The following is a 220,738-nucleotide window of genomic DNA, read 5'->3' as shown; positions in this document are numbered from 1 at the left end:
CACTCAGGCCGGGAACAGCTCGCTGAGCTTCATCGACAGCATCATGTCGCCTTCGACGCGCAGCTTGCCGCTCATGAAGGCCTGCATGCCATCGGTGTCACCGCTGACGATACCCTTGAGGGTTTCGCTGTCCAGCACCAGGGTGCAGTTGGCGTCTGCGTTCTCGCCTTCCTGGATTTCGCAGGTGCCGTCCTTGACGAGCAGTGCGTAGTGCTTGTCTTCGTCGGTGATGTTGAAGCCGAACACCAGGTCAAGACCGGCGGCGGCTGCCGGATTGAACTTTGCTTTCATCGCTTCGACGGCTTTAGCTACATCGCTCATGGTGTATTCCTTGTTAAGTAATATTCGCGTCCCAAGGGACAACAAACCGGGCTCATCGATAGGTGACAAGCTCCGGCGCCCTCAACAGCTGCACATGGGCTTGGCTGTTGAAGGAAGCCAGTGACACATCGTTGCCGCGAAACTTCAGCAGGCTGAGCGATGTGTTGATGATCTGCCAGTTCAGCGCGAAGGCTTGGCTGGGGGTTATCCGGGTGACCAGGTGGAGCAGGGCGGCAATGGTACCGCCGGAAGTGAACACGGCAATGTTGTCGCCGCTGCCAGCGCCCTCCAGTACGCGCTGCAGCCCACCGTTGACGCGAGCGGTGAAGGCTTGCCAGGTTTCCAGGCCGTCGTATTCATGGTCGCCATCGTGCCAGCGCTGCACCATGAGCGCGAACAAACGCTGGAACTCGCTGCGATTCTGCGTAGGGTTGCGCAGCACATGCAGCGCTTCTGGTTCCACAGCCATCAGGCTAGGGAGCAGGGCGCGGATGACGCCATCGGCATTGAATTCATTGAACGCATCATCGGTTTCTACCGCCGGGACCTGGCTGCCATGACCCTGCAAGGCTTCGAGCGCCAGGCGCGCGGTATCTTGCTGGCGCCGCAGGCTACCGGCTATGCAGCGGTCCAGCCGCACACCGAGCTGAGCCAGATGCTCGCCCAATGCCTGGCTCTGGCGCACACCGACGGGCGAGAGGACGTCGTAGTCGTCGGCACCGAAGGAGGCTTGGCCATGTCGGATCAGATAGAGGTTGCCCACAGAGGTATCCGGCCGGTTGGAGGTTGCTGGGAGGTTAGGATGCGGCACACAGGCTGTCAACGAAAAAACATACAAGCGTTTGAAAAGGTTGTTTGAAAGATGTTGCCAGCCTTTACCCCGGCTGGCAGCGCCTTAGGCTCGTCGGTATGCTTGCATCAGTGTCGCGTCGTTCAGGCGCTGTTCTATCAAGGAGTCAACGTGGAGTTTCTTGCCGAATACGCAAGCTTTCTCGCTAAAACCGCCACCCTGGTGATTGCCATCCTGGTGGTGTTGTCCGCCATTGCCGGCATGCGCGGCAAAGGGCGGCGCAAGTCGGGTGGGCAGTTGCAGGTCACTCGCCTCAACGAGTTCTACAAAGAGTTGCGCGAGCGCCTGGAGGCTGGTCTGCTCGACAAGGCCCAGCTCAAGGCGTTGCGCAAGCAGCAGGCCAAGGCGGAAAAACAGCAGAAGAAGGGCAAGGCCGAAGAGAAGCGTCGGGTATTCGTGCTCGACTTCGATGGCGATATCAAAGCTTCGGCCACCGAAAGTTTGCGCAATGAGATCACCGCGCTGCTGACCCTCGCCACGCCACGAGATGAAGTGGTGCTGCGTCTGGAAAGCGGCGGCGGCCTAGTGCACAGCTATGGGCTGGCGGCATCGCAACTGGCGCGTATCCGTCAGGCCGGCATACCGCTGACCGTGTGTATCGACAAGGTGGCGGCCAGTGGTGGTTACATGATGGCCTGCATTGGCGAGAAGATCGTCAGTGCACCGTTCGCCGTACTTGGATCGATCGGCGTGGTGGCGCAACTGCCTAACGTCAATCGCCTGCTGAAGAAGCACGACATCGACTTCGAGGTGCTGACCGCCGGCGAGTACAAGCGCACCCTGACCGTCTTCGGCGAGAACACCGAAAAGGGCCGGGAGAAATTCCAGGAAGACCTGGATATCACCCACCAGCTGTTCAAGGACTTCGTCTCTCGTTATCGCCCGCAGTTGCACATCGATGAAGTGGCGACCGGCGAAGTGTGGCTGGGCGTAGCGGCGTTGAACCGCAAGTTGGTGGATACGCTGCAGACCAGCGACGAATACCTCAGTGAGTGTGCTCGCGAGGCCAACCTGTTCCATGTGCATTACGCCGAGCGCAAGAGCCTGCAGGAGCGCATCGGCATGGCGGCCAGCGGCACGGTTGAGAATGCCGTGGTCGGGTTGTGGAGCAAACTTGGCCGTCTGCGCTAACACGTTGAACCCCTTGAATATTTTTTCTGTTCAGGGGGTTGCAAGGCGCAAAGAATGCAGACATAATGGCGCCCATCGAAACGCAGCGAACTTTGAAAAAGGTTCAGTGTTTCAAGGAGATAGCAAAGCGAAAGCAGCTAGATCCGAACTTTGAGGCCGAGTAGCAAAGTGGTTATGCTCCGGATTGCAAATCCGTCTACGCCGGTTCGATTCCGACCTCGGCCTCCACTATTCGAAAGCCCCGCAGATGAAAATCTGCGGGGTTTTTTCTTGTGTGCGTCCAAAAAAGAAAACCCGCCGAATAGGCGGGCTGAAAGAACGTACGGAGAGCCTGCAGTCTGTCCCGCGCGTTGTCAGAATTTCGTGAAGCGCAGGTTGCAAGGTCATCGATCAAAAAAAAGCCCGCCAGGCGGCGGGCAATCAACGTATTGAAGGGAGAGCCTGTAGGATGGTGCCTGCCGGTTAACCCAGCGTTAAGTCCTCTCTCCATTGCACCGAGAACTCCCATGCGCGACGAAGACGATCTGCACGAACCCGAGCACGACCATTTGCTCGACCACGAATTCCTCTATGACGAAGGCGACGCGTTTGAGGCCGATGCCCAAGGCGCCGAGGACGAGACCGAGCAAGACATGCTGGATGATCTCGACGATGAAGAGCGCGATCATCCAGCCTGGCACGACGACTGCGAAGACGATTGAATCAGCGACCGTCCAAAGAGAAGCGCCCCGGGCCGCTCACGGCCAGCAGCAACATTCCACCGACAATGCTGAGGTTTTTCAGAAACTGAGTCATGTTGGCACTACGCTCGGGGTCGACCATGTTCCAGAACGGGTGCCCCAGAAGCGCCGTGCCCAGTACGAACAGGGCGAACAGGAAGGCCAGCGGGCGGGTGTAGAATCCCAGGATCAGCACGATCCCGACAAAGAACTCCATGATGACTGCTATGGCCGCTGCCAGCATCGGGGCAGGGGCGCCCAGTGATGTCATGTAACCGACGGTACCCTCGAAGCCGGTCAGTTTGCTCCAGCCTGAGAGCACGAACAGGATCATCAGCAACACGCGGGCAATCAGGATGATGAGGTCGCGTTGACCATCGAACAGGGTGTAGCGCATGGTGGCATTCCAGTGGACGGTGACACACTCCACTCTAGCAGTTGCGCTGGGGTTTTCCGGCGGGCAGCAAAAAGGCGCCGCAAGGGCGCCTTTTCTGGAATTTGGTGCGAGTGGCGGGACTCGAACCCGCAAGGCTCACGCCGACAGATTTTAAGTCTGCTGTGTATACCAATTCCACCACACTCGCACGCTTGAAAGGGTCGTGGCGACCGGCGCGCTTCTAGGCAGAAGGGCCTGACAATCAAGCGCGCTTTATAACCCATTGTTATAGTTGAGTCAACTGCAGAGCCTACTCTCAAAAAGATACAGGTCGGTCGCACAGGTCGTTGACACAGGGATGTCATTAGGCCACTGTCGCCTGATTATTGGATCCAAAGAGGGAAATGCCATGGTTCGGGCCGCACCCACCGCTGTTGATGAGGCTCGCCTCGTCCGCCCTCGGCTGGTCTGGCGTCTAGTGTTCATCCAGGTGCTGCTCATGGGAGGCTTTTTGTATGTGAGCCTGTTGTGCCTTGGCGGTTTCCTGTTGATGGTGGGATTTGACGACCAGCACTCCCAAGCGCAGCGTCTGATGGCGCTGGCAGGTGGTGGCCTGATTCTGCTGGTAAGCCTGTGGCTGCTGAAAGTCGCAATGCCTCGGCGGCTGGTTCCCGTACTGGTCGAGCGTGATCGTCAATAGGTAGTTACAGCAGCAGGGGAAACAGGCATGCTTGGCTAGATTCACTATAAACATCCCGCTGTGGCTGCCTGGGAGTCCGCATGGTTTCAGCTGCCCCCTTCAACCATCCCGTCATGCCGGCCAACCGCTACGAGCAGTTGGTGCAGTCGGTGGTCGACTATGCCATCTATATGCTTGACCCCACCGGGCACGTGGTGTCCTGGAATGCCGGTGCCGAGCGGATCAAGGGTTACCGTGCCGAAGAGGTGATCGGCCAGCATTTCTCGTTGTTCTTCACTGAGCAGGATTGTGCGCAAGGGCGTCCCGATGTGTTGCTTCGCCAGGCGCTGGAGCAGGGCGTTGCGCAGGATGAAGGCTGGCGTGTGCGCAAGGACGGTACCCAGTTCTGGGCGCTGGCCGCGCTGGACGTGATCCGCGACTCCCAAGGGCAAGTGGTCGGGCTGGCCAAGGTCACGCGGGACATCACCGACCGGCGCGACTCGGCCTTGCAGCTCGATGCCATGCGCGCCCAGCTGTTCCAGGCACAGAAGCTCGAAGCCCTGGGCCAGTTGACGGGTGGCCTGGCCCATGATTTCAACAACCTGCTGACCATCATTCTCAACTCGGCCCGGATGGCGCTGGTCAGTCAGGACCCGAAACGGGTCCAGCGGATGCTGGAGCATATTCTCGACGCGGGCAAGCGCGGCACGGAGCTGACTCAGCAACTGCTCAGTTTCGCTCGTCACCGTCAGCTGGATGTCACGCGAATTGCCCCTGCTGAACTGATCGCCTCCACCCGAGGTCTTCTGGAGCATGCCTTGCCCAGCGACATCGAGCTCAACGAGCGCCTGCAACCTGACTTGCCGTTGATCGAGGTCGACGCCGGGCAATTGCAGATGGTGCTGCTCAACTTGCTGTTCAACGCGCGCGATGCCATCGAAGGACCGGGTCAGATCAATATCGAGGTGGATGCCGTGGAGCTTGCCGGTGAAGTGGAGGGGCTGCGCGGGCGCTACGTGCGATTCGAAGTCCGGGATACTGGCGCGGGCATTGACCCACAGACGTTGCCGCGCATCTTCGAGCCTTTTTTCACCACCAAGGCGTTTGGCAAGGGCACCGGGCTTGGCCTTAGCCAGGTGTATGGCTTTGCCAAGCAAAGCAACGGCGCAATCTGCGTGGAAAGCGCGACCGGTCAGGGCACATGCATGAGCCTTTACTTGCCGGTGTATCAACACGAAGCGGAACCTACAACTGACAGGTAAGCGCCATGGTCCAGTCTCTGAGCAGGTTGGTGACGGGTATCGCGGGGCTCGATGCCCTGCTCAAGGGCGGCCTGGTCACCGGGGCCTCCTACATCATTCAGGGGCCGCCTGGTGCCGGCAAGACCATCCTGGCAAATCAGCTGGCTTGCGGGCATGTACTCAACGGCGGTCGTGTGCTGGTAGTGACATTGCTCAGCGAGTCCCACGAACGGCTGTTCCAGTACATGGGAACCCTCGAGTTCTTCGACCCGGTTCTGGTGGGTGATCAGATCCAGTTCGTCAGTGCCTTCGATACCCTGGAGCAGGAAGGGCTCGAAGCCGTGGTCAGGCTGCTGCGCCAGGAGATCGGCCGGCATCAGGCCAGTTTGCTGATCGTCGATGGCGTGCTCAATGCCCGGGCGCGGGCGGACTCGGCGCTTGAAACCAAGAAGTTCGTGTCTGAATTGCAGGGGCATGCAGCGTTCGCTGGTTGCACGGTGCTGCTGCTGACCAGTGCCCGACTCGATGAGGGTAGCCCCGAGCACACCATGGTCGATGGTGTCATCGAGTTGGGTGAGCAACTGGTAGGCAGCCGTGCGGTGCGGCATATACAACTGCGCAAGACCCGAGGGAGCGGCGCCTTGTCGGGGCGCCACGAGTGCCTGATCGACGAGGCCGGGATGCATGTCTATCCGCGCCTGGAGTCACTGTTCAGTCGTCCCAGCCATACCGGCGCTGCCAGCCTCAGTCGCGTGACCAGCGGGGTGCCAACGCTGGATGAAATGCTCGATGGTGGCCTGGCCTCAGGCTCGGTCAGCCTGGTGATGGGGCCCTCGGGGATCGGCAAGACATCGTTGGGCCTGGCGTTTCTCGCCGCCAGCAGTGCGCAGGCGCCGGGCCTGCACTTCGGCTTCTACGAGACGCCAGAGCGGCTGCGCCTGAAGGCGGCATCGCTGGGCTACGATTTTGCAGCGCTGGAGCGCGACGGTGCCCTGCAGTTGTGCTGGCAGCCCACCACCGAAGGGTTGCTGGACCAGGTGGGCGCACGCCTGCTCGCGCAGGTGGAGGCGCTGGGGGCCAAGCGGGTGCTGATCGACAGCCTGGGGGCATTCAGTCGCCTGGCCATCGACCCGGCCCGGCTCAACGCCTTTTTCCGGGCCTTGACCGGAGAGCTGCGTGCTCGCGACATCAGCGTCCTGCTGACCTGGGAAATGCGCGATATATTCGGCTCGGAAATCACCGCCCCGGCTCCGGACCTATCGAGCATCGTCGACAACCTCATGCTCATGCGCTTCGTCGAACTGGATTCGCAATTGCGGCGTATGCTGTCGATTCTCAAGGTGCGCGACAGCCATCATGACCCCGCGCTGCACGAGATGCGCATGGGGCCGCAGGGGGTCTCTCTGCGCAAGGCCTTCGAGGGCGCGTGCGGGGTGCTCTCGGGCACGCCGGTGCCGCCGGCGAGTGGGTAGGCCATGAACACCATCCTGATCGTCGATGACGAGTACCTGATTGCCGATATCCTCGGTTTCGCCCTGGAGGACGAGGGTTTCCTGGTGGAAAAGGCAAGCAATGGCCGTAAGGCCCTGGAGGCGCTTCAGGACAAACGCGTGGAATTGGTGATCACCGACTACATGATGCCGGTGCTCAATGGCGAGGAGTTGGTGCGGGCGATTCGCGACGAACTGCAGCTGCACGACCTGCCAGTGATCCTCATGAGCGGCGCTCAGGCCAGCCAAGGACGCCCGGAACTGTTCGCCGCGGTGTTCGACAAACCGTTCGACATGGACAAAATGATCGCCAAGGTGCGCGAACTCCTGGGCACCTGAGGCGAGCGCGTGCCGTCAGATCAAGCGCGTCCGTGCGACTTGAGGCAACGCGACTCAGTGCGAGTCGTCGTGTTTTTCCGGTGCTGGGTTGCCAGCCTGGATGCGTTTGAAGATTTCTTCACGATGAACCTGTACATCCTTCGGTGCATCGATGCCAATCCTCACCTGCATCCCTTTAACGCCCAGAATGGTGACTTTGATGTCATCGTTGATGACGATGCTTTCGCCAACCTTACGGGTGAGTATCAGCATGTAGTTCTCCTTGGTGGTGTCGATATCCGCGTGGCCATTTGGCGAGGCGGTGGGAGCTGGTCCCTCTTCCTTCTCATTAAAGACGCTTTCGGCGGATAGTAATTCCCCGGAATACAAATTCTGTAGCGTGTCTTTAGTCGCAGGTGCCGACGAAATCTGCTTTGGCAGCGTCGGCGAAGGTGCTCGCTGGCAAGAATAGGGGGCTTCGAGGCAGATGGGAAATTTCCTTGCATGATGGGCCAGATAGCAAGGCTCAATGGGCCTGCGAATTTTCCAGCGCCTGCAGGAACAGCAGCAAGGCTACCTCCTCAGGCTCCAGTCCCTGCCGGTTGCGGCTGCGGGGCAATGCAGCCAGTTGCCCGAGATGGAAATGCTCCAGTACCGCCGGGTGGATGTAGCAGCGCCGGCACACCGCGGGAGTGTTACCCAGCCGGCTGGCAACCTGCCTGACGATGGCTGCCACCTGGCGTTTGGCTTCGCTTTCCGGCTCCCAGGCCAGAGGCCTGAGCAGGCTCAGGGCAAGGCTGCTACCGGCCCAGGTGCGATAGTCCTTGGCGGTGAAGTCGGCGCCGGTCAATTGCTGGAGGAACTGGTTGATATCGCTTGAGCCGATGCTGCGGCGCTGGCCTTGCTCATCCAGGTACTGGAACAGTGTCTGCCCAGGCAGCTCGATACAGCGCTTGAGCAGGTTCGCCAGGCGTCGGTCGCGCAGGGTCACATCATGCTCGACGCCGCGCTTGCCGCGGAACTGGAAGCGTATGGTGCTCCCTTCGACGGTGACGTGGCGATTGCGCAGGGTGGTCAGGCCATACGACTTGTTATCGCGCAGGTACTGTGGGTTGCCGATGCGAATCAGGGTGCTGTCGAGCAGGCTCACCACCAAGGCGATGATTTTCTCTCGATCCAGCCCCGGGCGCGCCAAGTGGCTGTCGATATGCTTGCGCAGCTTGGGCAGGGCCCTGGCGAAGGCCAGCATGCGCCCGAACTTGTGCTGGTCGCGCAGCTCGCGCCATTGAGTGTGGTAGCGGTACTGCTTGCGGCCACGGGCGTCGCGGCCAGTGGCCTGCAGATGGCCCTGTGGGTCCAGGCATATCCACACATCGGTATAGGCGGGGGGGATGGCCAGGGCGGCGATCCGCGCGAGCGTCTCGCCATCGCGCACCCGCTGGCCCTCTGGGTCCAGGTAGATGAACCGACCACGCCATTTGCGCCTGGTCAGTCCTGGTTGGGTGTCGTCGACGTAGTGCAAGGTCGCGGGCAGGGGGTGGTCGAGCATCGCTGGCAGGCCTCGATCAGTGCTATGACCAATGGACAGCAGGCGTGCGACGGATGCTCAGCTCAACAGTGCTACCGATTTGATCTGGGCAATCAACGCCTGACCTGGATGCAGGTCGAGTTGGTCGGCAGAAAACCGGGTGATGCGCGCCAGCAAGGCGTTGTCGCCAGCATCGAGGCTCACCAGCACGTGCGCAGGGTTGTCTGCAGGGCGACATTCGCGCACGCGCACCGCCAGCCGGTTAAGGATGCTGGACGTGCTGTCTGCGCCAAGCGCGAGGCTCACATCACGGGCCTGAACTTTGACCCGCAGCGTGCTGCCCAGTGCGTGGGGCGGATGCGCGATGCGCAGCACAGGGCCATCGCTGCCGGGCAGGCGCAGGTCGAGCAGATCGTAATGCGCGTCGTGACCGACCACCCGGCCTTCGAAGACCACCCCGGCCTCTTCGCCCTGCGCCAACGGTAAGTCCAAGCGGGCGAGGGTTTCGCCAATCGGGCCACTGGCGACTGCCTTGCCTTGCTCCAGGAGTACCAGGTGGTCCGCCAGCCGTGCCACTTCGTCCTGAGCATGGCTGACATACACAAGGGGAATGTCCAGTTCATCGTGCAGGCGCTCAAGATACGGCAGGATCTCACGCTTGCGAGGCCCGTCCAAGGCCGCCAGCGGCTCGTCCATCAGTAACAGGCGCGGGCTGCTGAGCAAGGCGCGTGCAATGCCGACTCGTTGCGCCTCGCCACCCGACAAGGTGGCTGGCTTGCGCGCAAGCAAAGGGCCGATGCCCAGCAACTGGCACGCTTGCTCCAGGCCGACCTTGCGTTCGCCCGCGGGCACCCGGCGCCAGCCGAATTCCAGGTTGCCGCGCACCGACAAGTGCGGGAACAGGCTCGCTTCTTGGAACACGTAGCCCACCGGGCGCAGGTGGGGAGGCTGGAAAAAGCCGCGAGCGCTGTCTTCCCAGATCTCGCCATTGACCTCGATGTAGGCGCTGGCGGCGCGCTCCAGGCCCGCCAGGCAGCGTAGGCACGACGTCTTGCCAGACCCGGAGTGGCCAAACAGTGCACTGATCCCGCGCCCCGGCAGGTGCAGGTCGACATCCAGGGTGAAGTCCTCGCGGGCCAGCTCGAGGCGCGCCACGATCGTCGTGCTCATGTCAGCTCCAGCCCGCTTTGCTGCGGCGCCCGGCGTACAGCAAGAGCAGCACGAGGAAAGAGAATACCAGCATGGTCCCGGCCAGCCAGTGCGCTTGCGAATAGGCCATGGCTTCGACGTGATCGAAGATCTGAACGGAGACCACGCGGGTCTTGTCCGGAATATTGCCGCCGATCATCAGCACCACGCCAAACTCGCCGACGGTATGGGCGAAGCCGAGGATAGTGGCGGTGACGAAGCCAGGGCGTGCCAGCGGTAGCACAACGTGCACGAAGGTGTCCCAAGGGCTGGCACGCAGAGTGGCGGCCACTTCCAGCGGGCGCTGGCCTATGGCGCTGAAGGCGTTCTGCAACGGCTGCACCACGAACGGCATGGAGTACACCACCGAGCCGATGACCAGCCCGCTGAAGCTGAACACCACGCTGCCCAGGCCAAGCGCCTGAGTAGCCTGGCCGACCCAGCCGTGCGGACCGAGGGCAATCAGCAGGTAGAAGCCAATGACCGTGGGTGGCAATACCAGGGGCAGTGCCACCACGGCGCCTACCGGCCCGCGCAGCCACGAGCTCGTGCGCGCCAGCCACCAGGCGATGGGGGTGCCTAGGATCAGCAGAATCAAGGTGGTCAGGCTGGCCAGTTTGACGGTCAGCCAGAGGGCACCCAGGTCACTGGCGTCCAGTGGCATCAGATTTCATATCCGTAGGACTTGATCACTGCTGCTGCCTTCGGGCCCTTCAGGTACGCGACCAGCGCCTTGGCGGCTGCGTTGTCCTTGCCTTTTTTGAGAATCACCGCGTCCTGACGGATCGGGGCGTGCAGGTTGGACGGTACGATCCACGCCGAACCGTTGCTCACCTTGCCGTCCTTGTAGATTTGCGACAGCGCGACGAAACCCAGTTCGGCGTTGCCGGTGGAGACGAACTGGAAGGCCTGGGTGATGTTCTGGCCCTCGACGATCTTGCTCTGGGTGGCTTCTTTGAGCCCCAGCCTGTCCAGCACCTGTGTGGCGGCCAGGCCATAAGGCGCGGTCTTGGGGTTGGCGATGGACAGGTGCTTGAAGTCGTTCTTCTTCAGCACTTCACCCTCGGCGTCCACGTAGCCTTCCTTGGCCGACCACAGTGCCAGGGTGCCCACGGCGTAGGTGAAACGCGAGCCTGGGACGATTTCCTGTTCGTGTTCGAGTTTGGCCGGTGTGCTGTCGTCGGCCGACAGAAACACGTCGAAAGGTGCGCCGTTCTTGATCTGGGCGTAGAACTGGCCAGTCGCCCCGTAGGCGGCGACCAGCTTGTGCCCGGTGTCCTTCTCGAAGTCTTTGGCGATGGCCTGGATAGGCGCGGTGAAGTTGGCTGCCACCGCCACCTGGACCTCATCGGCCCAGGCACTGTTGAGTGAGACCAGGCTGGCCAGGGCGGTGACAGCCAGGTGGGACAGGCGGATACGCATGAAGACGGCTCCAGAGGGTTATCGTTATAGCCTGAACTATATAGCGATAAACTGTTCGCGTGGAAGAGGCCGGCGTGTTGGGGGATTCAGCGGGTAATCAGCGCCAGTGCCTTCTCGGCGATCTCGCGGGTCAACTGCTCGGCCGGCATCGGCCTGCCCAGCCGCAAGGCCTGCCCTGACCACAGGTTGCTGAAGTCGCTGGCGCCTCGTGGGTCGCTGACTGCCCGCAACGGCATCAGCGCACCGCCTGCCAGGGGGAAGCGTGGGGCCAGTTCGCTCATGGCGCCCAGCTCGCGCATGATGCGGTTGTTGATGCCTCGGGCAGGGCGCCCGGTGAACAGGTTGGTCAGCGCGGTGTCGCTGGCCGGCGCGTTGTCCAGGGCATGACGATGGGCCGGGGACACCTTGGCTTCAGGGCTGAACAGGTAGGCGGTGCCGATCTGTACGGCGGACGCACCCAGGGCCAGTGCAGCGACCAGGCCACGGTGATCACCGATGCCGCCGGCGGCGATCACGGGTACCTGCACCGCATCGGCGATCTGCGGTACCAGGGCGAAGGTGCCGATCTGACTGTTGATGTCGTCGGTCAGGAACATGCCGCGATGGCCGCCTGCTTCATAGCCCATGGCAATGATCGCATCGCAACCATGGGCCTGCAGCCATACCGCTTCTTCGACAGTGGTGGCGCTGGACAGTACCTTGGCACCGCTGGCCTTGACCCGTTGCAGCAGCTCGGGCGCTGGCAAGCCGAAGTGGAAGCTGACCACCTCGGGGTGCAACTGCTCGATCAGCTTGCAGCTCTGTTCATCGAACGGGGCACGGTTTGACACGGGGGTCGGTGCCTCGAAGTCGACGCCCAGTTCGTCGTAATAGGGCTTGAGCGCCTGCTTCCAGCGAGCGGCCTGCTGCGCATCTGGCACCGGTGGTTGGTGGCAGAAGAAATTGAGGTTCAACGGGCCCTGGCAGGCTGCGCGAAACGTCTCGATCTCACGCCGTAGCTGCTCCTCGGTGAGCATGGCACAGGGCAGGGCACCCAAACCACCGGCCTTGCCCACCGCGATCGCCATGGCCGAGCCTGAAGCCCCGGCCATCGGTGCCTGGAGGATGGGCAACCGGATGCCCAGCAGATCGAGGATACGACGGTCGGGCCAGTGGCTCATGGGGCTCTCCTTGCGAGTGTGCGATGGGGGCTGGGTTCAGGCCTCAGAGTGCCTTGCTGACTTGAATGTCGCTGATCTTGTCTGCGTCGTCACCATGGATCTTGCGCAGGGCTTCCAGGGCTTGCTCCTGGGAGTTGTCGGGCATCAGGGCGAAGTCCCAGCGGCGCTGGCCGTCGAGCTTGTACTTGATGACGTATTTGATGGTCTGGGTCATGGCAGCCTTATCCGAGTTTCGACGACGAGCGGCGAATGATCTTGATCTTGTGAGTGAAGGTCGGCTTGCGCGTCACCGAGATCGGGCGTGAGGTCACGGTATCGAGGGTGATATTCCAGAAACCGGTGCTGGGTACGGTGATCTTGGCCGGGAAACGCTCGAAGTGGCCACCATGGTAGGTGTGGCGGCCGCCGTTCTTGAAACTGCGGAAATTGGCGTCGTTCATCAGGCGAATATTGCAGCGCTGGGAACACTCGATGACCACGATGTCGTCTTCGTTGAGGTGCTCGCGCTGGTGAATGAATTTCATGGGGGGCCCCGCAAGGTGTAATTCTGCAAACGCGAACAATACCACGATGGCGGGCGGCGCTGCCGTGCTCGATGGTCGGGCTGCAGATAAATCTGCCAAAGCAGGGAGCAAAACCGCCTGGCCGTTGTCCAACGCGGTTCCTGATGGCAGAGGTGCAGTAGATGAAGTGGTTGGTGGCGGCGTTGACCTTGGCACTCGGTGGTTGTGTCAGTGTGACGGAACTGGAGCAATCGCACGAGACGTTGGATGTCATTTCTGGCAAGACACCCCGTGAGTATGCTGATTGCGTCAAGCACAAGCTGGCAGACAGCCGAGACCCCCTGGCCGAGGAAGCGCATGGCGACGGCCTGCGCCTGATCGTGCCGCAGAAGCTCTCGGCCGGTGTCGGCCCGGCGGCGTTGGTCGATATCGACAAGCGTGGCAGCGGCAGCAGCATCAAGTTGCGCGAGCGCCTCAACAACTTCCCGTTGCGCCTGGGTGACGTGCGCACGGCAGCGACGCAATGCATCTCCGGCAGTTGACCTGGCTCAAGTAAAACGCGGTTAGCAGGCTAATTGCCATCCTCTGGTCGGCCTGGGCGTTGTTGCGACTTTCCCTGCAGGGCTAGTATCCATTTGCTTATGTTTTTTAAGCCTAAGCTTATAACAAAAGAAATGGAGATTCGTGATGACCCCGTTGAGTCGCGTCGTGATCGGCAGCCTGCTGATCCTGGCCTGGCCCGCGGCGCATGCCGCCGATGGCCAGAAAGTCTTCACCCAGGGTGGGGCCAATCCCGCCGCCATGGCCTGCCTGGGCTGCCATGGTGCAGACGGCAAGGGCATTGCCGCTGCTGGGTTCCCGCGTCTGGCCGGGCTGCCCGCCGGTTATCTGAGCAAGCAACTGCATGACTGGCGCGCCGGCAGCCGCAAGCAGCCAGTCATGGAACCCCTGGCCAAAGCGTTGACCGAGGCCGAGATCGAGGCGGTCAGCACCTACCTGGCTGGCCTGCCCGGCGACCCTTCCCCAGAACTGCGTCGCCAGCAGATCGCCAACGACAGCGTTACCCGCCTGGCGCTTTACGGTGACTGGCGTCGGCAGATCCCCGGTTGCGTGCAGTGCCATGGCCCAGGGGGCAGTGGGGTTGGCGAACATTTCCCGCCCTTGGCTGGGCAACCGGCCGGTTATCTGGCCGCGCAACTCAACGCCTGGCGCGACGGCAGTCGCAGCAATGACCCCAACCAGCTGATGGTCGGTGTGGCCAAGGCCATGACCGATGACGAGGTCACGGCTATCGCTGAGTTCTTCGCCCGTCCAGCTCGCCAGGAGGTCAAGCCATGAGACCATTGATGCCAATCGCGTTGCTGCTGGTCATGTGCAACGCCCACGCCGCCCCTGTTGCCATGGAAGACCAGTCGCAACTGAAGGTGCCCGACGCCCAGTCCTCGCCACAGTTCGTCCCGCCTTCGGAAAGCACACTGCCGGACAACGCCTTCGGCAAGATGGTACGCGAGGGACATGCACTGTTCGTCGATACCCGCAGGCTGATGCCCGAAGCCGTGGGCAATGGCATGAACTGCAGCAACTGCCACCTCGATCAGGGCCGTCTGGCCCACTCTGCGCCAATGTGGGGCGCCTACCCGATGTATCCGGCTTATCGCAAGAAAAACGACAAGGTCAACACCTATGCCGAACGCATCCAGGGGTGTTTCCAGTTCAGCATGAACGGTACACCGCCAGCGGCCGACAGCCCACAGATGACGGCGCTTTCGGTGTATTCCTACTGGCTGTCGAGCAAGGCGCCAACCGGCGTCGAGATCGCCGGGCGTGGTTACCCCGAGGTGCCGCAACCCAAGGGCGGCTATGACTTCACCCGAGGCCAGCAGGTCTACCGCGAACAGTGCGCGATCTGCCACGGCAATAACGGAGAGGGCCAGAAAGTGGCGGGCGAGTATGTCATGCCGCCGCTCTGGGGCAAGGATTCCTACAACTGGGGTGCCGGCATGCATCGGATCAACACGGCGGCCTCCTTCATCAAATACAACATGCCCTTGGGCAAGCCCGGCAGCCTGAGCGATCAGCAGGCCTGGGACGTAGCGGCCTGGGTCAACCGGCACGAACGGCCACAGGATCCACGTTTGATCGAGGGCTCGGTGGAGAAGACGCGGGTCAAGTTCCACGCCAATGACGGGGTCAACCTGTATGGGCAGAAGGTGGACGGTGTGCTGATTGGGCAAGGCACCGGTAGCTGAGGCGCATCCCCGTCCTGTCACACCTGTATCACGGCACTGTAACCACCGACAGGTAGCAATGGCTGCGTTCATGTCGAAGGAGCGCGGCCATGGAGCTTTGTGTGATCGGAGCGGGGTATGTGGGCCTGGTGACGGCGGCCTGTTTTGCCGAGATGGGTAACCGGGTGGTGTGCCTGGAACGCGACCAGCAGCGCTTGGCGCAGTTGCGCCAGGGACATTGCCCCATTCACGAGCCCGGTCTGGAGGTGCTGCTCAAGAGCGGCCTGAGCCGCGGCCAGTTGAGTTTCAGCGACGACTGGCAGCAGGCCTTGGCCCGGGCCGACGTGGTGTTCATCGCGGTCGGCACGCCTAGCCAGGAGGACGGCTCGGCTGACCTGCAGCATGTCATGGCAGTGGCGGACAGCCTGGGTCGGCACCTGCGATGCCCTTGCCTGGTGGTGAACAAGTCGACGGTGCCGGTGGGCACTGCCGAGCGTGTGGCCGCGCAGATTGCGCTGGGTTTGCGTGAGCGTCGTGCGGGCTTTGCCGTCGAGGTGGCCAGCAATCCGGAGTTTCTCAAGGAGGGCAGCGCCCTGGACGACTTCATGCGCCCGGACCGTATCGTCATCGGCAGTGACAGTGAGGCCGCCCGCCAGTTGTTGCAGCGCCTGTACGCGCCGTTCGTGCGCAACCATGAGCGCATATTGATAATGACGCCGCGCGCCGCCGAGCTCACCAAGTACGCAGCCAATGCGTTCCTGGCGACCAAGATCTCGTTCGTTAACGAACTGGCCGGCCTGTGCGCCTGCCTGGGCGTGGACATCGAACAGGTACGCCGTGGCATCGGCAGCGACCGGCGCATCGGCAGCCATTTCATCTACGCGGGTTGCGGCTACGGCGGCTCATGCTTCCCCAAGGATGTGCGTGCGCTGATTCATACCGCCGAGCAGCAAGGTTACCCGTGCGCAATCCTTCAGGCGGTGCAGGCCCGCAACGAACAGCAGAAAACCCTGCTGTACAGCGCGTTGCACCAGCACTTCGGTGGCTTCCTGCGAGGGCGGGTGGTAGCGCTTTGGGGGATGGCATTCAAACCAGGCACCGACGATTTGCGCGAAGCCCCAAGCCTGGTGTTGCTGGATGCCCTGCTGGCCTCGGGCACGCGGGTCCAGGCCTGCGATCCGGTAGCGCTGTCGGCGGTTGCCGAGCGCTACCCGTGGGCCGTAGCCAGCGGCCAGTTACGTCTGCACGATGACCCGTACGCCTGTGTCGAAGGGGCGGATGCGCTGGTTCTGGTGACCGAATGGAAGCAGTTCCGACAGCCGGACTTCCCCCGCGTACGGGGCTTGATGCGCATGCCGGTAGTGTTCGATGGGCGTAATATTTACGATCCGCTGGAACTATCTACACTGGGTTATCTCTATCATGGCATCGGTCGGCCACAGGCGGGGCATTGTAAGGTGACTGCCGCCTGATTAGACTGCGCCGAATTCCAACAGGCCTTGCCTTTGTTTAAGGACGTATATGATCAAAAAATGCTTGTTCCCGGCCGCCGGCTACGGCACCCGCTTCCTGCCTGCTACAAAAGCCATGCCCAAGGAAATGCTGCCGGTGGTCAACAAGCCACTGATCCAGTATGGCGTCGAGGAGGCCCTGGACGCCGGCCTGACCGAGATCTCCATCGTCACTGGCCGTGGCAAGCGCGCCCTGGAAGACCACTTCGACATCAGCTACGAGCTGGAAAACCAGATCAAGGGCACCGACAAGGAAAAGTACCTGGTCGGTATCCGTCGCCTGCTGGATGAGTGCTCGTTCTCCTACACCCGTCAGACCGAGATGAAGGGCCTGGGCCATGCGATTCTCACCGGCCGTCCGCTGATCGGCGACGAGCCGTTCGCCGTGGTGCTGGCCGACGACCTGTGCGTCAACCCGGAAGGTGACGGCGTTCTGACCCAGATGGTCAAGCTGTACAACCAGTTCCGTTGCTCGATCGTCGCCATCCAGGAAGTCGATCCGCAGGAAACCAATAAGTACGGTGTCATCGCTGGTGACATGATTCGCGACGACATCTTCCGTGTCACCAACATGGTCGAGAAGCCCAAGCCCGAAGACGCGCCGTCGAACCTGGCGATCATCGGTCGCTACATCCTGACGCCGGACATCTTCGACATCATCGCTAACACCGAGCCTGGCAAAGGTGGCGAGATTCAGATCACCGACGCCCTGATGCAGCAGGCGCAGAATGGCTGCGTGATTGCGTACAAGTTCAAGGGCAAGCGTTTCGACTGCGGTGGCGCCGAAGGCTACATCGACGCGACCAACTTCTGCTTCGAGAACTACTACAAGACTGGCAAGGCTTACTGATAAGCCTGGCAGGTCCAGAAGCCACCCTCCGGGGTGGCTTTTTTGTTTGCGACGGCCAACGGGGGTATGCTGGACGCCAGCCAAGGAGACTGAATACATGGCCTACGATTTTGATCTGTTCGTGATTGGCGCCGGTTCCGGCGGTGTGCGTGCCGCGCGTTTCGCTGCAGGCTTCGGCGCGAAAGTGGCGGTGGCCGAGAGCCGCTATCTGGGCGGTACGTGTGTCAACGTCGGCTGTGTGCCGAAAAAACTGCTGGTGTATGGCGCCCACGTGGCCGATGAGTTGGAACAGGCTGCCGGCTTCGGCTGGACGCTGGAAGAAGGCCATTTCGACTGGGGCACGCTGATCGCCAACAAGAACCGTGAAATCGAGCGGCTCAACGGCATCTACCGCAATCTGCTGGTCAACAGTGGCGTGAACCTGTTGCAAGGGCATGCGCGCATGACCGGTACCCACGAGGTGGAAGTGGAAGGCCAGCGCTACAGCGCCGAGCACATCCTCATTGCCACGGGCGGCTGGCCGCAGGTGCCGGACATTCCGGGCAAGGAGCTGGCCATCACTTCCAACGAGGCCTTCTACCTCAAGGACCTGCCGCGCCGCGTTCTGGTGGTTGGCGGCGGCTACATCGCGGTCGAATTTGCCGGGATCTTCCAGGGCCTTGGCGCCGATACCACGCTGCTGTACCGGGGCGATCTGTTCCTGCGGGGCTTCGATGGATCGGTGCGGACCCACCTCAAGGAGGAGCTGGAAAAGCGCGGCTTGAACCTGCAGTTCAATGCCGACATCCAGCGCATCGACAAGCTGGAGGATGGCAGCCTCAAGGCCACGCTCAAGGATGGTCGCGAGCTGCTCACCGACTGCGTGTTCTATGCCACCGGACGTCGCCCGATGCTGGACAACCTGGGCTTGGAGAATACCGGTGTGGAGCTGGATCCGCGTGGCTACATCCGGGTTGACGAGCAGTACCAGACCACCGAACCCTCGGTGTTGGCGATTGGCGATGTGATCGGCCGCGTCCAGCTGACCCCGGTAGCATTGGCCGAAGGCATGGCCGTGGCCCGGCGGTTGTTCAAGCCTGAGCAGTATCGCCCAGTGGATTACCAGAACATTCCTACCGCAGTGTTCAGCCAGCCGCCGATTGGTACGGTGGGCCTTACCGAGGAACAGGCCCTGGCGGCCGGGCACAAGGTGCAAATCTTCGAGAGCCGCTTCCGGGCGATGAAGCTGACCCTGACCGACATCCAGGAAAAAACCCTGATGAAGCTGGTGGTGGACGCCGAGACCGACAAAGTGCTGGGGTGCCACATGGTCGGGCCGGATGCAGGCGAGATCATCCAGGGCCTGGGTATTGCGCTCAAGGCCGGGGCTACCAAGCAGCAATTCGACGAGACCATCGGCGTGCACCCGACGGCGGCCGAAGAGTTCGTGACCTTGCGTACCGCCACGCGCTGACGTGTTAGAGCGGGTTCCCCACGCAGCCTTCGACGCAGTGTTGGGCACCGGCTTTGCCGGTGCTCGCGGTGAACCTGCTCCCACGGCCCACGCGGCGTATCGCGCAATCCTTTGCTCAGCGCAATCCCTTCTATTAATAAACCTCGGTTATAGCCAAAACCAATCGCAAGCATGAGCTTTGCCAATGAGCCTTTATGGGGATGAGCGGTTAGGATTCTCTCCGTCAACTGATTTCAACCCATGAAGGAGCGTCTCTCATGCCTATCATCAACAGCCAGGTCAAACCGTTCAATGCCACCGCTTTCCACAACGGCGAATTCGTTCAGGTCAGCGAAGCCGACCTGAAAGGCAAGTGGTCTGTCGTGTTCTTCTACCCGGCCGACTTCACCTTCGTTTGCCCGACCGAACTGGGTGACCTTGCTGACAACTACGAAGAGTTCAAGAAACTCGGCGTGGAAATCTACGGCGTGTCCACCGACACCCACTTCACTCACAAAGCCTGGCACGACACTTCGGAAACCATCGGCAAGATCAAGTACCCGCTGATCGGTGACCCGACCCACGTCATCTCCCGCAACTTCGATGTGCTGATCGAAGAAGCTGGCCTGGCTGATCGCGGTACCTTCGTGATCAACCCGGAAGGCCAGATCAAGATCGTCGAAATCAACGACGGTGGTGTAGGTCGCGACGCCAGCGAACTGCTGCGCAAGGTCAAGGCTGCTCAATACGTGGCTGCCCACCCAGGCGAAGTCTGCCCGGCCAAGTGGAAAGAAGGCGAAGCGACCCTGGCGCCATCCCTGGACCTGGTCGGCAAGATCTAATGTTCGCCCGATGAGTGCCAGCGCGACGACCATGCTGCGTCGAAAACAGGCTTGGCACTTCTCGAACGGATAAAGGTTCATGCACCCGTCGCGGGCGGTGAGCAGCCGCCATAGCTGAAGTTCTCACTGCCCCGTCAAACGCCCGGGCGCCATCGCCTGGGCGTTTTTGTATCCGAAGTTTGAAAAAGGAATCGCCCGTATGTTGGACGCCACGCTTAAATCGCAACTGAAAACCTACCTGGAGCGGGTCACCCAGCCGATCGAGATCGTTGCTTCCCTCGACGACGGCGCGAAGTCCCGCGAATTGCACGACCTGCTGGTGGAAATTGCCGGCCTGTCGAACCTCATTACCCTGCGCGCGGATGGTGATGACGCCCGTCGTCCCTCGTTCTCGCTCAACCGCCCGGGTGCCGATATCAGCCTGCGCTTCGCCGGCATCCCAATGGGCCATGAATTCACCTCGCTGGTGTTGGCGCTGCTGCAAGTCGGTGGCCACCCATCCAAGGCCAGCGCCGAAGTGATCGAGCAGATCCAGGCGCTTGAAGGCGAGTTCACTTTCGAAACCTACTTCTCGCTGTCGTGCCAGAACTGCCCGGACGTGGTCCAGGCGCTGAACTTGATGGCGGTACTCAACCCGAACGTGCGCCACGTGGCCATCGACGGTGCGCTGTTCCAGGATGAAGTCGAAGCCCGCAAGATCATGGCGGTGCCTAGCATTTACCTGAACGGCGAAGTGTTTGGCCAGGGCCGTATGGGCCTGGAAGAGATTCTCGGCAAGATCGACACCAATGCCGGTGCCCGCCAGGCCGAGAAGATCAACGCCAAGGACGCGTTCGACGTGCTGGTGGTCGGCGGTGGCCCAGCTGGCGCCTCGGCAGCGATCTATGCCGCCCGCAAAGGCATCCGTACCGGTGTCGCCGCCGAGCGTTTCGGCGGTCAGGTGCTCGATACCCTGGCCATCGAGAACTTCATCTCGGTACAGGAAACCGAGGGGCCGAAACTGGCCACGGCGCTGGAAGAGCACGTCAAGCAGTACGACGTCGACATCATGAACCTGCAGCGCGGTGAAGCGTTGATTCCGGCCACCGACGGCGGTTTGCACGAAGTACGCCTGGCAGGCGGTGCCTCGCTCAAGGCCAAGACCGTGATCCTGGCCACCGGCGCCCGCTGGCGCGAAATGAATGTGCCGGGCGAGCAGGAGTACCGCGCCCGTGGCGTGGCCTACTGCCCGCACTGCGACGGCCCGCTGTTCAAGGGTAAGCGTGTGGCGGTGATCGGTGGCGGCAACTCGGGTGTTGAAGCGGCCATCGACCTTGCGGGGATCGTTGCCCAGGTAACGCTGATCGAATTCGACAGCCAGCTGCGTGCCGACGCCGTTCTGCAGCGCAAGCTGCACAGCCTGCCGAACGTAAAGGTCATCACCAGTGCCCTGACCACCGAGGTGCTGGGCAATGGCGAGAAGGTCACCGGCCTGCGTTACAAGGACCGCACAACCGATGAGTCGCACGAGCTGGCGCTGGAAGGCATCTTCGTGCAGATCGGCCTGCTGCCGAACACTGACTGGCTCAAGGGTACCGTCGAGCTGTCGCCGCGTGGCGAGATCATCGTCGATGCCAAGGGCGCGACCAACATCCCCGGCGTCTTCGCTGCCGGTGACGTGACCACAGTGCCGTACAAGCAGATCGTCATCGCAGTAGGTGAGGGCGCCAAGGCCTCACTGGCGGCTTTCGATCACTTGATCCGTACGTCTGCGCCGGCGTAAGCCTGTAACGACACATCGCCGACAAGCCGACTCCTACAGGGACCAGTAGGAACCGGCTTGTCGGCGATGTGGCTCGTGGTGAACGAGGGTGTCTATCATTTAACGCAGACACCCTCAGGAATCTCAGCCATGACCCTGATCAGCCGCGAACCCTGGTGGCTCGTGCCACCCAAGCCCGGCCAGAAAGAGCAGGACCTGCACTGGGGCTATCTGGAAATCTACGCCGACGGACGCACGGTGTTCGTCGACCAGCGCCCGAGCGACCGCGAGCTTGCTGAGCGCAAGAGTTGTCGCAACTTCCCCGAACCGGATAATTGAACGGATCACCCGCCAAGTTCGGACAGGCGCGCTTCCAGAGCGGCAATCCGGGCTTCCAGGGCTTCGATCCGCTCTTCCGATACGTTGCTGGCGCTGCCACGCCCGCCACCTTCCTGCTGGCGTGCGGCGAGTATCGCCTCGATTTCCGCCGGGTCGCCCAGCGCATGGGTGTAACGGTCTTCGCGCTGGCCAGCCTGGCGCGGCAGGTGCAGGGCAAGGCCTCGTGAGATCAACCGCTCGAGTTGGTGCTGGATCTGCTCGGTATCGTCGAAGTCGTGAAGGCGGTTGCTGCGCGTGAGCAGCTCGTTGAGGGTCTGCGGGCCGCGCAGGAACATCAGTCCCATCAGTATCAGCTGTGCCGGTACCAGTTCCAGCGCCTTGTCCACGCGCTGTTCCCAGCGGTCGGCACGGCTGCCCATCTGCAGGCGGGTCATGTCCTGGCCTTCGAGGGCGCGCAGGGCCTGGCCAACCTGGCCTTGGGTCAGATTCATGACCGGCTCGCGGCTGGTCTTCTGGTTGCACGCCAGAACCAGGGCGTTGAGGGTCAGCGGGTAGCTTTCCGGGCTGGTGGCCTGCTTTTCGATCAACGAGCCGAGGATTCGGATCTCGACGCTGTTGAAGCGGCCTGCGCCTGCGGTTTCGTGTTCTGACATGACCCTGTCTCATTACTGGGGGAGGGCCACTAGCGTAGGTAAAGCGCCAGGCTTAGGCAATCACTGGCTTCATCGTCGGCCAAGCATCAACCGAACCTGTAGGCGCTGGGCCGCATGGCGGCCCAGCGTCATTCATGCACTGCGTTGCGTTTCTGCCTGGCACGCGGCAGCCGTGAACAGTACATCGGTCGACGAATTCAGCGCGGTCTCGGCTGAATCCTGCAGCACGCCAATGATGAAGCCGACCGCCACCACCTGCATGGCGATCTCGCTGGGAATGCCGAACAGGCTGCATGCCAGCGGGATCAGCAGCAGCGAACCGCCCGCTACCCCGGAGGCGCCACAGGCACAGATGGCCGCGACCACGCTCAGCAGCACGGCGGTCGGCAGGTCGACAGGAATTCCCAGGGTGTGTACCGCTGCCAGGGTCAGCACGGTGATGGTGATCGCCGCGCCGGCCATGTTGATGGTCGCACCCAGCGGAATCGATACCGAGTAGGTGTCTTCATGCAGGCCAAGACGCTCGGATAATGCCAGGTTCACCGGAATGTTCGCCGCCGAACTGCGGGTGAAGAACGCCGTGATGCCACTTTCGCGCAGGCACAGCAAGGTCAGCGGGTATGGGTTGCGGCGTATCTTCCAGAACACGATCAGCGGGTTCATCACCAACGCCACGAACAGCATGCAGCCGATCAGCACCGCCAGCAGGTGCAGGTAGCCGAGCAGGGCGCTCAGCCCCGATTGGGCGAGGGTGGAGCTGACCAGGCCGAAGATGCCCAGTGGTGCGAAGCGGATCACCACGCGTACGATCAGGGTCACGCCATTGGACAGGTCCTCGACCACCGTACGGGTGGTGTCGCCGGCATGGCGCAGGGCCACGCCCAGGCCGATGGCCCAGGTCAGAATGCCGATGAAGTTGGCGTTGAGCAGCGCATTGATCGGGTTGTCGACAGCGCTCAGCAGCAGGTTCTGCAACACTTCGCCGATGCCGCCCGGGGCGCTGAGCGCTGCCTCGCCGGTGCTCAATGCCAGTTGCGAGGGGAACAGCATGCTGGCAACCACGGCCACAACTGCGGCTGCGAAGGTGCCCAGCAAGTACAGCCAGAGAATGGGGCGGATGTGGGTTTCCTGGCCGTGCCGGTGGTTGGCGATCGAAGCCATGACCAGGATGAACACCAGCACCGGCGCCACTGCCTTGAGCGCGCTGACGAACACTTTGCCGAGGAAAGCCAGGTCGCGGGCGATGGCTGGTGCAAGCAGCGCCAGAGCGATACCGGCAACCAGGCCGATGACGATCTGCGTCACCAGGCTGGTGCGGTTGAGTAGGCGAAGAACAGGGGTCATGTGAAGCAGTATCTCGTTATTGTGAAAGGGCGCGACTTTACCACAGACCGTTTGGCCGTTATCGCCGGCAGTCCGGCTCCGGCGATAACGGCCGCGCGTCGGTTTGCCGCACTGGGGTGCAGCGCCTTCTACCAGTGAAAAAGCTCTCGCCGCGCGCCTTCGGTGATCGCCACGATCCCAGGGTGTTTGACCTTGCGCTCGACTGAAATCGCGTAGAACGACTCGTGCACCGCGTCGGTCTGGCCAACCAGCTCGACCCCATACTGGCGGCATACTTCATCGGCGATCACGCTCGGGGCCACGAAAATACCGCTACCCGACTGCCCGAAGGCCTGCATCAGTGCACTGTCATCGAACTCGCCGATGACCCGCGGCTGCACCTGCTGCTCGCTCAACCAGCGCATCAGGCGACTGCGCACCACCGTTTCCTGGCCCGGAATCAGCAGCGGCGCGTCCTGCAGGCATGCAGGAAAGGGCCCCTTGTGGCGCTGGGCCAATGCCGGTGTGGCGAAGAAGCTGAGCCCGCATTCCCCCAGCTTCTGGCTGTAACCCTTGATATCCAGGTGATTGGGCATCGGGCTGTCGGAAATGACCAGGTCCAGACGCTGGATCGCCAGGTCCGCCAATAGCCGTTCCAGCTTGTCTTCGCGGCAGTTGATACGCAGTGCGTTGTCCAATTCCATGGTCGGTGCCAGCAGGCGATAGACGATGGATTTGGGCACCACGTCCGCCACGCCGACACGGAACAGGATCTGCTCTTGCGGGCCTGCCCGCAGCAGCGCCTCAAGCTCGCCACCGATCTGAAACATCTGCTCGGCGTATGCCAGGGTCTGGCGGCCGGTTTCGGTCAGTTCCAGCTGGCGTCCGACGCGCTGAAACAGCTCTAGGCCGTAGGTCTGCTCGAACAGGCTGATCTGGCCGCTGATGGTCTGGGGTGTGAGATTCAGCTGTTCGCTGGCACGTGCGATGCTGCCGGTCTTGGCCACGGCCCAGAAGTAATGCAACTGGCGATAGTTGAGCACGGGGTATTTCCAATATTCGTAAAAACCGAAGTATAACTGCTGAAAATACGAATTTTTCTGATGTATCGCACTCTCTAGAATGCGACCCCATCAGGCGCAGTGCGCGCCGCCCGGTTTTCGACAAGCGAGGAACCCATGCTGCAACTCAAATCCATCGGTACGCCCCTGGTGCTGGTGTTGGCACTGTTTGCCATGAGCGGGTGCGATCAGGCCGAGAAATCCGCCCAGCAAATGCTCGACCAGGCTGCAGAGTCGGCCAAGCAAGCCATCGACAAGACCAACGAAGCGGCCCAGCAGGCGCTGCATGAAGCCATCGGTTCCGAAGGGCACAAGCCCAAGAGCACCGAGCCCGACGCAAAGACCCAGGACATCTGACCCAGACCCGAGCAGGATTGAAAAATGGAATATTTGCTGGAACTCGTCGCAAGCCCAACCGCCTGGGTCGCCCTGGCCACGCTGGTGGCGATGGAGATCGTCCTGGGTATCGATAACCTGATCTTCATCTCCATCCTCACCAACAAGCTCCCGGTGGAGTATCGCTCCAAGGCGCGGCGCATCGGTATCAGCATGGCCCTGGTCATGCGCCTGGCGTTGCTGAGCACCGTGGCCTGGATCGTCCAGCTCACCGAGCCGGTGATCGATGTGTTCGGCCATAGCTTCTCGTGGAAAGACATGATCCTCATCGCCGGTGGCCTGTTCCTGTTGTGGAAGGCGACCAAGGAAATTCACGAGAACGTCGACCCGCGCGGCGCCAAGGAAGAAGCCAAGGCGGGCTCCACCGTGACGCTGGGCTTCGCTGCGGCGATCGGGCAGATCCTGCTGCTGGACATCGTGTTTTCGGTCGACAGCATCATCACCGCCGTGGGCATGACCGAACACTTGCCAATCATGATCATCGCCGTGATCAGTGCTGTGATCGTGATGCTGGTGGCAGCCGACCCGTTGGCCAAGTTCATCAACGACAACCCGACCGTGGTGATGCTTGCGCTGGGCTTCTTGATCATGATCGGTATGACGCTGATCGCCGAGGGCATGGGCGCCCACGTACCGAAAGGTTATGTGTATGCGGCGATGGCCTTCTCGACGCTGATCGAGATCCTCAACATCATGGCTCGCCGTGCGCGGGTCAAGCGTGAGATGGCTGAAGGCTGATGCATGGACCGAGGCCCGCCGGTGAGCGGGCCTCGACGTATCTGCAGGTCAGTGCGCTCCAGCATGGCGGCGCGCGCGCCGGGCCGGCTGTGGCGTGGGCAAGGTGTGCGGCGGCAGAGGGTGATGATGGGCACGACGCCGCACGATTCGTAGTACACCCCACAGCATGGCGGCTGCGACGCTCAGCCACATGCCCACCAGCATGAGAATTGCCATGGTCAGGCTCATAGGTGCCTCCTTCTCTCGGGCCAGCGCAAGGCTTTGCCTTCCAGACACTGCTTTAGTCTAGCTCGCGCCCTGTGACGTTCCATTGACCTTAAGTCTATTGCTTGGTCCGATTCGTTCCTACGGTGGGTCGGACTATACCCGCGAGGCTGTCCGACCTATGATCGACGACCACAGCCGGGCGTGCCTGTCCGGCGCTGGAACAAGTGAGTGTCCATGGAGCAAAAATCCTTCAAATGGCTGGCCGCGTGTCTGCTGGCCGTCAGCCTGACGGGCTGTGCCAGTGCGCCACCGGCCGCTCTCAAGGGCTTGCCGCAGCGTGTCGAAATCAGCAGCGTGCCGTTCTACCGTGGCAATGCCAACCACAGCGGCGCCATGGCCCTGGCGGCGGTGCTCTCGCAGCAAGGCGCACCGATCACGCCAGGCCTTTTGGACAAGCCCTTGAACCTGCCCCAGGCCGCCGAGTCGCTGGATACCGGCATTCCTCGCGTTGCCAGGGATTACGGCATGGTCGTCTATCCACTGGACAAGCGCCTGGACGCCTTGCTGGTGCAGGTGGCTGCGGGTAATCCGGTGTTGCTGCGCTACGAGGAGGGTGCGGCCTGGTGGGGCGAGCCGCGTTACGCGGTGCTGATCGGCTATGACCGTTACAAACAACGGGTGCTGCTGCGCTCAGGCATGCATCGCCGGGAGTTGATGGCGTTCGATGATTTCGAGGCGGCCTGGGTCAAGGAGGGGAGCTGGGCGGTGCTGGTGCAGCCACCGCGGCAGTTGCCGGCCCAAGTGGACCGCCAACGCTGGTTGCAGGCGGCAGATGAACTGGCTCGGGCAGGCCAGGAGCTTGCAGCCAAGCAGGCGGTGAGCAGCCTGGGCAGGTAACGTGGCCTGATCGCTGGCAAGCCGGCGCCTACAGGGTTACGCGAAACCTGTAGGAACCGGTGCGCCGGCGATGAACCGTTAGAAGCCCAGACGATCGCGCAGGCTGTAGTACCAGGCGCCGATGGCGCTGAATGGCACGCGCAGCATCTGGCCACCCGGGAACGGGTAGTGGGGCAGGCCGGCGAAGGCATCGAAGCGCTCAGCCTGGCCTCGCAGGGCCTCTGCCAGCACCTTGCCTGCCAGGTGGGTGTAAGTCACGCCATGGCCCGAGCACCCCTGCGAGTAGTAGATGTTGTCGCCGATACGGCCGACCTGCGGCAGACGCGACAGGGTCAGCAGGAAGTTGCCGGTCCAGGCGTAATCGATCTTGACGTTCTTCAGTTGCGGGAACGCCTTGAGCATCTTCGGACGGATGATCGCTTCGATGTTGGCCGGGTCACGTGCACCGTAGACAACGCCGCCGCCGAAGATCAGGCGCTTGTCGCTGGTCAAGCGGTAGTAGTCGAGCAGGTAGTTGCAGTCCTCGACGCAGTAGTCCTGCGGCAGCAGGGTGCGCGCCAGCTCGTCGCCCAGCGGTTCGGTGGTGATCACCTGGGTGCCGCATGGCATCGACTTGGCGGCCAGTTCCGGGACCAGGTTACCCAGGTAGGCGTTACCGGCGACGATGATGAACTTGGCGCGCACTTTGCCCTGCGGGGTGTGTACGACCGGATTGGCGCCACGTTCGATACGTACGGCCGGGGTTTGCTCATAAATGATGCCGCCCAGCGACTCGACCGCGGCAGCTTCGCCCAGGGCCAGGTTCAGCGGGTGGATGTGGCCGCCGCTCATGTCCAGCATGCCGCCGACGTAGTTGTCGCACGCCACGACTTCGCGAATGCGCTTCTGGTCCATCAGTTCCAGCTGGGTGTGGCCGAAGCGTTCCCACAGGCGCTTTTGCGATTCCAGGTGACCCATCTGCTTGGCGGTGAGGGCGGCGAAAACACCACCGTCCTTCAGGTCGCACTGGATGTTGTACTTGGCTACACGCTCACGAATGATGCGGCCGCCTTCGAAGGCCATCTGGCCCAGCAACTGTGCTTGCTTGGGGCCGACGGTACGTTCGATGACATCGATGTCGCGGCTGTAGCTGTTGACGATCTGGCCGCCGTTGCGGCCCGAAGCGCCGAAGCCGACCTTGGCGGCTTCGACGATGCTCACCTTGAAGCCGTTTTCCAGCAGGAACAGCGCGCTGGACAGGCCGGTGTAGCCGGCACCGATGATACACACATCGGTTTCCACCTCACCCTGCAGCGCCGGACGTGGCGGCACCGGGTTAGCCGAGGCGGCGTAGTAGGACTGGGGGTAGGGGGTATTGGCCATGCTCGAGGAACCTCGTGTTTTATATTTTTAACGAATGTACCGATGCTATCAATAATAATAAACACCCGCTAGTCGTCCGTTGAAAATCCTTTACTCGCATTGCCAGCGCCTGGACTCTAAATATTTTTAAGTTTCAGTGGGTTAGCGGGAAAAAAACAGTTGACACCGGTTTCGGAACGCGTAGAATGCGCCCACATCGACAGGCACATAGCTCAGTTGGTTAGAGCACCACCTTGACATGGTGGGGGTCGTTGGTTCGAGTCCAATTGTGCCTACCAAACAAAAGTCCCGGCTTTCGGGCACATGAAGGGCGATCCGAAGGGGTCGCCCTTTTTGCTTGTGCAAGAAAAGTTCATGCGTGCTCGTCTGTGGTGGAGGCAGGGCAGCTGCCATAGATCTCGCGGGGCTTCAGAAGGGCGCCGCCTGTGCGGCGCATCGCGAGCAAGGCTCGCTCCTACAGTTGCGCGTTATTGCACGGCGCGATCTCGAGTCATCCAGGCCAGGCGTTCGCGCGCGCCAACCGCAGACAACATTGGCCCGCCACCACCGTAGGAGCGAGCCTTGCTCGCGATGCGCCACGCCGGCGGCACTCGATCGCGCAGGATCCACCTCTCGCGAGCAAGGCTCGCTCCTACAGTTGCGCTTTATTGCGCGGCGCGGTTTCGAGTCACCCAGGCCAGGCGCTCGCGCGCCTCAACCGCAGACAACATTGGCCCGCCACCACCGTAGGAGCGAGCCTTGCTCGCGATGCGCCGCGCCGGCGGCGCTCGATCGCGCAGGATCCACCTCTCGCGAGCAAGGCTCGCTCCTACAGTTGCGCTTTATTGCACGGCGCGGTTTCGAGTCAGCCAGGCCAGGCGCTCGCGCGCGCCAACCGCAGACAACATTGGCCCGCCACCACCGTAGGAGCGAGCCTTGCTCGCGATGCGCCACGCCGGCGGCACTCGATCGCGCAGGATCCACCTCTCGCGAGCAAGGCTCGCTCCTACAGTTGCGCTTTATTGCGCGGCGCGGTTTCGAGTCACCCAGGCCAGGCGCTCGCGCGCCTCAACCGCAGACAACATTGGCCCGCCACCACCGTAGGAGCGAGCCTTGCTCGCGATGCGCCGCGCCGGCGGCGCTCGATCGCGCAGGATCCACCTCTCGCGAGCAAGGCTCGCTCCTACAGTTGCGCTTTATTGCACGGCGCGGTTTCGAGTCAGCCAGGCCAGGCGCTCGCGCGCGCCAACCGCAGACAACATTGGCCCGCCACCACCGTAGGAGCGAGCCTTGCTCGCGATGCGCCGCGCCGGCGGCGCTCGGTCGCGCAGGATCCACCTCTCGCGAGCAAGGCTCGCTCCTACAGTTGCGCGTTATTGCACGGCTCGATCTCGAGTCATCCAGGCCAGGCGTTCGCGCGCGCCAACCGCAGACAGAATTGGCCCGCCACCACCGTAGGAGCGAGCCTTGCTCGCGATGCGCCGCGCCGGCGGCGCTCGATCGCATGAGCGCCAACCCCTTGGCCTGCCACTCAACACTCCCCAGAACCGAAAGTTTTTGATTTTTTTGAAAAAAACGCTTTACAGCCATGCGCATCCCCCTTAATATGCGCGCCACACGACAGGCACATAGCTCAGTTGGTTAGAGCACCACCTTGACATGGTGGGGGTCGTTGGTTCGAGTCCAATTGTGCCTACCAAATCTGAAGAGGGGCGATCCGATAGGGTCGCCCTTTTTCGTTTGCGCGTTTCCACGCTGTTGCAGCCCGTAACCTATGGTCGCGGCCCGTGCGCAAGGCCATCATGCTAGAATCCGCCCCTTCGAATCTGGAGGTGGACGCGTGCGCAAACTGGCAGTGGTAATGGCAGTGCTGGCCCTGGCGGGCTGTGAGAACGAGGTCGAAGGCGTACACAAGCAGGTGGCCGAACATCTGCACAACCCCAAGACCGCCAAGTTCGGCAACGTGCGGATCGACACCCAGGGCACCATCTGCGGCCAGGTGCGTGGCAAGGACGATGCCGGGCAGTACGAAGCCTACCGCAGCTACGTCGCTATCAAGCGCGACGCTGGCCAATACGAAATCATCGTCGATGACACCGGCAACAACTTGCGTATCCGCGAAATGTGCGGTGGCGCGGAGCTGCAGCGCCGCGCCGAAGCCCTGGCCGATCAGCCGGCCCCTGAAGGCTGGGATGTCGAAGTGATTCAAGGCGCCAACATGGGCGCACTTAGCGATATGACCGCACGCCTGATCGAGAAGGGTATTCCGTCTTCGGTGGAATACCGCAATGGCAAGCCGGTGGTGTTGATGGGACCATTCCCCACCAAGGCCGAAGCCGAGGCCCGCAAGGCTGAAGTCATGGCCAAGCTCGGCACTGACTCGATCGTCATCCAGCACGGCGTCGAGCGCTAGGCGGCGAGCTAGGCGAGTCTGCGGGTGGCCATGGCGCGCCGGTCCCGGCTATGCTTGGACACAGGAGATGCTGAACGGAGAGGGCCTCATGTCTACGCTGGAACGGGCCATCGTCGTGGCCGCCAGGGCGCATGAAGGGCAATTCGATAAGGGTGGGGCGGCGTACATTCTCCACCCGTTGCGGGTGATGATGCGCGTTGCGACCCCTGAGCAGCGCATTGTCGCGGTGCTGCACGATGTGCTCGAAGACACCCCGTTGACGCTGTCGGACCTCGCCCGTGAGGGTTTCGCATTGAAGATCCTGGCGGCCTTGCTGGCATTGAGCAGGCGTGAAGGCGAAAGCTACCAGGATTTCGTCGTGCGCCTGGGTGATGACCCGTTGGCCCGCACGGTCAAGCTGGCCGATCTTGCCGATAACAGTGATCTTACCCGCATTGCCACCCCAGGCCCTGCCGACCTGGCGCGCCTGGCACGTTATCGGGAGGCCAGTGCCTACTTGCAGGCACTGGCGTGAATGGCAGTCACAGGCCGACGCGAGACGTGCCTGCTAGGTCAATCTTCCTTGGGCACAGTCCAGAAAATCTGCACGCCGCCGTCATCGCGGTGGGCGAGGGTGACATTGTCGTTCTCGGCGATTTCCTCAAGCAGGGTTTCCCAATCCTCCACCGACTCATGTTCCAGCCGGAAGATCAGGGCGGCACGGCTGCGCTGGGCGAGAGGATTGTTGATGATCTTCTGGACGCGAAGGCCCAGTTGTTCGTAGCTGCTAGGGGTTGCGGTGGCGGTGCTGGCCATGGAGCGCTTTCCTTGTTGTTGCTGTATGTACGTACAGTATTTCACCACAAGAATTTTCGCAACTGGCTTCATCGCCGCCAAGCCGCCTTCCAAAGGGTTTGCGGCTGACTTGCAGCGGGCTGGCGCGATTCCCGCGGGAGCGGCGTTGCGCCGGTAGGCCGCTCCCGCGGGGATCATGCGATCAATACTCCCAGAAGATGCGCTGCAGTTCCTTGCTGTCCTGGGTCTTGGTCATCGCCACCATCGCCAGGATCCGCGCCTTCTGTGGATTCAGGTCATGCGCCACGACCCAGTCGTTCTTGTCATCCGGCTGCTCGGCATTGCGCAGTACGAAGCCGCCCTGGTTCACGTGGGAAGAGCGAATGATCTGTACGCCGTCCTTGCGCAGTTGCTGCAGGGCCGGTACCACTCGCGACGATACCGAGCCATTGCCAGTGCCGGCATGGATCAATGCCTTGGCGCCGTTTTGTGCCAGTGCCTTGTAGGCCGTGTCGGTTACGTTGCCATAGCCGTAGGCGATGTCCACCTGGGGCAGGCTGCTGATCTGCTTGATGTCGAATTCCGAGTTGACGGTGTGGCGCTTGGCTGGCAAACGGAACCAGTAGGACTTGCCTTCCACCACCATGCCCATGGGGCCCCAGGCGCTCTTGAAGGCCTCGGTCTTGATGTTCACCGCTTTGCTCACGTCTCGGCCGGATTGAATCTCGTCATTCAGGGTTACCAGCACGCCTTTGCCGCGCGACTGCTTGTCGCTGGCCACGGCCACAGCGTTGTACAGGTTGAGCATGCCATCGGCGGACATGGCGGTGCCTGGGCGCATAGAGCCCACCACCACGATCGGCTTGTCGGTCTTCTCCACCAGGTTGAGGAAGTACGCGGTCTCTTCCAGGGTGTCGGTGCCGTGGGTGATGACGATGCCGTCGACATCTTTGCTGTCTGCCAGTTCGGCGACGCGTTTGCCCAGCTTCAGCAAGTCATCGTTGCTGATGCTTTCCGAGGCGATCTGCATCACTTGTTCACCGCGAACGTTGGCCAGTCCGGCCAGTTCCGGCACGCCGGCGATGAGTTTGTCCACGCCCAGCTTGGCGGCCTGGTAGGTAGCGCTGTTGGCAGCACTGGCGCCGGCGCCGGCAATGGTGCCGCCCGTGGCGAGGATCACTACGTTGGCGAGTTTCTGTTGAGTTTCGGCTTCCTTCGCCGAGACGGTGGCGGGCAGCGCCAGCAGCAGCGCGAGCGCGGTGGGGGCGAAGGTCTTCAATGCAGCATTCATGATTATTGTGCTCTCTTCCTAATGAGATTTTTGCTGTGTCGCCTTGCACGTGAGGCAGTTTTCGTACCAGCTGCCCCATCGCCGGCAAGCCAGCGCCTGCGGGGGGTGTGGGCGCTTGAGTAGCTGCGCTCATTCGGGATTCCGAACAAAATCAGCAAAAGGTGTTCGGTTTATCGGAAAAATTCCGGATAATCCGTCGCGCACACGCCTTGACCCCGGCATCGAAACGGATTTGACAAACGCAGGTCTTGTTTCCATAGTTAGGAACCGCAAACGTTTGCGACCCGATAAAAATCACAAGATTCGGAGTCATTCCCCATGAAGCTGCCGTTCACTGGCCGTCTGCTGGCCCTCGCTGTCGCCTCCACGCTTTCCCTCGCTCTGCCGCTGTCTGCCGCCCACGCCGAAGATGCGCCCAAGGTTGCGTTGGTGATGAAGTCCCTGGCCAACGAGTTCTTCCGCACCATGGAGGACGGCGCCAAGGCGTACCAGAAAGACCACCCGGGCGAGTTCGAACTGGTGGCCAACGGCATCAAGGATGAAACCGATACCGGCAACCAGATCCGAATCGTCGAGCAGATGATCGCCACTGGCGCCAAGGCCTTGGTCATCGCTCCGGCCGATTCCAAGGCATTGGTACCGGTGTTGAAGAAGGCCATGGATGCTGGCATCACCGTGGTGAACATCGACAACCGCCTGGACCCGGACGTACTCAAGAGCAAGGGCATCAGCGTTCCCTTCGTAGGCCCTGATAACCGCAAGGGCGCTCGCCTGGTCGGCGACTACCTGGCCAAGGAAAAACTCAAGGCTGGCGACCAGGTCGGTATCATCGAAGGCGTGCCTACCACCACCAATGCCCAGCAACGTACCGCCGGTTTCAAGGACGCCATGGAAGCGGCGCAGGTGAAGATCGTCTCGGTGCAGTCCGGCAACTGGGAGATCGACAAAGGCAACGCGGTTGCCGCTTCGATGCTCAACGAATACCCCGATATCAAGGCGCTGCTTGCGGGCAACGACAGCATGGCCCTGGGCGCTGTGTCGGCTGTGCGAGCCGCCGGCAAGACCGGTCAGGTGCAGGTGGTCGGCTATGACAACATCAATGCAATCAAGCCGATGCTCAAGGATGGCCGGGTTCTCGCCACCCTCGACCAGGCCGCCAGCCAGCAAGCGGTGTATGGCATCCAGGCAGCGTTGAAAATGCTCAAGGGCGAGAAACCGGATGTGGATGCTGACAATGTCATCCAGACCCCGGTCCAACTCATCACCCAGCCTTGACCCCCAGCAGGAGACGTGGCCATGTCGGCATCGGCCAATGAAGTGGTGCTCGTTGCAACGGGGCTGGGCAAGACCTACGCCCAGCCAGTGCTCGGCGACGTCAGCCTGAGCCTGCGTGGTGGTGAGGTGCTGGCCCTTACCGGTGAAAACGGCGCTGGCAAGAGCACCTTGTCCAAGCTCATCAGTGGCCTGGAGGTACCCACCACCGGGCAGATGACCTATCGCGGCCAGGCCTATGCGCCTGGCAGCCGCAATGAGGCCGAGCGCCTGGGCGTGCGCATGGTCATGCAGGAGCTCAACCTGCTGCCGACCCTGACCGTGGCCGAGAATCTTTTCCTCGACAACCTCCCCAGCCGGTTCGGCTGGATCAGCCAGAAGCGCCTGCGCCAGCTGGCCACTGCGGCCATGGCCCAGGTGGGGCTGGACGCCATCGACCCGGACACCCCGGTTGGGCAACTGGGCATCGGCCACCAGCAGATGGTCGAAATCGCCCGCAACCTGATCGGCGACTGCCGCGTGCTGATCTTCGATGAACCTACCGCCATGCTCACCGCCCGCGAGGTCGAATTGCTGTTCGTGCAGATCGAACGCTTGCGCCAGCGCGGCGTGGCGATCGTCTATATCTCCCACCGCCTAGAAGAGCTGCAGCGCGTGGCCCAGCGCATCGTCGTGCTGCGCGATGGCAAGCTGGTGTGCGATGAGCCCATCCAACGCTACAGCAGTGCCGAGCTGGTCAACCTGATGGTAGGCCGGGAATTGGGCGAACACATCGACCTTGGTGGTCGCACGCTGGGTGCGCCCTTGCTCAAGGTCGACGGTTTGTCTCGGGGTGACAAGGTGCGCGATGTGTCGTTCCAGGTCAGGGCAGGGGAGATCTTCGGTATTTCCGGGTTGATTGGCGCAGGCCGCACCGAGTTGCTGCGCCTGATCTTCGGCGCCGATGTCGCCGACAGTGGCAGCATCGAGATCGGCCAGCCGCTCAAGGCCGTGACCATCGACTCGCCCAAGGCTGCCGTGCAAGCGGGCATCGCGTTGATCACCGAGGATCGCAAGGGCGAAGGCCTGCTGTTGTCGCAGTCGATCGCTGCCAACATCGCCTTGGGCAACTACAGCGCGGTTTCCCAGGCCGGCTTACTCGACGGCGACGCCGAAAAAGCTCTGGCCGAGCGGCAGATCAATGCCATGCGCATCCGCAGTGCGGGCCAGGACCAGGCGGTCGGTGAACTTTCCGGGGGCAACCAGCAGAAAGTGGTGATCGGCCGTTGGCTGGAACGGGACTGCCAGGTGCTGCTGTTCGACGAGCCGACTCGGGGGATCGATGTCGGCGCCAAGTTCGACATCTATGGCCTGCTGGCCGACCTTGCGCGTCAAGGCAAGGCCTTGGTGGTGGTGTCCAGCGACCTGCGCGAGTTGATGCTGATCTGCGACCGTATCGCGGTCCTTTCCGCTGGGCGACTGATCGACACCTTCGAACGCGAACATTGGCGCCAGGACCAGCTTCTTGCCGCTGCCTTCGCTGGCTATCAGAAACGTGACGCACTGCTGCACGACGCAGCTCCCAGGACTGATGCATGAAAACCACCCCCCTCGATACCCCGGGCAGCACACCAGTGCGCCGCGGCGGCAGCTACTTCGGCCTGGGCAGTTACCTGGGCCTGGCCGGCGCCTTGCTGGCGATGATCGTGCTGTTCTCGTTGCTGAGCAGCCATTTCTGGTCCTATGCCACCTTCAGCACCCTGGCCAACCAGATTCCCGACCTGATGGTGCTGGCGGTGGGCATGACCTTCGTGCTGATCATCGGCGGCATCGACCTGTCTGTGGGCTCGGTGCTGGCGCTGGCGGCGTCGACGGTCAGCGTGGCGATCCTCGGCTGGGGGTGGTCGGTGCTGCCCGCCGCCTTGCTCGGCATGGCCGTGGCCGCGCTGGCGGGCAGCATCACCGGGGCCGTTACCGTGGCCTGGCGGATCCCCTCGTTCATCGTTTCCCTTGGCGTGCTGGAGATGGCCCGTGGGTTGGCCTACCAGTTCACCGACTCGCGCACCGCCTACATCGGCGATGCCTACGCCTGGTTCTCCAACCCGATTGCCTTTGGCATTTCGCCGGCGTTCATCCTGGCCTTGCTGGTGATTCTGGCGGCCCAGCTGGTGCTGACCCGCACGGTGTTCGGGCGCTACCTGATCGGCATCGGCACCAATGAAGAGGCTGTTCGCCTGGCCGGCATCGACCCACGCCCTTACAAAGTCGTGGTGTTCGCCTTGATGGGGCTCTTGGCTGGTCTGGCCGCGCTATTCCAGATCTCGCGCCTCGAGGCGGCAGACCCCAACGCCGGCTCGGGCCTTGAATTGCAGGTGATTGCCGCTGTGGTCATCGGTGGCACCAGCCTGATGGGCGGGCGTGGTTCGGTCATCAGCACCTTCTTCGGCGTGCTGATCATCTCGGTACTGGCCGCGGGGCTGGCGCAGATCGGCGCCTCCGAGCCCACCAAACGAATCATCACCGGGGCGGTCATCGTCATCGCCGTGGTGCTCGACACCTACCGCAGCCGGCGCGCAAGTCGGCGGAACTGAATTTATGGCAACCATCAAAGACGTCGCGGCACTCGCAGGTATTTCCTATACCACGGTGTCTCATGTACTGAACAAGACCCGCCCGGTCAGTGAACAGGTGCGGCTGAAGGTCGAGGCGGCCATCGCCGAGCTCGACTATGTACCCAGTGCGGTGGCCCGCTCGCTCAAGGCACGTAGTACGGCGACCATCGGCCTGCTGGTGCCCAACAGTGTCAACCCGTACTTCGCCGAGCTGGCGCGGGGTATCGAGGATGCCTGCGAGCGCAATGGTTACTGCGTGATCCTGTGCAACTCGGATGACAACCCACAGAAGCAGCGCAGCTATCTGCGCGTGCTGCTGGAAAAGCGCATCGATGGCCTGGTGGTGGCGTCGGTGGGCGAGGACAGCGACCTGCTGCAGAGCCTTGCCGGTGTGCGGACGCCAATGGTCATCGTCGACCGCGAACTGGAGGGGGTCGATGCCGACCTGGTGCGCATCGATCATGAACAGGGTGCCTACCTGGCGACCGTGCACCTGCTCGAACTGGGCCATCGTGATATTGCCTACATCGGCGGCCCCGCGCAGACCGGTGTCAGCCAACTGCGCCTGGCCGGTTTTCGCCGGGCCATGACCCAGGCGCAGGCGCCGGTGGAGCCCGGCCGTGTCCTGCACTGCGACTTCACCAGTCCCGGTGGCCATGCGGCGGCGGCGACGCTGCTCGATGGCAACCGACCCACGGCGATCTTCGCCGGCAATGACATGATTGGCTTCGGCGTGCTGCGTGCCGCCGCCGAACGCAACATCAACGTGCCAGGCGAGTTGTCGGTGATCGGTTTCGACGATATCGAACTGAGCCGTTATGTGTACCCACCGCTGACCACCGTGGGCCAGTCGATCCGCGAGCTGGGCGAAAGCGCTGCGGCGCTGCTGCTGTCGCGCATCGCCACACCGCGCCTGGGGGCTTCGGAGCAGCGTATCGTTGCACCGCGTATCGTTGCCCGCGAGTCCACCGGGCCACGCCCGGACCTGTTCAATGATTACCGCTAAGGAGCAGCCATGAAGGCCAAGGTAGTGGTGGTCGGTAGCCTCAACATGGACCTGGTGGCCCGCGCCGAACGCCTGCCACGTCCGGGCGAAACGCTGGCCGGCGAAACCTTTTTCACCGTGCCTGGGGGCAAAGGTGCCAATCAGGCGGTGGCCGTCGCCCGACTGGGCGGCACTGTGGCGATGGTCGGCAACGTTGGCGATGACGCCTATGGCCAGCAGCTGCGCCAAGCGCTGGAGGTCGAAGGTATCGACTGCCAGGCAGTCAAGGTATGCGAGGGCGTTTCCAGCGGCGTGGCGCTGATTACCGTGGATGCCGCCAGCCAGAACTGCATCGTCATCATTCCCGGTGGCAACGGCCTGCTGACGCCACAGGCCGTGCAGCAGTTCGATGGGTTGTTGCAGGCGGCCGAAGTGATCATCTGCCAGCTCGAGGTGCCGGCCGACACCGTGGCCTGGACCCTGGCCCGGGGGCGTGAGCTTGGCAAGACCGTGATTCTCAACCCCGCGCCGGCCACCGGCCCGTTGCCGACACAATGGCTGGCCCACATCGATTACCTTGCCCCGAACGAAAGCGAGGCCCAAGCGCTGACCGGCGTGCCAGTCAGCGACCTCGACAGCGCCCGGCGTGCGGGTGAGCGCCTGGTGCAACTGGGGGTGCGCAAGGTGATCATCACGCTGGGCGCGCACGGGGCCCTGCTGGTTTGCGCGCAAGGCAGCCGGCACTTCCCCGCGCCCAAGGTCAAGGCGTTGGATACCACCGCCGCCGGCGATACCTTCATTGGCGGGTTCGCCGCCGCGCTGGTGCGTGGCCTGACGGAGGATGCCGCCATCGCTTTCGGCCAACGCGCCGCGGCGCTGTCCGTTACCCGCGTGGGTGCGCAGCCGTCCATCCCGTACCTCAAGGAGCTGCCATGAAGAAGACCGCACTGCTCAACATCGCCTTGTCACGCACCATTGCAGGCCTGGGGCATGGCGACATCCTGGTGATCGGCGATGCCGGGTTGCCGGTACCGCCGGGCGTCGAGCTGATCGACCTGGCGGTGACGCCAGGCATTCCGGATTTCGCCAGTGTGCTACGTACCGTGCTGAGCGAGATGCAAGTTGAGCGTTATGTGGTAGCAGAAGAAATGCTGGACGTGTCGCCACCTGCGCTGGCGGAAGTGGCACGCTTGCCGCTGGAACGGCGTGAGTTGATGCCCCACGAACAGTTCAAACGCCTCAGCCGTCAGGCCAAGGCCGTGGTGCGCACGGGGGAGTGCAAGCCTTACAGCAACATCGCCCTGATAGCCGGCGTCACCTTCTAGCTGTACGAGCCGGCTTGCCGGCGATGAGGCCGTTGCGGACAATGCTCGCTGACCGTCCAGTGCGATGAACCATGCACCCAGATCCGCAAACGCTCTACCAACAGGCCCTTAGCGACCAAGGTTACGTTCCCGACGCTGCCCAGGCCCAGGCTGCCATCGCCCTGCAGGCGTGCTTCGACAGCCTGCGACAAGGCAGACACGCCCAGGGTATCTACCTCTGGGGGCCAGTCGGGCGTGGCAAGACCTGGCTCATGGACCTGTTCCACCGTTGCCTGCAAGTGCCTGCCCGACGGCAGCACTTCCATCACTTCATGGCCTGGGTGCACCAGCGGCTGTTCCAGCTCAACGGCACTGCCGACCCGTTGCATGCACTGGCACGTGAGCTGGCCGGGCAGATCCGCGTGCTGTGCTTCGATGAACTGTTCGTCAGCGACATAGGCGATGCGATCATCCTGGGGCGCTTGTTCCAGGTGCTGTTCGATGAGGGTGTGGTCATCGTGGCCACCTCAAACCAGCCGCCGGACCAGCTGTACCGCGACGGCTTCAACCGCGAGCGTTTCCTGCCGGCGATAGCCGCCATCGAGCGGCACATGAAGGTGCTCTCGGTGGCCGGCGAGCAGGATCACCGCTTGCACCCAGGGGCTGCGCGGCAACGCTACTGGGTGGCCGAGGCGGGCGGCAGCACTGCCCTTGCGCGGGTTTTCGAACAGCTCAGTGCGCACGAGCCAGGCACGGATCAACCGCTGACGCTGGGCAGCCGCCAGATTCACGTGGTACGCCGTAGCGAGCAGGCCATTTGGTGCCGCTTCGCCGACTTGTGCGAGCAGCCCCTGGCAGCCATGGAGTTCATGGCATTGTGCGATCGCTTTTCGGCCATTTTGGTGGAGGGCATCCCGGCCCTGGGTGGAGAGCAACGGGCAGGGCGTATCGCTCGCGGTACCGAAGATGCAGCGGCCCGGGTCGAGGCTGGCGATCGCCAATTGCCGATGCTGTCGCCCAAGGACGATGCGGTGCGCCGCTTCATCGCCCTGGTCGATGAGTGCTATGACCGCAAGGTGGCTTTGTACCTGGAAGCGCAGGTACCGCTCGAAGCACTCTACACTCAAGGGTATCTGGCGTTCCCGTATCAACGGACCCTCAGCCGGCTACGGGAGATGCAACTGCAACGCTTCGCCTGAAGGAGCCGAATCATGGAGCCGCTGTCGCATCATCTGCTGACCCAGGCCTACAACAATGCCTGGGCCAATCACCGCCTGTACAAGGCTTGCCTGCAACTGACCCAGGACGAATTCGTCGCCCCGCGTTGCAGTTTTTTCCCATCGATCAAGTCCACCCTCAACCATCTGTTGACGGTGGACTGGTTCTATTTGCACATGCTCGAATGCGAGCAGCGCGGGGAAACACCTACCCCGGATGCAGAGCGCTTTTTCGAGCCGGAACAGCCGTTCGCCACCTGCGCTGACCTGCATGCCGAGCAAGCCCAGGCAGACCATCGGTTGATCAGCTATTGCCAGGGATTGCGTGATGACCAGTTGGCCCGGTATGTGAACATTGCCCGTCCTCAGCGCATGCAACGCGAGCCTCGGTTGCGCCTGCTGGCGCATTTGTTCGAGCACCAGATCCATCACCGTGGCCAAGTGCACGGGATGCTTAGCAACACCTCGGTGAGACCGCCCCAGCTGGACGAGTTCTTCTGCGAGGAGGAAGCCGGGTTGCGGGCGGAGGATTTTGCCGAACTTGGCTGGACCGAAGCACAGATCTGGAAGAACTGAGCCGCCCGTGGGAGGGGCCTTGCATCGCGAAAGGCCCGCCCGGCAGCCCCACGGCGTAGCGGGCGGAGTGAGAATCCTTGCCGCTCGATCGTGACAGTTAGCCACTCCCACAGGCGTCTGCGTTTACCGGGTCAACGCCCCAGCCATTCGATCAACGCCTTGTGAAACTGCGCCGGCTCCTCGATCTGTGGCGCGTGTCCCAGCCCGGCGAAGGTCACCAGTTCGCCTTGGGGGATCATCTTGGCCACCTGCGGCCCCAGCACTTTGTACTGGCCAAGCTTGGCTTTTACATCCGTTGGCGCGATATCGCTGCCGATGGCCGTGGTGTCCTGATCGCCGATCAACAGCAACGTCGGCATCTTCAGGTCCTTGAACTCGTGATACACCGGTTGGGTGAAGATCATGTCGTAGATCAGCGCCGAGTTCCATGCCACACGTTCATGCCCAGGCCCTGTGTTCAACCCCACCAGCATCTGCACCCAGCGTTCGTACTCGGGCTTCCAGCGCCCGGCGTAATAGGTATTGCGCTCATACTTGCGCACACCGTCGGCATCGAGCTTCAGCTCTCGTTGGTACCACTGATCGACCGTCCGGTAAGGCACGCCTAGGGCTTTCCAGTCCTCCAGGCCAATGGGATTGACCATGGCCAGGCGTTCGACTTGCTGTGGGTACATCAAGGCGTAGCGGGTGGCGAGCATGCCGCCTGTGGAATGACCGAGGATGACCGCCTGCTTGATGCCTAACTGGGCGAGCAGCGCCTGGGTGTTGTCGGCCAGTTGCTGGAAGCTGTACTGGTAGTGGGCAGGCTTGCTGGAGCTACAGAAACCGACCTGGTCGGGCGCGATGACCCGGTAGCCAGCCTGGCTCAGGGCGTCGATGGTGGTTTCCCAGGTGGCGGCGCAGAAGTTCTTGCCGTGCATCAGCACGACGCTGCGGCCATTGGCTTGCCCCTTGGCAGGCACGTCCATGTACCCCATCTGCAGGCGCTGCCCCTGGGAGGTGAAGTCGAAATGCCTGAGCGGGTAGGGGTACTGGAAGCCTTCGAGCTGTTGACCGTAGGTGGGCATTTCAGCGGCGAGGGCCGGGCCCGTCATCAGGCAGGCCAGGGCCAGGGCGGTTGCGCGCAGCATGGGGGCACTCCGTGTAGGGCCATGTAGGAATGGGCGACTGTAGCAGTCGCTTGCCCTGATGAAACGTTAAAGGTGTTACCAGGCGTGAAACCAGCCCAGCGTGATCATCGCCAACACGGTGTAGCGACCGGCCTTGGCCAGGGTCACCAGCAACAGGAAACGCCAGAAGGGTTCGCGCATGATGCCGGCGATCAATGTCAGCGGGTCGCCAATCACGGGCATCCAACTGAGCAGCAGCGACCATTGTCCCCAGCGTTGGTAGCGCTGCTGGGCACGCTCCAGTTGCGCGGCGCTGAAAGGGAACCAGCGCTTCTCGCGCAGGTGCTCGATGGCGCGGCCTAGCAGCCAGTTGACCACCGAACCGAGCACATTGCCCAAGGTTGCCACCGCAAGGAGGGTCGCCCAGGTGTCGGGCTGGCGCAGCAGCAACCCCACCAGCACGGCTTCCGACTGTAGAGGCAGCAGGGTCGCTGCGCCAAAGGCGCTGAGAAACAGCGCCCAGAGGCTGAGCATCAGTAGTTGGCGACCACGGTGTCCTTGCCTTCCTGGGTCACCCCGATGACCTGGTAAGGGTCCTTGTGATCGCCCATTTCCATACCTGGCGAGCCCATGGGCATGCCGGGTACTGCCAGGCCTTTTAGGTCAGTGCGCTTGGCCAGCAGACGCACCTGCTCGGCCGGCACATGGCCTTCGACGAACTTGCCGTCGATCACCCCGGTGTGACACGACGCCAGGCGCGGTGCGACGCCCAGGCGCTGCTTGACCGCGCTCATGTTCGGCTCGACATGGTCATTGACGGTGAAGCCGTTGTCGCGAAGGTGGCTGATCCAGGCTTTGCAGCAGCCGCAGTTGGGGTCGCGGTAGACGTCGATGGTTTCGGCTGCCTGGGCCAGGCCTGTGAAGGCCAGCAGTCCCAGGGTGATCAAGTGTTTACGCAGCATGAGGGTTCAACTCCTTCTAAGACGCAGCCGCATGCCTGTCATCACAGGCGTCGGTTCCAGGCCCGGCGGTAGGTCAGCAGCATAGCGTAAGCCGCCTCCCGGCGCAGCGTGCACGTCGTCAGCTCGCCTGCTCGTCCTGGCCAAGGTCACGCATCAGCAGGCCGAACGACAATGGGACCTGCTCAGGAATGGGCAGGTACACGATGTGGCCATCCCCCGGCGCCACGTCGATGGCCCGTTGCTGCCGGTTGTTCAGGCGATGGAGGTCGAAATGATAATTGCCACGCGGGGTCATCAGCTCCAGGTGATCGCCCACGGCGAAGCGGTTCTTCACCTTGACCTCGGCCAGCCCATCAACGCGCTCGCCCGTCAGCTCGCCAACGAACTGCTGGCGCTCGGACACCGAGTTGCCTCGTTGGTAGTTCTGGTACTCGTCGTGAACATGGCGGCGCAGGAAACCCTCGGTGTAGCCACGCTGTGCAAGAGATTCGAGGTTGCCCATCAGGCTTCGGTCGAAGGGTCGGCCGGCCACCGCGTCGTCGATGGCCTGGCGATAGGATTGCACCGCGCGGGCACAGTAGAAGTGCGACTTGGTCCGGCCTTCGATTTTCAGCGAATGCACCCCCATGGCGGTCAGCCGCTCGACATGCTGGATAGCGCGCAGGTCCTTGGCGTTCATGATGTAGGTACCGTGCTCGTCCTCGAAGGCGGGCATCGCCTCGCCCGGGCGGTTGCTCTCCTGCAGCAGGAACAGCTGGTCGGTAGGGGTGCCCAGGCCGAGTGTCGGTTCGACCAGTTGCACGATGTCGCCGGTGGCGTTTTCAGTGGCCGGCTGGGCGTCGTACTTCCAGCGGCAGGCATTGGTGCAGGTGCCTTGGTTGGCATCGCGCTTGTTCAGGTAGCCCGACAACAGGCAGCGGCCAGAGTACGCCATGCACAGGGCACCGTGGACGAACACTTCCAGTTCCATCTCCGGCACCTGCTGACGGATTTCCGCGATTTCCTCTAGCGACAGTTCACGGGACAGGATGACCCGACTCAAGCCCAATTGCTGCCAGAACTGCACACTGGCCCAGTTGACCGTGTTGGCCTGTACCGACAGGTGCACCGGCATGTGCGGGAAGTGCTGGCGCACCAGCATGATCAGGCCCGGGTCGGACATGATCAGCGCATCGGGCGCCATGTCGATCACGGGCGCAAGGTCTTTGAGGAAGGTCTTGAGCTTGGCGTTGTGCGGGGCGATGTTGACCACCACGTAAAAGCGCTTGCCCCGGGCGTGCGCCTCCTGGATGCCCAAGGCCAGGTTGGCGTGGTCGAATTCATTGTTGCGCACGCGCAGGCTGTAGCGCGGCTGGCCGGCGTAGACCGCATCGGCGCCATAGGCGAAGGCATAGCGCATGGTCTTGAGGGTGCCGGCTGGGGCCAGCAATTCGGGCTTGGCGAAGGAGGTCATGTGCGCACCGGGGCAAAAGCGGCGGATGCTAAGGCTCGGCTCGCGGCTGCGTATTGATTTGAATCAACGCCAGGGTGGCACTTTTCCTGTGATGGCCTGCACTAACAACCAGGACACTCAAGGAATCACCATGAACGAAACCGCCCTCCAGAACAGAGCCCTGGCCGTACTCCTGACGTTGGTGTCGGTCGCTTTCGCGTGGATACTACTGCCCTATTACGGCGCCATCTTCTGGGCGGTGATTCTCGGCATCCTCTTCGCGCCTTTGCAGCGCCATCTGCTGATCCGCTTCGGTCGGCGTCGTAACCTGGCCGCCGCGGCCACTTTGCTGGTATGCCTGATGGTGGCCATCTTGCCGGTGATCATCACCAGCGCATTGCTGGTGCAGGAGGGGGCGGCGTTGTACCAGCGCATCGAGAGCGGTCAACTGGACATCGCCGGCTATGTCGAGCGCGGCCGGGACATGCTGCCCGCCTTCGCCCAGCAAGGGCTGGACAGGATGGGCATGGGTAACTTCGACGGCCTGCGCGAGAAAATCACCAAATGGGCCACCCAGGGCAGTCAGGTACTGGCCAGCCAGGCGTTCAACTTCGGCCAAGGCACCTTCGAATTCCTGATCAGCTTCGGCATCATGATGTACCTGCTGTTCTTCTTCTTGCGCGAGGGGCCGGAGGTGGCTCGTCAGGTACGGCTTGCGGTGCCGTTGCCCGAGCACCAGAAGCGCCGTCTGCAACTGAAGTTCAACCGCGTGGTGCGGGCGACGGTCAAGGGCAACGTGCTGGTCGCGATCACCCAGGGCGCGCTGGGCGGATTCATCTTCTGGGTGCTGGACATTCCCAGTGCGCTGGTATGGGCGGTGTTGATGGCGTTCCTGTCGTTGTTGCCGGCGGTGGGCGCGGGCATTGTCTGGGCACCGGTGGCGGCGTATTTCCTGCTGACCGGAGCGATTCTGCAGGGCGCGATCCTGACGGCATTCGGGGTGCTGGTGATTGGCCTGGTGGACAACCTGCTACGACCGATTCTGGTGGGCAAGGACACCCGAATGCCCGATTACCTGATCCTGGTGTCCACCTTGGGCGGGCTGGCGGTGTTCGGGCTCAATGGGTTCGTGATCGGGCCGTTGATCGCGGCCTTGTTCGTCTCCAGTTGGGCGATTTTCGCATCGACCAAGCCGAAGGTGCAGTTGCCGCAGTAGGGCAGGCCGAATTATCGGAAACTGTACGAAACGCCTGCATACACGCTGAAACTTTCGCCGGGTGTGGAGCGGGCCTTGTCCAGTCCTGCGTCGTCGTAGCCTGGTGTAACCGTGGCGGCATAACGTTTGTTGGTCAGGTTGCGCAGGTCAAGCCAGGTTTGCCAGTCCTGCTTGGGCGAATCCCAGCCCAGGCGCGCACCGAGCAGGGCATAGGCATCGGCGGGGTAGCTGTTGGCGTAGTCGACCTGCACCTTCGAGGCCATCTGGGTGTTCACGCCGGCGTAGAAGCCGCCTGGCCAGTCATAACGCAGTTCGGCCTGGTAATAATGCATCGGGATGCCGGGCAGGCGGTTGTCGCCGAACGTGTCGTCATCGCGGTAGTGGAAGTCGCTGAAGGTGTAGGCCTGGCGCAGGCTCAACTTGCCGGTGCCGGATTGTTCCCAGAGGATACTGTCCAATGCGGCTTCGACACCTTGGTGGACCGTGGGGCTGGCGTTGTATTCGGCGGTAATGCCGGGGGCCAGTTCCACTGCCAGCAGTTCGTGACGCACCTGGGCGTAGTACCAGGCCAGCTCCCAACGACCGACTCTCGAGTCGCCACGAGCACCCAGTTCCAGTGTTGTGGCTGTCTGGTTTTGCATCTCGATCGGTTGCGTCTTGGTCGGTGCGCTCCAGATCAGCGACCACGGATGTGGCGGCTCAACCGAGCGGCTGAGGTTGCCATAGACCTGTAAGTCAGGACGAATGTCGTAGCGCAGGCCTACACGTGGTGCATAGTCCCAGTCGTGTTGGCTGACCTTCCCGCCTTCGGCAGGATAGGTCACATCGCTCTCGCGTCGGGTATAGATCATCGCCAGGCCAGTGGTCAGCCAGAGGTCCGGGACCAGCTCCAGGTCGTTGCCGGCATGCAGCACGGTGTCCGAGCCCTGATAGCTGAAGTCGCGCGTGCGCTCGCCAACTATATCGTTCACCCGCGTGAATTGTGATGCGCCGCTGTTGGGCAGGTGTTTGGTGGTGCGCCACCCGATGGTCGTCTTGCTCTCATGGCCGAACAAGGTGTCCCGACGGAAGTAGTTGAGCGTGCCACTGACATCGGTGTAGGCAACCTTCAGGCGCATTGCGCCTTCACGCAAGTCCATCGGGTAGTCGTGATAGACCAGCCCTGCTTCCAGGCGTGAGTCGTCGTCCAGGAAGAAGGTGGTTTTGTTGCCCACCCAGGTGCTGCCCGGCTGCGGACGGCTGTCATTACGTGACAAGTAACCTGGATTGGCAGCCCGCGGATCATGCTTGATCTGCGCTTTGGTCAAGCGGCCGGCCAACGCGTTTTCGGTTTCTCGGTAGCGCAGGTAGAAGCGGGTTTCCAGGTTGGGATTGAAACGGTAGCCGACATTGGCGGCAATCCCCTTGGCACTGCCGCTGCTGTGCTTCTGATAACCGTCGTATTCCGAATCGGTCAGCGCCACGTAGTAGTCCAGGTTACCCAGCACCTGGCCCGAGCTGATATGCCGGTGCTGGTAACCACGGCTGCCAACCTCGTAGCGCACCTGCAGCGGCGCTGCATCGTACCCTGTGTGGGTCACATAGTTGATCGCGCCGCCCAGCGCCAGGGCACCCTGGTCGAAACCATTGGCGCCGCGCAGCACTTCGGCCCGGCTCAGCCACAGGGGTTCGAACAGTTCGTAGGGTGTGCCGCCGGGACCGGTCAGGGGCAGTCCGTCGAACATCGTGTACACCCCGGAGCCATGTGCCCCCGGTGCACGGTTGATGCCTGAACCGCGAATCGACAGCTTGATGCCATCGTTGCCCGCCGACTGGGCGAATACCCCAGGCTGGTAAGCCAGCACATCCTGATTACTGGCCACCCGGCCCTGACCAACACGCTGCATGTCCACCAGGTTGCTGGCCCCCGGCACCGCCTGCAGGCGTTCGCGGGCGTCGTCCAGCTCGCTTTGCTGCTCGTCATTGATCAGCACCTCGCCCAGTTCAACGGCTGGAGCAGCAGTGGCTTGCTGGCTGAGGGTGAAAGCGGCCAGCAGGCCAAGGCAAGACGAAAGGGGCAAAACGGGGCGCATCCTACAACTCCAGGCGAAAAGCGAACAGGCAACCGCGTTGTGACGAAAGAAATACCGTCCAGAGCACGGGGAATTTCAGTTAATTGCACCGCGCCAATGGAAGACGGTTGTGTAGGAAGCGCGTTTACAAACCCCGCGAGTGGAGCCAGCACATCGCCCTTCGTAAGGTGGGCCCATGGCGACAGCACATCCGGCTGTCGCAACTGGCGATTACTTGTGGAGTTCAATGATGAAAACCAACGTACGGCAGGAACCAGAACATGCTGCGGACACACCGATTCGCCTGACGCCCCGCGAGCATCAGGTCCTGCTGTGGTGTGCATACGGCAAGAGCTCGTGGGAGATCGGTCGAATTCTGCAGTGCAAGGAGTCGACGGTGAATTTCCACGTGTCCAATATCCTGCGCAAATTCGATGTCCCCACGCGTGTAGCGGCTGTGATCAAGGCCATACGCTACGGCATGTTGTCCGAGCAGTGAGGGCGGATCATGTCATCAGAGCGTATGGAAGATTTACCGCCGCCACCCGCGTTGCCTGTCAAGGGGGCACGTTTTCCCGATGGCGATGATCCTTTTTGGCCACGCATTGAACTGTGTTCGCTACGAGAGCGCTTGCGCCTTGGCGGTCAGGTGAGCGAGGCGCGCCTGGCACTGGCGGCTCGCTGTGCGGCGATCAACGCTGCTTCGGAGTTCGCGCACTGGCGCGCCGTACTGCGAGGGCGTGGCTACAAGCGTCTGGAGGACGTAGCAGGGCATGACCATGGAAGGGCGTTGTCGGTCTGCTATCGGCGTTTCGTCGAGGCCGCCGTGATGCGTACTCTTTATACCAAGCCCGGCGGGCAGGTGGTGTGGAGAACGCCATCATGAGCGAACGCTACCTGCTGGAGGCGGCCAGCGCGGCTTTTCGTGAGGTGCTCAATACAGAGGGCAGGGCGCTGTTCGGTGCGTTGCTGGGAGCTTTGCTGGTCAGTGCCGCGCGAGATCGCTTGATCATCGTCTCGCGCAAGCGCCTGTCGACCCGCAAGCAGATGCTGCTGGTGTTTCTGACGCTGGGCGTAGGCTATCTGTTCGAGCCGTTGTTGCATTCCTTGGTGCCCATGTTGTCACGCGGCATGGCCGCCTTCGTGGCGGCGGTGGTGGTGATTCCGATCAGCCTCAAGGTCATGGTCTGGCTGGATTCTGTGGACCTGCGCGAGCTGCTTCAGCGCTGGCGCCGTCGTGGCTAGCCTTCGATTGGAGTGGGCATGCGCAGCGTCAGCTCGCGCACCTGGCGCTCCAGTTGGTGGATTCGTTGCTTGTCTTCGATCTGCAATTGAATCGCCTGGCGATCGGCAACTGAAAGCGCGCGAAGACGCGCGAGCATGTCGCTCTCCCAAGTCTCGTTTGCCAAGCCCGACTGGCCGTCCTGGTACTCACCCAGCAATAGCCAGTCGAGCGAGCAGCCGCGCTGGCGGGCGATGTCTATGCATAGTGCGTAGGGAATGCTGCCACGCACCTTCCAACTGCTCAGGGTCTGCGGGCTTACCGCAAGGGCCCTGGCCAGCTGCACATCGGTCTCCGAGCCGGTCAGCAGCTTGAGACGTGCCAGCACTGATGCAAATAAAGGGCTACTCATAACAAATATCCACGACTGGTTTAACGACGTTACTTGGGCTTAAACTACTTGTTACGAATAGTAGCCCTGCATTTTGAGGAGATATCCTGACATGAGGAGCAGCATGATGAAAAACCCTTCCTTTTCCGTAGTCAATACTGATGCACTTGGGGGAGCATTCTTACAGCATATCTGTGCAATTAGCGCATGCAGGTATTTGGCGTGAGTACATACAAGCTGGTCTGTCCTCACTGCAACAGTCGAATGCGCATCCGTACCAGCGAAGGACGGCACATTTTCCTGCGTATCGCGTACCTGCAGTGCACCACCGAGGCGTGTGGCTGGTCAGTGAGAGCCGAGTTCGAAATGACCCATGAGCTGTCACCCAGCGGCATGCCGAACCCTGAGGTCCACCTGCCATCGGCCGGCACTGAACTGCGCAAGTCGGCACTCAAGGATGGCAGTGCGGCCTCGCCCGAAAACCTTCGATCGGCCAAGCCCGTTCAGGTAACTACAAAACGCAGATAAAAAAACACCCCGCATGTGCGGGGTGTTTGTTTTACCGGTTCGGTCAGCCGAGCAGTTGCAGGCCAGCTTGCTGAACCAGTTCCAGCAGCGGCTGCGGGTACACGCCGAGCACGAAGGCAAGCAGGGCGATTGCCAGCAGCATGACGCCGCCGGTGCGTTGTTCCCACTTCAGCGGGGCATCGTGGCGACGCAGGTTAGGCTCCACCAGGTACAGGGTGACCATGACGCGCAGGTAGTAGTACACGCCGATGGCGCTGCCCAGAACCAAGGCACCGACCAGCCACCACAGTTGCGACTCGACGCCGGTGGCAATGATGTAGAACTTGCCGATGAAGCCGGCAGTCAGCGGGATACCCGCCAGCGACAGCATCATCACGGTCAGCACCGCAGTCAGGTACGGACGGCGCCAGAACAGGCCGCGGTACTCGTAAAGGGCATCGGCGTCACGACCGCCGTAAGGCGAGGACATCAGGGTGATCACACCGAAGGCGCCCAGGCTGGTGATGACGTAGGTGACCAGGTACACGCCCATGGCTTCCAGGGCCAGGCCCTTGCTGGCCACCAGCGCGATCACCAGGTAACCGAAGTGGGCGATGGACGAGTAACCCAGCAGACGCTTGAGGTTGCTCTGGGTCAGCGCCAGCAGGTTACCGATGAGGATCGAGGCGACCGCGATCACTGCCAGGACGGTGCTCAGGACGCCGCTGCTGGCAGCAGGGGAGAGCATGAACAGGCGCACGACCACGGCGAATACCGCGACCTTGCTGGCGGTGGCCAGGAAGGCGGCTACCGGCGCCGGGGCGCCTTCGTATACGTCCGGGGTCCACAGGTGGAACGGAACCAGCGACAGCTTGAAGGCCAGGCCAACCAGCATCATGCCCAGGCCCAGTTGGGCCACCAGGCTTGGCTTGCCGGTAGCAGCCAGGGCCTTGCCGATCAGGTCGAAGCTCAGGCTGCCAGCGTCGGCGTACAGCAGGGCCATGCCGAACAGCAGGAAGGCCGAACCTGCGGCCGACAGCACCATGTACTTGATACCGGCTTCCAGCGAACGCTTGTTGAAGAAGGCATACGCTACCAGGCCGTAGACCGGCACCGACAGCAGCTCCAGGCCGATGAACAGGCCAGCCAGGTGGTTGGCGCTGACCAGCACGAGGCCACCGAGGGCCGACATCAGCAGCAGCAGGTACAGCTCTTCACGGTTGCCCGGGAAGCCCTTGGAACCCTCGCCCAGATAGGCATGGGCGAGGGTTACGCAGGCCAGTGTCGCCACCAGGATGATCGCCATGTACAGGCAGGCGAACTTGTCGATGGTGACCAGCGAGGTGACCGCCAGCGGCGCGACTTTCAATGCTGGCAGGATCGATAGCAGGGCCAGGTTCAGCCCCACGGTGGACAACAGGAAGGTCTGCGAGTGATTGCGCTTCCAGGCGATCGCCAGCATCACCACCACCGTGGTGATGGTGGTGATCAGCATCGGCGCCAATGCGATGAAGTGTTGAGTGGTGAATTCCATAGCGCTCTTACCGGGCCGAAGCGAGTTGAGTGAAAGCGGAACCGAGCCACTGCTGCACACCGCTCATGGTGGCGGCAGAGGTGTCGAGGAACGGCTGTGGATACACGCCCAGCAGGATCAGCAGCACCGCCAGACCCACGACCATGACCAGCTCGCGACCGTCCATGCCAGCCAGGACGGCGTCGGACTTGGCCGGGCCGAAGTAGGCGCGGTGGATCATGATCAGCGAGTAGACCGAGCCGAACACCAGGCCGGTGGTGGCGATCACGGTGATCCAAGGCACATGCACGAAACTGCCGATCAGGATCAGGAACTCGCCGACGAAGTTGCCAGTACCTGGCAGGCCCAGGGAGGCGGCGGCGAAGAACAGGCTGATCGCGGGCAGGTAGGCGATGCGGTGCCACAGGCCGCCCATCTCACGCATGTCACGGGTATGCAGGCGCTCGTACAACTGGCCGGCCAGGATGAAGAGTGCGGCGGCCGACAGACCGTGGGCCAGCATCTGGATCACCGCGCCCTGCAGGGCTTGCTGGCTGCCGGAGTAGATACCGATCAGCACGAAGCCCATGTGCGAAACGCTGGAGAACGCGACCAGACGCTTGATGTCGGTCTGGGCAAAGGCCAGGAAGGCACCGTAGAAGATACCGATCAGACCCAGGGTCATGGCGATGGGCGCGAACTCGGCCGAGGCGTTCGGGAACAGCGGCAGGGCGAAGCGCAGCAGGCCGTAGGCCGCGGTCTTCAGCAAGATACCGGCCAGGTCCACGGAACCTGCGGTCGGTGCCTGGGCGTGTGCGTCAGGCAACCAGGAGTGGAACGGTACCACCGGCAGTTTCACCGCGAAGGCGATGAAGAAGCCCAGCATCAGCAGGTACTCGGTACCGGCTGGCAGTTCGGCCTTGAGCAGGTCGCTGTAGTTGAAGGTGATCACACCGGTGTTGGTGTAGTTGACCAGCACCAGGCCCAGGATCGCCACCAGCATGATCAGGCCGCTGGCCTGGGTGAAGATGAAGAACTTGGTCGCGGCGTAGATCCGGGTCTTCTTGCCGTCCGCGGAGCTGTGACCCCAGAGCGCGATGAGGAAGTACATCGGCACCAGCATCATTTCCCAGAAGAAGAAGAACAGGAACAGGTCCAGGGCCAGGAACACACCGACCACGCCGCCCAGGATCCACATCAGGTTGAGGTGGAAGAAGCCGACGTGACGCTGGATCTCTTTCCAGGAGCACAGTACCGACAGCACACCGAGCAGGCCGGTGAGCAGGATCATCAGCAGCGACAGGCCATCCAGGGCCAGGTGGACGCTGATGCCGAAGCGCTGGATCCACTGGACCTTGTATTCCAGTGCCCAGGCAGGCTCGGCGCCCGGAGCGGGGGCCAGGGTGTAGTCGCCGGTGCCCCACAGCCACAGGCCGATGCCGAGCAGCAGGGACATGGTCAGCAGTGCGATCCAGCGCGGCAGGGTGGCGCCGAAGCGCTCACCCAGCCAGCACAGGAAGCCGCCGATGAAGGGGATCAGGATCAGCCAAGGCAAAATCATGACGGGTTGGTTTCCTTTGGCAAAGTCGCAAGATTCATAGTCATACCGCGGCCACTACCACGGCGCCGATGACCAGCACGGCACCGACGGCGATCGAGGCGGTGTACCAGCGCAGCTGGCCGGTCTCGGTCTTGCTCATGGCGACGTTGCCGCCACGGGCCATCCGAGGAATCAGGCCGATGCTGCGGTCAACCGGGTCCTTGCGCAGGATGTGGCTGATCAGCAGGTAAGGTTTGACGAAGAGCTTGTCGTAGATCCAGTCGAAGCCCCAGGCGGCGAACCACCAGGCCGACAGGACGCGGCCGATGCCGCTGTTGGCGATGGCCGAGACCAGGCGACGCTTGCCCAGGAACAGCACCGCGGCCAGCAGGATGCCGGCAATGGCGATGGCGCCCGAGGTGATTTCCAACGCGTGCTTGGCTTCACCACCGGCGTGGCCGGCACTTTCAGGCAGAACGCCAGCCAGCGGCGGGTGGATCCACGCGCCGATGAAGGTCGACAGCACGATCAGCACGCCCAGTGGCAGCCAGTGGCTGATGCCGTGGCCAGCGTGGGCTTCGGTCTTGGCTTCGCCGTGGAAGGCGATGAAAATCAGGCGGAAGGTGTACAGCGAGGTCATGAACGCACCGACCAGCCCGGCATACAGCAGGCCGGTATTGCCACTGGCGAAGGCTTCCCAGAGGATCTCGTCCTTGGAGTAGAAGCCCACGGTCAGGATCGGCAGGGCCGCCAGGGCAGCACCACCCACCACGAAGCTGGCGTAGGCCAGCGGCAGCTTCTTCCACAGGCCGCCCATCTTGAAGATGTCCTGCTCGTGGTGGCAGGCAACGATCACCGCACCCGAGGCAAGGAACAGCAGGGCCTTGAAGAAGGCGTGTGTCATCAGGTGGAAGATTGCCGCGTCCCAGGCGCCGACGCCCAGGGCCAGGAACATGTAGCCGATCTGGCTCATGGTCGAGTAGGCGAGGATACGCTTGATGTCGGTCTGGACCAGGGCTGCGAAGCCCGCCAGGACCAGGGTGACGCCACCCACTACGCCCACCAGGTGCAGGATGTCCGGTGCCAGCAGGAACAGGCCGTTGGTACGGGCGATCAGGTAGACGCCCGCGGTCACCATGGTTGCCGCGTGGATCAGTGCCGATACCGGGGTAGGGCCAGCCATCGCGTCCGCCAGCCAGGTCTGCAGCGGCAGCTGGGCCGACTTACCGACCGCACCGCCCAGCAGCATCAGGGTGGCCAGGACCATCCAGGTGTCGCCCGCCTGGAATTTCTGCGGAGCCAGCACCAGCAGTTCCTGCACGTTCAGGGTACCCAGCTGGGCGAACAGGATGAACAGGCCGATGGCCATGAACACGTCGCCGATACGGGTGACGATGAAGGCCTTCAGTGCCGCGTTACCGTTGTTGCGGTTGCTGTAGTAGAAACCGATCAACAGGTACGAGCACAGGCCCACGCCTTCCCAGCCGAAGTAGATGAACAGCAGGTTGTCGCCCAGCACCAGGAACAGCATGCTGGCGATGAACAGGTTGGTGTAGGAGAAGAAGCGCGAGTAACCGGCTTCACCGCGCATGTACCAAGAGGCGAACAGGTGGATCAGGAAGCCGACACCGGTGACCACGCCGAGCATGGTGACCGACAGGCCGTCCACGTACAGGGTGAAGTTCGGCGCGAAGCCGTCCACCGACATCCACTGCCACAGCAGCTGGCTGTATGCGCCGCCTTCAGGCGGGGCAACGTTGAATTGCCAGATGACATAGGCGGCCACGGCGGCCGACAGGCCCACCGAGCCAACGCCGATCAGCGCGGACAGGTTCTCCGAGAACCGCCCGCGCGAGAACGACAGCAGCAGGAAGCCGATCAGGGGGAAGACGAAAGTCAGGAAGATAAGGTTCATCCGCGCATCTCACTGGCAGCATCGATGTCGAGAGTGTGGAAGCGGCGATACAACTGCAGCAGAATGGCCAGGCCAATGCTGGCCTCGGCGGCTGCCAGGCTGATCACCAGAATGAACATCACCTGGCCGTCGGGCTGGACCCAACGGGCACCGGCGACGATGAACGCCAGGGCAGAGGCGTTCATCATGACTTCCAGGCTCATGAGTACGAAAAGGATGTTGCGGCGGACCATCAGGCCAACCAGACCTAAGCAGAACAGGATCCCGGCTACCGCCAGGCCATGCTCAAGAGGGATAGCACCCATGATTTACTCCTTCGCCTCGTTGCGGCCCAGGTGGAAGGCGGTGACGGCTGCGGCGAGCAGCAGCATCGAGGCCAGTTCGACAACCAGCAGGTACGGCCCGAACAGGCTGATGCCCACGGTCTTGGCGTCCACGGTGGTGCCGCTGATACCGGCGCCGCTCGGGGCGACGAACAGCACGTAAAGCAGCTCCAGCAGCAGCAGGGCAGCCAGGATTACCGGCCCGGCCCAGATACCGGGCTTGAGCCAGCCCCTTTCCTGGGCGACCGACGCCGGCCCAAGGTTGAGCATCATCACCACGAACACGAACAGCACCATGATGGCGCCGGCGTAAGCGATCACTTCCAGTGCGCCGGCGAACGGCGCACCCAGGGCGAAGAAGATCATTGCCACGGAAATCAGCGAAATGATCAGGTAGAGCAGGGCGTGCACGGGGTTGGTGCCGGTCACCACCCGAAGGGTGGAGACCACGGCGATCCCGGATGCGAAGTAGAAAGCGAATTCCATCTTTCTGTCCTTATGGGAGCAAGCTCTTCACGTTGATCGGCTCGGCTTCGTTCTGTGCAGAGCCTTTCGGCTTGCCAGCGATGGCCATACCCGCAACACGGTAGAAGTTGTAGTCAGGGTTCTTGCCGGGGCCGGAGATCAGCAGATCTTCCTTCTCGTACACCAGGTCCTGACGCTTGAACTCGGCCATTTCGAAATCCGGAGTCAGCTGGATCGCGGTGGTCGGGCACGCCTCTTCGCACAGGCCGCAGAAAATGCAGCGCGAGAAGTTGATGCGGAAGAACTCAGGGTACCAACGCCCGTCCTCAGTCTCGGCTTTCTGCAGCGAGATGCAGCCAACCGGACAGGCCACCGCGCAGAGGTTGCACGCTACGCAGCGCTCCTCGCCATCGGGGTCGCGGGTCAGGACGATGCGGCCGCGGTAGCGCGGCGGCAGGTACACAGGCTCTTCTGGGTATTGCAGGGTGTCGCGTTTGCGGAACCCGTGGGAGAACACCATTGCCAGGCTGCGCAGCTGGGTGCCGGTGCCCTTAACGATGTCGCCGATATATTTGAACATGGGTCAAATCCTCACTGGGCCGCGACGGCTGGCGTGTTGTAGAGCACGATCGCAGCGGTCACCAGCAAATTGATCAGGGTCAGCGGCAGGCAGAACTTCCAGCTGAAGTCCATCACCTGGTCATAGCGCGGGCGCGGAATCGAAGCGCGCAGCAGGATGAACAGCATGATGAAGAACGCGGTCTTCAGGGCGAACCACAGGAATGGAACCTGTGGCAGCAGGCCGAATGGGCCGTGCCAGCCGCCGAAGAACAGGGTCACCAGCAGTGCCGAGATCAGGATGATGCCGATGTACTCACCGACGAAGAACATGCCCCATTTCATGCCGGCATATTCGATGTGGTAGCCGTCGGCCAGTTCCTGTTCCGCTTCCGGCTGGTCGAACGGGTGACGGTGGGTCACGGCGACGCCAGCGATGAAGAAGGTGCAGAAGCCGAAGAACTGCGGAATGATGAACCACAGGTTCTGGGCCTGGTATTCAACGATGTCGCGCATGTTGAACGAACCTACCTGAACCACCACGCCCATCAGCGCCAGACCCAGGAACACTTCGTACGACACGGTCTGTGCCGACGCACGCAAGCTGCCCAGCAGGGCGTACTTGTTGTTCGACGACCAGCCGGCGAACAGTACGGCATACACCGAAAGCCCGGCCATGGCGAAGAAGAACAGCAGGCCGATGTTCAGGTCCGCCACGCCCCACAGCGGGGTGATCGGGATGACCACGAAGGCGATCAGCAGGGCACTCATGGCCACGACCGGCGCCAGGGTGAAGATCATGCGATCGACGAAGGGCGGGTTCCAGTCTTCCTTGAAGAACATCTTCAGCATGTCGGCGGCGATCTGGAACATGCCGAACGGGCCGACACGGTTAGGACCGTAACGGTCCTGCCACCAGCCCAGCAGGCGACGCTCGACGAAGCTGAGCAGCGCGCCGCAGACCACCACCGCGAGCAGGACCACGATGGCCCGGACCACGGTGAGGATCACATCGATCACTTCGGGGGTGAACCAGCTCATTGTGCTGCCTCCTGCAGACCTTCGACGGATGCACCGAAGATGGCAGGCGGGATGCCGGCCAGGCCTTTGGGCAGGGCAACCAGGCCAGCGCCCAGTTCTTCATTGATACGCAGCGGCAGGCGCAGCGAAACACCGGCAACGGTCAGGCTCAGCAGCGCGCCTTCGTTGACGCCCAGGCGATCGGCTTCGGACTTGGCCAGGGCCACGTAGGCAGCTGGGATACGCTCCTGCACCGGGGCGGCGCGCGACGAGCTTTCCTCGCTGCCGAACAGGTGGAAGAACGGTACTGCGGTCCAGGTGCCACGGGCCGGATTGAAGGCGCCCGGAATGGTGGTGAACCAGTTGAGCTTGTCACCTTGCGGCTCGATCAGGCGTACGCCAGGGTCACCCGCGCGCAGGTGGCCACCGACCTCGTCCTGGAACTTGTTCCAGGCTTGCGGCGAGTTCCAGCCCGGCGACCAGGCGAACGGCACCTGTTGGCGCGGTTCGGCCGACCCCGAATAGCCTTCCATGGAGAAGGCGAACGCGGTGTCCTTGTCCTGCGGGGTACGTGGCTCATGCACGCTGATGTTGGCGCGCATGGCGGTACGGCCCGAGTAGCGCAGCGGCTCACGCGCCAGCTTCATGCCCTTGATGCGGAATGCGGCCGAAGGTGCGGCGTTGACGATGCCGGCCAATTGCGGCGCGGCTTCGGCGCAGGCGCTGGTGACGTGGTCCAGTTGGGTCCAGTCGACCGGCTTGTTCAGCAGGGTGGCACGCAGGGCGTGCATCCAGCGCCAGCCTTCGTGGATCTGGATGCTGCTGTCCAGGTACTGCGGGTCGAACACCTGGAAGAAACGCTGGGCACGGCCTTCCTGGCTGACCAGGGTGCCGTCGCCTTCGGCGAACGAGGCCGCTGGCAGTACCAGGTGGGCGCGGTCGACGGTGGCGGTCTTGGAGTGGTCGGCAACGATGACCACCTTGGCGGCGGCCAGGGCGGCATCGACCTTTGCGGCCGGTACGCGGGTGTACAGGTCGTTTTCCAGGACCACGATGGCATCGGCCTTGCCGCTGATGACGGCATCCAGGGCAGCGTCGACGGACTCACCGCCCATCATCGCCATGCCCAGGCTATTGGCCTCGGGCACCACCAGGCTCAGCGAGCCGTTCTTCTCGCGCAGCTTCAGGGCCTTGGCGATGTTGGCGGCGGCTTCGATCAGCGCCGGGTCGGCCAGCGAGGTACCCGCGACCACCAGTGGACGCTTGGCCGCGACCAGGGCGTCGGCGATGCGCTGGGCCAGGGCTTGTGCTTCCTGGTCCAGACCGGCGACGGCTGGTGCGCTCGGGTCGATGGCGTGGGCAACGGCGAAGCCGATGCGGGCCAGGTCGGCCGGGGCGGCATGCACGCACTCTTCGGCGACGTCGTCCAGCTTGGTTTCAGCCAGCGAAGCGATGAACAGCGGGTACAGCGCGTGCTGGCCGATGTTCTTCACCGCAGCATCCAGCCAAGGCTGCACTTTCATGGCCTCGGCCATGGCTTCGGCCTTGCCCTTGGTGGCCTGGCGAACGGCCAGGGCGACACGGGCGGCGGTCTGGGTCAGGTCTTCACCGAGCACGAACACTGCGTCGTGGTCTTCGATGTCGCGCAGGGTCGGCACTGGCAGCGGGCTGTTGTTCAGCACGTTCAGGGCCAGGCGTACGCGAGCCAGTTCACCCGCTTCCATACCCGAGTAGAAGTAGTCGGCGCCGACCAGCTCACGCAGCCCGTAGTTGCTTTCCAGGCTGGCGCGTGGCGAGCCGATGCCGACGATGGTACGGCCGCGCAGCAGGTCGGCGGCCTTGTCCAGGGCAGCGTCCAGGCTCAGCTTGGTGCCATCGGCCAGCAACGGCTGGCGGGGACGGTCCTTGCGGTTGACATAGCCGTAGCCGAAGCGGCCACGGTCGCACAGGAAGTACTGGTTGACGGAGCCGTTGAAGCGGTTCTCGACCCGACGCAGTTCGCCATAGCGCTCGCCCGGGCTGATGTTGCAGCCGCTGGAGCAACCGTGGCAGATGCTCGGGGCGAACTGCATGTCCCACTTGCGGTTGTAGCGCTCGGAGTGGGTCTTGTCGGTGAACACACCGGTCGGGCAGACCTCGGTCAGGTTGCCGGAGAACTCGCTTTCCAGCACGCCGTCTTCAACGCGACCGAAGTACACGTTGTCGTGGGCGCCGTACACGCCCAGGTCGGTGCCGCCTGCGTAGTCCTTGTAGTAGCGCACGCAGCGGTAGCAGGCGATGCAGCGGTTCATCTCGTGGGCGATGAACGGGCCGAGGTCCTGGTTCTGGTGGGTACGCTTGGTGAAACGGTAGCGGCGCTCGTTGTGGCCGGTCATTACCGTCATGTCCTGCAGGTGGCAGTGACCGCCTTCCTCGCACACCGGGCAGTCGTGCGGGTGGTTGGTCATCAGCCACTCGACGACGCTGGCGCGAAACGCCTTGGACTCTTCATCGTCGATGGAGATCCAGGTGCCGTCGGAGGCAGGGGTCATGCAGGACATGACGATACGACCACGGGTGTCGTTTTCGTCGGTGTACTGCTTGACCGCACATTGCCGGCAGGCGCCGACGCTACCGAGCGCCGGGTGCCAGCAGAAATAAGGGATGTCGAGGCCGAGCGACAGACAGGCCTGTAACAGGTTGTCTGCACCGTTGACTTCGAGCGCTTTGCCGTCTACGTGGATAGTGGCCATGGTTCAAAGTTCTTCGTTGGCCCGCGTGAGCAGGCGTGGCTAATGGAAATCGGTGGGCCCGCGGCTCGCGTCAGGACTGCGCGTGCCTGCAAGGCCAGCGGGTGGCACGGACCACCCGCGTTTCATCTTGTTATGCGCCGACCACAATCGGCTTCGCCAGGTTCGGGCGCAGGGCGTCGGCAGCGCTTGCTGGAGCGACACCGGCCTCGAATTCCGAGCGGAAGTATTTGATGGCACTGCCCAATGGCTCGACGGCACCCGGTGCGTGGGCACAGAAGGTGCGGCCCGGGCCGAGGAAGTTGACCAGCCCCAGCAGGGTCTCGATGTCTTCGGCGCGGCCCTGGCCTTTTTCCAGCGCGCGCAGCATCTTCACGCTCCACGGCAGGCCGTCACGGCAGGGGGTGCACCAGCCGCAGGACTCGCGGGCGAAGAACTCTTCCATGTTGCGCAGCAGCGAGACCATGTTGATGCTGTCGTCGACCGCCATGGCCAGACCGGTACCCATACGGGTGCCTACCTTGGCGATGCCGCCGGCGTACATCTGCGCATCGAGGTGCTCAGGCAGCAGGAAACCGGTACCGGCACCGCCTGGTTGCCAGCACTTGAGCTTGTAACCGTCGCGCATGCCCCCGGCGTAGTCCTCGAACAGCTCGCGGGCGGTGACGCCGAACGGCAGTTCCCACAGGCCGGGGTTCTTCACCTTGCCAGAGAAGCCCATCAGCTTGGTGCCGTGGTCTTCGCTGCCTTCACGGGCCAGCGACTTGTACCAGTCGTTGCCGTTGGCGACGATCGCCGGAACGTTGCACAGGGTCTCGACGTTGTTCACGCAAGTCGGCTTGCCCCACACGCCAACGGCGGCAGGGAAGGGCGGCTTGGAGCGCGGGTTGGCGCGGCGGCCTTCCAGCGAGTTGATCAGTGCGGTTTCTTCACCGCAGATGTAGCGACCGGCACCGGTGTGCACGAACAGCTCGAAGTCGAAGCCCGAACCGAGGATGTTCTTGCCCAGCAGGCCGGCGGCCTTGGCTTCCTCGATGGCGCGGTTGAGGTTCTTCGCCGCGGTGGTGTACTCGCCACGCAGGAAGATGTAGCCGCGGTAGGCCTTCAGGGCGCGGGCGCTGATCAGCATGCCCTCGACCAGCAGATGGGGCTGTTGCTCCATCAGCATGCGGTCCTTCCAGGTGTTGGGCTCCATTTCGTCCGCGTTGCACAGCAGGTAGCGGATGTTCATGGATTCGTCTTTGGGCATCAGGCCCCACTTCACGCCAGTGGGGAAGCCTGCGCCGCCCCGGCCCTTGAGGCCGGAGTCCTTGACACTTTGCACGATGTCGTCGGCGGACATTTCTGCCAGCGCTTTGCGGGCAGCGGCATAGCCGTTCTTGGCCTGGTACTCGTCCAGCCAGATCGGCTCGCCGTCGTCACGCAGACGCCAGGTCAGCGGGTGGGTTTCGGCCGAACGTGCGATACGGTTGGCCGGGCCGAAGGAAGTAATGGTCATACGTAACCCTCCAGCAGTTTGGAAACGCCAGCCGGCTGAACGTCGCCGAAGGTGTCGTCGTCGATCATCAGCGCCGGGGCCTTGTCGCAATTGCCCAGGCAGCACACGGGCAGCAGGGTGAAGCGGCCGTCGGCGGTGGTCTGGCCCAGGCCGATGCCCAGCTCGCTCTGGATCTGGCTGACCACCGACTCATGACCGCCGATGTAGCAGACCATGCTGTCGCAGACGCGGATGATGTGGCGGCCGACCGGTTGGCGGAAGATCTGGCTGTAGAAGGTGGCTACACCTTCCACGTCGCTGGCCGGGATGCCCAGCACTTCGCCGATCGCGTGGATGGCACCGTCCGGCACCCAGCCACGTTCCTTCTGGACGATCTTCAGGGCTTCGATGGACGCCGCGCGCGGGTCCTCGTAGTGATGCATCTCGTGCTCGATGGCCGAGCGCTCGGTTTCGCTCAGGGCGAAACGGTCAGTCTGGATAAGCGTGCTGTTCATGCTTAGCGGTCCACGTCAGCCATAACGAAGTCGATACTGCCCAGGTACGCAATGAGGTCGGCGACCATGCTGCCTTTGATCACCGAAGGGATCTGCTGCAGGTGCGGATAGCTCGGGGTACGGATCCGGGTGCGGTAGCTCATGGTGCCGCCATCGCTCGTCAGGTAGTAACTGTTGATGCCCTTGGTCGCCTCGATCATCTGGAACGACTCGTTGGCCGGCATGACCGGGCCCCACGAGACTTGCAGGAAGTGAGTGATCAGGGTCTCGATGTGCTGCAGGGTGCGCTCTTTCGGTGGCGGCGTGGTCAGCGGATGATCCGCCTTGTACGGGCCTTCCGGCATGTTGCGCAGGCACTGGTCGATGATGCGGATACTCTGGCGCATCTCCTCGACACGGACCATGCAGCGATCGTAGGCATCGCCGTTGTGGGCCAGCGGTACTTCGAACTCGAAGTTCTCGTAGCCGGAGTAGGGGCGGGCTTTGCGCAGGTCGAAGTTGCAACCGGTGGCACGCAGGCCGGCACCGGTCGTGCCCCACTCCAAAGCTTCCTTGGTGTTATAGGCGGCAACGCCGATGGTACGACCACGCAGGATGCTGTTCTGGAGGGCGGCCTTCTCGTATTCGTCCAGGCGCTTGGGCAGCCATTCGACGAAGTCCTTGACCAGTTTGTCCCAGCCGCGCGGCAGGTCGTGGGCGACGCCACCGATACGGTACCAGGCCGGGTGCAGACGGAAGCCGGTGATTGCCTCGATCACGGTGTAGGCGCGTTGACGGTCGGTGAAGGTGAAGAACACCGGGGTCATGGCGCCGACGTCCTGGATGTACGTACCCAGGAACAGCAGGTGGCTGGTGATACGGAAGAATTCGGCCAGCATCACGCGGATGGTGTCGACTTTCTGTGGCACCTTGATGCCAGCCAGCTTCTCTACCGCCAGTACGTACGGCAGGTTGTTCATCACCCCGCCGAGGTAGTCGATACGGTCGGTATAGGGGATGAAGCTGTGCCAGGACTGGCGCTCAGCCATCTTCTCGGCGCCACGGTGGTGGTAGCCGATGTCCGGTACGCAGTCGACGATTTCTTCGCCGTCCAGTTGCAGGACGATACGGAAGGCACCGTGTGCCGAAGGGTGGTTCGGGCCGAGGTTGAGGAACATGTAGTCCTCATTGGCGCCGTGACGCTTCATGCCCCACGCTTCCGGGTTGAAGCGCGCCGATTCCTCTTCAAGCTGTTGCTTGGCCAGGTTCAGGCTGTACGGGTCAAATTCGGTGGCACGGGCCGGGAAGTCCTTGCGCAGCGGGTGACCTTCCCAGGTCGGCGGCATGAGGATACGCGACAGGTGCGGGTGGCCGGCAAAGTCGATGCCGAACATGTCCCAGACTTCGCGCTCGTACCAGTTGGCGTTGGGCCAGATGCTGGTGACCGACGGCAGGTTGAGGTCGCCTTCGCTGAGCGAGACCTTGATCATCACGTCGCTGTTACGTTCCACCGACAGCAGGTGGTAGAACACGCTGAAGTCGGCGGCCGGCAGGCCACGGCGCTGGGTGCGCAGGCGCTCGTCGACGCCGTGCAGGTCGTACAGCATGCTGTACGGCTTGGCGACGTTGCGCAGGAAGGTCAGGACTTCTTTGAGTTGGGCACGGTTCACCCACAGGACCGGCATGCCGGTGCGGGTTTCCTGGGCGACGAATGCGTCGGCGCCAAAACGGTTGTGCAGTTCGACGACCACATCCTGGTCGTCAGCCTTGTAAGGCGGAATGTAAATAGCGGTGTCCGCTGTCATGGTCTCGGTCGCTTTGAGTCAACGTAGAGAATGAAGCCAGGCCGCCGGCTCCTTCGGGAGCGGGCGGCAGGTCGCTGGATCAGACTTCGTCGGGGCTGCGCAGGTTGGTTACCGCGATACGCTGTTCGCGACGCAGGTCTTTCTGGGCGGGCATCTCGGCACGGTAAATGCCTTGATCACCAACGACCCAGGAAAGTGGGCGTCGCTCCTGGCCGATCGACTCCTGCAGCAGCATCAAGCCTTGCAGGAATGCTTCGGGGCGCGGCGGGCAGCCAGGCACGTACACGTCAACGGGGAGGAACTTGTCGACCCCCTGAACGACCGAGTAGATGTCGTACATGCCACCGGAGTTGGCGCACGAACCCATGGAGATGACCCACTTGGGCTCGAGCATCTGCTCGTACAGGCGTTGGATGATCGGCGCCATCTTGATGAAGCAGGTACCGGCGACGACCATGAAGTCGGCCTGACGCGGCGAGGCCCGGATGACTTCGGCGCCGAAGCGGGCGATGTCATGGGGTGCCGTGAAGGCCGTGGTCATTTCCACGTAGCAGCAGGACAGGCCGAAGTTGTACGGCCAGAGGGAGTTCTTGCGACCCCAGTTGACCGCGCCACGCAGCACATCTTCAAGCTTGCCCATGAAGATGTTCTTGTGGACCTGGTCCTCTAGCAGTTGATCGGTGACGGTTTCCCGTTCACCAACCGGGTACTGCTCGTTGGGCGCATCCGGATCGATTCTGGTGAGATTGTATTGCATTGCCAAAGCCTCATTGTTTCAGCTTCGCTTGCCGCTTGCGGCGACCTTCGGGAGCCCAATCAAGTGCCCCGACGCGCCATAGGTAGACAAGACCAGCCAACAGAATTGCTATGAAAACGAGTGCTTCGACGAATCCGGTCCAGCCGCTTTCGCGGACGGACACAGACCATGCATACAGGAATAGGGCTTCGATATCGAAGATCACGAACAGCATCGCGACCAGATAGAATTTGGCGGACAGGCGCAGACGGGCGCTGCCGACGGGCAGCATACCGGATTCGAAGGGTTCGTTCTTGGCGCGACCCCAGGCCTTGCTACCGAGCAGGCTGGACAGGCCGAGCATGAAGGCACACAGGCCGACGACACCCAGAAGGAAGATGGCAAAGCCCCAGTTGTGGGCGATGAGTCCTGCCGAATCGGACATGCTAGAAATCCTTATACACAGAGACCCAGCTCTGCAGTCTGAAATTAAGTAGAGCGGCGACTTGGCGTCGCAGGTGCAGTGACCAAATGTCGCAGCTGAATCAATCGGGCTGATTTTATGGGTAAACCCGATGCAAGTAAAATTTCTGTGGCAAATTTATTCGTAGGATTAAGAACAACAAGCGTTCGTAACTGGCTGAAAGCCTTGAAATTCGGGCATTGCATGCGGTTTTGTTAATTATGTTTCTTGCGGCTGGTAACGAATCACAAACTTCGAAATGATAATTGATATCATTTGAACTGTTACCCTGTAATTTGGCTGTTCTGCGCCTGGTAAAGTTCATTGGGCGATTCCCCCTACTTGCAAATGCGAAAAACGCTTGTTCTAGCAGCTTCAAGCGCCGCTTGCACCGCTCTGGGTCAATACTTTGTCGGTTGGGCGATGGCCGACAGATGAGGCGATCGCCCATTGGCCGAGCCAGTAGGTGAGGATGATCAGGTACGGTGCGGCGGCAGACGGGCTAACGAAGCGGTCGATGCCGATCAGGCTGTCGGAGAACACGAACAGGCCAGCACCGAGCGCGGCCAGGCCACCGCAGGCCAGGGCGCGCCAGAGCATGGTGCTGATGGCCAGGGCGTAGAACGCAACCGGGATCAGCAGCGAGCCCAGGCCGTGGTTGGCGAGCACGCCGAACAGGGTGATGCCGGTGAGGGCGCTGAACAGGAGAGTGGCTAGGGCGGGGCGCAAGGTTTGGCCGCAATAGGCGCGTAGGTAGGCCAGGTGGGCACAAAGAAATGCGACCAGGCCGAACACGAACAGGTCGGCGGGAATGGCCAGCAGGATGTCTCCGAGTATCGAGAATGCCAGGCCCAAGGTGATTCGGCGGCGATAAGGTGTAGCAGGGGCGCTACGTAGCCAGGCGATCAGGGCCAGCACGGGTATCGGTTTGGCCAGCAGGGCGAGCAGGGTGTTGTCGCTGGCCAGTGCACATATATAGAGGGCGGCGGCGATCAGGGCGAGCATCATCAGGTGGCTTGGACGAGGCATGAGCGGTCCTTGCGGCTGGGCTGCCTCAAGCATAGACCTGTTTTGGGGGTTTGTGGGTGATGCTTGTGGGGTGTTTGGGGTGTGGGGCATCGGTATGGCGAACGGGAGGCAGCGCCTGTGAGATCGAGCGCCGCCCGCGCGGCGCATCGCGAGCAAGGCTCGCTCCTACGTTTGTTTACGGCCAATAACGCCTGTGACAGGCGCGCGACCGATCTACGCAACACCGCAATAACCAAGGCCGGTGCAGGCAAAAACAAAAGCCCGGGGCTTTCACAAGCCCCGGGCTTTATTCAGCGGCAACCCACTATCAGTGGAACTGCTCTTCCTCGGTCGAACCGGTCAGTGCAGTCACCGACGAAGCGCCACCCTGAATCACGGTGGTCATGTCGTCGAAGTAGCCAGTGCCCACTTCCTGCTGGTGCGCGACGAAGGTGTAGCCTTTGCTGGCGTCGGCGAATTCCTGCTCCTGCAGCTTCACGTAGGCCGTCATGTCGTTGCGGGCGTAGTCGTGCGCCAGGTTGAACATGCCGTGCCACATGTTGTGGATACCGGCCAGGGTGATGAACTGGTGCTTGTAGCCCATGGCCGACAGTTCGCGCTGGAACTTGGCGATGGTCGCGTCGTCCAGGTTCTTCTTCCAGTTGAAGGAAGGCGAGCAGTTGTACGACAGGATCTGGTCCGGGTACTCCTTCTTGATCGCTTCGGCGAAGCGGCGCGCTTCTTCCAGGTCTGGCTTGGCGGTTTCGCACCAGATCAGGTCGGCGTAAGGCGCATAGGCCAGGCCGCGAGCGATGGCTTGGTCGAGGCCGGCACGGACCTTGTAGAAGCCTTCACGGGTGCGCTCGCCGATCACGAACGGCTGGTCGTACGGGTCGCAGTCGCTGGTCAACAGGTCAGCGGCGTTGGCGTCGGTACGGGCCAGGATGATGGTCGGTACGCCCGAAACGTCGGCGGCCAGACGTGCGGCAACCAGCTTCTGTACGGCTTCCTGGGTTGGTACCAGTACCTTGCCACCCATGTGACCGCACTTCTTCACCGAGGCCAGCTGGTCTTCGAAGTGAACGCCGGCAGCGCCTGCCTCGATCATGTTCTTCATCAGCTCGTAGGCGTTCAGTACGCCGCCGAAACCGGCTTCGGCGTCAGCTACGATGGGTGCGAAGTAGTCGATGTAGCCGTCGTCGCCTGGGTTCTTGCCGGCTTTCCACTGGATCTGGTCGGCGCGACGGAAGGCGTTGTTGATGCGCTTGACCACGGTCGGTACCGAGTCGACCGGGTACAGCGATTGGTCAGGGTACATCGACTCGGCCGAGTTGTTGTCGGCGGCTACTTGCCAGCCGGACAGGTAAATGGCCTGGATGCCTGCTTTTACCTGTTGCACTGCCTGGCCGCCGGTCAGGGCGCCCATGCAGTTGACGAAATCTTTTTCTGGGCGGAAAGAGGGGTGGGCACCTTCGGTGACCAGCTTCCACAGTTTTTCTGCACCCAGGCGGGCCAGGGTGTGCTCCGGTTGCAGGGAGCCACGCAGGCGAACGACATCAGCGGCGGTGTAGGTACGGGTCACGCCTTTCCAGCGCGGGTTCTCGGCCCAGTCTTTCTCGAGGGCTGCAATTTGCTGTTCGCGTGTCAGTGCCATGGAAATAAACCTCGTCGCATCGATCTTGGGGTAATTGTGCTGATGCTCGGGCAGCGATCAGAAGCCTGGCGGCGGTCCTGCTCGGCGGGGATTGCGCGGCTGACGAGGAAGGCTCGAAGAGGAAGGGGGCTGCAGCGTGGGCAAGGTGCGGCGGGCAGGTTGGCTCGTGGATGCCTTGCTGCGGTGCGACATGGCTTGCCGGGTGACTGCGGTGATGCGCTTCCGTCCCTCGGGACAACTTCTTCGTTGCAGTCGCAATCCCGTCGAACCGCCTTGTGGGCCGTATGGACACGAAGCGCCTCCAGGGGTGGGAGGAGCGCGCTTCGAAGACCCTTGCCAGGGCCTCTGATTAGCGGGAGCGAGGCCATCATGCCCTTGGGAAAAAGTGCCTGTCAAATGTTTTGTAGTGCTTTTTTCCACTTACTACATCTTTGGTCTAATGCGACTTGCTGGTCAGTTTCAAGGCCTTTGGTCGAGGCCTTGATTTGCCTGGGATCAGTCCAGAAGGTCGACTTTGACACGCAAAGTCATGTTTTCGCCGCGCTGGGTGCTGTAAGTGAGGGTTGATGGGTTGCGTTCGGACTGGCTTTCCTGGTTGAAGCCCGCCAGTGTGATCCACTCTCCGAGCTTGCCAGTGACTGTCGTGTCGGTGCTTTGAACTTTCACTACATCGGCGCGTTCCTGGCTGATGCGGTCATTATTGGTGCTGATTTGCAGACGAACCGTGTCGCCGCTCACGCTTGGCGTCACGTAGAAACCTTGGGTGACGTTGCGGTATTCAGTGTTGCTCTGGAAGCCGCCGTAACCATCGGTGCTGGTGCTGGTCACCGGTATGCTCTGGCCGATCTGGATCAGCGCGGCCTTGCCTTCGCTGGCCTGGATCTGCTGCATGCCACCCTCACGGTTGGCGGTGCCGTACTGGATGATTCGGGCGTTGCCATGGTTGTCCTGGAAGTTGTGGTCGGTGTTGTCGACGCTGATCAGTAGGCGCTTGGGCGCTGTGTCCAGCTGCTGCAGCAGCGAGCGCAGGTCGTCGATACGCTCGGGGCTGGCGTTGACGATCAGCTTGTTCTCGAAGGCGCTGACCGTGCCGTCCCTGCCGAGAAAGGACTGGGCAGTGGGCAGGAGTTCGGCACTGCTGCGATGCTGCAGCGGCAGCACTTCGGTGGCGGCCTGGGTGGTGAAGCTTGCGGCCATCAGCAAGGAGGTAATGAGGGGGCGTAGCGGCATGTCCATGATCTCCGCGGGTGGAATGTTCATGATGGCAAATTTGTTCGCGTTGTGCCGGGTCTGGGTCACAGGTTCTGCGTGGTGGTGGCTGCTGTAGGACAAATTCCGTAACATCGCGCTCCTTGTGTTTTGCATCGCCCTCAAGGGCACCGCCGTAGGATTGCCATGAAGCCCGCTCGACTCCGCGCCGACATACTCGCCGGCCTGACCACCTCTTTTGCCCTGGTGCCCGAGTGCATCGCCTTTGCCCTGGTGGCCCACCTCAATCCGCTGATGGGGCTGTACGGTGCTTTCATCATCTGCACCCTGACGGCGCTGTTCGGTGGCCGTCCTGGCATGATTTCCGGCGCAGCTGGTTCGATGGCCGTGGTGATCGTCGCCCTGGTGGTACAGCATGGTGTGCAATACCTGCTGGCCACCGTGCTGCTCGGTGGGGTGGTGATGATCCTGTTCGGCGCGCTGCGTCTGGGCAAGCTGGTACGCCTGGTGCCCTATCCGGTAATGCTGGGCTTCGTGAACGGTCTGGCGATCGTCATCGCCCTGGCGCAGCTCGAGCACTTCAAGCAGGGCGAACATTGGCTCGCTGGCGCACCGCTGTACCTGATGATCGGCCTGGTGGCGCTGACCATGCTGGTGGTTTACGTCTTGCCCAGGTTGACCCGCGCCGTGCCGCCGGCGCTGGTTGCGATTCTCGGTGTCGGCTTGCTGGTGTACCTGCTCGATCTTCCCACCCGCACCCTCGGCGACATGGCGCACATTGCAGGTGGCCTGCCGCAGTTGGCCCTGCCAGATGTACCGTGGAACCTGGACACCCTGGAGATCGTCGCCCCCTATGCCGTGCTGATGGCCATGGTTGGCCTGCTGGAAACCCTGCTGACGCTGAACCTCACCGACGAAATCACCGAGAGCCGTGGTTTCCCGGATCGGGAGTGCGTGGCCCTGGGCGCGGCCAACATGGTTTCCGGGTTGTGCGGTGGCATGGGCGGTTGCGCGATGATCGGGCAGACGGTGATCAATTTGAGTTCCAACGGCCGTGGCCGACTGTCCGGCGTCGTGGCGGGTGGCATGATCCTGTTGTTCGTGCTGTTCCTGTCGCCTCTGATCGAACGGATTCCGCTGGCGGCGCTGGTCGGGGTGATGTTCGTGGTGGCCCAGCAGACCTTCGCCTGGGCATCGTTGCGGGTGCTGAACAAGGTGCCGGTGAGCGATGTCCTGGCGATCATTGCGGTGACGGTGGTCACTGTGCTCACGGACCTGGCCATGGCAGTGTTGTTCGGCATCGTGATCGCGGCAGTCAATTTCGCCTGGCAACATGCGCGGGAGCTGTATGCCGACAGCCATGACGACGGAGAGGGCGGCAAGCGCTATCAGGTGCACGGCACGTTGTTCTTCGCCTCCACCACGCCGTTCCTCAACCAGTTCGACCCGGCCAATGACCCGGCCAAGGTGACCCTGGACTGCCAGCACCTGAGCTTCGTCGACTACTCGGCGGTCGCAGCGTTGAAGACCTTGCGCGAGCGCTATGCCAAGGCGGGCAAGCAACTGCGGGTGGTGCATCTTTCCGAGCGTTGCAAGAAACTGCTGAAACGGGCTGGGGAGCAGGACTGACGGCCCAACCCGTGAGAGCGGCCTGGCGCCGCCAAAGGGCCGCAACGCGGCCCCTGGGTTGGAGCAACGACACACGAATTGCCTGGGCTGCCCCGGCAATGAGACGGCGGCTCAGGAGTCCCCGCGGCTCTTCTTCACTATGCCATCGGCAATACTCGCCGGTGCCTCGGCATATCGGGTGAACTCCATCGAAAAACTGGCCCGCCCCTGGGTCATCGAGCGCATCGAGGTGGCATAGCCGAACATCTCGCCCAAAGGCACTTCCGCCCGTATGACCTTGCCCGCAGGGGTCTCGTCGCCGTCCTGGATCATTCCACGGCGCCGGCTCAAGTCACCCAGAATGTCGCCCTGGTACTCCTCGGGCGTAACCACCTCGACCTTCATCACCGGCTCCAGCAGTACCGCGCCGCCTTTGTGCGACAACTGCTTGGTAGCCATCGACGCGGCGATCTTGTAGGCCATCTCGTTGGAGTCGACGTCGTGGTATGAGCCGTCGAATACCGCAGCCTTGAGGTTGATCAGCGGGTATCCGGCCAGTACACCGTTCTTCATCTGCTCCTCGATGCCTTTCTGGATGGCAGGGATGTATTCACGGGGTACCACGCCGCCAACGATTTCATTGACGAACTCGAGGCCTTCCTTGCCCTCTTCGCCTGGGGCAAAGCGGATCCAGCAATGGCCGTACTGGCCACGCCCACCGGACTGGCGCACGAAGCGGCCTTCGATCTCGCAGGTATTGCGGATCTTCTCGCGGTAAGCCACCTGCGGCTTGCCGATGTTGGCTTCGACGTTGAACTCGCGGCGCATGCGGTCGACGATGATGTCCAGGTGCAGCTCGCCCATGCCGGAAATGATGGTCTGGCCGGTTTCTTCGTCGGTTTTGACCCGGAACGAAGGGTCTTCCTGGGCCAGTTTGCCGAGGGCGATGCCCATCTTTTCCTGGTCGGCCTTGGTCTTGGGCTCGACGGCCACGGAAATCACCGGGTCTGGGAAGTCCATGCGTTCAAGGATGATCGGCTTGTCCATGTCGCACAGGGTGTCGCCGGTGGTGACGTCCTTCATACCGATCAGTGCCGCGATATCACCGGCGCAGACGTCCTTGATCTCGGCGCGTTGGTTGGCGTGCATCTGCACCATGCGGCCGATCCTTTCTTTCTTGCCTTTGACCGAGTTGAGCACTGCATTGCCTGAACTGAGCACGCCGGAATATACCCGGGCGAAGGTCAGGGTGCCGACGAAGGGGTCGGTGGCAATCTTGAAGGCCAGGGCCGAGAACGGTTCGTTGTCATCGGCATGGCGTTCCAGGTGCTTCTCCTCATCGTTCGGATCGGTGCCCTTGATCGCCGGGATTTCCGAGGGGGCGGGCAGGTAGTCGATGACCGCATCGAGCATCAGCGGTACCCCCTTGTTCTTGAACGATGAACCCAGGATGGTCGGGACGATCTCGTTGTTCAGCGTGCGCTTGCGCAGGCCGGCCTTGATTTCTTCGGTGGTCAGCTCTTCGCCTTCGAGAAACTTCATGGTCAGCTCGTCATCCGCCTCGGCCGCCGCTTCGACCATGCGTGCCCGCCACTCGTTGGCCAAGGGCAGGAGTTCTGACGGAATCTCCTCTTCGCGATAGCTGGTGCCTTGGTCGGCTTCGTTCCAGTAGATGGCCTTCATTTTCACCAGGTCGACCTGGCCGATGAAGTTTTCCTCAGCACCGATGGCCAGCTGAATGGGTACCGGGTGGTGGCCCAGGCGCTGGTCGATCTGCTTGACCACGCGCAGGAAGTCGGCGCCCTGTCGGTCCATCTTGTTGATGTAGGCCAGGCGTGGGACATGGTACTTGTTGGCCTGGCGCCACACCGTCTCGGACTGTGGCTCGACGCCATCGGCGCCGCTGAATACCACGACCGCGCCATCGAGCACGCGCAGCGAGCGCTCGACTTCGATGGTGAAGTCGACGTGGCCGGGGGTGTCGATGATATTGAAGCGGTACTTGTGGGCGAACTGCTTGGTCGACCCCTGCCAGAAGGCGGTGGTGGCAGCCGAGGTAATGGTGATGCCGCGCTCTTGTTCCTGGGCCATCCAGTCCATGGTGGCGGCGCCGTCATGCACCTCGCCCATCTTGTGGTTGACCCCGGTGTAGAACAGGATGCGTTCGGTGGTGGTGGTCTTGCCGGCATCCACGTGGGCGACGATGCCGATGTTGCGGTACAGCTCGATGGGCGTTGTACGGGCCATGACGGACTACCTGCGGATGGGCGGATTCTCCCAAGGTAGCAGACCGGAAGAATCCTGCTTTACCGCCGGGCCATCAATCGGCCTGGGCTTGCAGCATCCACTGGCCGTCGACTTCCCGGGCCAGGCCGCTGGCAGGCAGCAGGGCCAGCAGGCGGGCGTGCAGGCTGGGCTCGGTGAAGGTCTTGAGCGTGGTCAGATCCAGCACGCCGATGGGGGGCAGGTCGGCCTTGGTGTAGGACAGCCAGGCTTTCTTCAGCACTTGAAGCACGTCACTGCCAGCGGTACTGGCGAAGCGGCGATGCAGTTGGCGGTCTTCGAGGGTGAACGTGTGCTGGTGGCTATAGGTGCTTGGGTCGTTGCCCTCGGAGCAGCGATGGCAGCGGCACGAGCCCTCGCCGAAAGCATTGCGCAGGTAGCTGTTGAAGTCCACGACGGGCTTGAGGGTCAGGCGTTTGTCGACCTCGAACAGGTCGGCGATCAGGGGGTGTTCGGCGCTCACGCTAAATCCTCGGGTGGTGGGGCATGTATCGGCGGGCACCCTAACAGATCGGGGCCTTCAGATCACCTGTTGCAGGTCTGGCCTAGTCGCTGGCAAGCGGTTCCCGCCTGGACCGCAGATCGTGCTGAAGTCGGGCAGTAGAGACAACCGGTAACGGCTACCGTACTCTACGCGCCTGCCTACATCCATCAATCGAGGTAACCCCGTTTGAGCAACAAGTACCCGTACATCGCCACCATCACTGTCAGCGCCGAAGATCGTGGCGGTGACGTCGAGGCGTCGGAAAACCCCAACATGCGTGTCGGTCTCGAAGCCGTGACCGAAGTGCTGAAGAAGGTGCATTTCGTCGGTACGCTCGCGGCCCCGGAAAAATCGGCCACGCATATCTGCGTGACCCTGGAGAATGGCCTGACCTACTATGGCCCTATCGTCAACGGCCATGCCGAGCTCGAAGGCGGCTGGATCGCCTTCGAGTCGGACATGCTGACCCCCGCTGAACTGGGCTTGTAAGCCTCAGGCCAACTCGGCCAGGCACTGCTCGAGGATATCCAGTCCTTCCTCGAGCACTTCGGCCTCGATGGTCAATGGTGCCAGCAAGCGAATGATGTGCCGCGCCTTGCCGCTGGGCATCAGCAGCAGGCCTTTGGCCCGGGCTGCTTCGATCACTTTGGCCAGCCGGGTTGGCGCAGGGTTGCCGTCGGAATCGACGCATTCGATCCCGCGCATGGCGCCCACGCCGGTCAGGCGGCCGATGCACCCACCCAGACCTGCCGCCTTCCACTTCTCGAATCGACGAACGATGGCCTGTTCCTGACGCTCGCCCCAGGTGGCGATGTTCTCGTCGGTCATCTGCGCCAGGCTGGCCAGGGCCGCCGCACAGGCAATCGGGTTGCCCGAGTAGGTGCCGCCCAGGCCACCTTTGGGTAAGGCCGCCATCAGGTCCTGCCGTCCGACCACCGCGCCCAGCGGCATGCCGCCGGCGATGCTCTTGGCCAGCAGCAGCAGGTCTGGCTCCATCCCTAGTCGCGGGAAGGCAAAGCGCTGGCCGGTGCGACCGAAGCCTGACTGAATTTCGTCGATGATGATCAAGATCCCCCGTTCGTCGCAGAAGCGCCGCAAGGCCTGGGCGAATCCGGGGTCGAGGGCGAGGAAGCCGCCTTCACCCTGAACCGGCTCGAAAATGAATGCAGCCACGTCTTCGACCGCCAGTTCGACACTGAACAGGCGGTCCATGGCCTTGAGTGCCTGCTCGCAGGTCACGCCGGTGTCGACGCTGGGGTAGGGCAGGTGATAAACCGGGCCGGGCAGCTCACCGACCCGTTGCTTGTAAGGGGCGACCTTGCCGTTGAGGTTAAGGGTTGCCAGGGTGCGACCGTGGAAGCCGCCGTCGAAGGCGATGATGGCGCGCTTGCCTGTGGCACCGCGGGCGACCTTGAGGGCGTTCTCCGCCGCTTCCGCGCCACTGTTGGTGAGCATGCCGGCCAATGGGTAGCTGACGGGTACGAACTGGCTCAGGCGCTCCATCAGCGCCAGGTACGGCCCATGGGGGGCGGCGTTGAAGGCATAGTGGGTCAGGCGCGCGGCCTGCGCTTGAATCGCCTCGACCACGGCCGGGTTGCAGTGGCCCAGGTTGAGTACGCCGATACCGCCGACGAAGTCGATATAACGTTTGCCGTCCGTGTCCCAAACTTCCGCATTGCGGCCATGGGAAAGTGTGATCGGATGAACGATGGCAATGGACTGGCTGATACTTTCCTGAGGCATGGGCACGCAAACCTTTGTTCAAGTTTCCCCCTATCCAAGCGTGCAAAGGTGTGAGACCGCAAACGAATTATTGGATTGCGATCATTCCATGGATTCGTGAACTGGCGGATTCGCTAGCCTCTTTAGGGCAACGGTGAAATGGATCGTGCTGTCTGCCGTTTGGGCGCTGTGGACTGGTACCGAGCAGAAACGTCAGAAGTTCATTCTCAAATGGAATCATGTGTTTCGAAAAGGTCGTTTGTTGACCCACGCCGATGGATTGATACTGGCCTGGAACAACGTTGACAACCGGTCGTGCGAAGAGGAGGGAAATATCCGCTACCGGCGCCTTCACAACAACAAGAACGAGCACTACGGACTTACCAGAATTCTGCTCCAACTTTCAGCCGCCCTTGCGGCGGCCAACCCATTCGAGGGTTCTCCATGGCTTCGCTACACAACAAGAAACAGCGTTCCTTGCAGCACGGCCTGACCTCACGTCAGGTGTCCATGATCTCCATTGCCGGCATCATCGGCGCAGGCCTGTTCATCGGTTCCTCCAATGCCATCGCCACCGCTGGCCCAGCGATTCTCATTTCTTATGCCATGACTGGCCTGCTGGTGCTGCTGGTGATGCGCATGCTGGGTGAAATGGCCATCGCCAATCCTAACAGCGGCTCGTTTTCCACCTATGCTGGCGAGGCCATCGGCCCTTGGGCGGGCTTCACCATCGGCTGGTTGTACTGGTGGTTCTGGGTGCTGATCATCCCGGTCGAGGCGATTGCCGGCGCGGATATTCTCCATGCCTATTTCCCGGGCGTGCCGTCATGGCTGTTCGCGTTCCTGATCATGGTCGTGCTGTCGGGCACCAACCTGATCAGCGTGAAGAACTTCGGCGCCTTCGAGTACTGGTTCGCGCTGGTCAAGGTGCTTGCCATCATCGCCTTCATCGTGGTGTGCAGCCTCGCCGTATTCGGCGCCTGGCCGCTGGCCGAGGTGTCTGGTGTCAGCCGCTTGTGGGACAACGGTGGCTTCATGCCCAACGGTTTCGGCACTGTGCTCGGTGGCGTGCTGATCACCATCTTCTCGTTCTTTGGTGCCGAGATCGTCACCATTGCAGCTGACGAGACGGCCAACCCGAAAGACAAGATCCGACGCGCCACCAACTTGGTGGTTTACCGCATCGCAATCTTCTACCTGGCGTCGATCTTCCTGGTGGTATCGCTGGTCGCCTGGAACGATCCGGGCCTGAAGGCAGTGGGTTCGTTCCAGCGGGCGCTGGAGGTACTCAACGTGCCGGGCGCCAAGCTACTGGTCGACGTAGTGGTACTGGTGGCCGTGACCAGCTGCATGAACTCTGGCCTCTACACCGCGTCACGGATGCTGTATTCCCTGGGGGCCCGTGGCCAGGCGCTTGGCATCACCAAGCGTGTCTCCGGCTCGGGTGTTCCAACCGTTGCGGTCATTCTCTCGACCCTGGCTGGCTTTGCGGGTTGCTTCGTCAACTATGTATTCCCCGGCAAGGTGTTCGGCTTCCTGTTGTCCACCACGGGCGCCATCGCCTTGCTGGTGTACCTGGTGATCGCCGTCTCGCAGTTGCGCATGCGTGCCCGTGCCGAGCGCGAAGGCCGTCCGCTGGAACTGAAGATGTGGCTGTTCCCATGGCTGACCTGGCTGGTGATCGGCACCATCGTCATGGTCCTGGGCTACATGCTGCTCAGTGATGCCTACCGTTACGAGACGCTGATGACTGCCGGGGTGACGCTGTTCATCCTGCTGGTGTCGCTGACCCAGCGTCGGGGCAAGGTAGTCGCTCAGACGGCGTGATCCTCCAGGGGGCGCGGTGCGCCCCCGTTTTGCGATTGGCGCTGACAGATTCGAGCGTTACCATCGAGGCAGGCATTTCTTCCCATTCCAACAAGCACAGGAAGCGCATGAACGACCAGACCCTTTCCCTTCAAGCCCTGGCCGCGCCGGACGGCACCTGCTATGGCTGCGGTTGCGCCCACCCCAGCGGTCTGCACGTGCAAAGCCATTGGGACGCCGATGGCATTCATCTGTCGTGCCGGCACACACCTGACAGCACGTTCAGCGGCTGGCCCGGCCTGGTCTACGGTGGCCTGTTGGCCATGCTGGTCGACTGCCATTCCAACTGGACCGCCATGGCCTATCACTACCGTGCCGAAGGTCGCGAGCCGGGCAGCTTGCCGCGCATCGACTGCGTCACCGGCACGCTCAACCTCACCTACCTCAAGCCGACCCCGATGGGCGTGGAGTTATTGCTCAAGGCGCGTGTAGAGGGCGAGGTGGGACGCAAGAGCCGCGTGATCTGTGAAGTCTGGGCTGGCGATGTGCTGACAGTGACCGCTGATTCGGTGTTCGTACGAGTCGATACCGACAAGCTCAAGCTCAAGGCCCACGGACAGGCTTGAAGGCCACGGGATGATGGTCAGCCGACCGCGATGCCTCTAGAGTGGCAGGACCATTCCCCAGGCAAGGTTGACCATGACCGATCTGAGCGCATTCCCGATCACTCAAAAGTGGCCCGCGAAACACCCTGAGCGGCTGCAACTGTATTCGTTGCCCACCCCCAACGGCGTCAAGGTTTCGATCATGCTGGAAGAGATCGGGCTGCCGTACGAGGTGCACAAGGTCAACTTCGACAGCAACGACCAGCTCACTCCCGAGTTCGTTTCCCTGAGCGCCAACAACAAGATCCCAGCGATTCTCGACCCGAACGGTCCGGGCGGCCAGCCGCTGCCGCTGTTCGAATCGGGGGCGATCCTGCAGTACCTGGCGGAAAAGTCCGGCCAGTTGCTCAGCGACGACCCGGCCCGCCGCTACCAGACCTTGCAATGGCTGATGTTCCAGATGGGCGGCATTGGTCCGATGTTCGGCCAGGTGGGCTTCTTCCACTTCTTCGCGGGCAAGGAATACGAAGACAAGCGCCCTCGCGACCGCTACGTCAACGAATCGAAGCGCCTGCTCGGCGTGCTCGACCGACACCTGGAAGGGCGGCAGTGGATGGTGGACGAGTACAGCATTGCCGATATCGCCATCTTCCCCTGGGTGCGCAACCTGGTGGAGCGCTACAACGCCCGGGAGCTTGTGGGGTTCGATGAGTTCAAGGAAGTGCAGCGTGCGCTGGCTCGGTTCCTCGAACGCCCAGCGGTGCAGCGTGGGCTGAAAATTCCGGGTTGAAGTATTTGAATGGACGGGTAACGGCGTCGTCTTGACTGTACCGGCGTCATCGCCGGCAAGCCGCCGCCTACAGGATCTGCGCTGTCCGTGTGGGAGGGGCCAGTGCCCCGGATTCAGAACACGTGGCTCAGAATCCAGTACAGGCACCCCGCCAGCAACATGGCCGCCGGCAGTGTCAGCACCCAGGCCATCAGCAGGTTGATCAGGGTGCGTTTCTGAATGCCCGAGCCGTTGGCCACCATGGTCCCGGCTACCCCTGAACTGAGCACATGGGTGGTGGATACCGGTAGCCCGAACATGTCCGCAGCACCGATGGTGCACATTGCCACCACCTCGGCCGAAGCGCCCTGGGCGTAGCTGAGGTGGGTCTTGCCGATCTTCTCGCCCACCGTCACCACGATCCGCCGCCAGCCCACCATGGTGCCCAATCCCAGCGCGATGGCCACGGCCACCTTGACCCACAGCGGGATGTAACGCGTGGCATCGTCCAATTGGCCTTTGAACATCTGTACCTGGCTGCGGGTGGCAGCATCGAAGGTGGCCAGGCGGTGCTTGTCGAGCAGGCGAATGGCTTCGCTGGTCAGGTACATGTCGTTGCGCACGTTGGCCATGGCCTCGGCTGGCACGCGCTTGAGCGACCCATAGCCTTTGACTTGCTCGCCGATCATACCGGTGAGTGCTGCCAGGGCGGGCACCAGTTGCGGGTTGGTCCTGGGCTCGGCAATGAACGCAGTCAGCACCCGGCGCGGATCGGCCGGCGCTGGCTGCGGGTCGCTGCGTACCAGCGCCTGGCGCGTCACTTCAGCGACAGCGGAGAACTGCAAGGCCTGCTCGTTCGGCATGGTCTTGTTCAGGGCGTACGCCATGGGCAATGTGCCGACCAGAATCAGCATGATCAGCCCCATGCCTTTCTGACCATCATTGGAACCATGGGCGAAGGACACGCCGGTGCAGGTCAGGATCAACACGCTACGGATCCACCAGGGCGGTGGGGTCTGGCCTTCCGGTGCCTGGTACAGCGCCCGGCGCTTGACCAGTGCGCGCAAGGCCAGCAGGAGCAATGCCGCGCAGGCGAAACCGACCAGCGGGGAAAAGAGCAGGGCATAACCGACCTTGCTGGCTTGGCTCCAGTCGATACCACTGGTGCCATCGCGGCCATGCATCAGGGCGTTGGCTACGCCCACGCCGATGATCGAGCCGATCAGCGTATGTGACGATGAGGCCGGCAGGCCCAGCCACCAGGTGCCAAGGTTCCAGATGATCGCCGCCAGCAAAAGGGCGAACACCATGGCGAAGCCAGCCGAAGATCCGACCTGTAGTATCAGCTCCACCGGTAGCAAAGCAATGATGCCGAAGGCCACCGCGCCACTGGAAAGCAGCACCCCCAGGAAGTTGCACAGCCCAGACCACACCACTGCCACTGGCGCAGGTAAAGAGTGGGTGTAGATCACGGTGGCTACAGCATTGGCGGTGTCATGGAAACCGTTGACGAACTCGAAGCCTAGAGCGATCAGCAAAGCCAGGCCCAGCAGCAGAAAGGGGGTGACAGTGGTGATGACCGTACCGCTGGCGGTGACGTCCTGTCTCAGGCTCCAGGCGGTATAGGCGATGCCCGCCAATAGCAGGCCAAAGAACAAGGTCAGGGTGGCGCGCCCAGGCTTGTGGGATAATTGCGGGCGGGCGTCGCGCTGGGCCAGGTGCGTCTGGGTGGCCAGTGACGGGGTTGCCATGGGGGCTCCGGTTGGCGTTGGGCGAAGTTGCCGAGGCCCCTGAGCATAGAAACAATTCGGGACGCTAGACTGATCTTTGTCAAAGAACTCGCTAGGCCAGGGACGAACGGTCAGCGCAGGAGAAACCCATGATTCACTGCAAGCGTGTCTACGATGCGGCGCAGGCAAGCGATGGCCAACGTGTGCTGGTCGACCGCCTGTGGCCGCGCAACAAACGCAAGGATGACCTGCAGGGAACCTGGTTGCGCGAGGTCGCGCCTTCCGTCGAGCTGCGCCAGGCATTCCATCGGGGTGAGCTGGATTTTGCCGTTTTTAGCCAGCGCTACCGGCAAGAGCTGGCGGCGCATCCCGAGCATTGGTACCCCCTGCTGGACCTGGCGGCCAAGGGGGACCTGACCCTGCTCTATGCCGGCAAGGACACGCGCCACAACAACGCACGGGTGTTGGCGCAATGGCTGGAGGATGAACTGGACCGACATGGGCCGGCAAGCTCGCCGGTGTGCTATGGCCATTGAACTGAAAGCCGCGACCGACGCCGATCGTACGTTCGCGCGCGATCTGACGCGGCGGGCGATGTTGCCGTACTACCGCGAGTTCGACTTGCTGTGGATCGAGGAAGCGTTCGACCAGGCGTGGGCCTGGCGCGAGCAATGGCTAGTGGTGGAGGGGGATACCGTACTGGGGTTCTGTAGCCTGAGCCAGGACCGGCAGGCGCTGTTCATTCGCGAACTGCACCTGTCGCCAGAACATCGCGGCCGGGGCGTGGGGAGTTGTGTGCTGGAGCAACTGGCCGACTGGGCGTCGCTGCGGCATTTGCCATTGTTGAGGTTGATGGTATTCAGGAGTAATCCGGCGCGATACTTATACTTGCGCCATGGCTTTCTAAAAGTCGGGGAGGCGGATTGTTTTTGGCAACTGCAGCGAGAAATAGACTAACGTAGCGGGTTCGCTGAAGCGCCGGCTACGTTAGTGAAAGCGAGAGCGCTGATAGGTTATGAGACGAAGGCCTCCAAGGTTGATTGGAAGGCGTCTTGGTGTATCAGTCAGTTACTCGGAGTGTTGTCTTAAATCGACCGGTGACCGTTTCTTTCTTATCGTCTTCTAGTGGATAGCTCACGTCGATCCTCCCCCATACCTTTTGACCCACTCGTTGAATAATGTGTACCTCGCCTTGAGTGGCTATGATTCGGCCATTTGGTGGGTAAAGGGTTACATCTAGTTGATCTGGGACTACCCAGTTGCCGTTGGTAAAGCTTGCGGTCCTCGTCTCGATAGCGACCACATAATTGCCTGAGGCTAAAGAGAAGGTGCCTTTGATCAAGGTGCTGTGGGAATCGAATTTGTCTGTTTCATATTTTAAGCCCGTGCTTTTGAATTCGATAACAAATCGGTTTTCGATCCATTTTGTCTCTTCGATCCATTGTGTATCAGTATTGCTCATTGTTAAGTCCTCGATTTTTGAGTGAGGCTTAAATGTAGCGAAAGAAGTATCCAAGGGGTACTGGTAAAAATGATAGGGCGCGCTCTTATATGCCGTGTGACCTTTTCATGTGGGCGAGTTTGAAGGTGGCATAGAAAAGGCGAAGCCCCGCACATGCCTGGACTCACTGTTGCTGCACCTGCACCGTCGCCCCCTGACGAACCGTAGCGTCGAGCAACTGCCCCTGCACCGGCAGCAGATCCCCGATCAATAAATTCTGCAACAAGGGCTTACCTTCGAAACGGTTAGCGCCCATCACGACATCCCGCATCCCCTCGACCCGTACCAGTGCCTTGCCGACCTGGCCCAGGCGATTGCCACTGAGTACCAGCGGCCCTGCCAGCGGTGTGGCATTGCGCAGGCTGACGGCATACTCCTGGGTATTGCCGATGCGGTTGTCGAGCAGTGCCAAGGCGCTGACTTCGCTGGCATCCACCGCGCTGCCTTGGCTACTGGCCAGCAGGTTATCTTCGACGACCAGCGGGGCAGCGGTGGTGGGTGCCAGGTTGCGTAACTGGATGCCATTGCCTCGGCTGTCACCCATGCGATTGCCGGCCAGCAGCACCGCGCCCTGTTGTTCGCTGACTTCGATGGCCGCCTTTGCCGCACCCAGAATGAGGTTGCCATCGACCTGGGCGCGGGTCTGGCCACGCAGGCGCACGCCGCTGTTGTTGTCGATGCCGCGTAGCTGGTTGTCCTGCAGTTTGACCTGGCTGTCACGCACGTCGATGGCGTATTGCTGCGACTTTTCGAACTGGCTGGCGGTGATGGTCGCCTGGCTGTGCTGCAACTCCACCGCGCTGGACATCTCGCTGAAGTGGCTGTCGCGGATGATCACCGTGGCGGCAGGTGTGTTCGCGGCTTGCTGGGCACTTAGGGCAGTGGTCAGTCCGCGGGACAGGTTGGCGTTGTAGCCCAGGCGCTTGAGGGTCGAACCAATCACCTGGGTATGGCTGCCGGCCCAGGCCACCACGAACGGCCGCCAGGCGCGGTCGGTGTTGCCTGGTCGGTCACCGGCCAGGCTTTGCAGGCTGGACTGGTTCAACCCCAGCCATCCCTGGTTGATCAGCGCTGTGCCCGAATGGCTCGACAAGTAAAGGCGGGTGCCCTCCAACACCAACCCGGCGTCGGCACCGATCATCAGCGGGTAGCTGAGCAGGTAACCGTCCTTGTAGCGCCTCAGGATGCGCGTATCGTTCAGCGCATCGTGCAACTGCGCCAGGGTGATGCTGCCCGCGCGCACCAGCACTACCTGAGGATGATGCGCCTGGTAGCCGGCGATGGCGCGGAACAGGCCGTTGTTGACGAATGGCTCGAAGGGCCAGCTGCCGGCCTGTGACGAGAACATCGGTTGCAGACTGACACTAGCGCGGCCCGCCGGGCGCGGGCGTTCTGCCTGATGGAACGTCACTGCCTCGCGCACCTGCTGGCGCAGTTGGTCGACCTTGTGCGTGCGTTGCTCCTGGGTCAGTGTGGTCAAGGTGTAGTTGACCGTCAGCGTCTGGCTGGCGGCCTGGGCAGTGCCGGCCAGGCCCAAGGTGACCAGGCAGGCGAGGGGGAAGCGGGCGAGGGCAGTCATGGGTCAGTTCCTTGATCCGGGCAATGAGGGGTAAAACGGTTTGATAGGGCCGCCGAGCTGGCTGTAGTTGTCCACATCGCCGTCTTCGCTGTCGTACAGCTGGCGCGCCAGGGCGTGGCCGGGATTGCGCTGCAGGAACGGGATCAACCAGGCCAGTTTGTACGGCGCTACATCCGCCTGGGACTGGCCTTCGAGTTCGGGCAGGTCGCGTGGGTCAAGCACCGTGCGAGCGGCGAAGTTGGCCAGAAGGTCCAAGGTCTGTTGGTCGTCGGCGCTCCACGGCAGGCCGTTGACGCGCGCCGATTCAGCCAGCAATACCAGGGGTACCAAGGCGTACTGGCTGTAGGTGGCGGCAAGCTTGGCCCGCGCCACTTCCAGCGGCAGGTAGGCGTAGCTGCCATCGCGGGAACGCACCGCCTGGGCCAGGCCACGACGTAGGTTGCCGTCGGCCCACTGGATGAAGTCGTCGCGCCCGACCAGCATGCCGGTGGCGGCTACGGCCCAGGCAGCCCAGTAGTCGTGGTTGTTGAAGTACACGCCTGGGGCATCGCGGCGTGGGTCGTACTCGTGGATCACCAATTCGGCCAGGCGAGTGAACCACGACTGCTGAGCCTCGCTCAGTCGCACCTTGCCGTCACTGGCTGACTGGGTCAGCAGCACGGTTCCGGCCATTGCCGCCAAAGCCCATTTGCGCGCGGCCATGCCTGTGCCGCTGGCATCCGGGTTGAGCAGTGCGCCGGCTTCGGCCCAGTCTTGCAGCCATTGGTCTTGGCAGGCCAGGGCCATGTTGGCGTCCTGCGGCTTTTTCGCCCGCTGGAAACGCTTGCCGGCGTAGATCAGCCCGCCGACGAACTGTTTGACCTGCTTGCCGATGCGTTCGCTGCCTGCATCGGGGCTGCTGCGCAGGGTCGACTTGCTGACGTCGCGCTGGTCGTACTTGCTCTGCAGGCGCAGGCTGCCGGTATAGGGCGGCGGAGGCTCCTTGCTGCAGGCCAGGGTGTGGTAGTCGGCGATCATGGCCGCTTGTGGCGTGGGATGCGCAGGCCAGATCGACTGGGCTGCCTGAGCCTGGGGGGGGAGCAGGGCCAGGGGAAGCAGCGAGGCAGCCCCGATGAGCATCTTCAAAGACACAGACGAGTCTCCACCTCGGTGGCCGCAGTGCCCGCCTTGGTCGGTTCCATGAACACCGACAGCAAGTTGGCCCCGGCAAACGCTGGGTCCTTACTCAGTTCCAGGTAGTACTGCCCGCCGCTGACGGCTGCCTCGCGACGGAACCACACCTTGTCGCGCGCGCCATTGTCGTAATAGACGATGATGTAGAAGTCCTTGATGTTCTTGTCGCTCAGGCGGATGTCGAGAAACCCCTTCGAACCACTCAACGACTGGCGCGAACTGCCCGCGTTGCTCAGCAGCTCGATGCGCTCGCCAACCTTCAGCGCCGGGTGTTGCAACTTCGACCCCAACACTTGCCTGTTGGCCGAGCAGCCGCCCTGAACCGCCGGCACCAACTGGCGATACATCAACGGCGAATCAAGCCGGTAGTTGGCCGGCAGTTCCCAGACGATCAACTTGGGCGGGGCCTTGGGGTCGTAGTCTTCCGACAGCAGGTACGCCAGCAGCGAGCCGTCCTCACCGACACCCGGCAGGGCATAGTTGAGTACATCCACACTCAGGTATTGCTTGAGGTAGCCGTCGAAATTGAACTGCTTGCTCTCGTCTTCACGTGCAGCGGCGTTGCTGTCTCCCACCAGGATCACTTGCGGGTCTGGCGCTTCGTCGAACAGCGCATCGGCGCTGTCGGCCACCGGGATGGTCTGGAAGCCGCGCACGTACTGGAAGCCATAGTTGTTGCCACAGATGTTGCTCAGCGCCAGGTTCAGCGTGCCATCCTTGGGCACCATTACCCCAGGCTCGGTGCGATACTGCTTCTTGGTCAACTCGCCGTAGAACGGTTGGCGGCGGATCTCTTCGGCCATCAGTCTGGCAGTGGCTTCGGCGCCGGCCGGGGTCCAGTGGTGGTCGCGGCGGAAGAAGTACTCGCCCTGAGGCGGCTGCTGCACCAGTTGCATCATCGGCGCCACCACTGCACCACCCTGGCGCAACTGGCCAAGGTAGGCACTGAGGTGGGCGCTGGCCTGGGCATAGTCGAAACCGTGCAGTTGGCCTTCGAGCAGTTTGTCGCGGTGCATCAGCCCGCGGGTGGGCTGGACCGCCATGGCCACGTGGATGCCCTGGCGCTGGAAGGCCTGCATCAAGCGGGCGAACTCCGGGCGCATAGGGGCGGGAATGCCGAAGTCGTTGGTCAGGTCCACCGCCGAGCGGAATAGCCAGCGGTCCTTGCCGGGTACGATTTCGCGCATCAGCTTCATGCGCCCCTCGGTGTAACGCTGTGGGTCGCTGAGCGCCGGGCAGACCATGCACCGCAGGTTCTCACAGCCGGCTTTTGGCGCCTGTGCGGCCTGGCCAGGCAGGCTCAGCAGGGCCAGGGCTGCGCTTAGAGACACACTTACTAGGGTCTTCATGTACCTATCCATCCTTGCAGCGTGGGCGTCACTCGGTGGGGTCGATGCTGTTGGCCTGGGTCATGCTGCGGTAGCCGTTGCCCTGGGGCAGCAGCACATAGCTGTACGAGCGACCCTTCTTGAGGAACTGATCGTCGAATTCCGCCACCTTCTGATCGGCGACATAGGCGGCGAAACCGATCTTGAGCTCGTTGACCATGCGGCTGCCGGTCTGGCCGTTGGCCAATGGGTCGACGACCACGTGCTTGCCGTCCTCGGTCTTGAGCGCCGCTTGTGCCGGTGTGAGGTTGTAGAAGGCGATCTGTGCCTTCTTCGGCTCGTTGACGTATTTGTCGGCGATCAGCTTCAGTTGCTTGCCGTCGTAGATCACGGTGCTGGCGGCGTTGGCCTTCAGCTGCGGCTCGATGGATTGCCCGCCGACCGCGATCTTGTGGCTGCCGGCTGAGGTGAAGCGGTAGCCACTGAGCTGGCCGGGCGCAACCTTCTGCGGGTTGACCTTGCCGCTCAACGTGACGTCGATGCTGCGGTCCGAGAGGTTCAGCACGCGGACGAAGGCCGAATCGGCAGGGGCTACTGCATCGTACAGGTCGGCATTGCCTTCGGCGGTGTAGCCCGCCTGGCTGGCGGTGGCCAGGACAACGGCGGTAAACAGGTGAGCAGGTTTCATCAGGTTCTCCTTGATTCGTCAGAAATGCTGGGGCACGGCGCTGCGGCTGAGCGCGCCGGGACGGTGGGCGAGCAAGGTGCGAAGGGGGAATTCCCATACCACCGTTTCGATCTGTGGGTTGGCCAGTTGATCGCTTGCCAGGAACTGGTTCATGGCTTCGAACGGGCCGCGGGCCTCGACGGCGATGCTCAGCAGGTCGCGGTTGAGTGCCTCCTTGAGAAAGCCGACGAAGTTCCAGTCGTCGATCTTGCTGTAGCTGGTGCCTACCAGCAGCAGGCTCTGCTCCTGCTCGGCGAATAGGTCATCGCTGCTTTGTTCGGCCTTGAGGGTTTCGTACAGCTTGATCGGGTTGGCTCCGAACTGCGGCGCCAGGCGAGCATGGTCGAACTGGATGTAGTTCATCAGGTCGCCCTTGATGCTTTTCTCCCCGGACGGGTGCGAGAGGTAGACCTGATCACCCAGCAATTGCGGACGTTGACGTGCCAGTTCGTAGGCGGCCAGGCGCGCACCTTCTGGGCTCCAGTGGGTGTCGGATTTCAGGAACAGCTTCGGGCCGCCAAGGTTGGCCAGGAACGCGCTGCGCAGCGGCACCACGTCCAGCTGGTGTCGTTGCAGCTCGCTTACGAAACGGTCGTACAGGCCGGTCACCCTGGGGTCGAACGCATGCTCGGCGTGCGCTGCATACACATCCAGCTTCATTGGCAGCGGCAGTACCACCAGTTGTTTGCCGTGTTCGGCCAATTGCGCGCGGACCTTGACGATCTGCTCCAGCTGGCCCGTCAGGTTGGCGTCCAGGTCATTGGGCACGCGGTATTCCTGGTTGGTGTAGAGCCAGCCATCCTTGCCCAGCACCACGCCTTTGGTACCTTCGCCGAACAGCTGGAACTGCGCGTCGGCCCACAGCGTCACGGAGGGGGCTCGCAGGAAGAAGCGCTTGTCGTACACCTGCTCGAACTTGCGTAGCAGCTTGCCGTCGACGAATAGGTTCCAGGCATCGCTTTGGGTGCGGGCGAAGCTGAACACCGGTGGCAGCGAGTAGACGAACATCGCCCCGAGTGCCAGCGCGAACAGAATGCCATTGGCCTTGCTGGCCGAATTCATCACCGGATACATGGCCGTCTCCTAGAACTGGAAATACAGGAAGGGCGAGAACGAATTGGCCGCCAGGCTGCTCAGCGCCAACAGGAAACCGCCCCACAGCAACACGCTGTGCAGCGCGCCGACATGGCGCATGAAGTACCCCGTCTTGTTGCCAGCGTAGAAGCGCACATTGTTGATGCCCGCCAGGACCAGCCAGGCCAAGGCCACCAGGGCGAAGGCCATGGCCATTTTCGAGGCGCCGAGCACGTACAGCTCCAGCGAGCCGAAGCCGTTGAAGCCGAACAGCGCTTTGTAGATGTCGATGCTGTGGCGCAGGTCCATGGTGAAGAACAGTGGCATGCTCAGCACGATCAGCAGGCCGGTGCGCAGGTTGCGGCTCAGGTGGTATGGGGTGCTGACTTTGGTCGCCAGGTTGAACTTGCGTTCCAGTACCATGCCAACGCCGAAGAACAGTCCCCAGCAGATGAAGGCGAAGCTCGCCCCGTGCCACAACCCGGACAGCAGCATGGTCCAGATGAGCGCCGGCAATGCGCCGGCCACGCGCTTGCGTACCAGGGGCATGTACACATAGTCGCGCAGGAAGTGCGCCAGGGTCATGTGCCAGCGCGACCAGAACTCGGTGATGCTCTGCGACACATAGGGCTGGTTGAAGTTTTCCGGGAAGCGAAAGCCCATCATCAAGGCCAGGCCCAAGGCCATGTGGCTGTAGCCAGCAAAGTCGAAGTACAACTGCAGGGTGGAGACCACCAGGCCGAACCAGGCGTCGCTGAACTGCAGGGTGCCTTCGCTGACGAACAGCGCGTTGATCGGCGCCAGGCGGTCGGCGATCAGTACTTTCATGATGAAGCCGAGCATGAAGCGGCACACGCCCAGCGAGAACAGCTCCAGCGAATGGGTGCGTTCGCGCAGCTGCGGCGCCAGTTGGCTGTAGCGCAGGATCGGTCCGGCCACCAGGTGCGGGAACAATGCGACGAAGGCGGCGAAGTCGATGAAATTGCGCGTCGGCGTGGCGTCCTTGCGGTAGATGTCGACGATGTAGCTCAGGGCGTGGAACACATAGAACGAGATGCCCAGGGGCAGGAAGATGTTTTCCAGGGTCCAGGTGTCGATGCCCAGTGGCGCCAGCAGCAGGGCCAGCACTTCGGCGCCGAAGTTGGCGTACTTGAAGTAGCCCAGGGTCGAGAGGTTGCCGGCTACACCGATCCACAGCAGACGAAGCGCCCAACGTTTGTCCGCCGCGTCGAGGCGCGCCTTGATGCGCAGGCCGAACCAGTAGTTCCAGTAGGTGATGCCGACGAACAGCAACAGGAAGTCCGGTCGCCACCAGGCATAGAAGAGGTAGCTGGCGACGACGATCACCGTCGAGCGCCACTGCGCCCTGGCCAGGAAATACACGGCCAGGAACAGCGGCAGGTAGAGAAACAGGAACACGTTGGAGGCGAAGATCATGGCGCTGCCCGTCCTTAGTAACTGATGACCACGCCGACGCTCAGCTGGTAGTCGTCGCCGGTTGCCAATGCACTGCCGGCATTGAGGTAACTGGCGCTGACCAGTGCGTTGACATCCAGGTGCTTGCCGTCGAGTGCCAGCGGAAACATCTTCCAGTAGTAATTGAGGTCGACCATCTGCCCGACATTGCGGCCATTGCCATTGCTGCCCTGGGCGATTGCACGGTTGCGCTCGGCCCGTTGGTCGCCGTTCATGCGGATGGGCAAAGTGCCGTCTTCATCGCGCAGGTCGAGCTGGGTCACGCGCAGGTCCAGGGCGCTGCGGGGAGTGGGCTTGGTCTCGACGGCGATGCCGTAGTAGCTGAGGTTGCGCAGGTCCAGGGCAACGAACGAGCTGGTCAGGCGCGTGCTGTAGGACCCGCTGCGGGTGATGCGGTCCGACTGGATGGCATTGAGGCGAAAGCCATCGTTCTCGTCGCTTGGCTTGTCGGTGAGGCCGCCGCGCAATGCGATACGTGGCGTCCAGGGCAGCGTGTCGAAGCGTTTGCCGACCTCACCCAAGGCGGCCCAGCCCTTGCTGCCGTGGCCAGTTGTGGTCGTGCCATTGCCGTCGGTGTTGTCCATCTTGCCATCCAGGGCGGCCAGCTCCAGGTGGTAGTCACTGAGCGCCGGCAGGCCCAGGTTGTCGCCCTTGAAGAACAACCCGTAGCGCAGGCCCTTGAAGTCGTAGCGGTCTTCGGCGTCGTGGCCGCTGTGGTCGTTCTCGTGCATCAGGCGCACGCCGGCCTGGTTGTTCGGGCTCCAGCGGTAGGCATACTGACCCATCACGTAGGTGGTGCGCGCTTCGCTATCGGCAAGGCTGTTCACATCGGTGTTGTAGTTGTGAAACTTCTGGCCAACGGCGATGAACGCCTCGGAGAACGTGTCCTGGTAGTTGAAGCGCAGCGATTCCAGGCTGTCGTCCCACCAGATGCCGTAGTCGTCGTAGAAGCGCTGCCGGCCAAGTGACGCGGAATACCGCGGGTCGTCGCCGATCAGGTTGCGCTTGACGTACAGCTCGCGCAGCTCGGCGTACCAGCCCTCGGGCTGTTCGCGTTCGCTGCTGTTGGTGGCTTCGTTGGTCAGGTTGCTCGACTCGCTGGAGTCGTAGTTGAGCCACAGGCGGCCGTAGACCATCCATTTGGCCCAGCGCTTTTCGGGCGAATACCAGGCAAATGATGGCTCGTAGCGCAAGCTGTAAAACATTTCGCGATCGCTGCCGACTTGCGAGTCTTCCGGGCCGTAGCCGGTCTGCACGGTGAGTTTGTTGAAGAATTCCGAGGTGATCAGCGGCTCGCTGCCATCGGCTGTGGCAACACGCACCGGCGCGTTGCTGTCGGCTTCGGGGCCGGTGATTTCTTCGGCGGCCAGGACCACGGACAGCGGCGTCAGGGTGAGCAGGGCAGCGAACAGGGGATGGTGGGTTTTCACAGCGTGGCCTCCTTCAGCAGATCGTTGCGCGCGGCCAGGGCACGCTCGATGTCATCCTTGGGTAACGTCTTTTCCAGGCGTCGGACCAAGCTACGGGCGCTGCGCTCGCCGAGGTCTAGCGCGATCCGCGCATAGGTGTAGGCCTTGACCGGGTCATGGCAAAGGGCGCGGCCATAGGCGTGCAACGTGGCCATGCGGTACCAGGCGGCGGTCGAGCCCTTGGCAGCCTCTTCCTGGAACAGCGCCAGGGCTTTGTCCTGGTCGGGTTGGTCCTGCACGCCCTTGCTGTAGTAGTCGGCCAGCAGCAGGCCGGCACCGGGATACTGGCTGGCGCGCAGTTCGTCGATCAGGGCCCGGGCCTTCTCCGGGTCCAGGGTCAGCCAGTTGTTGACCATGTAGAACGAGGCCTGCAACGCCTTGGCCCGCATCGGCTCGCGCAGGCGGACTTGATCGATCAGCGCCTGGGTTTCCTCGGCGTTGTGCTCGGTGGGGTTGGAGATCATGAAGTTGGCCTTGGACACCATGGCCGGGACGAAGCCCCTGGCGACGGCCTCGTCACGCCAGCGTTGCACCTGTGCGGTGGCGATCGCCAAGGCATCGGCCTGGGCTTTGTCACGGGCCTGCTGTTCGGGCGTCGGTGCGACGGGCGGCGTGTCAGGCTCGCGGCTCTGACGTTCGATACGGTCGGCTTCCTGCTCGGCGCGCTGAACACTGGCGATGTTGTCGAGCAGCGAGGCGATACGGTGCACGATATCGACTGGTAATTGACTGCGCTGCGCCTCCAGTGAAGTGGCGAAAGCCGGGAACAGTTGGTCTTGTCGATCACCGAGGAAGGCGTAGTAGCGGTCGATCGCGCGCGCATCGAAGCGCACGGCCTCGCGGTACCAGCGTTCGGCCGCGCACTGGTCGCCCTGGCGCTCGGCAAGCACCGCCCGGTACAGCTGCGGGCGGCAGTTGAGCAAGCACGAGCGCTCGTAAAGTTCCAGCAGTTCCGCCGCCTGGTCGACGCTCACCAGTTGCGGATAGGTGAGGAACACTTCCAGTGTGGTACTGGCGTTGCGTGGGTCGAGTGTGCTCTGGTAGCGGGTCAGGGCGCGCTCGAACCATGGCCGTTGTGCTTCGCGAAGACTGGGGGTGCGGTCGATCAGCCGGGCCAACGAGGCCAGTGCCGGAACCATGCCTTGGCCATCGCCGAACGCGGTGTGATAGAGCGCAACCACCTCCTGACGGCTGACATCCTCGCGGCTGGCCAGGACATCGCCCAGCAGCAGCGTACTGGCCAGATCACCGCGCTGTGCCAGTTCACGCAAATCGGCGCTCACATCGGCGCTGGGATCCTTGAACAGGGCATAGCGCACCTGCTCCAGGCTCTGGCCGGCAGTCGCGCTGCCCGCACAAGCCAGGGTGAGACTGGCCAGCAGCAAGCGCGTGGGCGTCATCAGGGTCATGGCATTGTCCTCGACAGGCTCAATTGGCACGGCCAAAGGGCAGGCCAAGGTACAGGTCGACCGCGACTGCCTTCTGATAGGCCGAGGCTGGCAGCGGGCTGTCTGGCTGAATCGTCAGGGCCAGGTTGCGATTGACTTCATCGACCCGGGCATCGACCACCTTGCCGCTGTAGTGCTGGTCCAGGCCGAACACCTGCATGTCCACCAAGCGCACGCGGTCGACATCGGCCAGCTTGTCGAACGGCACATTGGCGCGCACGAAGAGCCCTTGGTCCTTGGGCAGCAGGTGCATCAGCGGCGCATCCTTGTAGCCGTACCCATCCAGGCGTTGGGTCGGGTAGTACACCTGGCAGTCGCAGGGGCTGTTGATCACCGTTTCGAGGGTGGCGCGGCCTAGCAAGGCTTGCAGATCGCCCGGGGCGAGGTCGGCCACTGCCTTCATGTCGGCCGGGCTGGTGAAGCTGGTTGCCAGCTGGGTGGACACGTTGGCCAGCGGCTGGCCGGCTTGCACTTCGGTGGCGCCGGCAGGCAGCAGGTACTTCACGTAGCCGTTGTCGGGCATGCTGATGACCTGGGCGTGGGTGGACACCTGCGCCTGGACCGCCGGAATGCGGAAGAACAACAGGTAACCCTTGTAGCCGACGAAGGCCAGCGCCGCCAAGCCTGCGGCGGTGTACAGCAGGGTGCCGGTAAAGGCCTTGAGGCGGGCACCGGGGGTACGTGCCGTGGCGTACTTCTGCTTGCGCTCCTTGATGTAGTTTTCCCGTTGCATGACGTTGAACAGGCCATTGATGTCGGCGATTTCACCCGACAGGTAGGCGCTGATCAGGTAGCGCAGGATGTCGCGCTTCTGTGCGTCGAGCTCGACGAACTGCGCGCCCACTTCGCTGCCGCGCTGCGAGACGATGCGGATCTTGCTGTCGATGCTCAGGTCGACCTGGTTCAGGCGCAGGCGGATCGAGGCGTCGTACAGCGCGCCGATTTTCAGCGGCGTTTCGTGACGCAGGCCCATGCCTCCCAGGGAAATGTCCTGCAGGGCCGTTTCGAACGCTGCCTGACCTGCGGCGGACAAACGCACGCGTGCGTTCATGCGGGTGCGTACATGCTGGCGTTCGTCGATCGCCTCATGAACGATGTTGGCCGCTGTCTTGCCCGGGGCCACGGGAATGTTCGAGCTACTCATGTGCAGGCGCCTTTCCTTAACGTTGCGTTGAGTTATCGGGAGACTTCGAGGAGAACGGTGATGACCCCGAAGAAGATGGCGATCGAGGAGCACAGCATCGCCTTCGAGGACCAGCGGTTGAGGGTCGCATCGAAGTCGACGTTGCCGGTGCTCAGGGTGGTCTTCTGCCGCGTCCAGCTTTGCTGGTCCATGTGGAACATCGCGTAGACCTTCATCAGCGAACCGACGATCTGGTTGTAATAGAGAACGAAGGGGTACATCGGGCTGACCGGGTGGCCGGCGAAGACGAACAGCACGGTCACCAGGCTGCGTGAGAGCAGTACCCAGAACAGGTACACCAGCAGGTACTGGATGCCGAAGATCAGCCCCGCCATCACCGAAGCCGTCAGGCCCATCAGGCAGGTCCACATCGAGATGCGCTGGTCCAATAGGACGTACAGGGTGAACAGCCCGAGGCGAGCACGCCCGAGCAGGGCGGTGGCGCGGAAGTTCTGGCGCAGTGAGTTGCCGTACCAGCGAAACATCAGTTGGCGGGTGGCGACCCAGAAACTGTCGCTTGGCGGGTGCTCGACGGTCAGGGTGTGGCTGTCGGGCACGTAGAAGGTGTCCCAGCCGGCGCGCATCAGGCTCAGCCAGCTCGACTTGTCGTCACCGGTGAGGAATTGGAACCGGCCCAGACGCCAGTGTTCGAGGAAGTCGGCCTCGACGTCGCGGATGAATTCGGGGTCGGTCATCACGCTGGCACGGAAGAACGACAGCCGCCCGGTGAGGGTCAGGACCCGGTGCGAAAGTGCCATGGAGCACATGTTGATATGCCGCTGCACGAAGCGCATTGAGTGCCACTGACGCATCCAGCGGCTGCCTTCGACTTCGCAGAACTCGTTGGTGGTCAGCCCGCCGACATTCGGCAGCAGGGCGAACAGCTTGACCGCGCGCTCCACACAGCCGGGCAGCATCATGGTGTCGCCGTCGACCACGCCGACCACCGCATCGTCCAGCGGCATCTGCCGGGACAGGGCACGGAAGGCGTGGGCCAGGCCATCGCGCTTGCCGGTGCCGCGTGCACGGACGATCACCAGCCTGATATCGTCGCGGTCCTTGACCTCGTTGCGCAGGATGTCCTTGATGAACGTCTCGTCGCCTTTCTCGACAATCGAGGCGATCACCGTGCAGGGCACCTTGAGCCGTTGCACTTCCTGGAACACCGACTGGTAGACCTTGAAGGTGGTCAGGGTCGGGATGCGGAAGCTGGTCACCACCATGAACAGGTGCGAGGGCAGGGCCGCATCGCCCATGCGTTCGACCTGGCGGCGCAGGCGTGGGAACTTCAGGTGCAGGAAGTACATGCCGCGCACGTAGTGGACGACCGCGTTACCGTAGCGCCACATGCCCAGCGTGCCGATGATGAAGATGAACAGGTGATGGTTCGGGTCCAGGTACTGCGGCGCGACCATCTCCGACGCCAGCGCGATCAGCCCGGCCAGGCATGCCCAGGCGAAGAAGCTGGCGCCTGCACGCAGGTAGCCGGGTGCCTCGAAGGGATGCTGTTGCTGTCGATCCATGTAGCTTCAACTCCTGTTGTCGGGTGCCCGATGTCGATCAACGAAGGTGATTTCGTCGACGGAACTCGGGGCTTGTGGGTGCTGGCGGAGCCTGCGAAGGGCTGCATAGCAGCCCCCGGACGCAACTAATTGCGTCGCTGGCTCCGCCGACTCCCACGGGACGGCGGGTTAGGCACGCTGCCGGTTACCAGCAGATGCCCTGACGTTGCGCGTCGCTGGTCTGGGGCATGAAACCGACCAGGTCGATCACCCGTTTGCCATCACTGGCCTCCAGAGCCTGGGCGAAGCGTGCGTCGTTGTTGCCCAGGACGATGACCTCGGCGTCGTCGATCACCTGGTCGAGGTCGCTGTGCAGCAGGGAGGAGACGTGAGGGATCTTCGATTCGATGTAATCGCGGTTAGCCCCGAAGACCCGTGCGTACTCGACGTTGGCATCGAAGATACGCAGGTCATAGCCTTTGCCGATCAGGCGCTCGGCCAGTTCCACCAACGGGCTTTCGCGCAAGTCGTCGCTGCCGGCCTTGAAGGCCAGGCCGAGCAGGGCGATCTTGCGTTTGTCCTGGCGCTCGATCAGGTCCAGGGCGTTCTGCACCTGGTTGCGGTTGCTGGCCATGATCGACGCCAGCAGCGGGTGCTCGACGTCCAACTGGCTGGCGCGGTAAGTGAGGGCGCGTACGTCCTTGGGCAGGCACGAGCCGCCGAAGGCGAAGCCGGGGCGCAGGTAATAGCGCGACAGGTTGAGCTTGTAGTCCTGGCAGACCACGTCCATCACCTCGCGGCCATCGACGCCCGAGGCTTTGGCGATATTGCCGATCTCGTTGGCGAAGCTGACCTTGGTGGCGTGCCAGACGTTGCAGGTGTACTTGATCATCTCGGCGACTTCCACCGACTTGCGGATCACCGGTGCGTCCAAGCCCTCGTACAGTGAAGCCAGCAGGTCGCCTGATTGGCTGTCCAGCTCGCCGATCACGGTCATGGCCGGGAAGTCGTAGTCCTTGATGGCGGTGCTTTCACGCAGGAATTCGGGGTTCACCGCGACGCCGAAATCTTCACCGGCCTTCTTGCCTGAAGCCGCTTCCAGGATCGGGATCACCACGTTTTTCACCGTGCCCGGCAGCACGGTGCTGCGTACCACCACGGTGTGGCGGCCAGCCTTGTCGCGCAGGGCCGTGCCGATCTCGCGGCAGACCGCTTCCATGTATACCAGGTCCAGGTCACCGTTCTTCTTGCTTGGTGTGCCGACGCATAGCAGGGAAAGGTCGGTGGCGAAGATCGCGGCCTGGACATCGGTGGTACCACGCAGTCGGCCTTTGCTGACGCCATCGAGCAGCAACGCTTCGAGGCCAGGCTCGACGATGGGCGACTTGCCCTGGTTGATGAGGTCGATTTTCGCTGGAGAAATGTCTACCCCCAGCACGGTGTGGCCACGTGCCGACAGGCACGCCGCGCAGACTGCGCCTACATAGCCAAGTCCAAAGATACTGATGTTCATAGATCCCTCTTCCTCGGGCGCGGCAACGCCGGCCGAGATACTCAGTTTGGTTAGTTTTCGATCGGCAGGCGCGCAGAAGTTAGCCGCGCTCGGAAGTGGCGTAACAGGCTGTTTCTTAGTTGTCTATTTACATCCTAAGGGGGTTTTTATTTTTGCTGCAAGTGTTGGTGTTCTTAAAGTTGAAAATAACTAAAAGGTTTCTCGTTAAGTTTATAAAACCGTTAAAAATCAAATAGTTAAAGTTTTATGATAGTTAGGCGTCAAAAAATTGTTTGCTGTTGAAGGGGCGGTAAAATGACGTCAAATCTGCGTCTTTTCGGCTTTTTGCGGTGTTTTCGCCACGCCTAAAAGGGCCGGAGAATGTCCGGTTAATTGATCTTCCCCTGCTGGTGTGATTGCTTTTCAAGGATTTGCCTCCCCGTTGATTTAATTGTCGGGGCAGGCGGTGGTGGCATACAGATGAAACCCTGGGTTGCGACAATCGAAGGGGAGGGCCGTAGTGGCATTTAGATATCTAATTGCGCATGATGCTATTGGGTTTCGTTGACTGCCGGCTTCCGGCCACAGGGCATCCGGGTGGATGCTGGGGCAGTGACCAGGTCAAGACTGCGCCCGTGGAACGGCAAGGTCGTCCGCGCAGCAGCGCCAGACGTTTCTGACAGAAGTTTTACGCTAGGTCCGCCACGAAAAATTTTGTTAAGGTGGCGGGATCCAATCGCCCTGTTGACGAGGTGTGTGCTTGATTAGGGTCCTAGTGGTCGACGATCACGATCTGGTACGAACCGGTATTACCCGCATGCTGGCCGACATCGACGGCTTGCAGGTGGTGGGCGAGGCGGATTCAGGCGAGTCGGCGCTCAAGCAGGTCCGCGAACTCAAGCCGGACGTCGTCCTGATGGACGTGAAAATGCCTGGGATCGGTGGCCTGGAGGCCACCCGCAAGCTGTTGCGTAGCCACCCTGACATCAAGGTGGTGGCAGTGACCGTGTGCGAAGAAGACCCATTCCCCACGCGCCTGATGCAAGCCGGCGCCGCCGGTTACCTGACCAAAGGCGCAGGGCTGGACGAAATGGTCCAGGCCATTCGCCTGGCTTTCGCCGGGCAGCGCTACATCAGCCCGCAGATTGCCCAGCAACTGGCGCTCAAGTCCTTCCAGCCCCAGGGGTCGCCTTTCGATGCCCTGTCCGAGCGGGAAATCCAGATCGCCCTGATGATCGTCGGTTGCCAGAAGGTGCAGATCATCTCCGACAAGTTGTGCCTGTCGCCCAAGACCGTCAATACTTACCGCTATCGGATCTTCGAAAAACTCTCCGTCACCAGCGACGTCGAGCTGACGTTGCTGGCCGTTCGCCACGGTATGGTCGACGCAAGCCTGTAAAGACCCATGTCCCAGATTTTTGATGCCAGTGCATTCCTGGCAACCTGCAGCGGCCGCCCGGGCGTGTACCGGATGTTCGATGCCGAGGCACGTCTGCTTTACGTGGGCAAGGCCAAGAACCTCAAGAAACGCCTGGCCAGCTACTTCCGCAAGACGGGGCTGGCGCCGAAGACCGCTGCCTTGGTAGGCCGCATCGCCCAGGTCGAAACCACCATCACCGCCAACGAGACCGAGGCATTGTTGCTGGAGCAGACCCTGATCAAGGAGTGGCGACCACCCTACAACATTCTGCTTCGCGACGATAAATCCTACCCCTATGTGTTTCTCTCCGATGGCGAATTCCCCCGCTTGGGGATCCACCGTGGGGCGAAGAAGGCCAAGGGGCGTTATTTCGGTCCGTACCCCAGCGCAGGGGCTATCCGTGAAAGCCTGAGCCTGTTGCAGAAGGCCTTCTCGGTACGCCAATGCGAAGACAGCTATTACGCCAACCGTACCCGGCCGTGCCTGCAGTATCAGATCAAGCGCTGCAAAGGGCCGTGCGTTGGCTTGGTCGATGCACAGGAGTATGCCGAGGATGTACGCCACTCGGTGATGTTCCTCGAGGGGCGCAGTCAGCAGTTGGGCAACGAGCTCAATGCCGAGATGGAGAAGGCCGCCATGGCCCTCGATTTCGAGCGGGCCGCGGAGCTGCGGGACCAGATAGCCCTGTTGCGCCGGGTGCAGGACCAGCAATACATGGAGGGTGGCTCGGGCGACGTCGATGTGGTCGCCGCCTTCGTCAACCCCGGTGGGGCCTGTGTGCACCTGATCAGCGTGCGCGGCGGTCGGGTGTTGGGTAGCAAGAACTTCTTCCCTCAGGTGGGCATCGAGGAAGAGGTTGCTGATGTGATGGCTGCGTTCCTGTCCCAGTATTACCTGGGCAATGCCGAGCGCGAGTTGCCGGGCGAGCTGATCGTCAACGTGCTGCACGAGGACTTCGACGCGATCCGCGAGGCCTTGCACAGCTTGCGTGGTCGTGAGCTCGCGATCAGTCATCGCGTGCGTGGCACCCGTGCCCGCTGGCAGCAGTTGGCGGTTACCAACGCCGAGCAGGCGCTCAACGCCCGCCTGGCCAACCGCCAGCACATGGCTGCGCGTTTCGAGGCGTTGGCCCAGGTGCTGGGGCTCGATGAAGTGCCACAGCGCTTGGAGTGCTACGACATCAGTCACTCCAGCGGCGAGGCCACCGTGGCCAGTTGCGTGGTGTTTGGCCCGGAAGGTCCGCTCAAGTCCGACTATCGTCGCTTCAACATCGAAGGCGTGACCGCTGGCGATGACTATGCCGCCATGCACCAGGCGCTGACTCGGCGCTATGGCCGTATCAAGGACGGCGAAGGCAAGCTGCCCGATGTGTTGCTGGTGGACGGCGGCAAAGGCCAGCTGAACATGGCCCGGGAGGTGATGCAGGAACTTGCCATCACCGACCTGACCCTGCTCGGTGTGGCCAAGGGCGTGACCCGCAAGGCGGGTTTCGAGACCCTGTATTTGAACGACGTAGCCCATGAATTCACCCTCAAGGGCGACAACCCGGCGCTGCATTTGATTCAGCAGATCCGCGACGAGGCTCACCGTTTCGCGATCACGGGGCATCGCGCCCGCCGTGGCAAGGCTCGCCGCGTTTCGAGCCTGGAGGATGTGGCCGGGGTAGGGCCCAAGCGGCGTCGAGACCTGCTCAAGCACTTCGGCGGCCTGCAGGAGCTCAACCGCGCCAGTGTCGATGAAATCGCCAAAGCGCCCGGTATCAGTAAAAAGCTTGCCGAGTCGATTTATGCCAGCCTGCATAGCGAGTAGAATGCCCGACTCAACCCGCAGCCAGTCGTACCGATGAATATTCCAAACCTGCTCACCGTTCTACGCGTCCTGCTCATTCCGATCTTCATTCTGCTGTTCTACATGCCCTATCACTGGAGCTATGCAGCCGCCAGCAGTGTGTTCGCCATCGCCGCCGCCACCGACTGGCTGGATGGCTACCTGGCCCGTCGTCTGCAGCAGAGCACGCCGTTCGGCGCCTTCCTCGACCCCGTGGCCGACAAGCTGATGGTGGCCGTGGCCCTGGTGCTGCTGGTGCAAGTGCACGCCAACTTCTGGCTGACTCTGCCAGCGGCGGTGATCATCGGTCGCGAAATCGTGGTGTCGGCCCTGCGAGAGTGGATGGCCGAACTGGGGGCGAGGGCGCATGTGGCGGTGTCCAACCTCGGCAAGTGGAAGACTGCGGCGCAGATGCTGGCGCTTGTGATTCTGCTGGCCAACCCGCCGCTGGTCACTTTCTGGGTGATCCTGGGCTACGCACTGCTGCTGGTGGCGGCCGCCTTGACCCTATGGTCCATGGCACACTACCTGCTGGCAGCCTGGCCGCATCTGCGCGAAGGCTCGGAGCAGAAATAAAAGTTTTTTCGAATCAAGGGGTTGACGCCGTTTTAGATATCGCTAGAATGGCACCCATCACGACGCGGGAATAGCTCAGTTGGTAGAGCACGACCTTGCCAAGGTCGGGGTCGCGAGTTCGAGTCTCGTTTCCCGCTCCAAATTAAAGATCTACAGGTTTCGCAATGGGATCTGTAAGTCGTGAAAAAAGGGCCTTAGGGCCCTTTTTTAGTTTCAGCGATCTCGCCGGTAACCTGCCCGAAGGCTTCACCACTCGATCGCTTGCCCATCCCATGCCCAGAAGCCTCCGCTGTCCAGCGGCCCAAACCGTCCCACTAGCTCGATCAGGCACTGCGCGCAAAACGCAGGCTCGAAGAGTTTGCCAGCGGGTACCCCTCCTTGAAACGGCCGCGACAGCTCGGTGTCGGTCGTACCCGGATGCAGTGCCAGAATCGTGGCTGCGGGGTTCAGGCGTTTGAGCTCGATACTTGCCGTGTGCAGCAACTGGTTCAGCGCCGCCTTGCTCGCCCGGTAGCTGTACCAACCGCCCAGCCGATTGTCGCCAATCGAGCCAACCCTGGCCGACAGCGCTGCGAAGGTAGTCGGCCCTTTTCGTAAAAGCGCCAACAGGTGTTTGAGCAACAATATCGGCGCGAATGCATTAGTGGCGAAGCTCGCCTGCAGGCCAGCCAGGTCCAGTTGCGCCAGCGATTTTTCTGCCTTTGCGCCGCCCTGATGAAGGATGCCCAGCGTGCTGATGACCAAGTGAAGGTGATCGCAACCGCGCGCCACCTGTCCGGCAAGCGCCGCAAGCGCTTGCTCGTCGCGTGCGTCGCAATCTATCGGCACCAAGCGTTGATTGTTGAGCTGCCCGAGCTTCGCAAGCCTGTCATCGTGCGTGGCGTTGCGCGACACGGCCCAGACCCGGGAAACATCTTCGCGAGCCAACAACGCCTCGCAAAGCGCCAACCCTATACCCCGGCTTGCGCCGCATACCAGCACATTGGCCTTGCCAGACAGATGGGGAATCAGGCTCATGCAGCACCTCGCGCAGTTATCCTCGACGTGAGCGGTTCAAGCACCATTTGGCGGCGGTGCCGGTCTGCCGTTTACCTCGTACAAGCAGTGTAGGCACCTGCGGCCAAATCTTTTGCCTAGCGATTTCGATGCTTGCCCAGGGCCGGCGCGCTGAATCATCCTCAGTGGCTGTCCAATGCTCAGCATTCCCTTTACGCTGAAACCTCTCTTCCTCCGTCACAGACTTTGCACCCTTGAAGAAAATCCCCCGCGTCGACGACCTGCAGATCTTTCTCACCACCACTGAGGTCGGCAGCTTCTCCGCAGCCGCGAGGTTGCTGGACATTTCGCCGGCCCTGGCCAGTGGCGCGATCCAGCGCCTGGAGACCTGCCTGGGGGTGAGGCTGTTCATCCGCTCAACTCGCCGGCTACGCCTCTCGGAAGATGGTGTACGCTATTTGCCTCACGCCCGCCAAGCCCTGGAGTCTCTGGATTTGGGCGAGTTGGCACTGACCGAGGGTCGCGATGAAATCGCCGGCCTGCTGCGCCTGTCCATGCCATCGGACCTGGGCCGCAACGTCCTGCTGCCATGGCTCGATGCGTTTCAGCAACTGCACCCGCAGGTTCTTTTGCAGCTGCGTGTCAGTGATCAGGTTGCCGATCTGTTCGGCGAACAGTTGGACGCCAGCATCCGTTATGGGCAGCTCGCTGATTCGAGCCTGGTGTCGCTGATGCTGTCACCCTCCAACCGCCGCACCGTCTGCGCGTCTCCCGACTACATCGCCCGCCACGGGCGGCCCCAGACGCTGGAGGACTTGAGCAGGCATAACTGTCTGCGCTATGTCATGGGTGAGCAAACCTACGAACGTTGGCATTTCCACACGCCTGACGGAGTGAAAACCCTTCAGGTAACCGGCGACCGCATCAGTGACGATGCTGACATCGTCAGACGCTGGGCGGTCGCCGGGTTGGGCGTGGTGTACAAGTCGAAGCTCGACGTCATGGACGACATACGCAGGGGGAAGTTGGTGGAAATCTTCCCGCCCGAGCATGGCCAGCCAGCGCCGCTTCAATTGGTATGCGCACATCGCACGTCGCTCACGCCCGCATTGCAGGTGTTGCGGACCTTCCTGGCCGAGCGTTGTGAGCATTACATCAACACGTCCATCGCAGGGCACTGACCCGCTATCAGAATCCCTCCAGGACGATCTTGCCCTTGGCCTTGCCGCTTTCGATCAGCGCATGGGCGCGTTTGAGGTTTTCTGCGCTGATTCTGCCGAAATGTTCGCCCAGGGTCGTTTTCAGCACACCCTCGTCGACCAACCGGGCGACCCGTTCGAGCAGCTGATGCTGCTTGATCATGTCGTCGGTGTGGTACAGCGATCGGGTGAACATGAGCTCCCAATGGACAGACAGCGATTTGCGCTTGAGTGGCATGATGTCGAGGTGTTCAGGGTCATCGATCAGTGCGAGTTTGCCCTGGGGACGCAGGGCTTCGACGATCTGCTCAAGGTAGCTGTCGGTGTGGGTCAGGCTGATCACATAGTCGACCGGGCTCAGTTGCTGCGTTTCCAACTGGTGCGGGATCGGTGCTGAGTGATCGATCACGTGGTGAGCCCCGGCTACCTGCACCCACTGCTGTGTTTCCGGGCGCGACGCGGTGCCGATGACGGTCAGTTGCGTGAGCCGACGAGCCAGCTGGACGAGAATCGATCCGACCCCGCCCGCGGCACCGATCACCAGCAGGCTTTGCCCTTTGCCGCCGCTCTCCTTGACACCCAGCCGATCGAACAGCAGTTCCCAGGCGGTGATGGAAGTCAGTGGCAGGGCGGCGGCGCTGGCGTTGTCAAGGGTGCGGGGTTTGTGCCCGACAATGCGCTCATCCACCAGGTGATATTCGCTGTAGCTGCCAGGGCGGTCGATTGCGCCAGCGTAGAACACCTCGTCGCCAGGTCGGAACAGCGAAACGTCGGCACCCACCTCGCGGACGATGCCGACAGTGTCCCAACCCAGCACTTGCGGGCCGTGGCCGCTGCTGCGCGCGCGGACCTTGGTATCGACCGGGTTGACGGCGATGGCCTTGACCTCCACCAGCAGGTCGCGTGGGCCAGGCGTGGGTTGGGGCAGTGTGGTTTCGTACAGCGATTGCGGGTCTTGGATCGGCAAGCCGGGCTGGCTGAAGACGATGGCTTTCATGGGGTTTTTCCTTCACAGAGGTTCAGACGTGATGTCAGGCTATCCATGTTGGTCTGATGCAGAAACAGGGTAATCACCGCAAGACTTTCGTCGTTTTGGCGAAAGTCTTGCGTGTCGGATTGGGCGAGGGCTGCGCGCATCCGCTGCAGCACCTGCCGGCTGCGACGGGTGCTTCGGCATTCGATTGGCTTTAATGTCAGCGTAGCGGGGGCGAGCCGGTGGAGAGCCTGAGGCTGGAGGCCGCACGGCCAATGATCGAACAGGAGCCGTCATTGCCTGGATGTGGTGGCCAGGGTAACGGGAGGGCAGGGGCCGGCGTCACCTGCGTGAGGTATTCATGCGGGTTTTTGGCGTTCCCCCGCAGGCGGTGCGTCGGGATGCGCGTCGGGTGGAGTGAACCTGAGGGTTGGCACTTGGTTAGCCACCCCGAACGGTACATGCACCATTGGCAGGTTCCCCGCCGCCGAGGTCAGATGGCTGCGCTGGTCATCGAAGAACATGTGCGGCCGTAGGATGGACAATACCCGGCCCTTCTCCATGCCGCCCAGAAAGAATGACTCGTCCGGAGAAACGCCCCAGGTCTTCAGGGTCGTCACTACCCGTTCATGGGAAGGCGCATTGCGCGCGGTGACGATGGCGATGCGCAGAATGCGCTGGTAGCCCGGGTCCTGTGCCAGTTTACGGTCTTCCAGCGTGCGAATGTGCGACAGCTTGCGGAAAAGGTCGGCCAACGGCCCCGGCTGGTGAGGGACGGCCTTGCGCGCATGCTCATGGGCCTGGAACTCGGAGAGGTCCAGCCGCTGCTTGTACACGCTTTCAGCCTCGTCATCGGCAATCACGCCATCGAAGTCGAAGGCTACCCGCAGTTCGGTGTCGATCTCGTCATCGTAGATGCGTGTGGGCAGTACCAGACCGGCGGGATAGTTGGCGTCGATGGCCCGTTGCACATCGCCTTCATGGGCGCTCAGGAACAATGATGCGTTGAAGGCAGGAATGTATTCGTAGGGCGAGCGGCCGGACATGAACGCTGCGCGGGTGATGTCCAGGCCGTAATGGTCGATCGAGCGAAATACCCGCAGGCCGGTTTCTGGCGAGTTGCGCGACAGCAACACCACTTCAACCGGCAATTGCTCGGGGAAGGCTTTGTTGATGCTCAGGAAGCGGCGGATGAAAGGGAACGCCACACCCTTGGGGAAGGGAACGTCCAGATTCTGCTCCTGATGCAGGCGGTACGCCTCCATGCCATCGTCCTGGTAGATGGTATCCGACACGGTCAGGTCAAACAGGGCGCTGGAGGCGACGCCAACGACCAGTTTCTGTTCGATGGGGTAGGGCATTGGGGCCTCTCCTGAAGACGGACTGTGGGGGCATTTCTACAGGGCAAGTAGCAGGCCCGAGCTTCTTGTCCGGCTGTCCGATTGAATCAAAAAAAGGGTCTTCGCGGTTGATTACCGACGTGCTTTGTCTATGGTGGCATTACACCACCCATATAAGACTAAAGTCGTAGGAGAGTGGCATGAAAATGCGCGGTGATGTTTTCTGGGCCTGGGCTGACCCGACGCTTCACCATCGCACTCATGACGAAACCCTCAATGACGGCACGCTCATCGACGTGCAGGTCAGGCTGTCGCCAGCCGGTGGTACCCAAATGTTCATCGGCGTCTATGCCCCCTCGGGTATGCCCATTCACGAAGAATCGGTGCAGTCACGGCCGGGAGAGTCCATGACCCGGGCCTTGGCCTGGGGTGTCGGGCGCGCCCGGCGCATCGCGACGGATGCCGTACCCGCCGTGGAGCAGTTCGTCTGCGCAAAGTGAGCGGGTAACGGTTTTGGCGCCTGGGCCGCGCCACTGCCGTCAGAGCGTCGAAGTGCTCTCGTCCTGGCTATTGGTAGTGATCTCAGAAGGCACGCTGCGGGTGTCGACATCGTCGTCGGCGATCACATCTTCCCCCGCCAGGGTAGACACGGTGACCGCATAGCGACCCAGGTCGTTTTCCTGGCGCTGGAAGCGCATGCCCACTTTCTGGCCTTGCCATTTGTACACTTCGGTCTGGTAGGAAGCACCGGAGGACAGTTTGACCCAACGGTTGGTGCGCTCGCCGGGTTCGCCGAAATCTTCGGTGAGCATTTCACTGACCAGGTACAGGCTGTTGGCATTGCCGCTGAACACCAGCTCTTTGATCTTGCCGTTGGGTGCGACCACCACCAGCTCATAGCCTGGAGAAATCGGCAGATACGGCAGCCCGCGAACTTCGAAGCGATCGGCAGTGGCGGTGGCCACACGGCAGAGGCTGGCCGGGCTGGCGGGCAAGGCTGGACAGGTCGGTACCTGCTCCATGAAGTTGCCTTCGATGTCGATGCCCAGGAACGCGCTTGGCTCTTTCGGCCAGGCTGGGGCAGGTTCGGACGTGCCGGATTGTGCCCAGGCAGCAGTGTTGAACAGGCTCGCGAATGCAGCGAGGACGAGTACGGATCTCATGAGCTCCCTCCTTGGATGATGGCCATGGCTAGCGCGATTCTACGCTGGGATATGTGGCAAAATGGCCATGGTACTCACTTTCCTAGGACAGGCGCTATAAGGCTTTTCAGCAGGCTATTTGCTATTACCGCTTCTTGGGCCCTCCGTACAGCGCTGATGGCGAAGTGGCATATCTGCCATCGACGCTGCGCAGACCTGCGTTTGCCGTGGTCTGCGAACACAGGTCCCAGGGTATGCCCTCGATCGGTCGCCGGGGTTTCAGGCGAATCGTTAAGTCACGACTGGGCGGAAATCTTGTAGTCCATTTCCCAAAGGTGGTGTTTCCAGCCCCCAAGCCATTGTGGTGATGGCGCTGCCGTTCTAGTCTCGGCCCGCTCGTCGCGTTTCGTAGTAGGTGCAGGTCAGGTCAAGGGCAGAGATCCGTGCAGGGTTCACACGGGTCGGCCTGGCTGGCGTCGTTGGTGGGGCGCGACGGGCGCCCTAGCGGCATGGCAGATTGAGACTATAGTAACGTCTAAAAAACCAGATCAGGGATGGTGCCATGCCTACGATCGAGTTGTCGTCCCCGCAAAGCCTTCGCAAACGCGTGCTGGTGGCAGGGGCCCTGAACATCGGGTCCATCGTGGCTTCACAAGTCATCCGATTAGGCGGCAACCTGATCATCACCCGGCTGCTGGTGCCGGAGATGTTCGGCCTGATGGCCATCGCCACCACGGTGTCGGTGCTGTTGCTGTTACTGTCCGATGTCGGCTTGCGGCAGAACATCGTCCAGAGCGCGCGCGGCGAGGAGCCGCTGTTCCTCAACACGGTCTGGTCGGTGCAGATCATTCGCGGCATGGTGCTGTTCGTCGTGATGGAATTGATCGCGCTGTGCTCCTGGTTCAGCCAACACCTGGAACTGTGGCCGGCGCACTCCACCTATGCCGCCCCGGAACTGCCCGGTGTGCTGGCCATAACAGGCTTCTTCGCGATCATCTTCGCCTTCCAATCGACCAAGATGGACGTGGCCGTTCGTGCGTTCCAGCAAAAGAAAGTGGTCGTGGTCGAGCTGGTTTCGCAAATCGCCGGTCTGCTGGTGATGCTGGTTATCGGTTACCTCACCCGTTCCATCTGGGCGTTGGTGGCCGCGGGCCTGGTCAGTACCCTGGTCACCACCGTGCTCAGCCACGTGATGTTCCCAGGGCACAAGGACCGTCCGCAATGGGACCCGGAAGCGCTGCGCGAGATCGTCAGTTACGGTCGTTGGGTGCTGCTGTCGTCCGCCGTTGGCGTGCTGGCCATGCAAGGCGATCGCATCTGGTTCGGTGGCAGCATGACAGTGGCTCAACTGGGGGTCTACTCGATTGCCGTGGGTATCCTGCAGGCATTCACCCTTAGCCTGCAGCGCCTGGCCGGCGCCGTCGCGCTGCCGGCCTTCAGCGAGGCGGCCAGAAGTGGCGACAAAGAGCGTCTGCGTCGACTGTATTGGCGCTTCAGGCTGATGTTCGATGTGCTGACCTTGTTCACCTGTGGCTTCCTGTTCACCGCCAGCCCGCTGATCATCCACTGGCTGTACGATGATCGTTATGCCGACGCGGGGCAGATGATGGCGATCCTGTCGTTGTCGCTGTTCACGCTCCGTTATGGCCTGACCCAGCAAATCTGGATGGCCCTGGGGCTCACCAAGTACATGGCCATGGACAACATCATCCGGGTCGTGGCGTTGTTCACCTTGATGCCGCTGCTGTTGGCCATTGGCGGCGTGACCTATGCGCTATGGGGCGTGGCCCTGCATAGCTTCTTCACCCTCATCCTGATCTTCAAGGTCAGCCACCAACTGGGCATGTTGAGCATCAAGCGTGAGCTGGTGGTCTTGCCGGTGATGGTGATTGGTGCCTTGTGTGGAGAGTTCGTCACCCAGTTGTTCGCCTGAGTCGTTGCCCAAGGACCTGACCGATGAATGTGATCGACTACTTTGATCGAACCAGAATCATCAATATCCCGTACCGGACGGACCGTCGGGTGGAAACCGAAGCCGAGTTCGCCCGCAATGGCTTCCATATCGACGACGACAAGATAGGCTTCTTCGCCGCGGTTACGCCCACGGCGCAGGAGGGGTTTCCCAGCATCGGCGCCAGGGGCTGCTTTCTCAGCCATCTGCACATCCTCGAAGAAGCGATGCGCCTGAATGTGAAGAACATCCTGATCATGGAGGATGATATCCAGTTTTCCCGGCGCATCGCCGCGTTCGGCAAACAGGCCATCGAGTCGTTGCAGGGCATGGATTGGGACATCGCCTACCTCGGTCACCCCTATGAAGGTAACTCGGATACACCCGGTTGGGAGGTGGTCGACCGACCGATTCACCTGTCCCATTTCTATGCCGTGAACGGCAAGAGCGTTGCCAAGCTGCGGGACTTCCTCACCCAGATTCTCGAACGCCCCCCCGGTCACCCGGATGGCGGGCCGATGCACTATGACGCGGCCCTCAATACCCTGATTCGAACCCGCAAGGACATCCAGGCGTACTATTACACCTGGAACCTTGGCTACCAGCGTCCTTCGCGCACCGACCTGCATGCGCTCTCGATCTTTGACCGCCTGGCGGTGTTCCGGCCATTGATGGCTGTCTATCGCAGGCTCAAGGCAGAAAAACTGCGCAGAACACGCTGATGCATGGGCTGGGTGGAAACTACCCAGCCCTGTTCCGTCTTGGTGCACAACCGCCTCAAATTAAGTCACGGCGCACACATTGAATCGACAACGTTGGCTTTTGAGTGTGCATGATGCACATTGGCGCTTGTGCCGTTCGCCCGCTATTTTTGCCTTTTCAGCCGGTGCAAAAGCGGCCCGCATATTGCTCTGCCTGCTCCCACCTACAACCCGGAGCACCGTGCAATGAGCTCACCCACCGAATTCCCGCTGTCCGAAGCCCCTCAGACCTCCCGCAAGGGCCTGTTGCCCATTGCCATGGTCCTGTTCAGCTTTACCTTCTTTACCGGCACGATGTTCGCCGGCGGCAAGCTTGGCATGGCCTTCAACTTTGTCGACATGCTGTGGGTCGCCGCCATCGGCAACACCTTACTGGCCCTGTATGCCGCAGCCCTGGCATTCATCGCCTCGCGCAGCGGGCTGAATACCGTGCTGATGGGGCGCTTCTGCTTCGGTGAGGCGGGCAGCCGGTTGTCCGACTTTCTGCTGGGCTTTGCCGAGCTGGGTTGGTATGCATGGGGCACTGCCACCGTGGCGATCGTGCTGGTCAAATTGCTGGGGCTGGCGGAAGGTTACACGATGCCGTTGATGGTGCTGTTCGGTCTGGGCTTCAGCATCACCGCCATCATCGGCTTCAAAGGGCTGGACCTGTTGTCGCGGGTGTCGGTGCCGCTGATGTTCGCGCTGCTGGTGATCTCGATGTACATCGCCACTCGCGATGCCGGTGGCTTTGCCGGGCTGGCTGCAGTGGTACCCCATGAAAGCCTGACCTTTTCAGCGGCAGTGACCATGGTCTTTGGCACGTTCGCCAGTGGTGCCACCCAGGCCACCAACTGGACCCGCCTGGCGCGCAGCGGACGGGTGGCGGTAGTCGCCAGCGTCGTCGCGTTTTTGCTCGGCAACGGGTTGATGGTGGTGGCGGGGGCCTGGTGCGCCATGGTCTACCAGCAAGCCGACATCGTCGAGGTGATGATGCTGCAGGGCCTGTCGTTCGCCGCAGTGGTGATGCTGTGCCTGAACCTATGGACCATTCAGGGGCCCACCATCTACAACGTGTCGGCAGCCGCGTGCCACCTGCTGCGCAGCGAACGCCGCCGCACGGCGACACTGGTGGCGGCAGGCGTCGGGATCGTGCTGGCCATTGGCGGCATGTACGAAATGCTGATTCCGTTCCTGGTATTGCTCGGTTCGATCATCCCGCCGGTGGGTGGGGTGATCATGGCCGACTTCTGGTACCGCCACCGCGGCAAGTACCCTGCGTTGGCCAGTGTGAACCTGCCCCGCTACAACCTGATGGGGCTGTTCGCCTATGCGGTCGGCGCGGTATTGGCCTATGCGTCGCCGTGGGTCGCGCCACTGGTAGGCATCGGCGCCTCGGCGCTGTGCTACATCGTCATGCTTGAACTGAGCGGCCAGCGCCGGGCACTGGGGCAGGCAGGTGTCGAACCGTGAGCCTGGCGCTTGACGAAATCCTTCACCTGGCAGGCCTGCAGGAAATGACCGTTCGTGCGGGCGCGCGCAATCTGCAACGGCGCGTGCGTTGGCCGTATGTGGCGGAAAACGAAGGTATCGCCGAGTGGGTGATGGGCGGCGAGTTGGTGTTCGTTACCGGGATCAATCACCCTCGCGGTGAGGCCAACTTGCTGAGCCTGGTGGAAGACGGCGACGCCGTGGGTATTGCCGGTATGGTGATCCTGACTGGCGGCAGCTTCATCCAACGTATTCCGCCGGCGGTGATCGAGCGGGCCGAGCAGCTGGGGCTGCCACTGATCGAACAGCCTTACGCGCTGAAGATGGTGGTCGTTACCCACTTGATCGGCACGGCTCTGGTTCAGATGACCCAGGTGCGGCGCTCGCGCAACGACATCCTCGGCCAGTTGCTGACCGGCGATTACCCGAGCCTGGCCATCGCCCGACAGCGGGCCACGCACCTGGCCCTGGCGTTGGACGCGCCACGCCGCCTGGTTGCGCTGCGCTTGTCTGGCGTCGATAGCCTGTTCGAACGCCACGGGCTGGCCCAGGGCGAGCGGGTGTGGCAGGGCATCCGCCAGGCGCTGGAAGATCGGCTGGAGGCCTGGTGCCATGGCCGCCCGGGGACGGTGACGGCGCAGTTGCCGGGCGACCTGTTCGTGTTGTTGCTGGCGGATGCGCCGGACTTGCAGGTCACCCTGGCCGCGCTGCACCGGCAGTTGGCCGCTGCGGCAGGGGAGCTGAGTCTTGCCATGGGCTTGTCGAGCCTGGCCGAAGATTGCGCCCACTATCGCCAGGCGCTCAACGAAGCACGTCAGGCCATGGAGGTGGCGCAGAACCTGCGCCCGGTCACGGGCTTCTGCGACTTCAGCGAGTTGGGCGTGCTGCGCCTGCTGCAGGGCATCGCCGACCGTTCACTGATCGACGACTTCGTCGCGCAAACCTTGGGCCCGCTGATCGCATCTGGTCGCAAGCAGCCCCATGTGCTGGTGCATACCCTCGATGCGCTGCTCAAGGAAAATGGCAATGGCCTCAAGGCTGCCCAGCGTCTGGGCCTGCACCGCAATACCATCAACCAACGAATTCAACGCATCGAACAACTGAGCGGGCAGTCTCTGGACGACCCGCTGTTTCGTATGAACGCTTCGGTCGCCATGCTGGTATGGCGCATGAGCGAAGCCCAAGGCAAGGAGTAATGTCATGAACATCATCAATGCACGTCTGCGTGGCAAGTCGGGCCTGTTTCGCATCGAACTGAACGGCGACCGCATCGCAGCCATCGCGCCACAGGCCGATGTGGCGGCGCTCGGCAGCCCCGATGACCTGGACGCCAAGCAGAACCTGGTGGTAGCCCCCTTCGTCGAGCCGCACATTCACCTGGATGCCACCCTTACCGCCGGTGAGCCGAAGTGGAACATGAGCGGTACCTTGTTCGAGGGTATCGAGCGCTGGGCCGAGCGCAAGGAAATCACCACCCACGACGACATCAAGCACCGCTCGAAAAAGACCATCGACATGCTGGTGAACCATGGCATCCAGCACGTGCGTACCCATGTGGATGTGACCGACCCCAAGCTCACTGCGCTCAAGGCCATGGTCGAAGTGCGCGAAGAGGTGCGTCACCTGATCGACCTGCAAATCGTTGCCTTCCCCCAGGAGGGCATCGAGTCGTATGCCAATGGCCGGGCCTTGATGACGGAGGCGGTGGCCATCGGTGCCGATGTGGTCGGCGGCATACCGCATTTTGAAAACACCCGTGATCAAGGGGTGTCATCGGTGAAATTCCTGATGGACCTGGCCGAGCGTACCGGCTGCCTGGTGGACGTGCACTGCGACGAAACCGACGACCCACAGTCGCGCTTTCTCGAGGTACTGGCCGAGGAGGCCCGTGTGCGGCACATGGGGGCGCGGGTCACCGCCAGCCATACCACGGCCATGGGGTCCTACGACAACGCCTACTGCTCCAAGCTGTTCCGCCTGCTCAAGCTGTCGGGCATCAACTTCGTGTCGTGCCCAACCGAGAGCATCCACCTGCAAGGTCGCTTCGACACCTACCCCAAGCGCCGCGGCCTGACCCGCGTGGCCGAAATCGACCGTGCGGGCATGAACGTGTGCTTCGGCCAGGACTCGATCGTCGACCCGTGGTATCCGCTGGGCAACGGCAACATCCTGCGCATTCTCGAAGCCGGGCTGCACATCTGCCATATGCTTGGCTACGAAGACCTGCAACGCGGGCTGGACCTGATCACCGACAACAGCGCCCGTACCCTCAACCTGGGCGAGCGCTACGGCATCGACGTCGGGCGGCCGGCCAACCTGTTGCTGCTGTCTGCGCCTGATGACTACGAAATGGTTCGCAGCCAGGGGCATGCCTTGGTGTCGGTGCGCAATGGCAAGGTGCTCATGCGTCGTACGCCTGCGCAGGTCGAGCGGTTTGCCTGACGCCTTTACCGGCAAGCTGGCCCCTACGGTGCAGCAGTGGCCCGGTCATTGTAGGGGCTGGCTTGCCGTGAGTACCCGGGTGTAGCTGGACGTCCGCGAGGCGGCGTTTCGCCGGTGGTGCTGACCTGGTCCGGGTTGGCAGCGCTGCCTGTGTTGCTGGCACGTTGAACGCTTGCCTGGGGGCGTCGAACTTGGCACCCTTGGACCGCGTGAATGGTCCGTGCCTTGGCTGAAGGAAACACACCGTTGAGTTGGGACAAAGTCGGGAAGCTTCTGGTCGCTGTGCTGATTGGCCTGCTGGTCGTGCTGGTGGCCTATGGGTTCCTCAAGAGCCGTCCGCGTTTGGAGGCCACGCTGACCTACGCCTATCTCACTTACCCAAGCCAGTTCAGCGAGCGCATCAGCAAGGCCAGCGAGCTGCTCAAGTACGAGCAATTGCATCGGCGCATTCGCAGCATCGGCCAAGGTGGGCTCAGCGACGAGCAAGTCGACAAGCTGGTCGACCTGGCCCAGGCCCCTTATGCGCAACTGTTCGCCAAGCCCTTCGAGGCAGGCCTGGTGGATCACCGCACCGGTTTGCTGATCGACCTACGCAACACGGGCGATGCGCTGGTGCGCAACGTGAAGGTCAACTTGCCGGCCAAGGGCCTGGTACAGGTTCGCGATGCCCAGGGCAACGACAACATCGTCGAGGTTTCGACGTCGACGGTCGAGATTCCCACCCTCGAGCCGGGTGGCCTGTGCAAGGTCTGGGTGTATTTCGATGCCGACTACGCCCAGATCCGCCAGGGCGGTATCAGCATAAGCCATGCCGATGGCCTGGCCGATGTGCAGGTTTACCGCGAGTATGTGGGGTTTCCCGCGCAAGTGGCCCGGTACAGCCGCGAGTTGGTCACACTGCTTGGGGTGTTGGGGCTGAGCGTGCTGGGGCTTGGCTGTATCTGCCTGTGGCGGCGTCGTGCGCCGGTCCTACCATCCTGAGCTGACGGGCAAGGCTCACTGATCCTGCAGTGCCAGGTTCTGGCGCAGTATCGGCCCACAGGGTGAAATGCACCTCCCTTGAGGTCACTGGACCAGCCGAGCGACCCACTTGCCACCCAGACGGCCATCCTTCAACTGGCGTAACGCCTGAGGCAGTGTCTGGAAGTCGAAACTGCGCCGTTGTGGTGACAGCAACCGACCCTCGGCGACGGCCTGCAAGAGTTGTTCTCCCGCCACCCGCAGCGCTTGGCGGTCGAGCAAGCGGCCATGGGCATGAATACTGTTCAGTGCCACTTCGTGCAACGAGATCGCGGTGCTGAATGCGGGCAGGGGCGCGTTTTCCTGGCGGTCCTGAATGCATACCAGATGGCCGTTGTAGCCAAGCAGGTGGGCAAGGCTGGCGGCATGGGCGCCACTTACCGTATCGAACAGCGCATGCAGCGGGCGCTCGCCAAGGGCGGCCTGCAAGCGGGCCTGCCAATCGCTTGCTTGGTAGTCGTAGGCTTCGATCACGCCCAGGGCCTTGAGCGCCGCGTGATGATGCTGGCCGGCAGTGGCCCAGACCCTCAACCCACGCTGCACCGCCAATTGCGCGACATACCAGCCCACCGCTCCACCAGCTCCGATCACCAGCACATCGCAGTTGGCGCCAGCGGGCACCTTGGCCAAGGCCTGCCAGGCAGTGAGCGCGGGGCAGGGCACAGCGGCGGCAGCGCTGTCGTCAAGGTTGGTCGGCAGGTGCATCAGCAGATTGGCATCCACCAGGCAGTACTCGGCGAAACTGCCATCGCGAGACAGCGTCTGGTGGTAAGCGACGCGCGTACCCAGTGGCAAATCCACACCATCGCCCAGCGCCTCCACCACACCGACACCATCCACCCCAGGCACGGTCCCTTGGTGCCAGTCCGGATGGCCCCATTGGCAGATCTTCCAATCCACCGGGTTAAGGGCAATGGCGCGGTTGGCGACCAACACTTGGCCGGGGCCAGGGTTAGGCAGGGGCTTGCGAACCAGTTGCAAGCCGTCAAGACCGGCGCCTGGGGTCCAGGCCCAGGCGTTGTAATCGTTGGACATGAAGGTCTCCTTGAGCACAAATCTGCCTGGAGGCTAGCGGATCGGCGCAGGCTGAAACAGCCGCCGCCAGGCCAAACTGTGGTGAATCCACGTCACAGAAAGCTTGCTTCGCCTAGCTTGCGCGGCGAAAGGCCAAGGAAAAGGCGGCACGACAACGATGAGGCAGACGATACGAGCTCACAGGCCTGTGATGTAGACTCGTACAATTCAAGCCAGCTGTGAATCGAAGTCATGCAAAGCCGAATCAAGGACATCAACCGCTCCGGCGAAATGGAGGTGTTCGCCGAGGTGGTGGCCGCCAGCACGTTCTCGGAAGCGGCACGTCGCCTGGACATGACGCCCTCGGCGGTCAGCAAATTGATTGCCCGCCTCGAACAACGTCTCGGTGCACGCCTGCTACATAGGACCACTCGACGCCTGGAACTGACGGCCGAAGGTGAGCGTTTTCACGTCGAAAGCCTGCGCATCCTCGAGCAGATCGACAACGCCGAACGTGACGTGGCCAATGCGGCCTGCCCAAGCGGCGTCATCCATATCAACAGCAACCTGCCATTCGGCTTGCATTGCCTGACGCCGTTGATTCCCCGATTTCTTGAGACCTACCCACAGATCACCCTGAATCTTGAGCTGACCGACATGGTGGTCGATCTGTTGGAGCGCCGCGCCGATATCGCCATCCGCTCGGGCCCGTTGAAGGCATCGCGCCTGGTGCAGCGCCACCTGGGCCGCAGCCGCTTGCGCACCGTCGCCTCGCCGGGCTACCTGGCGCGCCATGGCTGGCCGCGCACGCCAGCAGAGCTGGCCCGCCACAACCGGCTCGGTTTTGGCTTTCATCGCCACGCCCAGGCGTGGGTCTACCGTGACGAGCACGGTGAGCGGGTGGAGGTCGAGCCCGAGGGCAACCTGCTGGTGCATGACGGCGAGAGCATGCGCCAGCTGTGCCTGGGCGGGGCGGGGGTAGCTCGTCTGGCCAATTTCCATGTGGGCGCCGATATCGACGCGGGACGGTTGGTGCCATTGCTGGACGGTTTTGAAAGCGACGACCAGCAGGACGTGCTGCACGCCGTGTTCATTGGGCCGGGCCGGCAGTTGCCGCAGCGGGTGAGGGTGTTCATCGACTTTCTGGTCGAACATCTGGACACACGCTATTTCAGTTGATGCGGGCGCAACCACTGCTGTATACATGACGCCACCAAGGGGAGCCCGGCAACGGGCTGAGAAACCGCTGGCGCGGTGACCCTTCGAACCTGATCCGGATCATGCCGGCGAAGGGATGGGACTGCCGACCTGCCTTTTTGCCGGCCTCACTGCGAGGTCGTTCCATGTATCACTGCACCGGTCTCGCTGTCAGCCTAGAAAGGACAGCACCATGACCGAACGCTTCACCGCCACCCTGCGCCGTCAGAGCGAGCCGACCTGGTCCGCCGCCGTTGGACACCGCTTCGTCACCCAACTGTGCGACGGCAGCCTGCCGGACGTGGTGATGGTCCGCTACCTGGTACAGGACCACCGCTTCCTCGACAGCTTCCTGACCTTGCTCGGCGCGGCCATCGCCACGGCGGACACCTTCGAAGCCCGCCTGCGTTTCGGGCGTTTCGCCGGCATGATCAGCAGCGACGAAAATACCTATTTCCTGCGCGCTTTCGAGGCCCTGGACGTTAGCGCCGAGCAGCGCCAGGCACCGGCCGACACCGTGCCCACCGCGGGCTTCAAGGCGATCATGCGCGAAGCCGCCGCCACCCGTTCTTACGCCGCAGCGCTGGCAGTGCTCAATGTCGCCGAAGGCCTGTACCTGGACTGGGCGACCAAGGCACCCAAGCCGCTTCCAGCGAATTTCGTCCATGCCGAGTGGATTACCCTGCACGACAACCCGGCGTTCAGTGAATTTGTCGCCTTCCTGCAAACCGAATTGGACCGGGTCGGCCCGCAGGACGCTGAGCGGGCTGCCGATTTCTACCTGCGCACCGTCGCGTTGGAACTGGCCTTCTTCGAGGCCGTGTACGAGGAGCAACAATGAGCCTGGATATCTTCGACCGCCTCAAGGCCGCTGCACTGCCGGAATGGAACAGCTACGTTGATCACAGCTTCGTGCGCCAGATGGGTGACGGCACGTTGTCGGAGGGGGCCTTCCGCACCTATCTGGTACAGGACTATCTGTTCCTTATCCAGTTCGCCCGCGCCTGGGCGCTGGCTGCTTATAAAAGCCGTCGCCCTTCCGACATCCGCGCCGCCCAGGCCGGGCTGGCGGCGATTCTCGACGAAACCGACCTGCATGTGCGCTTGTGCGCGCGCTGGGGCCTTAGTCAGGCTGATATCGAAGCGGCGCCGGAGCTCCAGGCGACCGTGGCCTACACCCGTTTCGTCCTGGACTGCGGCGCGGCCGGCGATTTGCTCGACCTGCACGTCGCGCTGGCGCCTTGCGTGATCGGTTACGCTGAAATTGGTAGTCGGTTGGCAGGCGCTATCGGCGACATGGCCAGCCACCCATACCGCGAATGGATTGGTGAGTATGCCGGCGAGGCTTACCAAGGGGTTGCCCAGGGCGCGCGCAGGCACCTGGACGAACTGGCTGCCCGCAGCATGACTGAACAACGCTTCACGGAGCTGGCGGCGATCTTCGCCCAAGCTTCGAGGCTGGAAGCCGAATTCTGGCAGATGGGGCTGGACGGCGCACGACCTGCATCACTGTAATCGGGGACGCAGTTGGAGTGCCTCAGGATCTGGCGCTGCATCCAAATCACCTGGCACGGCCCATTCCGATAGGAGCGGTTTACCCGTGAAAAGGGCAGTGGTTTCACTGCCGAATTCGCGGGTAAATCCGCTCCCACAGGGAGGGCTGCCGGGAGGTCAATCCAGCAACGCGCCCAGCGCCACCATCGCGCCGTCGAATTCATCCATGGCATCGAGCATGGCACCGCTAAAGTAAACCAGCGATGCCCGGTCGAACAGGATGTGCATAGCCGGCAACGTCGCGCTCCCAACATTGATCACGATCACATTGATCCGCGCCGCCGATGTCTGGGCCACCGCCCCGACGGGAAACGCCTCCGGTCTCAGGTCGACGCCACACAGCTTGGCCATCACCGCGCTCCCTCGGTGCCCTGACAGTTGCAGCCAGGCATGGCTGTCTTGACGCGGCAGCAGGTAATTGCGTCGTGCGTCCTGTGCCCAGTTGGCCTCCTCGGCGGCGACCCGCTCGCCTTCGTCGGCAAGGCTGCCGAGCAGCAGGTATTCGCTTTGTGACAACCGAGCTACCCACCCTCCGTCATCCTGGCGCAGCGCCTGGTTGGGCCGCTCGGGGAGGCGATAGCCCCGCGCCTGCAGGTAGGCTGCGCTGTCGCTGCCGCGAAAGCCCACGCGCGGCAGGTCAGTCAGGTTGGTCAGCGCACAGGTATTGAGCAGCCCGGCCTGCGGACTGCGTTCGATCAAAGCTTCGGCATTGAGGCTGGACATGAATCAGAGCTCCTGGCGCTGGTTGTCGGGGTCGAAGAAGGGCAGTTGCACCACCAGGGCGTTGACCATCACGCCGCCCTCCACGCGGATCGGGATGTGCATACCGGGGGTGGCCTGGTGCGCCCCGGCGTAGGCCAGGCCGATGATCTGTCCCAGGGTCTGGGAGTACTCGCAGGAGGTGACGTTGCCGCTGATGTCCTGGCCGTCCAGCACCAGATGCCCCTCCAGCGGTTGTGGGCTGCCTTTGGGTAGGGTGAAACCGACCAGTTTGCGCTTGAGCGGCTGCCCTTCGAGGATCTCGATCGAGCGTTTGCCAACGAAGAACGGCTTCTTGCGGCCGATCGCCCACTGCATGTCGATCTCGGCCGGGTGGGTCATGCCGTCGGTGTCCTGGCTGATGATCACATGGCCCTTCTCAAGGCGCAGCAGGCGTTGGGTCTCGACACCGAACGGGCGGATGCCAAGCCCCGCACCGGCCTGCATCAGCGCATCCCACAGGCGTTCAGCATGGCGCGCAGGCACGTGCACTTCATAGCCCAGCTCGCCGACGAAGCCGACCCGCAGGATACGCGCCGGGATGCCGGCCACCGTGCCCACGCGTACGCCCAGGTAAGCAAAGGCCTCGGCCGACAGTTCGACATCGTTGCACACCTTGGCCAGCACCTGTCGCGACAGTGGCCCGGCCAGGTTCACCGCAGCCAGCGCGGCGGTGACGTTGGTGATGTCCACGTCCAGGCGCCATTGCGCGTTCCACTTGAGCATCTGTTGGTAGATGCGGTCCACGCCGCTGGTGGTGGCGGTGACGTAGAAGTGCTGGTCGGCCAGGCGTGCGCAGACGCCATCGTCGATCACCACGCCGTGCTCGTTGGTCATCAGAGCATATCGGGTGCGCCCGACCGGAAGCTTGGCGAAGCCGAAGGTGTAGAGCCGTTCGAGCAGTTCGGCGGCATCCGGGCCGCGCACATCCAGGCCGCCAAGGGTGGAAACGTCGATCAGGCCGACCTGCTCGCGCACGTGGCGGGCTTCTTCTTGCATGCAGCGCTCCCGCTGGTCCGGCGTGCCGTAGTAAGCGGGGCGCTGCCAGATGCCAGCAGGCATCATCTTCGCCCCGGCTTCCAGGTGACGGCGGTGCATGGGTGTCTGGCGATAGGGGGCGAACGCACGGCCCGCGACGTGCGCCAGTTTCTCGGCCTGGAATGGTGGGCGAGCGGTGGTCACACCGGTTTCGCTGATGCTGCGCCCAGTAGCCTGGGCCACCAGGCGAGCGGTGGGCAGTGCCGAGTGGCGGCCTTGGGACGGGCCCATGCCCACCGTTGAGAAGCGCTTGACCAGCTGTACATCACGGTAGCCGCTGCGGGTAGCGTTGACGATGTCACGCACTTGCAGGTCTTCGTCGAAATCGACGAAATCCTTGCCTTTGGGGTGCGGGAAGATCGGCCAGGGGAAGTTGACCTTGGCTTCGGCGACGAAGGCCGGCAGCACCGGGGGCGGCAGGTCCAGTGCGGTCAGTGCTTCGGCGGCGCCGCGCGAGGCGTCGGTTAGCACGTTGTCCAGTTGGTGGCGGCCGTTCACCGAGCCTGCGAGATCAAGCCCAGCGGGCAGGCCGCTGATGGCGAACTCGTCGCGACCTACGTCGTAGGCCAGCTTGCCGCCGGCCTGGCATAGCAACGGGTACACCGGCATGTAGCCTGCCGACATGCACAGCAGGTCGCACGCCAGGCGCAGGCCATGCTCGCTCACCTTCCCTTGACCGGTGATGGGGCGAATGTCCACGCCGCTGACATGGCGCATGCCGGCTTCGTGCAGGGCCTCGTAGACGGTACTGCCAAGGTGCAGGGCAATGTCGCGGCGCTTGAGCTCGGCCGCCAGCGTGGCATCGGCGGGAGCGGCGCGCATGTCTACCACCGCCGCCACGGCCACGCCTTGCTCTTGCAGGTCGAGCGCGGCCAGGTAGCCATCGTCATGCCCGGTGAGGATCACCGCACGCTGGCCCGGCTTGACCGCATACAGCTTCATCAGTCGCTGGGCCGCGCTGGTCAGCATCACACCGGGCAGGTCATTGTTGCGAAACACAACCGGCTGGTCGAACGAGCCGGCCGCCACCAGGCAGCGAGTAGCGCGTACCTTGTACATGCGTTTGTGTTGGATCACCGGCAGGTAGTTGTCGGTGAACCAACCGTTGCAGGTGGCCTCCAGCAATACCTGGATGTTCGGGTGGCCTTCGACCGCCGCCAGCAGTTCCTTGCGCAGCCTGGTGGCACGGGTGCCGGCGATGTCGAAACGGGCATAGGTGAGCGAACCACCCAGCACCGGCTGCTGCTCGATCAACAGCACCTTGGCCCCGCCGTTGGCGGCATCCAGGGCCGCGCGCAAGCCGGCTGGACCGCCCCCGATGATGGCGATGTCAACGAACAGATACGCTTTGTCGTAGTACTGCGGCCTGAAGCTCAGGTCGAGCACGCCGAGTCCGGCCTTCTTGCGGATCAGAGGCTCCCAGACCTTCCACATACCCTTGGGTTTGTAGAACGCACGGTAGTAGAAGCCCACCGGCATGAAGCGCGAGAATGTGCCCAGGTAGGCATCGCGGTCGTTGTCCAGGCTGCCGTTGAAGTTCTGGCCTTCGACCACCTGGCCATCCTGTGCGGCCTGCATGTCGGCCAGCACATTGGGTTCGTCGGGCAATTGCACCAGGGTATTGGCGTCCTGCCCGGCCAGGCTCAAGGGGCCGCGTGGGCGGTGGTACTTGAACGAGCGCGACAGCAGCCAGCGACCGTTGCCGAGCAAGGCGCTGGCGATGCTGTCGCCGGCAAAGCCAGGGTAGCTCTGGCCGTCGAAGGTAAAGCGCAGGGGCCGGTCGCGGTCGATCAGCAGGCCCATGGGCGCGGGGAGGCGAGTGAGGCTGTTCATCCTGCGGTCTCCGGCGTGGCGGTGGGGGCAAAGTCGATGCGGCGGACGAATACGTCCTTTGGATCGAAGGTGCGCAGTACCTGGTCGCTCACGGTGTGACGTTCGGCCAGGAACCAGTAGCTGGAGGCGTTGTGCAGCCACCATTCGACGACCACCCCGGCAAGGTTGTCGCTGTTGAACACGTAGTCGGCCCACTCCGCGTCGCTGCAGCGACTTGGGTCGGGCATCTGCTTGAACTCGCCGCCGTAGGTGAATTCGCTGATGTTGCGCGGGCCGTTCAAGGGGCAGGTCAGGATCTTCATCGTGCGTTCCTCTAGTGGCTGGCCGCCGTGGCGCCCATTTCATTGACTTGCTGGAAGCGGCTGAAGCGCTCCAGGGCGAAAGGGGCGATCAGTTCGGGCACCTTGCCGCCGCTGGCGACCAGTTCGGCCATGGTCTTGCCGCAGATGGGCGTGGACTTGAAGCCCCAGGTGCCCCAGCCAGCATCCAGGTAGTAGTTCTCGACCGGCGACAGGCCCATGATCGGACTGTAATCCGGGGTCATGTCGGTCATACCGGCCCATTGGCGCATCAGCTTGGCGTTGGCCATGAACGGGAACATTTCGATGGCGTGGGCCAGCAGGCTTTCCTTGAGGTCCAGGGTCGAGCGGGTGTTGTACAGCGGGTAGGGATCGGAGCCGCCACCGAAGACGATCTCGCCACGGCTGGTCTGTTGCACATAGCAGTGCAGGGCGGACGAGCTGACCAGCGGATCGAGGAACGGTTTGAACGGCTGGGTAACCATCGCCTGCAGCGGGTAGGTGTGGATCGGCGCGCGAATGCCCGCCTTTGCCATCAACAGCGAGCTGGCGCCAGCCACCGCCTGCACCACGCAGCCGCACTGGACGGTGCCACGGTTGGTCTTGACCGCTTCGATCCGGCCATTGCGAATCACCAGGTCCTGCACTTCGGTCAACTGATGGATTTCCACGCCGCGTTTGGCCGCTTGCTTGGCGTAACCCCAGGCCACCGCGTCATGGCGCGCGGTGGCGCCGTCGATGTGCCAGAGCCCGGCCAGCACCGGCAAGTGGCCGGGGTCGAGATTCAGGGTCGGTACCAGTTCGCGGATCTGCTGGCGGTCGATCATTTCGGTACGCCCGCCGAAGTGCTTGTTGACTTCGGCCCGTTGGCGGAAGGCGCGCACGGTGGCATCGGTGTGCGCCAGGGTGAGCTGGCCACGCTCGGAATACATGATGTTGAAGTCGAATTCGTTCGACAGGTGCTGGAACATCCGCACCGATTCGGCGTAGAAGCGCACGCCTTCGCTGGTGAGGTAATTGGAGCGGATCACCGCGGTGTTGCGCGCGGTATTGCCACCGCCCAGATAGGCTTTCTCCAGCACTGCGACATTGGTCACGCCATGGTATCTGGCCAGGTAGTAGGCAATGGCCAGGCCGTGACCGCCGCCGCCGATGATCACCACGTCGTAACGTGGCTTGAGTTCGCAAGGTGGCGGCAGGTCGACCTCCACCGGGTAGTCGGCGCTCAGGCCGTATTTCAGCAGGGCGAAGGGCATGGGGTGCGCTCCTGTTGGGCGGCCTGTTGCTGCAGGTCGAGGGCGAGCAGGGTATTTTTCATCAGGTAGGCGATGGTCATGGGCCCGACGCCTCCGGGAACCGGGGTGATGGCGGCGGCCTGGGGCAGGGCCGCGTCGAAGTCGACATCGCCCACCAAGCGGCTGCGGCCGTTCTCTTCGATGCGGTTGATACCCACATCGATGACCACTGCCCCCGGCTTGAGCCAGTCGGCGCCGATCAGCCGAGGCTTGCCGACCGCGGCGACCAGGATGTCCGCTTCGCGGCACAGTGCCGGTAAGTCACGGCTGCGCGAATGCACCACGGTCACCGTGCAGTCGGCCTGCAACAACAGGGCGGCCATGGGCTTGCCGACAATGTTGGAGCGGCCGACCACCACCGCGTGCTTGCCCCGCAATGGGCCACAGGCATCACGCAGCAGGCGCATGCAGCCACTGGGCGTGCAAGGGGTGAGTACATCGCGACCCTGGGCCAGGCCGCCGACGTTTTCACTGTGAAAGCCGTCCACGTCCTTAAGCGGACTGATGGCCTGCAAGACGCGGTGTTCATCGATATGCGCGGGCAAGGGCAACTGCACGAGAATGCCATTTATCGCCGTATCGCGATTGAGCCGGTCGATCAGGGTCAGTAGCTCGTGCTCGGTGGTGTCGCCTGGCAGACGGTGCTCCAGCGAGCGAATACCCACCTCCTCGGCGCGCAGCACCTTGTTGCGCACATACACCTGGCTAGCCGCGTCCATGCCCACCAGCACCACTGCCAGGCCCGGTTGCACGCCGCCCTGGCGCAGGGTGTCGACCTGCTCGCGCACCTCGGCCAGCACCCGCGCCGCCGTGGCCTTGCCGTCGATCAGCTTGACGCTGGGGATGGCATTCATTTGAAGATCACCGTGCGGTCGTGGTTGAGGAACACGCGGTGTTCGAGGTGGTACTTCACCGCGCGGGACAGGGCGATGGTTTCGGTATCGCGGCCGATGGCGACCAGATCGTCAGGCGCGTAGGCGTGGTCCACACGTTGCACTTCCTGCTCGATGATCGGGCCTTCGTCCAGGTCGCTGGTGACGTAATGGGCAGTGGCGCCGATCAGCTTGACCCCGCGTTGGTAGGCCTGGTGATAGGGCTTGGCGCCCTTGAAACCCGGCAGGAACGAGTGGTGGATGTTGATGGCCCGGCCCGAGAGTTGACGGCACAGGTCGTCGGAGAGGATTTGCATGTAGCGCGCCAGCACCACCAGTTCAGTATCGGTGTCCTCGACGATGCGCATCAGCGCCGCTTCCTGCTCGGCCTTGGTTACCGGCAGGTAGACGAAGCGGATGCCCTGGCGCTCGGCCATGGGCCGCAGGTCCAGGTGGTTGGAAACCACGGCGGTGATCTGCATCTCCAGTTCACCTTTGGCGTGGCGGTAGAGCAGGTCGCTCAGGCAATGGTCGAACTTGCTCACCATCAGCAGCACGCGCATCGGGCGGGCGCTGCTGTGCAGGCTCCAGTCCATGGCGAAGCGCTGCGCCACGTCGGCGAAGCCCGCTTCCAGCTGCGGCGTGTCACCAGTGATACCGGTGTTGTAACGGAACACGGCGCGCATGAAGAAGCGGCCATTGTCTTCGTCGTCGAACTGCGCCATCTCGCTGATGTAGCAACCGTGCTCGGCCAGGTAGGTGGTCACCGCCGCGATGATGCCGGACACGGCCGGACAGCTGACGCGCAGGATGAAATGGTCGGGAGCGGGGTGCATGTCGAGGTCCTCGTGGTGGGGTGGGGCAGGTCGGGCACAAGGGCGAAATGGCCTCGCGGCTGGCGAAGCGGTGTTTCTTATCAGGAATATAAATTTCCTTTTGGCGATTTATAGGCGAAGAGGTGGGTGGTGGTCCAGAGGTTTGTGAAATTTTTTATCCTGAGGGGAAACTCTGGTGATCGAGGTGGCCCCTGGCAGGCGCCGGCTGGCCGGCGACATCGCCAGTGCAGCCGACACCAAAAACTGGCTATGCTTGCCCCATGACCAACACCCCTCCATTACGCCAACCGTGCCCCCCCGGCGCCTGTGTGTGTGGCCGCGAACAACTGGCCGATCACCCCCAGGCCGCCCAGCGAATCCTGCTGCTCACTCGCCAGGAAGAAAAACGCCTGCTCGAGCGCCTGGAAAACCTCAAGGACCTGGAGGATCTGCAACGCCTGCAGCAGCGCATGTACGAAAACCTCGGCATTCGCGTGCACATCGCCCCTGGGTTCAACGAAGTGCGCACCATGCGCGGTATCGTCATCGAACTGGACGAGCAGGTGGGGTTGTGCCGCAAGACCCGACAGTCGATTCCGGCTGCGATTCGGCGGGGGTTGGAGCGTAACCCGCAGGTCGCGTTCCGGTTGCTGGATGCGCATGATCTGTTGCGGGACGCTTGAGGGTTCGTCTTGAGCCGCACGGCGCTGTCGAGATCGAGTGCCGCCCAACAGGGGACTCCCGCCAGCCTGCTCCAGCCTCACCCAGACTAATTTTCCCAACGGCTCCAACGTCTACCTGAGAGCCGCCCCACGCCAAGTGCGTATCGGCATTCATCACTCAAGGAGACAGGCAATGACTTCCGTTTTCGACCGCGACGATATTCAGTTCCAGGTAGTGGTCAACCACGAAGAGCAATACTCCATCTGGCCCGACTACAAGGCCATCCCCAACGGCTGGCGCGCCGTGGGCAAGAGCGGCCTGAAGAAGGACTGCCTGGCCTACATCGACGAGGTCTGGACCGACATGCGCCCTCTGAGCCTACGTCAGAAGATGGCTGAAGCCGCGGCGCAGTGAGCGGGATGAAGCTGCTGTGCCTGCCTTACTCCGGCGCCAGTGCCATGGTCTACAGCCGCTGGCGGCGCACGTTGCCGGCTTGGCTTGAGCTGCGCCCGGTGGAGCTGCCGGGCCGTGGCGCGCGCCTGAGTGAACCACTGCAGACCGACATGCAGGCGCTGGCCCGGCAACTGGCGGCCGAGCAGCGCACGGCCGCCAGCGCGCCCTATGCATTGCTGGGGCACAGCCTGGGCGCGCTGCTGGCGTTCGAGCTGGCCCATGAACTGCAAGCGCTGGGCTGCCCGGCGCCACGCGCGTTGTTCGCCTGCGGTACCGCGGCACCGACCCGTCGCGAAGACTACGATGGCAAGCACTGGTCCGAACCCAAGACCGACGCCGAGCTGATCAACGAGCTGCGTGCGCTCGACGGTACTCCACAGGAGGTGCTGGCCAACGCCGAGCTAATGAGCCTGACCTTGCCCATCCTGCGCCATGATTTCCTGCTGTGCGGCCGTTATGCCTATCGTCAGCGGTCGCTGCTGCAATGTCCGCTGCACGTCCTCGGCGGTGAGGCCGACCGGGCCACGCAAGAGCAACTCATGGCCTGGCGCCGTGAAACCTCGGGGGAATTTTCGCTGCAAATGTTCCCCGGCGGCCACTTCTTCATCCATGAGCACGAGCACCGCGTGCTCGGTGTGGTGGCCGTGTCGCTGGAGCCGTACCGGCGTTCTGCCTGATTGACGTCATCGCTTGCCTGGGGGAGGCTAGGGTTTTCCCCAGGCAAGAGGCCGACAATGCTGATCAACCCTCGCCAGGCCACGCTGCTGGTCGTCGATATCCAGGAAAAGCTCATAGGCGCCATGAGCGACCCCGAGGGCACCCGAGCGCGTGCGCGCTGGCTGGTGGCGGCCAGCGCCGAGCTGCAATTGCCAATCGTGATGTCCGAGCAGTACCCCAAAGGCCTGGGGCACACCCTGGCAGCGCTCACCACTGCCGCACCGGCAGCCCAGGTGGTGGAGAAAACGCATTTTTCCTGTGTGGCTGCCGAGTGCCTGCCGGAAAGCCTGCTGCGCCGCGAGCAAGTGATCGTCTGTGGTATGGAAACCCATGTCTGCGTGCTACAGACCGTGCTGGGCCTGTTGTCGCTGGGCAAGCACGTGTTCGTGGTCGAGGATGCCTGCGACAGCCGTACCCCGGCCAGCAAGGCCGCGGGCCTGGCGCGCATGCGTGATGCCGGGGCGCAGGTGGTGACCCGTGAGATGGTGCTGTTCGAACTGATGGGCAGCGCCAGCCATCCCTTGTTTCGCCATATCAGCAAGACCTACCTGGTCGGTGAGCAGCCCTGAACGCGCGGCTGATGGCGGCAGGGCTGGTGGCGCTGGCCCTGCTGCAAGGTTGCGCCGGGCGCCGCGAAGAAGCAGTGGAAACCGACCCCACCAAAGTGCGAGCACAGTTGATGCGACTGCTGCCGGCGCAAGCCAAGGACCGGCAAGGGTGGGCCCAGGATATCCAAGTGGCCTTCGAAGCCCAGGGCATTGCCCCAAGCAAAAGCAACCTGTGCGCGGTATTGGCCGTCACCGAGCAGGAGTCGACCTTCAATGCCGACCCACAGGTGCCGAACCTCGGGCGCATCGCCCGAGCAGAAATCGACCGGCGCGCGGCGCGTCTGCATATCCCCAAGCTGCTGGTCGACGGTGCCCTGAATACCAGTTCCGGCAGTGGCAAGACCTATCAGCAGAGGCTGCTGGCGGTACGCAGCGAGAAACAGTTGAGCACGCTGTACGATGATTTCATTGCCGGCCTGCCCTTGGGCAAGACTCTGCTGGGCGGGCTGAACCCGGTGCATACCGGTGGGCCGATGCAAGTGAGCATCGACTTTGCCGAGCAGCACGCCAAGGGTTACCCCTACCGCTATGAAGGCACGATCCGGCAGGAGGTATTCACCCGCCGTGGCGGTTTGTACTTCGGCATCACCCACCTGCTGGGCTACCCAGCGAACTACGAGCGGCCGTTGTACCGCTTCGCCGATTTCAATGCGGGTTGGTACGCCAGCCGCAATGCCGCTTTCCAGGCAGCGTTGAGCCGGGCAACCGGGGTGAAGTTGGCGCTGGATGGCGACCTGGTGGCGCCAGGGGCGATCATGCCCGGAACCACCGAGCAGGCGGCGCGCAAACTGGGGGCGAAGCTTGGCTTGCGCAACCCGCAGATTCGCAGCCAACTGGAGCAGGGTGACAGCCTGGCCTTCGAGGACACCCGGTTGTACCGCGGCGTGTTCGCCCTGGCCGATGCGGCGGCCGGCAAGCCGGTGCCGCGTGCAGTATTGCCGGGAATCGAGCTCAAGAGCCCGAAGATTACCCGCAAGTTGACCACGGCGTGGTTCGCAGGTCGTGTGGATGAGCGTTACCAGCGCTGCATGAAGCGGTAGGGCAAACCCGCTCCCCAAAGTCTGGCCGTGGCGCCGACCCCGGGGGCGGGTGTACCGGCGAACAGGCCGGTGAAGCGAACCTCAACCCTGACCCAAGGCATCCACCACTTGCTCGACACTGGCCTTCAACCCCGCCAGGGCATCCTCCGGGTCGCTGTCGACCACCAGCAACCTGGCCCCGGATGCCTTGATCACCTCGGCTACCGCAGCCTCCGGCTGGCGGTGGTGCAGCACCAAAGCCACATCCTGGGTCTTGAGGTTCTCACCCAGCGCCTTGAGCGTGGCCTCATCCCACTTGTCCTCGGGCGGCAGCGCCTGCTGCGCCACGTCCAGGTTCAGCCCGCTGGCCAGATAACCCAGGCGATCCGACAAGCTGACCACGGTCAAGTTGTCGACTTCGGCCAGGCGTGTCTGGCTGCTGGCGGTCAGCTCCAGCAACTGGCGCTTGAGAGCGGTGAGGTTGCCTTGGATCTTCGCCTTGTCAGCCGGTGAGAGCCGCTCAAGGTCATTGGCCACCACATCGGCCATGCGCCCAAGATTCGTCGGGCTGAGCCAGGGATAAGCGGCATAGGCCTCATCGCCGGTTACGGCAATGCCCGGCAATGCGCCATCCACTGGCCGTGCGGCATCGATCTCGACGATGCGGATATTGCTGCGCCGCGCCATTGGGTAGAGCGGGTCGTCCCGCCAGATCGAGCGCACGCCAATCACCGCATCGGCCTGTTGCGCGGCCTTCTGCAGGCCGGCACCGCCACGACCACTGAAGTACGACGGCTGGCGGCTTGCCGGCAGGTTGGCTGGAGCCGCGCGCTTGAGCTGCACCGAGGTGCCGTCAAGCAGAGCAGCGGCTAGGCTGTGGGTCACGGGCAAGGTGGTGAGCACCTGGGTGGCAAAGCTCAGCGAAGGCAGGCCCACCAGGGCGATGGCCAGGGTCAGCTGCTTGATATTCAGATTCATGCCGGGTTTCCTTGCAGGCGTGGGACGAGGGCGCGGGCCAGCGCGGCGAGGGCGAAGCACAGGCCGGCGACCAGAATGATCGCGGCACCCGACGGCACCGGCAGGTCGAGTACGATCGGCAACAGGATGCCGAGCAGGGTGCTCAGTGTGGCGATCAGCACCGAGAGGAAGAAAAAGCCTTTCAGCGACTGGCTGACCAGGCGTGCGGCGGCGGCCGGAATCACCAGCAGGGCACCGACCAGAATCGCCCCGATCACTTTCACCGAGGCCACGGTGACCAAGGTCACCAGGACCACGAACAGGTAGTCCAGGGTCTTCACCGCCACCCCGCGCACCGCGGCCAGTTGCGGATTGAAGCTGGCCAGCATGATGCGGTTGTAAAGCGGTAGGGCCAGGCTCAGCACTAGCACCGCGACGATGCCCAGCACCAGCAGGTCGTGGGCGCTGACCGTCAGCACCGAGCCGAACAGCACGTTCTCGAGGATGTGCACGTTGATCTTGCCGGCCAGCATCAGCAGCAGGCTCGCGCCTAGGGCCAGGGACACCGAGAGGAACACCCCGATCAGTGTGTCCGGCGACAGTCCGGTGCGGTTGCGCAGGTAGTTCAGCAGGATGCCGAACAGCAGGCAGTAGCCGAACAGACTGCCATAGGGGCCGGTATAGGGTTCGCCGAGCAGGATGCCAATGGCTACGCCCGTGAGCGCGGCGTGGCCCACAGCCTCGGAGAAGAACGCGAAGCGCTTGACCACGACCAGCGTGCCCAGGCCGCCGAGCACCGGGCCTATCATCAGACCGGCCAGTAACGCATTGATCACGAACCCATAGGCCAGGGCCTCGGGCAGGTAGCCGGCGCTGGCCCAGTCCTGGACCAGTTGACGGAAGGCTTCATAACTCATCAGGCGAGGCTCTCGCTGCGCGGGTGAACGGAGAACAGGTTGAGAAGACGCTCGGGGGTCAGGGCCTGGGCGGGCGCGGCGTCGAACAGCACCTGGCGGCTCAGGCCGGTGACCCGGTCGGCCAGGCGCAGCACGGCCTGCAGATCGTGCTCGATCCACAGCACGGTGGTACCGGATTGGCGCCAGCCCTGTAGCAGCGCTTCGAACACCTGGATGCCCGCTTCGTCGAGGGCCGACATCGGCTCGTCCAGGACCAGCAACTGGGGTTCGGGGATCAGGCCCTGGGCCAGCAGCACCCGCTGGCGCTCGCCACCGGACAATGCGCCCATGCGACGCTTGCGTTTGTCGAGCATGCCGACTTGTGCCAGCGCTGCGTCGATGGCCGGCTGGATACGCCGCGAAAGGCCCAGGAACGCGGGGCGCCTTTGGCACATGGCGGCCATGAAGTCGTCCACGGTCATTGGCAGGCCTCGGTCGAACTCCAGCGCCTGGGGCACGTAGCCGATCACGTTGGCTTGTGTCGGCCAGTGAAGGGTCAACTGGCCCTGGTGCGGCATCTGCCCCAGCAAGGTCTTGATCAGCGAGCTCTTGCCGCCGCCATTGGGGCCGACGATGGCATGCACGCTGCCAGCGGCGACGCTGAAGGCGACCTGTTCGAGGATGCGCGTACGGCCCAGGGTCAGGTCGATGCCGACGAACTCGATGCGCGGCCCGCGGGCGGGCATGCGCGTGGCGGCGGCGGTCATGCGCGGTTCTCCTGGATGGCCCGCACCACTGTGTCGAGGTTGCGCTTCATTTCCACCTCGTATTTGTCCTTGGTGTACTCGCCGTAGGAGATGTGCGTCAGCGGGTACAGTCGAACGCCCGATTCACGCTGGATGGTTTCGACGTAGGCAGAAGGGAAATCCATCTCCGAGAAAATCACCTTCACGTCCAGGGCCTTGAGCTGGTCGATGGTCTTCTTCAGTTGTGCGGGGCTCGGCTCGATGCCGTGGGCCGGCTCGACCACGGCGGTCACTTCCAGGCCGAAGTCGCGCACCAGGTAGTCGTAGGCCGCGTGGATGGTGGCGACGCGCAAGGTCGCCGAGGGCGCCTCGGTGACCTGCGCCAGAGCCTCGGCACGCAGGGCGCGCAAACGCTTGGCGTAGGCGCGGGCGTTCTGGGTATAGAACTTGGCATTGTCTGGGTCGAGCTTGCCCAGTTCGCGGGCAATGTTGTTGACCTGGGCGATGGTGGTGCTGATGGACAGGAAGGTGTGCGGATTGACCACCTTGCCCGCGCCGCGAGCAGCGATGCCGGTGGCAGCCAGCAGCGGAACGTTCTGGTTGGCTTCGATGGTGGCGATGCCCGGTTTTTCACTGGCGGCGATCATGCGGTCGGCGAAGTCGTCGTGGCCCACGCCGTTGAGCACCACCACGTCCAGCGTGCCGATGCGCTTGATGTCCTCGGCTCGTGGCTCGTAGGCGTGCGGGTTGAAGCCCGCCGGAATCAGCGGTACCACCTCGGCTTTGTCGCCCACGATGTTGCTGACGTAGCTGTAGTAGGGGTGCAGGGTGATGCCAATGCGCAGCGGCTTGGCGTTGTCGGCCAGGGCCAGGGCTGGCAGGGCGCAGGCCAGGAGCAGCGCAAGGACGGAGCGGAGCATGGGGGAGATTCCTTGGGTTCAGTGACGGTGTTCGCGGGTGACCCCGGCGTCGTAGTGGCTAACCACCTGCTGCCAGCCGGCAGCGATCAAGGCCGCCTGGCCCAGGTCGTCCGGGAGCAGGGTAGTGCTGTCGCGGCGTAGCCAGACATCGGACGGCCCGGCGGCGTCGCCAGGCAGGATCAACAGGAAGCTGCCGGCGATTTCCGGGGCTTGGCTGCGCCCCAGGTAGGCGCCGCTTTGCAGCCATTGCCAGTGATGGCGGCCACGGCTTTGGCTGCCGGCATCGACGACGAAGGGCGGTAGGCCCTCTTCGACCAGGTCGTCGACGCTCGGGGCAACGGCGTTTTCTTCGCGCAGCAGTTGGATCTCGTCGAAGGCCACCCGCAGGTCGGTGTAGATGCCCTGTTCGGCGGCAGTGAGGTCACGCCGGGCATCTATCTGATGGCGGGCGATGGCCTGTTCGTCCTCGCGCTCACCGCGCATCAGCACCACCGTGGAGGCCAGCAGCACGATCAGCAGGCTGGCGAGCAGAACGTAGAGCGTTTCGTACCCGGCACCGGCTGGGCGTACTACCTGGGCGTGACTCATGCAGGGCTTGCTCATGGCTGGGCGATGTCGGCGTGGTCGATTTCCACCACGTGGCCGGGACCGGCGTCGAACAACACGTAGAACTCGCCATCGGGGCGTTGGAAGGTCAAGGTCGAGTCCTGCGCGAGCTTGCCGCCGACCAGCACCTGTTCGTCGTAGCCGATCACGTCCAGCGTCACGCCAGGCGCGCCGCTGCCGTCGGAGAACCCTCCAGTGCATTTGATCTGGCCGCCGGCGACCTCTTCGCATTCGCACATCGGGTTGTGCGCCAAGGCTGGCCCGGCGGCAAGGGCCATCAGTGGCAGGACGAGCCTGCGGATCGTATGTTTCATGGTTTGCCTCCTTGTTTCTTCAGCCAGGCCACGGTGGCGGGGGATGCGTCGGCCAGCGCGACGGAGCCTTGGTGCATGCTGCCGTCCCAGCCTTCGAGGGTGATCCAGATCCGTGCGTCGGGGCGGGTGCGGGCAGGGACTGGCAGATTGGTACTCATGCGGTAGGGTGCGCCGAAGAAGATGCTGCCGGCGGCGCGCAGGTTGCGTGGTTTGCCAATGCGCAGGTAGATGGCCTTGACGTCCCCAATGCACGCCTTGCACAAGGCCGCATTGAACGCCTTGAAGTGGCCTGCGGGGCCGTCGGCGCGCGGCGCCTCGTTGCGCAACTCGGCCAGGTCGACGGTGTAGGGGCCGACCTGGATGGCGCTGATCGGGTTGACGCCGAGGCCGGCATCGCCACGCAACAGCTTGGCGTCGGCGAAGTACTTGGGCATGAAGCCCAGCGGTATGAGGATCAAAAGGATGTTCAGGTGAAAGCGCCACTTCAGCCACCACTGCTTCAGCGGGCTGACGGGCACCCTATGGACCTGGCTCATGGATGGACCTCGGCAGTGGTGTCGTTGTGGCCAGCGTGTAGGCGGGGCGTGCGCTCGCTGCGTTTGAGGGCGGCTGCGGTGGCCTGGGCGGTGCGTTTGGTCCAGATCAGCAGGCCGCTGAATACCATCAGGGTGAGAACCAGGCCGAAGAAGAACCAGATCAGCTTGATCGGCAGGCCGCCGAAGTCGCCGGTGTGCAAGGGGCGCATGGATTCGGTGACGAACTCCAGGGCCGAACGGTCGGCCAGCAGGAACTGGCTGTCGACGTTTCGGGTGTACGGGTTGATGGCCGCGGTCTGGTACATCAATGGATACCAGCCACGCCCGCCCAGGTTGATATGGCTGTAGTGGGTGGCAGGCAGTGAAATGAAATCGATATCCAGCCCCGGGATCGCCTGGCCGGCGATGCGCGCCGCTTCGTCCAGGTCGATGCGCGGTGCCGGGCTGCCATCGCGAGTGGGTGGCACATCCTCGCGCGAAATGACCGGCACCACCGGTTCGGTGGATACGGTGACGTGGTTGTCGGCAAGTATGGCCTGGATCAGGAACCAGGTGCCGGTGATGGAGATGACTGCGATGAACCAGATCGACCACACGCCGGCCAGGCGGTGCAGATCACCCCAGAAAATACGTGAGCCGTGACCGGTGCGGATGGGTTTGAAGAAGCCTTTCCAGAACTTCTTGTAGACCACAAGGCCAGTCACCAACGAGGCCAGCATCGGCAGGCCCAGCAGCGACACCAGGTACCAGCCCCAGCTGTAACCATTGGTGAAGGGCACCAGCCACCAGCCATGCAAGGCGCGGGTGAACGCCTCGAAATTGAAGTCAGGGCTCTTGCCCTGGATCACGCCGGTATAGGGGTTCACGTAAAGCGTCGGGCTAGTGCCGTCCGGGAAGACCACCGAGGCATTGAGTGCGAAGTGCGCACCGTCCGGCTGGCGCAACGTGCGCACCACCATGTCCGGCTCGGCTTTGTGCAAGGCGTCGAGTACTTGCTGGTAGCTCAAGCGTTCAGTCACGTCATCGGGCTTGCTGGCGCGCACGTCCGGGTTGGCCAGCCAGACGATTTCCTGGCTGACCACGGCGAGCATGCCGGTAAAGCAGACGATCAGCACGAAGAACCAGATCGGCAGGGCGAGCCAGCTATGTACCAGGAACCACAGCCTGGACTTGGATTTTTTGGGAGATTTGGCCATCGGTCGGTCTTCTGAAAAGGAGGGTCGAGCACAGGCCCAACCAAAGGGCTGCATTAATAAGGACGAATGAGAATCGAAATCCTGAAGATTTAAATGCAAGCAAATGTTTCAGAAAACACGAGCCGGCATGCGCGCGGAGGCGACATGCCGGCTGCGAAGGCCTATGGCGAGGTTCAGGCGCTGGCGGCAGCCGCGTGTGTCCTGCCGTACTGGCGGGCCAGGTCCTGGTACAGCGACTGGCCGATTTCCGCCGCGCGGGCCGGCAGCACCGACAGCAACGTGTCGCTCAGGCCGTGGCTGTTTTCGCAGAAGCCTTGCAGGTAGACGGAGGCTTGCAGGTCTGGGCTGGCCAGTACGCGGTAGTTGCGGTCGACGCTGAAGTCGTTCAGGTAGCCAGCCAAGGGTGCCAGCAGGTCGCGGTGCGAGCGGCGCTCGTAGCCAGTGGCGAGGATCACCGCATCGTAGCGGTGGGTCTGCTGCTGGCCGGTGGCCAGGTCACGCAGGGTCAGTTCGATGCCCTCGCGGGTGGCCACCACGGCTTCCACATTGCGGCGGCACAGCACATTGTGGCGGAACTGGTGGGACACCTTCTGGCGATAGAGAATGCCGTAGATGCGCTCGATCAGATCGAGGTCGACCACCGAATAGTTGGTGTTGTGGTATTCGCCCAAGAGTTTGCTGCGCTGGTCGGCCGGTTCGTTGTAGACCAGGTCGGTGTAGTCCGGCGAGAAGATCTCGTTGACGAACGGGCTGTCATCGGCCGGTTTGAGTGCCGAACCGCGCAGCACCATGTCGACCTTGACCGACGGATAGCTGTCGTTGAGGTCGATGAAGGCTTCGGCGGCGCTCTGGCCCGAGCCGATCACCGCAATGCGCATCGGCTTGCCTTCGGTGCAAGGCAGCTGGTTCAGACTGCTCAGGTACTGGGAGTGGTGGAAGACCCGGGGATCCTCCTTGAACGCGCCGAATTTCTCCGGGATTTTTGGCGTGCCGCCACTGCCGACCACCACCGCGCGCGTGCGGCGACTGTATTCGCGGCCCTGTGCATCGCGAGACACCAGACGCAGGTGTTCGACTCGACCGGCATTCACTTCAGGCTCGATGCGCAGCACTTCCTCGCCATAGGCCGCCTGAGTGGCGAAATGCTCGGCAGCCCAGCGCAAGTAGTCGTTGTACTCCAGTCGGCAGGGGTAGAAGGTGCCGAGGTTGATGAAGTCGGCCAATCGCTGCTTCTGGTGCAGGTAGTTGACGAAGCTGTAAGGGCTGGTGGGGTTGCGCAGGGACACCAGGTCCTTGAGGAAAGAGATCTGCAACTCGCTCTGGGTAGCCAGGGTCTCACCGTGCCAGCGATAGTCTTTCTGCTTGTCGATGAACAGGGCATCCAGGGCGTGACCCTGGGTCTGGGCGAGCTCCTCCAGGGCGATGGCCAGGGCCAGGTTGGACGGGCCGAAGCCCACGCCTATCAGGTCTTTGATTGTTTCCGGGTTTGAAGACTGGCTCATGGCTGCGATTCCATAATGGTCGAATGTGGACGCCCGCCGGGGCTCCGGCTCCTGCGCGAGTACATGGGTTGGAACGAGCCACGTGTGGAGGAATTTACTTAAGGCGGCGTAGGGTGTTTGCGCGCCGGCCTAAAGTTCTGAGCCGCTGGGCCGATAGGTAGGCCAACCCAAGGACCCACTTCAAAGGCAGGGAAATCTCATGGTCGGAATCAGCGCCGTCACCGTCAACAACGTTTCGGCTCAGGCCCAGGCTGCCAATCAAAGCAGCGAAACAGCCGCAACCGAGGACCGCTCGACCACTCAGGTCGACACGTCGAAAATCACCGGCAATGGCCAGGCGCAGGGTGCGCAAGGGGCCCAGGGCGGCGAGGGCAGCGGCGAGTCGGCTGCCATCAAGCAACTGCGTCAAATGATCAAGGACTTGCAGAAGCAATTGGCCGAGCAGCAGAAGCAACTGGCCGCGATCATGGCCAAGGATATGGACGAGAGCGCCAAGCTTGCGCAGGCCAGTGCCAAGCAGGCCAGCATCACCACGATCAATGGTGAGATCCTGCGGGCCACCGCACAGTTGCTCGAAGCGCTTCAGGAAACCGGTGGCAGCAGCGCGGGCGGTATCGTCAGCACCCAGGCTTGAGGGGCGTTGCTGGCAGTGAAAAGGGCTGACTTGCTGCTGTCAGCCCAATCGATACTCAGTCTGCCGCCACGCGCCCTTTGTTCTGGCGCTCGGACTTGTACTGCATGGCCACCGCCGGTGCCGGCTTGGCCGCGCCCGTTTCCAGCCATTGGCGCATGCGGCTGGCATCGGCGAAGTGAGTGTACTTGCCGAAGGCGTCGAGAATCACCATGGCCACTGGGCGATTGTCCATCCGGGTCAACAGCACCAGGCAATGGCCGGCCTCGTTGGTGAAGCCCGTCTTGGTCAGCTTGATGTCCCAGTTGCTTTTGTTCACCAGATGGTCGGTGTTGCGAAAGCCCAACGTGTAGTTGGGCTTGCGGAACGCCACGGTCTTTTCCCGGGTGGTCGACAGCTCGCTCAGCATCGGGTACTTGCGTGAAGCCATCAGCAGCTTGGCCAGGTCACGGGCGGTCGAGACGTTCTGGGTCGACAGGCCCGTTGGCTCGACGTAGCGGGTGTGCGCCATGCCCAGGCTACGGGCCTTGGCGTTCATGGCCTTGATGAAGGCCGGGTAGCCTCCTGGGTAGTAGTTGGCCAACGTGGTCGCGGCACGGTTCTCCGACGACATCAGGGTAATCAGCAAGGTTTCGCGGCGGTTGAGCTGGCTGCCCAGGCGCACACGCGAATAGACGCCTTTCATTTCCGGGTTGTTGGCGATGGTCATGGTGAGCATTTCATCCATGGGCAGCTTGGCATCCAGCACCACCATCGCCGTCATCAGTTTGGTCACCGAGGCAATGGGTACCACGCGGTCGGCGTGGCTTGAATACAGTTCCTGGTTGGTGTTCAGGTCGATCAGCAGGGCGCTGCCAGAGGCCAGGTGCAGCTTGGAAGGGTCGCGTTGAACCTGGGCCGGGGGTTGTGCAGCAGCGGTCGACGGGAGGGTCGCGGTTCCTGTGAGCAACAGCATCAGGCTGAGGATGGACAGGGATGTTTTCACGTTGAGGCTCACTAAATGTTGGTATGTCGTTGGCTGTGCAAGGGTTTTCCCCCAAAAAACCGCTGCATTTTGGAGTATGGCTGAACGGCTGTCGAATGCCTTATATCTAAAGGGCGCAACGTGAAGGAAATTTAATCCGGTACGCCATTTTTGATTTCCCCAAGCGCGTAGGCGGTGCGGTTTGCGATGGAACATCCACGACCGGCCTTATTCGACCCGAAGGGGCCTGCGAGGTCGGCGGCGCTCCCGCAGCGCTCGCTGCTGACGCCAAGGCAGCTTTGGGGCGCAGGCCAGCCTGACGGCCAGGCGACACCACCCGCGGGTCAGAACACCGACCATCCGATCCGTGAACTGAGCAACTCGAGCGCCGCCATCCCGGCATACGAGTTGCCCGCCGTATTCAACTCCGGCGACCACACGCAAACGGTGAATTGACCCGGCACGATCGCCACTATTCCGCCACCTACGCCACTCTTGCCTGGCAAGCCCACGCGGTAGGCGAAATTCCCCGCTTCGTCGTACAGCCCGCTGGTGGCCATGATCGAGTTCACCTGCTGGGTCTGGCGTCGGGTCAGGATTTGCTCGCCACTGTGCTTGCAGAACCCATCGTTGGCCAGGAAGCAGAAGGCACGGGCCAGGTCGAGGCAGCTCATCTGCAGTGCGCAGTAACTGAAGTAACTGCGCAGCACCGTCTCGACTTCGTTATGGAAGTTGCCAAATGACTGCATCAGGTACGCCATGGCGGCGTTGCGCGCGCGGAACTGGTACTCCGAATCCGCGACGCGGGCATCGATGGCGATACGGGGGTTGCCCGATAGCCGCCGTACGAAGTCGCGCATCGACAAGGTGGGCGCGGCGAAGCGCGACTGATTGATATCGCAGATCACCAACGCGCCCGCATTGATGAAGGGGTTGCGTGGGCGCCCGCGTTCGAACTCCAGCTGTACCAGCGAGTTGAACGGTTGACCTGAGGGCTCATGGCCAAGACGCTCCCAGATGGCTTCACCTGAATGGCCAATCGCCTGGACCAGACTGAACACCTTGGAAATACTCTGCACCGAAAACGGCACCAGGGCGTCACCTGCGCAGTAGTAGCTGCCATCGTTGCCATAGACGGCGATGCCCAACTGCTGCGCAGGCACATCGGCCAGCGCGGGAATGTAGTCAGCCACTTTGCCCTTGCCGATCAAGGGACGCACTTCGTCGAGAATCTCGTTCAACAGCGTTTGCATGGAAAGCCCTGTAATCACTTCCCCAGACGACAAGCGAGGGGTAGCGTTTCAGACGTAGGCTCATCGGCACAGATCACACATTCATGATGAAATGGCCCGAGCGATCGGCATTGTAGGTGTCAGAAAGCAGGTGACCCCATCCGCCGGGCCATGAAGGCAAAAAAAGCCCGCCATAGGCGGGCCAGAAGGGCGTAGGGAGCAACGCACAACAAATAGGGTCAGGCGAGCAGCGTGTCTGCTTGCAGTCGCTGGGCCAGGGCCTGGGCCGAGGCGCGAGTCATCAGTGGGCCGCTGACGGCTTCGCCATTGCGTACCAGGTACCAGCAGGCCAGCAGGCCTTGCTCACGCAATGCGCTTGGGACGGCGCTGCCGACGACGGACATGATCTGGATAGTGGCCATGTGGACCTCCTGTAAAACATGGCCCTACCTTACGCAGCAGCCAGAGAGGTTTGAAATCAACTTCCTCGATAGTGGTCATTAGCTTTATCAACGATCACCGGCGACCTGACGGCTCAGGGGGCGTGTACCTCCACTATGACCCAGGCGACTGTCAGCTGAGCGCAGGGAAACGGTAAAGGTTGTGTAAGGGACGACCACCACAGGTCTCTGTTAGGCTGCATAATCGATTCAGTGACGAGGAAGGAGCCGGTAATGGCGACATCTCCCAGCAAAGACACCCAGTTGTGCATTTCCCTGGCCGGGCGACCGGGTACCTTTGGCGTGCGGTTTCACAACCACCTCTACCAGCAACTGGGCCTGGACTTTTACTACAAGGCCATGACCACCGATGACCTGCCGGCGGCGGTGGCGGGTATTCGTGCGCTGGGCATCCGTGGATGTGGGGTGTCCATGCCATACAAGGAGGCCTGCATGGCATTGGTGGATGAAGTCGACCCTTCCGCCGCCGTCATCGAGTCGGTCAATACGCTGGTCAATACCAAGGGCTACCTGAAGGCCTACAACACAGATTACCTCGCCGTTCGGCAATTGCTGGAACAGCACCAGGTCGACCCCGGCACGGCGTTTGCGCTGCGGGGCAGTGGCGGCATGGCCAAGGCGGTGGCCCATGCGCTGCGTGATGCCGGTTTCCGTCAGGGCACCCTCGTTGCCCGTAACGAGCAGGCCGGTCGGCAGTTGGCCGATGCCTGCGGTTATCGTTGGCTGGCCGAACTGGGCGATCGCTGCCCTCCGATGTTGGTGAATGTGACGCCGATCGGCATGGCAGGTGGTCCCGAGGCTGAGCAACTGGCATTTTCCGAAGAGGCCATCGCCGCGGCCGAGCGAGTGTTCGACGTGGTGGCGATGCCAGCGCGCACACCGCTGATCCGCCGCGCTGAAGCATTGGGCAAGCCGGTGATCACTGGGTTGGAGGTCATCGCCCTGCAGGCGCTGGAGCAATTCGTGTTGTACACGGGCGTAAGACCGTCGAAGGCTCAGGTCGAGGCAGCAGTGGCTTACGCGCGGGACCTTTAAGTCGCCGGCAAGCTCCCGCAGGCGTCCCGCGCGCCTGCAGGAGCCGGCATTCGATCAAAATGCTTTGTGGCCTTCATCCAGCCGCTGGTCCACCAATGCCTTGCCATGGGCCAGTGACACATGCTGGGCGTTGTCCAGGTCGGCAAAGAACTTCATCGGCATCGAAATGCGTCGGCTGGTATGGCCTTCGGGATCTGTGATCAGGCATCCGGCCGCATAGGGCAGGGGAGAGTCCGGGTGGGGCATCACGCTGGCGGTGATGGTGTGGTCGCGGTATTCACAGTGAAGGGTTTGCATCGTCCTTACCTCGCTGTGGCATGTGAAGCCGTTACCTTCATATACCACAGCAAGGTGCCGGGAGTTCCCGGCCCGACGAGCGCGAACCGACGAAAGATCAGTCCTTGAGTTCGGTCGGCTGGATGACTTCGACCCAATAGCCATCGGGGTCCTTGACGAAGGCCAGGTGCTTCATGCGCCCGTCGCTCAGGCGCTTCTGGAACGGAACGTCCAGCGCTTCGAAGCGTTCGCAGGCTGCGCGCACGTCCGGCACCGAGATGCAGATGTGGCCAAAGCCGCGTGGGTCGGTGTTGCCGTTGTGGTAGGCGAACGCCGGGTCGCTCTCGGTGCCGTAGTTGTGGGTCAGCTCCAGAACGCCTGGAATCGACTTCATCCACTGGTGGCGTTCGGCATCGTCGGCTGGGATGTGCGCCGGGTCGACCAGGGCCAGGAAGTACAGGCTGAATTCGGCTTCCGGGAAGTCACGCTTGTCCACCAGGCTAAAGCCCAGGACGCGGGTGTAGAAGTCTAGGGACTTCTCGATGTCCTTGACCCGCAGCATGGTGTGGTTGAAGACGAAGTTGGCGGTAGCGGCGTCTGGCCGGGCGGTAACGCCAGGCAGCGAGTGCAGTTCGTGCAGGCTCATAGGTACTCCTGAGACGGGCTGGCGGCTAGGCACCAGCGAAAAACAGACAGGGTGTCATGATACGGCAGTGAACCGATTGCGCAAATGAAAGCGCCCTGCACGAGGCAGGGCGCTGGAATTAGAGGCCCGCATGTGCGGGCGCGTGATGGGGTCGCTAGTCCTTTAGCTGTCTCGATACTGGGGGAGTCGATGTGAAAAAAGCGTGAAGGGTGCGTGGACGTTTCATCAGCGCACCCAACTTTCCACCGTGCTGGCGCCGTATTGCTCCTTCCAAGCCTTCAAGCCTCGGTGATTGCCGCCTTTGGTTTCGATCAGCTCGCCGGTATGCGGGTTTTCGTAGACTTTCACCACGCGGGGGCGGCGCTGCTGTTTCGGCGCTGCGCTCGAAACCCGGGTAACGGCTTTGGGGTCAAGGATGGCGATGATATCGCGCAGACTTTTGTCATAGCTTTTCATCAGGCCGACTAGTTTCTGCTCGAATTCGATTTCGCGTTTTAGGCCGGCATCCTTTTTCAGCGCCTCCAGTTGAGCCATCTGTTCCTGGAGCGCTTTTTCGGCAGCACGAAACTCTGCAAGTCTGGACACTGTTTTCACTCCTGTACGTCATTCGTGGCGGGGCGTGACGAACATGGGAGAAAGATAAACGCCGGCCACGTGGGTGGGTATCAGCTGTTCGCTGATAACGAGTGTAGCACCCGTTGCTAGTGGGTAAACCGCAAACTTTTTATAAGTAAGGTGGGAACTTTACACGTTTTTTGAACCGCGATCTTTAACGCTTTTGGCGTGCTCTGCGGGGCCTTTTAGACCATGGTCCAATGGTGCGTACCAGAGCGGTTACGTGACCATTTCAGATGATGGCCGCCCAATGTTTGGCCATTGCGCATTGCCGCGTCGCTTGTTGCTCGCGGATTGTTTTCGCCTTATTTCTGGATGTTCCCCCGCATGTTTGCCCCTTTTCCTCTCGCCCCCGGGCGCCGTGTTGCCGGCCTGTTTCTTCTGTGTGCCGGCGTCGATGCCCAGGCCGCCGGTTTTCTTGAAGACAGCAGTGCCAAGGTCGAAGCACGCAATGTCTACTTCAACCGGGATTTTCGCGATGGTCACAGCAGTTCCAGCCAGGGCGCTTCCAAGCGTGAAGAGTGGGCGCAAGGCTTCATCCTGAATGTGCAGTCCGGTTACACCCAAGGGCCGGTTGGTGTTGGCGTGGATGCGCTGGGCATGGTCGGCTTCAAGCTCGATTCCAGTCCGGCGGACAGCAACAGCGGATTGATGCCGTCCTCTGGCCACGACCCACGCCACTCTGCCGATCAGTATGCAAAGATGGGGCTCGCGGCCAAGGTCAAGGTATCCAATACCGTGCTCAAGTACGGCTCCATGATGCCCGATATGCCGTTGCTCAAGTACAACGATGGCCGTCTGCTTCCGACCCTGTTCCACGGCTTCATGCTGACTTCCGAAGAAGTGCGCGACCTGAAGTTCACCCTGGCCCGCCTAAACACTTACACCGCACGGGACTCTACCGACCGGCAGGATATCCGCGTGCATTGCAAGAACAAGCGTTATGCCTGCGATATCGAGGCCGACCACTTCGATCTGGCCGGTCTGGACTACCGTTTCAATGACCGGGTCACCGCTACCTACCAGGTGTCCAAGCTGGAAAACATCTATCGCCAGCACTTCCTCGGCGTAGTGGCCAACCAGCCCCTGTCGGTGGGCAGCCTGTCGGCCGACCTGCGGGTGATCAAGAGCGACGATATCGGCAATGCCCGCGCCGGCGAAATCGACCACCGCGCCTTCAGCGGCATGCTCGGCTACAGCCTGGGTGGACACAAGGTCAGCGCCGGCTGGCAGCGGATGTATGGCGAAAGCGCCATGCCGTACCTCGACGGCAGCAACCCCTACCTGGTCAACTACGCCCAGGTCAATGACTTCGCCGCCGCCCAGGAGCGGTCCTGGCAAGTGCGTTATGACTATGACTTCAAAGCCCTGGGCGTGCCCGGGCTGACGTTCTTCACCCGCTATATCAACGGTGACAGCATCAAGGTCCCAGGCAGCAATGCCGAGGGTAAGGAATGGGAGCGCGACACCGAGCTCAAATACCAGGTACAGCGCGGCACTTTCAAGGATGTCAGCGTGCGCCTGCGAAACTCCACCTATCGCAGCAACTACGAGAAGTGGGCGCGCGATATGGATGAGACACGGGTGATTGTGAGCTACAACTTCTCGCTCTGGTGATGTACGACGGGCCTGATGCTCTAGCGCTGTGTGAAAAGTCTTAAGACGAAGGTCAGGCAAGGCGAAAACAGCCGAGGAAGCTGAGTTTCCGGACATGAGCATTCCGGGGCTGTTTTCAACGCAGCATCACCGAGTATCAAGGCTTTTCGTACAGAGCCTAAGGCGTTTGTGGGCTGACCAATAGGTCGACATAGTAGATAGCCCGAAAAGTTTGCACTGCCTCCAGGCCTTGTTTTTCCACTACCATGAGGAAAACTCGGCGGAAAAGACGATGCATACACTCCTGCTGATTGGCATTGGGGCGGGTGATCCGCGCCAGGTGACGCTGCAGGCCATCGATGCGCTCAAACGCGCCAGTGTTTTCTTCGTGCTTGAAAAGGGCGCGGACAAAGATGAATTGGTGCAGTTGCGCAGGCGTGTCCTTGAGCAGCACGCTGCGGCCGGTAGTTATCGTCTGGTGTCGATGGATGACCCGCAGCGCGATGACCAAGCCACCGACTATGCCGCGGCTGTACAGGACTGGCATGAACAGCGTGCGCAGTTGTATGCCCGTACACTGCGCGACCAATTGCGCCCAGGTGATATCGGCGCGTTCCTGCTGTGGGGGGACCCGACCCTGTACGACAGCACCTTGCGCATCCTTGACCGGGTTCGCCAGCTCGGTGTGGCATTGTCGCTGGAAGTCATCCCCGGCATCAGCAGTGTTCAGGCTTTGGCGGCCAGCCACCAGATTCCGCTCAATCGTATCGGCGAGCCGTTGACAGTGCTGCCAGGCAGACGCCTGGCCGAACAGGCAAGGATCGACAACGTGGTGGTCATGCTCGATGGACAGTGCGCGTTCGCCACGCTCGATGACCCCGAACTGACGATTTATTGGGGGGCCTACTTGGGCACCGAGGATCAGCTGCTGATCGCGGGCCCGCTGCAGCAGGTCAAAGGGCAGATTGTGCGAGTGCGAGAACAAGCGCGCATGCGCAAGGGGTGGATCATGGACACCTATCTGCTGCGTCGGGAATGTTGAACAGGTGCCGCTTGGACGGCCACCTTGAATTCGAGGTCAGGGCGCGCCCAGAATCGCCATCACCTTGTCACGCAACTGATCGATGCTGAAGGGCTTGCCAATCAAGTGCATGCCCTCGGGCACGTCGACACTTTCGGCATAACCGCTGGCGAACAACACCGGCAGGGAGGGCCGGATCTTGCGGGCTTGTTTCGCCAGATCTTCGCCACGCATGTCCGGCAACCCGACATCGGTCATCAGTAGATCCAGCGGCTGACCGTCATCTTCAAGCACGCGCAGGGCTTCGGTGGCATCTGCCGCTTGAACGATGGTGTAGCCCATTTCGTCGAGCACTTCGACGATCAGCAAACGTACGATGTCGTCGTCTTCGACTACCAATAGGGGCATGGTTCAGGTCCTGTTGAGAGGGGAGTGTCTGTATATCTGTTCATCGGGCGATGATAGAAGTTCCCCCGAGGATACCGACCGACGCGATGGGAGGGAACGATTCGTGTTCGTCACCTTCAAATACTGGCTAAATGCCCTGCCAGACTGGGCAAAGCTGGTTAGACTCGCTGTAACTGGTGAGCAAAGTGGCTGGAGATAATGGAAACTGGCCGCTACACCGTTTCAATGGACTTTAATTTTTGCTCGGGCGTTATCTCATGACTCAGGCCGCCTCCATGGACCAGAAAAGTTTCCGCAAACTGTTGGCTCGTAACATCAGCCTGCCCTTGGGCGTAGGCCTGCTGGGCGCCGTGGCCTTCGTCACGGTGATCAACTACCTGCTGTCGGCCATGCAATGGGTGGAGCATACCGACCGAGTGATTGGCAATGCCAATGAAACGCTCAAGCTCTCGATCGACATGGAAACTGGAATGCGGGGTTTTCTGCTGACCGGTGAAGAACGTTTCCTCGATCCCTACGAGGTGGCCAAGCCACGCGTTCTGGGTAGCCTGAAAAGTTTGCGCGAACTGGTCGGGGACAACGCGCAGCAGGTCGATCGCATCGACCGCTTGATCGCCCTGCAGCAGGCCTGGAACGAATTCGGCAGTGGAATGATCGCGTTGCGTCGCGATCAGGGCAATTACCAGGCCTTGATAGGCAGTGGTCGCGGCAAGCGCATCACTGACGAGATCCGTAAGGAGTTCGATGACCTGATTCTCACCGAACAGCAGTTGCGCTCGGCACGCAACGAAAAGGTCAGTACCGTCACGGTGACGGCCATATCCGCGTTCGTGCTGCTGATCGTCGGGCTCACTGCCTTGTTGGCCTACCTGGGCCGGCGTGACCTGCTTTCGCTGTCCACCAGTTACAACGATAACCTGCTGGCACAGCAGCGCTCGGCTGAACGCCTCGAACATCAGGCCTGGCTGCGCAACGGCCAGACCCAGTTGGCCGAGCAGGTGCTGGGGCAGTTGACCCTGCCGATGCTAGGCGACAATATCCTGCGCTTTTTCGCCAGGTACCTGGGCAGTGTGGTCGGTGCGGTGTACGTGCGAGACGAGCATGGGCGGCTGATGCGCGTGGCCAGCTACGGCCTGGATGCCGAGGAGCAGGCCCGCGAGCAGGTGCTGGGCGACAGTGAAGGGCTGATGGCCCAGGCAGTGCGTCAAGGGCGCTTGTTGCGCCTGGACGACTTGCCTGCCGATTACTACCGTCTCAGTTCCGGCTTGGGCAGCGGCCTGCCGCGCAGTGCGCTGCTGATGCCGACCAGCGATGATGGCCGGGTCAACGGCGTGATCGAGCTGGGCTTTTTGCGTCCGCTGCAAACGCGGGATGACGAGTTGCTCGATCGCGTCTGCGGCAACCTGGGCATCTCCATCGAAAGCGCCCGCTATCGTCAACGTTTGCAGGAGGTGCTGGCCGAGACTCAGCAGCTCAATGAAGAGTTGCAAGTCCAGCAGGAAGAGCTCAAGACCGCCAACGAAGAGCTTGAAGAGCAATCCCGCGTGCTCAAGGAGTCCCAGGCGTATCTGGAGACCCAGCAGGCGGAACTGGAACAGACCAACGAACAGCTGTCCGAGCGAACCGACGCGCTGAACCGCAAGAATGATGAACTGAACCAGGCCCAGCAGGAGCTTCAAGCCCGTGCCGATGATCTGCAGCGCTCGAGCAAGTACAAGTCCGAGTTCCTCGCCAACATGTCCCACGAGCTGCGTACGCCCCTCAACAGCTCGCTGATCCTGGCCAAGCTGCTGGCCGAGAACGGCGAGGGCAACCTCAGCGAAGAGCAGGTCAAGTTCGCCGAATCGATCTATTCGGCCGGCAACGATCTGTTGAACCTGATCAACGACATTCTCGACATCGCCAAGGTCGAGGCCGGCAAGTTGGAAGTCCGTCCCGAAACTACCCAGGTCGAGCGCCTGGTAGACGGCCTGAAAGGTATGTTCCTGCCGCTGGCCGAGAACAAAGGCCTCGCCTTTGCCGTGCGGGTCGAGCCGTCGGTTCCGGTCACCGTGTTCACCGACCGCCAGCGTCTGGAGCAGATCCTCAAGAACCTGCTGTCCAACGCCATCAAGTTCACCGATCACGGTCAGGTCAGCCTGGACATCAGCCACCAGGCGGGCACCGGCATCGTCTTCGCGGTGCGCGACAGCGGCATCGGCATTGCCGCCGATCAGCAAGAGGCGATCTTCGGCGCCTTCCACCAGGTCGATGGCAGCAGCAACCGGCGCTACGGTGGCACTGGCCTCGGTCTGTCGATTTCCCGCGACCTGGCGCATCTGCTGGGTGGGCAGATCAGCGTCGACAGCAGCCCAGGCCAGGGCAGTGTGTTCAGTCTGATCCTGCCTGAGCGCTATGAGGCCCAGGATCAGGTGATCGAGCCGCAAAGCCTGCGCCCGGCGGTGGATGCGCTGCCACCTGCGCCCCAGGTCAGTCAACCCAGCGCGCCGAAGCGCCCGAAACCGGCGTTCGACGATGACCGTGGACAAGCGCCGTTCGACAATCGTTGCATCCTGGTGATCGAGGATGAGCCGAACTTCGCCCGCATCCTCTTCGACCTGGCGCACGAGCTCGGATACAGCTGCCTGGTGGCCCAGGGGGCCGATGAAGGCTTCGAGCTCGCGGTGCAGTACATCCCCGATGCCATCCTGCTGGACATGCGGCTGCCTGACCACTCCGGCCTTACCGTGCTGCAGCGTCTCAAGGAACAGGCCATGACCCGGCACATTCCGGTGCATATCATCTCGGTGGAAGACCGGGTCGAGGCGGCCATGCACATGGGCGCGGTGGGGTATGCGGTCAAGCCCACCAGCCGTGATGAACTCAAGGAGGTGTTCGCCCGCCTGGAAGCCAAGCTGACCCAGAAGCTCAAGCACATCCTGCTGGTCGAGGACGATGACCTGCAGCGCGAGAGCATTGCCCGGTTGATCGGCGACGACGATGTCGAGATCACCGCCGTGGCCATGGCGCAGGAAGCGCTGGAGCTGTTGCGCGAGAACATCTACGACTGCATGATCATCGACCTGAAGCTGCCGGACATGCAAGGTAACGAGTTGCTCAAACGCATGACCGCCGAGGACATCCGCAGTTTCCCGCCAGTGATCGTCTATACCGGACGCAACCTCACGCGCGAGGAAGAAGCCGACCTGCTCAAGTACTCGCGCTCGATCATTATCAAGGGCGCGCGTTCTCCGGAACGTCTGCTGGACGAAGTGACGCTGTTCCTGCACAAAGTCGAGTCGCAGTTGTCACATGAACGCCAGCGCATGCTCAAGACTGCCCGCAGCCGCGACAGAGTCTTCGAGGGGCGCAAGCTGTTGCTGGTGGACGACGATGTGCGCAACATTTTCGCGTTGACCAGTGCCCTGGAGCACAAGGGCGCGATCGTCGAGATCGGCCGCAACGGGCGTGAGGCCATCGAGCGCCTGGAGCAGCGCGACGACATCGACCTGGTGCTGATGGACGTGATGATGCCGGAAATGGACGGCTTTGAAGCCACCCGGCTGATTCGCCAGCAGCCGCGTTGGCGTAAGCTGCCGATCATCGCCGTGACCGCCAAGGCCATGAAGGATGACCAGCAGCGTTGCCTGCAGGCGGGTGCAAACGACTACCTGGCCAAACCGATCGACCTGGACCGACTGTTCTCGCTGATTCGTGTCTGGCTGCCGCAACTGGAGCGAATTTGACTAGCGAACGCAACACCGATATCGAGATCCGGCTGCTGATCGAGGCGATCTACCTCAAGTACAGCTATGACTTTCGCAATTACTCCGGCGCTTCCATCAAGCGCCGGGTCCTCCATGCGCTGCGCCAGTTCGAGTGCATGACCGTATCGGCGCTGCAGGAGCGGGTGCTGCACGACCCCGGCATGTTCATGCAGTTGCTGCAGTACCTGACGATCCCTGTCAGCGAGATGTTTCGCGACCCCGAGCACTTCCTGGCCTTGCGCAACGAAGTAGTGCCGCTGCTGCGCACCTGGCCTTCGATCAAGGTGTGGATCGCCGGTTGCAGCACAGGCGAGGAGGTTTACTCCATGGCCATCCTGCTGCGCGAGGAGGGCCTGCTCGACCGCACCATCCTGTATGCCACCGATATCAACCCGCACTCGCTAGAGAAGGCCAAGCAGGGCATCTACTCGATCAAGAGCATGCGCGAGTACGAAGCGAACTACCGCCTGGCCGGTGGGCGCCGGGATTTTTCCGAGTACTACACCGCAGCCTATGGCAACGCCATCATGGACAGTAGCCTGCGCGAGAACGTGACGTTCGCCGACCACAGCCTGGCCACCGACAGCGTGTTCTCGGAAACCCAGCTGGTGTCATGTCGCAACGTCCTGATCTACTTCAACAAGCAATTGCAGGACCGGGCCCTGGGCCTGTTTCATGAGTCCTTGTGTCACCGGGGGTTCCTGTTGCTCGGCAGCAAGGAATCGGTGGACTTTTCGGCTTACAGCGACCGGTTCGAGCCGCTGGTCAAGCCCGAACGGATCTACCGTAAATCATGAAGGGCGTACAAGCGGTGGTCATGGGGGCCTCGGCGGGAGGCGTCACGGCGCTGTTGCAGGTGCTTGGCGCACTGCCGAAAAACTTCGCCATACCCATTTTGTGCGTGCTGCACCTGCCGGGTGACCGCCACAGTCACTTGGCTGAAGTGTTGCAACGACGATTGCAGCGGCCGGTGCATGAGGCTTGCGACAAGCAGACCATCCGCCCCGGCCAGATCTATGTCGCCGGGCCCGGTTACCATCTGTCGGTCGAACGTGACCTGAGCCTGTCGCTGAGCCAGGAAGCCCCGGTGCATTTCTCGCGGCCGGCGATAGATTTTTTGTTCATGTCGGCAGCTGATGCCTTTGGTGCCGGGCTGCTCGGCGTGTTGCTCACCGGCGCCAACGAAGATGGCGCCGAAGGGCTTGCCTACATCAAACAATCCGGAGGCCGGACCGTGGTCCAGGACCCCGATGACGCACAGGTGGCGTTGATGCCGGAAGCCGCACTGGCTTTGCATCGCCCGGACCTGATTCTTCCTTTGAGCGGTATCGAGCAGTTGCTCGCCAACCTGGAACCCAGCGCATGTCAAGCAACATCATCGCCAAACTGCTGATCGTCGACGACCTGCCGGAAAACCTGCTGGCCCTCGAAGCCCTGATCCAGGGCGACGATCGTGAAGTGCACCAGGCCCGTTCGGCTGAAGCGGCGCTGTCGCTTCTGCTGGAGCACGAATTCGCCCTGGCGATTCTCGATGTGCAGATGCCGGGCATGAATGGCTTCGAACTGGCCGAGCTGATGCGCGGCACCGACAAGACCCGCAACATCCCCATCGTGTTCGTCAGCGCCGCGGGTCGTGAACTGAACTACGCGTTCAAGGGTTATGAAAGCGGTGCCGTGGATTTCCTGCACAAACCGCTCGATACCCTGGCGGTCAAGAGCAAGGTCTCGGTCTTCGTCGACCTGTTCCGCCAACGCAAGGTCCTCGACCGCCAGTTGCAGGCCCTCGAGCGCAGCCGCCAGGAGCAGGAGGTGCTGCTGGCCCAGCTGCAAACGGCCCGGGTAGAGCTGGAGCGGGCGGTGCGCATGCGCGACGACTTCATGTCGATCGTTTCCCATGAAGTGCGCACCCCGCTCAATGGCCTGATCCTCGAAACCCAGTTGCGCAAGATGCACCTGGCGCGAGGCAAGCTCGAAGCGTTTACCGCCGACAAGCTGCAGGCCATGGTCGAGCGCGACGAGCGGCAGATCAACAGTCTGATCCGGCTGATCGAAGACATGCTCGATGTGTCGCGCATTCGCACCGGCAAACTGTCGCTGCGGCCCAAACCGTTCGACCTGAGCCAGTTGGTGCGTGGGTTGGTCGAAAACTTCGCGGCCCAGGCCGCTGCCCTGGACACTCACATCGAACTGCTGCGCTGCGAGCCCCTGCAGGGCGAGTGGGACGAATTTCGGATTGAGCAAGTGGTGGCCAACCTGTTGTCCAACGCATTGCGTTATGGTGAGCGGCGCCCCGTGCAGGTGCGCGTCTACGCCCAGGACGGCATGGCCTGGGTGCAGGTACAGGACCAGGGTATCGGCGTCAGTGCGGACAACCAGCAGCGGATTTTCCACCAGTTCGAGCGGGTTGCCGCGCATCAGGCCAGTGGTGGGTTGGGCTTGGGACTGTACATTTCCGAGCAGATCGTCCAGGCCCATGGCGGGCGGATCCTGGTCGAAAGCGAGGAAGGCCAGGGTGCCACCTTCAGTGTGCAATTGCCGCTGGCGCGTACGACCGAACAAAACGACCCGCTGCGGGCAACCTCTGCCTGAGCCAGGGGTCAGAAGGCCAACTCAAAGAATTTCAAGGCGTTGTCATGAGTGAAGATGCACAAGATGTGGTACTGATCGTCGAGGACGAACCGGCGATTCGCATGATCCTGCGCGACTACCTGGCAGGCGAGGGTTACCACGTGCTGGTGGCCGAGGATGGTGAGCAAGCGTTCGCCATTCTGGCGAGCAAACCGCACCTGGACCTGATGGTGACCGATTTTCGCCTGCCGGGCGGCATCTCCGGCGTTGAGATCGCCGAGCCTGCGGTGAAGTTGCGACCGGACTTGAAGGTGATCTTCATCAGCGGCTACCCGGCGGAGATTCTCGAATCAGGAAGCCCGATCGCGCGCAAGGCGCCGATCCTGGCCAAACCGTTCGACCTGGATACGCTGCGCGAGCAGATCCAAGCGCTTTTGCGCTGATGCGACGGGCCTCTGCGCAGAGAAACCCGCTCTCACCAGGGCTGTGGCAGCTCTGTGGGCGCGCGTTCACCCGCGAAGAGACCCGCACGTAACTCAAAAACAGCAGCCTAGGGTCTGTATGAAGAGTCTTGAGACGAAGGTCAGGCAAGGTGAAAACAGCCGAGGAAGCGGAGTTTACGGGTTGTAAATGAGCATTCCGAGGCTGTTTTCAACGCAGCATCACCGAGTTTCAAGGCTTTTCGTACAGCGCTTAGCGCAATGTGCGCTCTATCCCCCCCACCAGCAGGTCCTCCATCAACCCCAGCCCTTGCTCCTGTGGCAATGCCTGCAAAAGTGCTGGCAACTGGTTGAGCAAGGTCGCCAGCACGTGGGCCGTCGCCGCCAGGGCGTCCCCCGACAGCGTTGCCCGAGGCGCAATCAAGCGCAGCAAACCCGACTCGTAGCGCTTGCGCAGCACGTTCAAGCGCGCCTGTTGCGCCTCGCTCAGACAACAGAAATCGCGTTCGGCCAGGCGAAACTGCATGGGCCGCTGCACATGCAGCTCCCAGTGCGCGGCAATCAGGCACGACAGCGCCGATGCTCCCCGGGCCATGGCCCGACGGCCCAGGTCCAGCGTCGCCTGCAGTTCCTCGTACAACTCCTCGATCAAGTCGTACAGCAGGTCCTGCTTGCTGGGAAAGTGATGGTACAGCGAGCCTGCGGTCAGCCCCACGTGCGCCGCCAGTTCGCGCATGCTGACCTGCCCGAAGCCTTTCTCGGCAAACAGTGCCATGGCCCTGTCACGCCGCTCTTCAAAGTTGCTACAGCGCATTTCGGCAGTGACAGGTGGCATGGCATTCGCTCCTCAGTAAGTGAAGAAACCACGACCGCTCTTGCGCCCCAGCCAACCGGCCGCGACCATTTCCTTAAGCAGCGGAGCAGGGCGGTACTTGCTGTCGTTGAAGCCCTCGTGGAAGGCCTCCATGATCGCCAGCAGGGTATCCAGGCCAATCAAGTCGGCCAGCGCCAGCGGACCGATCGGCTGGTTGCAGCCCAGGCGCATACCGGTGTCGATGTCCTCGGCACTGGCCAGGCCTTCCTGGCGCACGAAAATCGCCTCATTGATCATCGGCACCAGAATGCGGTTGACCACGAAACCTGGGCGGTTACCTGCGGTGATCGGCGTCTTGCCAAGCTTCTCGGTGACTACCAGGGCCTGCGCATAGGTGCTGTCGCTGGTCTGCAGGCCACGAATGATCTCTACCAGCGCCATCATCGGCACCGGGTTGAAGAAGTGCACGCCGATGAAGCGTTCCGGGTGCTCGATGCACGCGGCCAGCTGGGTGACCGAGAGCGATGAGGTGTTGGTGGCGATCAGGCAATCGGCAGCCACATTGGCAGCCACCTGCTGCAGGATGCGTTGCTTGAGCTGCAAGTTCTCGGTGGCGGCCTCGATCACCAGTTGTACACCGCTCAACTGAGCGTAGTCGGTGCTGGTGCGGATACGCGTTTTCGCCCCCTGGGCCTGGTCGGCGGTCAAGGTACCTTTGTTGACCTGGCGTTCGAGGTTCTTGCTCAGGGTCGCCACACCGCGTTCCAGCGCTGCGTCGGAAACGTCCACCAGTAGCACCTGGTAGCCCGCCACTGCGCAAACCTGGGCAATGCCATTGCCCATGGTGCCAGCGCCGATCACGGCGATTCGTTCAATGCTCATGTTCCTGGCTCCCTCAGACGCGTTCGAAGACGATGGCGATACCCTGGCCGCCGCCGATGCACATGGTCGTCAGGGCATAGCGGCCCTGGATGCGATGCAACTCATGGATGGCCTTGGTGGCAATGATTGCCCCGGTGGCGCCGACGGGGTGGCCAAGCGAGATACCTGAGCCGTTCGGGTTGACCTTTTCCGGGTCGAAGTCCAGCGCACGCGCCACGGCATAGGCCTGGGCGGCGAAGGCTTCGTTGGACTCGATCACGTCCAGGTCGCTGACGTTCAGGCCGGCTTTTTCCAGGACCTTGCGGGTGGCTGGGATTGGGCCCAGGCCCATCAGCTCTGGCTCGACGCCTGCATGGGCATACGCCACCAGGCGCGCCAGCGGCTTGAGGCCCAGGCGCCGTACCGCCTCGCCGGAAGCCAGGACCAGGCCGGCAGCACCGTCGTTGATGCCACTGGCGTTGCCAGCGGTGACGGTACCGTCTTTCTTGAACACCGGCTTCATACCGGCCAGTTGCTCGGCAGTTACATCGCCGCGCACATGCTCGTCCACGCTGAACTGCACGCTGCCTTTGCGCGTTTTCAGCTCCAGCGGGACGATCTGGCTGGCGAAACGGCCTTCGGCGATGGCACGCGCTGCGCGGCGCTGGCTGGTCAGGGCCAGTTCGTCCTGCATTTCGCGGGTGATGCCGTGCTTGGCCGAGACGTTTTCGGCGGTGATGCCCATGTGGAAGTGCTCGAAGGGATCGTGCAGCACACCAACGGTGTAGTCGATGCCTTGCAGGTCGCCCATGCGTGCGCCCCAGCGGGCCTGAGGCAGCAGGTACGGTCCACGGCTCATCGACTCGGCGCCCGCGGCCACGGCGACGTCGGCATCGCCCAGCAGCAGGCACTGGGCCGCCGAGACGATGGCTTGCAGGCCGGAGCCGCACAGGCGGTTGACGTTGAACGCGGGGGTCTCCTTGGGAAGGCCCGCGTTCAGCGCAGCCACTCGGCTGAGGTAGGCATCACGTGCCTCGGTCGGAATGACGTTGGCCATCACCAAATGGCCGATCTGGTCGGCGGCCACGCCCGAGCGCTCGATCGCGGCGCGGGTCACGGCGGTGGCCAGGTCGGCCAGCGGCAGGTCCTTGAGGGATCCGCCAAAGCCACCGATGGCTGAACGGACGGCACTGACGACGTAGATTTCTGCGCTGCTCATAGGGGCTCCGATTGCGAAGGCATGGCGGGACCGGGCCAGGCTCTGCGAGAATGGCCGGTGATCCGTCGGTTAGGTCCGAGTCTAGGCAAAGGCCGGGCTTGAGCCTATGCCGGAACTGTTCAGTCAACCTGGCATTTTTTGCCACTCAGCATAGACAGCGAAAAACGCCATGCGCGAGAGCGATTCGGTCGCGGTGTACTTTCTCAATGCCATGCTTCATGCCTTGCGTGATCGCCCCGATGAACGCGATGCGCGTCTGCGTGCCGTGGGCATTGACCCGGCGCTGCTCGGGCAACCCCAGGCGCGGGTGCCGGCCAAGGCTTTCGCGCAGCTGTGGCTAGAGCTGATTCAACTGCTCGACGATGAGTTTTTCCGTCTCGACAGCCACGGCATGCCGCTGGGCAGTTTTGCCCTGATCTGCCGTGGGCTGATCCAGGAACCGAACCTGGAAAAGGCCTTGCGCCAGTGCATGGCCAATTTCAGTCTGTTCCTGCGTGACCTGCACGGCAGCCTGACGGTACGCGGCGGCCGGGCGGTGATCAGCGTACAGTCGAGCATCGTCGACCCTTTGACCCGGGTGTACGCCGAGGAAACCTACCTGGTGCTGATGATCGGTCTGTCGTGCTGGCTGGCCGGTCAGCGCATTGCCATCGACCGAACCGAGCTCTCGGTGGCGCGCCCGGCCCAGGAAGATGACCTGTTGCTGTGGGGGCCGGACCTGCGCCTGGGCAGCGGCCGTACCGAAGTGGAGTTCGACAGCGCCTGGTTGCGTCTGCCGGTGGTACAGGACCTGGCCGGTCTCAAGACCTTTCTGCGCAGTGCGCCCCAGGGGCTGGTGATTCGCTTTCGCAACCAGAATGGCCTGGTGGCCGAGGTGTACCGTCACCTGCGCGCGCGGGGATACGGGCAATGGCCGACATTGGCAGTGCTGGCCGATCAGCAAGGCATTAGTGCCAGCACCTTCCGTCGACAACTGGAACGCGAAGGGCGCTCGTACCAGCAGATCAAGGACGAGGTACGTCGCGCCATGGCTTTCGAGCGCCTACGCGACGGCACCTTGAGCATTGCCGAAATTGCCGAGCAGGCCGGTTTTCAAGAGCCCAGTGCGTTCCACCGGGCGTTCAAGAAGTGGACGGGGCAGAGCCCGGGTACCTACCGGGCGCGCTTGGCGGTAGCCAGAACCGAGTGATCAGGCCGGCACCATCGCAAAGCCAACACCGAAGCGGTTCCAGGCATTGATGGTGGCGATCGCCAGCGTCAGGTTGGCCACTTCCTCGGCTTCGAAGTGTTCGAACAGCGCGTCGTATTCCGCCTGCGGTGCGCCGTGTTCGGCGAGGCGGGTCAGGCTTTCTACCCAGGCCAGTGCTGCACGTTCGCGTGGCGTGAAGTAACGGGTTTCGCGCCATACGCTCAAGGTTTGCAGGCGTGCTTCGGTTTCGCCGGCCATGCGCGCGTCATTGGCGTGCATGTTCACGCAGTAGGCGCAGCCGTTGATCTGCGATGCGCGCAGGCGCACCAGCTCCAGCAGTGAGTTTTCCAGGCCACTGTTGGCCAGGGCCTGCTCCAGGCCGACCATGGCTTTGTAGGCTTGCGGGGCGTGCTTGGCCCATTCGATGCGCGCTTGCATGACAGTCTCCGTATTCAAGTGTGAAGGGGTGTGGACATGCAGCTACCTTAGCCGTGCCCGTGCGCTCACCCGATAGCCAATCCCGCGCTTTCAAGGGAGGCCAATGGCCCCATTTGGGTAGCCACTGGCAGGCATCCAATCTCTTCATTTCAGCCGGCAAGCGTCTGCCGGGATAATGACCGAGTCTTGCATCAGGAGTACGTGTCCATGCCCGAAGAACGTTACATGCGCGAAGCCCTTGAGCTGGCTCGTGCCAATATCCAGGCCGGCGGCCGGCCCTTCGGCGCCGTGCTGGTGTACCAGGGCAAGGTCGTGGCCCGTGCGGTCAACGAGATCCACTGCACCCAGGACCCCACCGCCCATGCCGAAATGCAGGCCATTCGCCAGGCGGCCAAGGCCTTGGGGCAAGCGCGCCTGGACGGTGCGCAGATCTATGCCAGCGGCCATCCGTGCCCAATGTGCCTGGCCGCCATGCACCTGTGTGGCATCGAGCGAGCCTGGTTCGCCTATGACAATGACGAAGGCGAGCCCTATGGACTGTCCACGGCGGCTGTCTATGCCCAGATGGCCCGGCCCCCGCAGCAGCAATGTCTGCCGCTTCGCCCCTTCAAGCCCTCGGGTGAGGCCGGCCTCTATCAACAATGGAAGCAGGCCAGCACACAATGAGAGGTGCACTGAACGTGTTGCTGGTGGTGCTGCTGGCGTTGAACCTGCGGCCCATCCTTACCAGTATCGGCCCGTTGCTCGAACCGATGCGCGAAAGCACGGGCCTGGGCTACCAACAGGCTGCGTTGCTGACCGCGTTGCCGGTGCTGTGCATGGGACTGGTGCCATTGCTGCAACCTTGGCTGCGGCGTTGGCTCAGTGAGCACGGTGGCATGCTGGTCGGGCTGTCGGCCATTGCCTTGGCCTGCCTGTGGCGTCTGCAACTGGACAGCGCCGCCGCGTTGGTCGCCAGTGCGGTGCTTGCCGGGCTAGGCGTGGCCGTGGTCCAGGGCATGATGCCGGGGCTGGTGAACCGCTGGTTCCCCAGCCGCCTGGCGGCAACCATGGGGTTGTACTCGGCGGCGCTGATGAGTGGAGGAGGGCTGGCGGCGGTGTTCGGGCCGCATCTGAGTGAGTACTTCGGGCGCTGGCAGGCAGGCCTTGGGTTGTGGGCGATTCCCGCGGTGCTGGCGGCACTCGCCTGGGGTTCGCTGCGCCCCCGCCAGGCTGTACCGAAACGGTCCAGTACCGCCGGCGGGCACTGGTTCAGCAACCGTCGGGCCTGGTTGCTGGCGCTGTACTTCGGACTGATCAATGGTGGCTATACCAGCATGGTCGCTTGGCTGCCGGCCTACCACCTGGAGCACGGTGGCACGGCTCAGGGCGGTGGTGACCTGGTCGGGTTGATGACCCTCTTCCAGGTTGCCGGTGCCTTGGGACTGCCATTGCTATTGCGGCGTTGGCTCGATCGTCGCCCAGGGCTGTGGATGGCCTTGTCGATCCAATTGGTCGGTTTTCTGGGGTTGTTGCTGGCGCCGACGCAGGCCATGGGGCCCTGGGTGGCGATGATCGGCTTCGGCCTGGGTGCATGCTTCAGCCTGAGCCTGACCTTGACCCTGGAGCACCTGAAGACTCCGGCCGAGGCGGGCAGCCTGGCGGCCTTCGTGCAGGGGATCGGTTTCATCATCACCGGCATCGTGCCCTACATCACCGGTTGGTTGCGTGATGTGAGCGGTGACTTCCAGGCGTCCTGGTCGTTGCTGGCGCTCACTGTGCTGGCGATGCTGCTGGTCACCCTGTGTTTTGCCCCGCGCGGCTATTCGGTCGCAATCGCCCGAGCGCAGCGGGTCGACCGGGCGCCTGCGGTCAACTGAGTCGTTGCAGGGTATCGACCACCCGGTCCAGGGCCGGGTCGATGTCCAGCAGCTCGATCGCACCGAAGCCCATCAACAAGCCAGGGCGCACCGGGACTTCGTGGTAGAAGGGGGCCAGTGAGTAAAGGCCTACTTCGACCTTGCGGGCCAGGTTGGCCAGAAGCTCCACATCGACCTGCGGCTGCGCCAGCGCACTCAGGTGAAAACCAGCACTGGCGGGCACGGCCCGGAACCATGGGGCCAGGTCGCCTTCCAGGCGTGACAGGATCCGTTCGCGGCGGGCGCTGTAGATGTCGTGGCAGCGGCGTATGTGCTTGTTCAGGTGTCCTTCGCTGATGAAGCGTGCCAATGCCCACTGCAGCAGCGTGGGGCTGTGCCAGTCGGTCAGGTGCTTGGCCACGCAGGCCGCCTGCAGTACTGCGGCCGGTAGCACCGCGTAGCCCAGGCGCAGCTCGGGCAGCAAGGTTTTCGAGAAGGTCCCGACATAGGCCACCAGACCGTGTCGGTCGAGGCGCTGCAGGGCGTCCGACGCCGGTCCGTGGTAACGGAATTCGCAGTCATAGTCGTCCTCGATGATCAGTGCACCCAGCTCTGCGGCGCGGGCCAGCAAAGCCTGACGGCGGCCTTCGCTCATCGGCATGCCCAACGGAAACTGATGCGAAGGGGTGACGTAGATCAGCCGCGTGCCTTGGGCGATCTGCTCGACGCACATGCCTTGGTCGTCCACCGGTACCGATTGCAGGCGGGCACCCAGGGCCAGGAACAGTTGCCGTGCGGGTGGGTAGCCGGGGTCTTCCATGGCCACCTGGCAGCCGGGTTCGATCAGCACGCGGGCAATCAGGTCCAGTGCTTGCTGGGCGCCGTTGCAGACCAGCACATCCGCCGCGCTGCAGTGCACGCCGCGGGCGTAGGCGATGTGGTGGGCAATGGCTTCGCGCAGCTCTGGCAGCCCCTGGGCCGGGAATTGCCGCTCGGGATGGCGCTGGCTGCGACGCAACGCGTAGTTCAGGCAACTGCGCCACTGGTCGAAGGGAAACTGCGCCTTGGTCGAGGCGCCGCCAACGAAGTCATAGCGCGAGGGCGCTTGCAGTGTGCGCCTGGCCAGCACCGTAGCCCGCTGCTGCCAGCGTTGCAGCGAGTCGGCGGCGGCCAGGGGAATGGCCTGCGTATCGCTCACGCTCACCGGTTGCCGTGGGGTGATGAAGGTGCCGCGACCTACTACACCGCTGAGCAAGTTGTCGTAGGTCAGACGGGAATAGGCCTCGGCCACGGTCTTGCGCGAAACCCCCAGTTGTTCGGCCAGCAGCCGGGAGGGGGGGAGCTGGGTGCCCGCGGCCAGGTGGCCACTGTCGATACCGGCACGCAGTTGTCGATAGAGCTGGTCGGCCAAGCCTTTGCGGCCGTCCAGGCGGATGTGCAATTCCATGGTGGGGGTCCGCAGCGCAGAATTGCTCAGGATAGCGGATACCGCTGGTCAACGTGCACCCCGAGATCGCTGTTACAGGGCATGGCAGCGCCACCGTGCGGGTTACCTAGTGTGGTATTTCTGAAACACCACACTAGAATCGAGCCGTGCTCACGGTGATGTACCTTTTGTCCGGCAGGGCGATGCGGATCACCGTCTCGTCAGCCGGTGCCTTGCGCTTCTGTTTGATGCGCACCCCTTCCACGGCGACGGCGCTCATGCGGTGGCTGATGGCGCGGCCACTGGCATCGAAGAACACTTCACTGGCCAGTAGCTCGATCTGTTCGACCAGTTGCCGGGTGCGTTCATCGGTCGAGCAGAAGAACAGCACGCCGGACAGGTGCGGGTCGTCATCAGGGTTGCTGATGTCGTGGTCCAGCAGTTCGCGCAGGGCGCTGCGCAGTTCGGCGGTGGTGCGCAGGTGTTTCAGCATGGGGAACCTCCTCGGATCGCGAGCGGGGTCGGGCCACCAGTTCCTTGCGGCCCTTTGTCATCCAGTGCCGATCATGTTTTCGCCGGGTGGCTGCGACAAGTAAGGCACATCCGTTCTGTCCGTGGGAAATTTCCGAATTTATCGCTATTGGCGCCATCGGTCAGGCTGGTACCGCCCTATGGCACTGCGGCACAATGTCTCGCTAAATCGCATTGCCGAGGCGTCCCGATGAACAGCCATTTTCAAGCCGTCGACCTGAACAAGGCTTATCGCCTGCTCAATCACGGGCCGACCGTGCTGGTGTCCGCGCACCATGCGGGCGTGGAAAACGTCATGGCTGCTGCCTGGGCCTGTGCGTTGGACTTCGACCCACCCAAGGTCACGGTGGTGCTCGACAAGACGGCCCGCACCCGGCAATTGGTAGAAGGCAGTGGCTGGTTCGTGATCCAGGTGCCGACGGCTGCTCAGGCTGAGCTGACCCACGAAGTCGGCACGCGCAGCCTGTTCGACCACCCCGACAAGCTGGCCAGCATTGGCGTCGAGTTGGCCCATGTCCAGGGCTACGCGCCACCCTTGGTGCAGGGCTGCTCGGCCTGGTTGATGTGCCGGGTGATCGACGAGCCGCACAACCAGAACACCTATGACCTGTTCATCGGTGAAGTGGTGGCAGCCTGGGCGGACGATCGGGTGTTCCGTGATGGGCACTGGGCCTATGAGCATACCGACCCGCAGTGGCGCAGCCTGCATTACGTGGCGGGTGGGCATTTCTACGCAATCGGTGAGCCGGTGGTGGTGCCGGACTGACGTCTGGCTTCTGGCAACGACGCCGTCACAATGCAGCGGCCCCGGCCTTGGCCACTTCGGCATCTTGCTCGGACTTGACCCCGGACACACCGATGGCGCCCACCACTTGGCCGTCGATCCTCAGCGGTATGCCGCCTTCCAGGCTGGTGAGCAAGGGCGCGGTGACGAATGCGGTGCGCCCACCGTTGACCATTTGCTCGTAATCGCGGCTTTCCTTGCGTCCCAGCGCCGAGGTGCGGGCCTTTTCAACGGCGATGTAGGCGCTGGCCGGGGCGCAGCCGTCCATGCGTTCCAGGGCCAATGGGTGGCCGCCATCATCGACCACGGCGATCGTCACGTTCCACTGGTTGGCCTGTGCGTGTTGCCGGGCGGCGCTGAGCAGGCGATGGACTTCGGCCTGGCCGATCACGGGCTTGCTATGCATGGTTGGTCTCCGGGTTCAGGGCTGCTTCGACGATTTCGATCCAATGGCGCACGGTTGTGCGCCCGGCGCCGTCGAGGTGGGTCTGGCAACCGATGTTGGCGGTGGCGATGATCTGCGGCTTGCCGCTTTCCAGGGCGTCCAGGCGGTTGTCGCGCAGCTGTTGCGACAATGCCGGCTGGGTCAGCGAGTAGGTGCCAGCCGAGCCACAGCACAAATGGCCGTCCGGCACTGCAGTGAGGGAGAAACCCAGGCGTGTCAGCAGGCGCTCCACCGCGCCGCCGAGCTTGAGGGCATGCTGCAGGGTGCACGGGCAATGGAAGGCCAGACGCTGTTCGGCGCACAGGCCCAGTTGCTCGACCGGCTCGTCGCGCAGGATCTCCACCAGATCGCGTGACAGGTCGCTGACCCGTCTGGCCTTGGCGGCGTAGCGTGGGTCTTTTTCCAGCAGGTGACCGTAGTCGCGCACGAACGCGCCGCAGCCGCTGGCGGTTTGTACGATGGCTTCGGCGCCTGCTTCGATGGCCGGCCACCAGGCATCGATGTTGCGTCGTGCGCGTTCCAGGCCGCGTTCCTGGGCGTTGAGGTGATAATCCACGGCGCCGCAACAGCCGGCTTCGAACGCCGGCTCGACGCTGATACCCAAGCGGTCCAGCAGCCTTGCCGCGGCCGCGTTGGTGTTGGGCGACAGCGCGGGTTGTACGCAGCCTTCGAGCAGCAACACCCGGCGGGCATGGCGTGGTGCCGGGCGCTTGCCTGGATCGGCGACATGCACCGGCAGCTTATGCCTGAGTGTGGCCGGCAACAGCGGCCGCAACACCTGGCCGGTGCAGCTCAGGGCCTTGAACAGGGCCGGCCGAGGCACCACCGCCCGCAAACCCTGGCGCAGCAGGCGCTGGCCGAGGGGGCGCGGCACTTGCTGCTCGACCACGGCGCGGCCAATGTCCAGCAGATCGTGGTACTTCACCCCCGAGGGGCAGGTGGTTTCGCAGTTGCGGCACGTCAGGCAGCGGTCCAGGTGCTCTTGGGTGCTGGCGGTGACTGGCGCGCCTTCGAGCACCTGCTTGATCAGGTAGATACGTCCGCGCGGGCCGTCCAGTTCGTCGCCAAGCAGTTGGTAGGTGGGGCAGGTGGCGGTGCAGAAACCACAGTGCACGCAGGCGCGCAGGATGCTTTCGGCCTCTTCGGCGCGGGCCAGGCGCTTGGATGTTTCGCTCAGGTTGGTTTGCATGGCGTGGCCTCACAGATCCGGGTACAAACGACCGGGGTTGAAAACCCCCTGGGGGTCGAGCTGTTGCTTCAGGGTGCGGTGGTAGCGCATCAGCGCGGCGGGCAGTGGTGCGCTGCTGTCATCGCCCGCTGCATAGCCTGTGACATGGCCGCCGCGCTGGGCGACCTGCTCACGAATCAGCGCTGCTGGGGCCGTGGAGGTGAGCCAGCGCTGCGCACCGCCCCAGTCGATCAGCTGTTCGCCCGGCAGCTCCAGTTCGCCGGTGGCAATCGGCAGCGACACGCGCCACAACGGCGCTGGGGCAGCGAAGAAGCCCAGGCGCTGTTCACGCAGGTCGCTCCAGAAGCGGCTATCGAGTTCCTCGCCCCCCAGCCGTTGACGGGCCGACTGCACCGAACCTTCGCCGCCTTCCAGGCGCAGGTACAGTGCGTCGCCGTGGTGGCAGGCGGCGCTGATCGGCAAGGGTTGCTGGCCCCATTCGGCCAGCTCTGCCAGCGCCTGGTGGCGGGTCATGGGCAACCGCAGGCTCAGGCATTGCCGTGGACGTGGCAGCACTTTTAGCGACACCTCGGTCAGCAAGCCCAGGCAGCCGAAGCTGCCAGCCATCAGCCGCGAGACATCGTAACCGGCCACGTTCTTCATCACTTCACCACCAAAGCGCAGCAGCTTGCCGTGGCCGGTGATCATCCGTATGCCCAGGACGTAGTCGCGCACTGAACCGGCCCAGGGCCGTCGTGGCCCGGACAACCCCGCCGCGACCATGCCACCAAGGGTCGCCTCGGTACCCAGGTGCGGCGGTTCGCAGGGCAGCATCTGCCCGGCTTCGTACAGCGCTGCCTCGATCTCGCGCAGCGGTGTACCGGCGCGGGCGGTGAGCACCAGTTCGGTCGGGTCGTAGCGTACGATGCCACGGTGGCCACGGGTGTCGACGACTTCGCCGGCCACCGCTCGGCCAAGCATGGCCTTGCTGTTGCTGCCCTGGATGCGCAGCGCGCTGCCTAGGTTCAGCGCCTGGTTGACCTGTTCCAGCAGGTCCTGGCTGAGGTCGCGATCCATGCTCATCAGAAGCGCTCCAGTTCGGGGAAGGGCAGTTGGCCATGATGCACATGCATCGCCCCAAACTCGGCGCAGCGATGCAGGGTCGGGATGTTCTTGCCGGGGTTGAGCAAACCCTTCGGATCGAACGCGGCCTTCACTGCGTGGAACAGGGTGATTTCGTCGCTGTTGAATTGCGCGCACATCTGATTGATCTTCTCGCGCCCCACGCCATGCTCACCGGTGATGGAGCCACCCACCGCGACGCACAGCTCCAGAATCCGTCCACCCATGGCCTCGGCGCGTTCCAGTTCGCCTGGCAGGTTGGCGTCGAACAGGATCAGTGGGTGCATGTTGCCGTCGCCGGCGTGGAACACGTTGGCCACGCGCAGGCCGTATTCCTGCGACAACTCGCCGATGCCCCTGAGTACCCGTGGTAGCTCGCGACGCGGAATCGTGCCGTCCATGCAGTAGTAGTCCGGCGAGAGCCTGCCCACCGCCGGGAAGGCGTTCTTGCGCCCGGCCCAGAAACGCGCACGCTCGGCCTCGTCGCAGGCCAGGCGTACCTCGCGGGCACAGGCCTGTTGTAGCACGGCTGCGACGCGTTCGCAGTCGTCGTGCACGTCTGCCTCGACCCCGTCGAGTTCGCACAGCAGTATCGCGGCGGCATCCACCGGGTAGCCAGCGTGGATGAAGTCCTCGGCGGCGCGGATCGCCAGGTTGTCCATCATTTCCAGGCCGGCTGGGATGATCCCGGCGGCGATGATCTGGGCGACCGCCCGACCGGCATCCTCGACGCGGTTGAAACTGGCCAGCAGCACCCGCGCCACCTGGGGGCTGGGCAGCAGTTTGACGGTCACTTCGGTGACGATACCCAGCATGCCTTCCGAACCGGTGAACAGGGCCAGCAGATCGAAGCCCGGGCTGTCCAGGGCATCGCCGCCCAGGGTCAGGCGTTCGCCCTCGACGGTGAGGATTTCGACCTTGAGCAGGTTGTGCACGGTCAGGCCGTATTTCAGGCAGTGCACGCCACCGGCATTCTCGGCGACATTGCCGCCAATCGAGCAGGCGATCTGCGAGGACGGGTCCGGCGCGTAGTAAAGACCATGGGGCGCCGCCGCCTGGGAAATCGCCAGGTTACGCACCCCAGGCTGCACACGGGCGAAGCGGCCCTGTGGGTTCACTTCGAGAATGCGGTTGAAGCGTGCCATCACCAGCAGGATGCCTTTGCTCAGGGGCAGGGCGCCGCCCGACAACCCGGTGCCGGCGCCCCGTGCAACCACAGGCACTCCCCATGCATGGCAGAGCTTGAGCAGGGTTTGCACCTGTTCCAGGCGTTCAGGCAACACCACCAGCAGCGGGAGCGTGCGGTAGGCCGAGAGACCATCGCACTCGTACGGCTTGAGGTCTTCGGCGCGGTGCAGGATATCGAGGTCGGGTAGCGCCTCGCGCAAGGCCGACAGCAGGGCAGGCAGGTCGATGGCGGGCAGTTCCCCATCGACACGTTCGTCGTAAAGGATGCTCATCAGGCTCACTCAGAGGCAATTCTTGTTGTTATCGCGCACCTGTGGCAGGCGCGCGCTCACGGTTAACCCATCACCCTTTCAGCCTGCGCCGACGGAGGCGTTCGGTCGAGCCTTCGGGCAGCTGGTCCTACCAGTTTTTCGCACGAAAGCTGGTGATTCGTGGCGCTCCATGGCTAGATTGCGGCATGCAGTACATGTGGTCCTACCAGTCAGAGGATACGTATGATTACTGAAGGCAAGGCCAAGGTCGCCGAACAGGTGGCCGAGCGGGTCGAGCGGTTGATCGTGGAGGGAGTATTGAAGGTCGGTCAGGCGCTGCCGTCGGAGCGACGCCTGGTGGAGAAGCTCGGCTGTTCCCGTTCGGCGCTGCGCGAGGGCCTGCGCCTTTTGAGCGGGCGTGGCATCATCGACACCGAACAGGGGCGTGGCTCGTTCGTGGCCGACCTCACCGGCTCGGCCAACAGTACACCATTGATGCATCTGTTCAGTTCGCAACCGCGTACGTTGTTCGACCTGTTGGAAGTGCGTGCGCTGCTGGAAGGTGAGTCGGCCCGCCTGGCGGCCCTGCGCGCCACCGAGATCGACCGTCTGCTGATTCGTCGTCGTTACGAAGAGATGCTGGCGGCCCATGAGGCGGCTGACGCCCACGACCCACGCGAGCACGCCCGCCGCGACCACGCCTTCCATCGAGTCATCAGCGAGGCATCGCACAACCCGGTGCTGGTGCACACCCTGCAGACGCTCAGCGACCTGACCTTGAGCACGGTATTCGCCTCGGTCAACAACCTGTACTGCCGGCCAGCGCAGAAGCGTCAGATCGACCGCCAGCACGCGCGGCTATACCACGCCGTGATGGAGCAACTGCCCGAGCAGGCGCAGCGAGCGGCGCGCGAGCACATCAACGGCATACGCGACAGCCTGCGCGAGATCGAGCAAGAGGAACAACGCCTGGTGCGGGCGACCATGCGCATGGATGGGTGGGGGTAGGCGTGGAATCGCCCTCTAGAGATTCGAGCGCTATGTGGGCCGCGATGACCCCGGCTGCCCCGCAAGCGCCGGCGAGCCGACGCTTACAGGGTTCGCACCGCGCCGATCAATGCTCGGCGATCGGGTCATCCTGGGACAGAATTGCGCGCGCCAGCTCTTCATCACTGGCCTGCAGGCCTGGATGGTCCTTGCGGGCCTGCTCCAGCGCCGACTCCACGTAGGCGCCGCGAATCGCGCCACCGCTGGCGACAAAAGCCGAAAGCTCGTCGCGGGCAGGGATGATGCGTTTGTCATCCTTGAAGGTCGAATACAGCGACGCGGAGATACCGGCCGAGGTGGCGACGTCTCCGGCATCGACTCTGGCCAGGGCAGCCCCGGCAGGCAGAAGGAGCAGCAGTGCAGGGGCAAGGAGTAGTTTGCGCATAGCGTGTTCTCCAAAAGCGTGCAGCCAAAAGGGGTTGGCGCTCAATCCTTAAGAGGGTGCGGGCCCGGCAGTAGTTCCGTTGGCGATCCTGCCAAGTGACTCAGCGGCAACCCGTGGGCGGACGGCGGTAAAGCGCGTGCGGTGTGCCAGGGGCCTGTCCGACTTGCACGCAACCCTCGCGTCTGAATCCCACACGCTCGGCCAGGCGCTGGCTGGCGCTGTTGGCCAGATCGGTCGTCAGCCAGAGCGGCACCTCCACGGCATCCAGCAGGCCTGCCAGTGCCTCGCGCATCAAACCTTGTCCGCAGTGGTCCTGGCTGACCCAGTAACCCACCTCGTACCCATCCTGACCGGGGCGCAGGCCGATGCAGCCGACCACTTCGGCGTTGTCCGGGGTCAGCACGAAGTAGCGTTTCTCAGCATCAGGGTCGATAAACTGTTCGGCGCTCACTTCCAGGCTGTCGCGGACTTCATCCAGCGTCCAGTCGTCCTTGGCCCATGCCAGGAAGGTTTGGTGCAGTGCGTAGCTGCGCAGCAGTGCCCTGTGCAATTGGGAGGCTATGGCCGGGGTCGGACGACTGAGCCGGGTGCGTTGAGTGGTGACGGCGCGGGGCAATGAAGGGCAGGGCATCGGAGCCATCCTGGCGGAGTGTGCTGGGCTGTATCTAAGCATAACGGGCGCAACGGTTCACCTGTGGGCTCGATTGCATCAGTGATGCATTGACGCTGGCGACCAGGGCATGATTTGCTCCCTGGCTCGGGTGCGAACCCGATCACAGATCATTCAAGGGAAAATGAAGGTCCGCCATGTCCGAATACACGCTGCACTGCTTCGCTGAATCCGGCAACGCTTACAAAGCTGCGCTGATGCTTGAACTGACCGGCCAGGACTGGCAACCGGTATTCGTCGACTTCTTCAATGGCCAGACCCGTGAGCAGGCCTGGCGAGACGAGGTCAACGAGCAGGGCGAAGTACCAGTGCTCGAGCACGCTGGGCAGACGTTGACCCAGTCGGCGCTGATTCTTGATTACCTTGCGCAACGCACGGGCCAGTTCGCTGCCCGTAACGAGGACGAAAAACGCGAAATCTGGCGCTGGATGCTATTCGACAACCACAAGTTCACCAGCTACTACGCGGCGCTGCGTTTTCTGTTCTGTCTGAAGAATACCGGTGAAACGGACGTGACCCACTTCCTGCGCGAGCGGGCCAAGGCGGCCTACAGCGTGGTCGATGCGCACCTGGAAAAGACCCCTTTCATGGTGGGCGGGCGCGTTACCATTGCCGACCTGTCGTTGGCGGGTTACGTGTACATGCCTGAGGACACCGGCATCGAGCTGGAAAATTATCCCCACATCCAAGCCTGGAAGGCGCGCATCAAGGCATTGCCAGGGTGGAAGCACCCCTACGAGTTGATGCCCAAGGCGCTGCCGGTCAGCCGCTGATCGCAGGCTGCGCGCCGGTCACTTCAGTCACCGCTTGCGGGGTGGCGGCGCGCAGAATCACTCGACGGCGTTGTTCGTACTCATCCATGGAAAGGCCTTGACGCTGTAGGGCCTCCAGTTGCAGTTGCAGGGTTTCCTGCGCCGTGTAAGGGCGCAGTTCCGGGTGGCTGGCGCAGCCGCCAAGCAGTGCCACGCCGAGGGCGCTCAGGGCAGTGATCAATATTCGGGTCGTGGCTTTCATTGGGCGGCTCCAGGGGCGGCGGGGCAGGTGTCTTGTCGATGGCCCCAGCTTATTGAGCGGCGCCGCGCGATAGAAATTGGCATTGTCGATAGTGACTATCGAGCCAACCCCAGGACCAAGAGAACGCGCGCTTGTTGCTGACGACGAGCGCTTTGCTAACCTTATTCACGCTCCAACTGCCCAGTGGCGGTTCACTCCTTTCACGCAAGCCGAACACATGGGGAAATGCCATGCGCATTCCAATGTGCTGTGTTGTGTCGATGGTGCTGTGCCTGAACGTCCTGCCCAACCGCCTGCAGGCTGCAGATCCCCCAGCGCCTGAACCTGCGACGCCGGCAGCTGCGACTAAGGACGCGGTGTTCACCCAGGCGCAACTGGACCAGATGCTCGCTCCCCTCGCGCTTTACCCCGACGCGCTGCTGGCCCAGGTACTGATGGCCGCCACTTACCCCGGCGAAGTCGCCGAGGCGGTGGCCTGGTCCAAGGCCAATCCGAAGGCCCAGGGCGACGAGGCTGTGAGGCAAGTGGCCAAGCAATCCTGGGACCCCAGTGTTCAGGCACTGGTGGCCTTCCCTCAGGTGCTCGTCACGCTTGGCCAGGACCCGGTGTGGGTGCAGCGTCTGGGGGATGCGTTCCTCGCCCAGCCCGACGATGTGATGAACAGCGTCCAGCGCTTGCGCCACCAGGCCCAGGCCGCCGGCAACCTGCAAAGCAACCAGTACCAGAACGTGACGGTCCAGGCGGCGCCCGCCACTGGCAGTGCATCCCCAGCGGCCAGTTCATCGTCGACCACGATCATCATCGAGCCAGCCGACCCGCAGGTGGTGTACGTGCCCAGCTACAACCCGAGCACGACTTATGGCACCTGGGCCTACCCGGCCTCGCCACCGGTCTATTACCCGCCATCGCCGTTGTATTACGCTGGCTCCGCCCTGATCGCCGGGCTGGCGTTCGGGGCGGGGGTGGCGATCATCGATTCGCTGTGGGGTGATTGCGACTGGGGCGACAACGACATCGACATCGACGTCAATCGCTACAACAACATCAACGCCAACAACCGCATCACCAACAACCAGAACAAATGGCAGCACAACGCCGTGCACCGTGACGGGGTGCCTTACCGAGACAGCCGTAGCCGTGAGCAGTTTGGCCGCCAGCTCGACGGTGCCGCCCAGCGCACGGCTTTTCGTGGTGACGATGCCCAGCGGGCGCAGGCGCGGGAAAAGGCCCGGGCGTCGATGGATCGCCATGGCATCGAGCGCCCGGCCACCAGCAATCGCGAAGCCCGCGACCGGGTACGCGAGGTGCAGGCGGGCAACAGCCCGGGTAACCGGGTGCAGGCACGGCAGGACGCGCCACGTGCCCATGATCGCAGGCAGGAACTGCGCAACACCCGGGACGCCGGCCAAGCCCGGCCTGGTGAAGGGCGGGCCCTGCAGCAGCGTAGCGCCGGACGAGCGCGCAACAATGCCTTCGAAGGGGTTCGCTCGCCGTCGCGCAGCACCCTGCAAGCCACCCGCGGGCGGACCAGCCAGAGCTTCGCCCAGCGGCCCAATGCCTCGCGGGCGGCCGGGCACCAGATTTCCCGGCCCTCCAGTGCAGGCGTGCGCCGTAGCGCAGGAGGCCGTCGATGAATGCAAAGGCAGCGGTACTGGCATTGGGCCTGACCTGGTCGGGTCTGGCCATGGCGCAGCAGGCATTCCCCACACCGGAAAAGGCAGTGGAGGCGTTCGTAGCGGCATTGGGCGAAACGCACGCCGATGAGGCGCGTCTGGCGCAGCTTCTTGGGGATGACTGGCGTACCTATATTCCCCGCGGGGGTGTGCAGCGCAGCGATGTCGACGCGTTCTTGCAGCAGTACCGCGAGCAGCACCGTGTCCAGGCGCAAGGAGACCGTAACGCGATTCTGGCGGTGGGCAGCCAGCACTGGACGTTGCCCATCCCGCTGGTAAAAGGCGCGCAGGGTTGGACGTTCGACCTGAAGGCCGGCAGCGCCGAAATTCGAGCACGGCGCATTGGTCGCAATGAACTGGCCGCGCTGCAGTCCGTGCTGGCGTACCACGACGCACAGATGGAGTACGCCTCCCAGGACCGCAACGGCAACGGCGCGCTGGAATACGCGCAAAAGATCTTCAGTTCCCCAGGCAAGCATGACGGGCTGTTCTGGGAAGACGAGAACGACGGCCAGGTCAGTCCGCTGGGGCCGCTGTTCGGCAATGACGTGATGGGCGACGACTGGTATGGCTATCACTTCCGCATCCTCGACGGCCAGGGACCCTCGGCACCGGGTGGGGCCTACAGCTATCTGATCGGCAACCAGATGAGCCGTGGTTTTGCCTTGATCGCCTGGCCTGCGAAGTACAACGATACCGGCGTGATGAGCTTCATGATCAGCCATGACGGCCAGGTGTTCGAGAAGGACCTTGGGCCGAATGGGGAGGCAGAGGCCAAGGCCATGAAGCGCTTCGATCCGGATGACAGTTGGCAGGTGGTCCCCGACGACGTAGGGGCCCCCCCGGCAGGCGCCAGCACGCCAGCGATTGGCCAGTAGCAGACAACCAAGCAATACGCATCAGCCTGTGAGAGGATGTCCATTCCGGCCGATCGGCCAGCCAGGACCCAAGAACCCAGCCTGATGAAGACGCCAAAACGAATCGAACCACTGATCGAAGACGGACTGGTCGACGAAGTACTGCGGCCATTGATGAGCGGCAAGGAAGCAGCCGTCTATGTGGTGCGCTGCGCAGGGCAGATCCGCTGCGCCAAGGTCTACAAAGAGGCCAACAAGCGCAGTTTCCGCCAGGCCGCCGAGTATCAGGAGGGCCGCAAGGTCCGCAACAGTCGCCAGGCCCGGGCCATGGCCAAGGGCTCGAAGTATGGCCGCAAGGAAGCCGAGGACGCGTGGCAGAATGCCGAGGTGACCGCGTTGTTCCGTCTGGCCAATGCCGGTGTGCGGGTGCCTAAGCCCTACGACTTTCAGGATGGTGTGTTGCTGATGGAGCTGGTGACCGACGCCGACGGTGACGCTGCACCACGTCTGAACGATGTTCACCTGGAGCCGGAAGAAGCCCGCGAGCACCATGCCTTCGTCATCCGCCAGATCGTCCTGATGCTCTGTGCCGGCATGGTGCATGGCGACTTGTCGGAATTCAACGTGCTGCTCGGGCCGCAAGGCCCGGTGATCATCGACCTGCCGCAAGCGGTGGACGCCGCCGCCAACAACCACGCCTTCAGCATGCTGCAGCGTGATGTGGCGAACATGGCCAGCTATTTCGGGCACTTCGCACCAGAGCTCAAGCGCACCCGTTACGCAGAGGAAATGTGGGCCCTGTACGAGGCCGGGGAATTGCGCCCCGACAGCCCGTTGACCGGGCAGTTCGAGGACGATGAGTACGACGCCGACGTCCAGGGCGTGCTGCGCGAGATCGATGCCGCACGGCTCGACGATGCCCGTCGCCGAGCGGCTCGTGCCGAGGCGGAGCACGGGCCGCTCAACGCGGTGGAACCGACGCCACCCTGGATGCAGTAGGGTTATCATCGCCGACGTGGGCGACCCGCGAGGCGGACATTGGCGTCACGTCGAGGGACTGCGGTCAGAAACGGTAGTCCAGCGTGGCGAAGTACGACCTGGGTGTGCCCATCAGCCATTGTTCGCCACTGTAGGCCGAGGACACGTAGTCACGGTCGAACAGGTTGTTCAGTTGCAAGCCCAGGCGTACGTCCGGCACCACCTGCCAGCCCAGGTTGGCGTCGACCACGGTGTAGCCGGGTACTTGAAGGCTATTGGCACTGTCGGCGTAGCGCTGGTCGACGTAGCGCAAGCCCAGCCCAGCTTCCACGGCCTGCCCGAAGCCTTTGCTCACCCATAGGTTGGCGGTGCGTCGCGGCACGTTGGCCGGGCGGTTGCCGGCGCGGTCCTGGGTTACGCCACCGACCACTTCATCGAAGTCGTCGTACGTGGCGCGAACCACGGCGGCGTTGGCCGAGACCTGCCACTGGTGGGGCAAGGCCAGTTCGAGGCTGGCCTCCAGCCCGTCAGAGGTCTGCTGGCCGGCTTGTTGTTTGTCGTGGCTGACAGGGTCGTCCACCAGCAGCTTTTTCTTGACGATGTGGTAAGCCGCCAGGGTCCACTCGCCGCGCCCCTCCCAGAAACGTTGCTTGAGGCCCAGTTCGGTCTGTTTCGACTCGGTCAGGTCATAGTGCATCTGGCCGGGGCTGAGGCTGATCAAATCGTTCACCCCGTCCTCGCTGGTGGCGTACTGACCGTACAGGGACAGGTCATCGTTCACTGCGAACACCAGCCCGGCGCGCCAGTTGCCGCCTTGCAGGCTGTGGTCGCTGCGGGTGCCGTCGACCAGGTTGTCGCGGTCGATATGGTTCTGGTCGCGGCGCACGCCGGTCACCAGCGAGAGGCGCTCGGTGACCCGAAGGCGGTTTTCCGCGAACAGGGCGAAGGTGTGGGTGGTGGACAGCGTCTGCGGGCGCAGCGGCGAGTTGCTGTGGAACGTCGCCGCAGTTGGGTGCCATGGGTCGACGTAGTCGCCACCGACATCGTCGTAGGGTGAGTTGCTGTCGACGTTGAAGCGAATCTTGTTGTACTCGGCGCCGACCAGGGTGGTGCTGGCCAAGCCGAACAGGCGGTGGTCGAGCGTGAAGGTCTGGCGGTCGCCGATCTGCTCCTGATTATGCTTGATCTGCAGGTAGCTCTGGCGCAGCAGTTGGTCACGGTCGGCATCCCAGCTGTAGGCCTCGGCATTGCGCCAATGGCGGCGGCTCTTGATGTAGTAGAGCTGGTTGCTGGCACTGAGGTGGTCGCTGAGGGTCCAGTCGGTGGTGAAACGAGTCCACGCATCACGGTAGCGCTGCACGTCATCGTCGATGTTGTAGTTCTTCTTGCGCAGGCTGGAGCGGTAGTGGCCGTCGATCAAGGGTGTGCCGAAGTCGTTGGCCGGCTCGGCATCGCCGCGCTCGTGGGCCAGGGTGAAGCTGAGGTCGTCGTTGGCGTCGAAGCGCAACGCGGCGCCCAGGGCCAGGCTGCGCGAGTCGGTGCGGTCGACCCAGCCGTTGCTTGCCTGGCGGTTGAGGGTCACCCGGTAGCTGAGGCGCTCGCTGATGCTGCCGCCGCTGTCCAGGCCCAGTTGCTGACGGTCCCAGGCGCCATAGCCCAGGCGCAGATGGTTCTGCACCTGGCCGCTGAATGGCTTTTTGGGGATCACGTTGACCACCGCGCCGGTTGCGCCCTCGCCATACAGCACCGAGGCCGGGCCACGGATCACGTCGATACGCTCGACCAGCCACGGGTCTACCGGAAAAGTCTGGGTGCCCGCGCCCGTGTACAGGCGTGTGCCATCGAACAGGGTCATCACCGATCCATGCCCGGTAAAGCCCCTGGCCGAGAGACCGGTGCCGCCATCGCCTGGGGTACCGATGAAGGAGATGCCGGGCGAGCGGCTGACTGCATCCTGAACGGTGAGGTTGTTGCGCTGCTGGATCTGTTGTGCGCTGATGCTGCTGGTGCTGGCCGGGGTTTCCAGGGCGCTGAGGTTAAGGCGCGAGCCAGCCTGGGTCGGGGTGGCGAGGTCCACGGCGGCGTCATCGTGGGTGCCGGTGATGGCCGTGGAGGGCAGGGCCAGGGCACTTCGTTCGTCGGCCAGGGCAGGAAAAGTCACGGCCAGGCAGGCCGCCAGTGTGTGAAGCTTGTAAATACGGGACATGTCGTTCCACGGCTGTAGGAATGAATGGATCCCGGTGGAAAACACGCAAAGGTGAGCCACGCACGCAGGCGCGCACGCGCAAACCGGCCTGCGCCCGCCCACCGCGGGTTGCCAAGTGAAGCTCCAGGCCGGTCTCCGGGCTTGCGAGGGTCGTGAAGCCTTCACCTTCCCATGCGTTTGCACAGTGGTATTTCGAAGGGTTCGCTCGCTTACCGTTGCGGGGGCAGCGCCGGACTTGTCGTGTAGCTCGACTCACCGGCTTCCCGTTTCACCCTGCGCGCGGCGGCGCAGGGCACCTGAAACTGGCGCGCATCTGACCATCGAAACGGCTCTGCGTCAATGGATTGCGCGGTATTGCCGATGGCGCTATCGACCCCGGCGGCGTGATACGCGGGCTTCGATGTTCTTGCGCCCGATCAGCAGCGGCGGTTTCTCCACCACCGGTTCGTCGGCCAGCCATTTGTACATCACCAGGCAATCCACCAGCCCAAGACGGGCATGGCGGTAGGCCTTGGGCAGGCGACCGACCGTTTCGAAACCCAGTTTCCGCCACAGCGCCACGGCCACTTCGTTGCTGGCCACCACCGAGTTGAACTGCAGGGCCAGGAAGCCCTCCTGGCGTGCCAGCTTTTGCGAGTGCTCGCACATCATCCGCGCCACGCCGCGCCCGCGGGCGGCTTCGCAAACCATATAGCCGCAGTTGCCCACATGGGCGCCGGGACCTGCCGCGTTGGCCTTGAGGTAATACGAACCGAGCACCTCGCCGTTCGCTTCGGCAACCAGGGTATGCAGGGGCAGTTCCAGCCACAGTTGCCGGGCGTGTTCGAAAGTGAGGGCAGGGTCGTAGGCGTAGGTTTCGCGGGCCTGGATGACGGCCTGGAAGGTTGGCCAGAAGCGCTCGAAGTCTTCGGGCGTCATGGGGCGGATGTGGATCATGCGGGTTCCTGCAAGGGCTGAGGTGCCCAGTCTGAGTAACGCGGCGCCGTCGCGCAAGGGCGGCGCCGCCAGGCCTCAGCTGTCGGCCTTGCCAACGGCATCCAGTGCCCGGGCCGAGTAGACCAGCGCGGCACCCGCATTCATGGCGACGGCCACGCCCAGGGCTTCGGCGATTTCTTCGCGGGTGGCGCCGTGCTTGACGGCTTGCTGCGAGTGCACGGCGATGCAGCCGTCGCAGCGGGTGGTGACCGCCACGGCCAGGGAGATCAACTCGCGAGTCTTGGCGTCCAGGTGGTTGGTCTTGGCACCCGCACCGCTGGCCGTCATGTAGCCGGCCACGGTGTCGGGGGAGAGTTGCTTGAGATCGCCGATGCCGGCCATCAACTGCTTACGGTAGGCGTCCCAGTCCATCATGCTCATCGTCTTCACCTTGTTGGGGTTTGGGCAGGAGCTTTCAGGGTAGTCCAAGCCTTCAGATATAGATGAACACCAGCAGCAGTGCCGCGACCACGGCCCACTTTTCCAGGTAGTAGCGGGTACGGTTACGCTTCTTCAGCGCCTTGCCGCGCTCACGGATCCGGTAGATGCGGGTGAACAGACGGTTGATGCCGCCGGTCTTGTCGTTGGCGGTGTTCGGCGCGGCGGCGGCGGCCATGACATTGCGGCTGAACCAGCGGTTGAAGGCGGTCGCCCAGCGGTACTTGAGCGGACGCTCGACGTCGCAGAACAGGATGATGCGGTTGTGATCGGTGGTATTGGCGGCGTAGTGGATGTACGTTTCGTCGAACACCACCGCTTCGCCATCGCGCCAGGAATACTTTTCGCCATCCACATCGATGTAGCAGCCGTCGTCGTTCGGTGTATCCAGGCCCAGATGGTAGCGGTAGGAGCCGGCGTAGGGGTCGCGGTGGCGCACCAGTTTCGCACCCGGCGGTAGGGTGGCGAACATCGCCGCCTTGACCGTGCCGATGCCTTGGAGCAACTCGGTGGTGCGTGGGCACAGGCTCATGGCCGAGGGGTGGCTTTCGCCGTACCACTTCAGGTAGAAGCGCTTCCAGCCGGTCTTGAAGAACGAGTTGAAGCCAACGTCGTCGTAATTCTCGGATTTCTTGATGGCACCGGCATGCAGCAGTTGCTGGGCCTCTTCACGGATTTCCTGCCAGTGGTCCTTGAGCGGTTGCAGTTCCGGGAACGCCTCGACCGGCAGGTAGGGCTTGGCTGGATGCTTGGAGAACAGGTAGAGGAAGCTATTGATCGGGGCGAGGAAACTGGAGTGGTCGCCCAGCTGACGGGTCAGCTTGTGGCGTACCCGACCGCGCAGGTGAACATAGGCGATCGAGAAGACGAAAAGGAGTACGAGTGCAATTTTCATGGACGTTTACTTGTCGAAGAAATGGCCATGCGACATGGCATTAGCACGCCAGCATAAACAATCATGTAGGGACTTTGTACTTATTGTTACGTGAAATCAGGACGACTTAGGTGTAATGGCCCATGCTTTGCGCAAACGTTTCAAGTGGATTCAGCCCTATGGAGATCCCATGCCCCAGGATGTTCGCCCAAGTGGCGCCCCGTTCAAGCGACTGTTCTTCGCACTACCGGTAAAAGGCAGCCAGCGCAGTGACATTGCCCAATGGCGGCGCGGTCTGAACCTGCGCAGTGGCAAGCCGGTGCCCAGCGAGAACTTCCACCTGACCTTGTTGTTTCTTGGCGATGTGGACGCCGCACAGGTGCCTGCCATTTGCGCCGTGGTAGACAATCTGGCGCGGCCCGAGGCGCCGCTGCGGTTGCTGCTTGACCGGTTGCAGGTCTGGAACCGCGCCAATGCACTGGTGTTGGAGCCTCAGGAAACGCCTGCGGGGATGCGTCAGCTGGTGTATGGCCTGCAGCAGGCCCTGCTGCCCCTGGGGTTCCAGGAGCAGGCACGCGAGTACCGGCCGCACCTTACCTTGTCCCGGGATTTTCGCGGGCAGCTGCCTGAAGCGACGGTGGCCCCGGAGTTCTTTGTCGCGGCCCGGCATTTCACCTTGTACGAGTCACGCAAGGGGCGCTACTGGCCGCTGGCCGAGTGGCCGTTGTTGTAGAGCCCGGTGGGCGCGGCCTGGCGTCGCGAAATGGCTGCCTCAGAAATGACGCACTAAACGGGGTATGACAGGAGGCGGCCACTTTCGTCCCCTGGACTGCGGGCAAACTGGCGTTTGTACTCGCGGCTGAACTGCGAGGTGCTCTGGTACCCCACCCGGTGCGCTGTCTGCGCCACTCCAAGGCCTTCGCCGATCAGCATTTGCTGGGCTTTGAGCAGCCGCAGACGCTTGAGGTACTGCATCGGTGCCATGTCGGTGCAACGCTTGAAATGCTCATGAAAAGTCGAAACGCTCATGTTGGCGCACGCCGCCAGGTCTTCGACGCTCAGTGGCTCGGTGTAGTGCTCGCGCAAGTGGGCCAGGGCCGCGCCGATGCGGGCGAAGTGACCTTGCTGTTCGACCAGTGCCCTCAGGACATTGGCCTGGGGGCCGCGCAGGGCGGTGTAGAGCACTTCGCGTACCCGTGCCGGGCCAAGAACCTTGGCGTCCAGCGGGTTTTGCAGGCACTGCAGCAGGCGTTCGACGCTGTCGCGCATCGGCGCATCCAAAGCCGCCGACGTCATCGACTGCGGAGTTTGCGCCTGCACTGTGGCGTCGGGGGGCAGGTCCATGCTTTGCACCAGCTCACCGAGCACCGCGCGGTCGATGTCCACGGCTACGCCAAGCAGAGGCGCATCGGGAGTGGCAAAGGTTTCGCACATAAAGGGCACCGATAGCGCCTGCACCAGGTAATGGCCGGCGCCATACTCCAGCGTGCGTGGCCCAAGGCGAGCAAGCTTGCTGCCCTGGGCCAGGATCATCAGGCTCGGCTCGTAGATCTGCGGGCTGCTGGCCACGTAGTGGTCCCAGCTCAGGACGTTCACCTGGGGCAGGGCGGTGGGTACGAAACCGGGGCGTGTGGTCAGTCTGCGGATCAGGGCGCAGAGGGTGGCATTGGCGTCGACGTGGCGGGTCAGTTGCATGAGGAACCAGGGCAGAGAATCAGACAGTCGCATCATCGCAGATTGACGGTCTAGCGCCAGAGCTTGGCTGTTAGTTCCGTAGAATCAGGCATGGATGCCGGAGAATCGGTTGTGGGCTCAGCGATTCGAGGCGCGCAGAATGCGTCGCCTGAATCGTTTCACTTCCCATGAGGTACCGTATGTACACCGCTATCGGTTACGCCGCCCAGACGTCCACCAGCCCCCTCGCGCCGATGACCTTCCAACGTCGCAGCCCACGCCCGGACGATGTCGCTATCGAGATTCTCTACTGTGGCGTGTGCCACTCGGACATCCACCAGGCCCGCAACGAATGGGGCATCGCAGTCTATCCACTGATGCCGGGCCACGAAATCATCGGCCGGGTGACCGCCGTGGGGGCGAATGTTACCCGGTACAAGGCGGGCGATCTGGTCGGCGTCGGCTGCATGGTCGATTCCTGCCGTCACTGCGAAGCCTGTGCCAAGGACCTGGAGCAGTACTGCCTGGAAGGCCCGACCATGACCTACGCCACCCCCGACCGGGTGGACGGCAGCAATACCATGGGCGGCTACTCCAACAGCATCGTGGTCGACGAGCATTTCGTCGTGCGTATTCCCGAGGGCATGGACCTGGCCAGTGCCGCGCCGATTCTGTGTGCGGGTATCACCACTTACTCGCCACTCAAGCACCACGGCGTCGGCCCAGGCCACAAGATCGGCATTCTCGGCATGGGCGGCCTGGGCCACATGGGCATCAAGCTGGCCAAGGCGCTGGGTGCCGAAGTGACGCTGTTCACCCGCTCCCAGGCCAAGGCCGAGGAGGCGCGCCGCCAAGGCGCCGACCGTGTGATCGTGTCCACCGATGCCGAGCAGATGCGTGCTGCCGCCGGGCGCTTCGATTTCCTGCTCGACACCATCCCGGTGCCGCACGACCTGAACCCGTACCTGGAAACCCTCAGGTTCGACGGCGTGCACATCCTGGTCGGTCTGATCGAACCGGTAGACCCGGCGCTGCATGCGGCCAACCTGGTATTGAAGCGTCGGGTGCTGGCTGGCTCGTTGATCGGCGGTATAGCCCAGACCCAGGAAGTGCTGGACTTCTGCGCCGAGCACGATATCCGCTGCGACATCGAGCTGCTGGATATTCGTCACATCAACCAGGCTTACGAGCGGATGATCGCCGGTGATGTGAAATACCGGTTCGTCATCGACATGGCGACGCTGCAGGGTTGATCGAACCCCAGGTCGGCGCGATGAATCTGGGACGCCTGTGGTTGTGAGGGGCTGGGCTGACGCGTACCATGCCCGGCATTCCTTCCAATAACAGACCGTACGTCAGCACCGTGCCCGCGTGTGCCAGGCGCGCCGACTGTTGCCTCGTTTCCGGAGTAACGATATCCACCCATGAACGGACCCATTCCTACCCACCTACCCACCACTACGGGTAATGGCAGCTGGTTGAGCGTCATTGCCCTAGCATTGGCGGCCTTCATCTTCAACACCACCGAATTCGTCCCGGTGGCATTGCTCAGCGACATCGGTCGCAGCTTCGAGATGACCACCGCGCAAGTCGGGCTGATGTTGACCATCTACGCCTGGGTGGTGGCGCTGGCGTCGTTGCCGATGATGCTGATGACCCGCAACATCGAGCGCAGGCGTCTGCTGCTGATGGTGTTTGCGGTGTTCATCGTCAGCCACCTGTTGTCGTGGCTGGCGCAGAGTTTCGCCATGTTGCTGGTCAGCCGGATCGGTATCGCCTTGGCCCATGCCGTGTTCTGGGCCATCACCGCATCGCTGGCGGTGCGTGTGGCGCCACCGGGGCAGCAGGCCAAGGCCTTGGGGCTTTTGGCCACCGGTACCACACTGGCGATGGTGCTGGGCATTCCGCTGGGCCGCGTGGTGGGTGAGGCGCTGGGCTGGCGCACCACTTTTCTCAGCATCGCCGGGGTGGCGCTGGCGACCATGCTATGCCTGATGAAGTCGTTGCCGCTGTTGCCCAGCCAGAACTCCGGCTCGCTGCGCAGCCTACCGATTCTGTTCAAGCGTCCAGCGCTGGTCATCACCTACCTGTTGGTGACCTTGGTGATTACCGCGCAGTTCACCGCCTACAGCTACATCGAGCCGTTCGCCCTGCATGTGGCGCAGATCGGCGGCGAACGTACCACCTTGGTACTGCTGCTGTTCGGTGGCGCTGGCGTGTTCGGTTCGCTGCTGTTCAGCCGTTACAGCGACCGCTTCCCCCATGGCTTCCTGATTGGCTCGATCAGCCTGCTGGCTGCTTGCCTGCTGTTGTTGCTGCCACTGTCGGGCAACTTCTATGGGTTCGCGGCGTTGAGCATGTTCTGGGGCGTGGCGATCCTGAGTTTCAGTCTGGCGCTGCAATCTAAGACCCTGAAGTTGGCCTCCGACGCCACCGACGTGGCCATGGCGTTGTTCTCTGGCATCTACAACATCGGCATTGGTGGTGGGGCGCTGCTGGGCAGCATCGTCAGCAGCCAGATGGGCGTGGCGGACATCGGCCTGGTGGGCGGTAGCGTAGCCGTGGCGGGGTTGCTGCTGGCGCTGGCCAGCACCCGGCGCTTCCGGGAAGCGCTGGGGGCCTGAGCACTCCTGTAAAGGCATCACCGCATCGGTTGAAGCCGGCTTGCCGGCTATGAGGGCGTAAGTCTCAACCCAGGACAGCCAACCCTGCCGACACCAGCAACAACCCGGCAAGTCCCCGGTTGAACCCACGCAGCCGCTGCGGCGAATGCAACCAGCGGGCGCTCCCCACGCCCAGCATCGCCCAGACGGTCATGCACGGCAGGGCAACCAGCAGGAACACCAGCGCCAACTGCCACACTGGCAGTGACGGCCCGGCGAACACGCCGATCACCGCCACCGCCATCATCCACACCTTTGGGTTGACCAGTTGCAACGACGCAGCGCTGAAGGCGCTGAAGGGCTTGCCAGTGAGACTGTGCAGCGGTTCGTCAGCGCTGCGCAGCATCTGCCACGCCAGCCAGCTCAACCAGATCACTCCAGCCCAGCTCATCAACTGCTGGGCGAGGGGGTGGCGAGTCAGCCAATCACCCAAACCCAGGCCGACCATCAGCACCACCCCTGCGGCCGCGCCACACCCCGCCACGATCGGCGCCACGCTGGCTCGCAGGCCCAGGCGGGCACTGTGGGCAAGGATCAGCAGGTTGGTCGGTCCTGGGCTGATGCTGGCGACCAGGGCAAAGAGGATGAAAGGCAACAGGGACGACGACATGACGAGTACTCCAATGAATCGGAGCACCATCCTCGCTGTCAGCGGTGCTTCAGTCTGGAAGCTTTGAGCAACGTCGACGGTAGTCGGCCGGGGTCAGTCGATATGCGCGGCGGAACCAGCGGCCGAGATGGCTCTGGTCGGCGAAACCCAAGGTCGAGGCCACTTCGGCTGGCGTCTGGCCTTTGGCAAGCAGGCGCCGGGCACGGGCCACCCTCAGCTGGATCAGGTAGGCGTGCGGCGCCAGGCCGAATGCAGCCTTGAAGGCGCGGGTCAGGCGGAAGCGGTCGACAGCACAGACATGGGCCAGGTCGTCCAGGCCGATGTCCTGGTCAAGATGGGCATGCAGATAGTCGCGGGCCACCTGGGCGACCAGGGGCAGGCGCGGGTCGGGGTTGATCCGTTTGCGCCAGTGCAGGTGCCGGGTAAGGCAACTGAGCAGGTCATCCGTAGCGGTCTGGCGGACCATGCGCAATTCTTCGCCGTGCAATGCCTGGAAGGCGCGGAACGTGGCTAGGGACAGGTGCTCGTCGCGCCAAAGCGTGCCTTTGAAGCTGGGCAGGCTGCCGGCCGGGGCCTGTCCGAACAGCGCGCGCATTTCGGCTTCCAGCCAGTTCGGGTCCAGGTACAAGGTCGAGTAGGTAAAGCCGTCATCGGTGGGCGCGTGGCCGTCGTGCAATTCACCGGGTTCGAGCAAGAACACCTGCCCAGGCGTGCTGTTGTGTTCCTCGCGGCGGCAGTTGAATTGTTGCACACCCTGCTCGGTCACCCCGACTAGGTACGTGTCGTGCCAGTGTGGGTCGTAGGCGTGACCGGTGAAGTGCGCACGCACCGACTCGATGCCGGTGTCGGCGTCCTGCTTGAGGTCGATCCAATTGCTCATGGCCGGGTGCTGCTGTGGAAATAGGCTTGCCACTGTAACTCGCAGGTCCTGCCCCGGCTTAGAACATTTGTGCAGAAAGTCAGGTCATCGCGGGTCCAGCGCCGCGAACCGGTCACGCAACCACACATGCAGGCGAGAAACCGCAGGCGACAGCTGTTTGCGGTGCGGGCATACCAGGGTCACCGGCGTCGGTTCACCAGGGTGGTCGGGCAACAGGACCTCCAGCTCGCCGGCGGCCACATTGGCACGCACATCCAGCCACGATTTATAGGCAATGCCTTCGCCCATCAGCGCCCAGCGCCTGACCAGGTCGGCGTCGTCGCTGAACAGCGAACCCTTGACCTGTACTGTGCGATCTCCCAGGCGCCACTTGTCATAGACCCGGCCTTGTTGTGGGTACAGGAGGCACGCATGGTGATGCAGCGCCTCGGGTGTGGTCGGCCGTCCATGGTGGGCCAGATAGGCCGGCGAGGCGACCACGACACGGCGATTGGCAGGCGCCAGAGGCAAGGCGATGTAGTTGGCATCGTCGTTGGTCCCATAGCGGATGGCCACGTCGACCGGGTCGCGGTAGAAGTCGGCGAGTTGATCGGAAAGGAGGATGCGCAAGTTAAGGTCGGGGTGTTCGCGGCGAAACTCCGTGAGCCATGGCAACAACATGTTGCGGCCCAGGTCCGACGGCGCCGATACCTGTAGCACACCGCGCAGGCTACTGTGGGCGCCGTGCAGGTTGTCCCGCCCTTGGCGCAGGCTTTCCAGGACGGTATGCGCGGTGGGCAGGTACAGCTCACCCTCGGCGGTCAGCCGCAGGCTGCGGGTGGTGCGGGCGAACAGACGTACGTCCAGTTCGCGCTCCAGGCGCTTGATGGCGGCGGCCACCTGCCCGGGCAGCACTTCGGCCTCCTGGGCGGCAGCGGTGAAGCTGCCCAAGGCGCTACTGCGAACGAACAATTCCAGATCAGCGATACGCAGCATTTTCACTCCAAAGATGAAAGTGTTGCTGCATTGTGCCTGTTTTTCTTTTTCTACGGACAGATAAGATGCGTGGCAAACCCGTGCCACCACCAGGAGTCGATTCATGGATACCGTTGCGCTCGCCAAACGCCGTTACACCACCAAAGCCTACGATGCCTCGCGCAAGATCCCACAGCCCACCATCGACGCGCTGCTTGAGCAATTGCGTCACAGCCCGTCGTCGGTGAACTCGCAACCCTGGCATTTCATCGTTGCCGACAGCGCCGAAGGCAAGGCGCGTTTGGCCAAGAGCACGGTGGGAGGGTTTGCGTACAACACACCAAAGATCCTCGATGCGTCCCATGTCATCGTTTTCTGCACCCGCACCGAGATGACCGAAGCGCACCTCGATGCCGTGCTCGATCAGGAAGCGGCCAATGGTCGATTCCGTGACGAGCAGGCCCGCGCCGCGCAGAACCAGAGCCGCCGCCACTATGTGAATCTGCACCGATACGATCAGAAAGACCTGCAGCACTGGATGGAAAAGCAGACCTACCTGGCCCTGGGTACCGCGCTGCTCGGTGCCGCCGCACATGGCCTGGACGCCACGCCGATCGAGGGTTTCGACAGCAAGGTCATGGACGCCGAGCTGGGCCTGCGTGAGCGCGGTTTCACCAGCGTGGTGGTGCTGAGCCTGGGCTATCGCAGCGACGCAGACTTCAATGCGGGGTTGAACAAGTCGCGTCTGCCAGCCTCGACCGTCTTTACCTTCCTCTGAGCGGCAGCCTGAGCGCTGAAAGCCGGCCCCATCAGAGGTGCCGGCGTTCAGGTGCCAGGGCCTAGCCCGACCCCGTGCAGGGCCGCCACGTCAGCTTCGGATGAACGCCAGCAAGTCGGCATTGATCACGTCGGCATGGGTGGTAGGCATGCCATGGGGGAAGCCTTTGTAGGTTTTCAGCGTGCCGTTGGGCAGCAGCTCTGCCGACTTCGGCCCTGAGTTTTCATAGGGCACGATCTGATCATCATCGCCGTGCATGACCAGTACCGGTTGCTTGATGCCTTTGAGGTCCTGCGTGAAGTCGGTTTGCGAGAAGGCGACAATGCCGTCGTAATGGGCCTTGGCGCTGCCGATCATGCCCTGGCGCCACCAATTGGCGATGACGCCCTCGCTGGCCTGTACGCCAGGCCGGTTGTAGCCATAGAACGGTCCGGCCGGGACATCGCGATAGAACTGTGCACGGTTGCTGGCCACCTGTTCCTGGAAACCGTCGAGCACCGACTTGTCCAGGCCGCCCGGGTTAGCCGGCGTCTTCACCATCAGCGGGGGTACCGCGGCAATCAGGACGGCCTTGGCCACCGGGTCCTGGGGGTACTTGGCCATGTAGTGCACCACTTCGCCGCCGCCTGTCGAGTGACCGACATGGACAGCCCCTTGGATACCCAGGTGCTGGACCACCGCAGCCACGTCAGCGGCGTAGTGATCCATGTCATGGCCCTCCCAAACCTGGCTGGAACGTCCGTGGCCACGGCGGTCATGGGCGACCACTCGGAAGCCTTTGGCGAGGAAGAACAGCATTTGCGCGTCCCAGTCGTCGGCACTCAGTGGCCAGCCGTGGTGGAAGTGGATGACGGGTGCATCGCGCGGCCCCCAGTCCTTATAGAAGATATGAACGCCGTCTTTGGTTGTTACGTAGCTCATGGTTGTTTCTCCTCCGTAGGGGTGTATCAGGCAGAGTCGAATGAACCATTGAGAATAGGAGAGATTTCGCAAGGCATAGGAGATTTTGGGGCGGTGACTTATCGGAATACCCAGAGCACGCGGGTCGCCCGGTCGGACAGGTTGGCGTAGCGGAACTGGCTGTGCGGGGGGAGCTGGAAGCTGTCGTTGGGGCGCAGGGTGACGGCTTGGTCGTGGCCATCGAGCCACAAGGTGAGCTCCCCTTCGAGCACGAAGCCGCCTTGTTCGGCGCTGTCGTTCAAATGCCCATCGCCGCTGCTGGCGCCTGGCGCCAGGTGGCTGTCCAGCATCGAGAACCCACCGTTGAGCTTGGGTGATACCAGTACGTCGGTGATGCCGGCGGCGTAATACAGCGTACGTCTCTCGTCCGGGCGGGTGACCCAGTCCAGCGCCCTGGGCTTGCTGACGTGGTAGAAGTAGGTGGTAGGTACCTTCAGTGCTTCACTGATTGCGGTCAGGTCGGCGACGGTGGGGCGCGACAGCCCGCGCTCGACTTGGGAGAGGAAGCCCACCGAGCGGTTGATCCTCGCCGCCAGGTCGTCAAGGGTCAGGCCACGGTGCTTGCGCAGGTCACGTACCAGAATCGCAAGCCCCTCGATCTCATCCTGCATGTTCATGTGCCAGCCTCGCTTCAGAAATGGTCCCGCAGCCGGTACCACGCCTTGGCGGCTGCCTCCAGGGGCGCGGCCAGGGTGTCGCCGCCGGGAAAGCGGCCATTGTCGATGCCCTGGTAAAGTGCCAACAGGTCATCGTCACCCAGGATCGCATCGCTGACTGCTTTCGCCGCCGCCAGGGTCGGCAGCACACCATGGCCGGAAAAACCTTGCAGCCAGTAGCGCTGGCCGTCCCGGCCAACGTCCGGGGTGCGCCGCATGCTGCAGTCGATATGGCCACCCCAGGCGTAGTCGATGGTCACGCCCGTCAGTTGAGGAAAGACCCGTTCCAGGTAGGGGCGGGTGGCGCTGGCCACGTCCTTGGGTATGCCGCCCAGGTAGGTGCAGCCACCGCCGAACAGCAAGCGGTGGTCCGGGGTGAGGCGGAAATAGTCGGGGACGAACTGGTTGTCGATCACGCAACTGTTGCGCGGCAGCAGCGATGCGGCAAGGGCAGGGTCAAGCGGCGCGGTGGCGACCTGGTACGAGCCCACTGGCAACAGCCTGCGAGAGAGCGTGCGGTCGAGGCGGTCGATGTAGGCATTGCAGGCCAGCACCAGCACGTCACACCGCACTTCGCCGCGCTCGGTGCGGACGCGATAACCGTTGTTGGTCTGCTGGTAGTCGACCACTTGGCTTTGTTCGAAGATGCCCCCGCCCGCGGCTTCGAGGGCAATGGCCAGTCCCTGGGCGAGCTTGAGCGGGTTGAGGTGCGCGCCCTTGCCGTCGTACAGCGCAGCCTGGTAGCGCGGGCTGCCGATCCACTGCGCCAGCTCGTCGCGGCCAATCAGGCGCAAGCCGTCGTAGCCCCATTTGTCTTCGGCCTCGTGCAGGGCTTCTTCCAGCATCTTCACACGGCGAGGCAGTACCGCCGCCCACAGGCTGCCGGGCCGGTAGTCGATGTCGAAACCGTGGCGCAGGGGCAGTTCACGCATCTCTTCTGCCGCCCAGCACATGCTGTCCCACAGCCGACGTGCGCGTTCTGTGCCAAGGGATTTTTCCAGCGGCGGCATGTCGCACGACCAACCCAGCAATGCCTGGCCACCGTTGCGCCCGGAGGCAGCCCATGCCACACGACTGGATTCGAGCAAGGTCACGCGCTTACCGGCCAAGGCCAGGCGCAGGGCAGTGTGCAGGCCGCTGAAGCCAGCACCAACGATCACTACATCGGTGTCATGCTGGCCTTGCAGGGTAGGGCGCAAGGGGATGGGGGTGGGGAAGGTCTGGGCGTAGTAGCTGGCAATATGCTGGGCGGATTGCTTGAACATGCAGATGCCTCGTGAAATTTATAGTGCTTATTTTCATGAAAATGTAGCATTATTTTTTCACGTCGCCAGCTTTCTTTTATGGGAGATTCGCGGCTACCGCTCTTACGCAGGGTGGCGATGAGGAGGAGGCAACGATCAATCCTCCGGCTATGTCGATGCCTTGCGCCGAGGCTGCTTCGGTTTGCCAGCGCTCGCTTTGCCTTTCCCGCTGCTCCGGCGCTTCTTCTTCCACGGTGTCGCTGCCTTGCCTGCCGCCGGTCCGCTGATGGTCAGTTGCATGCCGCTGCAGCGCTGCACCAGCTTGCCCATCCAGGCCGATTGCCGCGCGACGAATTCCTCCAGGCTCATTTCGCCGCTTTGCACCATGTCCAGGGCCTGCTCCCAGATCGCCGTGGTACCGGGGTCGGCAATGGCGCGGGGGACGGCGTCGATCAGGCTGAAGGCTGCCGGGGTGGCGCTCAGCGCCTTGCCGTTCTTCACCAGGTACCCGCGGTCGAGCAGGCCTTGGATGATGCTGGCACGGGTCGCCTCGGTGCCGATGCCGGTGGTTTCCTTGAGCTTTTGTTTCAGGCGAGGGTCGTCGACCAGTTTGGCGACGTTCTTCATGGCCTTGATCAGGTCGCCTTCGGTGAAGGGTTTGGGGGGCTGGGTCCATTGATCCTTCAGTTGCACATCGTGCACGTTGCACACCTGGCCTTCAGACAGGACTGGCAGCACCTGGGCCGGTGGCGCCTCGCGGCCTTTGTTCGGGGTCAGTGCCTCGGGGAGGGCGCGGCGCCAACCTGGCTCGACGATCTGCTTGCCCACGGCACGCAGCGCGTGGCCGGCGCAATCGAATTCGGCTTGGGTGCGGTCGAATTCATGATTGGGCAGGAACTGCGCCAGATAGCGGGCACGAATGAGCGTGTAGACCGCCTTGTACTTGGCTGGCAGGCGGGACGGGTCGCTGGCGGCCGCGGTGGGGATGATGCCGTGGTGAGCGCTGACCTTGGCATCGTTCCAGGCCCGTGAACGGCGCTGGGGCGTCAGGTATGGCTGCAAGGGGGCCAAACTGGCGTCGGCGCGTTGTAGCGCGGCGAGGATTGCCGGAGCCTCGCTGTGCTGGCTCATGGGCAGGTAGCCGCAGTCGCTGCGCGGGTAAGTGATCAGTTTGTGGGTTTCATACAGCGCCTGGGCGATGTCGAGGGTTTCCTGGGCGCCGAGTCCGAACTTCTTCGAGCAGAGCTCCTGCAGAGTGCCAAGGTCGAAGGGCAGGGGCGCTGCTTCTCGCACGCGCTCAGTGGCTACCTTCAGCACCTGCGCGGTGCCTGAGTTGCCCATATCGGCGGCGGCTTGTTGTGCCAATGCCGGGTTCAGGCAGCGGCCCTGATCGTCGCAGGCATCCTCTGGAGCGCGCCACTGGGCGTTGAAGTGCTGGCCGGCGTGTTCCAGCTGCACGTCGATGGACCAGAACGGCACGGGTACGAAGTCGGCGATGCTGCGGTCGCGGTCGACCACCAGACGCAAAGTCGGCGTCTGTACACGGCCTACCGGCAGTACGCCCTGGTAGCCGGACTGGCGACCGAGCAGGGTGAACAGCCGGCTCATGTTCATGCCGATCAGCCAGTCGGCCCGCGAGCGGCCCAGTGCCGAGTGATAAAGGCTGAACGTGTCCTGGCCCGGCAGCAGCCGGGCCAGGGCCTTGCGAATCGACGCATCGTCCAGGGCCGACAGCCATAGGCGTTGAATCGGACCCCGATAACGACAGTGCTCGACCAGCTCGCGGGCGATCATCTCGCCTTCACGGTCGGCGTCAGTGGCGATCACCAGCTCCCGGGCTTCTCCCAGCAGGCGCTTGACCGCCTTGAACTGGCTGGCGGTCTTGGGCTTGACCAGCATTTTCCATTTTTCCGGAATGATCGGCAGGTCGGCCAGGTTCCAACGTTTGTAGCGAGCGTCGTAGCTGTCGGGCGGTGCGGTTTCAAGCAGGTGGCCGATGCACCAGGTCACGCAGACATCGGTGCCTTGCCAGCAGCCGTCGCCCTTGCGATTGGCACCTAGCACCTTGGCGATGTCTTTTGCCTGAGAGGGTTTTTCACAGAGGAACAGGCGCATGGCCGGGAACGCTTCATCGGGAAAGATGGGCACTAGGATGCGCAAGCGAGGGCGCGCAGGCAAGCTTTATCTGGATGGATGTACAGGTTTTTGTGTCGGGCAGGCATGTCTTTGGCCGGCAGCGGCCCTTTCGCGGGTAAACCCGTGATAGGGCCGCTGCCGGTTGTGCATCAGGCGCGCGAATCGCGGACCATGTCCACGTGCGGGATACCCGCTTCGAGGAACTCTTCGCTGACCACGCGGAAACCCAGCCGCTCATAGAAGGGGGTGGCATGGACCTGGGCGCTGAGCATTTGTTGCTTGAGGTCGCGGTTCTGCGCTTCGGCGATCACGGCCTTCATCAGCGCATCGCCAACCTTCAGTCCGCGCCAGTCCTTGAGCACTGAAATGCGTCCGATGGTGCCGTCGGGCAGCAGGCGGGCGGTACCAATCGGGTAGTCGCCTTCCAGGGCGAGAAAGTGCAGGGCGTCCTGGTCTTCGGAGTCGAACTCCAGCTCCGGCGGGATGTGCTGTTCGGCGACGAATACCGCCTCACGAATGCGGCGGATATCGGCGTTGTCTTTGTGCCAGTCGGCCAGGCGAACGCTGATCTTATTCATTGGCAAACCCCAGGCTTCCTTGTTTGACCAACTGCTGTACCAGCATAAGGCCATCTTCGTCCTGCAGCCACTGGTCAAGGTTGTCGATATGCAACGCGTCGGCGGAACACACCAGTTTCAGCAGTTCGCGCAGTTTGCCCGGCAGCGGGCAGCTGCGGCCGCTGGCGAACAGCATCAGGTCGTCGTTGAGCTCGGACCAGGCCATGCGTGCACTCGGGTTGCGGATCAGGATCGCGCCGTCTTCAAGGGCCTCGATCAGCTCGTCTTCGGACAACTCTTCGCCGACGACCTGTTCCGGATAGCGTGGCTCGGTCATGAACTGGCCGAACCAGGTCAGCAGCAGGTCTTTGTCGCCCATGTGCTTGTCGAGCAGCGCCTTGAGGCGGTCGAGGGCATCGTGCTGAATCTGGTGTGGGTCGCTGGCAGGCTCCGCGTCGGCGTCGCTGTAGCGCTCTTCGTCGGGCAGGAACTGGCCGAGGAAGTCGGTGAAGTGGGTCAGGACCTCAGCGGCGCTCGGGGCGCGGAAGCCTACCGAGTAGGTCAGGCAGTCGTCCACGGCCACGCCGTAGTGGGCCAGGCGCGGTGGCAGGTACAGCATGTCACCCGGTTCCAGGGTCCACTCGCCGCTTTGCTCGAACTCGGCGAGGATGCGCAGGTCGGCATGCGGCAGCAGCGGGCTGTCGCTGTTGCACATCTGGCCGATCTTCCAGTTGCGCTGGCCGTGGCCTTGCAGCAGGAACACGTCGTAGTTGTCGAAGTGTGGGCCGACACTGCCTCCGGGGGCGGCGAAGCTGATCATCACATCGTCGATACGCCAACTTGGCAGGAAGCGGAAGTGCTCCAGCAGCTCGGCGACTTCCGGAACGAACTGGTCGACGGCTTGCACCAGCAGGGTCCAATCCTTCTCCGGCAGCTCGGCGAAGGTTTCCTCCTCGAACGGGCCCCGGCGCAGCTCCCATGGGTGCGCGCCGTGCTCGAGGACGATGCGCGACTCGACTTCGTCTTCCAGGGCCAGGCCGGCCAGCTCGTCGGGGTCGATAGGGCTTTCGAAGTCCGGGAACGCCTGGCGCACCAGCAGGGGCTTCTTCTGCCAGTAGTCGCGCATGAATTCGCGGGCCGTGAGGCCGCCGAGCAGCTGCAGTGGAGTATCAGGATTCATGTTCAACCTATTGAAAAAACGTAATTTTCGTACGGGAATAAAAACGCCCGGCCAAGCCGGGCGTTGTACGCGACGCTCAGCTTAGATGCGTTTGGCCTGGGCTGCCGCGTTGCCGATGTAGGTCGCCGGGGTCAGCTGCTTGAGCTCGGCCTTGGCTTCGGCTGGCATGTCCAGACCATCGATGAAGGTCAGCAGCGCTTCAGGCGTGATGCCCTTGCCACGGGTCAGCTCCTTGAGCTTCTCGTAGGGGTTCTCGATGTTGAAACGACGCATGACGGTCTGGATCGGCTCGGCCAGGACTTCCCAGCAGGCGTCCAGGTCGGCGGCGATGCGCTGGGTGTTGATTTCCAGCTTGCCGATACCTTTGAGGCTGGCCTCGTAGGCGATGACGCTGTGGGCGAAGCCCACGCCCAGGTTGCGCAGCACGGTGGAGTCGGTCAGGTCGCGCTGCCAGCGGGAGATTGGCAGTTTGCTGGCCAGGTGCTGGAACAGTGCGTTGGCAATACCCAGGTTGCCTTCGGAGTTCTCGAAGTCGATTGGGTTGACCTTGTGCGGCATGGTCGAGGAGCCGATTTCGCCAGCGACGGTCTTCTGCTTGAAGTAGCCCAGGGAGATGTAGCCCCAGACGTCACGGTCGAAGTCGATGAGGATGGTGTTGAAGCGAGCGATGGCGTCGAACAGCTCGGCGATGTAGTCGTGCGGCTCGATCTGGGTGGTATAGGGGTTGAACACCAGGCCCAGCTCGTCTTCGATGAAGGCGCGGGCGTTGGCTTCCCAGTCGATCTGCGAGTAGGCCGACAGGTGGGCGTTGTAGTTGCCCACGGCACCGTTGATCTTGCCCAGCAGCGGTACGGCGGCAACCTGGGCGATCTGGCGCTCCAGACGGTACACGACGTTGGCCAGCTCTTTGCCCAGGGTGGTCGGCGATGCCGGTTGGCCGTGGGTACGCGACAGCATAGGCACGTCGGCGTACTGATGAGCCAGGGCGCGGATGGCGTCGGCGATCTGACGCATCAGCGGCAGCAGGACTTCGTCACGACCGGCGCGCAGCATCAGGGCGTGGGACAGGTTGTTGATGTCCTCGCTGGTGCAGGCGAAGTGGATGAACTCGCTGACCTTGGCCAGCTCAGGCAGCTTGGCGGCCTGCTCCTTGAGGAGGTATTCGATCGCCTTGACGTCGTGGTTGGTGGTGCGCTCGATTTCCTTGACGCGCTCGGCGTGCTCGAGCTTGAAGTCGGTGGCCAGGCTGTCCAGCAGGGCGTTGGCTTCGGCGGAGAACGCCGGCACTTCGCCGATCTGCGGGTGGGCGGCCAGACGCTGGAGCCAGCGGACTTCGACCAGGGCGCGGAAACGGATGAGACCGTATTCGCTGAAAATAGGGCGCAGGGCCTGGGTTTTGCCGGCGTAACGGCCGTCTACAGGGGAAACCGCAGTGAGCGAAGAGAGCTGCATGGGGTGTTCTCGGACAGTCAGGCTTTTGGAAGGGCGCATATCATACATGAAAAATGCGCTCAGGTCGGGTGGCTGACCAAAGGTCAGGCCATTTATCAGGTGCGGCATTGCGTATTGCCTGTTCCGGCCCTCTCGCTGGCAAGTCAGCTCCCACAGGACTTGCACCGCGCTCGAGGCGAGTGCGGTTCCTGTGGGAGCTGGCTTGCCGGGATGAGGGCCGGAACGGTCAACCCCCCCCTCAGGAAGGGTTGCGCATCATGTCGTACAGTTCGTTCAGCAACTTGCGCCGGCTGAACACCAATTGCCAGCGGTGCCCGCCCAGCTGGCGCCACAGGCGCGCGGCGCGGATGCCAGCCAGCAGCAGGGCGCGGATTTTCGAGGCATTGCTGGCCTGCTGCAGGAAGCGCATGTCGCCATGCACCTGGATGCGCTGGCGCAGGGTGCTCAGAGTGTCCTGGTACAACGCGCCGCTGGAAGCGATGACGTTTTCGTGGACCAGGCCAAAATGCTCGGCCTGCGACTGGATCTGGGGCAAGCGGTTGCCGATGGTGTCGAGCAGGTCGCCGCGCTTGTTCAGCTGGCGCTCCAGGCCCAGCATCGACAGGGCATAGCGCAGGGGCTCGCGCTGCAGGCTGCTGGGGTCGCGCTCCAGGGCGCCGACCAGGGCGCGATAGCCATCGCGCAGGTTGAGGTCGTCGCCGCCGAACACTTCCAGGGTGTCCTTCGGGTCGCGGACCAGCAAGCTACCGATCATGCAGCCAATGTTGGCCTCGCTGGCCTGCCCGGTGCGGGCGATGCGGTCGACCAGCACCGCGGCCTGGAACACGCCGCCCAGGGCGACCAGTTGCTCCTGCAGGTTGCTCATGCGCGCGGGCTCCACGGCTCGGCGGTTTCGATCACACCGCCGCCGAGGCAGACCTCGCCGTCATAGAACACCACCGACTGGCCTGGAGTGACAGCCCGTTGCGGTTCGTCGAACACTGCGCGGTAGCCGGTCTCGGTGCGCTCCAGGGTGCATTGCTGGTCGCTCTGGCGGTAACGGACCTTGGCGGTGAGTTTACGCGGGCTGCTCAGGTCGATCGGGTTGACCCAGAAGATTTCCGAGGCGAGCAGGGCGCGGGAGAACAGCCACGGATGTTCGTTGCCCTGGCCCACCACTAGCACGTTGCGAGCCAGGTCCTTGTGCAGCACGTACCACGGCTCGTCGCCGGCATCTTTCAAGCCGCCGATTCCCAAGCCCTGGCGCTGGCCGATGGTGTGGTACATCAAGCCGTGATGGCGGCCGATCACCTCGCCTTCGGTGGTCTCGATATCGCCAGGCTGAGCGGGCAGGTACTGCTTGAGGAAGTCGCTGAAGCGGCGTTCGCCAATGAAGCAGATCCCGGTGGAGTCCTTTTTCTTGGCGGTGGCCAAGCCGTGTTTCTCGGCGATGGCACGGACTTCGGGCTTCTCCAGTTCGCCGACCGGGAACAGGGTGCGGGCAATTTCCTTGCCGCCGACCGCGTGCAGGAAGTAGCTCTGATCCTTGTTCGGGTCCAGGCCCTTGAGCAATTCGGTGAGGTCGCCGGTATCGCGGCGGCGCACGTAGTGGCCGGTGGCGATCAGGTCGGCCCCCAGGGAAAGGGCGTAGTCGAGGAACGCCTTGAACTTGATTTCGCGGTTGCAGAGGATGTCCGGGTTCGGCGTACGGCCGGCCTTGTACTCCTCGAGGAAATGCTCGAACACGTTGTCCCAGTATTCGGCGGCGAAGTTGGCGGTATGCAGCTTGATGCCGATACGGTCGCACACCGCCTGGGCGTCGGCCAGGTCTTCGCGGGCAGTGCAGTATTCGGTGCCGTCGTCTTCTTCCCAGTTCTTCATGAACAGACCTTCCACCTGGTACCCCTGCTCCATGAGCAGAAGGGCGGAGACGGAAGAGTCCACGCCGCCGGACATGCCGACGATGACGCGGGTCTTGGCGGGGTCTTTGAATGCTGGGCTGGTCATGGCTACCGATGTGTTTCAGGGGGAAAAGCGCCGATTCTATCAAACCCGCGCACGTACGTCAGTCACGCAGCAGGTCGAGGCTGTGCAATGGTCCGGCCAGGTAGTCGTCGATGCAGCGTGGTACCAACTCGCTGCGCCAGCGCGTGGAGTCGGCCAGCAATTCTTCGCGGGTGAGCCAGACGGCGCGGACGATATCGCTGTCCAGCGCCAGGTCGGCGTGGTGGCGCACGGGGCGGGCGGCGAAGCAGATGCGCTGGTAGGTTACGCCGTTGCTCGGGGCGGTGTAGAGGTAGATGCCGACCACGCCGGTCAGCTCGACTTCCCAGGCGGTTTCCTCGAGGGTTTCGCGCAGGGCGGCCTGGGGTAGGGTCTCATTGGGTTCTAGGTGGCCAGCAGGCTGGTTGAAGACGTGCTGGCCGGCTTTGAATTCTTCGACGAGGAGGAACTTGCCTTCGTGCTCGACGATGGTGGCGACGGTGATGTGGGGTTGCCAGGTCATGGTGGGGTCCTTCGATCGTTGGGGCCGCTGCGCTGCCCTCGCCGGCAAGCTGGCGCCTGCGGATTCTGGGTGTGTACCCGAAAAGCACAAACCCCGGTGCGTGGCCGGGGTTTGTGTGGTTACTTCAAGCGAGCCTTACAGGGCGGCAATGGCACTGTTCAGGGTCTGGCTTGGGCGCATCACCTTGGCGGTCAGCTCGGCATCCGGGGCGTAGTAGCCACCGATGTCGGCCGGCTTGCCCTGAACGGCGTTGAGCTCGGCGACGATGGTCGCTTCGTTCTCGGTCAGGGTCTTGGCCAGCGGGGCGAAGCGCGCCTGCAGCGCAGCGTCGTCGGTCTGAGCGGCCAGGGCCTGGGCCCAGTACAGGGTCAGGTAGAAGTGGCTGCCGCGGTTGTCGATACCGCCGACTTTGCGCGATGGCGACTTGTTGGTGTCCAGGAACTTGCCGGTAGCTTGGTCCAGGGTGTTGGCCAGGACTTTGGCGCGCGGGTTGTCGTAGGTGTTGCCCAGGTGCTCCAGGGAAGCGGCCAGGGCCAGGAACTCACCCAGCGAGTCCCAGCGCAGGAAGTTCTCTTCGACCAGTTGCTGCACGTGTTTCGGAGCCGAACCACCGGCGCCGGTTTCGAACAGGCCACCGCCGTTCATCAGCGGCACGATCGACAGCATCTTGGCACTGGTGCCCAGTTCCATGATCGGGAACAGGTCGGTCAGGTAGTCGCGCAGTACGTTACCGGTTACCGAGATGGTGTCCTTGCCTTCGCGGATGCGGGCCAGGGAGAACTTGATGGCGTCGACCGGAGCCAGGACGCGGATGTCCAGGCCGGAGGTGTCGTGGTCCTTCAGGTACTGTTGCACCTTCTCGATCATCACGCCGTCATGGGCGCGAGCCGGGTCCAGCCAGAACACCGCCGGGGTGTTGCTCAGGCGGGCGCGGTTGACGGCCAGCTTGACCCAGTCCTGGATCGGCGCGTCCTTGGTCTGGCACATGCGGAAGATGTCGCCAGCTTCGACGTTCTGTTCCAGAACGACGTTGCCCTTGCCATCGACCACGCGCACGACGCCGTCGGCCTTGATCTGGAAGGTCTTGTCGTGGGAACCGTATTCTTCGGCTTTCTGGGCCATCAGGCCGACGTTCGGTACGCTGCCCATGGTGGTCGGGTCGAAGGCACCGTTGGCCTTGCAGTCCTCGATCACGGCCTGGTAGATGCCAGCGTAGCAACGGTCCGGGATCACGGCCTTGGCGTCTTGCAGTTCGCCAGCGGTGTTCCACATCTTGCCCGAGTCGCGGATCATGGCCGGCATCGAAGCGTCGACGATGACGTCGCTCGGAACGTGCAGGTTGGTGATGCCTTTGTCGGAGTTGACCATCGCCAGGGCTGGGCGCACGGCGTACAGGGCCTGGATGTCGGCTTCGATCTCGGCTTGCTTCTCGGCGGGCAGGTCCTTGATGCGGGCGTACAGGTCACCGATGCCGTTGTTGGCGTTGAAGCCGACTTCGGCCAATGCGGTGGCGTGCTTGGTCAGCACGTCGTTGTAGAACTCTTCGACGATCACGCCGAACATGATCGGGTCGGAGACCTTCATCATGGTGGCTTTCAGGTGCACCGACAGCAGTACGCCGGAGGCCTTGGCATCGGCGATCTGTTCGGCGATGAAGGCTTTCAGGGCCTTGCGGCTCATGGTGGCGCAGTCGATGACCTCGGCGGCCTTGACCGCGGTCTTTTCTTTCAGGACGGTGGTGGTGCCGTCTTTGCCGACCAGCTCGATGCGCAGGCTGTCGTCAGCTTCGATCAGTGCGGCTTTCTCGCTGCCGTAGAAGTCGCCCTGGGTCATATGGGCAACATGCGACTTGGAGTCAGCGGCCCAGGCGCCCATCTTGTGCGGATGCTTGCGTGCGTAGTTCTTGACCGACAGCGGGGCGCGGCGGTCGGAGTTGCCTTCGCGCAGAACCGGGTTCACGGCGCTACCCTTGATGCGGTCGTAGCGGGCGCGGGATTCTTTCTCGGCTTCGGTGGCCGGCTCGTCGGCGTAGTCAGGGATGTTGAAGCCCTTGCCTTGCAGCTCCTTGATCGCGGCCTTGAGCTGCGGTACCGAGGCGCTGATGTTCGGCAGCTTGATGATGTTGGCTTCGGGGGTGGTGGCCAGCTGGCCCAGTTCCGCCAGGTGATCGCCTACCTGCTTCTCGGCGCCCAATTGCTCCGGGAAGGCTGCGAGGATACGGCCGGCCAGGGAGATGTCGCGGGTTTCGACGGCGATATCGGCCGATGCGGTGAACGCTTCGATGATCGGCAGCAGGGAATAGGTGGCGAGGGCGGGAGCTTCGTCGGTGAAGGTGTAGATGATCTTGGAACGGGTGGGCATGCGGGTTAACTCTCTATGTGCTGAGCGTACTCGAGTCTCGAGGTGCGCAGGGTAGGCGCATCGCCCTGGCAACGCCATGAGCGGATAGTCGAGAGGCTGCGAGCGGTGATGGTGGATGCATCAGTCGAGCGTCAAGTGCTGAGCTGCGGTAACAACCCAGGCTTAGTGGCCGTCGATGGCCAAGGGCGAGCCGCATTTTTCCAAGGGTTCGCCCCGATGACCCTACGGTCGCGCCGCAGTATACCAAACCATGCGGGCTATTCAGCAAGGCGAAGTGATATCTGCGCATTTATAAGACCAAAGACGTAGGGGCAATGTGGCGTGTTGCCGCAGGCTCGTACGGGGCCTGCAAGGCCGTGCGGTGCGGCGGATTTCTTGCGGGAAACGGCCTGCCCGGCGACGTGCCCTGTCTCGTCGACGCACGCGCAACGCCTTGCAGGTCAGCGGATGTGGTTTAGGCTCAGTGGATCGCATGATGTCCAATCACACCCGACAGCGGAGTAGTGCAAGCATGGGATACCAGAAAATCAAGGTTCCGACCGACGGCGCCAAGATCACCGTCAATGCCGACCATTCGCTTAACGTTCCCGACAACCCCATCATTCCTTACATCGAGGGCGACGGTATCGGCGTGGATGTCTCGCCGGTGATGATCAAGGTGGTCGATGCCGCCGTGCAGAAGGCCTATGGCGGCAAGCGCAAGATTGCCTGGATGGAAGTTTACGCCGGCGAAAAGGCGACCCAGGTCTACGATCAGGACACTTGGCTCCCCCAGGAAACCCTGGATGCGGTGCGCGATTACGTGGTGTCGATCAAGGGGCCGCTGACCACCCCGGTCGGTGGCGGCATCCGCTCGCTTAACGTGGCCTTGCGCCAGCAGCTTGACCTCTATGTATGCCTGCGCCCGGTGTTGTGGTTCCAGGGCGTGCCCAGCCCGGTCAAGAAGCCTGGCGATGTCGACATGGTGATCTTCCGTGAGAACTCCGAGGACATTTATGCCGGTATCGAATGGAAGGCTGGCTCGCCGGAAGCCAACAAGGTGATCAAGTTCCTCAAGGAGGAAATGGGCGTCACCAAGATCCGCTTCGACCAGGATTGCGGCATCGGCGTGAAGCCGGTCTCCAGGGAAGGTACCAAGCGTCTGGTGCGCAAGGCCTTGCAGTATGTGGTGGATAACGACCGTGAGTCGCTGACTCTGGTGCACAAGGGCAACATCATGAAGTTCACCGAAGGGGCCTTCAAGGACTGGGGCTACGAAGTGGCACGGGACGAGTTCGGCGCCGAGCTGCTGGACGGCGGCCCATGGATGAAGTTCAAGAACCCCAAGACCGGCCGCGAAGTGATCGTCAAGGACGCCATCGCCGATGCCATGCTGCAACAGATCCTGCTACGCCCGGCCGAGTACGACGTGATCGCCACGCTTAACCTCAATGGCGATTACCTCTCCGACGCCCTGGCGGCCGAGGTGGGCGGTATCGGTATCGCGCCGGGGGCCAATCTGTCGGATACCGTGGCCATGTTCGAAGCTACCCATGGCACTGCGCCGAAATATGCCGGGCAGGACAAAGTCAACCCAGGGTCCGTGATCCTTTCGGCCGAAATGATGCTGCGCCATATGGGCTGGACCGAGGCGGCCGACCTGATCATCAAGGGCACCAATGGCGCCATTGCGGCCAAGACCGTGACCTATGACTTCGAGCGCCTGATGGAGGGGGCGACGCTGGTGAGCAGCTCAGGTTTCGGTGATGAAATGATCAAGCACATGTAATGCTGTGCCCTGGGGGGCTGGGCTGCCGGCACCATCACCGGCAAGCCGGCTCCTGCAGGGGGATGGTTAAATGAAAACCGGCCGCTTCCGTTCAAAGAAGCGGCCGGCTTGTTCGTCTACCGGCAGAGTAGGGTGCGTCAGGCATTCACGGTATCGTCGGTCGTGGTCTGTATGCCGGGTGAGGGGGTGGCGCCAGCGCTGCTGATGTTGGTCGCGTGCAAGCCTTTGGGGCCCTGGATGATCTCGAACGTCACGGCCTGTCCGGCCTTGAGCGTCTTGTAGCCGTCCATCTGGATCGCCGAATAGTGGGCGAACAGATCTTCGTCTTTGCCCTCCTCATTGATGAATCCATAGCCCTTGGCATTGTTGAACCACTTGACTTTACCGCTTGCCATCCCTATGTCCCTCTGCAAAGGACTCCATCACTGGAGTATCATCCACTTCATCCGCATACGAACCGTGCGAAAAATCTGGTTGACTGCGCGGATCTTTATCGACCACGGTGGGTTCTTATTGGTTGTAACACCGTTTTGCCGATAGTCAAGGTCAGCCGGCGCGTGCGCTGTTGGCGGCCTGTGCGGTCAACCCACAACCTTAACTTGTCGATCATGATGAAATTCTTTCCATGCATGCACCTAGTGAGATTCGACTAACATTCAATCAGGATCGCCCGCAATCGAATGAGGACGACGGCTCAGGTCTTGCGGTTCAGGAAGCCAAGCCGATCCTGCAGGCGCCACCGATGTACAAGGTGGTTTTGTTCAACGATGACTACACACCGATGGATTTCGTCGTCGAAGTGCTCGAAACGTTCTTCAATCTGAACCGCGAGCTGGCGACCAAGATCATGCTGACCGTCCATACCGAAGGGCGGGCAGTGTGCGGATTGTTTACCCGTGACATCGCCGAGACAAAGGCCATGCAGGTCAACCAATACGCCAGGGAAAGCCAGCATCCGCTACTCTGTGAAATCGAGAAGGACGGTTAATCGCCGACCACTTGGGTATGAGGTGAAGCTATGTTAAACCGCGAGCTCGAAGTCACCCTCAATCTGGCCTTCAAGGAGGCTCGTTCGAAGCGTCATGAGTTCATGACCGTCGAACACCTGCTGCTAGCACTCCTTGACAATGAGGCTGCCGCGACCGTTCTGCGCGCCTGTGGCGCGAATCTCGAGAAACTCAAGCACGACCTGCAAGAGTTCATCGACTCCACGACACCCCTGATTCCGGTCAATGACGAAGATCGCGAAACTCAGCCGACCTTGGGCTTCCAGCGCGTTTTGCAGCGCGCCGTGTTCCATGTGCAAAGCTCGGGCAAGCGCGAAGTGACCGGTGCCAACGTGTTGGTGGCGATTTTCAGCGAACAGGAAAGCCAGGCAGTCTTTCTGCTCAAACAGCAGAGCGTGGCCCGGATCGATGTGGTCAATTACATCGCCCACGGCATCTCCAAGGTGCCGGGCCATGGTTCGCACACCGAGAACGACCAGGAAATGCAGGACGAAGAGGGCGGCGAAACGTCGGCCTCGGGCAACCCGCTGGATGCCTATGCCAGCAATCTGAACGAACTCGCCCGGGCCGGACGCATCGATCCGCTGGTAGGGCGTGAGCAGGAAGTCGAGCGCGTTGCGCAGATCCTCGCTCGCCGTCGCAAGAACAACCCGTTGCTGGTGGGTGAGGCGGGTGTCGGCAAGACCGCCATCGCCGAAGGCCTGGCCAAGCGCATCGTCGACGGCCAGGTGCCCGACCTGCTGGCGCAAAGCGTGGTGTATTCGCTAGACCTCGGTGCGCTGCTGGCCGGGACCAAATACCGCGGCGACTTCGAAAAACGCTTCAAGGCGTTGCTCGGCGAACTGCGCAAGCGTCCCCAGGCCATTCTGTTCATCGACGAAATTCACACCATCATCGGTGCCGGTGCGGCTTCGGGTGGGGTGATGGATGCATCCAACCTGCTCAAGCCGCTGTTATCTTCGGGTGACATCCGCTGCATAGGCTCGACCACCTTCCAGGAATTCCGTGGCATCTTCGAGAAAGACCGTGCCTTGGCGCGGCGCTTCCAGAAAGTCGATGTCTCCGAGCCATCGGTCGAAGATACCGTGGGCATTCTGCGTGGCCTGAAAGGGCGCTTCGAAAGCCACCACAACATCGAGTACAGCGACGAAGCGCTGCGCGCCGCCGCCGAATTGGCCTCGCGCTACATCAATGACCGGCACATGCCGGACAAGGCCATCGACGTGATCGACGAGGCCGGCGCCTATCAGCGTCTGCAGCCGGAAGCCAACCGGGTCAAGCGCATCGATGTGCCGCAGGTCGAGGACATCGTCGCCAAAATCGCGCGTATTCCGCCCAAACACGTCACCAGCTCCGACAAGGAACTGCTACGCAACCTCGAGCGTGACCTGAAGCTGACCGTTTTCGGCCAGGATGCGGCGATCGACTCGCTCTCCACGGCCATCAAGCTGTCGCGGGCGGGCCTCAAGGCGCCGGACAAGCCAGTCGGCTCGTTCCTGTTCGCAGGTCCGACCGGTGTCGGCAAGACCGAAGTGGCGCGGCAATTGGCCAAGGCGCTGGGTGTCGAGCTGGTACGCTTCGATATGTCCGAGTACATGGAGCGCCACACCGTGTCGCGCCTGATCGGTGCGCCACCTGGCTATGTCGGGTTCGACCAGGGGGGGTTGCTGACCGAGGCGATTACCAAGCAGCCGCATTGCGTGTTGCTGCTCGATGAAATCGAGAAGGCCCACCCGGAAGTCTTCAACCTGCTGCTGCAGGTGATGGACCACGGCACGCTGACCGACAACAACGGGCGCAAGGCCGATTTCCGCAACGTGATTCTGATCATGACCACCAACGCCGGTGCAGAAACCGCTGCGCGGGCCTCGATCGGTTTCACGCACCAGGATCACTCGTCCGACGCGATGGAAGTCATTCGCAAGAGCTTCACACCGGAGTTCCGCAACCGCCTGGACACCATCATCCAGTTCGGCCGCCTGAGCCACGAGACGATCAAGAGCATCGTCGACAAGTTCCTCATCGAACTGCAGGCGCAACTGGAGGACAAGCGTGTGCTGCTGGAAGTCAGCGATGCCGCTCGCGGCTGGCTGGCTACCACCGGCTACGATGTGCAGATGGGTGCGCGGCCGATGGCGCGGCTTATCCAGGACAAGATCAAGCGGCCGCTGGCCGAGGAGATCTTGTTTGGCGAGCTGGCCGAGCATGGCGGTGTCGTGCACATCGACCTGCGCGATGGCGAACTGGTGTTCGACTTCGAGACCACGGCAGAGGTGGCGTGAAAGCGGGGTCGCGCAGCGGCCCTTGCCAAACTGGCAGGTACAAAAAAGCCCGGCACATGGCCGGGCTTTTTCATGGCTTGAGCTTAGCGCGCACGGTAAGTGATGCGGCCCTTGCTCAGGTCGTATGGCGTCAGTTCGACGCGGACCTTGTCACCAGTCAGAATGCGAATGTAGTTCTTGCGCATCTTTCCGGAGATGTGCGCGGTTACGACGTGCCCGTTTTCCAACTCCACGCGGAACATGGTGTTGGGCAGGGTGTCGACGACAGTACCTTCCATTTCGAAGCTGTCTTCTTTCGACATGCAGTAAAGCCCTCGGTATCCAGTGTTGGCCCGACGCAATGACTGCACCGGGCAAAAAAGTGGCGTGGATTATGCCCGATAACTGTGTGTCAAGCCAATGCTTTCAGTTGAGGGTGACCCAGCGCTGATTGATCAGCAGCTCGATAGGGCGATATTGGGTCTTGTAGTTCATCTTCTTGCAGTTCTTTATCCAATACCCCAGGTAAACCGCTTCAAGGTTCTGGCGAAGCGCTTCGGTGATCTGCCAGAGGATGGCGTATCGGCCAAGGCTGCGGCGCTCTTCCTCAGGTTCGTAGAAGGTGTAAACGGCTGACAGACCGTTGGGTAGCAGGTCGCATACCGCCACAGCCAGCAAGCGTTCGCCCAGGCGGAATTCGTAGAACCAGCAAAAAGGCAGGTCGCGTACCAGGAAGGTGGAGAACTGGTCACGGCTCGGTGGGTACATGTCGCCATCGGCGTGTCGGGTTTCGATGTAGCGTCGGTACAGGTCGAAATACTCTTCCTTGAACGCCGGGCGCGCCGCGGTCACGGTCAAGTCTGCGTTGCGCTTCAGGATGCGCCGCTGCTGGCGATTGGGGAGGAAGCGGGCGGCAGGGATGCGCGCTGGCACGCAGGCATTGCAGTTCTGGCAATGGGGGCGATAGAGGTGGTCGCCGCTGCGACGAAACCCCATTTCCGACAGGTCGGCATAGACATGCACGTCCATCGGCTGGCTGGGATCGAGGAACAGCGTTGTCGCCTGCTCGTCCGGCAAGTAGCTGCAGGAGTGGGGTTGAGTGGCATAAAACTTCAACCGCGCCAGCTCTGTCATGATCAACCCCCTCGGTGAGACTTTGCTTTAAGTGTAAGCCAGCTGGCAGAACTCGCCTAGGGAACCCAGGTGGCGCTGTTGGGCTGGTCGAGGTGGCGGTTGAGGTAGCTTGCGAACTCGGCGCGGCTGATGGCGCGGGCGCCAAGGCTATGCAGGTGGTCGGTGGGCATCTGGCAGTCGATCAGCACGAATCCGGCCTGGCGCAGGTGGTTGACCAGCGTCACGAAACCGACCTTGGAGGCGTTGTCGGCACGGCTGAACATCGACTCCCCGAAAAACAGTCGACCCATGGCCAGGCCGTACAAGCCACCCACCAGCTCGCCGTTCTGGCGCACTTCCACCGAGTGCGCGATGCCGCGCCGGTGCAGTTCGCAGTAGGCGGCGCGCATGGTGTCGGTGATCCAGGTGCCGTCGGCATAATCCCGAGGTGCCGCGCAGGCGGCGATGACGGCAGGAAAGTCGGTGTCGAAACTCACCTGGTAGCGGCCTTGGCGCATCAGCTTGGCCAGGGACCTGGAGATGTGCAGCTCGTCTGGAAACAGCACCGTGCGGGGGTCGGGCGACCACCACAGGATCGGCTGGCCATCCTGGTACCACGGGAAGCAGCCATGTCGGTAAGCCTGGACCAGGCGCTCGGGGCTCAGGTCGCCACCGGCGGCCAGCAGGCCATTGGGGTCATGCAGGGCCTTTTCCAGGGGAGGGAAGGTGAGCGAGTCGCGGGTCAGCCAGGTCAGCATGGTCTATCGTGCGGTGGGGGAGGGGAGAGGGCAGCATGGCGCGCCAGGCGTATGGGGTCAATGCCAGCGCTGTCTGGCTGGGCTGCCGGTAATTTCCTACACATTCATGTTCCCATCGGCACCATCCACCACATTTGCTGTCACACCTGTGCAAAAACACAGCATAAGCCTTTGTCACGAAAGAAAATGCGTGCTCAAATTGCACCTATACGAAAGTCGCCCGCTAAGCCGGCCATACGGCGTGCCGCCATGGCGGCAGGCGGGCAGTAATGTTAAAAGTAGTGGTTCATTGGCCAGTGACCGGCCGATCACTATTGGACGCGCACCACGCGCAGGAATAGACGCGTTTTGAAGAAATCCACCGCAACTCCAGCCCCTTTGCCAGTGCCCCAGTGGCGGCAGCAGCTGCACTACCGCCTCAAGGAAGGTGCGTTGATCGCTGTCGGCGCCCTGTGCCTGTACCTGTGGATGGCCCTGCTGACTTACGACACCTCGGACCCGGGCTTCAGCCACACCAGCAACGTCGAGCAGGTGCAGAATGCCGCTGGGCGCGCCGGTGCCTACTTCGCCGACATCCTGTTCATGGTGCTGGGTTATTTCGCCTATATCTTCCCGCTGCTGCTGGCGATCAAGACCTGGCAGATCTTCCGTGAGCGCCACCAGCCCTGGCAGTGGAGCGGCTGGCTGTTCTCCTGGCGCCTGATCGGTTTGGTGTTCCTGGTGCTGTCCGGTGCGGCGCTGGCGCATATCCATTTCCATCCGCCCGAGAGCCTGCCGTTTTCCGCGGGTGGGGCCTTGGGCGAAAGCCTTGGCGACCTGGCGCGCAATCTGTTGAATGTGCAGGGCAGCACGCTGATGTTCATTGCCTTGTTCCTGTTCGGCCTGACCGTGTTCACCGACCTGTCGTGGTTCAAGGTGATGGACATGACCGGCAAGATCACCCTTGACCTGTTCGAGCTGGTGCAGGGCGCAGCCAATCGCTGGTGGGAGGCCCGCAACGAGCGCAAGCGCCTGGTGGCGCAACTGCGTGAGGTCGACGAGCCAGTCTTCGATGTGGCGCCGATGGCCGCCGAGAAGCGCGAGCCGGCCAAACCGCAGCAACCACAACCGCAACCGCGCGAGCGCAGCGTCGAACGCGACGAGACCCCGATTCGGCCCGTGCTGGCGCGTGAGCCCGCAGTGTCGCGCGAGCAGCCAACGGCACCGGTGATCATTGCGCCAACGCCGGCCAAGCCAGCAGAGCCGAGCAAGCGGGTGATGAAGGAAAAACAAGCGCCGTTGTTCGTCGACAGCGCCGTGGAAGGCACCTTGCCGTCGATTTCCATTCTCGACCCGGCCGAGCAGAAGAAGATCGAGTATTCGCCAGAGTCCCTGGCCGGTGTCGGCCAACTGCTGGAAATCAAGCTCAAGGAATTCGGCGTGGAAGTCTCGGTGGACTCGATCCACCCGGGCCCGGTCATTACCCGTTACGAAATTCAACCTGCGGCCGGGGTCAAGGTCAGCCGTATCGCCAACCTGGCAAAGGACCTGGCGCGTTCCCTGGCGGTAACCAGCGTGCGGGTGGTCGAAGTCATTCCTGGCAAGACTACCGTGGGTATCGAGATCCCCAACGAAAACCGGCAGATGGTGCGGTTCTCCGAGGTTCTCGCCACGCCGCAGTACGATGAGCAGAAGTCGCCGGTCACCCTGGCCCTGGGTCACGACATCGGCGGCAAGCCAGTGATCACCGACCTGGCCAAGATGCCACACCTGCTGGTGGCCGGTACCACCGGCTCCGGTAAGTCGGTCGGTGTGAACGCGATGATCCTGTCGATTCTGTTCAAGTCCAGCCCCGAAGACGCGCGGTTGATCATGATCGACCCGAAGATGCTTGAGCTGTCGATCTACGAAGGCATCCCGCACCTGCTGTGCCCGGTGGTCACCGATATGAAGGACGCCGCCAACGCCCTGCGCTGGAGCGTGGCCGAGATGGAGCGGCGCTACAAGCTGATGGCGGCCATGGGCGTGCGTAACCTGGCGGGCTTCAACCGCAAGATCAAGGACGCCCAGGAAGCCGGCGAAATCATCCATGACCCGCTGTACCGTCGCGAGAGCATGGACGACGAGCCACCAGCGCTGAAGACCCTGCCAACCATCGTGGTGATCGTCGACGAATTTGCCGACATGATGATGATCGTCGGCAAGAAGGTCGAAGAGCTGATTGCCCGTATCGCCCAGAAGGCACGTGCCGCGGGCATTCACCTGATCCTCGCGACCCAGCGCCCGTCGGTGGATGTGATCACCGGCTTGATCAAGGCCAACATTCCGACCCGCATGGCGTTCCAGGTATCGAGTAAGATCGACTCGCGGACGATCATCGACCAGGGTGGCGCCGAACAATTGCTGGGCCACGGCGACATGCTCTACATGCCTCCGGGCACTAGCCTGCCGATCCGCGTGCACGGTGCGTTCGTCTCCGACGATGAAGTGCATCGGGTGGTAGAGGCCTGGAAGCTCCGAGGGGCGCCGGACTACAACGACGACATCCTCAACGGCGTCGAAGAAGCCGGCAGCGGCTTCGAAGGCGGCGGCGGTGGCGGCGACGGTGACGATTCGGAAAGCGATGCCTTGTATGATGAGGCCGTGCAGTTCGTGCTCGAGAGCCGGCGCGCCTCCATTTCGGCGGTGCAGCGCAAGCTGAAGATCGGTTACAACCGTGCCGCGCGTATGATCGAAGCGATGGAAATGGCCGGTGTCGTCACCCCGATGAACAGCAACGGTTCCCGCGAAGTGATTGCCCCGGGCGGCCCACGCGATTGATCACACCTTGCCGGGTGCCAACGGTGGCATCCGGCCTATTCAATGCTCAATGAGGATTCCCATGCGCGCGATTCGCATGCTGTTGGTTTCTGCCCTTACCCTGGGCTCCCTGTCGGCTTACGCTGGTGAGCAGGATGTACAGCGTCTGACCCAATTGCTGGAGAAGTCCCAGACCATCGAGGCCAACTTCTCTCAGCTGACCCTGGATGCCAGTGGCACGAGCCTGCAGGAAACCAGCGGCAAGATGACGGTAAAACGTCCCGGCCTGTTCTACTGGCACACCGACGCACCCCAGGAGCAGGTGGTGGTTTCCGACGGCAAGAACGTCACCCTGTGGGACCCTGACCTTGAGCAGGCGACCATCAAGAAGCTCGACGTGCGCCTGAACCAGACCCCGGCGTTGCTGCTGTCCGGTGATGTGTCGAAGATCAGCCAGAGTTTCGACATCACCTCCAAGGAGCAGGGCGAAGTCATGGACTTCACCTTGAAGCCCAAGACCAAGGACACCCTGTTCGATTCCCTGCGTATTTCCTTCCGCAAGGGTTTGGTCAACGACATGCAACTGATCGACAGTGTCGGCCAGCGCACCAATATCCTGTTCAACGGGGTGAAGGCCAACCAGGCGGTGCCGGACAGCAAGTTCAAGTTCGACGTCCCGAAAGGCGCGGACGTCATCAAGGAGTAACCAGAGCCCGCCATGGACCTGTTTCGAAGCGAACCCGTCGCCCAGCCCCTGGCGGCCCGCCTGCGTCCGGCGAACCTGGACGAGTACGTCGGCCAGGAGCACCTGCTGGCGCGCGGCAAGCCGCTGCGCGAGGCGCTGGAGCAGGGTGCGTTGCACTCGATGATTTTCTGGGGACCGCCCGGGGTGGGCAAGACCACCCTGGCGCGGTTACTGGCGCAGTTCTGCGATGCTCACTTCGAAACGGTTTCCGCGGTGCTGGCCGGGGTCAAGGAGATCCGTCAGGCGGTTGAGGTGGCCAAGCAGCAGGCGGGGCAGTACGGTCGGCGCACCATCCTGTTCGTCGACGAGGTGCATCGCTTCAACAAGTCCCAACAGGACGCCTTCCTGCCATATGTGGAAGATGGCACGCTGATTTTCATCGGCGCTACCACTGAGAACCCGTCCTTCGAATTGAACAACGCCTTGCTGTCGCGGGCGCGGGTGTATGTGCTCAAGAGCCTTGACGAGCCGGCGTTGCGCAAGCTGGTTGACCGCGCGTTGAGTGAAGAGCGCGGCCTGGGCAAGCGCAACCTGCGGGTAGGCGACGATGCCTTCAAGATGCTGATGGCGGCCGCCGATGGCGATGGCCGACGCATGCTCAATTTCCTCGAAAACGCCTCGGACCTGGCAGAGGACGGTGGAGAGATCGGTGTCGACCTGCTGCAAAGCCTGCTCGGCGACAGCCGTCGCCGTTTCGACAAGGGCGGCGAGGCGTTCTACGACCAGATTTCGGCGCTGCACAAATCGGTGCGTGGTTCCAATCCCGACGCGGCCCTGTACTGGTTCGCGCGCATGCTCGACGGCGGCTGCGACCCGCTGTACATCGCACGCCGGGTGGTGCGCATGGCCAGTGAGGACATCGGCAACGCCGACCCTCGTGCGCTGAGCCTGTGCCTGGCGGCCTGGGATGTCCAGGAACGCCTGGGTAGTCCCGAGGGTGAGCTGGCGGTGGCGCAGGCCATCACCTACATTGCCTGCGCGCCAAAGAGCAACGCCGTCTACATGGGCTTCAAGACGGCGTTGCGTGAGGCCGCCGAGCATGGCTCGCTGGAGGTGCCGCTGCACCTGCGCAACGCGCCGACCAAGCTGATGAAACAACTGGGGTATGGCGAAGAGTACCGCTATGCCCATGACGAGCCGGATGCTTACGCCGCTGGTGAAGATTACTTCCCCGAGCAGCTTGAACCCCGCCAGTATTACCAGCCGGTGCCCCGCGGCCTGGAACTGAAAATCGGCGAAAAGCTTCGCCATCTGGCTGACCTGGATCGCAACAGCCCACGGCAGCGGAGAAAACCATGATCGCACTCATCGCCGCCGTCAGTGCGGGTGGCATCGCTGGCACACTGCTGCGCTTCGCCACCTCGAACTGGGTATCGGCCCACTGGCCACGGCACTTCTATCTCGGTACGCTGGCGGTCAACCTGGTAGGTTGCCTGCTGATCGGCCTGCTTTACGGCCTGTTCCTGCACAAGCCGCTGGCGCCGGTCGAGCTGCGCGCCGGGCTGATTGTCGGCTTCCTCGGCGGCCTTACAACTTTTTCCTCTTTCTCGCTCGATACCGTGCGCCTGATGGAAAGCGGGCAGGTACCGCTCGCCTTGGGCTATACCGGTATTAGCGTGATGGGGGGCTTGCTCGCAACCTGGGCCGGCCTGTCCCTGACTCGATTCTGAACCAACCTAAACATAACGAGAGAACGATATGCTCGATGCCAAACTGTTACGCGGCCAACTTCAGGAAGTGGCGGATCGCCTGGCCTCCCGTGGCTTCAGCCTGGATGTCGCGCGCATCGAATCACTGGAAGAGCGCCGCAAGGCGGTGCAGACCCGTACCGAGCAACTGCAGGCTGAGCGCAATGCCCGCTCCAAGTCCATTGGCCAGGCCAAGGCCAAGGGCGAGGACATTGCGCCGCTGATGGCCGATGTCGAGCGCATGGCCAACGAGCTGGCCGCTGGCAAGGCTGAACTCGATGGTATCCAGGCGGAGCTGGACGGCATTCTTCTGACCATCCCCAACCTGCCGGATGCCAGCGTACCGGTCGGCGCGAGCGAAGAAGACAACGTCGAAGTGCGCCGCTGGGGCACGCCGCGTGCCTTCGATTTCGAAATCAAGGACCATGTGGCCTTGGGCGAAATCAGCAAAGGCCTGGACTTCGAAGCCGCAGCCAAGCTGTCCGGTGCCCGCTTCGCCGTGCTGCGTGGCCCGATCGCCCGTCTGCACCGCGCCCTGGCGCAGTTCATGATCAACCTGCACACCGGTGAACACGGCTACGAGGAACACTACACCCCGTACATGGTGCAAGCGCCGGCCCTGCAGGGTACCGGTCAGTTGCCGAAGTTCGAGGAAGATCTGTTCAAGATCAGCCGCGATGGCGAAGCCGACTTCTACCTGATTCCTACCGCCGAAGTGTCGCTGACCAACCTGGTGGCCGACCAGATTCTTGATGCCAAGCAATTGCCGCTCAAGTTGGTTGCCCACACGCCTTGCTTCCGCAGCGAAGCGGGCGCCTCCGGCCGCGACACCCGCGGCATGATCCGTCAGCACCAGTTCGACAAGGTCGAGATGGTGCAGATCGTCGAGCCGTCCAAGTCCATGGAAGCGCTGGAAGGCCTGACCGCCAATGCCGAGCGCGTGCTCCAGCTGCTGGAACTGCCCTATCGCGTGCTGGCGCTGTGCACCGGCGACATGGGCTTCGGTGCGGTGAAGACCTACGACCTGGAAGTGTGGGTGCCTAGCCAGGACAAGTACCGCGAAATCAGCTCGTGCTCCAACTGCGGTGACTTCCAGGCCCGACGCATGCAGGCGCGCTGGCGTAACCCGGAAACCGGCAAGCCTGAGCTGGTGCACACCCTCAACGGCTCTGGCCTGGCGGTCGGCCGCACCCTGGTGGCTGTTCTGGAGAACTACCAGCAGGCCGATGGCTCGATCCGCGTGCCCGAGGTGCTCAAGCCATACATGGGTGGTGTCGAGGTCATCCGCTAAATGGATTTCCTGCCCCTGTTCCACAAGCTGCAAGGCGGCCGCGTACTGGTCGTCGGCGGTGGCGAAATCGCTTTGCGCAAAGCGCGCCTGCTGGCCGATGCTGGCGCCGTGCTGCGGGTGGTCGCGCCCGAGGTCGACAGCCAGTTGGCCGCGCTGGCCCATGAAGGTGGCGGCGAGGTGCAGGTGCGTGGCTATCGCATGAGCGATCTGGACGGCTGCCGTCTGGTTATTGCCGCGACCGATGACACTGCGCTCAACGCCCAGGTCTCGGCCGATGCCCAGGCACGCAGCCTGCCGGTCAACGTGGTGGATGCCCCGGCGCTGTGCACGGTGATCTTCCCGGCGATCGTCGACCGCTCACCCCTGGTGGTGGCGGTTTCCAGTGGCGGCGATGCCCCGGTGCTGGCGCGGTTGATCCGCGCCAAGCTCGAGGCCTGGATTCCGTCGGCCTATGGCGAACTCGCTGGCCTGGCTGCGCGGTTCCGTGACAAGGTCAAGGGCTTGTATCCGGATGTCAATCAGCGTCGGGGCTTCTGGGAGACGGTGTTCCAAGGCCCCATCGCCGAGCGCCAGTTGGCCGGGCAGGGCGCCGAGGCCGAGCGCCTGCTGCAGGCCATGGTCGAGGGCGCGCCGGTGCAGCAGGGTGGTGAGGTGTATCTGGTGGGGGCCGGTCCTGGCGATCCAGACTTGCTGACCTTCCGTGCCTTGCGCCTGATGCAGCAAGCCGATGTGGTGTTGTACGACCGTCTGGTGGCCCCGGCGATCATCGAGATGTGCCGGCGTGATGCCGAGCGTATCTACGTGGGCAAGCGCCGCTCCGACCATGCCGTGCCGCAGGACCAGATCAACCGCCTGCTGGTCGATCTGGCCCGCCAGGGCAAGCGTGTACTGCGGCTCAAGGGCGGTGATCCGTTCATCTTTGGCCGCGGTGGCGAGGAGATCGAGGAGCTGGCCGAACAGGGTATCCCGTTCCAGGTAGTACCGGGCATTACCGCGGCCAGTGGTTGCTCTGCCTACGGCGGTATTCCGTTGACCCATCGTGACTATGCGCAATCGGTGCGCTTCGTCACTGGCCATCTCAAGGACGGCACCAGCAACCTGCCTTGGAATGACTTGGTCGCGCCTGCCCAGACGCTGGTGTTCTACATGGGGTTGGTGGGGTTGCCGACCATTTGCGCCGAACTGATTCGCCATGGCCGTGCGGCCAGCACGCCTGCGGCGCTGGTGCAGCAGGGGACTACGCGAAATCAGCGGGTGTTCACCGGCACCCTGGCAGATCTGCCAGAGCTTGTGGCCCGGCACGAAGTGCATGCGCCGACCCTGGTGATCGTGGGGGAGGTGGTGAAATTGCGTGAGAAGCTGGCCTGGTTCGAAGGGTCGCAGCAAGATTGAGTAACCGGGGCCGCTTAGCGGCCCCCGTTATTTCAGTCTTTCCAGATGCCTTTACCCACCAAGCGTTGCCGATCGTGTGGCAGGTTGAAGTCCTGCAGCGGCCCCTTTGGCACGATGCCTGTCGGGTTGATGGTCTTGTGACTCATGTAATAGTGCTTCTGGATGTGCTCCATGTTCACCGTCTGCGCAACGCCGGGCCATTGGTACAGTTCACGCAGCCAGTTGGACAGGTTCGGGTAGTCGGCCAGACGACGCAGGTTGCACTTGAAGTGGCCGTGGTACACCGCATCGAAACGTATGAGCGTGGTGAACAAGCGCACATCGGCTTCGGTCAGGTACTCACCGGCCAGGTAGCGCTGGCGGCTTAACAGGTCTTCCAGGGCGTCCAGTTCATTGAACACATCGTCGAACGCAGCCTCATAGGCTTCTTGTGTGGTGGCGAAGCCTGCGCGGTAAACACCATTGTTCACCGTAGGGTAGATACGGGCATTGAGCGCGTCGATGGTCGGGCGCAGCGGCTCGGGATACAGGTCCAGCAGGTTGCCGGTCAGTTCGTTGAACGCCGTGTTGAAGATCCGAATGATCTCGGACGACTCGTTGTTGACGATGCGCTTTTGCTGTTTGTCCCACAGCACAGGCACGGTGACGCGCCCGGTGTAATGCGGATCGTCTTGGGTATAGCGCTGGTGCAGGTAGCTCAGTGCGTCCAGGTGATCGCCGGTGGAGCCGTTCTGGACGTCGAAAGTCCAGCCGTTTTCGCCCATCAGCCAGCTCACCACCGACACGTCGATCAGGGGTTCGAGCCCTTTGAGGGCGCGTACGATCAGGGTGCGATGGGCCCATGGACAGGCCAGCGAGACATACAGATGGTAGCGGCCGGCTTCAGGAGCGGGTAGCGCGTTGCGGCGTTGGGCGTTTTCACGTTTGAAGGCGCCGTCCTTGCCGTTTTCATACCACTGGTCGTGCCAGCGGCCGTCGATCAAAAGGCCCATGCTGAGCTCCTCGGAACAAAGTGTTTGTCGTTGGAGCCCAGTCTAGGTGAAAACGTTCGAATAAATAGCGCAAAGACTGGGGGGCTTTGATCGGCTATTTCGATTGTTTGCGCGCGGTCCAGTAGTGGCGAGCGGTTTCGAAGGCCTCCTCCCGCGATTGTCCAAGCCCTCGCAACGCCAAGGCCATCGTCGCGACCACGGCCATTTCGCCATAGCTGTCCTGTGCCTCGCCCCGCCATACCGTCATTAGATGTTCCGGTTGCAGGCTGGCTGGCTTGACATGACGGCGCTCACTGAGTGCCGGCCATTCCTCGTCCCATGCCTCGCCGGCGGAGGTGCCGTACAAGTGGCTGATGACATCGGGGTTGACCTCGATTTCGCCTCCATCGCCCTTGATGACCACGGCATGGTCGCCAAGCAGGCGGCTGGCCTCGCGATGCACGGCCTGGTAGCCGGGGTGGAAGATGCTCTGCAGGCCACAGCGGGCACCCAAAGGATTGAGCACCCGGGCCAGGGAGTGAATCGGTGAGCGTAAGCCAAGGGTGTTGCGCAGGTCGATCATGCGTTGCAACTGGGGGGCCCAGTCTTGCAGTGGGATGAACGCCAGTTGCTGCTGGTCCAGGGCACTGGACACCGCTGCCCAGTCGCGGCACAGCGGAATGTGCAGCAGGTCGAGCAGTTGCTCGGTGTACAGACGTCCGGCAGTGTGCGCGCCGCCGCCGTGCAGCAGGATGCGCACACCGTTTTGGGCCAGGCATTTGGCCGACAGCAGGAACCAGGGCAGGTGGCGCTTCTTGCCGGCATAGCTGGGCCAATCCAGATCGACGGCCATCGAGGGTGCTTGCAGGTGTGCCCGCAGGGCTTCGGTGAAACCGGCCAGCTCCTCGGCACTTTCTTCCTTGTGCCGCAACAGCATCAGGAATGCACCCAGCTGAGTGTCCTCGACCTGGCCTTCGAGCAGCATGGCCATCGCGGCGCGGGCTTCCTCACGGGTCAGGCTACGGGCGCCGCGCTTACCCTTGCCCAGAATGCGTACGAATTCGGCGAAAGGGTGCTCGGCCGGGGTTTGCAGAGTGAGTGGGCGCGGGCTGTTGGTCATCGGCTCGGTCATATACAGTTGGTCGGCTTGGGCAGGCCCGCCAGCTTGGCGGCGAGTTTGGCGGGCGTGCCATTGAACAGGCGGTTCAGGTGCGGGCTGTTGCCCTTCTCCGGGCCCAGCTTGAGCGCGGTGTACTTGATGAGCGGGCGGGTGGCCGGGGACAGCTGGTATTCCTCATAGAACTGACGCAGCAAAGCGAGGATTTCCCAGTGATCCGCGGTCAGGGAAATGCCTTCGCGGCTAGCGAGGGCTTCGGCAACCGGCTGCGACCAGTCTTGCAGGTCGACCAGGAAGCCGTCTTTGTCCAGGGCGATGTCGCGATCACCGACAGTCAGGGTACTCATAGCCAGCTGTTGACCTTGTCATATTCCAGCGAAAGCGCGACGAAAGCCGGGTAATCGACAGGCTTGGCCAGGTCGCTATCGAGGGCGCGCGCCTGCAGGTCTTCTTCGAGGGCGAACAGGCGTTGTCCGAGGCCGCTGGCCTGCAGCGCAGCATAGGGTTCGCTGCCCGGGCGCAGGGCGTACACCGCGTCGCCGCACAGCAGCAAGCCATCCCCGGCACCCAGCAGGCGCAGGCAACTGTTCAGGCGGTCATCGCCAAAGGGGGAGTGGGCAATAACATGCAGGGTCGTCATCAGAGGGTCACCACCAGGTCGAAACGGGCGATCAGTTCAGCAAGGGCCTCGTCTTCCATTACTTGCACTGGCAGCGCCAAGGCTTGGTCGCTCAGGCCGCGCCGGTTCAGGCTGTGGCCGCAGGCGAAAAGCGCTTCGACACCGAACATCGGCAAGGCCTGCAGGTTGGCGGCAAGATTTTTTTGCTGCACGGTGGACGGTTGCTGGCCTGGGGTGAGCTGGAACACGCCATCGTCGAGAAACAGCATGGCCAATGGCAGGTCGAACGCGCCGCCGGCCAGTGCAATGTCCAGCGCCTCTCGGGCCGAGGGCCCGCTCCAAGGTGCCTGGCGGCTGATGATCAACAGGGACTTGCTCATCTCAGTCGCCTCCGAAGCAGATCAGGCGATCGGCGAGCTGAGCGGCCTCGTGCAACTGGCCCAGGCCCGACAATGCCCAGGGTTTGGGCAGGTTGACCGCCGGACGCTGGTACCGGTTGGCTTCGGCATCGTCGAGCACGCCGCGACGCAGGGCGGCGGCGATGCACACCACGGCGTCGAGCTGGTGTCGCTCGACGAAGGTGCGCCATTGGCCGGCCAAGTCCAGTTCATCCTGGGGTGCGACGATATTGGCCGAGGCGCTGTGCACGCCATCTTGGTAGAAAAACAGTCGGACAATTTCATGCCCGCCCGCCAACACTGACTCGGCAAAGCGCAGGGCGCGACGCGAGGAGGGCGCGTGGGCCGGGGAAAACACCGCAATTGCGAATTTCATGGGCAACTCGTGTAAAGGAATGACGCCATGATAATGCAAAACAGCCCGCACCTGTTGGGGCGGGCTGGGCCCTGTGGCGGGTTCTAGAGGCTGTTCAAAACCGCGCCTTGCTTGGCCATCCACTTGAGCAGTGCAGTGATCGGCACGCTGCGATGAACCTCGCGGCAGTGCGGACGGCCTTGTGCGGTGCGATGCTCCCGGTAGCGGCTCACGATCAGGTGTTGGCCATCGTCGGACACCCTGGCTTGCAATTCATGCAGCAGAACGGACTCCGATGCGGCACGTTCCAGGCGTCTGAACAGCAACATCGACGCATTGGCTGGGTCACTCATCGCCTTGCTCCCGGCAGCTAGGAACCCACGCAATGTGCTTGCCGGCCTTGCCCTCGGCCACATAGTGGGCGCGCACCATCGCGGTGTAGTCGCGCACGGCGCGGTAATAGTCCGGCGCCTCTTGCAGCACGTCGGTCAGCGCAAGCGCCTGGGCGCGTCCTGCCACTGCGCCACCGGTCATGGCAACGGTGTTCAGGGTCTGGACCGTGTCGCTGTTGTCGCCGAACGGGTCGATGGCCAGGCTCAGTACGCGTCCCGTGGCGTCGCGCAGGTTATGCGAGCCCAGCAGCGGCAGTTCCACGATAGGCCCGGCACCGATGCTCCAGACGCCGAAGGTCTGGCCAAAGTCCGCGCTGTGGCGCTCCAGGCCCATCTTCCCGGAAACGTCGATCAGGCCGGCCAGGCCGAAGGTGGTGTTGAAGATGAACCGCGACAGGGTAGTCATCGAGCGTTCGACATTGCCTTGCAGCAAGTCGTTTACCCATACCTTGGGTTCACCGAAGTTGGCGACGAAGTTGTGCACGCCCTGCTGGGCGGCTTCGGGCAGTTGGGTATAGCCACGGGCGACCGGCGCCGCGATGTAGTCATCGACGCCTCGGTTGAAGGCAAACACCGCGCGGTTGGCCGGCTCGGCGGGGTCACTGATCTGGTAGCGGGGGTCGCTGCACGCGAGGGTCGTTGAAGCGGCCCGTTGGCTACAGCCCCCGGCGCTGAGCAACAGGAGGGCCAGCAGCGCACTGCGGGCAGATGCCGATAGCAAAACAGAAGCAGACATGGATGCATTCCTGACGAGAACGGGTGCAGATGCTGCGGGTGCTTTTTTGCCTGGGCATGTCCGCTTTGTCTCCGTCCTGATGCATTGTTTCCGGGTTGAAATATATGACGGCACCGGTCGGATGGTCTTAAATACGCCATCTTGCCTATTCCCGTGGTGCCATTGTGTGAGTCATTTGCTGATTGTCGACGACGATGTCGAAGTGCTGGACCTGCTGCAGAAATTCCTCCGCCAGCACGGCTATGACGTGGAGGTGGCCAGCGATGGTGCAGGCCTGTGGCGGGCATTGGCGCGACGGGTACCGGATCTGGTCATCCTCGATGTCATGCTGCCCGGCGAAAGCGGCCTGGTGTTGTGCCAGCGACTGCTCGCCGAGCACCAGTTGGCAGTGATCATGCTCACCGCCATGGGCGAGCTGAGTGATCGCGTGGTAGGGCTGGAGCTGGGCGCGGATGACTACCTGACCAAGCCGTTCGCCGCTCGTGAGCTCCTGGCCCGGGTCAGGGCGGTCTTGCGACGTGCCGGTGAAGCCCCGGTGCCGGCGGGCAATTCGCGCACGATTCTTGAATTCTCGGGCTGGCAGCTGGACGTGGTGAGGCGCGAACTGCGCTCTCCCCAGCAGGTGATGATACCGCTGTCCAATGGCGAGTTCGAATTGCTGTTGGTGTTCGCCGAGCACCCACGGCGAGTGCTGAGCCGTCAGCAACTGCTCGACCTTGCGCGCGGTGAGACGCATGAAGCGTATGACCGCAGCGTCGATGTGCAGGTCAGTCGCTTGCGTCGCAAGCTGGAGACCGATAGCCAGGTCGAACCGCTCATCCGCACGCTGCGCAACGTCGGTTACCTGTTCACGCCAACGGTGGTAAGGCGGTGAAGGCAAGGGCGCTAGGCCGTCAGAAAGGGTGGCGTCCCCGCATCACCATCACCCGCTGGATCGCGATGACGACGCTGGTCGCGATGCTGGCTTTGCTGGCCGTGCGTGGCCTGCTCAGTCTCGTGCTGGAAACCTGGGCGCAACCGCCCTTGCTGCAAAGCGGAATCATCGAGCGAATCGCTTCCGTCACTCGCATCCTCGACGTCGCGCCTGTGGAGCAGCGCGCGACGATTGCCCAAGCGGCCGGTGACACTACCTACCGCGTGCAATGGCTGCAGCGGCATGCCGACGCGGGTATCCCCAGGGTGAGGGATGCAGGCTTTCCCGAGGGCGAGCCGATCTTGCGTGCGTTGCTGGGTCGGCCCGATGCCAGGATCGAAGCCTACGGGCCACCGAACCTGCCGCCCGAGCTGGCGGGGCAGGGTTATGCGCTGATGATCGAGTTGTCGGATCGTTCATGGGTGGTGTTTCGCGCTCCCTCGCGCAATTGGGGGCTGGATGAGTTGCCCCGCTACCTGATAATCCTCGTACTGATGCTGGCGTCCAGCGTTGCCGTGGCCGTGCTGGCTGGCCGCTACCTGGCAAGTCCACTGGAGCGCTTTGCCGAAGGTGCGCGGCGATTCGGCAAGGACTTCAACGCACCGCCCATTCCTGTGGTCGGCCCCCATGACCTGCGCCAGGCGATACTCGCGTTCAACGCCACGCAGGCGCAACTCAAGCATTTTCTCAATGACCGCACGCAGCTGCTGGCCGCCATTTCCCATGATCTGCGGGCGCCGTTGACACGGATGCGACTACGTGGCGAGTTCGTCGAAGACAGCCAATTGCAGGCGAAGCTGTTCAAGGATGTGGACGAAATGGAGTCCATGGTCAACGCCGCACTCGAGTTCTTCAGGGACGATGCGCGGTTCGAGCAGACCACGGCATTCGACCTGGGCGAGTTGCTGCAGACGGTGGTGGACGATTACAAGGATGCCGGTGTGGAGGTGGCTTTCGACGGCCCGCGTCACTGGGTTTACGTCGGGCGGCCGATTGCGCTCAAGCGAGTGCTGGTCAACCTCATCGACAACGCCGCCAAGTATGGCCGGGAGCCGAGGCTTGAATTGCGCGTGAGCGCTGATGAGTTGCAAATCCAAGTGCTCGACCGTGGGCCAGGCATCGCCCCGCAATTGCATAAGCAGGTCTTCGCGCCGTTCTTCCGTATCGAAGGCTCGCGTAACAAGACTACCGGAGGGGTGGGGCTTGGGTTGGCGACGGTGCGTGCGATCGTGCTTGAGCAAGGGGGGAGCGTAACCCTGACCAACCGCCCAGAGGGTGGGCTGCAGGTCAGGGTCACGTTGCCGATCGATTGATCAGAGCCCCAGGTCGCTGAGGCCTGGGTGATCGTCCGGGCGACGGCCCAGTGGCCAGCGGAATTTGCGCTCCGCTTCGGCAATGGGCATTTCGTTGATGCTGGCGTGGCGGTTCTGCATCAGCCCGTCCTCGGCGAACTCCCAGTTCTCGTTGCCGTAGGCACGGAACCATTGGCCGCTGTCGTCGCGGTACTCATAGGCGTAACGCACTGCAATGCGATTGCCGGTGAACGCCCACAGCTCCTTGATCAGGCGGTATTCCAGTTCGCGGTTCCATTTGCGGGTCAGGAAGGCCTGGGCCTGTTCACGGTTGGTGGCGAACTCGACGCGGTTGCGCCAGCGGGTGTCCGGGGTATAGGCAAGCGCGACCTTCGCCGCATCGCGGCTGTTCCAGCCGTCTTCGGCGAGACGGACTTTTTCGATGGCCGAGGCCTGGGTGAACGGTGGCAGTGGAGGACGGGACATCGTGGTATTCCTCTAATGAAGGGAAGGAACGGATCTGTTGGCGACGATGTGTGGCCATTTCGTCGATCGGCACGATGAAGGCTACTATTGCGCACGCTGGCGGAGAATCCGCGCGACCGGCACTTCATAGTTGCGGCCGGTGGAATAATGCGCGGTTGCTTGCGAGGATGACCAGCCGGGGCTGCGCGGGTAACGCAGCCCCCGCCAGCCGTTTACGCGGCGTCGCTCAGGGAGGCCTGGCCGGCCTTGCCACGCTGGCCAAGCCAGACCAGCAGCAGCCCGGCGCCTGCCAACAAACCACCCGCCATGGGCACTGCAGCGTAGCCCAGATCCACGCTGATCACCGCCCCACCCAATGCCGCACCCAACGCATTACCCAGGTTGAAGGCGCCCACGTTGATGGACGATGCCAGTCCTGGCGCCTCGCTGGCGGCGATCATCACCCGCATTTGCAGCGGTGGGACCACGGCGAAGGTGAACACCCCCCAGATCAGCAGGGCGGCAGCGGCGCCGACATGGCTGGCCAGCACCAGGGGCATCAGCAGCATGATCACGGCCAGCACGCCCAGGAAGATTTTCGCCGCCCCGTCCAGCGACCAATCGGCCAGGCGTCCGCCGAGGCTGTTGCCAAAGGTGAAACCCACGCCGATCAGCACCAGGGCGAGGGTGACGAAGGAGTGCGAGGCCCCGGTCAACTCGGAAAGTACCGGCGCTACGTAGGTGTACAGGGTGAACATGGCGCCTGCGCCCAATACGGTGGTGGCCATGGCCAGCAACACGCTGGGGCGGGCAATCACTGCCAACTCCTTGCGCACGTGAGGCACACTGCCGCGTTCACCTTTGGGCAGTGCATACCACAGCGTCGCCATCGCCAGCAGGCCGAGCACGGAGGTGCCAGCGAAGGCCATGCGCCAACCGACCTGCTGGCCCACCCACGTGGCGGCGGGCACGCCACCGATGTTGGCGATGGTCAGGCCCATGAACATGGTGGCCACGGCACTCGCTTGCTTGTCCTTGGGTACGACACTGGCGGCCACCACTGCGCCCAGGCCGAAGAAGGCACCATGGTTGAGGCTGGTGACCAGGCGCGAGGCCAGCAGCGTGTAGTAGTCCGGCGACAGCGCCGACAACAGGTTGCCCAGGGTGAAGATGCTCATCAGCCCCATCAATGCGGCACGCTTGCCGAAGCGGCTGAACAGCAGGGTCATGATCGGTGCACCGACCATGACGCCCACGGCGTAGGCGGTAATCAGCATGCCCGCGCTGGGAATGCTGACCCCAACGCCGTCAGCGATCACCGGCAGCAGGCCCATGGGGGTGAACTCGGTGGTTCCGATGCCGAATGCGCCGATGGCGAGGGCGAACAGAACCCGTTTGGAGGAAAGCGTGCTCATCGGCAGCTCCGGTTTGAAAATAGGGAAGATCGCAGGTGAAACGGTGTCGTCTGAAAGCGAGCGTGATCACTGCAGGAACGGGCTTGCCCGCGAACACGGGCACTGCCCGTGCCACCCACTGCGCAGCGTGCTTCGCGGCCCAGCCCGCTGCTGGTTTCAGTCCCAGGCGGGCGCCAGGTTGTCCGGGCTGACTTCTCGGCCGTTGCGCTCGAGGGTAGCGATGCGCGCCATGTCGTCATCGTCCAGGCGCAGGCTGCGGGCCAGCAGGTTGCTTGCCAGGTTCTCGCGCTTGGTGGACGACGGTATCACCGCATATCCCAGTTGCATGGCCCAGGCCAATGCTACCTGTGCCACGGTGGCCTTGTGCTTGTTGGCGATCTCGGACAGTACCGGGTCTTTCAAGACCTTGCCGTAGGCCAGTGTCATGTAGGAAGTGACGGTAATACCCTGTTCCTTGAGGAACGCCGCGAGCTTGCGGTTTTGCAGGTAAGGACTCAGTTCGATCTGGTTGGTGGCGATCTCGCCTTTGCCGACCACCTCGATTGCCTGTCGGGTCAGCTCGATGTTGAAGTTGGAGATGCCGATCTGGCGGGTCAGGCCCAGTTTCTTGGCCTCGGCCAAGGCCGTCATGTATTCGCTCGGTTCGACACCGTTGCCGGGGGCCGGCCAGTGAATCAGCAGCAGATCGACGTACGCGGTGCGCAGTTTGCTCAGGCTTTCGCGCAGGCTGGGAACCAGCTTTTCGGCGCTATAGTTCTCGACCCAGATCTTCGTGGTGATGAACAGCTCGTCACGAGGTACGCCGCTCTTGGCGATGGCCTCGCCGACCTCGGCTTCGTTCTTGTAGATCTGCGCGGTATCGATCACCCGATAGCCCAGCTCCAGGGCGGAGGTGACCGAGTCGATGACGGCCTGGCCGGTAAGACGGAATGTGCCGAGGCCGAAGGATGGAATGCTCATGTAGGCTCCTGATCAATGAAGTTCGTCGTTGTTGCCAGTGGCGAGCAGTGTGCGGGTTTCCCGGGAAATGATTAAGGGCATGCGCGGCCAAGGATATTTGACTTGCAGTCACGAATCGCCGGTGCATCACATAAGTAGTGCTTGGGTGGAGCGGTAGCCTGTTTAGCTTGGGTTTTCACCCAAAGGACCGCCTCCATGACCTTCGAACCCTCCCCACCACACGATGTCGACTCCCTGATCGCCAGCAGGTTGCCGGAATGGCTCACCGCTGCCTCGCTGGATGATCTGAGCAGGTTGCGTACGAGTTTGTTGCAGCAGCAACGCATCCAGCACCAACTGGCGGCTCGCTTCGCCAGGGTGGCGCCTTTGGATACCTTCGGCGAAGCGCTGCTTGGGCAGGCATTGGCAGCGCGCGGGTGGCCGCGAACGGATGTCCGCAGGGCCAAACTGCGCCACACCCGGATCGTGGTTCCCGCACAGGGCGCTCCGGGCGCATTGGGCCGGCGCGTGGAAGAGGTCAGTGAGGTGACTTTACTGGCGGCTGCGCTGCAGAATTTCGCCGAACACGAAACAGCGCCGTCCGGCGCGCTGCACACCTCGGTGATCGTCGATGCGCAGGATGAGCCGTTGGCGCTGCAACCTGCCGCCTTCATGCAGCTTTGCCGCGAGGTGGATGTTGGCGATGCCTATCAACGCCACCTCGATGAGGTTATTGCGAGGCCGGCCGACATGCGCCATTTGCTGGAAGAGGGCGCCCGTGCGGCGCTGGAGGCCTCCGTGCGCCTGGCCCTGCTCAGTGGCGGAATCGACCGGGCAACCTACTACTCGCTGTTGCCTATCATCTCGGTGGCGCCCATCGTTGGCCCGAATTCCGGGCGCGCCGTGCCGTTCGACTTTCGCGTGCTCGGCAAGCGAGTGCGTGGTGGCGTGGCATTCGAGATTCGCCATGGCCTCCAGTCGGATGCGCCGCTGCAGGGGGTAGTGCTGTGGGTTCCGGACGATCCGCATGGCGCGTTGCAACGCTTCGACACCTGGGCGGCCCTCTGGCAGGGGCTTGGGCGGCGTTTCAAGGCGCCGGACTATGCGGCCTTC

Annotated in this window: 223 protein-coding genes, 5 tRNA genes, 1 pseudogene and 2 riboswitches (1 of these 231 cut by a window edge); of the genes and pseudogenes, 98 read left to right on the top strand and 131 right to left on the bottom strand. The window is 62.7% G+C overall.

Annotated features, from left to right (window positions below):
* Nucleotides 1-3: 3 nt before the first annotated feature.
* Together IF103_RS15460 and IF103_RS15455 are read right to left on the bottom strand one after the other, a co-directional pair.
* Entirely contained in the window at nucleotides 4-321 is a 318-nt protein-coding gene (locus IF103_RS15460) for an SCP2 sterol-binding domain-containing protein (RefSeq protein WP_023381290.1), read from the bottom strand.
* 52 nt (nucleotides 322-373) lie between these two features.
* Entirely contained in the window at nucleotides 374-1,084 is a 711-nt protein-coding gene (locus IF103_RS15455) for a histidine phosphatase family protein (RefSeq protein ID WP_023381289.1), read from the bottom strand.
* Nucleotides 1,085-1,282: 198 nt separating this feature from the next.
* On the opposite strand from IF103_RS15455, the gene sohB reads away from it, so the two are divergent.
* From sohB to IF103_RS15440, 3 genes are all read left to right on the top strand, one after another.
* Nucleotides 1,283-2,302 carry a protease SohB gene (gene sohB, locus IF103_RS15450; RefSeq protein ID WP_023381288.1) on the top strand — a complete coding sequence of 340 codons (1,020 nt, stop codon included), beginning with the start codon at nucleotides 1,283-1,285 and terminating at the stop codon, nucleotides 2,300-2,302.
* A gap of 154 nt (nucleotides 2,303-2,456) precedes the next feature.
* Nucleotides 2,457-2,530 (top strand) — tRNA-Cys (locus tag IF103_RS15445).
* Between the two features lie 278 nt (nucleotides 2,531-2,808).
* On the top strand, nucleotides 2,809-3,003 hold the full coding sequence (locus tag IF103_RS15440; protein WP_023381287.1) for a hypothetical protein: 195 nt from the start codon (nucleotides 2,809-2,811) through the stop codon (nucleotides 3,001-3,003).
* A 1-nt stretch (nucleotide 3,004) separates the two neighbouring features.
* Here the strand turns inward: IF103_RS15440 and IF103_RS15435 are convergent, their stop codons facing one another.
* Together IF103_RS15435 and IF103_RS15430 are read right to left on the bottom strand one after the other, a co-directional pair.
* Nucleotides 3,005-3,418 carry a DoxX family protein gene (locus tag IF103_RS15435; RefSeq protein ID WP_023381286.1) on the bottom strand — a complete coding sequence of 138 codons (414 nt, stop codon included), beginning with the start codon at nucleotides 3,416-3,418 and terminating at the stop codon, nucleotides 3,005-3,007.
* Between the two features lie 102 nt (nucleotides 3,419-3,520).
* Nucleotides 3,521-3,605: transfer RNA gene (locus tag IF103_RS15430), tRNA-Leu, on the bottom strand.
* Nucleotides 3,606-3,806: 201 nt separating this feature from the next.
* On the opposite strand from IF103_RS15430, the gene IF103_RS15425 reads away from it, so the two are divergent.
* The 4 genes from IF103_RS15425 to IF103_RS15410 all read left to right on the top strand — a co-directional run bounded on the left by IF103_RS15425 (nucleotide 3,807) and on the right by IF103_RS15410 (nucleotide 7,146).
* Nucleotides 3,807-4,097, top strand: a complete 291-nt coding sequence (locus IF103_RS15425) for a hypothetical protein (RefSeq protein WP_023381285.1) — start codon at nucleotides 3,807-3,809, stop codon at nucleotides 4,095-4,097.
* Nucleotides 4,098-4,177: 80 nt separating this feature from the next.
* Nucleotides 4,178-5,338, top strand: a complete 1,161-nt coding sequence (locus IF103_RS15420; protein WP_023381284.1) for a two-component system sensor histidine kinase NtrB — start codon at nucleotides 4,178-4,180, stop codon at nucleotides 5,336-5,338.
* 5 nt (nucleotides 5,339-5,343) lie between these two features.
* Nucleotides 5,344-6,789, top strand: a complete 1,446-nt coding sequence (locus IF103_RS15415; protein ID WP_023381283.1) for an ATPase domain-containing protein — start codon at nucleotides 5,344-5,346, stop codon at nucleotides 6,787-6,789.
* A gap of 3 nt (nucleotides 6,790-6,792) precedes the next feature.
* Complete coding sequence (locus tag IF103_RS15410) at nucleotides 6,793-7,146, top strand: response regulator (protein WP_023381282.1); 354 nt, start codon at nucleotides 6,793-6,795, stop codon at nucleotides 7,144-7,146.
* Between the two features lie 54 nt (nucleotides 7,147-7,200).
* On the opposite strand, the gene csrA is transcribed toward IF103_RS15410, so the two are convergent.
* From csrA to IF103_RS15370, 8 genes are all read right to left on the bottom strand, one after another.
* Entirely contained in the window at nucleotides 7,201-7,398 is a 198-nt protein-coding gene (gene csrA, locus IF103_RS15405) for a carbon storage regulator CsrA (protein WP_023381281.1), read from the bottom strand.
* A 253-nt stretch (nucleotides 7,399-7,651) separates the two neighbouring features.
* Nucleotides 7,652-8,674: a DNA topoisomerase IB gene (locus IF103_RS15400; protein WP_104883476.1), complete on the bottom strand. Its 1,023-nt coding sequence runs from the start codon at nucleotides 8,672-8,674 to the stop codon at nucleotides 7,652-7,654.
* Nucleotides 8,675-8,731: 57 nt separating this feature from the next.
* A complete protein-coding gene (modC, locus tag IF103_RS15395; protein ID WP_202675460.1) occupies nucleotides 8,732-9,823 on the bottom strand; it encodes a molybdenum ABC transporter ATP-binding protein in 1,092 nt (363 codons plus the stop codon).
* Between the two features lies 1 nt (nucleotide 9,824).
* Nucleotides 9,825-10,505, bottom strand: a complete 681-nt coding sequence (gene modB / locus IF103_RS15390; RefSeq protein ID WP_023381278.1) for a molybdate ABC transporter permease subunit — start codon at nucleotides 10,503-10,505, stop codon at nucleotides 9,825-9,827.
* Entirely contained in the window at nucleotides 10,505-11,263 is a 759-nt protein-coding gene (gene modA, locus IF103_RS15385; RefSeq protein WP_023381277.1) for a molybdate ABC transporter substrate-binding protein, read from the bottom strand. The genes modB and modA overlap by 1 nt, the downstream gene beginning before the upstream one ends.
* 86 nt (nucleotides 11,264-11,349) lie before the next feature.
* Nucleotides 11,350-12,423 carry an NAD(P)H-dependent flavin oxidoreductase gene (locus IF103_RS15380; RefSeq protein ID WP_023381276.1) on the bottom strand — a complete coding sequence of 358 codons (1,074 nt, stop codon included), beginning with the start codon at nucleotides 12,421-12,423 and terminating at the stop codon, nucleotides 11,350-11,352.
* Between the two features lie 43 nt (nucleotides 12,424-12,466).
* Nucleotides 12,467-12,637 carry a hypothetical protein gene (locus IF103_RS15375; RefSeq protein WP_023381275.1) on the bottom strand — a complete coding sequence of 57 codons (171 nt, stop codon included), beginning with the start codon at nucleotides 12,635-12,637 and terminating at the stop codon, nucleotides 12,467-12,469.
* 7 nt (nucleotides 12,638-12,644) lie between these two features.
* Complete coding sequence (locus IF103_RS15370) at nucleotides 12,645-12,947, bottom strand: DUF1883 domain-containing protein (protein WP_023381274.1); 303 nt, start codon at nucleotides 12,945-12,947, stop codon at nucleotides 12,645-12,647.
* A gap of 161 nt (nucleotides 12,948-13,108) precedes the next feature.
* On the opposite strand from IF103_RS15370, the gene IF103_RS15365 reads away from it, so the two are divergent.
* From IF103_RS15365 to IF103_RS15325, 9 genes are all read left to right on the top strand, one after another.
* Nucleotides 13,109-13,468, top strand: a complete 360-nt coding sequence (locus tag IF103_RS15365; RefSeq protein ID WP_104881478.1) for a hypothetical protein — start codon at nucleotides 13,109-13,111, stop codon at nucleotides 13,466-13,468.
* Between the two features lie 145 nt (nucleotides 13,469-13,613).
* Nucleotides 13,614-14,264: a c-type cytochrome gene (locus IF103_RS15360; protein ID WP_104883477.1), complete on the top strand. Its 651-nt coding sequence runs from the start codon at nucleotides 13,614-13,616 to the stop codon at nucleotides 14,262-14,264.
* Nucleotides 14,261-15,175, top strand: coding sequence for a c-type cytochrome (locus IF103_RS15355; protein ID WP_104881480.1), 915 nt, complete (start codon nucleotides 14,261-14,263; stop codon nucleotides 15,173-15,175). The genes IF103_RS15360 and IF103_RS15355 overlap by 4 nt, the downstream gene beginning before the upstream one ends.
* Nucleotides 15,176-15,264: 89 nt before the next feature.
* Nucleotides 15,265-16,626 (top strand): UDP-glucose dehydrogenase family protein, encoded by a 1,362-nt coding sequence (locus tag IF103_RS15350; protein WP_023381270.1) that lies wholly within the window; start codon nucleotides 15,265-15,267, stop codon nucleotides 16,624-16,626.
* A gap of 49 nt (nucleotides 16,627-16,675) precedes the next feature.
* Complete coding sequence (gene galU, locus IF103_RS15345; protein WP_023381269.1) at nucleotides 16,676-17,515, top strand: UTP--glucose-1-phosphate uridylyltransferase GalU; 840 nt, start codon at nucleotides 16,676-16,678, stop codon at nucleotides 17,513-17,515.
* Between the two features lie 97 nt (nucleotides 17,516-17,612).
* A complete protein-coding gene (gorA, locus tag IF103_RS15340) occupies nucleotides 17,613-18,968 on the top strand; it encodes a glutathione-disulfide reductase (RefSeq protein WP_202675459.1) in 1,356 nt (451 codons plus the stop codon).
* A 257-nt stretch (nucleotides 18,969-19,225) separates the two neighbouring features.
* Nucleotides 19,226-19,789: an alkyl hydroperoxide reductase subunit C gene (ahpC, locus tag IF103_RS15335; protein WP_023381267.1), complete on the top strand. Its 564-nt coding sequence runs from the start codon at nucleotides 19,226-19,228 to the stop codon at nucleotides 19,787-19,789.
* Nucleotides 19,790-19,988: 199 nt separating this feature from the next.
* A complete protein-coding gene (gene ahpF / locus IF103_RS15330; RefSeq protein WP_202675458.1) occupies nucleotides 19,989-21,551 on the top strand; it encodes an alkyl hydroperoxide reductase subunit F in 1,563 nt (520 codons plus the stop codon).
* 129 nt (nucleotides 21,552-21,680) lie between these two features.
* A complete protein-coding gene (locus IF103_RS15325; protein ID WP_023381261.1) occupies nucleotides 21,681-21,869 on the top strand; it encodes a hypothetical protein in 189 nt (62 codons plus the stop codon).
* A 5-nt stretch (nucleotides 21,870-21,874) separates the two neighbouring features.
* Here the strand turns inward: IF103_RS15325 and IF103_RS15320 are convergent, their stop codons facing one another.
* The 3 genes from IF103_RS15320 to nhaR form a co-directional block, all read right to left on the bottom strand.
* On the bottom strand, nucleotides 21,875-22,522 hold the full coding sequence (locus IF103_RS15320; RefSeq protein ID WP_023381260.1) for a YceH family protein: 648 nt from the start codon (nucleotides 22,520-22,522) through the stop codon (nucleotides 21,875-21,877).
* Nucleotides 22,523-22,654: 132 nt separating this feature from the next.
* The gene (gene sstT, locus IF103_RS15315) at nucleotides 22,655-23,866 is read right to left on the bottom strand and encodes a serine/threonine transporter SstT (RefSeq protein WP_023381259.1); all 1,212 of its coding nucleotides are present in this window, start codon (nucleotides 23,864-23,866) and stop codon (nucleotides 22,655-22,657) included.
* A gap of 128 nt (nucleotides 23,867-23,994) precedes the next feature.
* Nucleotides 23,995-24,888, bottom strand: a complete 894-nt coding sequence (nhaR, locus tag IF103_RS15310; protein WP_023381258.1) for a transcriptional activator NhaR — start codon at nucleotides 24,886-24,888, stop codon at nucleotides 23,995-23,997.
* Nucleotides 24,889-25,023: 135 nt separating this feature from the next.
* Between nhaR and IF103_RS15305 the strand changes: the two genes are divergently transcribed.
* Nucleotides 25,024-25,263 carry a hypothetical protein gene (locus IF103_RS15305; RefSeq protein WP_023381257.1) on the top strand — a complete coding sequence of 80 codons (240 nt, stop codon included), beginning with the start codon at nucleotides 25,024-25,026 and terminating at the stop codon, nucleotides 25,261-25,263.
* A gap of 24 nt (nucleotides 25,264-25,287) precedes the next feature.
* Nucleotides 25,288-26,040: a TerC family protein gene (locus tag IF103_RS15300; protein ID WP_023381256.1), complete on the top strand. Its 753-nt coding sequence runs from the start codon at nucleotides 25,288-25,290 to the stop codon at nucleotides 26,038-26,040.
* Nucleotides 26,041-26,088: 48 nt separating this feature from the next.
* Here the strand turns inward: IF103_RS15300 and IF103_RS15295 are convergent, their stop codons facing one another.
* Nucleotides 26,089-26,268, bottom strand: a complete 180-nt coding sequence (locus IF103_RS15295; protein WP_023381255.1) for a hypothetical protein — start codon at nucleotides 26,266-26,268, stop codon at nucleotides 26,089-26,091.
* Nucleotides 26,269-26,481: 213 nt separating this feature from the next.
* Between IF103_RS15295 and IF103_RS15290 the strand changes: the two genes are divergently transcribed.
* Complete coding sequence (locus tag IF103_RS15290) at nucleotides 26,482-27,144, top strand: peptidase C39 family protein (RefSeq protein ID WP_023381254.1); 663 nt, start codon at nucleotides 26,482-26,484, stop codon at nucleotides 27,142-27,144.
* Nucleotides 27,145-27,222: 78 nt separating this feature from the next.
* On the opposite strand, the gene IF103_RS15285 is transcribed toward IF103_RS15290, so the two are convergent.
* A complete protein-coding gene (locus IF103_RS15285) occupies nucleotides 27,223-28,506 on the bottom strand; it encodes an NAD(P)/FAD-dependent oxidoreductase (RefSeq protein WP_023381253.1) in 1,284 nt (427 codons plus the stop codon).
* A gap of 201 nt (nucleotides 28,507-28,707) precedes the next feature.
* Here IF103_RS15285 and IF103_RS15280 point away from each other — a divergent pair.
* The 4 genes from IF103_RS15280 (at nucleotide 28,708) to IF103_RS15265 (ending at nucleotide 31,412) form a co-directional block, all read left to right on the top strand.
* Nucleotides 28,708-28,784, top strand: a tRNA-Val gene (locus IF103_RS15280).
* A gap of 1,323 nt (nucleotides 28,785-30,107) precedes the next feature.
* Nucleotides 30,108-30,184, top strand: a tRNA-Val gene (locus IF103_RS15275).
* Between the two features lie 141 nt (nucleotides 30,185-30,325).
* Nucleotides 30,326-30,898, top strand: coding sequence for an SPOR domain-containing protein (locus IF103_RS15270; protein WP_023381252.1), 573 nt, complete (start codon nucleotides 30,326-30,328; stop codon nucleotides 30,896-30,898).
* Between the two features lie 88 nt (nucleotides 30,899-30,986).
* Nucleotides 30,987-31,412 carry a hypothetical protein gene (locus IF103_RS15265; RefSeq protein WP_023381251.1) on the top strand — a complete coding sequence of 142 codons (426 nt, stop codon included), beginning with the start codon at nucleotides 30,987-30,989 and terminating at the stop codon, nucleotides 31,410-31,412.
* 38 nt (nucleotides 31,413-31,450) lie between these two features.
* Here the strand turns inward: IF103_RS15265 and IF103_RS15260 are convergent, their stop codons facing one another.
* On the bottom strand, nucleotides 31,451-31,693 hold the full coding sequence (locus IF103_RS15260; protein WP_023381250.1) for a DUF1654 domain-containing protein: 243 nt from the start codon (nucleotides 31,691-31,693) through the stop codon (nucleotides 31,451-31,453).
* 181 nt (nucleotides 31,694-31,874) lie between these two features.
* Complete coding sequence (locus IF103_RS15255; protein ID WP_023381249.1) at nucleotides 31,875-32,963, bottom strand: asparaginase; 1,089 nt, start codon at nucleotides 32,961-32,963, stop codon at nucleotides 31,875-31,877.
* Between the two features lie 318 nt (nucleotides 32,964-33,281).
* On the opposite strand from IF103_RS15255, the gene IF103_RS15250 reads away from it, so the two are divergent.
* From IF103_RS15250 to IF103_RS15215, 8 genes are all read left to right on the top strand, one after another.
* Nucleotides 33,282-34,238, top strand: a complete 957-nt coding sequence (locus IF103_RS15250) for a sugar ABC transporter substrate-binding protein (protein WP_027908173.1) — start codon at nucleotides 33,282-33,284, stop codon at nucleotides 34,236-34,238.
* Between the two features lie 21 nt (nucleotides 34,239-34,259).
* Nucleotides 34,260-35,813, top strand: a complete 1,554-nt coding sequence (locus IF103_RS15245) for a sugar ABC transporter ATP-binding protein (protein WP_027908172.1) — start codon at nucleotides 34,260-34,262, stop codon at nucleotides 35,811-35,813.
* Nucleotides 35,810-36,805: an ABC transporter permease gene (locus IF103_RS15240; RefSeq protein WP_023381246.1), complete on the top strand. Its 996-nt coding sequence runs from the start codon at nucleotides 35,810-35,812 to the stop codon at nucleotides 36,803-36,805. The genes IF103_RS15245 and IF103_RS15240 overlap by 4 nt, the downstream gene beginning before the upstream one ends.
* Before the next feature lie 4 nt (nucleotides 36,806-36,809).
* The gene (locus IF103_RS15235) at nucleotides 36,810-37,832 is read left to right on the top strand and encodes a LacI family DNA-binding transcriptional regulator (protein WP_202675457.1); all 1,023 of its coding nucleotides are present in this window, start codon (nucleotides 36,810-36,812) and stop codon (nucleotides 37,830-37,832) included.
* A 9-nt stretch (nucleotides 37,833-37,841) separates the two neighbouring features.
* On the top strand, nucleotides 37,842-38,747 hold the full coding sequence (gene rbsK, locus IF103_RS15230) for a ribokinase (protein WP_202675456.1): 906 nt from the start codon (nucleotides 37,842-37,844) through the stop codon (nucleotides 38,745-38,747).
* Nucleotides 38,744-39,136, top strand: coding sequence for a D-ribose pyranase (gene rbsD, locus IF103_RS15225; protein WP_104881487.1), 393 nt, complete (start codon nucleotides 38,744-38,746; stop codon nucleotides 39,134-39,136). Before rbsK ends, rbsD begins: the two co-directional genes overlap by 4 nt.
* Before the next feature lie 71 nt (nucleotides 39,137-39,207).
* Complete coding sequence (zapE, locus tag IF103_RS15220) at nucleotides 39,208-40,314, top strand: cell division protein ZapE (RefSeq protein WP_023381242.1); 1,107 nt, start codon at nucleotides 39,208-39,210, stop codon at nucleotides 40,312-40,314.
* Between the two features lie 12 nt (nucleotides 40,315-40,326).
* A complete protein-coding gene (locus tag IF103_RS15215) occupies nucleotides 40,327-40,908 on the top strand; it encodes a DinB family protein (RefSeq protein WP_023381241.1) in 582 nt (193 codons plus the stop codon).
* A gap of 131 nt (nucleotides 40,909-41,039) precedes the next feature.
* On the opposite strand, the gene IF103_RS15210 is transcribed toward IF103_RS15215, so the two are convergent.
* The 4 genes from IF103_RS15210 to trhP all read right to left on the bottom strand — a co-directional run bounded on the left by IF103_RS15210 (nucleotide 41,040) and on the right by trhP (nucleotide 44,432).
* The gene (locus IF103_RS15210) at nucleotides 41,040-42,038 is read right to left on the bottom strand and encodes an alpha/beta fold hydrolase (RefSeq protein ID WP_104881488.1); all 999 of its coding nucleotides are present in this window, start codon (nucleotides 42,036-42,038) and stop codon (nucleotides 41,040-41,042) included.
* A 75-nt stretch (nucleotides 42,039-42,113) separates the two neighbouring features.
* Nucleotides 42,114-42,551 carry a YqaA family protein gene (locus tag IF103_RS15205; protein WP_023381239.1) on the bottom strand — a complete coding sequence of 146 codons (438 nt, stop codon included), beginning with the start codon at nucleotides 42,549-42,551 and terminating at the stop codon, nucleotides 42,114-42,116.
* Nucleotides 42,551-42,979 carry a DUF411 domain-containing protein gene (locus tag IF103_RS15200; protein WP_202675455.1) on the bottom strand — a complete coding sequence of 143 codons (429 nt, stop codon included), beginning with the start codon at nucleotides 42,977-42,979 and terminating at the stop codon, nucleotides 42,551-42,553. The genes IF103_RS15205 and IF103_RS15200 overlap by 1 nt, the downstream gene beginning before the upstream one ends.
* 118 nt (nucleotides 42,980-43,097) lie before the next feature.
* Nucleotides 43,098-44,432, bottom strand: a complete 1,335-nt coding sequence (gene trhP, locus IF103_RS15195) for a prephenate-dependent tRNA uridine(34) hydroxylase TrhP (RefSeq protein WP_023381237.1) — start codon at nucleotides 44,430-44,432, stop codon at nucleotides 43,098-43,100.
* Nucleotides 44,433-44,562: 130 nt separating this feature from the next.
* Between trhP and IF103_RS15190 the strand changes: the two genes are divergently transcribed.
* On the top strand, nucleotides 44,563-45,627 hold the full coding sequence (locus tag IF103_RS15190; RefSeq protein WP_023381236.1) for an AI-2E family transporter: 1,065 nt from the start codon (nucleotides 44,563-44,565) through the stop codon (nucleotides 45,625-45,627).
* 11 nt (nucleotides 45,628-45,638) lie between these two features.
* Here the strand turns inward: IF103_RS15190 and IF103_RS15185 are convergent, their stop codons facing one another.
* The gene (locus tag IF103_RS15185; protein WP_023381235.1) at nucleotides 45,639-47,699 is read right to left on the bottom strand and encodes a TonB-dependent receptor family protein; all 2,061 of its coding nucleotides are present in this window, start codon (nucleotides 47,697-47,699) and stop codon (nucleotides 45,639-45,641) included.
* 229 nt (nucleotides 47,700-47,928) lie between these two features.
* Here IF103_RS15185 and IF103_RS15180 point away from each other — a divergent pair, with 229 nt between their 5' ends.
* From IF103_RS15180 to IF103_RS15170, 3 genes are read left to right on the top strand one after another with little or no spacing between them, the layout of a single operon-like run.
* A complete protein-coding gene (locus tag IF103_RS15180; protein WP_023381234.1) occupies nucleotides 47,929-48,177 on the top strand; it encodes a response regulator transcription factor in 249 nt (82 codons plus the stop codon).
* A 24-nt stretch (nucleotides 48,178-48,201) separates the two neighbouring features.
* Entirely contained in the window at nucleotides 48,202-48,564 is a 363-nt protein-coding gene (locus IF103_RS15175) for a head completion/stabilization protein (RefSeq protein WP_371919607.1), read from the top strand.
* Nucleotides 48,561-48,923, top strand: a complete 363-nt coding sequence (locus IF103_RS15170; protein WP_023381232.1) for a hypothetical protein — start codon at nucleotides 48,561-48,563, stop codon at nucleotides 48,921-48,923. Before IF103_RS15175 ends, IF103_RS15170 begins: the two co-directional genes overlap by 4 nt.
* Here IF103_RS15170 and IF103_RS15165 read toward each other — a convergent pair.
* Nucleotides 48,920-49,312 (bottom strand): helix-turn-helix domain-containing protein, encoded by a 393-nt coding sequence (locus tag IF103_RS15165; protein WP_104881491.1) that lies wholly within the window; start codon nucleotides 49,310-49,312, stop codon nucleotides 48,920-48,922. The genes IF103_RS15170 and IF103_RS15165 overlap by 4 nt on opposite strands.
* Before the next feature lie 201 nt (nucleotides 49,313-49,513).
* Between IF103_RS15165 and IF103_RS15160 the strand changes: the two genes are divergently transcribed.
* A complete protein-coding gene (locus IF103_RS15160; protein ID WP_252189405.1) occupies nucleotides 49,514-49,819 on the top strand; it encodes an Ogr/Delta-like zinc finger protein in 306 nt (101 codons plus the stop codon).
* Between the two features lie 43 nt (nucleotides 49,820-49,862).
* Here the strand turns inward: IF103_RS15160 and nuoN are convergent, their stop codons facing one another.
* The 16 genes from nuoN to IF103_RS15080 form a co-directional block, all read right to left on the bottom strand.
* Nucleotides 49,863-51,332 (bottom strand): NADH-quinone oxidoreductase subunit NuoN, encoded by a 1,470-nt coding sequence (gene nuoN / locus IF103_RS15155; RefSeq protein WP_023381229.1) that lies wholly within the window; start codon nucleotides 51,330-51,332, stop codon nucleotides 49,863-49,865.
* 7 nt (nucleotides 51,333-51,339) lie between these two features.
* Nucleotides 51,340-52,872 (bottom strand): NADH-quinone oxidoreductase subunit M, encoded by a 1,533-nt coding sequence (gene nuoM, locus IF103_RS15150; RefSeq protein ID WP_202675454.1) that lies wholly within the window; start codon nucleotides 52,870-52,872, stop codon nucleotides 51,340-51,342.
* Between the two features lie 40 nt (nucleotides 52,873-52,912).
* Nucleotides 52,913-54,766: an NADH-quinone oxidoreductase subunit L gene (gene nuoL, locus IF103_RS15145; RefSeq protein ID WP_023381227.1), complete on the bottom strand. Its 1,854-nt coding sequence runs from the start codon at nucleotides 54,764-54,766 to the stop codon at nucleotides 52,913-52,915.
* A complete protein-coding gene (gene nuoK, locus IF103_RS15140) occupies nucleotides 54,763-55,071 on the bottom strand; it encodes an NADH-quinone oxidoreductase subunit NuoK (protein ID WP_008096201.1) in 309 nt (102 codons plus the stop codon). The genes nuoL and nuoK overlap by 4 nt, the downstream gene beginning before the upstream one ends.
* A 3-nt stretch (nucleotides 55,072-55,074) precedes the next feature.
* Nucleotides 55,075-55,575, bottom strand: a complete 501-nt coding sequence (gene nuoJ, locus IF103_RS15135; protein WP_023381226.1) for an NADH-quinone oxidoreductase subunit J — start codon at nucleotides 55,573-55,575, stop codon at nucleotides 55,075-55,077.
* Nucleotides 55,576-55,585: 10 nt separating this feature from the next.
* Nucleotides 55,586-56,134 (bottom strand): NADH-quinone oxidoreductase subunit NuoI, encoded by a 549-nt coding sequence (nuoI, locus tag IF103_RS15130; protein WP_003251442.1) that lies wholly within the window; start codon nucleotides 56,132-56,134, stop codon nucleotides 55,586-55,588.
* A gap of 11 nt (nucleotides 56,135-56,145) precedes the next feature.
* A complete protein-coding gene (gene nuoH / locus IF103_RS15125; protein ID WP_023381225.1) occupies nucleotides 56,146-57,153 on the bottom strand; it encodes an NADH-quinone oxidoreductase subunit NuoH in 1,008 nt (335 codons plus the stop codon).
* A complete protein-coding gene (gene nuoG / locus IF103_RS15120; protein ID WP_027908167.1) occupies nucleotides 57,150-59,864 on the bottom strand; it encodes an NADH-quinone oxidoreductase subunit NuoG in 2,715 nt (904 codons plus the stop codon). Before nuoG ends, nuoH begins: the two co-directional genes overlap by 4 nt.
* Nucleotides 59,865-59,994: 130 nt before the next feature.
* A complete protein-coding gene (gene nuoF, locus IF103_RS15115; protein WP_023381223.1) occupies nucleotides 59,995-61,359 on the bottom strand; it encodes an NADH-quinone oxidoreductase subunit NuoF in 1,365 nt (454 codons plus the stop codon).
* Complete coding sequence (nuoE, locus tag IF103_RS15110) at nucleotides 61,356-61,853, bottom strand: NADH-quinone oxidoreductase subunit NuoE (protein ID WP_003251433.1); 498 nt, start codon at nucleotides 61,851-61,853, stop codon at nucleotides 61,356-61,358. Before nuoE ends, nuoF begins: the two co-directional genes overlap by 4 nt.
* Before the next feature lie 2 nt (nucleotides 61,854-61,855).
* Nucleotides 61,856-63,637: an NADH-quinone oxidoreductase subunit C/D gene (nuoC, locus tag IF103_RS15105; protein ID WP_023381222.1), complete on the bottom strand. Its 1,782-nt coding sequence runs from the start codon at nucleotides 63,635-63,637 to the stop codon at nucleotides 61,856-61,858.
* A 79-nt stretch (nucleotides 63,638-63,716) separates the two neighbouring features.
* The gene (locus IF103_RS15100) at nucleotides 63,717-64,394 is read right to left on the bottom strand and encodes a NuoB/complex I 20 kDa subunit family protein (RefSeq protein WP_023381221.1); all 678 of its coding nucleotides are present in this window, start codon (nucleotides 64,392-64,394) and stop codon (nucleotides 63,717-63,719) included.
* A 10-nt stretch (nucleotides 64,395-64,404) separates the two neighbouring features.
* Nucleotides 64,405-64,818 (bottom strand): NADH-quinone oxidoreductase subunit A, encoded by a 414-nt coding sequence (locus IF103_RS15095; RefSeq protein ID WP_011534614.1) that lies wholly within the window; start codon nucleotides 64,816-64,818, stop codon nucleotides 64,405-64,407.
* A gap of 393 nt (nucleotides 64,819-65,211) precedes the next feature.
* Nucleotides 65,212-65,865: a lysoplasmalogenase gene (locus IF103_RS15090; protein ID WP_027908165.1), complete on the bottom strand. Its 654-nt coding sequence runs from the start codon at nucleotides 65,863-65,865 to the stop codon at nucleotides 65,212-65,214.
* 307 nt (nucleotides 65,866-66,172) lie between these two features.
* Complete coding sequence (gene aceA / locus IF103_RS15085; protein ID WP_023381219.1) at nucleotides 66,173-67,498, bottom strand: isocitrate lyase; 1,326 nt, start codon at nucleotides 67,496-67,498, stop codon at nucleotides 66,173-66,175.
* Between the two features lie 495 nt (nucleotides 67,499-67,993).
* Nucleotides 67,994-68,758: a secretin N-terminal domain-containing protein gene (locus IF103_RS15080; RefSeq protein WP_238546527.1), complete on the bottom strand. Its 765-nt coding sequence runs from the start codon at nucleotides 68,756-68,758 to the stop codon at nucleotides 67,994-67,996.
* A 135-nt stretch (nucleotides 68,759-68,893) separates the two neighbouring features.
* On the opposite strand from IF103_RS15080, the gene IF103_RS15075 reads away from it, so the two are divergent.
* Complete coding sequence (locus IF103_RS15075) at nucleotides 68,894-70,336, top strand: SulP family inorganic anion transporter (protein WP_023381217.1); 1,443 nt, start codon at nucleotides 68,894-68,896, stop codon at nucleotides 70,334-70,336.
* 111 nt (nucleotides 70,337-70,447) lie between these two features.
* On the opposite strand, the gene fusA is transcribed toward IF103_RS15075, so the two are convergent.
* On the bottom strand, nucleotides 70,448-72,562 hold the full coding sequence (fusA, locus tag IF103_RS15070; RefSeq protein ID WP_023381216.1) for an elongation factor G: 2,115 nt from the start codon (nucleotides 72,560-72,562) through the stop codon (nucleotides 70,448-70,450).
* A 73-nt stretch (nucleotides 72,563-72,635) separates the two neighbouring features.
* Complete coding sequence (locus IF103_RS15065; RefSeq protein ID WP_202675453.1) at nucleotides 72,636-73,061, bottom strand: hypothetical protein; 426 nt, start codon at nucleotides 73,059-73,061, stop codon at nucleotides 72,636-72,638.
* Nucleotides 73,062-73,268: 207 nt separating this feature from the next.
* Between IF103_RS15065 and IF103_RS15060 the strand changes: the two genes are divergently transcribed.
* A complete protein-coding gene (locus IF103_RS15060; RefSeq protein ID WP_023381214.1) occupies nucleotides 73,269-73,571 on the top strand; it encodes a hypothetical protein in 303 nt (100 codons plus the stop codon).
* Between the two features lie 3 nt (nucleotides 73,572-73,574).
* Here the strand turns inward: IF103_RS15060 and IF103_RS15055 are convergent, their stop codons facing one another.
* The gene (locus tag IF103_RS15055) at nucleotides 73,575-74,825 is read right to left on the bottom strand and encodes a 2-aminoadipate transaminase (protein ID WP_027908163.1); all 1,251 of its coding nucleotides are present in this window, start codon (nucleotides 74,823-74,825) and stop codon (nucleotides 73,575-73,577) included.
* A 423-nt stretch (nucleotides 74,826-75,248) separates the two neighbouring features.
* Here IF103_RS15055 and IF103_RS15050 point away from each other — a divergent pair, with 423 nt between their 5' ends.
* From IF103_RS15050 to IF103_RS15040, 3 genes are all read left to right on the top strand, one after another.
* A complete protein-coding gene (locus IF103_RS15050) occupies nucleotides 75,249-76,631 on the top strand; it encodes an amino acid permease (protein WP_202675452.1) in 1,383 nt (460 codons plus the stop codon).
* A gap of 107 nt (nucleotides 76,632-76,738) precedes the next feature.
* A complete protein-coding gene (locus tag IF103_RS15045) occupies nucleotides 76,739-77,236 on the top strand; it encodes a PaaI family thioesterase (RefSeq protein ID WP_023381211.1) in 498 nt (165 codons plus the stop codon).
* 73 nt (nucleotides 77,237-77,309) lie between these two features.
* Nucleotides 77,310-78,005: a glutathione S-transferase N-terminal domain-containing protein gene (locus tag IF103_RS15040; protein ID WP_023381210.1), complete on the top strand. Its 696-nt coding sequence runs from the start codon at nucleotides 77,310-77,312 to the stop codon at nucleotides 78,003-78,005.
* A gap of 113 nt (nucleotides 78,006-78,118) precedes the next feature.
* Here the strand turns inward: IF103_RS15040 and IF103_RS15035 are convergent, their stop codons facing one another.
* Nucleotides 78,119-79,735 (bottom strand): inorganic phosphate transporter, encoded by a 1,617-nt coding sequence (locus IF103_RS15035; protein ID WP_104881496.1) that lies wholly within the window; start codon nucleotides 79,733-79,735, stop codon nucleotides 78,119-78,121.
* A 128-nt stretch (nucleotides 79,736-79,863) separates the two neighbouring features.
* Here IF103_RS15035 and IF103_RS15030 point away from each other — a divergent pair, with 128 nt between their 5' ends.
* Nucleotides 79,864-80,250, top strand: coding sequence for a DUF488 domain-containing protein (locus IF103_RS15030; RefSeq protein WP_027908160.1), 387 nt, complete (start codon nucleotides 79,864-79,866; stop codon nucleotides 80,248-80,250).
* Entirely contained in the window at nucleotides 80,240-80,671 is a 432-nt protein-coding gene (locus IF103_RS15025; RefSeq protein WP_023381207.1) for a GNAT family N-acetyltransferase, read from the top strand. Before IF103_RS15030 ends, IF103_RS15025 begins: the two co-directional genes overlap by 11 nt.
* 103 nt (nucleotides 80,672-80,774) lie before the next feature.
* Here IF103_RS15025 and IF103_RS15020 read toward each other — a convergent pair whose 3' ends face one another.
* From IF103_RS15020 to IF103_RS14965, 12 genes are all read right to left on the bottom strand, one after another.
* Nucleotides 80,775-81,176, bottom strand: a complete 402-nt coding sequence (locus tag IF103_RS15020) for a hypothetical protein (protein ID WP_027908159.1) — start codon at nucleotides 81,174-81,176, stop codon at nucleotides 80,775-80,777.
* A gap of 163 nt (nucleotides 81,177-81,339) precedes the next feature.
* Nucleotides 81,340-82,794, bottom strand: a complete 1,455-nt coding sequence (locus IF103_RS15015) for a right-handed parallel beta-helix repeat-containing protein (RefSeq protein WP_023381205.1) — start codon at nucleotides 82,792-82,794, stop codon at nucleotides 81,340-81,342.
* A 3-nt stretch (nucleotides 82,795-82,797) separates the two neighbouring features.
* Nucleotides 82,798-83,925, bottom strand: a complete 1,128-nt coding sequence (locus IF103_RS15010) for a polysaccharide lyase (RefSeq protein ID WP_027908158.1) — start codon at nucleotides 83,923-83,925, stop codon at nucleotides 82,798-82,800.
* On the bottom strand, nucleotides 83,916-85,316 hold the full coding sequence (locus IF103_RS15005; protein WP_023381203.1) for an alginate O-acetyltransferase AlgX-related protein: 1,401 nt from the start codon (nucleotides 85,314-85,316) through the stop codon (nucleotides 83,916-83,918). The genes IF103_RS15010 and IF103_RS15005 overlap by 10 nt, the downstream gene beginning before the upstream one ends.
* A 28-nt stretch (nucleotides 85,317-85,344) precedes the next feature.
* Complete coding sequence (locus tag IF103_RS15000) at nucleotides 85,345-85,983, bottom strand: alginate O-acetyltransferase AlgF (RefSeq protein WP_023381202.1); 639 nt, start codon at nucleotides 85,981-85,983, stop codon at nucleotides 85,345-85,347.
* Between the two features lie 18 nt (nucleotides 85,984-86,001).
* On the bottom strand, nucleotides 86,002-87,096 hold the full coding sequence (locus IF103_RS14995; RefSeq protein WP_023381201.1) for an alginate O-acetyltransferase: 1,095 nt from the start codon (nucleotides 87,094-87,096) through the stop codon (nucleotides 86,002-86,004).
* Between the two features lie 9 nt (nucleotides 87,097-87,105).
* The gene (locus IF103_RS14990; RefSeq protein WP_023381200.1) at nucleotides 87,106-88,533 is read right to left on the bottom strand and encodes an MBOAT family O-acyltransferase; all 1,428 of its coding nucleotides are present in this window, start codon (nucleotides 88,531-88,533) and stop codon (nucleotides 87,106-87,108) included.
* 14 nt (nucleotides 88,534-88,547) lie between these two features.
* The gene (locus IF103_RS14985) at nucleotides 88,548-90,002 is read right to left on the bottom strand and encodes an alginate export family protein (RefSeq protein ID WP_104881504.1); all 1,455 of its coding nucleotides are present in this window, start codon (nucleotides 90,000-90,002) and stop codon (nucleotides 88,548-88,550) included.
* Nucleotides 89,999-91,450: an SEL1-like repeat protein gene (locus IF103_RS14980; protein WP_202675451.1), complete on the bottom strand. Its 1,452-nt coding sequence runs from the start codon at nucleotides 91,448-91,450 to the stop codon at nucleotides 89,999-90,001. The genes IF103_RS14985 and IF103_RS14980 overlap by 4 nt, the downstream gene beginning before the upstream one ends.
* A gap of 19 nt (nucleotides 91,451-91,469) precedes the next feature.
* Nucleotides 91,470-92,633: a PilZ domain-containing protein gene (locus tag IF103_RS14975; protein ID WP_202675450.1), complete on the bottom strand. Its 1,164-nt coding sequence runs from the start codon at nucleotides 92,631-92,633 to the stop codon at nucleotides 91,470-91,472.
* A 32-nt stretch (nucleotides 92,634-92,665) separates the two neighbouring features.
* Nucleotides 92,666-94,195, bottom strand: a complete 1,530-nt coding sequence (locus IF103_RS14970) for a glycosyltransferase (protein WP_023381196.1) — start codon at nucleotides 94,193-94,195, stop codon at nucleotides 92,666-92,668.
* A gap of 184 nt (nucleotides 94,196-94,379) precedes the next feature.
* Nucleotides 94,380-95,687, bottom strand: coding sequence for a nucleotide sugar dehydrogenase (locus IF103_RS14965; RefSeq protein ID WP_027908154.1), 1,308 nt, complete (start codon nucleotides 95,685-95,687; stop codon nucleotides 94,380-94,382).
* Nucleotides 95,688-96,426: 739 nt separating this feature from the next.
* On the opposite strand from IF103_RS14965, the gene gacA reads away from it, so the two are divergent.
* The 4 genes from gacA to IF103_RS14945 all read left to right on the top strand — a co-directional run bounded on the left by gacA (nucleotide 96,427) and on the right by IF103_RS14945 (nucleotide 99,629).
* On the top strand, nucleotides 96,427-97,065 hold the full coding sequence (gene gacA, locus IF103_RS14960; RefSeq protein WP_023381194.1) for a response regulator transcription factor GacA: 639 nt from the start codon (nucleotides 96,427-96,429) through the stop codon (nucleotides 97,063-97,065).
* 6 nt (nucleotides 97,066-97,071) lie between these two features.
* Nucleotides 97,072-98,895: an excinuclease ABC subunit UvrC gene (gene uvrC, locus IF103_RS14955; RefSeq protein ID WP_023381193.1), complete on the top strand. Its 1,824-nt coding sequence runs from the start codon at nucleotides 97,072-97,074 to the stop codon at nucleotides 98,893-98,895.
* Between the two features lie 33 nt (nucleotides 98,896-98,928).
* Nucleotides 98,929-99,489 carry a CDP-diacylglycerol--glycerol-3-phosphate 3-phosphatidyltransferase gene (pgsA, locus tag IF103_RS14950; RefSeq protein ID WP_023381192.1) on the top strand — a complete coding sequence of 187 codons (561 nt, stop codon included), beginning with the start codon at nucleotides 98,929-98,931 and terminating at the stop codon, nucleotides 99,487-99,489.
* Between the two features lie 64 nt (nucleotides 99,490-99,553).
* Nucleotides 99,554-99,629 (top strand) — tRNA-Gly (locus IF103_RS14945).
* Between the two features lie 106 nt (nucleotides 99,630-99,735).
* On the opposite strand, the gene IF103_RS14940 is transcribed toward IF103_RS14945, so the two are convergent.
* Nucleotides 99,736-100,506, bottom strand: coding sequence for an SDR family NAD(P)-dependent oxidoreductase (locus IF103_RS14940; RefSeq protein ID WP_027908152.1), 771 nt, complete (start codon nucleotides 100,504-100,506; stop codon nucleotides 99,736-99,738).
* Nucleotides 100,507-100,748: 242 nt separating this feature from the next.
* Between IF103_RS14940 and IF103_RS14935 the strand changes: the two genes are divergently transcribed.
* On the top strand, nucleotides 100,749-101,666 hold the full coding sequence (locus IF103_RS14935; RefSeq protein ID WP_027908151.1) for a LysR family transcriptional regulator: 918 nt from the start codon (nucleotides 100,749-100,751) through the stop codon (nucleotides 101,664-101,666).
* A gap of 7 nt (nucleotides 101,667-101,673) precedes the next feature.
* On the opposite strand, the gene IF103_RS14930 is transcribed toward IF103_RS14935, so the two are convergent.
* A complete protein-coding gene (locus IF103_RS14930; RefSeq protein WP_104881507.1) occupies nucleotides 101,674-102,681 on the bottom strand; it encodes a zinc-binding alcohol dehydrogenase family protein in 1,008 nt (335 codons plus the stop codon).
* Between the two features lie 212 nt (nucleotides 102,682-102,893).
* Between IF103_RS14930 and IF103_RS24925 the strand changes: the two are divergent.
* A pseudogene (locus IF103_RS24925) lies at nucleotides 102,894-103,078 on the top strand (GlxA family transcriptional regulator); the annotation flags it as partial.
* Here IF103_RS24925 and IF103_RS14925 read toward each other — a convergent pair.
* A complete protein-coding gene (locus IF103_RS14925) occupies nucleotides 103,017-104,018 on the bottom strand; it encodes a 5'-nucleotidase (protein WP_023381188.1) in 1,002 nt (333 codons plus the stop codon). The pseudogene IF103_RS24925 and the gene IF103_RS14925 overlap by 62 nt on opposite strands.
* 179 nt (nucleotides 104,019-104,197) lie before the next feature.
* On the opposite strand from IF103_RS14925, the gene IF103_RS14920 reads away from it, so the two are divergent.
* Nucleotides 104,198-104,497 (top strand): hypothetical protein, encoded by a 300-nt coding sequence (locus IF103_RS14920; RefSeq protein WP_027908150.1) that lies wholly within the window; start codon nucleotides 104,198-104,200, stop codon nucleotides 104,495-104,497.
* A 39-nt stretch (nucleotides 104,498-104,536) separates the two neighbouring features.
* Here the strand turns inward: IF103_RS14920 and IF103_RS14915 are convergent, their stop codons facing one another.
* Complete coding sequence (locus IF103_RS14915; protein ID WP_202675449.1) at nucleotides 104,537-105,160, bottom strand: hypothetical protein; 624 nt, start codon at nucleotides 105,158-105,160, stop codon at nucleotides 104,537-104,539.
* Between the two features lie 541 nt (nucleotides 105,161-105,701).
* On the opposite strand from IF103_RS14915, the gene IF103_RS14910 reads away from it, so the two are divergent.
* The 6 genes from IF103_RS14910 to IF103_RS14885 all read left to right on the top strand — a co-directional run bounded on the left by IF103_RS14910 (nucleotide 105,702) and on the right by IF103_RS14885 (nucleotide 112,744).
* Nucleotides 105,702-107,072: an oligosaccharide flippase family protein gene (locus IF103_RS14910; protein WP_023381186.1), complete on the top strand. Its 1,371-nt coding sequence runs from the start codon at nucleotides 105,702-105,704 to the stop codon at nucleotides 107,070-107,072.
* 23 nt (nucleotides 107,073-107,095) lie between these two features.
* Nucleotides 107,096-107,812 carry a glycosyltransferase family 25 protein gene (locus tag IF103_RS14905; protein WP_023381185.1) on the top strand — a complete coding sequence of 239 codons (717 nt, stop codon included), beginning with the start codon at nucleotides 107,096-107,098 and terminating at the stop codon, nucleotides 107,810-107,812.
* A 225-nt stretch (nucleotides 107,813-108,037) separates the two neighbouring features.
* On the top strand, nucleotides 108,038-109,303 hold the full coding sequence (gene codB, locus IF103_RS14900; RefSeq protein WP_023381184.1) for a cytosine permease: 1,266 nt from the start codon (nucleotides 108,038-108,040) through the stop codon (nucleotides 109,301-109,303).
* Nucleotides 109,300-110,517 carry a PucR family transcriptional regulator gene (locus tag IF103_RS14895; protein ID WP_202675448.1) on the top strand — a complete coding sequence of 406 codons (1,218 nt, stop codon included), beginning with the start codon at nucleotides 109,300-109,302 and terminating at the stop codon, nucleotides 110,515-110,517. Before codB ends, IF103_RS14895 begins: the two co-directional genes overlap by 4 nt.
* 4 nt (nucleotides 110,518-110,521) lie before the next feature.
* Nucleotides 110,522-111,763 carry a cytosine deaminase gene (gene codA, locus IF103_RS14890; protein WP_027908148.1) on the top strand — a complete coding sequence of 414 codons (1,242 nt, stop codon included), beginning with the start codon at nucleotides 110,522-110,524 and terminating at the stop codon, nucleotides 111,761-111,763.
* A gap of 246 nt (nucleotides 111,764-112,009) precedes the next feature.
* A complete protein-coding gene (locus IF103_RS14885) occupies nucleotides 112,010-112,744 on the top strand; it encodes a COG1361 family protein (protein ID WP_027908147.1) in 735 nt (244 codons plus the stop codon).
* A gap of 84 nt (nucleotides 112,745-112,828) precedes the next feature.
* On the opposite strand, the gene IF103_RS14880 is transcribed toward IF103_RS14885, so the two are convergent.
* The gene (locus IF103_RS14880; protein WP_104883495.1) at nucleotides 112,829-113,818 is read right to left on the bottom strand and encodes a zinc-binding dehydrogenase; all 990 of its coding nucleotides are present in this window, start codon (nucleotides 113,816-113,818) and stop codon (nucleotides 112,829-112,831) included.
* A gap of 231 nt (nucleotides 113,819-114,049) precedes the next feature.
* Here IF103_RS14880 and IF103_RS14875 point away from each other — a divergent pair, with 231 nt between their 5' ends.
* From IF103_RS14875 to tenA, 3 genes are all read left to right on the top strand, one after another.
* On the top strand, nucleotides 114,050-114,976 hold the full coding sequence (locus tag IF103_RS14875) for a LysR family transcriptional regulator (protein ID WP_177429841.1): 927 nt from the start codon (nucleotides 114,050-114,052) through the stop codon (nucleotides 114,974-114,976).
* A 27-nt stretch (nucleotides 114,977-115,003) separates the two neighbouring features.
* A riboswitch (TPP riboswitch) is annotated at nucleotides 115,004-115,109 on the top strand.
* 78 nt (nucleotides 115,110-115,187) lie between these two features.
* On the top strand, nucleotides 115,188-115,835 hold the full coding sequence (locus tag IF103_RS14870) for a TenA family protein (protein ID WP_104883496.1): 648 nt from the start codon (nucleotides 115,188-115,190) through the stop codon (nucleotides 115,833-115,835).
* On the top strand, nucleotides 115,832-116,509 hold the full coding sequence (gene tenA, locus IF103_RS14865; protein WP_104883497.1) for a thiaminase II: 678 nt from the start codon (nucleotides 115,832-115,834) through the stop codon (nucleotides 116,507-116,509). Before IF103_RS14870 ends, tenA begins: the two co-directional genes overlap by 4 nt.
* A 156-nt stretch (nucleotides 116,510-116,665) precedes the next feature.
* Here the strand turns inward: tenA and IF103_RS14860 are convergent, their stop codons facing one another.
* The 6 genes from IF103_RS14860 to purU are packed head-to-tail and all read right to left on the bottom strand — an operon-like array spanning nucleotide 116,666 to nucleotide 123,480.
* Nucleotides 116,666-117,271, bottom strand: a complete 606-nt coding sequence (locus IF103_RS14860) for an aminomethyltransferase family protein (RefSeq protein ID WP_104883498.1) — start codon at nucleotides 117,269-117,271, stop codon at nucleotides 116,666-116,668.
* Nucleotides 117,272-117,274: 3 nt separating this feature from the next.
* Nucleotides 117,275-120,178 (bottom strand): 2Fe-2S iron-sulfur cluster-binding protein, encoded by a 2,904-nt coding sequence (locus IF103_RS14855; RefSeq protein ID WP_202675447.1) that lies wholly within the window; start codon nucleotides 120,176-120,178, stop codon nucleotides 117,275-117,277.
* Nucleotides 120,175-120,480 carry a sarcosine oxidase subunit delta gene (locus IF103_RS14850; RefSeq protein WP_023381174.1) on the bottom strand — a complete coding sequence of 102 codons (306 nt, stop codon included), beginning with the start codon at nucleotides 120,478-120,480 and terminating at the stop codon, nucleotides 120,175-120,177. Before IF103_RS14850 ends, IF103_RS14855 begins: the two co-directional genes overlap by 4 nt.
* A gap of 11 nt (nucleotides 120,481-120,491) precedes the next feature.
* The gene (locus tag IF103_RS14845; protein ID WP_023381173.1) at nucleotides 120,492-121,733 is read right to left on the bottom strand and encodes an FAD-dependent oxidoreductase; all 1,242 of its coding nucleotides are present in this window, start codon (nucleotides 121,731-121,733) and stop codon (nucleotides 120,492-120,494) included.
* Nucleotides 121,715-122,626 (bottom strand): bifunctional methylenetetrahydrofolate dehydrogenase/methenyltetrahydrofolate cyclohydrolase FolD, encoded by a 912-nt coding sequence (gene folD, locus IF103_RS14840; protein ID WP_023381172.1) that lies wholly within the window; start codon nucleotides 122,624-122,626, stop codon nucleotides 121,715-121,717. Before folD ends, IF103_RS14845 begins: the two co-directional genes overlap by 19 nt.
* Nucleotides 122,623-123,480, bottom strand: coding sequence for a formyltetrahydrofolate deformylase (gene purU, locus IF103_RS14835; RefSeq protein WP_202675446.1), 858 nt, complete (start codon nucleotides 123,478-123,480; stop codon nucleotides 122,623-122,625). The genes folD and purU overlap by 4 nt, the downstream gene beginning before the upstream one ends.
* Nucleotides 123,481-123,740: 260 nt before the next feature.
* On the opposite strand from purU, the gene IF103_RS14830 reads away from it, so the two are divergent.
* The 5 genes from IF103_RS14830 to IF103_RS14810 all read left to right on the top strand — a co-directional run bounded on the left by IF103_RS14830 (nucleotide 123,741) and on the right by IF103_RS14810 (nucleotide 126,940).
* Nucleotides 123,741-124,142: a hypothetical protein gene (locus IF103_RS14830; protein ID WP_027908143.1), complete on the top strand. Its 402-nt coding sequence runs from the start codon at nucleotides 123,741-123,743 to the stop codon at nucleotides 124,140-124,142.
* A 172-nt stretch (nucleotides 124,143-124,314) separates the two neighbouring features.
* The gene (locus IF103_RS14825; RefSeq protein WP_003256222.1) at nucleotides 124,315-124,536 is read left to right on the top strand and encodes an MbtH family protein; all 222 of its coding nucleotides are present in this window, start codon (nucleotides 124,315-124,317) and stop codon (nucleotides 124,534-124,536) included.
* A gap of 5 nt (nucleotides 124,537-124,541) precedes the next feature.
* Complete coding sequence (locus IF103_RS14820; RefSeq protein WP_502709907.1) at nucleotides 124,542-125,252, top strand: thioesterase II family protein; 711 nt, start codon at nucleotides 124,542-124,544, stop codon at nucleotides 125,250-125,252.
* A 57-nt stretch (nucleotides 125,253-125,309) separates the two neighbouring features.
* Nucleotides 125,310-125,861 (top strand): hydrolase, encoded by a 552-nt coding sequence (locus tag IF103_RS14815; RefSeq protein WP_023381168.1) that lies wholly within the window; start codon nucleotides 125,310-125,312, stop codon nucleotides 125,859-125,861.
* Nucleotides 125,862-125,872: 11 nt separating this feature from the next.
* Nucleotides 125,873-126,940: a DUF1615 domain-containing protein gene (locus IF103_RS14810; RefSeq protein ID WP_041925514.1), complete on the top strand. Its 1,068-nt coding sequence runs from the start codon at nucleotides 125,873-125,875 to the stop codon at nucleotides 126,938-126,940.
* 81 nt (nucleotides 126,941-127,021) lie between these two features.
* On the opposite strand, the gene IF103_RS14805 is transcribed toward IF103_RS14810, so the two are convergent.
* The 9 genes from IF103_RS14805 to IF103_RS14765 form a co-directional block, all read right to left on the bottom strand.
* Entirely contained in the window at nucleotides 127,022-127,891 is an 870-nt protein-coding gene (locus tag IF103_RS14805) for a metal ABC transporter substrate-binding protein (protein WP_027908140.1), read from the bottom strand.
* Nucleotides 127,892-127,893: 2 nt separating this feature from the next.
* On the bottom strand, nucleotides 127,894-128,793 hold the full coding sequence (locus tag IF103_RS14800) for a metal ABC transporter permease (protein ID WP_023381165.1): 900 nt from the start codon (nucleotides 128,791-128,793) through the stop codon (nucleotides 127,894-127,896).
* Entirely contained in the window at nucleotides 128,793-129,539 is a 747-nt protein-coding gene (locus IF103_RS14795) for a metal ABC transporter ATP-binding protein (RefSeq protein ID WP_023381164.1), read from the bottom strand. Before IF103_RS14795 ends, IF103_RS14800 begins: the two co-directional genes overlap by 1 nt.
* Nucleotides 129,536-130,438, bottom strand: coding sequence for a metal ABC transporter substrate-binding protein (locus IF103_RS14790; protein WP_027908139.1), 903 nt, complete (start codon nucleotides 130,436-130,438; stop codon nucleotides 129,536-129,538). The genes IF103_RS14795 and IF103_RS14790 overlap by 4 nt, the downstream gene beginning before the upstream one ends.
* Nucleotides 130,439-130,456: 18 nt before the next feature.
* Nucleotides 130,457-131,026 (bottom strand): DUF6162 family protein, encoded by a 570-nt coding sequence (locus IF103_RS14785; protein ID WP_202675444.1) that lies wholly within the window; start codon nucleotides 131,024-131,026, stop codon nucleotides 130,457-130,459.
* Nucleotides 131,027-131,037: 11 nt separating this feature from the next.
* Nucleotides 131,038-131,358 carry a hypothetical protein gene (locus IF103_RS14780; protein WP_023381161.1) on the bottom strand — a complete coding sequence of 107 codons (321 nt, stop codon included), beginning with the start codon at nucleotides 131,356-131,358 and terminating at the stop codon, nucleotides 131,038-131,040.
* Nucleotides 131,355-131,894, bottom strand: coding sequence for a PA2404 family protein (locus IF103_RS14775; RefSeq protein WP_023381160.1), 540 nt, complete (start codon nucleotides 131,892-131,894; stop codon nucleotides 131,355-131,357). Before IF103_RS14775 ends, IF103_RS14780 begins: the two co-directional genes overlap by 4 nt.
* Complete coding sequence (locus IF103_RS14770; protein ID WP_023381159.1) at nucleotides 131,891-133,090, bottom strand: PepSY-associated TM helix domain-containing protein; 1,200 nt, start codon at nucleotides 133,088-133,090, stop codon at nucleotides 131,891-131,893. The genes IF103_RS14775 and IF103_RS14770 overlap by 4 nt, the downstream gene beginning before the upstream one ends.
* Before the next feature lie 173 nt (nucleotides 133,091-133,263).
* The gene (locus IF103_RS14765) at nucleotides 133,264-134,592 is read right to left on the bottom strand and encodes a lysine N(6)-hydroxylase/L-ornithine N(5)-oxygenase family protein (protein ID WP_104881515.1); all 1,329 of its coding nucleotides are present in this window, start codon (nucleotides 134,590-134,592) and stop codon (nucleotides 133,264-133,266) included.
* A gap of 199 nt (nucleotides 134,593-134,791) precedes the next feature.
* On the opposite strand from IF103_RS14765, the gene IF103_RS14760 reads away from it, so the two are divergent.
* Nucleotides 134,792-135,226, top strand: a complete 435-nt coding sequence (locus IF103_RS14760) for a hypothetical protein (RefSeq protein WP_023381157.1) — start codon at nucleotides 134,792-134,794, stop codon at nucleotides 135,224-135,226.
* A 55-nt stretch (nucleotides 135,227-135,281) separates the two neighbouring features.
* Here the strand turns inward: IF103_RS14760 and pbpG are convergent, their stop codons facing one another.
* The 3 genes from pbpG to IF103_RS14745 form a co-directional block, all read right to left on the bottom strand.
* Nucleotides 135,282-136,208, bottom strand: coding sequence for a D-alanyl-D-alanine endopeptidase (gene pbpG / locus IF103_RS14755; RefSeq protein ID WP_023381156.1), 927 nt, complete (start codon nucleotides 136,206-136,208; stop codon nucleotides 135,282-135,284).
* 323 nt (nucleotides 136,209-136,531) lie between these two features.
* A complete protein-coding gene (gene glsB / locus IF103_RS14750) occupies nucleotides 136,532-137,440 on the bottom strand; it encodes a glutaminase B (RefSeq protein WP_023381155.1) in 909 nt (302 codons plus the stop codon).
* A 218-nt stretch (nucleotides 137,441-137,658) separates the two neighbouring features.
* Nucleotides 137,659-137,841: a hypothetical protein gene (locus IF103_RS14745; protein WP_023381154.1), complete on the bottom strand. Its 183-nt coding sequence runs from the start codon at nucleotides 137,839-137,841 to the stop codon at nucleotides 137,659-137,661.
* 252 nt (nucleotides 137,842-138,093) lie between these two features.
* Here IF103_RS14745 and IF103_RS14740 point away from each other — a divergent pair, with 252 nt between their 5' ends.
* Complete coding sequence (locus IF103_RS14740; RefSeq protein ID WP_023381153.1) at nucleotides 138,094-138,915, top strand: shikimate 5-dehydrogenase; 822 nt, start codon at nucleotides 138,094-138,096, stop codon at nucleotides 138,913-138,915.
* Nucleotides 138,916-138,969: 54 nt separating this feature from the next.
* Here the strand turns inward: IF103_RS14740 and IF103_RS14735 are convergent, their stop codons facing one another.
* From IF103_RS14735 to IF103_RS14725, 3 genes are all read right to left on the bottom strand, one after another.
* Nucleotides 138,970-139,212, bottom strand: a complete 243-nt coding sequence (locus IF103_RS14735; RefSeq protein WP_104881577.1) for a hypothetical protein — start codon at nucleotides 139,210-139,212, stop codon at nucleotides 138,970-138,972.
* A 97-nt stretch (nucleotides 139,213-139,309) separates the two neighbouring features.
* A complete protein-coding gene (gloA, locus tag IF103_RS14730; RefSeq protein WP_202675443.1) occupies nucleotides 139,310-139,837 on the bottom strand; it encodes a lactoylglutathione lyase in 528 nt (175 codons plus the stop codon).
* Nucleotides 139,838-140,062: 225 nt separating this feature from the next.
* Nucleotides 140,063-140,422: a histone-like nucleoid-structuring protein, MvaT/MvaU family gene (locus tag IF103_RS14725; RefSeq protein WP_023381150.1), complete on the bottom strand. Its 360-nt coding sequence runs from the start codon at nucleotides 140,420-140,422 to the stop codon at nucleotides 140,063-140,065.
* 357 nt (nucleotides 140,423-140,779) lie between these two features.
* Here IF103_RS14725 and IF103_RS14720 point away from each other — a divergent pair, with 357 nt between their 5' ends.
* Together IF103_RS14720 and cobF are read left to right on the top strand one after the other, a co-directional pair.
* On the top strand, nucleotides 140,780-142,069 hold the full coding sequence (locus IF103_RS14720; RefSeq protein WP_023381149.1) for an OprD family porin: 1,290 nt from the start codon (nucleotides 140,780-140,782) through the stop codon (nucleotides 142,067-142,069).
* A gap of 271 nt (nucleotides 142,070-142,340) precedes the next feature.
* Nucleotides 142,341-143,090, top strand: a complete 750-nt coding sequence (gene cobF / locus IF103_RS14715) for a precorrin-6A synthase (deacetylating) (protein ID WP_027907094.1) — start codon at nucleotides 142,341-142,343, stop codon at nucleotides 143,088-143,090.
* Between the two features lie 36 nt (nucleotides 143,091-143,126).
* Here the strand turns inward: cobF and IF103_RS14710 are convergent, their stop codons facing one another.
* Nucleotides 143,127-143,477: a response regulator gene (locus tag IF103_RS14710; protein ID WP_023381147.1), complete on the bottom strand. Its 351-nt coding sequence runs from the start codon at nucleotides 143,475-143,477 to the stop codon at nucleotides 143,127-143,129.
* A gap of 257 nt (nucleotides 143,478-143,734) precedes the next feature.
* Here IF103_RS14710 and IF103_RS14705 point away from each other — a divergent pair, with 257 nt between their 5' ends.
* The 5 genes from IF103_RS14705 to IF103_RS14685 are packed head-to-tail and all read left to right on the top strand — an operon-like array spanning nucleotide 143,735 to nucleotide 150,234.
* On the top strand, nucleotides 143,735-147,202 hold the full coding sequence (locus IF103_RS14705) for a response regulator (RefSeq protein ID WP_202675442.1): 3,468 nt from the start codon (nucleotides 143,735-143,737) through the stop codon (nucleotides 147,200-147,202).
* Nucleotides 147,199-148,020 carry a CheR family methyltransferase gene (locus IF103_RS14700; protein ID WP_023381145.1) on the top strand — a complete coding sequence of 274 codons (822 nt, stop codon included), beginning with the start codon at nucleotides 147,199-147,201 and terminating at the stop codon, nucleotides 148,018-148,020. The genes IF103_RS14705 and IF103_RS14700 overlap by 4 nt, the downstream gene beginning before the upstream one ends.
* Nucleotides 148,017-148,616, top strand: a complete 600-nt coding sequence (locus IF103_RS14695) for a chemotaxis protein CheB (RefSeq protein ID WP_023381144.1) — start codon at nucleotides 148,017-148,019, stop codon at nucleotides 148,614-148,616. The genes IF103_RS14700 and IF103_RS14695 overlap by 4 nt, the downstream gene beginning before the upstream one ends.
* Nucleotides 148,586-149,812, top strand: coding sequence for a hybrid sensor histidine kinase/response regulator (locus tag IF103_RS14690; protein ID WP_023381143.1), 1,227 nt, complete (start codon nucleotides 148,586-148,588; stop codon nucleotides 149,810-149,812). Before IF103_RS14695 ends, IF103_RS14690 begins: the two co-directional genes overlap by 31 nt.
* A gap of 44 nt (nucleotides 149,813-149,856) precedes the next feature.
* The gene (locus tag IF103_RS14685; protein ID WP_023381142.1) at nucleotides 149,857-150,234 is read left to right on the top strand and encodes a response regulator; all 378 of its coding nucleotides are present in this window, start codon (nucleotides 149,857-149,859) and stop codon (nucleotides 150,232-150,234) included.
* Nucleotides 150,235-150,484: 250 nt separating this feature from the next.
* On the opposite strand, the gene IF103_RS14680 is transcribed toward IF103_RS14685, so the two are convergent.
* The 3 genes from IF103_RS14680 to IF103_RS14670 are packed head-to-tail and all read right to left on the bottom strand — an operon-like array spanning nucleotide 150,485 to nucleotide 153,125.
* Entirely contained in the window at nucleotides 150,485-151,066 is a 582-nt protein-coding gene (locus tag IF103_RS14680) for a TetR/AcrR family transcriptional regulator (RefSeq protein WP_023381141.1), read from the bottom strand.
* Nucleotides 151,067-151,078: 12 nt separating this feature from the next.
* The gene (locus IF103_RS14675) at nucleotides 151,079-151,927 is read right to left on the bottom strand and encodes a 3-hydroxybutyryl-CoA dehydrogenase (RefSeq protein WP_023381140.1); all 849 of its coding nucleotides are present in this window, start codon (nucleotides 151,925-151,927) and stop codon (nucleotides 151,079-151,081) included.
* A 13-nt stretch (nucleotides 151,928-151,940) separates the two neighbouring features.
* On the bottom strand, nucleotides 151,941-153,125 hold the full coding sequence (locus IF103_RS14670; RefSeq protein WP_202675441.1) for an acetyl-CoA C-acyltransferase family protein: 1,185 nt from the start codon (nucleotides 153,123-153,125) through the stop codon (nucleotides 151,941-151,943).
* A 169-nt stretch (nucleotides 153,126-153,294) separates the two neighbouring features.
* On the opposite strand from IF103_RS14670, the gene IF103_RS14665 reads away from it, so the two are divergent.
* Entirely contained in the window at nucleotides 153,295-154,314 is a 1,020-nt protein-coding gene (locus tag IF103_RS14665; RefSeq protein ID WP_202675440.1) for an AraC family transcriptional regulator, read from the top strand.
* Here the strand turns inward: IF103_RS14665 and IF103_RS14660 are convergent, their stop codons facing one another.
* The gene (locus IF103_RS14660) at nucleotides 154,315-154,752 is read right to left on the bottom strand and encodes a carboxymuconolactone decarboxylase family protein (RefSeq protein WP_023381137.1); all 438 of its coding nucleotides are present in this window, start codon (nucleotides 154,750-154,752) and stop codon (nucleotides 154,315-154,317) included.
* A gap of 207 nt (nucleotides 154,753-154,959) precedes the next feature.
* Between IF103_RS14660 and IF103_RS14655 the strand changes: the two genes are divergently transcribed.
* A complete protein-coding gene (locus IF103_RS14655) occupies nucleotides 154,960-155,418 on the top strand; it encodes a nucleoside deaminase (RefSeq protein ID WP_023381136.1) in 459 nt (152 codons plus the stop codon).
* Nucleotides 155,415-156,611: a CynX/NimT family MFS transporter gene (locus tag IF103_RS14650; protein WP_104881585.1), complete on the top strand. Its 1,197-nt coding sequence runs from the start codon at nucleotides 155,415-155,417 to the stop codon at nucleotides 156,609-156,611. The genes IF103_RS14655 and IF103_RS14650 overlap by 4 nt, the downstream gene beginning before the upstream one ends.
* Here the strand turns inward: IF103_RS14650 and pdxR are convergent.
* Nucleotides 156,604-158,037, bottom strand: coding sequence for a MocR-like pyridoxine biosynthesis transcription factor PdxR (gene pdxR, locus IF103_RS14645; protein ID WP_104881586.1), 1,434 nt, complete (start codon nucleotides 158,035-158,037; stop codon nucleotides 156,604-156,606). The two genes, IF103_RS14650 and pdxR, sit on opposite strands and share 8 nt — an antisense overlap.
* Nucleotides 158,038-158,170: 133 nt before the next feature.
* Nucleotides 158,171-158,509 carry a hypothetical protein gene (locus tag IF103_RS14640; protein ID WP_023381133.1) on the bottom strand — a complete coding sequence of 113 codons (339 nt, stop codon included), beginning with the start codon at nucleotides 158,507-158,509 and terminating at the stop codon, nucleotides 158,171-158,173.
* Nucleotides 158,510-158,737: 228 nt separating this feature from the next.
* Between IF103_RS14640 and IF103_RS14635 the strand changes: the two genes are divergently transcribed.
* Nucleotides 158,738-159,313, top strand: a complete 576-nt coding sequence (locus IF103_RS14635; RefSeq protein ID WP_202675439.1) for a flavin reductase family protein — start codon at nucleotides 158,738-158,740, stop codon at nucleotides 159,311-159,313.
* Between the two features lie 25 nt (nucleotides 159,314-159,338).
* Here the strand turns inward: IF103_RS14635 and IF103_RS14630 are convergent, their stop codons facing one another.
* Genes IF103_RS14630 through glcD form a run of 4 tightly spaced genes read right to left on the bottom strand, consistent with a single transcriptional unit; the run spans nucleotide 159,339 to nucleotide 163,526 of the window.
* Entirely contained in the window at nucleotides 159,339-159,737 is a 399-nt protein-coding gene (locus IF103_RS14630) for a heme-binding protein (RefSeq protein WP_023381131.1), read from the bottom strand.
* Nucleotides 159,730-160,965, bottom strand: coding sequence for a glycolate oxidase subunit GlcF (gene glcF, locus IF103_RS14625; protein WP_202675438.1), 1,236 nt, complete (start codon nucleotides 160,963-160,965; stop codon nucleotides 159,730-159,732). Before glcF ends, IF103_RS14630 begins: the two co-directional genes overlap by 8 nt.
* A gap of 9 nt (nucleotides 160,966-160,974) precedes the next feature.
* A complete protein-coding gene (glcE, locus tag IF103_RS14620) occupies nucleotides 160,975-162,027 on the bottom strand; it encodes a glycolate oxidase subunit GlcE (protein ID WP_027907089.1) in 1,053 nt (350 codons plus the stop codon).
* Nucleotides 162,027-163,526, bottom strand: coding sequence for a glycolate oxidase subunit GlcD (glcD, locus tag IF103_RS14615; RefSeq protein ID WP_027907088.1), 1,500 nt, complete (start codon nucleotides 163,524-163,526; stop codon nucleotides 162,027-162,029). Before glcD ends, glcE begins: the two co-directional genes overlap by 1 nt.
* Nucleotides 163,527-163,748: 222 nt before the next feature.
* Between glcD and glcC the strand changes: the two genes are divergently transcribed.
* Nucleotides 163,749-164,513, top strand: coding sequence for a transcriptional regulator GlcC (glcC, locus tag IF103_RS14610; RefSeq protein WP_202675437.1), 765 nt, complete (start codon nucleotides 163,749-163,751; stop codon nucleotides 164,511-164,513).
* Between the two features lie 106 nt (nucleotides 164,514-164,619).
* On the opposite strand, the gene IF103_RS14605 is transcribed toward glcC, so the two are convergent.
* On the bottom strand, nucleotides 164,620-164,937 hold the full coding sequence (locus tag IF103_RS14605) for a DUF2388 domain-containing protein (protein ID WP_023381126.1): 318 nt from the start codon (nucleotides 164,935-164,937) through the stop codon (nucleotides 164,620-164,622).
* Nucleotides 164,938-165,037: 100 nt separating this feature from the next.
* Nucleotides 165,038-165,568 carry a GNAT family N-acetyltransferase gene (locus IF103_RS14600; protein WP_023381125.1) on the bottom strand — a complete coding sequence of 177 codons (531 nt, stop codon included), beginning with the start codon at nucleotides 165,566-165,568 and terminating at the stop codon, nucleotides 165,038-165,040.
* Nucleotides 165,569-165,744: 176 nt separating this feature from the next.
* On the opposite strand from IF103_RS14600, the gene IF103_RS14595 reads away from it, so the two are divergent.
* The gene (locus tag IF103_RS14595; protein WP_023381124.1) at nucleotides 165,745-166,380 is read left to right on the top strand and encodes a glutathione S-transferase family protein; all 636 of its coding nucleotides are present in this window, start codon (nucleotides 165,745-165,747) and stop codon (nucleotides 166,378-166,380) included.
* Here the strand turns inward: IF103_RS14595 and IF103_RS14590 are convergent.
* Entirely contained in the window at nucleotides 166,370-166,621 is a 252-nt protein-coding gene (locus tag IF103_RS14590) for a lipoprotein (RefSeq protein ID WP_023381123.1), read from the bottom strand. The two genes, IF103_RS14595 and IF103_RS14590, sit on opposite strands and share 11 nt — an antisense overlap.
* Before the next feature lie 230 nt (nucleotides 166,622-166,851).
* Here IF103_RS14590 and IF103_RS14585 point away from each other — a divergent pair, with 230 nt between their 5' ends.
* The 3 genes from IF103_RS14585 to IF103_RS14575 all read left to right on the top strand — a co-directional run bounded on the left by IF103_RS14585 (nucleotide 166,852) and on the right by IF103_RS14575 (nucleotide 170,150).
* Nucleotides 166,852-168,255 carry a DUF3300 domain-containing protein gene (locus IF103_RS14585; RefSeq protein WP_202675436.1) on the top strand — a complete coding sequence of 468 codons (1,404 nt, stop codon included), beginning with the start codon at nucleotides 166,852-166,854 and terminating at the stop codon, nucleotides 168,253-168,255.
* Nucleotides 168,252-169,172 (top strand): DUF2950 domain-containing protein, encoded by a 921-nt coding sequence (locus IF103_RS14580; RefSeq protein WP_023381121.1) that lies wholly within the window; start codon nucleotides 168,252-168,254, stop codon nucleotides 169,170-169,172. Before IF103_RS14585 ends, IF103_RS14580 begins: the two co-directional genes overlap by 4 nt.
* A gap of 84 nt (nucleotides 169,173-169,256) precedes the next feature.
* On the top strand, nucleotides 169,257-170,150 hold the full coding sequence (locus IF103_RS14575; RefSeq protein ID WP_023381120.1) for a PA4780 family RIO1-like protein kinase: 894 nt from the start codon (nucleotides 169,257-169,259) through the stop codon (nucleotides 170,148-170,150).
* A 64-nt stretch (nucleotides 170,151-170,214) separates the two neighbouring features.
* Here the strand turns inward: IF103_RS14575 and IF103_RS14570 are convergent, their stop codons facing one another.
* The 4 genes from IF103_RS14570 to lpxO form a co-directional block, all read right to left on the bottom strand.
* On the bottom strand, nucleotides 170,215-172,335 hold the full coding sequence (locus tag IF103_RS14570) for a TonB-dependent receptor (RefSeq protein WP_023381119.1): 2,121 nt from the start codon (nucleotides 172,333-172,335) through the stop codon (nucleotides 170,215-170,217).
* A gap of 109 nt (nucleotides 172,336-172,444) precedes the next feature.
* Nucleotides 172,445-172,650, bottom strand: a riboswitch (cobalamin riboswitch).
* A 51-nt stretch (nucleotides 172,651-172,701) separates the two neighbouring features.
* On the bottom strand, nucleotides 172,702-173,271 hold the full coding sequence (locus tag IF103_RS14565) for a GNAT family N-acetyltransferase (RefSeq protein WP_023381118.1): 570 nt from the start codon (nucleotides 173,269-173,271) through the stop codon (nucleotides 172,702-172,704).
* A 75-nt stretch (nucleotides 173,272-173,346) separates the two neighbouring features.
* Nucleotides 173,347-173,691 carry a carboxymuconolactone decarboxylase family protein gene (locus IF103_RS14560; RefSeq protein WP_027907085.1) on the bottom strand — a complete coding sequence of 115 codons (345 nt, stop codon included), beginning with the start codon at nucleotides 173,689-173,691 and terminating at the stop codon, nucleotides 173,347-173,349.
* Nucleotides 173,692-173,743: 52 nt separating this feature from the next.
* Nucleotides 173,744-174,643, bottom strand: coding sequence for a lipid A hydroxylase LpxO (gene lpxO, locus IF103_RS14555; protein ID WP_023381116.1), 900 nt, complete (start codon nucleotides 174,641-174,643; stop codon nucleotides 173,744-173,746).
* A 169-nt stretch (nucleotides 174,644-174,812) separates the two neighbouring features.
* Here lpxO and thpR point away from each other — a divergent pair, with 169 nt between their 5' ends.
* Complete coding sequence (gene thpR, locus IF103_RS14550) at nucleotides 174,813-175,355, top strand: RNA 2',3'-cyclic phosphodiesterase (protein ID WP_104882354.1); 543 nt, start codon at nucleotides 174,813-174,815, stop codon at nucleotides 175,353-175,355.
* A gap of 53 nt (nucleotides 175,356-175,408) precedes the next feature.
* Here thpR and IF103_RS14545 read toward each other — a convergent pair whose 3' ends face one another.
* Nucleotides 175,409-176,317 carry an AraC family transcriptional regulator gene (locus IF103_RS14545; protein ID WP_104881588.1) on the bottom strand — a complete coding sequence of 303 codons (909 nt, stop codon included), beginning with the start codon at nucleotides 176,315-176,317 and terminating at the stop codon, nucleotides 175,409-175,411.
* A 179-nt stretch (nucleotides 176,318-176,496) separates the two neighbouring features.
* Here IF103_RS14545 and calA point away from each other — a divergent pair, with 179 nt between their 5' ends.
* The gene (calA, locus tag IF103_RS14540) at nucleotides 176,497-177,549 is read left to right on the top strand and encodes a vanillin reductase (protein ID WP_202675435.1); all 1,053 of its coding nucleotides are present in this window, start codon (nucleotides 176,497-176,499) and stop codon (nucleotides 177,547-177,549) included.
* 171 nt (nucleotides 177,550-177,720) lie between these two features.
* Nucleotides 177,721-178,920 (top strand): sugar transporter, encoded by a 1,200-nt coding sequence (locus tag IF103_RS14535; protein ID WP_027907083.1) that lies wholly within the window; start codon nucleotides 177,721-177,723, stop codon nucleotides 178,918-178,920.
* A 64-nt stretch (nucleotides 178,921-178,984) separates the two neighbouring features.
* On the opposite strand, the gene IF103_RS14530 is transcribed toward IF103_RS14535, so the two are convergent.
* The 3 genes from IF103_RS14530 to IF103_RS14520 form a co-directional block, all read right to left on the bottom strand.
* Nucleotides 178,985-179,569 (bottom strand): LysE family translocator, encoded by a 585-nt coding sequence (locus tag IF103_RS14530; RefSeq protein ID WP_202675434.1) that lies wholly within the window; start codon nucleotides 179,567-179,569, stop codon nucleotides 178,985-178,987.
* A gap of 49 nt (nucleotides 179,570-179,618) precedes the next feature.
* The gene (locus tag IF103_RS14525) at nucleotides 179,619-180,449 is read right to left on the bottom strand and encodes an AraC family transcriptional regulator (RefSeq protein WP_202675433.1); all 831 of its coding nucleotides are present in this window, start codon (nucleotides 180,447-180,449) and stop codon (nucleotides 179,619-179,621) included.
* An 84-nt stretch (nucleotides 180,450-180,533) separates the two neighbouring features.
* A complete protein-coding gene (locus IF103_RS14520; RefSeq protein ID WP_023381109.1) occupies nucleotides 180,534-181,424 on the bottom strand; it encodes a LysR family transcriptional regulator in 891 nt (296 codons plus the stop codon).
* A gap of 103 nt (nucleotides 181,425-181,527) precedes the next feature.
* On the opposite strand from IF103_RS14520, the gene nfsB reads away from it, so the two are divergent.
* Nucleotides 181,528-182,181, top strand: coding sequence for an oxygen-insensitive NAD(P)H nitroreductase (gene nfsB / locus IF103_RS14515; RefSeq protein ID WP_202675432.1), 654 nt, complete (start codon nucleotides 181,528-181,530; stop codon nucleotides 182,179-182,181).
* A gap of 90 nt (nucleotides 182,182-182,271) precedes the next feature.
* Here nfsB and IF103_RS14510 read toward each other — a convergent pair whose 3' ends face one another.
* The 11 genes from IF103_RS14510 to IF103_RS14460 form a co-directional block, all read right to left on the bottom strand.
* Complete coding sequence (locus tag IF103_RS14510) at nucleotides 182,272-183,102, bottom strand: alpha/beta fold hydrolase (protein ID WP_202675431.1); 831 nt, start codon at nucleotides 183,100-183,102, stop codon at nucleotides 182,272-182,274.
* A gap of 98 nt (nucleotides 183,103-183,200) precedes the next feature.
* Nucleotides 183,201-183,758, bottom strand: a complete 558-nt coding sequence (locus IF103_RS14505) for a helix-turn-helix domain-containing protein (RefSeq protein ID WP_023381106.1) — start codon at nucleotides 183,756-183,758, stop codon at nucleotides 183,201-183,203.
* 14 nt (nucleotides 183,759-183,772) lie between these two features.
* Nucleotides 183,773-185,062 (bottom strand): NAD(P)/FAD-dependent oxidoreductase, encoded by a 1,290-nt coding sequence (locus IF103_RS14500; protein WP_104883565.1) that lies wholly within the window; start codon nucleotides 185,060-185,062, stop codon nucleotides 183,773-183,775.
* Nucleotides 185,063-185,209: 147 nt separating this feature from the next.
* A complete protein-coding gene (locus IF103_RS14495) occupies nucleotides 185,210-187,156 on the bottom strand; it encodes a DNA topoisomerase III (RefSeq protein WP_027907079.1) in 1,947 nt (648 codons plus the stop codon).
* 170 nt (nucleotides 187,157-187,326) lie between these two features.
* Nucleotides 187,327-187,755 carry a GNAT family N-acetyltransferase gene (locus IF103_RS14490; RefSeq protein WP_023381103.1) on the bottom strand — a complete coding sequence of 143 codons (429 nt, stop codon included), beginning with the start codon at nucleotides 187,753-187,755 and terminating at the stop codon, nucleotides 187,327-187,329.
* On the bottom strand, nucleotides 187,748-188,914 hold the full coding sequence (locus tag IF103_RS14485) for a ribosomal protein uL16 3-hydroxylase (protein ID WP_023381102.1): 1,167 nt from the start codon (nucleotides 188,912-188,914) through the stop codon (nucleotides 187,748-187,750). The genes IF103_RS14490 and IF103_RS14485 overlap by 8 nt, the downstream gene beginning before the upstream one ends.
* A gap of 81 nt (nucleotides 188,915-188,995) precedes the next feature.
* A complete protein-coding gene (gene purB, locus IF103_RS14480; protein WP_104882355.1) occupies nucleotides 188,996-190,366 on the bottom strand; it encodes an adenylosuccinate lyase in 1,371 nt (456 codons plus the stop codon).
* 238 nt (nucleotides 190,367-190,604) lie between these two features.
* Nucleotides 190,605-191,231 (bottom strand): high frequency lysogenization protein HflD, encoded by a 627-nt coding sequence (gene hflD, locus IF103_RS14475; RefSeq protein ID WP_023381100.1) that lies wholly within the window; start codon nucleotides 191,229-191,231, stop codon nucleotides 190,605-190,607.
* Nucleotides 191,228-192,352 (bottom strand): tRNA 2-thiouridine(34) synthase MnmA, encoded by a 1,125-nt coding sequence (gene mnmA / locus IF103_RS14470; protein ID WP_023381099.1) that lies wholly within the window; start codon nucleotides 192,350-192,352, stop codon nucleotides 191,228-191,230. Before mnmA ends, hflD begins: the two co-directional genes overlap by 4 nt.
* 58 nt (nucleotides 192,353-192,410) lie before the next feature.
* Nucleotides 192,411-192,851 carry an NUDIX hydrolase gene (locus tag IF103_RS14465; protein WP_023381098.1) on the bottom strand — a complete coding sequence of 147 codons (441 nt, stop codon included), beginning with the start codon at nucleotides 192,849-192,851 and terminating at the stop codon, nucleotides 192,411-192,413.
* Nucleotides 192,852-192,986: 135 nt separating this feature from the next.
* Nucleotides 192,987-195,212, bottom strand: coding sequence for an NADP-dependent isocitrate dehydrogenase (locus tag IF103_RS14460; RefSeq protein ID WP_023381097.1), 2,226 nt, complete (start codon nucleotides 195,210-195,212; stop codon nucleotides 192,987-192,989).
* Nucleotides 195,213-195,723: 511 nt separating this feature from the next.
* On the opposite strand from IF103_RS14460, the gene icd reads away from it, so the two are divergent.
* On the top strand, nucleotides 195,724-196,980 hold the full coding sequence (icd, locus tag IF103_RS14455) for an NADP-dependent isocitrate dehydrogenase (protein WP_023381096.1): 1,257 nt from the start codon (nucleotides 195,724-195,726) through the stop codon (nucleotides 196,978-196,980).
* 137 nt (nucleotides 196,981-197,117) lie between these two features.
* Here the strand turns inward: icd and cspD are convergent, their stop codons facing one another.
* The gene (gene cspD / locus IF103_RS14450) at nucleotides 197,118-197,375 is read right to left on the bottom strand and encodes a cold shock domain-containing protein CspD (RefSeq protein WP_023381095.1); all 258 of its coding nucleotides are present in this window, start codon (nucleotides 197,373-197,375) and stop codon (nucleotides 197,118-197,120) included.
* A gap of 230 nt (nucleotides 197,376-197,605) precedes the next feature.
* Here cspD and clpS point away from each other — a divergent pair, with 230 nt between their 5' ends.
* Both clpS and clpA read left to right on the top strand, forming a co-directional pair.
* Nucleotides 197,606-197,968, top strand: a complete 363-nt coding sequence (clpS, locus tag IF103_RS14445) for an ATP-dependent Clp protease adapter ClpS (protein WP_013973290.1) — start codon at nucleotides 197,606-197,608, stop codon at nucleotides 197,966-197,968.
* A 30-nt stretch (nucleotides 197,969-197,998) separates the two neighbouring features.
* The gene (gene clpA, locus IF103_RS14440; protein WP_027907074.1) at nucleotides 197,999-200,269 is read left to right on the top strand and encodes an ATP-dependent Clp protease ATP-binding subunit ClpA; all 2,271 of its coding nucleotides are present in this window, start codon (nucleotides 197,999-198,001) and stop codon (nucleotides 200,267-200,269) included.
* A gap of 83 nt (nucleotides 200,270-200,352) precedes the next feature.
* Here clpA and infA read toward each other — a convergent pair whose 3' ends face one another.
* From infA to aat, 3 genes are all read right to left on the bottom strand, one after another.
* The gene (gene infA, locus IF103_RS14435) at nucleotides 200,353-200,571 is read right to left on the bottom strand and encodes a translation initiation factor IF-1 (RefSeq protein WP_002553999.1); all 219 of its coding nucleotides are present in this window, start codon (nucleotides 200,569-200,571) and stop codon (nucleotides 200,353-200,355) included.
* 103 nt (nucleotides 200,572-200,674) lie between these two features.
* The gene (locus IF103_RS14430) at nucleotides 200,675-201,382 is read right to left on the bottom strand and encodes an arginyltransferase (RefSeq protein WP_023381093.1); all 708 of its coding nucleotides are present in this window, start codon (nucleotides 201,380-201,382) and stop codon (nucleotides 200,675-200,677) included.
* A 56-nt stretch (nucleotides 201,383-201,438) separates the two neighbouring features.
* Nucleotides 201,439-202,119 (bottom strand): leucyl/phenylalanyl-tRNA--protein transferase, encoded by a 681-nt coding sequence (gene aat, locus IF103_RS14425; protein ID WP_023381092.1) that lies wholly within the window; start codon nucleotides 202,117-202,119, stop codon nucleotides 201,439-201,441.
* 348 nt (nucleotides 202,120-202,467) lie between these two features.
* Between aat and IF103_RS14420 the strand changes: the two genes are divergently transcribed.
* The 6 genes from IF103_RS14420 (at nucleotide 202,468) to cysG (ending at nucleotide 210,013) form a co-directional block, all read left to right on the top strand.
* On the top strand, nucleotides 202,468-204,918 hold the full coding sequence (locus IF103_RS14420) for a DNA translocase FtsK (protein ID WP_023381091.1): 2,451 nt from the start codon (nucleotides 202,468-202,470) through the stop codon (nucleotides 204,916-204,918).
* 61 nt (nucleotides 204,919-204,979) lie between these two features.
* Nucleotides 204,980-205,603, top strand: coding sequence for an outer membrane lipoprotein periplasmic chaperone LolA (lolA, locus tag IF103_RS14415; protein WP_023381090.1), 624 nt, complete (start codon nucleotides 204,980-204,982; stop codon nucleotides 205,601-205,603).
* Between the two features lie 12 nt (nucleotides 205,604-205,615).
* Complete coding sequence (locus IF103_RS14410) at nucleotides 205,616-206,941, top strand: replication-associated recombination protein A (protein WP_023381089.1); 1,326 nt, start codon at nucleotides 205,616-205,618, stop codon at nucleotides 206,939-206,941.
* Complete coding sequence (gene crcB / locus IF103_RS14405) at nucleotides 206,938-207,312, top strand: fluoride efflux transporter CrcB (RefSeq protein ID WP_023381088.1); 375 nt, start codon at nucleotides 206,938-206,940, stop codon at nucleotides 207,310-207,312. Before IF103_RS14410 ends, crcB begins: the two co-directional genes overlap by 4 nt.
* 28 nt (nucleotides 207,313-207,340) lie before the next feature.
* Nucleotides 207,341-208,621, top strand: coding sequence for a serine--tRNA ligase (gene serS / locus IF103_RS14400; protein ID WP_023381087.1), 1,281 nt, complete (start codon nucleotides 207,341-207,343; stop codon nucleotides 208,619-208,621).
* Nucleotides 208,622-210,013 carry a siroheme synthase CysG gene (gene cysG / locus IF103_RS14395; RefSeq protein WP_023381086.1) on the top strand — a complete coding sequence of 464 codons (1,392 nt, stop codon included), beginning with the start codon at nucleotides 208,622-208,624 and terminating at the stop codon, nucleotides 210,011-210,013.
* Between the two features lie 32 nt (nucleotides 210,014-210,045).
* Here cysG and IF103_RS14390 read toward each other — a convergent pair whose 3' ends face one another.
* The 8 genes from IF103_RS14390 to IF103_RS14355 form a co-directional block, all read right to left on the bottom strand.
* Nucleotides 210,046-211,005 carry a glutathione S-transferase family protein gene (locus IF103_RS14390; protein ID WP_023381085.1) on the bottom strand — a complete coding sequence of 320 codons (960 nt, stop codon included), beginning with the start codon at nucleotides 211,003-211,005 and terminating at the stop codon, nucleotides 210,046-210,048.
* A gap of 94 nt (nucleotides 211,006-211,099) precedes the next feature.
* A complete protein-coding gene (locus tag IF103_RS14385) occupies nucleotides 211,100-212,104 on the bottom strand; it encodes a glycosyl transferase family protein (RefSeq protein WP_371919392.1) in 1,005 nt (334 codons plus the stop codon).
* A gap of 8 nt (nucleotides 212,105-212,112) precedes the next feature.
* Nucleotides 212,113-212,448: a TusE/DsrC/DsvC family sulfur relay protein gene (locus IF103_RS14380; protein WP_023381083.1), complete on the bottom strand. Its 336-nt coding sequence runs from the start codon at nucleotides 212,446-212,448 to the stop codon at nucleotides 212,113-212,115.
* On the bottom strand, nucleotides 212,445-212,741 hold the full coding sequence (gene tusB / locus IF103_RS14375; protein WP_023381082.1) for a sulfurtransferase complex subunit TusB: 297 nt from the start codon (nucleotides 212,739-212,741) through the stop codon (nucleotides 212,445-212,447). The genes IF103_RS14380 and tusB overlap by 4 nt, the downstream gene beginning before the upstream one ends.
* Complete coding sequence (gene tusC / locus IF103_RS14370; protein WP_027907071.1) at nucleotides 212,741-213,100, bottom strand: sulfurtransferase complex subunit TusC; 360 nt, start codon at nucleotides 213,098-213,100, stop codon at nucleotides 212,741-212,743. The genes tusB and tusC overlap by 1 nt, the downstream gene beginning before the upstream one ends.
* Nucleotide 213,101: 1 nt before the next feature.
* Entirely contained in the window at nucleotides 213,102-213,494 is a 393-nt protein-coding gene (tusD, locus tag IF103_RS14365) for a sulfurtransferase complex subunit TusD (protein ID WP_027907070.1), read from the bottom strand.
* Nucleotides 213,495-213,577: 83 nt separating this feature from the next.
* Complete coding sequence (locus IF103_RS14360) at nucleotides 213,578-213,826, bottom strand: hypothetical protein (protein ID WP_023381079.1); 249 nt, start codon at nucleotides 213,824-213,826, stop codon at nucleotides 213,578-213,580.
* Nucleotides 213,819-214,601 carry an MlaA family lipoprotein gene (locus IF103_RS14355; RefSeq protein WP_027907069.1) on the bottom strand — a complete coding sequence of 261 codons (783 nt, stop codon included), beginning with the start codon at nucleotides 214,599-214,601 and terminating at the stop codon, nucleotides 213,819-213,821. Before IF103_RS14355 ends, IF103_RS14360 begins: the two co-directional genes overlap by 8 nt.
* A 166-nt stretch (nucleotides 214,602-214,767) precedes the next feature.
* Here IF103_RS14355 and IF103_RS14350 point away from each other — a divergent pair, with 166 nt between their 5' ends.
* Nucleotides 214,768-215,475 (top strand): response regulator, encoded by a 708-nt coding sequence (locus IF103_RS14350; RefSeq protein WP_023381077.1) that lies wholly within the window; start codon nucleotides 214,768-214,770, stop codon nucleotides 215,473-215,475.
* A 65-nt stretch (nucleotides 215,476-215,540) separates the two neighbouring features.
* Nucleotides 215,541-216,827, top strand: a complete 1,287-nt coding sequence (locus tag IF103_RS14345; RefSeq protein WP_202675430.1) for an ATP-binding protein — start codon at nucleotides 215,541-215,543, stop codon at nucleotides 216,825-216,827.
* On the opposite strand, the gene IF103_RS14340 is transcribed toward IF103_RS14345, so the two are convergent.
* From IF103_RS14340 to dkgB, 3 genes are all read right to left on the bottom strand, one after another.
* Nucleotides 216,828-217,292: a nuclear transport factor 2 family protein gene (locus tag IF103_RS14340; RefSeq protein WP_023381075.1), complete on the bottom strand. Its 465-nt coding sequence runs from the start codon at nucleotides 217,290-217,292 to the stop codon at nucleotides 216,828-216,830.
* Nucleotides 217,293-217,504: 212 nt separating this feature from the next.
* Nucleotides 217,505-218,686 (bottom strand): MFS transporter, encoded by a 1,182-nt coding sequence (locus IF103_RS14335; RefSeq protein WP_202675429.1) that lies wholly within the window; start codon nucleotides 218,684-218,686, stop codon nucleotides 217,505-217,507.
* Between the two features lie 156 nt (nucleotides 218,687-218,842).
* The gene (gene dkgB / locus IF103_RS14330) at nucleotides 218,843-219,646 is read right to left on the bottom strand and encodes a 2,5-didehydrogluconate reductase DkgB (RefSeq protein WP_104881592.1); all 804 of its coding nucleotides are present in this window, start codon (nucleotides 219,644-219,646) and stop codon (nucleotides 218,843-218,845) included.
* 195 nt (nucleotides 219,647-219,841) lie between these two features.
* On the opposite strand from dkgB, the gene IF103_RS14325 reads away from it, so the two are divergent.
* Nucleotides 219,842-220,738, top strand: the beginning of a protein-coding gene (locus IF103_RS14325; RefSeq protein ID WP_202675428.1) for a leucine-rich repeat domain-containing protein. Its footprint extends 3,147 nt past the window's final position; only the first 897 of its 4,044 coding nucleotides appear in the window; it begins with the start codon at nucleotides 219,842-219,844; the stop codon falls past the right edge of the window.

The organism is Pseudomonas sp. SK2 (assembly GCF_016772395.1).
Classification (GTDB): Bacteria; Pseudomonadota; Gammaproteobacteria; order Pseudomonadales; family Pseudomonadaceae; genus Aquipseudomonas; species Aquipseudomonas taiwanensis.
The sequence above is the reverse complement of the archived record's forward strand: the minus strand, read 5'-3'. Positions and strand labels throughout refer to the sequence as shown.

Bases quoted from the DNA above. Each gene is read 5' to 3' on its own strand.
- IF103_RS15460 (WP_023381290.1), bottom strand. From the start codon at position 321: ATGAGCGATGTAGCTAAAGCCGTCGAAGCGATGAAAGCAAAGTTCAAT.
- IF103_RS15440 (WP_023381287.1), top strand. From the start codon at position 2,809: ATGCGCGACGAAGACGATCTGCACGAACCCGAGCACGACCATTTGCTC.
- IF103_RS15435 (WP_023381286.1), bottom strand. From the start codon at position 3,418: ATGCGCTACACCCTGTTCGATGGTCAACGCGACCTCATCATCCTGATT.
- IF103_RS15425 (WP_023381285.1), top strand. From the start codon at position 3,807: ATGGTTCGGGCCGCACCCACCGCTGTTGATGAGGCTCGCCTCGTCCGC.
- IF103_RS15420 (WP_023381284.1), top strand. From the start codon at position 4,178: ATGGTTTCAGCTGCCCCCTTCAACCATCCCGTCATGCCGGCCAACCGC.
- IF103_RS15415 (WP_023381283.1), top strand. From the start codon at position 5,344: ATGGTCCAGTCTCTGAGCAGGTTGGTGACGGGTATCGCGGGGCTCGAT.
- IF103_RS15410 (WP_023381282.1), top strand. From the start codon at position 6,793: ATGAACACCATCCTGATCGTCGATGACGAGTACCTGATTGCCGATATC.
- csrA (WP_023381281.1), bottom strand. From the start codon at position 7,398: ATGCTGATACTCACCCGTAAGGTTGGCGAAAGCATCGTCATCAACGAT.
- IF103_RS15400 (WP_104883476.1), bottom strand. From the start codon at position 8,674: ATGCTCGACCACCCCCTGCCCGCGACCTTGCACTACGTCGACGACACC.
- modC (WP_202675460.1), bottom strand. From the start codon at position 9,823: ATGAGCACGACGATCGTGGCGCGCCTCGAGCTGGCCCGCGAGGACTTC.
- modB (WP_023381278.1), bottom strand. From the start codon at position 10,505: ATGCCACTGGACGCCAGTGACCTGGGTGCCCTCTGGCTGACCGTCAAA.
- modA (WP_023381277.1), bottom strand. From the start codon at position 11,263: ATGCGTATCCGCCTGTCCCACCTGGCTGTCACCGCCCTGGCCAGCCTG.
- IF103_RS15380 (WP_023381276.1), bottom strand. From the start codon at position 12,423: ATGAGCCACTGGCCCGACCGTCGTATCCTCGATCTGCTGGGCATCCGG.
- IF103_RS15375 (WP_023381275.1), bottom strand. From the start codon at position 12,637: ATGACCCAGACCATCAAATACGTCATCAAGTACAAGCTCGACGGCCAG.
- IF103_RS15370 (WP_023381274.1), bottom strand. From the start codon at position 12,947: ATGAAATTCATTCACCAGCGCGAGCACCTCAACGAAGACGACATCGTG.
- IF103_RS15365 (WP_104881478.1), top strand. From the start codon at position 13,109: ATGAAGTGGTTGGTGGCGGCGTTGACCTTGGCACTCGGTGGTTGTGTC.
- IF103_RS15360 (WP_104883477.1), top strand. From the start codon at position 13,614: ATGACCCCGTTGAGTCGCGTCGTGATCGGCAGCCTGCTGATCCTGGCC.
- IF103_RS15355 (WP_104881480.1), top strand. From the start codon at position 14,261: ATGAGACCATTGATGCCAATCGCGTTGCTGCTGGTCATGTGCAACGCC.
- IF103_RS15350 (WP_023381270.1), top strand. From the start codon at position 15,265: ATGGAGCTTTGTGTGATCGGAGCGGGGTATGTGGGCCTGGTGACGGCG.
- galU (WP_023381269.1), top strand. From the start codon at position 16,676: ATGATCAAAAAATGCTTGTTCCCGGCCGCCGGCTACGGCACCCGCTTC.
- gorA (WP_202675459.1), top strand. From the start codon at position 17,613: ATGGCCTACGATTTTGATCTGTTCGTGATTGGCGCCGGTTCCGGCGGT.
- ahpC (WP_023381267.1), top strand. From the start codon at position 19,226: ATGCCTATCATCAACAGCCAGGTCAAACCGTTCAATGCCACCGCTTTC.
- ahpF (WP_202675458.1), top strand. From the start codon at position 19,989: ATGTTGGACGCCACGCTTAAATCGCAACTGAAAACCTACCTGGAGCGG.
- IF103_RS15325 (WP_023381261.1), top strand. From the start codon at position 21,681: ATGACCCTGATCAGCCGCGAACCCTGGTGGCTCGTGCCACCCAAGCCC.
- IF103_RS15320 (WP_023381260.1), bottom strand. From the start codon at position 22,522: ATGTCAGAACACGAAACCGCAGGCGCAGGCCGCTTCAACAGCGTCGAG.
- sstT (WP_023381259.1), bottom strand. From the start codon at position 23,866: ATGACCCCTGTTCTTCGCCTACTCAACCGCACCAGCCTGGTGACGCAG.
- IF103_RS15305 (WP_023381257.1), top strand. From the start codon at position 25,024: ATGCTGCAACTCAAATCCATCGGTACGCCCCTGGTGCTGGTGTTGGCA.
- IF103_RS15300 (WP_023381256.1), top strand. From the start codon at position 25,288: ATGGAATATTTGCTGGAACTCGTCGCAAGCCCAACCGCCTGGGTCGCC.
- IF103_RS15295 (WP_023381255.1), bottom strand. From the start codon at position 26,268: ATGAGCCTGACCATGGCAATTCTCATGCTGGTGGGCATGTGGCTGAGC.
- IF103_RS15290 (WP_023381254.1), top strand. From the start codon at position 26,482: ATGGAGCAAAAATCCTTCAAATGGCTGGCCGCGTGTCTGCTGGCCGTC.
- IF103_RS15285 (WP_023381253.1), bottom strand. From the start codon at position 28,506: ATGGCCAATACCCCCTACCCCCAGTCCTACTACGCCGCCTCGGCTAAC.
- IF103_RS15265 (WP_023381251.1), top strand. From the start codon at position 30,987: ATGTCTACGCTGGAACGGGCCATCGTCGTGGCCGCCAGGGCGCATGAA.
- IF103_RS15260 (WP_023381250.1), bottom strand. From the start codon at position 31,693: ATGGCCAGCACCGCCACCGCAACCCCTAGCAGCTACGAACAACTGGGC.
- IF103_RS15255 (WP_023381249.1), bottom strand. From the start codon at position 32,963: ATGAATGCTGCATTGAAGACCTTCGCCCCCACCGCGCTCGCGCTGCTG.
- IF103_RS15250 (WP_027908173.1), top strand. From the start codon at position 33,282: ATGAAGCTGCCGTTCACTGGCCGTCTGCTGGCCCTCGCTGTCGCCTCC.
- IF103_RS15245 (WP_027908172.1), top strand. From the start codon at position 34,260: ATGTCGGCATCGGCCAATGAAGTGGTGCTCGTTGCAACGGGGCTGGGC.
- IF103_RS15240 (WP_023381246.1), top strand. From the start codon at position 35,810: ATGAAAACCACCCCCCTCGATACCCCGGGCAGCACACCAGTGCGCCGC.
- IF103_RS15235 (WP_202675457.1), top strand. From the start codon at position 36,810: ATGGCAACCATCAAAGACGTCGCGGCACTCGCAGGTATTTCCTATACC.
- rbsK (WP_202675456.1), top strand. From the start codon at position 37,842: ATGAAGGCCAAGGTAGTGGTGGTCGGTAGCCTCAACATGGACCTGGTG.
- rbsD (WP_104881487.1), top strand. From the start codon at position 38,744: ATGAAGAAGACCGCACTGCTCAACATCGCCTTGTCACGCACCATTGCA.
- zapE (WP_023381242.1), top strand. From the start codon at position 39,208: ATGCACCCAGATCCGCAAACGCTCTACCAACAGGCCCTTAGCGACCAA.
- IF103_RS15215 (WP_023381241.1), top strand. From the start codon at position 40,327: ATGGAGCCGCTGTCGCATCATCTGCTGACCCAGGCCTACAACAATGCC.
- IF103_RS15210 (WP_104881488.1), bottom strand. From the start codon at position 42,038: ATGCTGCGCGCAACCGCCCTGGCCCTGGCCTGCCTGATGACGGGCCCG.
- IF103_RS15205 (WP_023381239.1), bottom strand. From the start codon at position 42,551: ATGCTCAGCCTCTGGGCGCTGTTTCTCAGCGCCTTTGGCGCAGCGACC.
- IF103_RS15200 (WP_202675455.1), bottom strand. From the start codon at position 42,979: ATGCTGCGTAAACACTTGATCACCCTGGGACTGCTGGCCTTCACAGGC.
- trhP (WP_023381237.1), bottom strand. From the start codon at position 44,432: ATGACCTCCTTCGCCAAGCCCGAATTGCTGGCCCCAGCCGGCACCCTC.
- IF103_RS15190 (WP_023381236.1), top strand. From the start codon at position 44,563: ATGAACGAAACCGCCCTCCAGAACAGAGCCCTGGCCGTACTCCTGACG.
- IF103_RS15185 (WP_023381235.1), bottom strand. From the start codon at position 47,699: ATGCGCCCCGTTTTGCCCCTTTCGTCTTGCCTTGGCCTGCTGGCCGCT.
- IF103_RS15180 (WP_023381234.1), top strand. From the start codon at position 47,929: ATGAAAACCAACGTACGGCAGGAACCAGAACATGCTGCGGACACACCG.
- IF103_RS15175 (WP_371919607.1), top strand. From the start codon at position 48,202: ATGGAAGATTTACCGCCGCCACCCGCGTTGCCTGTCAAGGGGGCACGT.
- IF103_RS15170 (WP_023381232.1), top strand. From the start codon at position 48,561: ATGAGCGAACGCTACCTGCTGGAGGCGGCCAGCGCGGCTTTTCGTGAG.
- IF103_RS15165 (WP_104881491.1), bottom strand. From the start codon at position 49,312: ATGAGTAGCCCTTTATTTGCATCAGTGCTGGCACGTCTCAAGCTGCTG.
- nuoN (WP_023381229.1), bottom strand. From the start codon at position 51,332: ATGGAATTCACCACTCAACACTTCATCGCATTGGCGCCGATGCTGATC.
- nuoM (WP_202675454.1), bottom strand. From the start codon at position 52,872: ATGATTTTGCCTTGGCTGATCCTGATCCCCTTCATCGGCGGCTTCCTG.
- nuoL (WP_023381227.1), bottom strand. From the start codon at position 54,766: ATGAACCTTATCTTCCTGACTTTCGTCTTCCCCCTGATCGGCTTCCTG.
- nuoK (WP_008096201.1), bottom strand. From the start codon at position 55,071: ATGGGTGCTATCCCTCTTGAGCATGGCCTGGCGGTAGCCGGGATCCTG.
- nuoJ (WP_023381226.1), bottom strand. From the start codon at position 55,575: ATGGAATTCGCTTTCTACTTCGCATCCGGGATCGCCGTGGTCTCCACC.
- nuoI (WP_003251442.1), bottom strand. From the start codon at position 56,134: ATGTTCAAATATATCGGCGACATCGTTAAGGGCACCGGCACCCAGCTG.
- nuoH (WP_023381225.1), bottom strand. From the start codon at position 57,153: ATGAGCTGGTTCACCCCCGAAGTGATCGATGTGATCCTCACCGTGGTC.
- nuoG (WP_027908167.1), bottom strand. From the start codon at position 59,864: ATGGCCACTATCCACGTAGACGGCAAAGCGCTCGAAGTCAACGGTGCA.
- nuoF (WP_023381223.1), bottom strand. From the start codon at position 61,359: ATGACCATTACTTCCTTCGGCCCGGCCAACCGTATCGCACGTTCGGCC.
- nuoE (WP_003251433.1), bottom strand. From the start codon at position 61,853: ATGAACAGCACGCTTATCCAGACTGACCGTTTCGCCCTGAGCGAAACC.
- nuoC (WP_023381222.1), bottom strand. From the start codon at position 63,637: ATGACAGCGGACACCGCTATTTACATTCCGCCTTACAAGGCTGACGAC.
- IF103_RS15100 (WP_023381221.1), bottom strand. From the start codon at position 64,394: ATGCAATACAATCTCACCAGAATCGATCCGGATGCGCCCAACGAGCAG.
- IF103_RS15095 (WP_011534614.1), bottom strand. From the start codon at position 64,818: ATGTCCGATTCGGCAGGACTCATCGCCCACAACTGGGGCTTTGCCATC.
- IF103_RS15090 (WP_027908165.1), bottom strand. From the start codon at position 65,865: ATGCCTCGTCCAAGCCACCTGATGATGCTCGCCCTGATCGCCGCCGCC.
- aceA (WP_023381219.1), bottom strand. From the start codon at position 67,498: ATGGCACTGACACGCGAACAGCAAATTGCAGCCCTCGAGAAAGACTGG.
- IF103_RS15080 (WP_238546527.1), bottom strand. From the start codon at position 68,758: ATGAACATTCCACCCGCGGAGATCATGGACATGCCGCTACGCCCCCTC.
- IF103_RS15075 (WP_023381217.1), top strand. From the start codon at position 68,894: ATGAAGCCCGCTCGACTCCGCGCCGACATACTCGCCGGCCTGACCACC.
- fusA (WP_023381216.1), bottom strand. From the start codon at position 72,562: ATGGCCCGTACAACGCCCATCGAGCTGTACCGCAACATCGGCATCGTC.
- IF103_RS15055 (WP_027908163.1), bottom strand. From the start codon at position 74,825: ATGCCTCAGGAAAGTATCAGCCAGTCCATTGCCATCGTTCATCCGATC.
- IF103_RS15050 (WP_202675452.1), top strand. From the start codon at position 75,249: ATGGCTTCGCTACACAACAAGAAACAGCGTTCCTTGCAGCACGGCCTG.
- IF103_RS15045 (WP_023381211.1), top strand. From the start codon at position 76,739: ATGAACGACCAGACCCTTTCCCTTCAAGCCCTGGCCGCGCCGGACGGC.
- IF103_RS15040 (WP_023381210.1), top strand. From the start codon at position 77,310: ATGACCGATCTGAGCGCATTCCCGATCACTCAAAAGTGGCCCGCGAAA.
- IF103_RS15035 (WP_104881496.1), bottom strand. From the start codon at position 79,735: ATGGCAACCCCGTCACTGGCCACCCAGACGCACCTGGCCCAGCGCGAC.
- IF103_RS15030 (WP_027908160.1), top strand. From the start codon at position 79,864: ATGATTCACTGCAAGCGTGTCTACGATGCGGCGCAGGCAAGCGATGGC.
- IF103_RS15025 (WP_023381207.1), top strand. From the start codon at position 80,240: ATGGCCATTGAACTGAAAGCCGCGACCGACGCCGATCGTACGTTCGCG.
- IF103_RS15020 (WP_027908159.1), bottom strand. From the start codon at position 81,176: ATGAGCAATACTGATACACAATGGATCGAAGAGACAAAATGGATCGAA.
- IF103_RS15015 (WP_023381205.1), bottom strand. From the start codon at position 82,794: ATGACTGCCCTCGCCCGCTTCCCCCTCGCCTGCCTGGTCACCTTGGGC.
- IF103_RS15005 (WP_023381203.1), bottom strand. From the start codon at position 85,316: ATGAAGACCCTAGTAAGTGTGTCTCTAAGCGCAGCCCTGGCCCTGCTG.
- IF103_RS15000 (WP_023381202.1), bottom strand. From the start codon at position 85,983: ATGAAACCTGCTCACCTGTTTACCGCCGTTGTCCTGGCCACCGCCAGC.
- IF103_RS14995 (WP_023381201.1), bottom strand. From the start codon at position 87,096: ATGTATCCGGTGATGAATTCGGCCAGCAAGGCCAATGGCATTCTGTTC.
- IF103_RS14990 (WP_023381200.1), bottom strand. From the start codon at position 88,533: ATGATCTTCGCCTCCAACGTGTTCCTGTTTCTCTACCTGCCGCTGTTC.
- IF103_RS14980 (WP_202675451.1), bottom strand. From the start codon at position 91,450: ATGACCCTGATGACGCCCACGCGCTTGCTGCTGGCCAGTCTCACCCTG.
- IF103_RS14975 (WP_202675450.1), bottom strand. From the start codon at position 92,633: ATGAGTAGCTCGAACATTCCCGTGGCCCCGGGCAAGACAGCGGCCAAC.
- IF103_RS14970 (WP_023381196.1), bottom strand. From the start codon at position 94,195: ATGGATCGACAGCAACAGCATCCCTTCGAGGCACCCGGCTACCTGCGT.
- IF103_RS14965 (WP_027908154.1), bottom strand. From the start codon at position 95,687: ATGAACATCAGTATCTTTGGACTTGGCTATGTAGGCGCAGTCTGCGCG.
- uvrC (WP_023381193.1), top strand. From the start codon at position 97,072: ATGTCCCAGATTTTTGATGCCAGTGCATTCCTGGCAACCTGCAGCGGC.
- pgsA (WP_023381192.1), top strand. From the start codon at position 98,929: ATGAATATTCCAAACCTGCTCACCGTTCTACGCGTCCTGCTCATTCCG.
- IF103_RS14940 (WP_027908152.1), bottom strand. From the start codon at position 100,506: ATGAGCCTGATTCCCCATCTGTCTGGCAAGGCCAATGTGCTGGTATGC.
- IF103_RS14930 (WP_104881507.1), bottom strand. From the start codon at position 102,681: ATGAAAGCCATCGTCTTCAGCCAGCCCGGCTTGCCGATCCAAGACCCG.
- IF103_RS14925 (WP_023381188.1), bottom strand. From the start codon at position 104,018: ATGCCCTACCCCATCGAACAGAAACTGGTCGTTGGCGTCGCCTCCAGC.
- IF103_RS14920 (WP_027908150.1), top strand. From the start codon at position 104,198: ATGAAAATGCGCGGTGATGTTTTCTGGGCCTGGGCTGACCCGACGCTT.
- IF103_RS14915 (WP_202675449.1), bottom strand. From the start codon at position 105,160: ATGAGATCCGTACTCGTCCTCGCTGCATTCGCGAGCCTGTTCAACACT.
- IF103_RS14910 (WP_023381186.1), top strand. From the start codon at position 105,702: ATGCCTACGATCGAGTTGTCGTCCCCGCAAAGCCTTCGCAAACGCGTG.
- IF103_RS14905 (WP_023381185.1), top strand. From the start codon at position 107,096: ATGAATGTGATCGACTACTTTGATCGAACCAGAATCATCAATATCCCG.
- codB (WP_023381184.1), top strand. From the start codon at position 108,038: ATGAGCTCACCCACCGAATTCCCGCTGTCCGAAGCCCCTCAGACCTCC.
- codA (WP_027908148.1), top strand. From the start codon at position 110,522: ATGAACATCATCAATGCACGTCTGCGTGGCAAGTCGGGCCTGTTTCGC.
- IF103_RS14880 (WP_104883495.1), bottom strand. From the start codon at position 113,818: ATGTCCAACGATTACAACGCCTGGGCCTGGACCCCAGGCGCCGGTCTT.
- IF103_RS14875 (WP_177429841.1), top strand. From the start codon at position 114,050: ATGCAAAGCCGAATCAAGGACATCAACCGCTCCGGCGAAATGGAGGTG.
- IF103_RS14870 (WP_104883496.1), top strand. From the start codon at position 115,188: ATGACCGAACGCTTCACCGCCACCCTGCGCCGTCAGAGCGAGCCGACC.
- tenA (WP_104883497.1), top strand. From the start codon at position 115,832: ATGAGCCTGGATATCTTCGACCGCCTCAAGGCCGCTGCACTGCCGGAA.
- IF103_RS14860 (WP_104883498.1), bottom strand. From the start codon at position 117,271: ATGTCCAGCCTCAATGCCGAAGCTTTGATCGAACGCAGTCCGCAGGCC.
- IF103_RS14855 (WP_202675447.1), bottom strand. From the start codon at position 120,178: ATGAACAGCCTCACTCGCCTCCCCGCGCCCATGGGCCTGCTGATCGAC.
- IF103_RS14850 (WP_023381174.1), bottom strand. From the start codon at position 120,480: ATGAAGATCCTGACCTGCCCCTTGAACGGCCCGCGCAACATCAGCGAA.
- IF103_RS14845 (WP_023381173.1), bottom strand. From the start codon at position 121,733: ATGCCCTTCGCCCTGCTGAAATACGGCCTGAGCGCCGACTACCCGGTG.
- folD (WP_023381172.1), bottom strand. From the start codon at position 122,626: ATGAATGCCATCCCCAGCGTCAAGCTGATCGACGGCAAGGCCACGGCG.
- purU (WP_202675446.1), bottom strand. From the start codon at position 123,480: ATGCACCCCGCTCCCGACCATTTCATCCTGCGCGTCAGCTGTCCGGCC.
- IF103_RS14830 (WP_027908143.1), top strand. From the start codon at position 123,741: ATGACCAACACCCCTCCATTACGCCAACCGTGCCCCCCCGGCGCCTGT.
- IF103_RS14825 (WP_003256222.1), top strand. From the start codon at position 124,315: ATGACTTCCGTTTTCGACCGCGACGATATTCAGTTCCAGGTAGTGGTC.
- IF103_RS14820 (WP_502709907.1), top strand. From the start codon at position 124,542: ATGAAGCTGCTGTGCCTGCCTTACTCCGGCGCCAGTGCCATGGTCTAC.
- IF103_RS14815 (WP_023381168.1), top strand. From the start codon at position 125,310: ATGCTGATCAACCCTCGCCAGGCCACGCTGCTGGTCGTCGATATCCAG.
- IF103_RS14810 (WP_041925514.1), top strand. From the start codon at position 125,873: ATGGCGGCAGGGCTGGTGGCGCTGGCCCTGCTGCAAGGTTGCGCCGGG.
- IF103_RS14800 (WP_023381165.1), bottom strand. From the start codon at position 128,793: ATGAGTTATGAAGCCTTCCGTCAACTGGTCCAGGACTGGGCCAGCGCC.
- IF103_RS14795 (WP_023381164.1), bottom strand. From the start codon at position 129,539: ATGACCGCCGCCGCCACGCGCATGCCCGCCCGCGGGCCGCGCATCGAG.
- IF103_RS14790 (WP_027908139.1), bottom strand. From the start codon at position 130,438: ATGCTCCGCTCCGTCCTTGCGCTGCTCCTGGCCTGCGCCCTGCCAGCC.
- IF103_RS14785 (WP_202675444.1), bottom strand. From the start codon at position 131,026: ATGAGTCACGCCCAGGTAGTACGCCCAGCCGGTGCCGGGTACGAAACG.
- IF103_RS14780 (WP_023381161.1), bottom strand. From the start codon at position 131,358: ATGAAACATACGATCCGCAGGCTCGTCCTGCCACTGATGGCCCTTGCC.
- IF103_RS14775 (WP_023381160.1), bottom strand. From the start codon at position 131,894: ATGAGCCAGGTCCATAGGGTGCCCGTCAGCCCGCTGAAGCAGTGGTGG.
- IF103_RS14770 (WP_023381159.1), bottom strand. From the start codon at position 133,090: ATGGCCAAATCTCCCAAAAAATCCAAGTCCAGGCTGTGGTTCCTGGTA.
- IF103_RS14765 (WP_104881515.1), bottom strand. From the start codon at position 134,592: ATGAGCCAGTCTTCAAACCCGGAAACAATCAAAGACCTGATAGGCGTG.
- IF103_RS14760 (WP_023381157.1), top strand. From the start codon at position 134,792: ATGGTCGGAATCAGCGCCGTCACCGTCAACAACGTTTCGGCTCAGGCC.
- glsB (WP_023381155.1), bottom strand. From the start codon at position 137,440: ATGCAAACGCTGTTGAACGAGATTCTCGACGAAGTGCGTCCCTTGATC.
- IF103_RS14745 (WP_023381154.1), bottom strand. From the start codon at position 137,841: ATGGCCACTATCCAGATCATGTCCGTCGTCGGCAGCGCCGTCCCAAGC.
- IF103_RS14740 (WP_023381153.1), top strand. From the start codon at position 138,094: ATGGCGACATCTCCCAGCAAAGACACCCAGTTGTGCATTTCCCTGGCC.
- IF103_RS14735 (WP_104881577.1), bottom strand. From the start codon at position 139,212: ATGCAAACCCTTCACTGTGAATACCGCGACCACACCATCACCGCCAGC.
- gloA (WP_202675443.1), bottom strand. From the start codon at position 139,837: ATGAGCCTGCACGAACTGCACTCGCTGCCTGGCGTTACCGCCCGGCCA.
- IF103_RS14720 (WP_023381149.1), top strand. From the start codon at position 140,780: ATGTTTGCCCCTTTTCCTCTCGCCCCCGGGCGCCGTGTTGCCGGCCTG.
- cobF (WP_027907094.1), top strand. From the start codon at position 142,341: ATGCATACACTCCTGCTGATTGGCATTGGGGCGGGTGATCCGCGCCAG.
- IF103_RS14710 (WP_023381147.1), bottom strand. From the start codon at position 143,477: ATGCCCCTATTGGTAGTCGAAGACGACGACATCGTACGTTTGCTGATC.
- IF103_RS14705 (WP_202675442.1), top strand. From the start codon at position 143,735: ATGACTCAGGCCGCCTCCATGGACCAGAAAAGTTTCCGCAAACTGTTG.
- IF103_RS14695 (WP_023381144.1), top strand. From the start codon at position 148,017: ATGAAGGGCGTACAAGCGGTGGTCATGGGGGCCTCGGCGGGAGGCGTC.
- IF103_RS14690 (WP_023381143.1), top strand. From the start codon at position 148,586: ATGTCAAGCAACATCATCGCCAAACTGCTGATCGTCGACGACCTGCCG.
- IF103_RS14685 (WP_023381142.1), top strand. From the start codon at position 149,857: ATGAGTGAAGATGCACAAGATGTGGTACTGATCGTCGAGGACGAACCG.
- IF103_RS14680 (WP_023381141.1), bottom strand. From the start codon at position 151,066: ATGCCACCTGTCACTGCCGAAATGCGCTGTAGCAACTTTGAAGAGCGG.
- IF103_RS14675 (WP_023381140.1), bottom strand. From the start codon at position 151,927: ATGAGCATTGAACGAATCGCCGTGATCGGCGCTGGCACCATGGGCAAT.
- IF103_RS14670 (WP_202675441.1), bottom strand. From the start codon at position 153,125: ATGAGCAGCGCAGAAATCTACGTCGTCAGTGCCGTCCGTTCAGCCATC.
- IF103_RS14665 (WP_202675440.1), top strand. From the start codon at position 153,295: ATGCGCGAGAGCGATTCGGTCGCGGTGTACTTTCTCAATGCCATGCTT.
- IF103_RS14660 (WP_023381137.1), bottom strand. From the start codon at position 154,752: ATGCAAGCGCGCATCGAATGGGCCAAGCACGCCCCGCAAGCCTACAAA.
- IF103_RS14655 (WP_023381136.1), top strand. From the start codon at position 154,960: ATGCCCGAAGAACGTTACATGCGCGAAGCCCTTGAGCTGGCTCGTGCC.
- IF103_RS14650 (WP_104881585.1), top strand. From the start codon at position 155,415: ATGAGAGGTGCACTGAACGTGTTGCTGGTGGTGCTGCTGGCGTTGAAC.
- pdxR (WP_104881586.1), bottom strand. From the start codon at position 158,037: ATGGAATTGCACATCCGCCTGGACGGCCGCAAAGGCTTGGCCGACCAG.
- IF103_RS14640 (WP_023381133.1), bottom strand. From the start codon at position 158,509: ATGCTGAAACACCTGCGCACCACCGCCGAACTGCGCAGCGCCCTGCGC.
- IF103_RS14635 (WP_202675439.1), top strand. From the start codon at position 158,738: ATGAACAGCCATTTTCAAGCCGTCGACCTGAACAAGGCTTATCGCCTG.
- IF103_RS14630 (WP_023381131.1), bottom strand. From the start codon at position 159,737: ATGCATAGCAAGCCCGTGATCGGCCAGGCCGAAGTCCATCGCCTGCTC.
- glcF (WP_202675438.1), bottom strand. From the start codon at position 160,965: ATGCAAACCAACCTGAGCGAAACATCCAAGCGCCTGGCCCGCGCCGAA.
- glcE (WP_027907089.1), bottom strand. From the start codon at position 162,027: ATGAGCATGGATCGCGACCTCAGCCAGGACCTGCTGGAACAGGTCAAC.
- glcD (WP_027907088.1), bottom strand. From the start codon at position 163,526: ATGAGCATCCTTTACGACGAACGTGTCGATGGGGAACTGCCCGCCATC.
- glcC (WP_202675437.1), top strand. From the start codon at position 163,749: ATGATTACTGAAGGCAAGGCCAAGGTCGCCGAACAGGTGGCCGAGCGG.
- IF103_RS14605 (WP_023381126.1), bottom strand. From the start codon at position 164,937: ATGCGCAAACTACTCCTTGCCCCTGCACTGCTGCTCCTTCTGCCTGCC.
- IF103_RS14600 (WP_023381125.1), bottom strand. From the start codon at position 165,568: ATGCCCTGCCCTTCATTGCCCCGCGCCGTCACCACTCAACGCACCCGG.
- IF103_RS14595 (WP_023381124.1), top strand. From the start codon at position 165,745: ATGTCCGAATACACGCTGCACTGCTTCGCTGAATCCGGCAACGCTTAC.
- IF103_RS14590 (WP_023381123.1), bottom strand. From the start codon at position 166,621: ATGAAAGCCACGACCCGAATATTGATCACTGCCCTGAGCGCCCTCGGC.
- IF103_RS14585 (WP_202675436.1), top strand. From the start codon at position 166,852: ATGCGCATTCCAATGTGCTGTGTTGTGTCGATGGTGCTGTGCCTGAAC.
- IF103_RS14580 (WP_023381121.1), top strand. From the start codon at position 168,252: ATGAATGCAAAGGCAGCGGTACTGGCATTGGGCCTGACCTGGTCGGGT.
- IF103_RS14575 (WP_023381120.1), top strand. From the start codon at position 169,257: ATGAAGACGCCAAAACGAATCGAACCACTGATCGAAGACGGACTGGTC.
- IF103_RS14570 (WP_023381119.1), bottom strand. From the start codon at position 172,335: ATGTCCCGTATTTACAAGCTTCACACACTGGCGGCCTGCCTGGCCGTG.
- IF103_RS14565 (WP_023381118.1), bottom strand. From the start codon at position 173,271: ATGATCCACATCCGCCCCATGACGCCCGAAGACTTCGAGCGCTTCTGG.
- IF103_RS14560 (WP_027907085.1), bottom strand. From the start codon at position 173,691: ATGAGCATGATGGACTGGGACGCCTACCGTAAGCAGTTGATGGCCGGC.
- lpxO (WP_023381116.1), bottom strand. From the start codon at position 174,643: ATGAAAATTGCACTCGTACTCCTTTTCGTCTTCTCGATCGCCTATGTT.
- thpR (WP_104882354.1), top strand. From the start codon at position 174,813: ATGCCCCAGGATGTTCGCCCAAGTGGCGCCCCGTTCAAGCGACTGTTC.
- IF103_RS14545 (WP_104881588.1), bottom strand. From the start codon at position 176,317: ATGCAACTGACCCGCCACGTCGACGCCAATGCCACCCTCTGCGCCCTG.
- calA (WP_202675435.1), top strand. From the start codon at position 176,497: ATGTACACCGCTATCGGTTACGCCGCCCAGACGTCCACCAGCCCCCTC.
- IF103_RS14535 (WP_027907083.1), top strand. From the start codon at position 177,721: ATGAACGGACCCATTCCTACCCACCTACCCACCACTACGGGTAATGGC.
- IF103_RS14530 (WP_202675434.1), bottom strand. From the start codon at position 179,569: ATGTCGTCGTCCCTGTTGCCTTTCATCCTCTTTGCCCTGGTCGCCAGC.
- IF103_RS14525 (WP_202675433.1), bottom strand. From the start codon at position 180,449: ATGAGCAATTGGATCGACCTCAAGCAGGACGCCGACACCGGCATCGAG.
- IF103_RS14520 (WP_023381109.1), bottom strand. From the start codon at position 181,424: ATGCTGCGTATCGCTGATCTGGAATTGTTCGTTCGCAGTAGCGCCTTG.
- nfsB (WP_202675432.1), top strand. From the start codon at position 181,528: ATGGATACCGTTGCGCTCGCCAAACGCCGTTACACCACCAAAGCCTAC.
- IF103_RS14510 (WP_202675431.1), bottom strand. From the start codon at position 183,102: ATGAGCTACGTAACAACCAAAGACGGCGTTCATATCTTCTATAAGGAC.
- IF103_RS14505 (WP_023381106.1), bottom strand. From the start codon at position 183,758: ATGAACATGCAGGATGAGATCGAGGGGCTTGCGATTCTGGTACGTGAC.
- IF103_RS14500 (WP_104883565.1), bottom strand. From the start codon at position 185,062: ATGTTCAAGCAATCCGCCCAGCATATTGCCAGCTACTACGCCCAGACC.
- IF103_RS14495 (WP_027907079.1), bottom strand. From the start codon at position 187,156: ATGCGCCTGTTCCTCTGTGAAAAACCCTCTCAGGCAAAAGACATCGCC.
- IF103_RS14490 (WP_023381103.1), bottom strand. From the start codon at position 187,755: ATGAATAAGATCAGCGTTCGCCTGGCCGACTGGCACAAAGACAACGCC.
- IF103_RS14485 (WP_023381102.1), bottom strand. From the start codon at position 188,914: ATGAATCCTGATACTCCACTGCAGCTGCTCGGCGGCCTCACGGCCCGC.
- purB (WP_104882355.1), bottom strand. From the start codon at position 190,366: ATGCAGCTCTCTTCGCTCACTGCGGTTTCCCCTGTAGACGGCCGTTAC.
- hflD (WP_023381100.1), bottom strand. From the start codon at position 191,231: ATGAGCAACCTGCAGGAGCAACTGGTCGCCCTGGGCGGCGTGTTCCAG.
- mnmA (WP_023381099.1), bottom strand. From the start codon at position 192,352: ATGACCAGCCCAGCATTCAAAGACCCCGCCAAGACCCGCGTCATCGTC.
- IF103_RS14465 (WP_023381098.1), bottom strand. From the start codon at position 192,851: ATGACCTGGCAACCCCACATCACCGTCGCCACCATCGTCGAGCACGAA.
- IF103_RS14460 (WP_023381097.1), bottom strand. From the start codon at position 195,212: ATGCCCACCCGTTCCAAGATCATCTACACCTTCACCGACGAAGCTCCC.
- icd (WP_023381096.1), top strand. From the start codon at position 195,724: ATGGGATACCAGAAAATCAAGGTTCCGACCGACGGCGCCAAGATCACC.
- cspD (WP_023381095.1), bottom strand. From the start codon at position 197,375: ATGGCAAGCGGTAAAGTCAAGTGGTTCAACAATGCCAAGGGCTATGGA.
- clpS (WP_013973290.1), top strand. From the start codon at position 197,606: ATGCATGCACCTAGTGAGATTCGACTAACATTCAATCAGGATCGCCCG.
- clpA (WP_027907074.1), top strand. From the start codon at position 197,999: ATGTTAAACCGCGAGCTCGAAGTCACCCTCAATCTGGCCTTCAAGGAG.
- infA (WP_002553999.1), bottom strand. From the start codon at position 200,571: ATGTCGAAAGAAGACAGCTTCGAAATGGAAGGTACTGTCGTCGACACC.
- IF103_RS14430 (WP_023381093.1), bottom strand. From the start codon at position 201,382: ATGACAGAGCTGGCGCGGTTGAAGTTTTATGCCACTCAACCCCACTCC.
- aat (WP_023381092.1), bottom strand. From the start codon at position 202,119: ATGCTGACCTGGCTGACCCGCGACTCGCTCACCTTCCCTCCCCTGGAA.
- lolA (WP_023381090.1), top strand. From the start codon at position 204,980: ATGCGCGCGATTCGCATGCTGTTGGTTTCTGCCCTTACCCTGGGCTCC.
- IF103_RS14410 (WP_023381089.1), top strand. From the start codon at position 205,616: ATGGACCTGTTTCGAAGCGAACCCGTCGCCCAGCCCCTGGCGGCCCGC.
- crcB (WP_023381088.1), top strand. From the start codon at position 206,938: ATGATCGCACTCATCGCCGCCGTCAGTGCGGGTGGCATCGCTGGCACA.
- serS (WP_023381087.1), top strand. From the start codon at position 207,341: ATGCTCGATGCCAAACTGTTACGCGGCCAACTTCAGGAAGTGGCGGAT.
- cysG (WP_023381086.1), top strand. From the start codon at position 208,622: ATGGATTTCCTGCCCCTGTTCCACAAGCTGCAAGGCGGCCGCGTACTG.
- IF103_RS14390 (WP_023381085.1), bottom strand. From the start codon at position 211,005: ATGGGCCTTTTGATCGACGGCCGCTGGCACGACCAGTGGTATGAAAAC.
- IF103_RS14385 (WP_371919392.1), bottom strand. From the start codon at position 212,104: ATGACCAACAGCCCGCGCCCACTCACTCTGCAAACCCCGGCCGAGCAC.
- IF103_RS14380 (WP_023381083.1), bottom strand. From the start codon at position 212,448: ATGAGTACCCTGACTGTCGGTGATCGCGACATCGCCCTGGACAAAGAC.
- tusB (WP_023381082.1), bottom strand. From the start codon at position 212,741: ATGACGACCCTGCATGTTATTGCCCACTCCCCCTTTGGCGATGACCGC.
- tusC (WP_027907071.1), bottom strand. From the start codon at position 213,100: ATGAGCAAGTCCCTGTTGATCATCAGCCGCCAGGCACCTTGGAGCGGG.
- tusD (WP_027907070.1), bottom strand. From the start codon at position 213,494: ATGAAATTCGCAATTGCGGTGTTTTCCCCGGCCCACGCGCCCTCCTCG.
- IF103_RS14360 (WP_023381079.1), bottom strand. From the start codon at position 213,826: ATGAGTGACCCAGCCAATGCGTCGATGTTGCTGTTCAGACGCCTGGAA.
- IF103_RS14355 (WP_027907069.1), bottom strand. From the start codon at position 214,601: ATGTCTGCTTCTGTTTTGCTATCGGCATCTGCCCGCAGTGCGCTGCTG.
- IF103_RS14345 (WP_202675430.1), top strand. From the start codon at position 215,541: ATGACGACGCTGGTCGCGATGCTGGCTTTGCTGGCCGTGCGTGGCCTG.
- IF103_RS14340 (WP_023381075.1), bottom strand. From the start codon at position 217,292: ATGTCCCGTCCTCCACTGCCACCGTTCACCCAGGCCTCGGCCATCGAA.
- IF103_RS14335 (WP_202675429.1), bottom strand. From the start codon at position 218,686: ATGAGCACGCTTTCCTCCAAACGGGTTCTGTTCGCCCTCGCCATCGGC.
- dkgB (WP_104881592.1), bottom strand. From the start codon at position 219,646: ATGAGCATTCCATCCTTCGGCCTCGGCACATTCCGTCTTACCGGCCAG.